The 228608-nt window shown below is 70.2% G+C and carries 195 protein-coding genes (2 of these 195 only partly in view); 103 read left to right on the top strand and 92 right to left on the bottom strand.

Annotated features, from left to right (window positions below; translation table 11 throughout):
- Together allB and VZL07_RS05920 are read right to left on the bottom strand one after the other, a co-directional pair.
- Positions 1-449: the 5' portion of an allantoinase AllB gene (gene allB / locus VZL07_RS05915; RefSeq protein WP_426754359.1), read on the bottom strand. Its footprint begins 922 nt before the window's first position; only the first 449 of its 1371 coding nucleotides appear in the window; it begins with the start codon at positions 447-449; its stop codon lies beyond the left edge, outside the window.
- Positions 446-1891, bottom strand: coding sequence for a SidA/IucD/PvdA family monooxygenase (locus tag VZL07_RS05920; protein WP_426754360.1), 1446 nt, complete (start codon positions 1889-1891; stop codon positions 446-448). The genes allB and VZL07_RS05920 overlap by 4 nt, the downstream gene beginning before the upstream one ends.
- Before the next feature lie 170 nt (positions 1892-2061).
- On the opposite strand from VZL07_RS05920, the gene pruA reads away from it, so the two are divergent.
- Together pruA and VZL07_RS05930 are read left to right on the top strand one after the other, a co-directional pair.
- The gene (gene pruA, locus VZL07_RS05925; protein ID WP_426754361.1) at positions 2062-3717 is read left to right on the top strand and encodes an L-glutamate gamma-semialdehyde dehydrogenase; all 1656 of its coding nucleotides are present in this window, start codon (positions 2062-2064) and stop codon (positions 3715-3717) included.
- A 7-nt stretch (positions 3718-3724) separates the two neighbouring features.
- The gene (locus tag VZL07_RS05930) at positions 3725-4573 is read left to right on the top strand and encodes an aldose epimerase (RefSeq protein WP_426754362.1); all 849 of its coding nucleotides are present in this window, start codon (positions 3725-3727) and stop codon (positions 4571-4573) included.
- Positions 4574-4816: 243 nt separating this feature from the next.
- Here the strand turns inward: VZL07_RS05930 and VZL07_RS05935 are convergent, their stop codons facing one another.
- Positions 4817-5722 carry a LysR family transcriptional regulator gene (locus tag VZL07_RS05935; protein WP_426754363.1) on the bottom strand — a complete coding sequence of 302 codons (906 nt, stop codon included), beginning with the start codon at positions 5720-5722 and terminating at the stop codon, positions 4817-4819.
- A 79-nt stretch (positions 5723-5801) separates the two neighbouring features.
- Here VZL07_RS05935 and VZL07_RS05940 point away from each other — a divergent pair, with 79 nt between their 5' ends.
- Genes VZL07_RS05940 through VZL07_RS05955 form a run of 4 tightly spaced genes read left to right on the top strand, consistent with a single transcriptional unit; the run spans position 5802 to position 9651 of the window.
- On the top strand, positions 5802-7037 hold the full coding sequence (locus tag VZL07_RS05940) for an acyl-CoA dehydrogenase family protein (protein WP_426754364.1): 1236 nt from the start codon (positions 5802-5804) through the stop codon (positions 7035-7037).
- A gap of 5 nt (positions 7038-7042) precedes the next feature.
- Positions 7043-7867: an SDR family oxidoreductase gene (locus VZL07_RS05945; RefSeq protein WP_426754365.1), complete on the top strand. Its 825-nt coding sequence runs from the start codon at positions 7043-7045 to the stop codon at positions 7865-7867.
- A gap of 18 nt (positions 7868-7885) precedes the next feature.
- The gene (locus tag VZL07_RS05950; protein WP_426754366.1) at positions 7886-8959 is read left to right on the top strand and encodes a phosphotransferase family protein; all 1074 of its coding nucleotides are present in this window, start codon (positions 7886-7888) and stop codon (positions 8957-8959) included.
- Positions 8959-9651, top strand: coding sequence for a histidine phosphatase family protein (locus VZL07_RS05955; protein ID WP_426754367.1), 693 nt, complete (start codon positions 8959-8961; stop codon positions 9649-9651). Before VZL07_RS05950 ends, VZL07_RS05955 begins: the two co-directional genes overlap by 1 nt.
- Here the strand turns inward: VZL07_RS05955 and VZL07_RS05960 are convergent.
- Positions 9642-10547 carry a methylated-DNA--[protein]-cysteine S-methyltransferase gene (locus tag VZL07_RS05960; RefSeq protein ID WP_426754368.1) on the bottom strand — a complete coding sequence of 302 codons (906 nt, stop codon included), beginning with the start codon at positions 10545-10547 and terminating at the stop codon, positions 9642-9644. The two genes, VZL07_RS05955 and VZL07_RS05960, sit on opposite strands and share 10 nt — an antisense overlap.
- Before the next feature lie 120 nt (positions 10548-10667).
- Here VZL07_RS05960 and VZL07_RS05965 point away from each other — a divergent pair, with 120 nt between their 5' ends.
- From VZL07_RS05965 to VZL07_RS05975, 3 genes are all read left to right on the top strand, one after another.
- A complete protein-coding gene (locus tag VZL07_RS05965; RefSeq protein ID WP_426754369.1) occupies positions 10668-11036 on the top strand; it encodes a nuclear transport factor 2 family protein in 369 nt (122 codons plus the stop codon).
- A 277-nt stretch (positions 11037-11313) separates the two neighbouring features.
- Complete coding sequence (locus VZL07_RS05970; protein WP_426754370.1) at positions 11314-11445, top strand: hypothetical protein; 132 nt, start codon at positions 11314-11316, stop codon at positions 11443-11445.
- 32 nt (positions 11446-11477) lie between these two features.
- Positions 11478-12800 carry an alpha/beta fold hydrolase gene (locus tag VZL07_RS05975; protein WP_426754371.1) on the top strand — a complete coding sequence of 441 codons (1323 nt, stop codon included), beginning with the start codon at positions 11478-11480 and terminating at the stop codon, positions 12798-12800.
- Here VZL07_RS05975 and VZL07_RS05980 read toward each other — a convergent pair.
- From VZL07_RS05980 to VZL07_RS06000, 5 genes are all read right to left on the bottom strand, one after another.
- A complete protein-coding gene (locus VZL07_RS05980; protein WP_426754372.1) occupies positions 12772-13869 on the bottom strand; it encodes a potassium channel family protein in 1098 nt (365 codons plus the stop codon). The genes VZL07_RS05975 and VZL07_RS05980 overlap by 29 nt on opposite strands.
- A 13-nt stretch (positions 13870-13882) precedes the next feature.
- The gene (tatC, locus tag VZL07_RS05985) at positions 13883-15088 is read right to left on the bottom strand and encodes a twin-arginine translocase subunit TatC (protein ID WP_426754373.1); all 1206 of its coding nucleotides are present in this window, start codon (positions 15086-15088) and stop codon (positions 13883-13885) included.
- A 42-nt stretch (positions 15089-15130) separates the two neighbouring features.
- Positions 15131-15670 (bottom strand): twin-arginine translocase TatA/TatE family subunit, encoded by a 540-nt coding sequence (locus VZL07_RS05990; RefSeq protein ID WP_426754374.1) that lies wholly within the window; start codon positions 15668-15670, stop codon positions 15131-15133.
- A gap of 131 nt (positions 15671-15801) precedes the next feature.
- Positions 15802-17085 carry an MFS transporter gene (locus VZL07_RS05995; RefSeq protein ID WP_426754375.1) on the bottom strand — a complete coding sequence of 428 codons (1284 nt, stop codon included), beginning with the start codon at positions 17083-17085 and terminating at the stop codon, positions 15802-15804.
- Between the two features lie 10 nt (positions 17086-17095).
- Positions 17096-19144 carry a methyl-accepting chemotaxis protein gene (locus tag VZL07_RS06000; protein ID WP_426754376.1) on the bottom strand — a complete coding sequence of 683 codons (2049 nt, stop codon included), beginning with the start codon at positions 19142-19144 and terminating at the stop codon, positions 17096-17098.
- Positions 19145-19255: 111 nt separating this feature from the next.
- On the opposite strand from VZL07_RS06000, the gene VZL07_RS06005 reads away from it, so the two are divergent.
- The 3 genes from VZL07_RS06005 to pyrF all read left to right on the top strand — a co-directional run bounded on the left by VZL07_RS06005 (position 19256) and on the right by pyrF (position 22024).
- Complete coding sequence (locus tag VZL07_RS06005) at positions 19256-20281, top strand: histone deacetylase family protein (protein WP_426754377.1); 1026 nt, start codon at positions 19256-19258, stop codon at positions 20279-20281.
- Between the two features lie 89 nt (positions 20282-20370).
- Positions 20371-21132 carry an SDR family oxidoreductase gene (locus VZL07_RS06010; protein ID WP_426754378.1) on the top strand — a complete coding sequence of 254 codons (762 nt, stop codon included), beginning with the start codon at positions 20371-20373 and terminating at the stop codon, positions 21130-21132.
- A gap of 25 nt (positions 21133-21157) precedes the next feature.
- Positions 21158-22024 carry an orotidine-5'-phosphate decarboxylase gene (gene pyrF / locus VZL07_RS06015; protein WP_426754379.1) on the top strand — a complete coding sequence of 289 codons (867 nt, stop codon included), beginning with the start codon at positions 21158-21160 and terminating at the stop codon, positions 22022-22024.
- Here pyrF and VZL07_RS06020 read toward each other — a convergent pair.
- Together VZL07_RS06020 and VZL07_RS06025 are read right to left on the bottom strand one after the other, a co-directional pair.
- Complete coding sequence (locus VZL07_RS06020; protein ID WP_426754380.1) at positions 22005-24578, bottom strand: penicillin-binding protein 1A; 2574 nt, start codon at positions 24576-24578, stop codon at positions 22005-22007. The two genes, pyrF and VZL07_RS06020, sit on opposite strands and share 20 nt — an antisense overlap.
- 27 nt (positions 24579-24605) lie before the next feature.
- Positions 24606-25562: an RluA family pseudouridine synthase gene (locus tag VZL07_RS06025; protein ID WP_426754381.1), complete on the bottom strand. Its 957-nt coding sequence runs from the start codon at positions 25560-25562 to the stop codon at positions 24606-24608.
- Positions 25563-25606: 44 nt separating this feature from the next.
- Between VZL07_RS06025 and VZL07_RS06030 the strand changes: the two genes are divergently transcribed.
- The gene (locus VZL07_RS06030) at positions 25607-27073 is read left to right on the top strand and encodes a pentapeptide repeat-containing protein (protein ID WP_426754382.1); all 1467 of its coding nucleotides are present in this window, start codon (positions 25607-25609) and stop codon (positions 27071-27073) included.
- 109 nt (positions 27074-27182) lie between these two features.
- Here VZL07_RS06030 and VZL07_RS06035 read toward each other — a convergent pair whose 3' ends face one another.
- The 4 genes from VZL07_RS06035 to VZL07_RS06050 all read right to left on the bottom strand — a co-directional run bounded on the left by VZL07_RS06035 (position 27183) and on the right by VZL07_RS06050 (position 30934).
- Positions 27183-27770, bottom strand: a complete 588-nt coding sequence (locus VZL07_RS06035; RefSeq protein ID WP_426754383.1) for an MOSC domain-containing protein — start codon at positions 27768-27770, stop codon at positions 27183-27185.
- 33 nt (positions 27771-27803) lie between these two features.
- Entirely contained in the window at positions 27804-28781 is a 978-nt protein-coding gene (locus VZL07_RS06040) for an MBL fold metallo-hydrolase (protein WP_426754384.1), read from the bottom strand.
- A gap of 117 nt (positions 28782-28898) precedes the next feature.
- Positions 28899-29840: a DMT family transporter gene (locus tag VZL07_RS06045; protein ID WP_426754385.1), complete on the bottom strand. Its 942-nt coding sequence runs from the start codon at positions 29838-29840 to the stop codon at positions 28899-28901.
- 113 nt (positions 29841-29953) lie between these two features.
- Positions 29954-30934 (bottom strand): N-acetyltransferase family protein, encoded by a 981-nt coding sequence (locus tag VZL07_RS06050; RefSeq protein WP_426754386.1) that lies wholly within the window; start codon positions 30932-30934, stop codon positions 29954-29956.
- A 155-nt stretch (positions 30935-31089) separates the two neighbouring features.
- Here VZL07_RS06050 and VZL07_RS06055 point away from each other — a divergent pair, with 155 nt between their 5' ends.
- Positions 31090-31632, top strand: coding sequence for a cytochrome c oxidase assembly factor Coa1 family protein (locus tag VZL07_RS06055; protein ID WP_426754387.1), 543 nt, complete (start codon positions 31090-31092; stop codon positions 31630-31632).
- A gap of 87 nt (positions 31633-31719) precedes the next feature.
- Here the strand turns inward: VZL07_RS06055 and VZL07_RS06060 are convergent, their stop codons facing one another.
- The 4 genes from VZL07_RS06060 to fsa form a co-directional block, all read right to left on the bottom strand.
- Positions 31720-32685, bottom strand: a complete 966-nt coding sequence (locus tag VZL07_RS06060) for an electron transfer flavoprotein subunit alpha/FixB family protein (protein WP_426754388.1) — start codon at positions 32683-32685, stop codon at positions 31720-31722.
- 36 nt (positions 32686-32721) lie between these two features.
- Positions 32722-33519, bottom strand: coding sequence for an electron transfer flavoprotein subunit beta/FixA family protein (locus VZL07_RS06065; protein WP_426754389.1), 798 nt, complete (start codon positions 33517-33519; stop codon positions 32722-32724).
- Between the two features lie 150 nt (positions 33520-33669).
- Entirely contained in the window at positions 33670-34806 is a 1137-nt protein-coding gene (locus VZL07_RS06070) for an acyl-CoA dehydrogenase family protein (RefSeq protein ID WP_426754390.1), read from the bottom strand.
- A 190-nt stretch (positions 34807-34996) separates the two neighbouring features.
- On the bottom strand, positions 34997-35668 hold the full coding sequence (gene fsa / locus VZL07_RS06075; RefSeq protein ID WP_426754391.1) for a fructose-6-phosphate aldolase: 672 nt from the start codon (positions 35666-35668) through the stop codon (positions 34997-34999).
- Positions 35669-35799: 131 nt separating this feature from the next.
- On the opposite strand from fsa, the gene VZL07_RS06080 reads away from it, so the two are divergent.
- The 5 genes from VZL07_RS06080 to VZL07_RS06100 all read left to right on the top strand — a co-directional run bounded on the left by VZL07_RS06080 (position 35800) and on the right by VZL07_RS06100 (position 41237).
- Positions 35800-36858 carry a KpsF/GutQ family sugar-phosphate isomerase gene (locus VZL07_RS06080; protein WP_426754392.1) on the top strand — a complete coding sequence of 353 codons (1059 nt, stop codon included), beginning with the start codon at positions 35800-35802 and terminating at the stop codon, positions 36856-36858.
- Between the two features lie 180 nt (positions 36859-37038).
- Complete coding sequence (locus VZL07_RS06085) at positions 37039-37590, top strand: RNA polymerase sigma factor (RefSeq protein WP_426754393.1); 552 nt, start codon at positions 37039-37041, stop codon at positions 37588-37590.
- Positions 37587-38366, top strand: coding sequence for a hypothetical protein (locus VZL07_RS06090; RefSeq protein WP_426754394.1), 780 nt, complete (start codon positions 37587-37589; stop codon positions 38364-38366). Before VZL07_RS06085 ends, VZL07_RS06090 begins: the two co-directional genes overlap by 4 nt.
- A gap of 188 nt (positions 38367-38554) precedes the next feature.
- Positions 38555-40111 (top strand): caspase family protein, encoded by a 1557-nt coding sequence (locus VZL07_RS06095; protein ID WP_426754395.1) that lies wholly within the window; start codon positions 38555-38557, stop codon positions 40109-40111.
- A 106-nt stretch (positions 40112-40217) separates the two neighbouring features.
- Positions 40218-41237: a hypothetical protein gene (locus tag VZL07_RS06100; RefSeq protein WP_426754396.1), complete on the top strand. Its 1020-nt coding sequence runs from the start codon at positions 40218-40220 to the stop codon at positions 41235-41237.
- Positions 41238-41289: 52 nt separating this feature from the next.
- On the opposite strand, the gene VZL07_RS06105 is transcribed toward VZL07_RS06100, so the two are convergent.
- From VZL07_RS06105 to mutM, 9 genes are all read right to left on the bottom strand, one after another.
- Positions 41290-42654, bottom strand: coding sequence for a hypothetical protein (locus VZL07_RS06105; protein WP_426754397.1), 1365 nt, complete (start codon positions 42652-42654; stop codon positions 41290-41292).
- Positions 42651-43175, bottom strand: coding sequence for a 2-amino-4-hydroxy-6-hydroxymethyldihydropteridine diphosphokinase (folK, locus tag VZL07_RS06110; RefSeq protein ID WP_426754398.1), 525 nt, complete (start codon positions 43173-43175; stop codon positions 42651-42653). The genes VZL07_RS06105 and folK overlap by 4 nt, the downstream gene beginning before the upstream one ends.
- Entirely contained in the window at positions 43172-43942 is a 771-nt protein-coding gene (locus VZL07_RS06115) for a fumarylacetoacetate hydrolase family protein (protein WP_426754399.1), read from the bottom strand. The genes folK and VZL07_RS06115 overlap by 4 nt, the downstream gene beginning before the upstream one ends.
- The gene (dapB, locus tag VZL07_RS06120; protein WP_426754400.1) at positions 43939-44754 is read right to left on the bottom strand and encodes a 4-hydroxy-tetrahydrodipicolinate reductase; all 816 of its coding nucleotides are present in this window, start codon (positions 44752-44754) and stop codon (positions 43939-43941) included. The genes VZL07_RS06115 and dapB overlap by 4 nt, the downstream gene beginning before the upstream one ends.
- Before the next feature lie 38 nt (positions 44755-44792).
- A complete protein-coding gene (gene dapA, locus VZL07_RS06125; protein ID WP_426754401.1) occupies positions 44793-45680 on the bottom strand; it encodes a 4-hydroxy-tetrahydrodipicolinate synthase in 888 nt (295 codons plus the stop codon).
- A gap of 16 nt (positions 45681-45696) precedes the next feature.
- Positions 45697-46938 (bottom strand): diaminopimelate decarboxylase, encoded by a 1242-nt coding sequence (gene lysA, locus VZL07_RS06130; protein ID WP_426754402.1) that lies wholly within the window; start codon positions 46936-46938, stop codon positions 45697-45699.
- Positions 46935-47186, bottom strand: coding sequence for a lipoprotein (locus tag VZL07_RS06135; RefSeq protein WP_426754403.1), 252 nt, complete (start codon positions 47184-47186; stop codon positions 46935-46937). Before VZL07_RS06135 ends, lysA begins: the two co-directional genes overlap by 4 nt.
- A 2-nt stretch (positions 47187-47188) precedes the next feature.
- Positions 47189-49033, bottom strand: coding sequence for a TIGR04551 family protein (locus VZL07_RS06140; protein ID WP_426754404.1), 1845 nt, complete (start codon positions 49031-49033; stop codon positions 47189-47191).
- A 128-nt stretch (positions 49034-49161) separates the two neighbouring features.
- On the bottom strand, positions 49162-49983 hold the full coding sequence (mutM, locus tag VZL07_RS06145) for a bifunctional DNA-formamidopyrimidine glycosylase/DNA-(apurinic or apyrimidinic site) lyase (RefSeq protein WP_426754405.1): 822 nt from the start codon (positions 49981-49983) through the stop codon (positions 49162-49164).
- 142 nt (positions 49984-50125) lie between these two features.
- Between mutM and VZL07_RS06150 the strand changes: the two genes are divergently transcribed.
- Positions 50126-50950 (top strand): M48 family metallopeptidase, encoded by an 825-nt coding sequence (locus VZL07_RS06150; RefSeq protein ID WP_426754406.1) that lies wholly within the window; start codon positions 50126-50128, stop codon positions 50948-50950.
- A 16-nt stretch (positions 50951-50966) separates the two neighbouring features.
- Here the strand turns inward: VZL07_RS06150 and VZL07_RS06155 are convergent, their stop codons facing one another.
- Both VZL07_RS06155 and VZL07_RS06160 read right to left on the bottom strand, forming a co-directional pair.
- Positions 50967-52013: a YihY/virulence factor BrkB family protein gene (locus VZL07_RS06155; protein WP_426754407.1), complete on the bottom strand. Its 1047-nt coding sequence runs from the start codon at positions 52011-52013 to the stop codon at positions 50967-50969.
- 132 nt (positions 52014-52145) lie between these two features.
- Positions 52146-53033: an MTAP family purine nucleoside phosphorylase gene (locus VZL07_RS06160; protein WP_426754408.1), complete on the bottom strand. Its 888-nt coding sequence runs from the start codon at positions 53031-53033 to the stop codon at positions 52146-52148.
- 93 nt (positions 53034-53126) lie between these two features.
- On the opposite strand from VZL07_RS06160, the gene VZL07_RS06165 reads away from it, so the two are divergent.
- Positions 53127-53981 carry a hypothetical protein gene (locus VZL07_RS06165; protein ID WP_426754409.1) on the top strand — a complete coding sequence of 285 codons (855 nt, stop codon included), beginning with the start codon at positions 53127-53129 and terminating at the stop codon, positions 53979-53981.
- A gap of 12 nt (positions 53982-53993) precedes the next feature.
- On the opposite strand, the gene VZL07_RS06170 is transcribed toward VZL07_RS06165, so the two are convergent.
- The 6 genes from VZL07_RS06170 to VZL07_RS06195 all read right to left on the bottom strand — a co-directional run bounded on the left by VZL07_RS06170 (position 53994) and on the right by VZL07_RS06195 (position 58923).
- Positions 53994-54842, bottom strand: coding sequence for an ATP-grasp domain-containing protein (locus tag VZL07_RS06170; RefSeq protein ID WP_426754410.1), 849 nt, complete (start codon positions 54840-54842; stop codon positions 53994-53996).
- A gap of 25 nt (positions 54843-54867) precedes the next feature.
- Positions 54868-55521 (bottom strand): DNA oxidative demethylase AlkB, encoded by a 654-nt coding sequence (alkB, locus tag VZL07_RS06175; protein WP_426754411.1) that lies wholly within the window; start codon positions 55519-55521, stop codon positions 54868-54870.
- A 9-nt stretch (positions 55522-55530) separates the two neighbouring features.
- Positions 55531-56298, bottom strand: a complete 768-nt coding sequence (locus VZL07_RS06180) for a 2OG-Fe(II) oxygenase (protein WP_426754412.1) — start codon at positions 56296-56298, stop codon at positions 55531-55533.
- A gap of 81 nt (positions 56299-56379) precedes the next feature.
- Positions 56380-57357 (bottom strand): DMT family transporter, encoded by a 978-nt coding sequence (locus VZL07_RS06185; protein ID WP_426754413.1) that lies wholly within the window; start codon positions 57355-57357, stop codon positions 56380-56382.
- Complete coding sequence (queG, locus tag VZL07_RS06190) at positions 57330-58349, bottom strand: tRNA epoxyqueuosine(34) reductase QueG (protein WP_426754414.1); 1020 nt, start codon at positions 58347-58349, stop codon at positions 57330-57332. Before queG ends, VZL07_RS06185 begins: the two co-directional genes overlap by 28 nt.
- Before the next feature lie 13 nt (positions 58350-58362).
- On the bottom strand, positions 58363-58923 hold the full coding sequence (locus VZL07_RS06195; RefSeq protein ID WP_426754415.1) for a cob(I)yrinic acid a,c-diamide adenosyltransferase: 561 nt from the start codon (positions 58921-58923) through the stop codon (positions 58363-58365).
- A gap of 157 nt (positions 58924-59080) precedes the next feature.
- Here VZL07_RS06195 and VZL07_RS06200 point away from each other — a divergent pair, with 157 nt between their 5' ends.
- From VZL07_RS06200 to VZL07_RS06230, 7 genes are all read left to right on the top strand, one after another.
- Positions 59081-59875, top strand: a complete 795-nt coding sequence (locus VZL07_RS06200) for a thymidylate synthase (protein WP_426757243.1) — start codon at positions 59081-59083, stop codon at positions 59873-59875.
- A complete protein-coding gene (locus tag VZL07_RS06205) occupies positions 59872-60351 on the top strand; it encodes a dihydrofolate reductase (RefSeq protein WP_426754416.1) in 480 nt (159 codons plus the stop codon). The genes VZL07_RS06200 and VZL07_RS06205 overlap by 4 nt, the downstream gene beginning before the upstream one ends.
- A 115-nt stretch (positions 60352-60466) precedes the next feature.
- A complete protein-coding gene (locus tag VZL07_RS06210) occupies positions 60467-60703 on the top strand; it encodes a hypothetical protein (RefSeq protein WP_426754417.1) in 237 nt (78 codons plus the stop codon).
- Between the two features lie 92 nt (positions 60704-60795).
- Positions 60796-61152 (top strand): hypothetical protein, encoded by a 357-nt coding sequence (locus tag VZL07_RS06215; RefSeq protein ID WP_426754418.1) that lies wholly within the window; start codon positions 60796-60798, stop codon positions 61150-61152.
- A 67-nt stretch (positions 61153-61219) separates the two neighbouring features.
- Positions 61220-63079, top strand: coding sequence for a cytochrome c/FTR1 family iron permease (locus VZL07_RS06220; RefSeq protein ID WP_426754419.1), 1860 nt, complete (start codon positions 61220-61222; stop codon positions 63077-63079).
- 42 nt (positions 63080-63121) lie between these two features.
- Positions 63122-63883: a GlsB/YeaQ/YmgE family stress response membrane protein gene (locus VZL07_RS06225; RefSeq protein WP_426754420.1), complete on the top strand. Its 762-nt coding sequence runs from the start codon at positions 63122-63124 to the stop codon at positions 63881-63883.
- A gap of 279 nt (positions 63884-64162) precedes the next feature.
- Positions 64163-64957, top strand: coding sequence for a hypothetical protein (locus VZL07_RS06230; RefSeq protein WP_426754421.1), 795 nt, complete (start codon positions 64163-64165; stop codon positions 64955-64957).
- Here VZL07_RS06230 and VZL07_RS06235 read toward each other — a convergent pair.
- Positions 64954-66480 (bottom strand): MBL fold metallo-hydrolase, encoded by a 1527-nt coding sequence (locus tag VZL07_RS06235; protein WP_426754422.1) that lies wholly within the window; start codon positions 66478-66480, stop codon positions 64954-64956. The two genes, VZL07_RS06230 and VZL07_RS06235, sit on opposite strands and share 4 nt — an antisense overlap.
- On the bottom strand, positions 66477-67772 hold the full coding sequence (locus tag VZL07_RS06240; protein WP_426754423.1) for an HD domain-containing protein: 1296 nt from the start codon (positions 67770-67772) through the stop codon (positions 66477-66479). Before VZL07_RS06240 ends, VZL07_RS06235 begins: the two co-directional genes overlap by 4 nt.
- Positions 67773-67918: 146 nt before the next feature.
- Between VZL07_RS06240 and VZL07_RS06245 the strand changes: the two genes are divergently transcribed.
- The 3 genes from VZL07_RS06245 (at position 67919) to VZL07_RS06255 (ending at position 70940) form a co-directional block, all read left to right on the top strand.
- The gene (locus tag VZL07_RS06245) at positions 67919-68998 is read left to right on the top strand and encodes a D-alanine--D-alanine ligase family protein (RefSeq protein ID WP_426757245.1); all 1080 of its coding nucleotides are present in this window, start codon (positions 67919-67921) and stop codon (positions 68996-68998) included.
- On the top strand, positions 68910-69377 hold the full coding sequence (locus VZL07_RS06250) for a GNAT family N-acetyltransferase (protein ID WP_426754424.1): 468 nt from the start codon (positions 68910-68912) through the stop codon (positions 69375-69377). Before VZL07_RS06245 ends, VZL07_RS06250 begins: the two co-directional genes overlap by 89 nt.
- Positions 69378-69440: 63 nt before the next feature.
- Positions 69441-70940, top strand: coding sequence for a transglutaminase-like domain-containing protein (locus tag VZL07_RS06255; RefSeq protein ID WP_426754425.1), 1500 nt, complete (start codon positions 69441-69443; stop codon positions 70938-70940).
- Positions 70941-70961: 21 nt separating this feature from the next.
- Here the strand turns inward: VZL07_RS06255 and VZL07_RS06260 are convergent, their stop codons facing one another.
- From VZL07_RS06260 to VZL07_RS06275, 4 genes are all read right to left on the bottom strand, one after another.
- Positions 70962-73052 (bottom strand): thioredoxin domain-containing protein, encoded by a 2091-nt coding sequence (locus VZL07_RS06260; RefSeq protein ID WP_426754426.1) that lies wholly within the window; start codon positions 73050-73052, stop codon positions 70962-70964.
- A gap of 362 nt (positions 73053-73414) precedes the next feature.
- Positions 73415-74125 (bottom strand): TenA family transcriptional regulator, encoded by a 711-nt coding sequence (locus VZL07_RS06265; RefSeq protein ID WP_426754427.1) that lies wholly within the window; start codon positions 74123-74125, stop codon positions 73415-73417.
- Complete coding sequence (locus tag VZL07_RS06270; protein WP_426754428.1) at positions 74095-75015, bottom strand: GNAT family N-acetyltransferase; 921 nt, start codon at positions 75013-75015, stop codon at positions 74095-74097. The genes VZL07_RS06265 and VZL07_RS06270 overlap by 31 nt, the downstream gene beginning before the upstream one ends.
- Entirely contained in the window at positions 75012-76001 is a 990-nt protein-coding gene (locus VZL07_RS06275) for a DUF3419 family protein (protein WP_426754429.1), read from the bottom strand. The genes VZL07_RS06270 and VZL07_RS06275 overlap by 4 nt, the downstream gene beginning before the upstream one ends.
- 30 nt (positions 76002-76031) lie before the next feature.
- On the opposite strand from VZL07_RS06275, the gene VZL07_RS06280 reads away from it, so the two are divergent.
- The 3 genes from VZL07_RS06280 to VZL07_RS06290 are packed head-to-tail and all read left to right on the top strand — an operon-like array spanning position 76032 to position 78354.
- Complete coding sequence (locus VZL07_RS06280) at positions 76032-76964, top strand: fatty acid desaturase family protein (protein WP_426754430.1); 933 nt, start codon at positions 76032-76034, stop codon at positions 76962-76964.
- Positions 76957-77853, top strand: a complete 897-nt coding sequence (locus tag VZL07_RS06285) for a phosphatase PAP2 family protein (protein WP_426754431.1) — start codon at positions 76957-76959, stop codon at positions 77851-77853. Before VZL07_RS06280 ends, VZL07_RS06285 begins: the two co-directional genes overlap by 8 nt.
- 6 nt (positions 77854-77859) lie before the next feature.
- A complete protein-coding gene (locus tag VZL07_RS06290; protein WP_426754432.1) occupies positions 77860-78354 on the top strand; it encodes a nuclear transport factor 2 family protein in 495 nt (164 codons plus the stop codon).
- A gap of 4 nt (positions 78355-78358) precedes the next feature.
- On the opposite strand, the gene VZL07_RS06295 is transcribed toward VZL07_RS06290, so the two are convergent.
- On the bottom strand, positions 78359-79624 hold the full coding sequence (locus tag VZL07_RS06295) for an MFS transporter (RefSeq protein WP_426754433.1): 1266 nt from the start codon (positions 79622-79624) through the stop codon (positions 78359-78361).
- A gap of 64 nt (positions 79625-79688) precedes the next feature.
- Positions 79689-80348, bottom strand: coding sequence for a CPBP family intramembrane glutamic endopeptidase (locus VZL07_RS06300; protein ID WP_426754434.1), 660 nt, complete (start codon positions 80346-80348; stop codon positions 79689-79691).
- Between the two features lie 297 nt (positions 80349-80645).
- Here VZL07_RS06300 and VZL07_RS06305 point away from each other — a divergent pair, with 297 nt between their 5' ends.
- The 4 genes from VZL07_RS06305 (at position 80646) to VZL07_RS06320 (ending at position 85030) form a co-directional block, all read left to right on the top strand.
- Positions 80646-82874 carry a S41 family peptidase gene (locus VZL07_RS06305; protein ID WP_426754435.1) on the top strand — a complete coding sequence of 743 codons (2229 nt, stop codon included), beginning with the start codon at positions 80646-80648 and terminating at the stop codon, positions 82872-82874.
- Positions 82875-82961: 87 nt separating this feature from the next.
- Positions 82962-83570, top strand: coding sequence for a CAP domain-containing protein (locus VZL07_RS06310; protein WP_426754436.1), 609 nt, complete (start codon positions 82962-82964; stop codon positions 83568-83570).
- Between the two features lie 60 nt (positions 83571-83630).
- Positions 83631-84173 (top strand): DUF350 domain-containing protein, encoded by a 543-nt coding sequence (locus VZL07_RS06315; RefSeq protein WP_426754437.1) that lies wholly within the window; start codon positions 83631-83633, stop codon positions 84171-84173.
- Positions 84170-85030: a transglutaminase domain-containing protein gene (locus VZL07_RS06320; RefSeq protein ID WP_426754438.1), complete on the top strand. Its 861-nt coding sequence runs from the start codon at positions 84170-84172 to the stop codon at positions 85028-85030. Before VZL07_RS06315 ends, VZL07_RS06320 begins: the two co-directional genes overlap by 4 nt.
- A 12-nt stretch (positions 85031-85042) precedes the next feature.
- Here the strand turns inward: VZL07_RS06320 and VZL07_RS06325 are convergent, their stop codons facing one another.
- Positions 85043-85810 carry a tRNA(His) guanylyltransferase Thg1 family protein gene (locus VZL07_RS06325; protein ID WP_426754439.1) on the bottom strand — a complete coding sequence of 256 codons (768 nt, stop codon included), beginning with the start codon at positions 85808-85810 and terminating at the stop codon, positions 85043-85045.
- On the bottom strand, positions 85800-86270 hold the full coding sequence (locus tag VZL07_RS06330; RefSeq protein WP_426754440.1) for an AAA family ATPase: 471 nt from the start codon (positions 86268-86270) through the stop codon (positions 85800-85802). The genes VZL07_RS06325 and VZL07_RS06330 overlap by 11 nt, the downstream gene beginning before the upstream one ends.
- Before the next feature lie 269 nt (positions 86271-86539).
- Between VZL07_RS06330 and VZL07_RS06335 the strand changes: the two genes are divergently transcribed.
- Positions 86540-88849 (top strand): S8 family serine peptidase, encoded by a 2310-nt coding sequence (locus VZL07_RS06335; protein ID WP_426754441.1) that lies wholly within the window; start codon positions 86540-86542, stop codon positions 88847-88849.
- Between the two features lie 183 nt (positions 88850-89032).
- Here the strand turns inward: VZL07_RS06335 and VZL07_RS06340 are convergent, their stop codons facing one another.
- On the bottom strand, positions 89033-90100 hold the full coding sequence (locus tag VZL07_RS06340; protein WP_426754442.1) for a DNA gyrase subunit B: 1068 nt from the start codon (positions 90098-90100) through the stop codon (positions 89033-89035).
- A gap of 82 nt (positions 90101-90182) precedes the next feature.
- Between VZL07_RS06340 and VZL07_RS06345 the strand changes: the two genes are divergently transcribed.
- The 5 genes from VZL07_RS06345 to VZL07_RS06365 all read left to right on the top strand — a co-directional run bounded on the left by VZL07_RS06345 (position 90183) and on the right by VZL07_RS06365 (position 97980).
- Positions 90183-92102 carry an AAA domain-containing protein gene (locus VZL07_RS06345; protein WP_426754443.1) on the top strand — a complete coding sequence of 640 codons (1920 nt, stop codon included), beginning with the start codon at positions 90183-90185 and terminating at the stop codon, positions 92100-92102.
- A 213-nt stretch (positions 92103-92315) separates the two neighbouring features.
- Positions 92316-92495, top strand: coding sequence for a hypothetical protein (locus tag VZL07_RS06350; RefSeq protein WP_426754444.1), 180 nt, complete (start codon positions 92316-92318; stop codon positions 92493-92495).
- Between the two features lie 78 nt (positions 92496-92573).
- Complete coding sequence (locus VZL07_RS06355; RefSeq protein WP_426754445.1) at positions 92574-93428, top strand: alpha/beta fold hydrolase; 855 nt, start codon at positions 92574-92576, stop codon at positions 93426-93428.
- A gap of 230 nt (positions 93429-93658) precedes the next feature.
- The gene (locus tag VZL07_RS06360) at positions 93659-96688 is read left to right on the top strand and encodes a choice-of-anchor D domain-containing protein (RefSeq protein ID WP_426754446.1); all 3030 of its coding nucleotides are present in this window, start codon (positions 93659-93661) and stop codon (positions 96686-96688) included.
- 83 nt (positions 96689-96771) lie between these two features.
- The gene (locus VZL07_RS06365) at positions 96772-97980 is read left to right on the top strand and encodes a serine/threonine protein kinase (protein WP_426754447.1); all 1209 of its coding nucleotides are present in this window, start codon (positions 96772-96774) and stop codon (positions 97978-97980) included.
- Positions 97981-97990: 10 nt separating this feature from the next.
- On the opposite strand, the gene VZL07_RS06370 is transcribed toward VZL07_RS06365, so the two are convergent.
- From VZL07_RS06370 to ttcA, 4 genes are all read right to left on the bottom strand, one after another.
- The gene (locus VZL07_RS06370) at positions 97991-98353 is read right to left on the bottom strand and encodes a GFA family protein (RefSeq protein ID WP_426754448.1); all 363 of its coding nucleotides are present in this window, start codon (positions 98351-98353) and stop codon (positions 97991-97993) included.
- A gap of 62 nt (positions 98354-98415) precedes the next feature.
- Complete coding sequence (locus VZL07_RS06375) at positions 98416-99240, bottom strand: phosphate/phosphite/phosphonate ABC transporter substrate-binding protein (RefSeq protein ID WP_426754449.1); 825 nt, start codon at positions 99238-99240, stop codon at positions 98416-98418.
- Between the two features lie 12 nt (positions 99241-99252).
- Positions 99253-100077 (bottom strand): TerB family tellurite resistance protein, encoded by an 825-nt coding sequence (locus tag VZL07_RS06380; RefSeq protein WP_426754450.1) that lies wholly within the window; start codon positions 100075-100077, stop codon positions 99253-99255.
- Positions 100056-100910, bottom strand: coding sequence for a tRNA 2-thiocytidine(32) synthetase TtcA (ttcA, locus tag VZL07_RS06385; protein ID WP_426754451.1), 855 nt, complete (start codon positions 100908-100910; stop codon positions 100056-100058). Before ttcA ends, VZL07_RS06380 begins: the two co-directional genes overlap by 22 nt.
- A 65-nt stretch (positions 100911-100975) precedes the next feature.
- Between ttcA and VZL07_RS06390 the strand changes: the two genes are divergently transcribed.
- On the top strand, positions 100976-102145 hold the full coding sequence (locus VZL07_RS06390; RefSeq protein WP_426754452.1) for a ribonuclease D: 1170 nt from the start codon (positions 100976-100978) through the stop codon (positions 102143-102145).
- Between the two features lie 228 nt (positions 102146-102373).
- On the top strand, positions 102374-105154 hold the full coding sequence (locus VZL07_RS06395; RefSeq protein ID WP_426754453.1) for a M1 family aminopeptidase: 2781 nt from the start codon (positions 102374-102376) through the stop codon (positions 105152-105154).
- A 1-nt stretch (position 105155) separates the two neighbouring features.
- Here VZL07_RS06395 and VZL07_RS06400 read toward each other — a convergent pair whose 3' ends face one another.
- Positions 105156-105797, bottom strand: coding sequence for an O-methyltransferase (locus VZL07_RS06400; protein WP_426754454.1), 642 nt, complete (start codon positions 105795-105797; stop codon positions 105156-105158).
- A 99-nt stretch (positions 105798-105896) separates the two neighbouring features.
- Between VZL07_RS06400 and VZL07_RS06405 the strand changes: the two genes are divergently transcribed.
- A complete protein-coding gene (locus VZL07_RS06405) occupies positions 105897-106253 on the top strand; it encodes a hypothetical protein (RefSeq protein WP_426754455.1) in 357 nt (118 codons plus the stop codon).
- A gap of 72 nt (positions 106254-106325) precedes the next feature.
- Here the strand turns inward: VZL07_RS06405 and VZL07_RS06410 are convergent, their stop codons facing one another.
- Complete coding sequence (locus VZL07_RS06410) at positions 106326-106682, bottom strand: hypothetical protein (protein WP_426754456.1); 357 nt, start codon at positions 106680-106682, stop codon at positions 106326-106328.
- Positions 106683-106757: 75 nt separating this feature from the next.
- Positions 106758-108332 (bottom strand): MYXO-CTERM sorting domain-containing protein, encoded by a 1575-nt coding sequence (locus tag VZL07_RS06415; protein WP_426754457.1) that lies wholly within the window; start codon positions 108330-108332, stop codon positions 106758-106760.
- A 446-nt stretch (positions 108333-108778) separates the two neighbouring features.
- Between VZL07_RS06415 and VZL07_RS06420 the strand changes: the two genes are divergently transcribed.
- Both VZL07_RS06420 and VZL07_RS06425 read left to right on the top strand, forming a co-directional pair.
- Positions 108779-110278, top strand: coding sequence for a hypothetical protein (locus VZL07_RS06420; protein WP_426754458.1), 1500 nt, complete (start codon positions 108779-108781; stop codon positions 110276-110278).
- Between the two features lie 102 nt (positions 110279-110380).
- Positions 110381-111046, top strand: a complete 666-nt coding sequence (locus VZL07_RS06425) for a hypothetical protein (protein ID WP_426754459.1) — start codon at positions 110381-110383, stop codon at positions 111044-111046.
- Between the two features lie 26 nt (positions 111047-111072).
- On the opposite strand, the gene VZL07_RS06430 is transcribed toward VZL07_RS06425, so the two are convergent.
- Positions 111073-112566: a carboxypeptidase M32 gene (locus VZL07_RS06430; RefSeq protein ID WP_426754460.1), complete on the bottom strand. Its 1494-nt coding sequence runs from the start codon at positions 112564-112566 to the stop codon at positions 111073-111075.
- 70 nt (positions 112567-112636) lie between these two features.
- Between VZL07_RS06430 and VZL07_RS06435 the strand changes: the two genes are divergently transcribed.
- Complete coding sequence (locus VZL07_RS06435) at positions 112637-113179, top strand: hypothetical protein (RefSeq protein ID WP_426754461.1); 543 nt, start codon at positions 112637-112639, stop codon at positions 113177-113179.
- 2 nt (positions 113180-113181) lie between these two features.
- Here the strand turns inward: VZL07_RS06435 and VZL07_RS06440 are convergent, their stop codons facing one another.
- The 3 genes from VZL07_RS06440 to VZL07_RS06450 all read right to left on the bottom strand — a co-directional run bounded on the left by VZL07_RS06440 (position 113182) and on the right by VZL07_RS06450 (position 116672).
- Positions 113182-114498: a sensor histidine kinase gene (locus tag VZL07_RS06440; RefSeq protein WP_426754462.1), complete on the bottom strand. Its 1317-nt coding sequence runs from the start codon at positions 114496-114498 to the stop codon at positions 113182-113184.
- Positions 114495-114938: a hypothetical protein gene (locus VZL07_RS06445; RefSeq protein WP_426754463.1), complete on the bottom strand. Its 444-nt coding sequence runs from the start codon at positions 114936-114938 to the stop codon at positions 114495-114497. Before VZL07_RS06445 ends, VZL07_RS06440 begins: the two co-directional genes overlap by 4 nt.
- A 108-nt stretch (positions 114939-115046) precedes the next feature.
- On the bottom strand, positions 115047-116672 hold the full coding sequence (locus VZL07_RS06450) for a peptide chain release factor 3 (protein WP_426754464.1): 1626 nt from the start codon (positions 116670-116672) through the stop codon (positions 115047-115049).
- A gap of 336 nt (positions 116673-117008) precedes the next feature.
- Here VZL07_RS06450 and VZL07_RS06455 point away from each other — a divergent pair, with 336 nt between their 5' ends.
- From VZL07_RS06455 to VZL07_RS06470, 4 genes are all read left to right on the top strand, one after another.
- Complete coding sequence (locus VZL07_RS06455; RefSeq protein ID WP_426754465.1) at positions 117009-117146, top strand: hypothetical protein; 138 nt, start codon at positions 117009-117011, stop codon at positions 117144-117146.
- Between the two features lie 50 nt (positions 117147-117196).
- Positions 117197-117886: a response regulator transcription factor gene (locus tag VZL07_RS06460; protein ID WP_426754466.1), complete on the top strand. Its 690-nt coding sequence runs from the start codon at positions 117197-117199 to the stop codon at positions 117884-117886.
- A complete protein-coding gene (locus tag VZL07_RS06465) occupies positions 117883-119268 on the top strand; it encodes a sensor histidine kinase (protein ID WP_426754467.1) in 1386 nt (461 codons plus the stop codon). The genes VZL07_RS06460 and VZL07_RS06465 overlap by 4 nt, the downstream gene beginning before the upstream one ends.
- Before the next feature lie 164 nt (positions 119269-119432).
- Positions 119433-120335, top strand: a complete 903-nt coding sequence (locus tag VZL07_RS06470) for a helix-hairpin-helix domain-containing protein (RefSeq protein WP_426754468.1) — start codon at positions 119433-119435, stop codon at positions 120333-120335.
- Positions 120336-120347: 12 nt separating this feature from the next.
- Here VZL07_RS06470 and VZL07_RS06475 read toward each other — a convergent pair whose 3' ends face one another.
- The 5 genes from VZL07_RS06475 to VZL07_RS06495 form a co-directional block, all read right to left on the bottom strand.
- A complete protein-coding gene (locus VZL07_RS06475) occupies positions 120348-121463 on the bottom strand; it encodes an esterase/lipase family protein (RefSeq protein WP_426754469.1) in 1116 nt (371 codons plus the stop codon).
- 168 nt (positions 121464-121631) lie between these two features.
- Positions 121632-123659, bottom strand: coding sequence for a kelch repeat-containing protein (locus tag VZL07_RS06480; RefSeq protein WP_426754470.1), 2028 nt, complete (start codon positions 123657-123659; stop codon positions 121632-121634).
- 558 nt (positions 123660-124217) lie between these two features.
- Positions 124218-125021, bottom strand: coding sequence for an ABC transporter permease (locus VZL07_RS06485; RefSeq protein WP_426754471.1), 804 nt, complete (start codon positions 125019-125021; stop codon positions 124218-124220).
- A gap of 4 nt (positions 125022-125025) precedes the next feature.
- On the bottom strand, positions 125026-125829 hold the full coding sequence (locus VZL07_RS06490) for an ABC transporter permease (protein ID WP_426754472.1): 804 nt from the start codon (positions 125827-125829) through the stop codon (positions 125026-125028).
- Complete coding sequence (locus VZL07_RS06495) at positions 125826-126833, bottom strand: ABC transporter ATP-binding protein (RefSeq protein WP_426754473.1); 1008 nt, start codon at positions 126831-126833, stop codon at positions 125826-125828. Before VZL07_RS06495 ends, VZL07_RS06490 begins: the two co-directional genes overlap by 4 nt.
- 125 nt (positions 126834-126958) lie before the next feature.
- Between VZL07_RS06495 and VZL07_RS06500 the strand changes: the two genes are divergently transcribed.
- Positions 126959-128176, top strand: coding sequence for a small ribosomal subunit Rsm22 family protein (locus VZL07_RS06500; protein WP_426754474.1), 1218 nt, complete (start codon positions 126959-126961; stop codon positions 128174-128176).
- A gap of 50 nt (positions 128177-128226) precedes the next feature.
- On the opposite strand, the gene VZL07_RS06505 is transcribed toward VZL07_RS06500, so the two are convergent.
- Entirely contained in the window at positions 128227-128418 is a 192-nt protein-coding gene (locus tag VZL07_RS06505) for a hypothetical protein (protein ID WP_426754475.1), read from the bottom strand.
- 229 nt (positions 128419-128647) lie between these two features.
- Here VZL07_RS06505 and pip point away from each other — a divergent pair, with 229 nt between their 5' ends.
- Positions 128648-129616 (top strand): prolyl aminopeptidase, encoded by a 969-nt coding sequence (gene pip, locus VZL07_RS06510; protein WP_426754476.1) that lies wholly within the window; start codon positions 128648-128650, stop codon positions 129614-129616.
- Positions 129617-129628: 12 nt separating this feature from the next.
- Here pip and VZL07_RS06515 read toward each other — a convergent pair whose 3' ends face one another.
- Positions 129629-130453 (bottom strand): YhfC family intramembrane metalloprotease, encoded by an 825-nt coding sequence (locus tag VZL07_RS06515; protein ID WP_426754477.1) that lies wholly within the window; start codon positions 130451-130453, stop codon positions 129629-129631.
- 117 nt (positions 130454-130570) lie between these two features.
- A complete protein-coding gene (locus VZL07_RS06520; RefSeq protein WP_426754478.1) occupies positions 130571-131971 on the bottom strand; it encodes a M20/M25/M40 family metallo-hydrolase in 1401 nt (466 codons plus the stop codon).
- 82 nt (positions 131972-132053) lie between these two features.
- On the opposite strand from VZL07_RS06520, the gene VZL07_RS06525 reads away from it, so the two are divergent.
- The 3 genes from VZL07_RS06525 (at position 132054) to VZL07_RS06535 (ending at position 135416) form a co-directional block, all read left to right on the top strand.
- Positions 132054-132428, top strand: coding sequence for a response regulator (locus VZL07_RS06525; RefSeq protein ID WP_426754479.1), 375 nt, complete (start codon positions 132054-132056; stop codon positions 132426-132428).
- Positions 132429-132444: 16 nt separating this feature from the next.
- On the top strand, positions 132445-133551 hold the full coding sequence (locus VZL07_RS06530) for a TIGR02266 family protein (protein ID WP_426754480.1): 1107 nt from the start codon (positions 132445-132447) through the stop codon (positions 133549-133551).
- A gap of 236 nt (positions 133552-133787) precedes the next feature.
- Entirely contained in the window at positions 133788-135416 is a 1629-nt protein-coding gene (locus VZL07_RS06535; RefSeq protein WP_426754481.1) for a sensor histidine kinase, read from the top strand.
- On the opposite strand, the gene VZL07_RS06540 is transcribed toward VZL07_RS06535, so the two are convergent.
- Complete coding sequence (locus VZL07_RS06540) at positions 135394-136284, bottom strand: oxidoreductase (protein WP_426754482.1); 891 nt, start codon at positions 136282-136284, stop codon at positions 135394-135396. The two genes, VZL07_RS06535 and VZL07_RS06540, sit on opposite strands and share 23 nt — an antisense overlap.
- A 286-nt stretch (positions 136285-136570) precedes the next feature.
- Here VZL07_RS06540 and VZL07_RS06545 point away from each other — a divergent pair, with 286 nt between their 5' ends.
- The 4 genes from VZL07_RS06545 (at position 136571) to VZL07_RS06560 (ending at position 142093) form a co-directional block, all read left to right on the top strand.
- A complete protein-coding gene (locus tag VZL07_RS06545; RefSeq protein ID WP_426754483.1) occupies positions 136571-137323 on the top strand; it encodes a lysophospholipid acyltransferase family protein in 753 nt (250 codons plus the stop codon).
- Between the two features lie 34 nt (positions 137324-137357).
- Positions 137358-138509, top strand: coding sequence for a THUMP domain-containing class I SAM-dependent RNA methyltransferase (locus VZL07_RS06550; protein ID WP_426754484.1), 1152 nt, complete (start codon positions 137358-137360; stop codon positions 138507-138509).
- An 87-nt stretch (positions 138510-138596) separates the two neighbouring features.
- Positions 138597-140276, top strand: coding sequence for a hypothetical protein (locus VZL07_RS06555; protein ID WP_426754485.1), 1680 nt, complete (start codon positions 138597-138599; stop codon positions 140274-140276).
- Between the two features lie 137 nt (positions 140277-140413).
- On the top strand, positions 140414-142093 hold the full coding sequence (locus VZL07_RS06560; RefSeq protein ID WP_426754486.1) for an RluA family pseudouridine synthase: 1680 nt from the start codon (positions 140414-140416) through the stop codon (positions 142091-142093).
- Between the two features lie 59 nt (positions 142094-142152).
- Here the strand turns inward: VZL07_RS06560 and VZL07_RS06565 are convergent, their stop codons facing one another.
- Positions 142153-143160 carry a class I SAM-dependent methyltransferase gene (locus VZL07_RS06565; RefSeq protein ID WP_426757246.1) on the bottom strand — a complete coding sequence of 336 codons (1008 nt, stop codon included), beginning with the start codon at positions 143158-143160 and terminating at the stop codon, positions 142153-142155.
- On the bottom strand, positions 143070-143636 hold the full coding sequence (locus tag VZL07_RS06570; protein WP_426754487.1) for a NifU family protein: 567 nt from the start codon (positions 143634-143636) through the stop codon (positions 143070-143072). The genes VZL07_RS06565 and VZL07_RS06570 overlap by 91 nt, the downstream gene beginning before the upstream one ends.
- 187 nt (positions 143637-143823) lie before the next feature.
- On the opposite strand from VZL07_RS06570, the gene VZL07_RS06575 reads away from it, so the two are divergent.
- The 5 genes from VZL07_RS06575 (at position 143824) to clpA (ending at position 148746) form a co-directional block, all read left to right on the top strand.
- Positions 143824-144393: a DUF2378 family protein gene (locus VZL07_RS06575; RefSeq protein ID WP_426754488.1), complete on the top strand. Its 570-nt coding sequence runs from the start codon at positions 143824-143826 to the stop codon at positions 144391-144393.
- 26 nt (positions 144394-144419) lie between these two features.
- Positions 144420-144860 (top strand): hypothetical protein, encoded by a 441-nt coding sequence (locus VZL07_RS06580; protein WP_426754489.1) that lies wholly within the window; start codon positions 144420-144422, stop codon positions 144858-144860.
- A gap of 66 nt (positions 144861-144926) precedes the next feature.
- Positions 144927-146087, top strand: coding sequence for a GNAT family N-acetyltransferase (locus VZL07_RS06585; protein ID WP_426754490.1), 1161 nt, complete (start codon positions 144927-144929; stop codon positions 146085-146087).
- Positions 146088-146127: 40 nt separating this feature from the next.
- A complete protein-coding gene (locus VZL07_RS06590) occupies positions 146128-146451 on the top strand; it encodes an ATP-dependent Clp protease adaptor ClpS (protein ID WP_426754491.1) in 324 nt (107 codons plus the stop codon).
- A gap of 3 nt (positions 146452-146454) precedes the next feature.
- Positions 146455-148746: an ATP-dependent Clp protease ATP-binding subunit ClpA gene (gene clpA / locus VZL07_RS06595; protein WP_426754492.1), complete on the top strand. Its 2292-nt coding sequence runs from the start codon at positions 146455-146457 to the stop codon at positions 148744-148746.
- A gap of 91 nt (positions 148747-148837) precedes the next feature.
- Here the strand turns inward: clpA and VZL07_RS06600 are convergent, their stop codons facing one another.
- The 8 genes from VZL07_RS06600 to fabI form a co-directional block, all read right to left on the bottom strand.
- On the bottom strand, positions 148838-150433 hold the full coding sequence (locus VZL07_RS06600; RefSeq protein WP_426754493.1) for a methyl-accepting chemotaxis protein: 1596 nt from the start codon (positions 150431-150433) through the stop codon (positions 148838-148840).
- A gap of 27 nt (positions 150434-150460) precedes the next feature.
- The gene (locus VZL07_RS06605; protein ID WP_426754494.1) at positions 150461-151531 is read right to left on the bottom strand and encodes a chemotaxis protein CheB; all 1071 of its coding nucleotides are present in this window, start codon (positions 151529-151531) and stop codon (positions 150461-150463) included.
- The gene (locus VZL07_RS06610; RefSeq protein ID WP_426754495.1) at positions 151528-153687 is read right to left on the bottom strand and encodes a hybrid sensor histidine kinase/response regulator; all 2160 of its coding nucleotides are present in this window, start codon (positions 153685-153687) and stop codon (positions 151528-151530) included. Before VZL07_RS06610 ends, VZL07_RS06605 begins: the two co-directional genes overlap by 4 nt.
- A complete protein-coding gene (locus VZL07_RS06615; protein WP_426754496.1) occupies positions 153677-154225 on the bottom strand; it encodes a chemotaxis protein CheW in 549 nt (182 codons plus the stop codon). Before VZL07_RS06615 ends, VZL07_RS06610 begins: the two co-directional genes overlap by 11 nt.
- The gene (locus VZL07_RS06620; RefSeq protein ID WP_426754497.1) at positions 154222-155463 is read right to left on the bottom strand and encodes a CheR family methyltransferase; all 1242 of its coding nucleotides are present in this window, start codon (positions 155461-155463) and stop codon (positions 154222-154224) included. Before VZL07_RS06620 ends, VZL07_RS06615 begins: the two co-directional genes overlap by 4 nt.
- A complete protein-coding gene (locus VZL07_RS06625; protein ID WP_426754498.1) occupies positions 155460-156326 on the bottom strand; it encodes a response regulator in 867 nt (288 codons plus the stop codon). The genes VZL07_RS06620 and VZL07_RS06625 overlap by 4 nt, the downstream gene beginning before the upstream one ends.
- A gap of 5 nt (positions 156327-156331) precedes the next feature.
- On the bottom strand, positions 156332-156718 hold the full coding sequence (locus VZL07_RS06630) for a response regulator (RefSeq protein WP_426754499.1): 387 nt from the start codon (positions 156716-156718) through the stop codon (positions 156332-156334).
- Between the two features lie 192 nt (positions 156719-156910).
- The gene (gene fabI, locus VZL07_RS06635; RefSeq protein WP_426754500.1) at positions 156911-157729 is read right to left on the bottom strand and encodes an enoyl-ACP reductase FabI; all 819 of its coding nucleotides are present in this window, start codon (positions 157727-157729) and stop codon (positions 156911-156913) included.
- 210 nt (positions 157730-157939) lie between these two features.
- Here fabI and VZL07_RS06640 point away from each other — a divergent pair, with 210 nt between their 5' ends.
- The 3 genes from VZL07_RS06640 (at position 157940) to VZL07_RS06650 (ending at position 162369) form a co-directional block, all read left to right on the top strand.
- Complete coding sequence (locus VZL07_RS06640; protein ID WP_426754501.1) at positions 157940-160819, top strand: 2-oxoglutarate dehydrogenase E1 component; 2880 nt, start codon at positions 157940-157942, stop codon at positions 160817-160819.
- Complete coding sequence (odhB, locus tag VZL07_RS06645; RefSeq protein WP_426754502.1) at positions 160809-162005, top strand: 2-oxoglutarate dehydrogenase complex dihydrolipoyllysine-residue succinyltransferase; 1197 nt, start codon at positions 160809-160811, stop codon at positions 162003-162005. Before VZL07_RS06640 ends, odhB begins: the two co-directional genes overlap by 11 nt.
- 157 nt (positions 162006-162162) lie before the next feature.
- On the top strand, positions 162163-162369 hold the full coding sequence (locus tag VZL07_RS06650) for a cold-shock protein (protein ID WP_426754503.1): 207 nt from the start codon (positions 162163-162165) through the stop codon (positions 162367-162369).
- A gap of 100 nt (positions 162370-162469) precedes the next feature.
- On the opposite strand, the gene VZL07_RS06655 is transcribed toward VZL07_RS06650, so the two are convergent.
- Positions 162470-164677, bottom strand: a complete 2208-nt coding sequence (locus VZL07_RS06655) for a DPP IV N-terminal domain-containing protein (protein WP_426754504.1) — start codon at positions 164675-164677, stop codon at positions 162470-162472.
- 123 nt (positions 164678-164800) lie between these two features.
- Between VZL07_RS06655 and VZL07_RS06660 the strand changes: the two genes are divergently transcribed.
- Positions 164801-165577 carry a hypothetical protein gene (locus VZL07_RS06660; RefSeq protein ID WP_426754505.1) on the top strand — a complete coding sequence of 259 codons (777 nt, stop codon included), beginning with the start codon at positions 164801-164803 and terminating at the stop codon, positions 165575-165577.
- A 12-nt stretch (positions 165578-165589) separates the two neighbouring features.
- Here the strand turns inward: VZL07_RS06660 and VZL07_RS06665 are convergent, their stop codons facing one another.
- Entirely contained in the window at positions 165590-167362 is a 1773-nt protein-coding gene (locus tag VZL07_RS06665) for a BamA/TamA family outer membrane protein (protein ID WP_426754506.1), read from the bottom strand.
- Positions 167363-167505: 143 nt separating this feature from the next.
- Between VZL07_RS06665 and VZL07_RS06670 the strand changes: the two genes are divergently transcribed.
- Positions 167506-168753 (top strand): endonuclease, encoded by a 1248-nt coding sequence (locus VZL07_RS06670; RefSeq protein WP_426754507.1) that lies wholly within the window; start codon positions 167506-167508, stop codon positions 168751-168753.
- Here the strand turns inward: VZL07_RS06670 and VZL07_RS06675 are convergent.
- The gene (locus VZL07_RS06675; RefSeq protein ID WP_426754508.1) at positions 168750-169619 is read right to left on the bottom strand and encodes an ABC transporter substrate-binding protein; all 870 of its coding nucleotides are present in this window, start codon (positions 169617-169619) and stop codon (positions 168750-168752) included. The two genes, VZL07_RS06670 and VZL07_RS06675, sit on opposite strands and share 4 nt — an antisense overlap.
- Before the next feature lie 269 nt (positions 169620-169888).
- Here VZL07_RS06675 and VZL07_RS06680 point away from each other — a divergent pair, with 269 nt between their 5' ends.
- The 4 genes from VZL07_RS06680 to VZL07_RS06695 all read left to right on the top strand — a co-directional run bounded on the left by VZL07_RS06680 (position 169889) and on the right by VZL07_RS06695 (position 175807).
- Positions 169889-171490 carry a serine/threonine protein kinase gene (locus tag VZL07_RS06680; protein ID WP_426754509.1) on the top strand — a complete coding sequence of 534 codons (1602 nt, stop codon included), beginning with the start codon at positions 169889-169891 and terminating at the stop codon, positions 171488-171490.
- Positions 171491-171528: 38 nt separating this feature from the next.
- Positions 171529-174006 carry a TonB-dependent receptor domain-containing protein gene (locus tag VZL07_RS06685; protein ID WP_426757247.1) on the top strand — a complete coding sequence of 826 codons (2478 nt, stop codon included), beginning with the start codon at positions 171529-171531 and terminating at the stop codon, positions 174004-174006.
- Positions 174003-175244 carry a hypothetical protein gene (locus tag VZL07_RS06690; RefSeq protein ID WP_426754510.1) on the top strand — a complete coding sequence of 414 codons (1242 nt, stop codon included), beginning with the start codon at positions 174003-174005 and terminating at the stop codon, positions 175242-175244. Before VZL07_RS06685 ends, VZL07_RS06690 begins: the two co-directional genes overlap by 4 nt.
- An 86-nt stretch (positions 175245-175330) precedes the next feature.
- Positions 175331-175807: a response regulator gene (locus VZL07_RS06695; RefSeq protein WP_426754512.1), complete on the top strand. Its 477-nt coding sequence runs from the start codon at positions 175331-175333 to the stop codon at positions 175805-175807.
- A 22-nt stretch (positions 175808-175829) separates the two neighbouring features.
- Here the strand turns inward: VZL07_RS06695 and VZL07_RS06700 are convergent, their stop codons facing one another.
- The 4 genes from VZL07_RS06700 to VZL07_RS06715 all read right to left on the bottom strand — a co-directional run bounded on the left by VZL07_RS06700 (position 175830) and on the right by VZL07_RS06715 (position 180064).
- Entirely contained in the window at positions 175830-176456 is a 627-nt protein-coding gene (locus VZL07_RS06700; RefSeq protein ID WP_426754513.1) for a protein-methionine-sulfoxide reductase heme-binding subunit MsrQ, read from the bottom strand.
- An 11-nt stretch (positions 176457-176467) separates the two neighbouring features.
- Positions 176468-177457, bottom strand: a complete 990-nt coding sequence (gene msrP / locus VZL07_RS06705; RefSeq protein ID WP_426754514.1) for a protein-methionine-sulfoxide reductase catalytic subunit MsrP — start codon at positions 177455-177457, stop codon at positions 176468-176470.
- A gap of 33 nt (positions 177458-177490) precedes the next feature.
- Complete coding sequence (locus tag VZL07_RS06710; protein WP_426754515.1) at positions 177491-178291, bottom strand: fatty acid desaturase; 801 nt, start codon at positions 178289-178291, stop codon at positions 177491-177493.
- A 78-nt stretch (positions 178292-178369) separates the two neighbouring features.
- A complete protein-coding gene (locus VZL07_RS06715; RefSeq protein ID WP_426754516.1) occupies positions 178370-180064 on the bottom strand; it encodes a dipeptidyl-peptidase 3 family protein in 1695 nt (564 codons plus the stop codon).
- Positions 180065-180252: 188 nt separating this feature from the next.
- On the opposite strand from VZL07_RS06715, the gene VZL07_RS06720 reads away from it, so the two are divergent.
- The 3 genes from VZL07_RS06720 to VZL07_RS06730 all read left to right on the top strand — a co-directional run bounded on the left by VZL07_RS06720 (position 180253) and on the right by VZL07_RS06730 (position 184770).
- Positions 180253-181068, top strand: a complete 816-nt coding sequence (locus VZL07_RS06720) for an endonuclease (RefSeq protein ID WP_426754517.1) — start codon at positions 180253-180255, stop codon at positions 181066-181068.
- 97 nt (positions 181069-181165) lie between these two features.
- Positions 181166-183121 (top strand): molecular chaperone HtpG, encoded by a 1956-nt coding sequence (htpG, locus tag VZL07_RS06725; protein WP_426754518.1) that lies wholly within the window; start codon positions 181166-181168, stop codon positions 183119-183121.
- A 185-nt stretch (positions 183122-183306) separates the two neighbouring features.
- On the top strand, positions 183307-184770 hold the full coding sequence (locus tag VZL07_RS06730) for a hypothetical protein (RefSeq protein WP_426754519.1): 1464 nt from the start codon (positions 183307-183309) through the stop codon (positions 184768-184770).
- Between the two features lie 28 nt (positions 184771-184798).
- Here VZL07_RS06730 and VZL07_RS06735 read toward each other — a convergent pair whose 3' ends face one another.
- Positions 184799-186184 (bottom strand): ATP-binding protein, encoded by a 1386-nt coding sequence (locus VZL07_RS06735; protein ID WP_426754520.1) that lies wholly within the window; start codon positions 186182-186184, stop codon positions 184799-184801.
- A gap of 272 nt (positions 186185-186456) precedes the next feature.
- Between VZL07_RS06735 and VZL07_RS06740 the strand changes: the two genes are divergently transcribed.
- The 3 genes from VZL07_RS06740 to nhaA all read left to right on the top strand — a co-directional run bounded on the left by VZL07_RS06740 (position 186457) and on the right by nhaA (position 190740).
- Complete coding sequence (locus VZL07_RS06740; RefSeq protein WP_426754521.1) at positions 186457-186924, top strand: (2Fe-2S)-binding protein; 468 nt, start codon at positions 186457-186459, stop codon at positions 186922-186924.
- Positions 186921-189131, top strand: coding sequence for a molybdopterin cofactor-binding domain-containing protein (locus tag VZL07_RS06745; RefSeq protein ID WP_426754522.1), 2211 nt, complete (start codon positions 186921-186923; stop codon positions 189129-189131). The genes VZL07_RS06740 and VZL07_RS06745 overlap by 4 nt, the downstream gene beginning before the upstream one ends.
- Before the next feature lie 187 nt (positions 189132-189318).
- A complete protein-coding gene (gene nhaA, locus VZL07_RS06750; RefSeq protein ID WP_426754523.1) occupies positions 189319-190740 on the top strand; it encodes a Na+/H+ antiporter NhaA in 1422 nt (473 codons plus the stop codon).
- Here nhaA and VZL07_RS06755 read toward each other — a convergent pair.
- Positions 190673-191740 (bottom strand): LysR substrate-binding domain-containing protein, encoded by a 1068-nt coding sequence (locus VZL07_RS06755; RefSeq protein ID WP_426754524.1) that lies wholly within the window; start codon positions 191738-191740, stop codon positions 190673-190675. The two genes, nhaA and VZL07_RS06755, sit on opposite strands and share 68 nt — an antisense overlap.
- Here VZL07_RS06755 and VZL07_RS06760 point away from each other — a divergent pair.
- Positions 191739-193886, top strand: coding sequence for an acetolactate decarboxylase (locus VZL07_RS06760; RefSeq protein ID WP_426754525.1), 2148 nt, complete (start codon positions 191739-191741; stop codon positions 193884-193886). The two genes, VZL07_RS06755 and VZL07_RS06760, sit on opposite strands and share 2 nt — an antisense overlap.
- A 151-nt stretch (positions 193887-194037) precedes the next feature.
- The gene (locus VZL07_RS06765; RefSeq protein ID WP_426754526.1) at positions 194038-194883 is read left to right on the top strand and encodes an alpha/beta hydrolase; all 846 of its coding nucleotides are present in this window, start codon (positions 194038-194040) and stop codon (positions 194881-194883) included.
- A gap of 66 nt (positions 194884-194949) precedes the next feature.
- Here the strand turns inward: VZL07_RS06765 and VZL07_RS06770 are convergent, their stop codons facing one another.
- The 4 genes from VZL07_RS06770 to VZL07_RS06785 form a co-directional block, all read right to left on the bottom strand.
- Entirely contained in the window at positions 194950-195372 is a 423-nt protein-coding gene (locus tag VZL07_RS06770) for a VOC family protein (protein ID WP_426754527.1), read from the bottom strand.
- Between the two features lie 93 nt (positions 195373-195465).
- Positions 195466-196443 carry a sigma-70 family RNA polymerase sigma factor gene (locus VZL07_RS06775; RefSeq protein WP_426754528.1) on the bottom strand — a complete coding sequence of 326 codons (978 nt, stop codon included), beginning with the start codon at positions 196441-196443 and terminating at the stop codon, positions 195466-195468.
- Positions 196444-196475: 32 nt separating this feature from the next.
- Positions 196476-197129, bottom strand: a complete 654-nt coding sequence (locus tag VZL07_RS06780; RefSeq protein WP_426754529.1) for an Isoquinoline 1-oxidoreductase subunit — start codon at positions 197127-197129, stop codon at positions 196476-196478.
- Positions 197126-198376, bottom strand: a complete 1251-nt coding sequence (locus VZL07_RS06785; RefSeq protein ID WP_426754530.1) for an NAD(P)/FAD-dependent oxidoreductase — start codon at positions 198374-198376, stop codon at positions 197126-197128. The genes VZL07_RS06780 and VZL07_RS06785 overlap by 4 nt, the downstream gene beginning before the upstream one ends.
- 205 nt (positions 198377-198581) lie before the next feature.
- On the opposite strand from VZL07_RS06785, the gene aroF reads away from it, so the two are divergent.
- The 11 genes from aroF (at position 198582) to VZL07_RS06840 (ending at position 216968) form a co-directional block, all read left to right on the top strand.
- Positions 198582-199607, top strand: a complete 1026-nt coding sequence (aroF, locus tag VZL07_RS06790; RefSeq protein WP_426754531.1) for a 3-deoxy-7-phosphoheptulonate synthase — start codon at positions 198582-198584, stop codon at positions 199605-199607.
- Positions 199608-199610: 3 nt separating this feature from the next.
- Complete coding sequence (gene trpD, locus VZL07_RS06795; protein WP_426754532.1) at positions 199611-200627, top strand: anthranilate phosphoribosyltransferase; 1017 nt, start codon at positions 199611-199613, stop codon at positions 200625-200627.
- 199 nt (positions 200628-200826) lie between these two features.
- The gene (locus tag VZL07_RS06800) at positions 200827-201585 is read left to right on the top strand and encodes an indole-3-glycerol phosphate synthase TrpC (RefSeq protein WP_426757248.1); all 759 of its coding nucleotides are present in this window, start codon (positions 200827-200829) and stop codon (positions 201583-201585) included.
- Positions 201582-202220, top strand: coding sequence for a phosphoribosylanthranilate isomerase (locus VZL07_RS06805; RefSeq protein ID WP_426754533.1), 639 nt, complete (start codon positions 201582-201584; stop codon positions 202218-202220). Before VZL07_RS06800 ends, VZL07_RS06805 begins: the two co-directional genes overlap by 4 nt.
- 5 nt (positions 202221-202225) lie before the next feature.
- Positions 202226-203431: a tryptophan synthase subunit beta gene (gene trpB, locus VZL07_RS06810; RefSeq protein WP_426754534.1), complete on the top strand. Its 1206-nt coding sequence runs from the start codon at positions 202226-202228 to the stop codon at positions 203429-203431.
- Positions 203428-204219, top strand: a complete 792-nt coding sequence (gene trpA / locus VZL07_RS06815; protein ID WP_426754535.1) for a tryptophan synthase subunit alpha — start codon at positions 203428-203430, stop codon at positions 204217-204219. The genes trpB and trpA overlap by 4 nt, the downstream gene beginning before the upstream one ends.
- A 277-nt stretch (positions 204220-204496) precedes the next feature.
- Positions 204497-208879 carry a CARDB domain-containing protein gene (locus VZL07_RS06820; RefSeq protein WP_426754536.1) on the top strand — a complete coding sequence of 1461 codons (4383 nt, stop codon included), beginning with the start codon at positions 204497-204499 and terminating at the stop codon, positions 208877-208879.
- A gap of 339 nt (positions 208880-209218) precedes the next feature.
- On the top strand, positions 209219-213748 hold the full coding sequence (locus tag VZL07_RS06825; RefSeq protein WP_426754537.1) for a CARDB domain-containing protein: 4530 nt from the start codon (positions 209219-209221) through the stop codon (positions 213746-213748).
- 379 nt (positions 213749-214127) lie between these two features.
- Complete coding sequence (locus VZL07_RS06830; RefSeq protein WP_426754538.1) at positions 214128-215777, top strand: DUF6923 family protein; 1650 nt, start codon at positions 214128-214130, stop codon at positions 215775-215777.
- Between the two features lie 14 nt (positions 215778-215791).
- Positions 215792-216328, top strand: coding sequence for a hypothetical protein (locus VZL07_RS06835; RefSeq protein WP_426754539.1), 537 nt, complete (start codon positions 215792-215794; stop codon positions 216326-216328).
- A 34-nt stretch (positions 216329-216362) separates the two neighbouring features.
- Positions 216363-216968 carry a histidine phosphatase family protein gene (locus tag VZL07_RS06840; RefSeq protein WP_426754540.1) on the top strand — a complete coding sequence of 202 codons (606 nt, stop codon included), beginning with the start codon at positions 216363-216365 and terminating at the stop codon, positions 216966-216968.
- On the opposite strand, the gene VZL07_RS06845 is transcribed toward VZL07_RS06840, so the two are convergent.
- On the bottom strand, positions 216969-217532 hold the full coding sequence (locus VZL07_RS06845; protein WP_426754541.1) for an anthranilate synthase component II: 564 nt from the start codon (positions 217530-217532) through the stop codon (positions 216969-216971).
- On the bottom strand, positions 217529-219022 hold the full coding sequence (locus VZL07_RS06850; RefSeq protein ID WP_426757249.1) for an anthranilate synthase component I family protein: 1494 nt from the start codon (positions 219020-219022) through the stop codon (positions 217529-217531). Before VZL07_RS06850 ends, VZL07_RS06845 begins: the two co-directional genes overlap by 4 nt.
- Positions 219023-219279: 257 nt before the next feature.
- On the opposite strand from VZL07_RS06850, the gene VZL07_RS06855 reads away from it, so the two are divergent.
- From VZL07_RS06855 to VZL07_RS06885, 7 genes are all read left to right on the top strand, one after another.
- Entirely contained in the window at positions 219280-220332 is a 1053-nt protein-coding gene (locus tag VZL07_RS06855; protein WP_426754542.1) for a ligase-associated DNA damage response exonuclease, read from the top strand.
- 3 nt (positions 220333-220335) lie between these two features.
- Complete coding sequence (locus VZL07_RS06860) at positions 220336-221931, top strand: ATP-dependent DNA ligase (RefSeq protein WP_426754543.1); 1596 nt, start codon at positions 220336-220338, stop codon at positions 221929-221931.
- Positions 221918-224503: a ligase-associated DNA damage response DEXH box helicase gene (locus tag VZL07_RS06865; protein ID WP_426754544.1), complete on the top strand. Its 2586-nt coding sequence runs from the start codon at positions 221918-221920 to the stop codon at positions 224501-224503. The genes VZL07_RS06860 and VZL07_RS06865 overlap by 14 nt, the downstream gene beginning before the upstream one ends.
- Complete coding sequence (gene pdeM, locus VZL07_RS06870; protein WP_426754545.1) at positions 224473-225126, top strand: ligase-associated DNA damage response endonuclease PdeM; 654 nt, start codon at positions 224473-224475, stop codon at positions 225124-225126. The genes VZL07_RS06865 and pdeM overlap by 31 nt, the downstream gene beginning before the upstream one ends.
- A gap of 1 nt (position 225127) precedes the next feature.
- Entirely contained in the window at positions 225128-225493 is a 366-nt protein-coding gene (locus VZL07_RS06875; protein WP_426754546.1) for an HNH endonuclease, read from the top strand.
- A 398-nt stretch (positions 225494-225891) separates the two neighbouring features.
- Positions 225892-226554: a cytochrome c3 family protein gene (locus VZL07_RS06880; RefSeq protein WP_426754547.1), complete on the top strand. Its 663-nt coding sequence runs from the start codon at positions 225892-225894 to the stop codon at positions 226552-226554.
- Positions 226551-228608, top strand: the 5' portion of a protein-coding gene (locus VZL07_RS06885) for a TAT-variant-translocated molybdopterin oxidoreductase (protein WP_426757250.1). Its footprint extends 1137 nt past the window's final position; the window shows 2058 of its 3195 coding nt (coding positions 1-2058); the start codon lies at positions 226551-226553; its stop codon lies off the right edge, out of view. Before VZL07_RS06880 ends, VZL07_RS06885 begins: the two co-directional genes overlap by 4 nt.

Genomic DNA, 228608 nt, shown 5'->3' on the forward strand with positions numbered 1-228608 from the left:
CACTTGAAGCCGGCGATGCCCGCGTCGATGAGCGCCTCCAGCTCGCCCGCGTTGCCAGGGATGACGCCGCCCCAGAAGGCGTGGTCCACGTGGCAGCGCTGGCTCGCGGCGTCCGCCTTGAGGTGGAGTGCCTGGAGCGTGGTGGTGGGCGGCAGCGAGTTGAGCGGCATGTCCACCACCGTGGTGATGCCACCCGCCGCCGCCGCGCGTGTGGCCGTCTCGAAGCCCTCCCACTCGGTGCGGCCGGGCTCATTGATGTGCGCGTGGCTGTCCACGACCCCGGGCATCACCACCTTCTCGCCCACGTCCAGCACGGGCAGGCCCGAGGGGACCTCCGCGTGGGACACCACCGCGGCCACCTTGCCCTCGCGCACCACGACCGCCGCCTCGCGCACGCCTTCGCCCGTGACCACGCGTCGGCCGCGCACCACGAACTGCTCTCCACTCATGAATCGAATTCCTTCTCGTCGAAACTCGACAGGGACTCGAAGAAGGCGTCCCGGTCATCCAGATAGAGCTGCCGCGTCACGCCGGCCACCAGCCTGGGCAGGCCGTACTTCATGCCGGAGATGCTCGCGCCGCCGAAGCCCAGCGACAGCAGGCAGCCAAAGGTGAAGTTGAAGATGCCCTGGAGCCAGGGCGCCTGCCCCGGGTGCTTCTCCTGGAGCTCGAAGTGCGCGCCCAGGTACGGGTGGCGCAGCAGGTCCGCGTGCGCCTGGCCCTCGGGCGGCGTGAAGCGGTCCTCCCACAGCGCGATGTCGCCGTGCAGGCCGGCCAGCTCCGGGCGCAACGACAAGTCCGTCACCGTGCCGCTGCCGATGATGAGCTTGTCGAAGGTGAATTGCCCGTGGGGCGTGGTGACGCGCGCCTGGCCGTCCACGGCCTCCGCCGCGAGCCAGGGGCTGCCGCCATGGAGGTGGAACTGGGGAAAGGCCTTCGCGCGGCTGAAGGTGTCCGCGGGCGGAAGCTGCCCCATCTCGATGATGCGGTGGATGAAGCGCCAGCGGTCCGCGTCCGGCAGGTCCGCGTGGTGCTTGAGGAACCCCACGAACTCCGCCCAGCGGTACGGATTCACGTTGGGCAAGGTGTTGCGGCGGTAGAAGAGGTGCACCTCGCCCGCGCCGTGCTCCAGCGCCACGGAGGCGTTGTCGAAGGCGGAGGCCCCGGCGCCGAGCACGCCCACGCGCTTGCCTCGCAGGGCCTCGAAGTCGATGGCGTCACGCGTGTGCGCGTAAAGCTCGCGGGGCAGCCCGGCCACGACGGACGGCACCTCCCAGCGACCCGACCCGTCGATGCCCGTGGCCAGCACCACCTTGCGCGCATGCACCACCTCGGTGGTGCCCTCCCGCGTGTCCGTGAGCGGCACGCGGAAGCAATCATCCTCCGCGCTCCAGGCAATGGCCCCCGCGCGCGTGCCGCAGCGGACGGGAATGTCGAGCGTGCGGCGATACCAGTTGAGGTAGTCCGCCCACAGCTCCTTGGGAATGCGGACCACCTGCTCCCAGGAGCCCTCGCCGTGCAGCGCCTCGTACCAGGACTGGAAGCAGAGGTTGGGCAGGTTGTGGTCGGGGCCGGTCAGGTGCTTGGGCGTCCGCAGCGTGTGCATGCGGGCGAAGGTCTTCCACGGCCCGGCGAGGTCCTGCGCACAGTCGTCCACCACGAGCAGGTTCATGACGCGCTCGCGCATCAGCCCGAACGCGGCCGTGAGCCCGCTCTGCCCTCCGCCGATGACGAGCACGTCCAGCACGGACTGTCCATCCCGCGTCCGGCGCGGCAGCACCCACGGACGGCGCGGGTATTCGAGCTGCTCCAGGTCCTTCCGGATTCGAGCCTCCAGCGCGGTGAGTGCAGGGACGGACGGCAGCTCCACTGGGCTCGAGGGAACGCGCATGGCCCATATGGTACTCGCGCACCGCGTCAGTGAGCCAACAGGCCCCGGGAGGAAGGGGAATTGTCCGAAACCCCAAGGGTTCACTGGGGGTTACGTCACCTTCAACGCTTTCCCCACAGGGCCGCTTCGCTATGCTGCGCGCCCTTCGTTTCAGCCCGAGGTGAACCCGCGTGATCAACGCCCATACCCGCGTCCCGGCTCCGAAGAACGAGCCCGTCCTCTCCTACGCGCCCGGCACGCCCGAGCGCCGCGAGCTGCAGGCCACGCTGAAGCGCATGGCCGGTGAGCAACTCGACATTCCCGTCATCATCGGCGGCAAGCACATCCGCACCGGCAAGACGGACACGGTGCGCATGCCGCACAACCACGCGCACGTGCTGGCCACGCTGCACGAGGCCGATGCCAGCCACGTGGAGCAGGCCATCCAGGCCGCCCTGTCCGTCAAGGAAGAGTGGGCGCGCATGCCCTTCCAGTCGCGCGCCGCCATCTTCCTGCGCGCCGCGGAGCTGCTGGCCTCGCGCTACCGCCCCATCCTCAACGCCGCCACCATGCTGGGCCAGTCCAAGACGGCCCACCAGGCGGAGATCGACGCGGCGTGTGAGGCGGCGGACTTCCTCCGCTACAACGTCCACTTCGCCGAGCAGATTCTCGGCTGGCAGCCCGAGCCCGCCCCCCAGACGTGGAACATGACGGACTACCGTCCGCTGGACGGGTTCGTCTTCGCGGTGGCGCCGTTCAACTTCACGGCCATTGCCCTCAACCTGGCCACCGCGCCGGCGATCATGGGCAACGTGGTGCTCTTCAAGCCTTCGTCCACGGCGGCCCTGAGCGCCTGGTACATCATGGAGCTGCTGCGCGAGGCCGGCCTGCCCGACGGCGTCATCAACATGCTGCCGGGTGACGGCCCCACGGTGGGCAACCCGGTGATGGCCAGCCCGCACCTGGGCGGCATCCACTTCACCGGCTCCACGCCGACGTTCAACACCATGTGGCGCACGGTGGGTGAGAACATCTCCCGCTACAAGCAGTACCCCCGCATCGTCGGTGAGACGGGCGGCAAGGACTTCATCGTCGCCCACCCGTCGGCGGCCGACGACCTGGAGGCGCTCGCGGTGGCCATCGTGCGCGGCGGCTTCGAGTACCAGGGGCAGAAGTGCTCCGCCGCCAGCCGCGTCTTCATCCCCGAGTCGCTGTGGCCCAAGCTGAAGCCCCGCCTCCAGGCGCTCGTCAGCGAGATTCGCATGGGCGATGTGGCGGACTTCCGCAACTTCATGGGCGCCGTCATCGACGAGAAGTCCTTCAACAAGGTCTCCTCGTACATCGAGCTCGCGAAGAACGACAGCGGGGCCAGCATCGTCGCTGGCGGCGACACGGACAAGAAGCAGGGCTGGTTCGTGAAGCCCACGCTGGTGCAGCTCGACAGCCCCACGCACCGCATCCTCCGCGAGGAGATTTTCGCGCCGCTGGTGGGCCTGAATGTCTACCCGGATGCGAAGTACGAGGAGACGCTGCGCGAGGTCGACCAGGCCGCCTCCTACGCCCTCACCGGCGCCGTCTTCGCGCGCGACCGGAAGGCCATCGACACGGCGCTGCGCGAGCTGCGCCACGCGGCGGGCAACTTCTACGTCAACGACAAGCCCACGGGGGCCGTGGTGGGCCAGCAGCCCTTCGGCGGTGGCCGCGCGTCCGGCACCAACGACAAGGCGGGCTCGGCCCTCAACCTGGTGCGGTGGACCAGCCCCCGCACCATCAAGGAGACCTTCGTTCCGCCCGTGAAGGTGCCCTACCCCTTCATGGACAACGATCCGAACGAAGGCGCCATCTGAGGCGTCCATGAGCGGTCCGTTCCCCGGCATCGCAGGGCTGGACACGTACGCGCTGGTGGACGGCGGGTGCCGCGTGGAGGTCATCCCTTCACGCGGGGCCCTCGTCACCCGGATGTGCGTGGACGGCGACGAGGTGCTGTACCTCGACGAGGCCACGGTCGCGGACCCGGCGAAGAACGTGCGCGGGGGCATCCCCGTGCTCTTTCCCAACGCCGGGCCGCTGCCGGGGGACACCTATTCCGTGCAGGGCCAGCCGTACGCCCTGGCGCAGCACGGCTTCGCGAGGAAGCTGCCGTGGCGGGTGCTTCAGGCGGAAGCCGCGAGGCTGGCCGTGGGGCTGACCTCCAGCGAGGAGACGCTGCGTCACTTCCCGTGGCGGTTCGATGCGCGGCTGACCTTCTCGCTGACGGGCAAGCGACTGACGCTGGAGTTCGAGGTGGAGAACCAGGACTCGCGGCCCATGCCACTGCACCTGGGCTTCCACCCGTACTTCCACGTGCCGGATGCGGCGAAGGCGCAGGCGGGCGTGGAGACGGATGCCACGCGCGCGTGGGACAACCGGCGCAAGCAGGACGTGGCCTTCACGGGGCTGGCGCTCACCGACGACGAGGTGGACCTCCATCTGAGGGACCACTCTGCGGCAGGAACGACACTGGCGCGAGGGCCAGGACTCGGGCCCATCCGCCTGTCCTGGAGTCCGGAGTACCGCGTGCTCGTCGTGTGGACGTTGCGCGGGAAGGACTTCGTCTGCGTGGAGCCCTGGACCGCCCCCGCGGGCGCGCTGGCCACGGGTGAAGGGCTGATGCATGTGCCCGCCGGGGCACGGACATCGCTCCGGTTCGGTATCCAGGGCTGAGGCTCAGGCATCACGTCTCCTGTGGTGTCCCTACGGGGAGGCTACCGAGGTCCTTGGCCGGTGTAGGCTCCAGGGTGCAGCGCGTCCACGCGCCTGCGATGGAAGCGGGCTTCGCGCTGGAGTACGTCCAATGCGTGGCGTGAGAGTCGCAGCGGGCATCTCACGCCCAACGCGAGCTGCCCCCATCGCTCCGCCTCTCGCCCGAGCAAGCGTCGCGCGGTGCCGCCAACGAAAGCCATCCTCCTACGTCGTCAACGCGAGCAACTCGTTTCGCAACCATCGGCTGCGAGGGTCGCCGTCCGCCTGCCGGTGCCAGTAGACATGGAGCTCCAGCGGGGGCAGTGACAACGGCATCGGCAGGAGGTGGTTGCCCAGCAGCGAGTGCAGCTCCATCGCGCGCCGCCGAGGCATCGTCAGCAGCAGGTCCGAGTCCGCGACGAGCTTGAACGCCGCTTCGTAATGCTGGCAGCGGATGACGACATCGCGCTGGTAACCCAGGCGGCTGAGCACCAGGTCCTCCACGGCCAGCCCGGTGCGACGCGAGGACACCGTGACGTGCCGGGCCACCATGTACTTGCCCACGTCCAGCTTGCGCCTGCGCCGGCTCACCACGCAGAAGGTGTCCTTCAGCAACGAAGCCCGCTTCAGGTCCGCGCCCGTCTGCTGCTCCACGTCGATGGAGAGGTCGAGCCGCCCCGAGGCGAGGTCCCGCTCCAGCCGGGCCCTGTCGAGGCGGACGCTGGAGATTCGAAGCGCTGGCGCATGCTCTCGCAGGCGCGCGACGAGCAACGGGAGAATCGACGGCTCCAGCACGTCGTTCATCGCCACCGTGAAGTGGCCCACGTCGCGGCGGGGGTCGAAGTCACGGCTCCGATGAACGGCCTGCTCGAACAGGGCGAGCGCCTCGCGAATCTCCGGCGCCAGCCGCTCCGCGAACGCAGTGGGCGCCACGCCCCTGCCCTCCCGGACGAACAAGGGCTCCCCCAACTGCTCACGCAGGCGGGCCAGCGCATGGCTCACGGCGGACTGGCTGAGGAAGAGGACCTCCGCCGCCCGGGTCAGGTTCCGCTCCCGCAGCACCACGTCGAACACCCGGAAGAGGTTGAGGTCCAGCCGGGCCAGCCGCGCGGACTCATGAACTGGGCTCATGCGGACACATGACCAACATTCACTGGATGCATCAAGGCCACATCCGCAGGATGAAGGGTCACCGACAGGAGGACATGCGATGGACTTCGAGCCGAGTGAGCGAGGCAAGGACTACCTGGAGCGCGTGAAGCGCTTCATGGACGAGCACATCCTCCCCGCGGAAGCCCGCTACCACGAGGAGCTCCGCGCCACCGCCCAGGGCGGCGACTGGAAGACGTGGCGTGTGCCACCCGCCATGGAGGAGCTCAAGGCCAGGGCGAAGGCCCAGGGCCTGTGGAACCTGTTCCTCCCCGACGAGAGGCTCGGCGCCGGGCTCAGCACGCTGGAGTACGCCCCCATCGCCGAGGAGACGGGCCGCAGCTTCATCGCCCCCGAGGTCTTCAATTGCAGCGCCCCGGACACCGGCAACATGGAGGTGCTCTGGAAGTACGGCTCCGAGGCGCAGCAGGAGCGCTGGCTGAAGCCACTGCTCGCCGGCGACATCCGCTCGGTGTTCTGCATGACGGAGCCGGACGTGGCCTCGTCGGACGCCACCAACATGGCGGCCACGGCCATCGTCGATGGCGACGACGTCATCCTCAACGGCAGCAAGTGGTGGTCCAGCGGGCTGGGGCACCCGAACGCCAAGGTCGCCATCTTCATGGCGCGCACGCCCGACACCGGTGGCGACCGGCACCATCAGCACTCCATGGTGCTGGTACCGCTGGACGCGCCAGGGGTGAGCATCCGCCGCATGCTGCCCGTCTACGGCGACTACGACGCCCCGCACGGTCACGGCGAGGTGCACTTCGACAACGTGCGCGTGCCGCGCGACAACGTCATCGCCGGACCGGGGATGGGCTTCGAGATTGCCCAGGGCCGGCTCGGTCCAGGGCGCATCCACCACTGCATGCGCTGCATCGGCGCGGCGGAGCGGGCGCTGGAGCTGATGATTGACCGGGGCATGAAGCGCACCGCCTTCGGGAAACCACTACTCAACCTGGGCGGCAACCGCGAGAAGGTGGCCGAGGCGCGCATCGCCATCGACCAGGCGCGCCTGCTGACGCTCTACGCGGCCTGGAAGATGGACCAGGTGGGAGCGCTCGGCGCGATGAGCGAAATTTCCGCCATCAAGGTCGTCGCGCCGAATGTCCTCCAGAAGGTAGTCGATGACGCCATCCAGCTTCACGGCGGCGCCGGGGTGTCCCAGGATACGCCGCTGGCTGGCTTCTTCGCCCAGGCGCGCAGCCTGCGCCTCGCGGATGGGCCGGACGAAGTGCACAAGGGACTCATCGCCCGCATCGAGCTGTCGAAGCGGGGCTTCTCCCGGAGCTGATTGCCATGGCCAATCAACGCATCTTCATCACCGGTGGTGCCAGCGGTCTTGGGAAGGCCATTGCCTTGCGCTTCGCTCGCGCGGGCTGGAAGGTCTGCATCGCCGACGTCAACGACGCGCGCGGCGACGAGGCCCTCCGGGAGCTCTCCGCCCTGGCGCCCCAGGCCCACTACCAGCGCTGTGACGTGCGGCGCGAGGAGGACCTCCTGGCCGCGAGGGACTGGCTCATGTCCCAGTGGGGCGGCGTGGACGTGGTGGTCAACAACGCCGGCGTCGCGCAGGCGGGCGCCATCGAGGATGTGTCGCTCGAGGACTGGCAGTGGATCATCGACATCAACCTGCTGGGCGTGGTGCGCGGGTGCAAGGTGTTCACCCCCACCTTCAAGCAGCAGGGCCATGGCCACATCGTCAACGTGGCCTCCATGGCGGGGCTGCTCGATGTGCCGCTGATGAGCAGCTACAACGCGACCAAGGCCGCGGTGGTGTCGCTGTCGGAGACGCTGCACAACGAGCTGGCGGAGCACGGCATCGGCGTCAGCGTCGTGTGCCCGTCCTTCTTCAAGACGAACCTGGGCGACTCGCTGCGCACCACGGACCCGCGGCTGGGGGCCACCATGGCGCGGCTGCTCGAGCGGTCGGCCATCACCGCGGACGACATCGCCAACGACGTCTTCACCGCCGTGGCCCAGCGCGGCTTCTACGTCCTGCCCCACGCGGACGGCCGCAGGGCGTGGGCGATGAAGCGCCTGCTGCCGCGCGAGGTCTATGCGTGGGTCATGCGCCGGAACACGCGGGGCATGCGCCCCGGCTCGCGTTCGAAGGCCAGCTGAAGAAGGGAAAGCCCTGTCATGCCACCGACCGCCACCATCGACCCTTCCGGTGCCGTGCGTCCGGGCGAGGAGCTGAACGTCCCGGCCGTGGATGCCTGGCTCAAGGCCCAGGTCCCCTCGCTGGAGGGCACGCCGGAAGTCACGCAGTACGCGGGCGGCGCCTCCAACTGGACGTACCGCCTGAAGTACGCCAACCGGGACCTCATCCTGCGCCGGCCTCCCGCGGGGACGAAGGCGAAGTCGGCGCACGACATGGCCCGCGAGTACACGGTGCAGCAGGCCCTCAAGCCGGCCTACCCCGTCGTGCCCACCATGGTCGGCCTGTGTCAGGACCCAGCGGTGCTGGGCAGCGACTTCTACGTCATGGAGCGCATCGAGGGACTCATCCCTCGCAAGCACCTGCCCCGCGGCCTGTCGCTGGACGCGAAGCAGACGCGCGAGCTGTGCCTCAACGTCATCGCCAAGCTGGTGGAGCTCCACGCGGTGGACCCGGCGGCGGCGGGGCTGACGTCGCTCGGCAAGGGGCCGGGCTATCCCACGCGGCAGGTGGAGGGCTGGTCCGCCCGCTACGAGAAGGCGAAGACGTGGAACGTCGCCAGCTTCCGCTACGTACGCGACTGGCTCAAGGCCAACACGCCGTCGGACCTCGCGACGTGCGTCATCCACAACGACTGGCGCTTCGACAACGTGGTGCTCGACCCGGGCGAGCCCACACGTGTCATCGGCGTGCTCGACTGGGAGATGGCGACCCTGGGCGACCCGCTGATGGACCTGGGCAGCGCGCTGGCGTACTGGGTCCAGGCGGATGACGATGTCCTGATGCGCTCGACGCGGCGCCAGCCCACGCATCTGCCCGGCATGCTCCGGCGTGAGGAGGTCGTGGAGTACTACCTGGACCGCACCAGGCTGAAGCCCGCCAACTGGACCTTCTACGAGGTGTTCGGCCTCTTCCGCCTCGCCGTCATCGCGCAGCAGATCTACTACCGCTACCACCACAAGCAGACGCGCAACCCGGCGTTCAAGAACTTCTGGGTGCTGGTCAACTACCTCGGCTGGCGCTGCCACCGGCTCATCCGGAAGGGGGCTCGCTGATGGGTGTGGTGTACCTCGTCCGGCATGGACAGGCCTCGTTCGGCGCGGCGAACTACGACCAGCTCTCCGAAGCCGGCTTCGAGCAGGCCCGGGTGCTGGGAACGGCCCTCCGCGAGCGGCTGCCGCGTGTGGATGCCGTCGTCACGGGAACCCTCGCGAGGCACCGGCAGACCGCGGAGACATGCCTCGCGGCGCTCGGGTGCGAAACCGCCTCCGTGCAGACCGCCGGCTTCGACGAGTTCGACCACGAGGACATCGTCGCCCGCCACACGCCGCGCTACGCGGACCAGGCCGTGCTGCGGGAGGAGCTGTCGCGGATGGAGTCGCCCCGGCAGGCCTACCAGGCGCTCTACATGGAGGCCGTGGCCCGCTGGGTCTCGGGCCAACATGACGCCGAATACCCGGAGCCCTGGTCCGTGTTCCGGAAGCGCTGCGTCGGCGCGCTGGATGCGCTCATCGAGCAACTGGGCCCATCGAAGAACGCGCTCGTCTTCACATCCGGAGGCCCCATCACCGCCGTCTGCCAGGACCTGCTCCGCATCCCGGACGAACATGCCTTCCGCCTCAACCTGACGCTGGCGAACTGCGGCCTCACCAAGGTCATCTACAGCGCGCGCGGCCGGTACCTGTCCACGCTCAACGAGCACGGGCACTTCGAGGGCGCACAGCGCGCCCTGCTCACCTATCGCTGAGCCGCGCTGTGCTGTTCGAGCGTGGGCCGGGCCTCGCGCTCGAGGTGGGGCTCAGCGCCGGCGTACCGCAGGTCCTCCCACGCCAGCATCGCCCGCTTGCGCGCGGCCCCCCAGCGGTACTCACCGAAGATGCCCGTCTTGCGCAGCACGCGGTGGCAGGGAATCAGGAGCCCCACGGGGTTGTCGCCCACCGCCGAGCCCACCGCGCGCAGCGCCTTCGGCTTGCCGATGGCCCGTGCCAGGTCCTCGTAGGTGGTCACCTCTCCGGGCGGCACGCGCAGCAGCGCCTGCCACACCTGCACCTGGAAGGGCGTACCCCGCACCAGCACCGACAAGGGCCGGCCCGCCGCGCCGGGGCGCCGCACCTGGAAGATGCGCTCCATCCACGGCGCCGTGTCCTCGGCGGACTCCACGAACGTGGCGCGCGGCCACTCGCTCCGCAGTGAGGCCACCGCGTCCACCTTCGACGTCCCCGTGAGGAAGTGGAGCCCGCAGATGCCGCGCTCGCAGACGGCGAGGAGGCAGTCGCCGAACGGCGACAGGTGGGCGCCGTAACGCACCGTGAGTCCCTCACCACCCAGCTTGTACTCTCCGGGCGTCATCGCCGTGAGCGTGACGAAGAGCTCATGCAGCCGACCGCTGCCGGAGAGCCCCACCTCCAGCGACGTCTCCAGCACGCTGCGGCGCTCGGCCAGCAGGCGCTGGGCCGAGCACAGCGTGTGGACCTGCACGAAGCGCTTGGGACTGATGCCCGCCCACTGGGAGAACAGCCGCTGGAAGTGGAAGGCGCTCAAGCCCACGTGCGCGGCGGCGTCTTCCAGGGACGGCTGCTCGTGGGCGTGCGCGTCGAGGTAGAGGATGGCCTGTTCGATTCGAGCGTAGTCGCTGGACGCCATGCCGATGCTCCCGGTGAGGTGCTTCCAGGCCTCGGTATGTCCGCGGGCGCACGCAGCGGCAACCCGGTTCTTGCGCCATCCCCGCACGTCGGGCTGAAACAACCCCAGGAAAGGAGTTCCATGCTCACGGAGGAAGACATCCTGGCCGCGGAGGAGGCGCTGAGACAAGCGATGCTGTCGAGCGACGTCGCCGCGCTCGACGCCCTGCTCTGCGACGACCTCCTCTTCGTCAGCCACACCGGGCAGCTCTTCGACAAGGAAGCGGACCTGGCGCCACACCGCTCGGGGGCGCTCCGCCTCACGCGGTTGGACATCCGCGAGCAGCAGGTGCGCTACCTCTCCGCGGGTGCCGTGGTCGTCGTTCGTGCCGCGCTATCCGGAGAGTTCCAGGGAGCCCGCTTCGAAGGAGACTTTCGCTACACGCGCGTCTGGCAACTCGTGGAAGACGCGCCCCAGGTGGTCGCGGCGCAGTGCACGGCGCTGGTGTGACGTCTTCCCGCACGGTGCCAGCACACACGCACGCGCTGGCATGTCCGGCGGGTCGGCTTGACTCCTGGAAGACGACCGCTTATCCGTTGTCGCGATGACGTCTCTTCGCGCCATGTGTCGAATGTCGATGCCGGGTGGGCTCATGCCCGCCAGGTTCGGCTGACGTCCGTCCGACCCTGGCGAGCCATCGAGCCCATCCGCCCGCGAGGGTTGGTGGGCTTCGTCGTTTCTGGACGCGCGCTGCCCTCGCACATCCCCCACCGAGGAGCAGCGCCCCATGAGTACGTCCAACGAACGTCCCTTGCACTTCGACACGCTGGCCCTGCACGCAGGCTACACGCCCGCCCCCACCGCCGGCGCACGCGCGGTGGCCTCCGGACAGGCCGCGGAGGCGCTCGCCATCCTCTGACGGCACGCCGTCACCTCTCCTGGAGCGTTCCCGTGCCCACCGCCTCTCTCACACCCACTCCGCGCCTCTTCGACGTGTCCCTGCCCGACCTGACGCTGGAGGCAGGCGCCCGCGTCACCCAGCACCTCGTGCGAGGCTGGTGGTGGGGCCCCGAGGACGACCTGCCCTGGCTCCACGCGCGCGCGCGTGTCCTCTCGGACGACGAAGCCCAGGCCAGCGCACTGCGCGCGGTCCGCCGCACCGTGGCCGAGCAGGCCGCGCAACATTCCCGCGCGACGGAGGTCCGGCGCCGGGGCCCGGCCCGCGCGTCCGTGCCCACGGTGCTGCTGGTGCACGCGCTCACCGGCGACATGCGCGCGGGCGGCAAGGGCGGCTGGTGGGAGCCGCTCATCGGCCCGCGCCGCGTGCTGGACCCGTCCCGCATGCGGCTGCTGTGCTTCAACAACCTGGGCTCCTGTTACGGCACCACGGGCCCGGCCGACGAAGGCTTCCCCCGCCGGACGGACGATGCGCGCTTCGGCCCACCGCTTCCGGTGGCCAAGGGCGACCTGCGCCAGGACGAGCACCGCCTGCCGGCCACCCTCACCCCGTGGGACCAGGCGCGCAGCATCCTGCTGGCCCTGGACGCGCTGGACGTGGACGAGGTGGCGCTCGTCACCGGCGGCTCCCTGGGTGGCATGGTGGTCCTCTGCCTCGCGGCCCTCGCGCCGGAGCGCTTCATCCGCATGGCGCCCATGGCCACCACGGAGTCCGCCAGCGCGTGGGTGGTGGGCCTCAACCACGTGGCGCGGCAGGCCCTGCTGATGGACCCGGGCTTCCCCGAGTCGCCCCGCCGGGGCCTGGAGCTGGCGCGGCAGCTCGCGATGCTCACCTACCGCGCGGAGCCCGGCCTGGAGGCGCTCCAGGGCCGTCCGGCGGAGTGGTCCTCACGCGCGCTGCACCCCATGCACAGCTACCTGGAGTACCAGGGGCAGAAGCTGGAGGCCCGCTTCGACGCGCGCGCGTACCTGGCGCAGCTGGGAGCGATGGACCACCATGACCTGTCGCGCTTCCCCGGCGGCGGCCTGGCGCGCATCCGCGCGAGCGCGCTGTGCGTGGGCATCGACACCGATCAGCTCTTCTTCCCCAGTCATATGGCCGCGCTGGCCCGGCGGCTGCGGGAGCGGGGCGTCCACGCCGAGCACGCCACGCTGACCAGCCTCCACGGCCACGACGGCTTCCTCCTGGAGTGGGACGCGATGGCCACCCTGCTTTCCCGGGCCCTGTCGCTGCCCACGGCGAAGGAGGCCCAGCGGTGGACGGAGGCGCCCGCGCGGGCCCCGGCCCTCAGCTCGCCTTGCGCGCCGAAGGCGTAGGCGCCGGCACCGGGTCGTGGTGGGACCAGAGCGGCGGCTCGGCCTCGTGGGTGAAGGCGCGCAGCCGCCGGTACTCCGGGTAGGAGGCCTGGAGCGACAGCACGTCGCCGGGCCGGATGACCTCGTCTCCGACCGGATGGAGCCGCTCCTCCCCATCGCGCTGCAGCGACAGCGCGAGGCAGCCGAACCGGTCCCGCACCTCGGAGATGGTGAGGCCCGGCAGGCCCTCGCGCGCCTCGAAGAGCGAGACGACCATCAGGTGCTTCGCCAGGTGGAAGGAGTGGACGATGCGCGGGTCCATGGCCGCCAGCGCCATGGCCGGCGCCGCCAGGGACGAGCTGGAGAGCGCCTCCGCCTTGAACGTCTCGCGCACCTTGCCGCTCAGGTCATCGTCGAACAGGCGGATGACCACGCGGATGTTCGGGTTGAGCTTGCGCGCGTCCAGGGCGATGTTGAGGTTGGCCAGGTCATCATCCGTGGCGCAGACGATGGCGGAGGCGTCCTTCACGTTGGTGCGCGGCAAGCACAGCGGGCTGCGGGTGTCGTCGATGAGCAACGGCACCAGCTCGTCACGCAAAGCGGACACGAAGGCCGCGTCCTCGCGCTTCTCCACCACCACCACTTCCTTGCCCATCTCCCGCAGCTGCGTCACCACGCGGTAGCCCACCCGCCCCGCGCCACACACCACGACGTGGCCCTTCATCGTCTCGGAGACCACTTCAATCCACTCCTTGTCGTTCTTGTGCCGGGCGAAGAAAAGGTAGGCGAAGCGCACCACTCCGTCAGCCACCAGGGCAATCCCCGTGGGCGGAATCACCAGGTTGAGCAACTCCACCAGCCAGTCATTCACGTAGGGCAGTGAGGGCTGGCCGTAGAGCAGGAAGTAGGTGTGGTGCAGCGCCTCGCCGAAGTCGATGCGCTCGCCCTCCGGCCCCCGGAAGCGCCAGTGGAAGAGCGCCGGTCCGCCCACGAACAGCAGGACGGACAGCACCAGCGTGGTCCGGAAGCGCCGCGTGAGCGCTCGCAGGTAGCGCAGGTTGGCCCGGAAGTGCCGGCGGGACGGCTTCATGGAGGCTCCTCGACTACGACGCCGGGGTGATGCCTGTTTCCGCCTCGTTTCGCGCGCGACGCCGCTCCACCATCCACACCAGCAGCACGCCCAGCTCGTAGCAGAGCAGCATGGGGCCGGCCATCAGCGACAGGTTCACCACGTCCCCCGTGGGGGTGATGATGGCCGCCGCGATGAGGCACACCACGAAGGCGTGACGCTGGTACTTGAAGAGCCACGTGGACTTCACCACGCCCACCACGCCCAGCAGGGCCATGACGAGCGGCAGCTCGAAGATGACGCCGAAGGCGAGGATGAGCAGCAGCACCAGCGAGAGCTGCTCGTGCATGGACAGCATGGGCCGCGTCCACCGCGCCGCCTCGTGCGTCGCGTGCGCGGTGGCCAGCTCCTTCTCCAGCCGCCACAGCCCCGCCAGCTCCTCCGAGCGCGTGGGCGCGATGCCGGCCAGCACGCTCGCCGAGCCGTCCATGGCCACCGCCGCCGCCGCGAAGTCCTTCTTGTCGAAGGCCGCCACGGCCTCCATGCGCTTCTCCAGCGCCTGCCGCAGCACGCCGCGCGCCTGGGCGCCGTAGCCCACCGACGCCGCGTCCAGCAGCCGCCCCAGGCCCTCCAGCCGCGCCGTCATCTCCACGCTGGCGGCGGGCGCGGCCTCGGGCTCGGGCGACTGCCCCTCGCCGTCGGCGCGCAGCGCGGTGCTCGTCGCCTTCGCGATGCGGCCGGCTTCCTCCGCCTCGCCCAGGCGCAGGAAGCGCAAGGCGTCATCCGCGCGCAGACGGGCCGAGTCGAGGCGCTGCTCCAGGGCGAGCGTCTCCTCCTCGTTGAGGAGGAAGGTGAACATGGAGGGCAGCACCGCGAAGTAGCAGAAGGCGGCGCCGAGCAGGAAGGCGATGGAGCCGAACGCCACGAAGGGCGCGGCGAAGCGGCGCTCCTCCGGATACAAGCCGGGCGAGACGAAGCCCCAGATCTGCATCAGGATGACGGGCGTGGTGAGGAAGATGCCGCAGTACACGCCCACCTTCATGAGGACGTTCAGCTCCTCGATGCCGGACGTGTAGATGAGCGCGCGATTCTCGGGCGGCAGCGCGTCCAGCACCGGCTGCATGAGCAGGCCGAAGATGGGCTTGGCGAAGACGAGCGAAATCGTCCCCAGGACGGCCACCGCGATGGTGCACCGCAGGAGACGGGTGCGGAGCTCCGTCAGGTGCTCCGCCAGGCTCATGCGCAGCTCGGGGTCTGACTGGATGGGCGGGGGGCTCAGGGCTCAGCTCCGTTTCGGGGCGTTGCGCGCCACCGTGCCTGGAATGGGCGACAGCGTGGGCGTGGTGGCAGAAGAAGTGGCCGGCTCCTGCGGCGCCTCGACGGGGTCCACGGCCGGCTCCGGAGCCGCCGCCTGGGCGGGCCCTTCCCCCGGCGGGACGTTGGAGGCGTCCACCTCGCGAGGCCCGCTCGCATCCATCTCCAGCACCTGCGTGGACGGCTGCGGAGCGGACGCCGCATCCCCCTGCGGCGCCGCGCCCTCCGCGGCGGGCGGCACGGGCGTCTCGGGGCCGGCGATGGACGCAGGCGGCTGGACGGGCAGCCGCGTCCCCGGCCGCACGGGCGCGGCGGGCGGCTCGGCGATGTCCTGGTCCATGGCGTAGAACTCGCGCTCCACCACGTTGCGGACCTCGTCCGTCTGGCGGCGGAACTCGCGCACGAACTTGCCGATGCCGCGCGCAAGCTCGGGCAGCCGCTGCGGCCCGAGAATGAGCAGCGCGGCCACCAGGATGAACACCATTTCGCCTGCGCCGATGTTGAACATTTTTCCTGACGCGCTCCCCGGGGCAGCCGGTTTATCGCGCCCCGGGGATACGGGCGCAACCGTTCGTCGCGCCAAAGCGCTTGTCCGCCGCCCGGAATGGGCGGCAGGCAACCCCTGGGCGCCCTTTCATACTACGCGTGAGGATCCGCCCCGGGCGAGAGCGGAACCGCCCCTCCTTCCGAGGGAGCCAGCGCCAGCGCCTGCGCCTGCTCGCGGCGGCGCACGCGCCGCTCCACGACCCACAACATGGCGGGGAGCAACAGCGTCAGCGCCATGGACACTCCGGCCGCCTCGGCGATGCCACCCAGGGTGCCGTCTGGCAGGTCCGTCAGCAGCCGGGCGCTGAGGAAGGCGCCCAGGGCGGTGGCCAGGTGCTGGACGGCGGACTGGAGCGACATGAAGCGCGCGCGCACCGCGTTGTCCGGCACCCGTGACGTCAGCGTGTGGTACGCGACGTTGCGCATCCCCATGGCGACCATGAAGGCCGAGAAGATGACGGGCACCGGCATCCACGCCGGCAAGGCCATGAAGCCCACGTAGGTGGACAGCAGCACCAGCACCGAGCCCACCGTGCCCACCACGAAGGGCCCGAAGCGGTCCACCATGGGACCGGCGACCCGCAGCGTGACGAAGCTGGCGATGCCGCCGACGAAGTACGGCAGCCAGAGCAGGTCGCGCGGGTAGCCCACGTTCTGCTGCAGGTAGGCGGAGAGGTTGGGGATGAGGATGAAGCCGGCCATCATCACCACCGCCGTCATCAGGTAGGACCACTGGATGTCCCGCTGACTCAGCAGCTCCAACATGCCCACCTGACGCCGGGTTCCGGCGTCCGCCTCCAGGTGCCCTCGCACGGGCGGCAGGTAGAAGATGGCGCCCAGCACCACCACCAGCCCCAGGGCGGCCACGGCGAAGAAGGGCACGCGCCAGCCGCCGAACTCGGCCAGCTTCAGCGCCATGGGCACCCCCGCCACCGAGGCCACGGAGAAGGCAATCATCACCGTCCCCAGCGCACGCCCGCGCCGCGCCACGGGCACCAGCTCCGCGACGATGGACAGCGCCAGCGACGTGGCCGGCCCGCCGAAGATGCCCGCCACCACGCGCGCCAGCAGCAGCGTGGGCAGCCCCGTGGCGAGCCCACCCGCCGCGGTGGCCACCACCAGCCCCAGCATGGCCACCGCCAGCGCCTGGCGCCGGTCGAAGCGGTCCAGGAAGTAGCCGCCCACGAGCCCCGCCACGCTGGCGGCGGCCGTGTACGCGCCACCAATGGTGCCGATATGCGACGACGCGATGCCCAGCCCCTTCGCGAAGTCCGGGCCCAGCGGCATCACCATCACGAAGTCCAGGATGTTGACGAACTGGACCGCGCCGATGAGGGCCACCACGGCGCGCTCGGAGACCTGTCGTTGTGTCGGCATGGAGACGTGTCTACACCCGGAAGCGGCGGACCTCCGCACGGAGGATTTCCGCCTGCCGCTGGAGGTTGTCGATGGCCTCCTCCAGCTGCTTCACCGAGCGCGTCTGGTGCTCGGACACGCCCTTGATGGTCTCCACCGCCTTGAGCACCTGCTCGCTGCCCTTCGTCTGCTCCTTCTGGGCGCGGTTCAGGTGGGTGACCATCTCGTTGATGCTCTCGATGGAGCGCGTGATCTGCCTGCTGCCGTGCGCCTGCTCCTGGCTGCTGCGCTGCACGTGCGCGGTGAGCGCCTTCATCCGCTCCGCGCTCTTCATGATCTGCTCGCCGCCGCGGGCCTGCTCGTTGGAGGCCTTGGAGATCTGCTGCACCGACTCGCTGATGCGGTGGATGGAGGCCGTCACCTGCTTGCTGCCGCGCGCCTGCTCCACCGTGGCGCGGGCAATGGCCTTCACCATCTGCGTGGACTTCTGGGTGCTGTCGTTGATTTTCCGCAGCGCCCCTTCCGCCTCGCGGCCCAGCTGCACGCCCTCCTCCACGCTGCGCACGCCCTGGTTCATCACCACCACCGCGTGGCGGCTCTCCTCCTGGATGCTGCGGATGAGCTCGGCAATCTCCTTGGTGGACGCGCCGGTGCGCTCGGCCAGGTCCTTGATTTCCTCGGCCACCACCGCGAAGCCCTTGCCGTGCTCGCCCGCCTGCGCGGCGATGATGGCCGCGTTGAGCGCCAGCAGGTTGGTCTGCTCCGCCACGTCGTCGATGACGTTGAGGATGTTGCCAATCTCGGAGATGCGCCGGCCCAGGCTCTCGATGACGTTGGCCGCGGTGCGGCTCGTCTCCTTGATGCGGTCGATGCCGCTGAGCGTCTTGCGCAGGGACTCCACGCCCGTCTGGGCATCCTCGAAGACCTGCTCGGACAGCCGCGCCGTCTCCTTCGCGTTGGCCTCCACCTGGCCGATGGCGGCGTCCATCTGGCTGATGGCCGAGGACGTCTCCTCCGTGGAGGCGGAGAGCTCCTGGATGTTGGTGGCCACCTCCTTGATGGAGAACGTCATCTCCTCGATGGCGCTGGTGGTCTCCTCCACGCTGGCGGCCATGGCCTGGACGTTCTCCGCCACCTCGTCGTTGGTGGCGGCCATCTCCATGATGGAGGAGCTGCTCTCCTCGGCGCTCTGGTAGAGGACCTCCACGTTCTCCGCGATGCCGCGCAGCGAGGCCATCATCTCCACCATGGAGGACGACGTCTCCTCCACGCGCGCCTGCACCGTGCCCGCGCCGGACGACACGGTGGTGCCGGTGCGGTGAATCTGCTCCACCACCCCCGCCACCACGTCCGACACGCCGCGCACCCGGCCCAGCGTGTCGCGCCAGCTCTGGGCAATCCGGTTGAGCGCCTCGGCGAGCTGCCCCAGCTCGTCCTGGGTGCCCACGTCCACGCGCCCGGTGAGGTCCGCCTCCGCCAGCCGGCGCGCCATGCCCATCATCGCGTCCAGCGGCACCAGGATGAACGCGCGGGAGATGAAGAAGGCCACCAGCAGGAACAGCGCCAGGCCGATGCCGAACGCGAGCAGCACCAGGTGGCGCAGCTCGGTGACGACCGCGTCCAGCTCGGCGTTGTCGAGCACCACCAGCACGTGCCCCGCCACGCCGCCCGACAGCGTCACCGGTCGCGCCACGGTCCGGTCCCCGTTGGCGAAGCGCAGGCCGTCCAGCGGCGCGCCCTGCCGGGCCTTCAGCTCCGTCAGCAACCACTCCGGCGGTTTCGACGGATGGGTGGCCAGCACCTGCCCCTCGCCGGAGAGGACGGCCAGCACCTTGAAGTCGTCGTCGCCGTCGCGCAGCCGCTCCAGGCTGTCGGGCAGGGCGGCGGCGGGCTGGGCCGTGAGCATGCTGACGGCCTGGGTGGCCAGGGCCTCGCCGCGCGTCTGGAGGCGCTGCTCCAGGTGCGCCTCCACGCGCGATGGGACGACGAAGTAGAGCGTCCCCAGGATGAGGGCGAGGACGAGGGTGAAGGAGCCGAGCAGCAGCCGGCGCAGGCCGGGCTTCTTGAACCGGGGAGCCAAGACGAGGCACTGTAGGGAGGGAAACACCGGCAGGGCAAGAACAGGGCGCCGGCGCGGCCCGCCCTCCAGGGGCGCTGACTTCCCGCCTCGCGGATGCGTAAGGTCTTCCCGATGTCCTCCACCCTGCTACTGACGGACCCCCTCTTCTTCCAGCATGACCCCGGGCAGGGCCACCCCGAGTCACCCTCGCGGCTGCGGCGCATCCTCGGGGTGCTGGCGAGCACGCCGGTGAAGGGCACGGTGATGACCGCGCCGCGCTCGGCCACGGACGCGGAGCTGGCGGCGGTCCACACGCCGGAGCTGCTCGCGTACCTGAAGCGCCTGAGCGGGCACCGGGCGCAGATCGACCCGGACACCCAGGTGTCACCCGACAGCATCGACGCGGCGCGGCTCGCCGCGGGCGCCTCCGTCCAGGCGGTGGAGGCGGTGATGAGGGGGGAGGTCCGCAACGCCTTCGCGCTGGTGCGTCCGCCCGGCCACCACGCCGAGCCCGACAGGGCCATGGGCTTCTGCCTGCTCAACAACGCGGCCATCGCCGCCGAGGCCGGCCGGCGGCTGGGCGCCGAGCGCGTGCTGGTGCTCGACTGGGACGTGCACCATGGCAACGGCACGCAGGCGGCCTTCTGGGGCCGCCGGGACGTCATGTACCAGTCGGTGCACCAGTTCCCCTACTACCCCGGCACGGGCGCGGCCCCCGAGGTGGGCCAGGGCGAGGGCGAGGGCTACACCGTCAACGTGGGCCTGCCGGGCGGCAACTCGGACGCGGACTACGGGATGATTTTCAACGAGCTGCTGCTCCCCGTGGCGGACGCGTTCCAGCCCCAGCTCATCCTGGTGTCCGCGGGCTTCGACTCGCACCAGCATGACCCGATTGGCGGCATGGACGTCAGCGAGCGCGGCTTCGCGGCCATGTGCTCGGCGATGAGGTCCCTGGCCGACAGCGTCTGCCAGGGCCGGCTGGTGCTGCTGCTGGAGGGCGGCTACTCGCTGGAGGGCCTGTCGCAGTCCGTGCATGCCTGCGTGGAGGTGCTCGCCGGACGCAAGGACAGCTTCCCCACCGGGGACACGCACGCGGACGCGCGGGACGCGCTCAGGGCCAGCCGCGAGGTGCTGCGGCCTTACTGGCCCCGCGTGTAGCTGCGCGGTGGACGGCGCCTCGCGCCGCACGCCGCTGTTCATCCACCGGCAACCATGCGAGAAGCCCCACCAGCACACGGGAGGACTGCATGGCGGAGATGAGCTACCGGACAGCCCTGGTGACGGGTGCCTCGAGCGGCCTGGGGCGCGGACTGGCATTGTGGCTCGCGAAGCGCGGCGTGCGCGTGTTCGCCACGGGACGCCGCCTGCCACAGCTCCAGGCCCTGACGGCCGAGGCCCAGGCCGCGGGCGTCACCATTGAACCGGTGGAGATGGACGTCACGAAGACGGACGCTACGATGGAGCGCATCCGCGCGCTCGACGCGGAGTGCGGCGGCCTGGACCTGGTGGTGGCCAACGCCGGCGTCGGTGGCACCACGAACGCGAAGCGCCTCCCGTGGGAGCGCGTGCGCGGCATCATCGACACCAACGTCACCGGCGCCGCCGCCACGCTGTGCGCGGTGCTGCCCAACATGGTGGAACGCAAGCGCGGGCACCTGGTGGGCGTCTCCAGCCTCGCTGGCTTCCGGGGCCTGGCGGGCCATGCGGCCTACTCCGCGTCCAAGGCCTTCCTGGCCACCTTCATGGAGAGCCTGCGCGTGGACCTGCGCGGCACCGGCGTGCGCGTCACCTGCATCTACCCGGGCTTCGTGAAGAGCGAGCTGACGGCCACCAACAACTTCCCCATGCCCTTCCTGATGGAGACGCATGACGCGGTGGAGCTGATGGGCAAGGGCATCATCCGGGGCGACGCGGAGGTGTCCTTCCCCTGGCAGCTCGCGGTGCCCACGCGCCTGGCGAAGGTGCTGCCCAACCCCCTCTTCGACGCGGCCGCGCGGCGGCTGCGCTGACCTTCCCCTTGTCCGGAGACGCCCCGTGACGACGCCCCTGCCCTTCGCCCACCGCTTCCGCCAGCTGGCCGAGCAGCGCTCGCCGTTCTGCCTCGGCATCGACCCCTCGAAGGACCTGCTCTCCCGCTGGGGCCTGCCCGACAACGCCCAGGGCCTGCGCGACTTCTGCGAGCGCGTGGCCGACGCGGCGGGGGACTCCCTGGCGGTGGTGAAGCCGCAGAGCGCCTTCTTCGAGCGCCACGGCCCCGCCGGCCTCCAGGTGCTCCAGGACCTGATGCGGCGCTTCAAGTCGGTGGGCACCCTCACCCTGCTGGACGTGAAGCGCGGCGACATCGGCTCCACCATGGACGCCTACGCGGAGACGGTGTTCGGCGAGGGCAGTGCCTATGAAGCGGACGCGGCCACCTTCTCCGCGTACCTGGGCCTGGGCGCCCTGCTGAAGACGCTGGAGCGGGCGCGCGCATCCGGCGCGGCGGCCTTCCTGGTGGTGCGCTCCTCCAACCCGGAGGGCACGTCGCTCCAGAACTCCCGCGGCGAGGACGGCCGCACCGTGGCCGAGGCCCTGGCCGACGGCATCCGCGCGTTCAACGAGAAGCCCGGCACGGACGCGCCCCCGGTGGCGGGCGCCGTCATGGGCGCCACCCTGCCGGACTCGGACCGCGGCGTCGTCGAGCGGCTCGGCGGCGCGCTGCTGCTCACCCCCGGCATCGGCGCGCAGGGCGCGGGCTTCGACGACCTGAAGCGCCTGTTCGCCGGGCGCGAGGCGCAGGTCATCCCCACCGCCACGCGCTCGGTGCTGGAGGCGGGGCCGGACGCCGCCTCCCTGCGCCAGGCGCTGGAGCGGCACCTGGCGCCGGCCCGGGACTTCCGCGCTACTGCGCGCCCATCATGAACTGGTCCACGTCGACCGTGTTCTTGTCGGGCACCGCGTCCTTCGGCTCGGTGCCCTTCTTGAAGAACATCAACTCCGAGCCCGTGGCGCCGGCCGGCGCGATCTTGCCCGTCTTCTTGTCGATGTGGAGCCGCACCAGGTCCATGGACTGCCAGGGGTAGAACTCGGACTGCGGCCGGCCCTCCAGCGCGCGCTTCATGTAGTTGAGCCAGATGGGGAGCGCGGCGCGGCCGCCCGTCTCGTAGCGGCCCAGCGGGTGCGGGTTCAGGTCGTAGCCCACCCACGCCACCGTGACCAGGTCGCGGGTGTAGCCGGCGAACCACGCGTCGAAGGAGTCGTTGGTGGTGCCCGTCTTGCCCGCGGCCGGCTTGCCCAGGCGCTGCGCCGGGCCACCGGTGCCCTGGAGCACCACGCCGCGCAGGAGGTGCGTGAGGATGAAGCCGGACTCCGGGCTCATCACCTGCTCACCCGGCTCGAAGAGCCGCGCGTAGCCAGCGGCCACGCGGTCCTGCAGGGGCGCCCACGCATCGTCGAAGGCGGTGTGGTCCTCCAGCGTGCGCCCCCAGCGGTCCTCGATTTTGCGGATGAAGTACGTGGGCTTCTTGCGGCCGTAGCGGTTGAAGGTGGCGTAGGCGTTGGCCAGGTCCACCGGGTACACGCACGACGAACCCAGCGCGGCGGAGAAGTCCATGTTCATGGGCGTGGTGATGCCCAGCTTCTGGCTCCACGCCGCCATGTTGTGCACGCCCACCGCGCCGAACGTCTTCACGGCGGGGATGTTCATCGAGTTGATCATCGCCGTGCGCAGCAGCACGTCACCCACGAACTCCTCGCTGTAGTTGGCCGGCTTCCAGGACACCTTGTTGTCCGGGTCGTGCTCGACGATGGGCGAGTCGACGATGATGGTGGCCTCGGTCCAGTTGAGCTGCTCCAGCGCCGCCGAGTACACGAAGGGCTTGAACGAGCTGCCCGGCTGGCGGCACGCCTGGAACGCGCGGTTGAACTCGTTGTCATCGAAGTCGTACCCGCCCACCATCGCGGTGAGGTACTGGCGGTGGGGATCGATGGAGACGAGCGCGCTCTGCGCCTCGGGCGTCTGCTCCAGGCGGAAGAGCTTCACGCCCTCATTGGGGATTTCGTCCGCGAGCTTCTTGTCCCACTGCTCCTTGTCGTCCGTCAGGTCCTTCTTCGTCACGTGGCGCAGCACGATGACGTCGCCCTCGGAGATGGCCCGCTTCACCGAGGAGATCATCATCGCCGGGTAGTAGCCCTCCGGGTTCACCTTGCGCGCCCAGCGCATGCCCAGCAGCGGCAGCCGGCCCTTGTGCGGGCCCACCTGCACGTCGGCGCCCTTGCCGTCCGAGTCGATGGCGGTGACGACGCCCACGTAGAGCCGGTTCTCCACCAGCTCCTGCGAGCCCATGACCTTCTTCGAGCGGTCGATGAAGGACTGGATGGCCTCCTTCGACGTGAGCTGCTCCACCGGGCCGCGCCAGCCCTGGCGCTTGTCCACCGCCAGCAGGCCATGGAGCACCGCGTCCTGCGCGGCGCGCTGGCGCTCGCTGTCCATGGTGGTGAAGATCTTGAGGCCGTCCTTGAGCAGCACGGGGTTGCCGTACCGGTCCACCACGTCCTTGCGCACCTGCTCCACGAAGTACGGCGCGAACTCGTGGAAGACGTCCTCCACGGGGTACACCTTCACCTCTTCGGCGTTGGCGGTGTCGTGCTCGGCCTGCGAAATCATGCCTTCCGCCAGCATGCGGCGCAGCACGTAGGAGCGGCGCTTGCGGGCCGCGTCCGGGCGCAGGAAGGGCGAGTAGCGGCTGGGAGCCTGCGGCAGACCGGCGATGAGCGTCATCTCGCCCAGCGTCAGGTCGCGCACGTCCTTGCGGTAGTAGTTCTCCGCCGCGCTCTGCACGCCGTAGCTGTGGTGCCCGAGGAAGACGTTGTTGAGGTAGAGGTAGAGAATCTCCTCCTTCGTCAGCGATTGCTCCAGCCGGAAGGCGAGGATGGCCTCGCGAATCTTGCGGGTGATGGTCTTCGCGGTGGCGGACTTGTAGCCCTCCGCGGAGATGAGCACCGCCTTCGCGGTCTGCTGCGTCAGCGTGGAGCCGCCCTGGATGCCGCCGGAGCGCAGGCCCAGCTTGGAGGCAATCGTCTTGAAGCCGGCGCGCGCGGTGCCCAGCACGTCCACGCCGAAGTGGTCGAAGAAGCTGGAGTCCTCCGAGGCGATGAAGGCCTGCACCAGGCGCTTCGGAATCCGCTCGTAGGGCACCACCTTGCGGCGCTCCTGGTAGAACTCGCCGGCGAGCACCGCGTCATCGGTGTAGACCTCGGTGACGATGGGCGGCCAGTACTCGTCCACCTTGGGGATGGCGGGCAGTCCATCCGCGTACACGTAGTACACGGCCGTCACGGCAATCACGGCAGCCGTGGCCCCGGTCAGCGCCAGCCACCCCGCGGTCTTCAGGAGGAACTTCCACCAGCGCTTGGACGGGACACCCTCCAGCACCAGCTTCGAGCGGCTGCGGTCAGCGGATTTAGGGTCGGACATACGCGTTTCTTTTGAGCCTTGCGGGCGTCAGGGCACCAGGGCGGCCCGCTTGAGCACATCTCGGAGCTCGACGGCGAGGGGGGCTTCGACGGCCACCTTCGCGCCGCCTTCGGGATGCGGAAATTCGATGCGCTCGGCGTGCAGGAACAGCCTCTTGAGCCCCCAGCGCGCCCGCACGTCGCGGTTGAAGGCGAAGTCTCCGTACTTCTTGTCCCCGGCCACCGGATGTCCGATGGCGGCCAGATGCCTTCTTATCTGATGCGTGCGCCCCGTCTCGATGGCGCAGGACAGGAGCGCCGCCTCGCCCGACTGCTTCACGACCTTCCAGCGGGTGACGGCCGCCTGCATGTTCACCCCACGACGGGCCTTGGACTCGGCCGTCTGCTGGTGCTCCGACAGGGGCAGGTCGATGACCCCGGAGTCGCGGGGCATCTTTCCCTTCACCAGGGTGAGGTAGCGCTTGCGGGACAGGCCGTGGGTGAAGACCTCGGTGAAGTGCACCATGGCCGGGCGGCGCTTGGCCACCAGGATGACGCCGGACGTCTCCCGGTCCAGCCGGTGTGCGGGCGAGGCCGCGAAGTCGTTGCGCACGGCCCTGGGCCCCAGGTAGGCACGCACATAGTCCACCAGCGTGCCGCCGGTGATGCCGCTTCCGGTATGGACGGCCATTCCACTGGGCTTGTCCACGGCCATGAGCCAGTCGTCCTCGCGCAGGATGACCAACCGGTTGGGGTCCACCGGCGGTGGAGGGGGGTCCACTTTCGGACGTTCCGCCCCCACGAGCTGCTGCTCGTCGCCGCGGATGGTGAGCACGTCTCCTTCGGACAGCAACTGCTCGGGTTGCGCACGCTTCCCGTTCACCCGCACTTTCTTGGTGCGGATCATCTTGAAGAGGTGGCTCACCGGGACATTGGGGAGCCGCTTGCGCAGATGCTTGTCCAGCCGCATCCCGGCGGTGTCGGCTTCGATTCGGTACTCGATCATTTGTGCTGGCGCATGGACCAGACCATACGAATAATCCCCGGTCCATGGCGAAAGCCCCCAGTATCGAGAAGCTCCTCCAGAGTGGCTCGGCGGAATGGAACCGGATGCGCAAGTCCGGCCAGGTCGCCACCGACCATACCGGCGCCACCTTCACTCAACTGTTCTCCGCCAACACGGACCTGTCGGGGCTCGGCCTCATCGGCTCCGAGTGGGACCGGTGCGACCTGTCCAAGGTCAACTTCCGGGACGCGGACCTCTCCAACGCCTACTTCCACGGCGGCCGACTCCAGGACTGCGACTTCCGGGGCGCGAACCTGGAAGGCGCGACGTTCGAAAAGCTGAAGTTGCTGCGCTGCGACTTCACGGGCGCCAAGGGCCTCGACGACGTCGAGATGGACGACGTGGACATGGACCGCGTCGTCGGTCTGGATGGCGAGGAGGCCCCGCCGCCTCCGCCGCCGCCCGCCCAGGGCATCACCGCCTTCACCCGTGAGCAGCGTGAGAAGGCGCTGGGCGTGCAGGCCTCGGCGCCGCTCCAGGGCGAGGCCCCGAGCGACGAGCTGCCGCCCTTCCGGCCCCAGGACCCGCCGGGCTCGCTCTTCTTCCGCGGGCTGAAGCGGCTGGGCGTACCGCCGCTGTGGGTGCTGGACGTGCCGGGCCTGCGGCCGCTCCTGCCGCAGCGGCTGCCGCCGGGCAGCTCGCTGGAGACGCTCTACCGCGAGGCGGTGAAGACGCGGCTGGAGAACAAGAAGCCCGCGGCGGACCCCGCCGTGGTGGACCGCGCGCAGAAGGCGCTGCGGATGGGCGCCAAGGACGCCCCCGTGGCGGCCATGTACCTGCGCGAGGTGGGCGTGCTGCCCCTGTTCCGCTTCTCCGCCGCGCAGACGCTGAAGGCCGCGCTGCGGGAAGAAGTGGAGGTGGATGACCTGACGGGCTCCATCGACCCGCGCACCACCGGCGCGCTGCTGGAGCTGCGGCTGACGCACGAAGTCGTGGAGCACCTGCAGGAGGCGCGGCGCCGGCTGGCGGCCACGCAGCTCTACACGTCGCTGCTGGAGGCGGGCTTCACCCCGGAGAACAACTGGGACGAGGCGCTGGACTCGAGCGACGCGTCGCTGGAGCTGGCGCAGCTGGCCACGGGTGAGGACCGCAACGCCCTGCTGGAGGGCTTCCAGGTCTTCGCGGCGCTGCCGGACGAGGCCCGGCTGCGGCGCCTGGCCTACCTGGCCGAGTCCGTCAGCAACCTGGAGCTGGTGAGCCGGCTGCCGGAGGGCATGGAGCCGTCGTGGCTGACCGGCCCCGAGACGCGCGAGTGCCACGACCGGGAGATGACGTACGTCCAGTCGCTGAAGGCGGAGGACATCCCGAGCAAGGTGGCGGCGCTGGCGAAGGAGGAGCTGGGTGTTCCCGAGGGCGAGGTGCCCGAGGAGAGCGACGGCGACCTCTTCGTGCACCTGCGCTGCGACGTGTGTGGCAAGGAGAAGCTCATCGTCCAGTCGCCGGAGGAGTAGTCGCCCGGTGAAGGACGAGGCCCGCGGGGCCGCGGGGTCCGGGACACGCTCCCGGGCCTGGCGGCCCCGTGGTGTTTCTGGCGTCAGGCCCCCCTGGGCCGCGCGGCCCTCATTGCTCCGGCAGCACGTACGTCACCGGCCTGGGCAACACCACCTTCACGGTGTCTCCCGCGCGGATGACGCCGGGGCGCTCCACCCAGGCCACCAGTCCCCGGCGCTGCCACGCCGCCTTCACGAAGCGGCTCGCCAGCTTCGGCACGTCCGGATGATGCGCCTCGATGACGCGCCCGGGGCCGATGCACGGCTCGTTCTCCCCTTCCACGACCAGCGTCGTGTCCTCCGGGAAGAACAGCCGCGTGCCCGGCGGCAGGTGCGTCAGCCGCGGCACCTCCGCCATTTCCAGGTTCGCCCCCAGCCACGACGCCAGCACGCGCGGAACGCCCAGCGCCTGCGCGACTTCGGCCAGCTCCTCTGTCGACACCAGCGAGAGCTGCCGCGTGTTGCGGATGGGCGTCCCCTTGGGGAACCACGGCGTGCGCACATCCGCCGCCCGCGTCAGGCCCGCGTGCCGGTCGCCCTCCAGCCCCTCGAAGGTCACCCGCGCCTCGGGCAGCTCCTTCGTGACGAAGCTCTTGCGTTCGGTACACACGAGGACGCGCACGACGCGTCCTTCCAGCTGCGGCTTCTGGCGGGCCATGGCCGTGCTACTAGCGCATTCAGCCACCGCCTGTCAGAACAAGCCGAGCTGCTGCGGCTTGCCGCCCAGCGGCCGCGCGTCCATGCCCGCGTCGCGCAGCGCCTGCGCCAGCTCCTCCGCGAAGCCGTGACACGTCAGCACCTCCCGCGCGCCCGTGGACTTCGCGTAGGACACCAGCCCCGGGAAGTCCGCGTGGTCCGATAGCGCGAAGGCCACGTCCGCGCCGTAGCGCCGCGTCGCGCCCCGGTCCACCGCCCACCCCGTCAGCACCGCCGTCGCCCGGGGCCACAGCGGCGCCAGCGCCCCACCCCGTGCGTGGTGTGGCGGGAAGAAGAGCACCTCGCCGGGCTCCACCCGGCCGTCGTAGCAGCGCAGGTTTTCAATCGGCACGCCCAGCTCCGCGTAGAGCTGCGCCACCTCGTAGATGGAGGCGTGCGCCACCAGCGGAAAGCCGCGTCCCGCCAGGTGCTTCATCGCCTCCTGGCTCTTGCCCAGCGGATACCCCAGCAGCACCGGCACCGCGCCACGCTCCAGCTGCACCCGCAGCCACGCCTCCACCTGCCCCAGCACCTCCGCGCGCGGCGGGAAGCGGTAGCGCGGATGACCGAAGGTGGACTCGATGACGAGCGTGTCGCACTCGGCCACCTCCGTCGCCTCCGCGGTGAGCGACGGCGCCACGTTCAGGTCCCCGGTGTAGACGATGCGGCGCCCATCCGGACGCGTCACGCGCAGCTGCGCGCTGCCCAGGATGTGCCCCGCGGGCAGCAGCTCCAGCACCAGCGGCCCCAGCTCGAAGGGCTCGCGGAAAGGCACGGCGCGCGGCTCACGGACGGGCCCCAGCCGGTGCGCCATGAAGCGCAGCGTGGCCGCCGTGGCGATGGTGCTCTCATGCCGGGCGATGTGGTCCGAGTGCCCGTGACTCACGAAGCACAGCGGCGACTTGCGCTTCGCATCCAGGGACAGGGGGGTGCCCGTCAGGTGCATCCCGTTTCGCCGCAGCTCCACACTCATGGGAAGGGCCCCGGGTATAGCGCGTCCCCGCGCCCATGGCCCGCGTCGCTTCGCGGCCCCGCTCGCCCGGCCGGTGGCCAGGCCCGCCACGCCAGGACGCAGCACGAGGAAGCGCCGCTACCGCACTGCAACCCGCGCCCGCCACCACAGCCACGCCGCCGCGCCCACCTCCGACATCAGCACGCCCGACAGGATGAGCGCGCCGCCGAGCCACTCGCGAGGCCCGAGCGTCTCGTAGCCCAGCAGCACCGAGTACACAGCGGCGAACACCGACTCGAGCGAGTAGATGACCGCCGCGCGCACCGCCGTGGTGCGAGCCTGTCCCCACGTCTGGATGCTGATGGCCAGCGCGCTGGCGAACACGCCACAGATGAGCACCGCGCCCACGAAGGAGGGATGCCACGCCACGCGCCGCTCCACGAAGGGCAGGCACAGCGCGGACAGCAGCGCCACCGTCCAGAGCTGCACCGCCACCATCCCCATGACGCCCTGCTTCGGCGCATGCCGCTCCGTCAGGAGGATGTGACACGCATAGGCCACCGCGCAGCCCAGCGACAGCACATCCCCCGTCGACAGGCCGCCACCGCCCATCCCCGCGTCGGGCTGCGTGAAGAGATAGAGCCCCACCGCCGCCAGGCCCACGCCCAGCAGCGAGGTCGGCTTCGGCGACTTCCGGTAGAGCACCACGGACAGCAGCGGCACGAGCAGCACGCACAGCCCGGTGATGAACGCCGAGCGGGAGGGCGTGGTGGTGGCCAGCCCCACCGTTTGCAGCGTGTAGGCCAGAAAGAGGCACGTGCCCAGCATCGCGCCGCTGCGCAGGTTGCGCGGCGTCAGCAGCTGCCGTCCCGCGAGCAGGCTCAGCACCGTCGCGCCCACGAGGAAGCGCAGCGTGAGGAAGCTGAACGGGTCGCCATGCCCGAGCGCGTCCTTCACCACCACGAAGGTGATGCCCCAGAACGAGGTGATGAGCGCCAGCGCCCCATCCGCACGGAGGCGCTGCGACCGCGATGGAGGCTCCGAGGTGCCCCCCAGCATGTCGGACGTCGAGGTGCTCATGGTGCGGGCGTTCCAGCGCAGAGGAGGACGCCGGGGCCGCCCGGTGACAACGTGGCGGCCATGGCCGCAGGCGTTTTGGCTCAGCCAGGGCGGCCGCGCAACCCTCGGGCGGCTCACGCCCCCAGCCGGCGCTCCATCACCACCAGCCGCTTGGACTGGCCCGAGGCGTCCCAGGCCTCGTTGGCCTGCTGGGTCAGCGCGGCGTCCGCCCGCTGGAAGCCCAGCCGCTCGAACGTGCGCAGGGATGCCGTGTTGTCGTCATCCACGTCCGCGAAGAGCCATGCCTCGCCCTGCCGCAGCGCCTCCGCCATCAGGGTCCGCAGCAGGCCGGTGGCCACGCCCATGCGCCGCACCCGGGGCGACACCACCAACGAGCGCACCCAGGGGCCTTCGAGCTGCAATCCCTCCTGGCGGTAGGAGTCCATCCACGCGAAGCCGAACAGCCGCCCCTGGGCGTCAAAGGCCCCCGCCGCCGCGCCCTGGCGTCCCGCATCGGACACCCCCCACCGCTCGCGAAGCTGGCGGCGCAGGAAGCCCGGCGACACGACCAGCCGCTCCTGCGCGAAGGCCAGCAGCGCGTCCAGGTCGTCCTCCGTGAGCAGCCGTATCTCCAGCGGCCCCACCAGCCGGCGACGCAGCGGCCGTGACCACCCAGAGAGAAAGTCCCACACACCCTGAGACATTAGCCGGGTCCAGGGCCGAGCCCACGCCGTGGACGCGGCCCGCTGTGCCATCCACAGCGCCGGGCGGAAGGGCCTGGGCAGCGGCACCACCCAGCGGCCCCTCCGGATGGCCACCACCCGTCCCAGCGTCACGCCCCCGGGCGCGTCCGCCAGTCCCAGGAGCGAGGCCGTCCGCCACGGCTGGGTGGACACCACCACCTGGGCCACCAGCTCGCGGTCCTGGCGCATCAGCGCGATGTCGCCGGGCGCCAGCAGGCCCGGGCCGCACCGCATCACCCGCACCGAGTCCCCTGGGCGCAGCAAGGGAGCCAGGCTTCGCCCCGCGCCCCGCACCCACAGCCGGTGCCCCGGAGGCAACGCCTCCAGCACCCCCAACAGCACCTCTGCGGAGGAGGCTCTGCGCGACGGCATGCTCCCAACCCCACGTGCCCACCGGCCCTCTCGAGCACGCGCGAAATCTACCTGTTGCCCGGTACACAGACCAACCGTTGGCGGCGGCAGGTGCCTTCCGCGTGGCGCGGGAGCGAATATGAGGAGGCCGCACGCGCAGCACGACGGAGGCGTCCATGGACACGGTGCAGGAAGGTTCGATGGCGCCCCGGCCCGGCTGGTGGAGCCGCAACTGGCGCTGGGCCGCGCCGCTGGGCTGCCTGGGGCTGGTGGCCTCGTGCGCCTGCCTGGGCATGCTCGTCGTGTACCTGGGCTTCACCTCGCTGGGACGGTCCGAGGCCCATCAGGAGGCGGTGGCCATCGCCAGCGAGGACCCGGAAGTGCAACGCGCCCTGGGGACGCCCATCGAGAGCGGCCTGCCCCGGCGCACGTCGACGCTCCGGCGCAACGGGACCTCGCGCGCGCAGTTCTCCCTGCCGCTCGAGGGGCCTCGGGGCGAGGCCACGCTGCACGCGCAGGGTGAGCAGCGAGGCGACGGCCCGTGGCGCTTCAACGCCCTCACCGTCCACCTGCGCGACGGCACCGTCATCGACCTGCTCCGCGACGACGCGACGCCGCCGCCCGAGCTGCCACTGCCCGCCGAGCCGCCCTACGCGGACGAAGCCCCGGAGCCCGAGGAGGAGGCGCCTCGCGACGCGGGGCGCGAAATCGAGCTGTAGGGCACGCTCGCCGCCAGAAATGCGAAGGGGCGGCGCGGGGAAGTCCCCACGTCGCCCCTTGCGAGGACACGCGCGTGTCCCGGGTGACTACTTCAGCTTCGCCAGCTCCGCGCGCAGCTCGGGCAGCACCTTGAAGAGGTCCGCCACCATGCCGTAGTCCGCCACCTGGAAGATGGGGGCCTCGGGGTCCTTGTTGATGGCGACGATGGTCTTCGAGCTCTTCATGCCCGCCAGGTGCTGGATGGCGCCGCTGATGCCCGCCGCGATGTAGAGCGCCGGAGCGACGACCTTGCCCGTCTGGCCGACCTGCAGGTCATTGGGAACCCAGCCCGCGTCGCACACCGCGCGGGACGCGCCCACCGCGGCGCCCAGGTCGTCGGCCAGGGCCTCGATCTCCTTGAAGTCGCCCTTGGTGCCGCGACCACCGGAGATGACCACGCGCGCCTCGGTCAGCTCCGGACGCGCGCTCTTCACTTCCTTGAAGTCGACGAACTTCGTCTTGGAGGCCTCGACCTTCGGGCTGAAGGCCTTCACCTCGGCGGCGCCCTGGCCACCCGCGGCCGGGGAGAACTCGGTGGCGCGCACGGTGAACACCTTCACCGGCGTGGTGAGCTTCACCTCGGCGAAGACGTTGCCGGCCCACATGGGGCGGGTGAAGGTGATGTCCGCGCCGCTGCCGTTGAAGGCCATGACGTCGGTGGCCATGGCGGCACGCAGGCGGCCGGCCACGCGCGGCATCAGGTCCTTGCCCTGCGCGGTGGACGCCATGCCGACGAAGTCCGCCTTCAGCTCCTGGGCCAGGGCGGCGATGGCGGGCGCGTAGGTCTCCGCCAGGTAGTGCTCCAGCTCGGGCGCGGCGCCCACGTGGACCGCCTTGGCGCCGGAGCCCTTGAGCTCGTCGGCGACCTTCGCGGGGTCCTTGCCCACCAGGGCGATGTGCAGCTCAGCACCGGCCTTCTCGGCCAGCTGCTGGCCGGCGGCGATGGCGTTGAGGGTGGCCTTGCGGAGGTTCCCGTCCGGCTGCTGCTCGGCGACAATGAGAACGATAGGCATTTGGATGACTCCGAAAAGAGGTAACGGGAGGGCCGCTCAGACGACCTTCGCCTCGTTGTGCAGCTTCTCCACCAGGGCCGGAACGTCCTCGACCTTGATGCCGGCCTTGCGCGGCGGCGGCGAGGACATCTTCAGCACCTGGATGGCCGGGGTGACGTCCACGCCCAGCTTGGCCGGCGTCAGCTCCTCGATGGGCTTGCTCTTCGCCTTCATGATGCCCGGGAGGCTGGCGTAGCGCGGCTGGTTGAGGCGCAGGTCCGTGGTGACGATGGCCGGCAGCTGGCACTCCACCGTGGCCAGCCCGTTGTCGACCTCGCGGATGACCTGCACGCTCTTCTTGTCGGCGGAGAGGACGATGGCGGGAACCTTGTTCTTCTCCTGCTCGCTCTCCATGGACTCCACCTTGGAGGCGAACGTGGCCTGGCCCCAGCCCAGGAACTCGGCCAGGTACTGGCCCACCTGGTTCTGGTCATCGTCGATGGACTGCTTGCCGAGGATGACGAGGTCCGGCTGCTCCTTCTCCACCACCTTCTGGAGCAGGCTGGCGATGCCCAGTTGGTCCAGCGCGCCCGTGTGGTTCACCCACACCGCGCGGTTCGCGCCCATGGCCAGCGCGTGGCGCAGCTGCTCCTGCACCTCCTTGCCACCGATGGACACCACGACGACCTCGCCCTGGTGCTTGGCGACGAGGCGCAGGCCCTCTTCGACGCCGATTTCATCGAAGGGGTTGATCTTGTACTTGAGCCCCTCCTGAACGATGCCCGAGCCATCCGGCTTGACCTTGATCTTCGACTCGGGGTCTTCCACGCGCTTGGCGGTGACGAGAATCTTCACGGCGGTGCTTCTCCTTACGGGGAGGAGTTTGGAATCTGGAAAACAGTCCGGGCGGGCCAGGTTGACTCGGCGCGCGAACGGCCTGGGTTAATAGGCATTGGCGCGTCGCGGCGGCAATGGGAAACGGCCGCCGGACGCGGTGCTGCGGCGCTACTTGAACAGTTCCCGCGCGATGACGAGCCGCTGGACCTGGCTGGTGCCCTCGTAGACCTGGATGAGCTTGGCGTCGCGCATCAGCTTCTCCACGGGGTACTCCTTGATGTAGCCGTAGCCGCCGTACACCTGGACGGCGTCGGTGGCGACCTTCATCGCCATGTCCGCGGCGAAGCACTTCGCGTAGCTGGACTGGAGGGTGTTGCGCTTGCCCTCGTCCAGCAGCCACGCGCTCTCGTAGGTGAGCATGCGCGCCGCGTGGGTGTTCATGGCCATCTCGGCAATCATGAACTGGATGGCCTGGTGCTCGATGATGGGCTTGCCGAAGGTGCGGCGCTGCGAAGAGTACTCCATGGAGTACTCGAGCGCGGCCCGGGCGATGCCCACGGAGAACATGGCCGTCAGCGGACGGCTGTTGTCCAGCGTGGCCATGGCGATGGCGAAGCCCTGCCCCTCTTCGCCGATGCGGTTCTCCACCGGCACGCGCACGTCCTCGAACGTCAGCGACACGGTGTCGCTGGCGCGCTGGCCCATCTTGTTCTCGTGCTTGCTGACGGTGAGACCGGGGGGCCGGCCCTCCACCACGAAGCAGGTGATGCCCTTGTGCTTCTTGGATTTGTCGACGGTGGCGAACACCGTGTACTGCTCGGCGTGGCCGCCGTTGGTGATGAAGCACTTGGCGCCGTTGATGACGTAGTGGTCACCCTCGCGCCGCGCCGTGGTCTGCATGTTGGCCACGTCGCTGCCCGCCTCCGGCTCCGTGAGGCAGAACGAGGAGAACTTCACCTTCTCCCCGAAGTGCGACAGCAGGCGCTTCTTCTGCTCGTCCGTCGCGTGGAGGATGATGGGCAGGTTGGCCAGGTCGTTGGCGATGATGGACGTCGCCACGCCCGCACAGCCCCAGCTCAGCTCCTCGGCGACGATGACCTGCTCCAGGTGGGACAAACCCACGCCGCCGTACTCGGCGGGGATGGCCATGTTGAGCAGGCCCAGCTCCCATGCCGCCGTCAACAAATCCCGAGGGAAGGTGGCCGTCTCGTCGTAGTGCGCGGCCTTGGGACGAATCACTTCACGTGCGAACTTGCGAGCTGCCTCCTGCAGCGCGCGCTGGGCGTCGGTGAGCTGGAATTCCATGGGGCCCTCGTGCCTCCGTTGGCGTATTGACTCGGGAGTCAACGAATACATGCCACGGCGCGAAATCGCCAGCGCAACCCGCTTGGTGCCGGAGGTGGGCAGGGCCCCATCTTCTCGAAAAGAAAAGCCCCACCCCCGCCTGGGGGGTGGAGCCTGGAAAAAGGGCCATGAAACTTGATTTTCCGGTGGGTTACTTGGCCGCGGGGGGCTTGGCCGCCTTGGGGACCTTCTCCCAGTCGGCCAGGAACTTCTTGATGCCCGCGTCGGTGAGCGGGTGGTTGGCCAGCTGGGTGATGACGTTGTAGGGCAGCGTGGCCACGTCCGCGCCCATGCGGGCGGCCTGGAGCACGTGCACCGGGTTGCGCACGCTGGCCACCAGCACCTGCGTGTTGAAGTGCTCGTAGTTCCGGTAGATTTCCAGGATGTTGGAGATGAGCTCCATGCCGTCCTGGGAGATGTCGTCCAGGCGCCCCACGAAGGGCGACACGTAGGTGGCGCCGGCCTTGGCGCACAGCAGGGCCTGGTTGGCGGAGAAGACGAGCGTGACGTTGGTGCGGATGCCCTCGGCGGTGAGCGCCTTGGTGGCCTTCATGCCCTCCACGCCCATGGGAATCTTCACCACGACGTTGTCGTGAATCTTCGCCAGGGAGCGGCCCTCCTTGATGAGCTCGTCCGCTTCCATGGACACACATTCGGCGCTGATGGGGCCGTCCACGATGGAGCAGATTTCGCGGATGGTCTCCTCCAGCCCCCGGCCCACCTTGGCGAGCAGGGACGGGTTGGTCGTCACTCCGTCCACGCAGCCCATGGCGTGGGCCTTGCGAATCTCCTCCACGTCGGCGCTGTCGATGAAGAACTTCATCTCGTCCCTCTCCTGAAGGTGATGTGCCCCGGCCGTTGGAGGCCGGGCGAGCAGGCGCGTAACCGATGCCCCCCCACGCGTCAAGGGTGGCCACCACGGGGGGGTGAAGGGTAGAAGGCCGGGCACAGAACATGGCCCGCTCCTCTCGCTCCGCCGCCAAGAAGCCCCGCCTGCGCGCCCTCCCCAGCCGCCCTGCCCAGGCACCTGACGCTCCCTCTGACGCGGAGGCGACGCTCGCCTACGCGCGCGGCGTGCTGGAGGCCGAGGCCCGCGCCATCCTCGGCGTGACGGAGCGCCTGGGCGACGACTTCCTCCGCGCCGTGCAGCTGGTGCGCGAGTGCCGGGGACAGGTCGTCGTCACCGGCATGGGCAAGGCGGGCCACATCGGCCAGAAGCTGTCCGCCACGCTGGCGTCCACCGGCATCCGCTCGGTGTACCTGCACCCGGCGGAGGCGGTGCACGGCGACCTGGGCCGCGTGGGGCGCGGCGATGTCATCCTCGCGCTGTCCAACAGCGGCTCCACGGAGGAGCTCATCCGCATCCTCCCCTCCTTCAAGCGGATGGAGACGCCCGTCATCGCCCTCACCGGCGACGCGAAGAGCCCGCTGGGGCGCGCCGCGGACGTGGTGCTGGACATCGGCGCAATCCCCGAGGCGTGCCCCATGGGCCTGGTCCCCACGGCCTCCACCGCCGCGCTGCACGCGGTGGGTGACGCGCTGGCCATGACGGTGCTGCGCTCGCGGCCCTTCGGCACGGAGGACTACGCGCTGCTGCATCCGGGCGGAAAGCTGGGGCGCTCCGTGCAGCGCGTCTTCGAGCTGATGCGCACCGGCCCCGCCAACCCGCTGGTGCGCGACACCTCGCCGCTGTCCGCGGTGGTGGGAGTGATGACGAAGACACCGGGCCGCCCGGGCGCCGCCTGCGTGGTGGACAAGGCGGGCAAGCTGGTGGGCATCTTCACCGACGGCGACCTGCGCCGCCGCGTGGAGGCGGGCCTCACGGACTTCACCGTGCCCGTGCGCGAGCTGATGGGGAAGAATCCCCGCTGCGTGACGCCGGAGACACTGGTGCTCACCGCAGCCACGCAGATGCGCGAGCTGCGCGTGGACCAGCTCCCCGTGGTGGACGTGGAGGGCCGCGCCGTGGGCCTGCTGGACGTGCAGGACCTGCTGGCCGCGAAGTTCGTCTGAGCGCCTGCCTCAGGGAACAGGGATGCGACATCCCGTCAAGGGGTGAAGCCACCTCCGGAAAAATGTCCCACGCGCTGAAGGTCATGCGTCTCGCCTCGCGGGAGCCTGCCCCCTCGGACACCCAGACCGGGTGACACTGGCCGAGGGGGGCTGTCCAGCGGCCCCGGGCGAGGGCCGTCCGTGCGCGAGCCGGAGAACACCGTCGAAGAGACCGAGGGCTACTACCGCCGCTACGGTGAAGCCGTGTACCGGCGCTGCCGGCGCCTGCTCGGCGACGACGCGTTGGCGTGGGACATGACCCAAGAGGTGTTCCTCCGCGCCCACGCGCACCTGAAGCAGGTACGTGACGCCAGCTCCCCCCTGTCCTGGCTGCTGACGGTGGCGGACCGGCAGTGCTTCTCTGTGCTGCGCCGCCGCCGCACCGAGGCCGCCAGTGCCATCACCCTCCGCGCGCCCGCGGTGGGCGCCCACACCTCACCGGATGCCGCCCTGGAGCGACTCCTGGTGGAGGCGGACCTGGTGCGGCACGTGCTCGCCCACTGCCCGGAAGACGTCCAGCGCATCGTGGCGCACCGATTCATCGACGAGCTCGAGCAGGAGCAGATTGCCGCGTTGCTCGACGTGTCGCGCAAGACGGTGCAGCGAAAGCTCCAGGCCTTCTTCGATACCGCGCGGCGCCTGCTGGAGGTCGCTCCCAATCCCGTGCCGGGAAAAGGAACCGTATCCATATGAGCCCCCCTGCCCTCCCACGCTTTCCGGGCGTGCCGGACCTGATGATTGAGCGCTACCTCTGTGGAGAGCTGTCCCCGGAGGAGGCACGACGCGTGGAGGACGCGGCGCGCGAATCCCCCGCGCTGGCGGCGCACCTGCGCACCCGCCGCGCCGAGCAGGCCGCCTTCACCGCCACGCGCCCCTTCGGTCCGCTCCGAGCACGAATGGCGCCGCGAAGGGAGGGCGAGGGCCGTTGGCGGTCCCTCATCCGGTGGGTCCAGCCCGCGCTCGCGCTCTGCGCGCTCATCGCCTTGTTGGTGATTCCATGGCGGTCCCAGACGAACGAGGGCGAGCGGGTGCGCGTGCGAGGAGGCCTCACCGCGCGGCTCCTCGTCAAACGGGGCGAGGCCGTCTTCGAACAAGCCGCTGGCGTGGTTCTGCGGCCCGGCGACCGGGTGAGAGTTGAAGTGGAAGATGTGGAAGGCGGCTTGCTGTACGTGCTGGCCCTGAGCGACCACGGCAGCCTGACGCCGCTGCATGGATTTCCCCAGACTGGCGGCGCGGTGAAGATGAAGCCGGGGCGACTGGTGCTCCCCGGCAGCCTGGAACTGGACGCCGCTCCTGAGCGAGAGGCCCTGGTGATGGTGCTCACGCCCGATGCGGCCGACGCGCCCTCGTCGGAAACGGTCCTGCACTGGATGGAGCGGGCAACGGAGGGGACGGACTTTCCCCCTCGGCCCGAACCGCTTCCCTCGATGCGGTACATCGTGCGCGAGCTTCACAAGGAGCAGCCATGAGCGCGCCGCGGGTTGAGGCACGTGTCCCCCCGGCCAGCACGTTGGCGCGAGCGCACGGCTGGACGTCGGGTGCGACAAGCGCTCCGAATGCTCCAGGCGTGACGCGCCACTCGCGCGAGGGCGTCCACGGCACCTCGCACTCGGCGGCCCTGCAAGTGCTCACCTGCCTTGCCCTCGTAGGAATGATATTGGCGACCTGGCCCGCGGCCGCGGAGAGTCGCTTCGCGCTCAGCGTCGGACACAACCTGGGCCGGGACACCGACGAGCCCCTCCGCTGGGCGGAGCGGGACGCAGAACGCCTGGACGCGCTCCTGGGCCAGCTTGGCGGCGTGCCCGAGGACCGACGCATTCTCCTGCGAGGTGAAGCACCCGCCAGTGTACGGCTCGCCCTGGCGAGGATGCGGGGACGCATCGAGGAAGCACGCCGTGCGGGAGAACGCACGTTGCTGTTCTTCTACTACTCGGGGCATGGAGACGGCGCCGCGCTCCGCATGGGGGGAGAGGCATTGGCGCTCGCCGAACTGCAACGACTGCTCGCCGAGGTTCCCTCCACGGTGACCGTGGCCATACTGGACGCCTGCCACAGCGGCGCCATGGTGCGCGGGCGCACCAAGGGGCTCACGTCCGCGCCTGCCTTCGACATTTCCTTCGTGCGGCAGGTGGGCCCTTCGGGGAAGGTGCTCATCACGTCCGCAGGCGCGCACGAAGTCGCACAGGAGTCCGACAGCCTCCAGGGCTCCTACTTCTCGCATCACCTGATATCAGGCTTGCGTGGCGCCGCGGACGCGAACGGCGACGGGCGAGTGAGCCTCACCGAGGCCTATGGCCACGTCTACCACCGCACCCTCGCGGCCTCTCATGGCTCCAGCGCGGCGGTGCAGCACCCCGAGCTGGCCAGCCAGCTGGCGGGAGAAGGCGACCTGTTCATCACCACCCTGGCACGAGCCCAGGCGCAGCTGGAGCTCCCCGCCGCGCTGGGAGACAGCGTGGTGCTGGTCGACGAGCGCACGCTCCAGGTGATGGCGGAAGTGGAACCCCGTCCGCAAGCCCCGATACGGCTTGCGCTGTCCTCTGGCCGGTATCGCATCCAGGTCAGGCGAGGCGCACAGGTGCTCTTCGGCAAGGTCTACCTTCCCTGGGGCAGCCACCACCGATTGAACCCGGCATCGCTTGAGGTGCGTACGCTCGCGCTGCACCAGCGAAAAGGTGCGCTCCTGGAGGAGGGGGGCTGGCGGCTTCAAGCCGGACTGGGTTTGGGCAGGTCTTCCACACACGTGGGCGGTTGGGGGCCTCAAGCGGGCCTGCTGTTCACGAGAGAGTCAACCGCGGGCACGAAGCCAGGGCTCTCTCTCACAGGTGGTTTGACGCTCGGAGGACATCGAGGGGCCACACACTCACTGCGGATGGCCCACGCCGAGTTGGGGCTGTGGGGTGGGGTCGGCCTGGCGCGTGCCGTGGGCTCCCTCTGGACCAGTGTGCATGTTGGCGGCGGTGCCATCGGGGTGCTCCAGCGCGCCACCAGCCTCGAGGCGGCGCAGCGACGACGCCTGGACCTTCCCGCAGAAAGAATGCGCGTCGGCGCGGGCGCAGCCACCTTCGCCGCGGTCTCCACGGAAGTCCCCATCGGTGCAAGCGCCGGGCTCTTCCTGCGATTGGGCATGTGGGTGGCCTTGATGAAGGAAGACCAGCAATTGCGCGTGCAGGCAGCGCCCAGCCTCTTGATTGGAAGCACCTGGAGCTCTTGAGGAATGTCCCACGAAGTTCCCGCCCCGCGTCTCACTCCCTGCAACCCAAGAGGCCCTCGCGGACAAAAAGACCTCCGCGAGCCCTCGACACATGTGGAGAGGTGACATGGCGCAACGGAAGGCACACGCAACCCTCGGAGCCGCGATTTTCACGCTGGTCCTCGCCGGCTGCGGCGGGCTCATGGGAGACGAAGCCGAGGACGAAGCACTATTCACAGTGGAGGGCACTCTGCTCGGCGCCGAGTCACTCGACGAGGCACGCTCCAAGAAACTGCGGGCGGCCCTCTACTGGGAGCACTGGCCGGAGGCCACGCTCCAGTGCATGCTGGAGAATCCCTTCCATATCGCGATGGGCAAATGCCAGCGGATAAGCCCCAGGCAAACGTTCGAGCGGCGCACCGTGGACGTCAAGGTGAACGGGCGCTTCCCCAACACCTTCAACATGCCCGTGCATCGACTTCCTGAGCCCGGCGTCTTGCATGGGGAGGAAGGCTCGAAGCTCGGCGTCGCCTACGTGCTGGCCTATGTAGATGGCAACGACAATTCCCAGCTCGACCGTGTCAGCCTCACGGCGACGTCCAGCCCGGACCTTGTCATTGGGCACCAGGAGGGAAACGAGCGAGGAGAGACGGAGTATCACTGGATTGTGTATCGGGAGGGCACGCTTCACCCGCTCTACGAAAAGCTGTTCAGCGACTGCCCCGAGCCACCTCAAGGCTACTCCCTGGTGACGTACCGCTACAGGAATGACCCGAGCCTGCCCGACGGCCACCAGTACTTCGACGGCTGCTTCCTGACGGAACGACGCGTGAAGGTGAACATCTCCATCGCGGCAGATGGCCGATTCAAGGAGATGGCCTGCGAGCACCCCAGCAACTTCCTGTACGCACCGAATGTGCGTGCGGCCACCGCGAGCCCACCTCCGGCCGGAAGCACCCAGGAGTGCCGACGCAATAAGAGCGTCCACAACCAGGACGAAGTGCTCGTGGTGAACAAGCACCCGGAGCGCTTCTGCAGCGTCGCGAACAGCGAAATCTACACGCTGCTCGACTACTGGGACGATACCTGGGATGACCGGGCCACGCCTCCGGCCTGGTGGCCCTGCGAGCCACCGGCCCTGCCCTGACGCACCTGCGCAGCGGGGCCCGGGCCTGACACGCCGGAGCCCCGCCGTGACGTCACTGCCCCAGCTTCTCCTGGAGGCTGGCCTTGTTGGGGTATTCCGGCGCGTCCGCGGCGAGCTTCTCCCACAGGGCCCGGGCGCCCTTCTCGTCGCCCTTGGCCTTGAGGGTGTCACCCAGCTTCTCCACGGAGAGCGGGTCGGACTGCACGGCCACGCCCCACACGCGCGCAGCCATGGGGCGATCCAGGCCCACCAGGGCCCACGCCATGCCCGCCTTCGCGCGGCCGTTCTCCGGCTGGAAGGGCACCACGCGCGTGTAGTTGGCGAGCGCCTCCTGGTAGCGGCCCTGGGCGAGGTGCTCCTCGCCCTCCTCCACCAGCTTCGCCAGGCCCTGCTCCAGCTCCGGCGTGCGCTCGGTGTTCTTCACCGCGTCCACCATCTCCTGCGACAGCGGCCGGGGCGCGTCCGCTTCAGCGGCGGCGGGCGCCTGCGACAGGCGGATGCGGCGGTCCTCCGCGCGCGAGGCCAGCAGCTTCTTCCGGCCTCCCGCCTTCACCGTCTCCTCCACCAGCGTGGCCATCCGCTTCGCCATGGGCGCGCGGTACGAATCCGGGTGTGCGGCCGCCACCGCCTCGAAGCCCTCGCCGGCCTGCTTCAGCGCCGCGACGTCGTCGCCCTTCGTCTCGAAGAGCAGCGCCGCGCGCGCGTAGAGCGCGTCCTCGTGCCGGGGCTCCACCTCCAGCACGGCGTTGTAGGCGGTCAGCGCCTTGGCGCTGTCGTTGGAGAGGTAGTGCGCGTTGGCCTCCATCACCGCCACGTCCAGCACCGGCGCAAGCGCCGCGCGCGCGCAGGCCGCCGCGCCCGCCGTGTCACCCTTCTTCGCGCGCGCCTCCGCGGCGGTGTGCATCTCCTCCACCGGCATGTTCACCGTGAAGCCACAGCCCGCGGCCTCCGCGGTGGGCACGGCGGCCTTGCCCAGCTTCTTGCGCTGCGCCAGGAACAGCTCCCGCGTGGGCTTCGCGCGCGCCAGCGCCTGCTGGAGGTAGGTGATGGCCTCCGCGTTGCGGCCATTCACGTAGTACAGGCGCCCCAGCGACGCGGCGATTTCGAAGGTCTTCTCCCGGTCCGCCAGCCCCTCCGTCGAGTCGAGCTGCCGCAGCAGCTCCTCCGCGGACGGCGGCGCCCGGCCCGTGCCCGACATGGGCGGGTGCCCCGGCGGCAGCTGCTCCGGGTTGATGCTGGGGGCCACGCCCTCCGTCGGCGGATGGCCCTCCGGCATGGCCGAGCCCGCGGGCTTCATCGTCGAGGTGGCGGGCGAGGCCTCGGTCCCCGGGGGAATGGGCGGGTGGCCGGCGGGCAGCGTCGAGGGGGTCTGGGCGGTCAGCAGCGCCGCGGTGGCCAGGGCAAGGGACAGGTTCATGTGTCGTTGCTCGAGTAGCTCGCTTCGGGCCACCACGTGGCCTCGCTCCTGCGGACGTCCTGCGGGGCGAGTTTCCCGAGGAGCTCCTTCACCGACATTCCCAGTACCGGATGACGCAGGTGGGGCGCCAGCTCTACGAGCGGCTCCAGGGCGAAGCGGCGCTTGTGCAGCTCCAGGTGAGGTACCTGGAGCGTGGGGTCAGCCACCACCTGTCCCTCCCAGAAGAGGATGTCCAGGTCGATGGTGCGCGGGCCCCAGCGCACGTCGCGGCGGCGGCCCAGGTCCTTCTCAATCTGCTGGAGGATGCAGAGCAGGCGCTGCGGCGACAGTCCGCACTCCAGGGCCACCACCGCGTTGAGGTAGCGAGGCTGCGGCGGCCCCACGGGGGCGCTGTCGAAGAGCGAGGAGCAGTGGAGCACCGCCACCGCATCGATGCGGGACAGCGCGGACAGGGCGGCAACGAGGTGGTTCTCGCGGTCTCCCTCGTTGGAACCCAATCCGACGTAGACGGTGTCGCTCACGGCTCCATCTCAACAGGGTTCACCAGGGTTCCGATTCCCTCCAGCTCCACTTCCACCGTGTCGCCAGGCGACAGCTTCCCCACCCCCGACGGCGTCCCGGTGCTCACCATGTCCCCGGGCAGCAGCGTCATGATGTGGGAGATGAAGGACACCAGGCGAGCGGGACTGAAAATCATGTCGGACGTCCGGCTGTCCTGCCGCACCTGCCCGTTCACCCGGCACTGAATCTGGAGGTCGTCGGGGGACAGCCCCGTCACTGCCCACGGGCCCGCGCACGCGAAGGTGTCGTAGCCCTTGGCGCGCGTGTGCTGCACCTCACGCCGCTGGATGTCGCGCGCCGTCACGTCATTGAAGCAGGTGAGGCCCCAGATGGCGCGCGCGGCGGTGGACTCGTCGGCGTTCTTCAGCTTCTCGCCGATGACGAGCGCCAGCTCCGCCTCGTAGTGCACCTCCTGGCTCGCCTTGGGGATGCGGATGGGCGAGCCCGTGCCGTTGAGCGCCGTGGAGGGCTTGGTGAAGATGAGCGGCTCGGGCGGCACCGGCTTGCCCATCTCCTCCGCGTGCTTGCGGTAGTTCTGGCCAATGCAGACCACCTTCGACGCGTCCGAGGGCACCAGCAGCGTCAGCGAGGACAGCGACCGGTGGATGCCCGTCTCCTTCGCACCGGCCCAGGGCGCCGCGGTGAGCACCACCACCTCGGAGCCCTCCACCCGGCCATGGTGCGCACGACCCTCGTGCAGGAAGCGGCAGTAGCGCGCGGTCGTCATACGGTCCTCTGGAAGCCGAGCACGTCGGCCATGTCATGGAGCCCAGGCGCGCGCCCCGCCACCCAGCGCGCGGCCCGCAACGCGCCGGCAGCGAACTGGTCTCGGTTGGTGGCGCGGTGCGTGAGCTCGATGCGCTCACCCTCGCCGAAGAAGTACACGGTGTGCTCGCCCACCACGTCGCCGCCCCGAAGCGTCTGCACACCAATCTCGCGCGCCGGCCGCGCGCCAATCTGCCCGTGCCGGGCGAAGGTGAGGTCGTCCCGCGTGCGCCCCAGCGCCTCCGCCAGCACGTCCGCCAGCCGCAGCGCGGTGCCGCTGGGCGCGTCCTTCTTCATGCGGTGGTGCGCCTCCAGCACCTCCACGTCGAAGCCCGGCCCCAGCACCCGCGCCAGCTCCGCGGCCATGCGGATGACCAGGTTCACACCCACCGACATGTTCGGCGCGGCGACGATGGGCACCACCTTCGCGCTCTCCGCCAGCGCCGCGGACGCCTCCGGCGTGAAGCCGGTGGAGCCCACCACCAGGGCCACGCCACGCGCGGCGCACACCTTCGCGTGGGCCACGCTCAGCTCGGCGCTGGTGAAGTCGATGACGACGTCCGCGGACGCCGCGTCCAGCGCCCGCTCCAGGCTGTCCGTCACCGTCACGCCCACGGGGCCCAGCCGCGTGGCCACCCCGGCGTCCTGCCCCACCGAAGCGCTGCCCGGACGCGCCGTGCCGCCCACCACCCGCAGACCCTCCGCGTCGTGCCCCAGGCGGAGCAACGTGCTGCCCATGCGGCCGGTGATGCCGGTGATGACGATGCGAATCATGTGTGCCGTGCTCCCGGTGGCGGCGTGATGCGGAAGGCTCAGCCCTTGAGCAGTCCCAACTGGCGCATGCAGTCGCGCAGCTTCGCGGCGTTGGGCTCGGTCATCTGCACCAGGGGCAACCGCACTTCGGGCCCGAACAATCCCATGACGTGCAGACCCCACTTCACGGGCGCGGGGCTGGACTCGATGAACAGCAGCCGGTGCAGCTCGTTCATCCGCACCTGAAGCTCGCGAGCCACCGCCATGTCGCCCTTGCGCGCCGCCGCCACCAGGTCCGCCATCATCCGCGGCGCCACGTTGGCGGACACGGAGATGACGCCCTTGCCACCGCAGGCAATGAAGGGCAGCACGGTGAAGTCGTCCCCGGACAGCAGCGTCATCCGGTCGCCACAGCGCTCCAGGATGTCGATGACCCGGGGCATGTTGCCCGTGGCCTCCTTGAGGGCCACCACCTCGGGGATGTCACACAGCCGCAACACCGTGTCGGGCAGCAGGTCCACGCCCGTCCGGCTCGGCACGTTGTAGGCGATGATGGGGAAGCCCGGGTGCGCCTTGGCCACCGCGCGGTAGTGCTCCACCAGGCCCGCCTGCGTGGGCTTGTTGTAGTAGGGCGTGACGATGAGCGTGCCATCCGCGCCCGCCTCGCGCACGCGGCGCACGCCTTCGATGGTCTCCGCGGTGCTGTTGGAGCCGGCACCGCCCACCACCATCACGCGACCCTTCGCCTCCTCCACCACCACCTTCACCGCGAGGGCCCGCTCGTCGGCCGTCATGGTGACGGCCTCGCCGGTGGTGCCCATGGGCACCAGCACGCTGGTGCCACCTTCAATCTGCTGCCGGACCAGGGCCCGGTAGGCGGGCTCGTCGAGCGCTCCGTTCCGGAACGGAGTGGCCAGGGCCGTCATGGAGCCTTCGAAGGTCTTCATGACGGGGCTTATACGTTCAGGCCCGCTCGCCGCGCCAGAGATCCTCGACGCGCTCCCGCTCGCGGACGACACGCCACGCCGCTCCGTCCACGAGCACCTCGGCCGGGCGTGGGCGGGAATTATAAGTGGACGACATACTCATTCCGTACGCCCCGGCGCTCATGAAGGCGAACAGCTCGCCTGCTTGCGGCAGGACGAGGGGCCGGGCCTTCGCCAGCACGTCGGTGGATTCACACACCGGCCCCACGACGTCCACCTCCATGGCCTTGCCCCGCCGCTTCACCAGCGGCTGGAGGCCATGGTGCGCTTCGTAGAGCGCGGGACGCAGCAAGTCGTTCATGCCCGCGTCCACCACCACGAAGTGTCTGGCGGGCGTCTTCTTCCGGTACAGCACGCGCGTGAGCAGCACGCCCGCGTTGCCCACCAGCGCCCGGCCCGGCTCCAGGATGAGCGTGGCGCCCGTGGCCCCCGCGGCGGCCAGCACCGTGCGGGCATACTCGTCCGGAGAGGGCGGCGTCTCGTCCGAATAGGTGATGCCCAGGCCGCCGCCCACGTCCAGGTACGCCAGCGGGTGCCCCTGCGCCTTCAGCGCGGTGTAGAGCCCGGCGACCTTGGACAGCGCCGCGCGCATGGGCGCCGTCTGGGTGAGCTGCGAGCCGATGTGGCAGTCCAGCCCGGTGGCCAGCAGGCCCTTCATCTTCTTCGCCCGGGCGTACAGGGCGACCGCCTCCTCGAACGGCACCCCGAACTTGGACGTCTTCAGGCCCGTGGAGATGTAGCGGTGCGTGCGCGCGTCCACGTCCGGATTCACGCGCAGCGCGAACGGCGCCCGTCGCCCCAGCCGGCGGCCCACGGCGTCCAGCGCCTCCAGCTCCTCGGCGCTCTCCACGTTGAAGAGGAGGATGCCCGCGGCCAGCGCCGCCTCCATCTCCTCCTGCGTCTTGCCCACGCCCGCGAACACCGTCTTCCCGGCATCGCCACCGACGTGCCGGACGCGGGCCAGCTCCCCGCCGGAGACGATGTCGAACCCACCGCCCCGCTCGGCGATGAGCCGGAGGATGGCGAGGTTCGAGTTGGCCTTCACCGAGTAGCAGATGAGGTGCGGCCGGTCCCCGAAGGCCTCCGTCACCACCCGGACGTGCCGGGTGAGCGTGGCGGTGGAGTAGACGTAGGTCGGCGTGCCCACGGACTCGGCGATGGCCGCCAGCGGCACATCCTCCGCGTGGAGCACGCCCTTGCGGTAGATGAAGTGGTTCACGGGGCTCCAGCGTCCTCGGACGCGGGGGACTCCGACGGCGTGAGGGGCGTCTCCACCCCGCTCTCCGGCGTGGGCGTCAGGGTCGGCCCCGACGGCTCCACGGGCCCCCGCTCCGTCGCCGAGGGAGGCGGCTGCGTCTCCGTGGCGGGCGCGGGCGCGGGCGGCCGGGGCGGCCCCTTGATGCCACACGCCACCAGCGTCAGCGACAGGCTGGTGGCCACGAGGAGCGGGGCGAGGGCGGCGCGCATGGCTAGAACTGGACGCCCAGCCAGGCGCGGATGGTCTGCGGCGTGTCCAGGTCGATGCGATTGGCCACCTGGGCCTCCTGCAAGCCGCTCATCGGGAACAGGATGCCGTAGGCGAGGCCAGCGATGAACCCGTCCTCCGTCTTGTAGTCCACGCCCACGTTCACTTCCAGGCCCAGGGCCTTGCTCGTGGCCGACGGGGTCGACTCCGCGTAGATGGCCTGCGAGTAGATGAGGCGGCCGTAGATGTCGAAGCCCTCGGTGATGGAGTACTTCGCGGACGGGCGGATGTAGAACGCGTCCGTCACGCCGACCAGCAGCTCGCGCCAGAGGATGAGGTCAATGCGGTAGTCGCGGTTGAAGCGGAAGTTGCGGATGGCGTTGTCCGTACAGCCGCCCGTGCCACAGGCGTACTGCGGGCCTTCGAAGTCCCCCTCCGCCGTCTGGCCGTTGGTGCCCGAGCCCGGGCGGCCCGGCTGGTTGCCGAAGCCATACGCCTTGTCACCGGAGGCGAAGCCCAGCTCCATGTTCAGCGAGAGCTTCTGGTCCAGGAGCTTCAGCTCGCCCTGCGCCACGCCGCCGAACTGGGCGACGGTGAGGCTCTGGTTGAGCGTGGGGTCGTTGATGCCGCCCACGTCCAGCGCGCGGTTGCCGATGCGGCCCAGCATCGCGGCGAACTCGAACTCCAGCCGCCAGTTCTTCTCCTCGTACCGGAGCCAGAAGTCCGGCACGTACAACGAGGCGTCACGCGGGATGAAGCCGGTGTTCTGCCCGTTGGTCGTGGAGCCGTCGTACTCCCACTTCTGCTGGCGCAAGGTGAAGTGCAGGCCGTACTGGAGCACGCCCTGGTTGTTCTCCAGCTTGGAGCGGATGACCTGGTCGGTGTCGCGGCGGGCAATCGCAATCACGTAGCTGTGCGCGTCGTCGGCCTGGGTCAGGTCGATGGGCTCACCCACGGTGCCGCGGGTGTCGATGACCCCCTCCGAGTTGAAGTCCAGCATCGGCGTCACGTACCAGCCCTCGAAGGGGTTGGTGACGAACTGGATGCGGTCGACGGTGTCGCCGAAGTCGCAGTCGAAGCAGGTGCCGTCGTTGCGCAGCATGCCCAGGCCCCACTGGCTGCCCATGCGACCGAAGCGCAGGATGCCCACCGGCGTCTTCACCTCACCGTAGGCGCGGCGCAGCTTGATGGAGTCCTGGAGCGCGTCGGACAGCGGGTCCTGGCTCTCGGAGAAGATGCCGAAGATGTTGCGCGTGTTGCCGGGCAGCAGCGTGTCGGGCATGGCGCCCATCACGAAGTTGTCCAGGCCGAGCACCTCCATCTTCAACGCCACCTGCTCGGAGATGTTGAAGGTGGGCTCCAGGCGCACGCGCATGGTGGCGAAGGACTGGGTGTTCTCCTGCGGGCTGCGCGGCGAGCGCGGGAAGAGCTCCCGGCCGGGCGCCTTGCCCAGGTCGAACTTGTAGAAGAGCGTGGGGCGAACGCGGAAGTAGCCGTCGAGCGTGAAGACCTCGAGCTTGCGCTTCTCCTCCGGGAACTCCTCGGCCCACTCGTCCGTGGCGCCAATGGACTGCTTCGCGGCCTCGGCGCGAATCTCCTCGCGCAGCTCCTCCTTCAGCGCCTCCAGGTCCTCGCGGCTGACGGCCTCGCGGAGGGGCATCACCGGCGCTGCCTCCGCCGGAGCGACGGGGGCGGCCTCCGCGGGAGCGGCGGGAGTGGACTCCTCGGGAGGGGTGGGAGCAGCGGGCGCGGCTTCCGCTGGCGCGGGCGGGCTACCCTCCGGCACCGGCGTCTGGGCGGTGGCCGTGGAAGAAGCGACGAGCAGCGCCGCCAGCAGGGCGTGAGACATGGGCAACGATCTCCAGGGCCGCCAGGGGCGGCCGGGTCTGAAAGGCGGGCGATTCAAGCCATGGGACGGAGGGGTGTCAACGCTTACCAGGGCGCGGCTTCGCGCCGTCAACGGCGGGCCCCCCGGTGTCACTTCGGCTTCCGCCCCAGCGGCTGGCACCGGGGGCAGAAGTGGGTGGTACGACCGCCCTGGGTGAAGGACTCGACCTGGGTGCCACACTGGGAGCATGGGCTCCCGGCGCGTCCGTAGACCAGGAAGGGATTCTCCGACCGCCCCTCCTCCAGGTACACCGGCTCCTCCCCCTCCTGCTCCTTGAGGCCGAAGTCGATGGAGGCGCGGATGGCCTGAACCAGCCGCTTCCACTCCTCCGGCGTCAGGGAGCCGGGCTGGCGCGCGGGGTGGAGCCCGGCGCGGAAGAGGGCCTCGGCGGCGTGGATGTTGCCCAGGCCGGAGATGCGCTCCTGGTCCATCAGGGCCACCTTCAGGTCCTTCCGGCAGGTCCCCAGCGCCGCCTGGAGCTGCCCCGCGGTGAGGCCGTCCGCCAGGGGGTCCCTCCCGAGAAGCCGCACCGCGTCCAGCTCGCGCAGGCGCGCGGCCGGCGCCGGCTCCAGGCGGCCGAACATGCGCGGATCGGAAAAGTGGATGACGTGGCCGTCGTCCAGGTGGAACCGGGCGCGGCTGTAGGGCTCCACCTGACCTTCGGTGCGACGGACGAACTTGCCCGTCATCCCCAGGTGCCCCATCAGCCCCTTTCCCCCCTCGAAGGCGAAGAGCAGGTACTTGCCCCGGCGGACCAGGGACTCCAGCCGGCCGCTGAGCGCGTCGAACCGCTGGCGCTCGGCGCCTCGGAAGATGCGGGTGTTCTCGGATTCCGCGCGCACGAGGCGCCGGTCGCTGAACCAGCGCACCAGGTTGCGCCGCGCGATCTCCACTTCGGGTAGCTCAGGCATCCTCCGGGGCACATACACCGGGAGCCGACCTCACGCACCGCCTACGTGCTCGTCCGGACGCTTGCATCACGCGGCCCTTGAAGGCAGGTGCCGATGTGGGCCAGCGTCCCGCATCCCCTTGGAAAGAAAGGCACCATTCGTCATGCAGCGCACCCTCGTGGCGGTACTGGGTTTCACCCTGGCAACGGGAATGTCGACGGGCTGCACCAAGCAGCGCATCACGGCGGAGAAGGCCGTGGCCAGGACCCTCATCTCCGACGAGCAGGAAGAGGAGCTCGGCAAGCAGGTCAAGCAGGAGCTGGAGACGAAGGAGAAGATCAAGTACGTGGAGGACGCGTCCGTCGTCGAGTACGTGCGCGACATCTCCTCCCAGATCCTGACCCAGGCGTCCAAGGACCGGCCGGGCGTGAAGTGGAAGATTCACGTCATCGACGACCCGAAGACGGTCAACGCCTTCGCCACGCCGGGCGGCTACCTGTACGTGTACACGGGCCTCATCCTGGCCTCCGACACCGAGGCGGAGCTCGCGGGTGTCATGGCGCACGAGGCGGGCCACGTGGTGGGCCGCCACTCCGCGCGCGCCATGGTCAACCAGATGGGGCTGCAGGCCATCACCCAGGCGGCGCTGGGCAAGAACCCGGGCACCGTGGCCCAGATTGCCGCGCAGCTCGTGAGCGGTGGAACCCTGCTGGCCCACGGCCGCAGCGAGGAGATTGAGGCCGACGAGTACGGCGCGCGCTACGCGTCCGGCGCGGGCTATGACCCGCGCGGGCTCATCACCTTCTTCGAGAAGCTCCAGAAGGAGCAGGGCGACACGCCCGCCCTGATGAAGTGGCTGAGCACGCACCCCACCAACCGGGACCGCATCGCGAACATCCAGAAGATCATCTCGCAGAAGAACCTGCGGGGCAGCAACAACGCCCCGGGCGGCCTGCCCGCCATCAAGCAGAAGCTGGGCGGCAAGTAGTCCCCCGCGCGCCCGCTCAGTGCAGCGTGGAGGAGCGAGGGTCCTGCTCCTCCACGGTGGGCTCGGGCTCCAGCCCCCGGGCCACGCGCCGCCGCCACCGGAAGCGCGCCAGCTTCGTGCGCATGGCGCTCTTGGCGCTCTTGGCCGCCCCCGCCGTCTTGAGCGGCGGCTCCAGCGGCGCGGGCTCCTCGAAGCCGCGCGCCCCCTTGGACTTCCCCTCCGCCGAGGCGTGCTCGAGGATGGCGTTAACCTCGCCGCCGAGGATGAAGATGAGCCCGGAGATGTAGAGCCACAGCAGCAGCACCACCACGCCGCCGATGGAGCCATAGGTGACGTTGTACTGGCCGAAGTGCTCCACGTACTGCGTGAAGCCCCACGTGCTCAGCAGCCACAGGCCCGTGCCCAGCACGGAGCCGGGGGTGATGTACTTGAAGCGCTGCTTCACGTCGGGGAGCAGGTAGTAGCAGAGCGCCAGCACCAGCATCACCAGCGCCGCGGTGAAGGGCCAGCGCAGCCACGACCACACCAGGTGGAACGCGCCCACCAGATGCAGCTTGCCCGCCAGCCACAGCCCCAGCCGGCCGCCGAGCAGGAACACGGCGAAGGACAGCGGGATGAGCAGCGAGCCCATCAGCGTCACCAGCATCGCCAGCCCCTGCGTCTTCCAGAGGGGCCGCGACTCGGAGACGTCGTAGGCCAGGTTGAGCGCGGTGCGCAGCGCGTTCACCCCGCGCGAGGCCGACCACAGCGTGACGATCAGACCGGCCGTCAGCAGCTTGGGCTGGGGCTGGTTGACCAGGGATTGCAGGTGGCCGGTGACGACCTGAAACGCATCCCCTGGCACCAGCGGCCGGATGCGGTCCAGCATCGCGTCCACCGCGCCCGGGGCGAAGGGCAGGTACGCCACCAGCGTCACGAGGAAGAAGAGGAACGGGAACAGGGAGAACAGGAGGTAGTACGACAGCTGCGCCGCGATGTCGGTGACGTTGTCCTCCTGGAACTCCTTCACCAGGCGACGGCCGAACTCGCGCCACGTCAGGTGCTTGAGTCTGGGCCAACGCATGCTCGCCTCCTCGCTCGAAGTAGTTCCGGGGACCGGAAGGTGGCGTCGGCGGAGCGGATTGGCAGCAGGCGTCCGAACGAGCGCCCGGCATGCGCTTCGGGCAGGTGACGGTGCGCGGCCGGGCGAGGTGCGTCAGGCGACGTTGGGCGGGAGGTATCTGCCCAGCAGTGGACGGAGGCGACCGCGCACCTCGTCGGGGATGCGGCTGCGCTCGGTGCCAATGGCCAGCGCCAGCGCGGTGTCACAGCGGCAGGTGGCGCGGGCCTCGGCGATGCGCGGCAGCGCACGGCGGAGGAGCGCGGCGCCGCTGGCGGTGACGGCCTTCCGGTGGTGGGAAATCTGCGCCAGGAGGTCGTCGTGCTCCTGCCCCGGCGCCTGAGGCTGCCACGAGTCGAAGTCGGTGGGCAGCGCCACCATGGCGTAGTGCAGCTCCGCCTCGCGGGCGAGCCGGGCCTCGGGCATGGCCGTCATCCCCACCAGGTCCCCGCCCCAGGTTCGGTAGAGCAGGCTCTCCGCGCGCGTGCTGAGCGAGGGGCCCTCGATGCAGACGTAGGTGGCCTCGGGGTGGACGGGAGGCCCCAGCGGGTCCCTGGCCTCGGAGAGCACCTGCCGCAGCGTGCCGCAGAAGGGGTTGCCCAGGTCCACGTGCACGGCGACGTCGTCGTAGAAGGTGCAGGGCCGGCGGTAGGTGCGGTCGATGACCTGGTCCGGGACGACGAGCTGAAGAGGCTGGATATGCTCGCGCAGGCTGCCGACGGTGCCCGTGGAGAGGACGTGGGTGACGCCCAGGACCTTCAGGGCGTAGACGTTGGCGCGGTAGGGCGCGCGGGTGGCGTTGTAGACGTGTCCGGCGCCGTGGCGGGCGACGAAGGCGACGGGGACGCCGCCGAGCTCGGTGGTGACGATGGGGCCCGCGTGAGGGCCGAAGGGTGTCTCGATGATGTGGGACTCGCCCTTGCCGAGGAGGCCCAGTGCCTGAGCCAGCCCGGGGCTCCCGATGATGCCCACCCTGACAGCCATGTTCCTCCTCGTGGCGCGACCCTCGCGCCAGGCGACCATAACGCGCCCCTCTGGCCCAGGAACCCCTGAAGACTGGTAGTTTTCGTAATCGCCATGCGAGCCCTCCTGATTCTTGGCCTGACCCTCGCCGCCGGCACCGCCGCGGCCGCCGTCCCCTCCGGCTGCAAGGAGGACTTCGCGACGTGCAAGGAGGACTGCTCCATCGAATACGGAGGCAGCGGGCGGACGGTCGAGAAGCTCACCCACTGCCTGGCGGACTGCCAGGAGAACCTGAGCCTGTGTGCGGACCGCCACTCGTCGCTGAAGGGCCTGCCCGCCGGGGTGGTGGCGGATCCCCCGAAGCGTCGGCGGGGGAAGAAGCTGAGCCGGGAGGAGGACCCGTTCGGCGACGGCGATGCGCAGCCCACACGCAGGCGCAACCGCGAGGAGGACCCGTTCGGTGATGAGCGCTCGTCGAGCAGCGCAGGCCGTCGGGATGGCTACCGCGCCTCGGAGTCGTCCGTGGCGGAGGAGCCCTCGCGCCGTGTGGCGACCGAGCCCGTCCCCCCACCTCCGTCCTCCGGGGTCGCGGTGGAGGCCACGCGGACCGGTGTGTACCGGGCGAGCGAATCGGATCCCCCGCCGTCCCCGACGCCGGCCTCGGCTCCCGCGGACCCGACCTCCCTGGGGGACCTGGACTCGCCGGATGAGACGCCCACACCAGCGCCCGCGGCGGTGGCGGCGCCGGAGCCCGCCAGGCCCGCACCCGCGCCAGCCGCACCCGAGCCGGTGAAGGCCCCTCCTCCCGCGGTCTCCACGAGCCCGGCGAAGAAGGACCCGCTGCTCGATGACGACCTGCCCGAGCCGCAGGCCCCGGCCGCGAAGCCCGCCCCCAGCAAGTCCAGCCGGCCGGCGCTGCCTCCCGAGCCGGAGTACGACATCTCCGATTGGGACCCGGACGGAGACTGAGCGCCCCTGGAGCTACGGTGGGACGGCGCCGCGCTCTGTGTCCAGGACCGCCTGCCAGAGCGCGAAGGGAGAGATGCCGGCGTAGCCACTCTCCTGGCCGTCGTTGCACTCGATGACAATCCACCGGCCCGACACTTCCTGGGCCACGTCCACCACCAGGAAGGGCACGTCCAGTCGCCTCGAGACCTCACGGCCCAGCCCGAGCGCCTCGCGTTGCTCCTCAGGCGTCAGGGTGTACGGCGTGCCCTGCCACCAGTAGGGCCCCCAGCCGACGAGCTCGCCCTTCCACCAGAAGGTGCGGAACTCGAAGGAGCTGGGGATGCGGTCCGGCGCACCCTCCTCGACCCGGCGCAAGGACCTCAACTCCCGGCACACCACCCGCTGCCAGTGCAGGATGGGGTCCTTCGCGTAAGCGTCCATCGCCCGGCGGAACTGCTCCGGCCCTTCGATGATGGAGAGCGACTTGCGATGGCGGCTCGTCTGGCGCTCGCCCTTCACGAACACGGGCCACCCCAGCACGCGCTCCACTGTCTCCGCGTCGGGACGCTCGTCGAACCAGACGCTGCGCGGTGTCAGGTCGGTGAGCTTGGGGTACCAATAGGGCAGCTCCGTGGCCAGCAGGTGCTGCTCGGGAGTGTGAACCAAACGGAGTCCTGCCTCGGCCAGCTCGCGGTAGCGCTCGGCGTAGTCATTCCAGACGCCGACCCGGGCCACCACCTCCAGGGACTCAGGCAGCACATACGGGCGACGGCACGCGAAGAACCGGTCGAACGCAAAGTCGTAGATGCCCTGGCCGGTCGGCGCGGTCAGGAGCCACAGCCGCGCTTCCACCTGGAGCAGGTCCTCACCCGGACGAAGCATGGGCCCAGCCTACGCCGTCCAGGCATCAACACGCCTTCCGGAACGTCAGGTTGATGCGCTGGGCACCCAGCCGCGGATGGTGCCCTGGCTTCAGCGGCATGACGCCGTGATAGCGCAAGCGGGCCGGTCCGCCCCAGACGACCACATCGCCATGACTCAGGCGCACGCGCGCCGGCCGGTCCTTCCGCTCCGTCCCCCCGAAGAGAAAGACCGCCGGGAGCCCCAGCGAGACGGAGACGATGGGCGCGGAGAAGTCGCGCTCGTCCTTGTCCTGGTGCAGCGACATCTTCGCGCCGGGGACGTAGCGGTTCATCAGGCAGGAATCGGGGCAGAACGCCGCGAAGCCGGCGCTCGCGGCGGCTGTCCGCGCGAGCTCCCTGAGAACCTCCGGCATCTGAGGCCAGGGCCGCCCCTGCACCGGGTCTTCCGCGGCGTAGCGGTACCCCGTCCGGTCCGTCACCCATCCCCACGCGCCACAACTCGTCATCGCCACCGACATGCGGAATCCGCCCGGTGTCTCCATGTGCCGGAAGGGCGAGGCGCTCGTGATGTCGTGGAGCGCGCTCAACACCGCCTCTTCCTGGGCCCGGGCGAAGCCTCGCAGCACCCTGGCTCCGGGGCCCAGCGTCTCCTCGCGAGGCTCCATGCCTCCCAGGCTGTCGAACAGGTCCAGCGTCATCCATGTCCCTCAGGCCGCGTCATGGAAGATGACGCCCACCGTGTGGCGGTGCCCCGACCGGATGCGGCTCACGCCGTGCCGCAGGTTGACGCGGTACACGCCGCGCGTGCCCTGCACCGGGCGGTGGTGGACAGCGAACACCACCGCGTCTCCCTGACGCAGCGGAACCACCTCCGCCCGCGACTGCATGCGCGGCCGCTGCTCGGTGAGCACGAACTCGCCGCCCGTGAAGTCACGGCCGGGCTCCGACAGCAGAATCGCCACCTGGAGCGGGAAGACGTGCTCCCCATAGAGGTCCTGGTGCAGGCAGTTGTAGTCGTCCGCGCCGTACCGCAGCAGCAACGGCGTCGGGCGCACCTGCCCCGCCGCATGGCAGCGCTCGAGGTACTCCGCGTGGTCCTCCGGGTACTGGACCTCGATGCCCATGGCCGTGTTCCAGCGGTTCGCGATGGGCGCGAGCCGGGGATACAGCGCCGCGCGCAGCTCTGCGATGACTTCAGGCAACGGGTACTCGAAGTACTTGTACTCCCCTCGTCCAAAGCCATGCCGCGCCATCACCACCCGGCTGCGGAACACCGCGTCCTCCGCATACAGCGCCGCCAGGGCTTCGCACTCCGCGGGCATGAGGAGCCGCTCCACCGTCGCGCAGCCTCGCGCATCCAGCGCCTCCGAGACGCGCGCCCAGTCGGCATCGGCCACCCGCTCGAAGACACACTTCACGGAACGGGCGGCGCTGGGCGGACGCGGCTGTCGCGCCGTCACCTTCTGCGTGGACACGGTGTCTGCCTCCTTCCAGGGAACCTCGCGGTCACGACCAGAAGCTAATGGGCGCGGGCAGGCACGGCACTCCGAGTCTTGCTACCCGATGCGCGGCGACGTCGGAGGCTGCTCGGAGATGGCAGGCGCCACGGCGGGCGGGCGGACGTGCGCGGTCTGCGTCAGCCGCACGCCCAGGAGCACGAGCGCGCCGCCTACGGCAATCTCCCAGTGCAGCGCTTCATCCAGGATGGCCCATGCCGCCAGCGCGGTCGCCGCGGGCTGGAGGTTGGAGAACACGGCCACCTTCGACGCAGGTACCTTCGACAGCGCGTAGTACCAGAGCAGATACGCCACCACCGAGGTCAGCAGGCCCAGGTAGGCGATGCTGTACCGGGCCGCGGCGCTGGCCGCGAGCACCGCCTCCGGCTTCGCGAAGAAGGGCGCCAGCACCAGCATCATCAACGTGGAGGCGCCCATGCTCCACGCCGTGGCGCGGAGCGGGCCATGAATGGCGACGAAGGGCTTGCCCTCCGTCGTGTACACCACCCACGACATCACCGCGCCCAGGATGAGCAGGTCGCCCAGCAGCGAACCGCTCGCGTCCGCCAGCCCCCGCCCCAGCAGCAACACCACCACCCCCAGGAACGCCGTGACGATGCCGCCCATCGCCCGGAACGACGCCTTCTCATGGCCCCGTCCCAGGCTCAGCAGATACACGCCCAGCGGCGTCAGCGCATACAGCAGCGCCGCGTGCGCGGCCGTGGACTGTGACAGGCCATAGAAGAAGAACACCTGGTTCACCGGGCCCGCGAGCAGCCCCAGCAGCAACACGCGTCCCCACTCGTTGCGCGGCGGCAGCCGGGGCCCTGGCAGGCAGCACAACAGCAGCATGAACACGGAGCCGCTCAAGACGAAGCGCCACAGCACCACCGTGAGCGGTGGCAGCTCCGTCATGGCGCGCTTGCCCACCAGATACGTGCCAGCGCTGATGAGGACCTGGAGGAGGAGCGCGGCGTAGACCGGGCCCAGCGACTGCGTGGAGTTGGACGTCAGGGGTCGAGCTGAAGGAGCGCCCATTGCGCGGCGGTACGTACCAATTCGCTCGAATCGCCGCAGAGCTTTTCCAGCAACGGTTTCGCGTCGGCCTGCCTGGCCACGCCCAGCGCGTACACGGCGTTGCGGCGCAAGCCGTCGTAGCGTGCGCGCGCCAGCGCCGTGCCAGGTATTAGGTGCTCATACTGTTCCACCGTGAGTCCCGCGAGCTCGCGCACGCCCAGCGTCGCGACGGCCCGGGGCGCGAAGCGCGGGTGCTCCGCGAACACCGGCCGACGGTTCAGCGGACACACCTGCTGGCAGATGTCACAGCCGAAAATCAGGTTGTCGAACTTGAGCCGGAACGCCTCCGGCACCTGCTGCTCGCGGTTCTCGATGGTCTGGTAGGACAGGCACGCGCGCGCATCCACACGGCCGTTGCCGACCAGCGCACCCGTGGGGCAGGACATGAGGCAGCGGCGGCACGCGCCGCACCGGTCCGCCGCGGGGCCGTTGCCGTAGTCGTCGACCTCCGCGTCCAGGACGAGCGTGGCCAGCAGCACCCACGAGCCGTAGGGCTCGGTGATGAAGCAGCCATTCTTCCCCACGTAGCCGAGCCCCGCGCGCGCCGCCCACACCTTCTCCATCAGCGGGCCGCTGTCCACGCTGCCGTAGGTCCCCAGCCCGGGGTACATCACGGTGAGGGCCTTGCGGAACGCCTTCATCCGGTCGCGCAGCGTGGAGTGGTAGTCGCGCCCGCGCGCGTAGCGGGCAATGGGCGAGTCCGCCGACTCCACGTCGTCCCGCCAGTAGTTGTTCGCGAAGGCGATGACCGTTTTCGCCCCGGGCAGCAGCAGCGAGACGTCCAGCCGCTCGGCGGCCCGCTCGCCCATCCAGTCCATGTCCGCGGCGTAGCCCGCCTCCACCCACGACATGAGGAAGTCGGGAGGAATGGGCTCCGCGCGCGCGAAGCCCACGAGGTCGAAGCCCACCGAGCGGGCGAGGTCACGCAGATGGGCGGTGGGCAGCACGTTCACGAGGCACGTCCGACTACTTGGAGGGCTTCGCCGGAATCCACTTCACGTCCTCCACGCCCGCACGGTGATTGACCACGCGGGCGAGGACGAACAGCAGGTCGGAGAGCCTGTTGAGGTAGACGACCACCGCCTTCGGAATCTTCCCCTCACGCAAGAGCGGCACGGTGCGCCGCTCCGCGCGGCGGCAGACGGTGCGCGCCAGGTGCAGCGCGCTGGCGGCCTGCGTGCCTCCGGGGAGGATGAAGTGGGTCATCGGCGGCAGCTCGGCCTCGAAGCCGTCGATGGCGCGCTCCATGTCCTCCGCCCACTCGGCCTTCAGCTCGGGAATGTGCGCCGACGCCTTGGTGCCCTCCGGCGTCGCGAGCACCGCGCCCACCGTGAAGAGCTGGTCCTGCAGCCGGTGCAGCAGCGCGTCCACGTCCGTAGGGCCCTCGAAGCTGCGCACGAGGCCGAGCGTCGCGTTCAGCTCGTCGACTTCCCCGTAGGCATCCACACGCACGTCGTCCTTCGCGACGCGGCCACCGCCGAACAGCCCGGTCTCTCCCGCGTCGCCCGTCTTGGTGTAGAGTTTCATGTCCCGGCTTCTAACGGTGCGCGGTAACCGCCGTCCACGAGAAGCCGCACGCCGCGCAACAGGTGTGTGCACCGCTGTACCTACCCATTTCTTCACTCGGCGACACGGCACGCATCTTTGAATTGGTGCCGCGCACGGGCTCGGCTACATGAGCCGCATGCAGCCCTATCTGTCCCTGCTCGACCACGTCCTGCGCCATGGAGTGAAGAAGGGCGACCGTACCGGCACGGGGACGCTCAGCGTCTTCGGGCCCCAGCTCCGCTTCGACCTCACGCAGGGCTTCCCGCTCCTCACCACGAAGAAGCTGCACACCAGGTCCATCATCCACGAGCTGCTGTGGATGCTCGCGGGCGACACCAACGTGCGCACGCTCCAGGCCCAGGGCGTCACCATCTGGGACGAGTGGGCCAACGCCGATGGCAGCCTGGGCCCCGTGTACGGCCACCAGTGGCGCTCGTGGACGGCCCCCAACGGTGAGCACCTCGACCAGATGAGGGCCCTGGTGGAGGGGCTGAAGAAGAACCCCGACTCGCGCCGGCACATCGTCAGCGCGTGGAACGTGGCGGACCTGCCGTCCATGAAGCTGCCGCCCTGCCACGTGCTCTTCCAGTTCTACGTGGCCGACGGGCGCCTGTCCTGCCAGCTCTACCAGCGCAGCGCGGACCTCTTCCTCGGGCTGCCGTTCAACATCGCCTCGTACTCGCTGCTGACGATGATGGTGGCGCAGGTGACGGGCCTGAAGGCGCACGAGTTCATCCACACCATCGGTGACGCGCACCTGTACCTCAACCACGTCGAGCAGGCGAAGACGCAGCTGGCGCGCGAGCCGCGTCCCCTGCCCCGCATGCACCTCAACCCCGAGGTGACGGACCTCTTCGCCTTCAAGTACGAGGACTTCACGCTCGAAGGCTACGACCCGCACCCCGCCATCAAGGCGCCCGTGGCCGTATGAAGCTGTCCGCCATCGTCGCCATGGCGGCCAACCGCGTCATCGGCGCGGGAAACCAGCTCCCGTGGCGCCTGCCCGCGGACCTGGCGCGCTTCAAGCGCCTCACCATGGGCCACACCCTGGTGATGGGCCGCAAGACGTACGAGTCCATTGGCCGGCCGCTCCCGGGACGCACCTTCATCGTCGTCACCCGCCAGCGGGACTTCGCGCCCGCGGGAGTCCAGGTGGCGCACTCCGTGGACGACGCGCTCGTCCAGGCCGAGGCGAGCGGCGACCCCGAGGTCTTCATCGCCGGTGGCGCGGACCTCTATGCCCAGACGATGGACCGCGTGCAGCGCCTCTACCTCACGCGCATCGACCGCGACTTCCCCGGCGATACGTGGTTTCCCCATGTAGACCTGTCGGGCTGGAGGTGTGTCGAGGAGGAGCAGCACCTCGACGCCGAGCCTCCGTTCGCGTTCCTCACCTACGAACGCTGACGCGCCCCGCTCCGCGTCCACATGGAGGCCTGGGCGAGGGAACGCGCCCACATTCCGTCCCTCCGGCGTTAAGCGCACAATCCCGGCTTCACCCGTCAGTCCCAAGGAGTTCGCGATGCGCCAGACGTGGATGCAAGGACTTGGATTGGTTGCGGCGGTGGTGATGATGGCCTGTGGCGGTCCGGTGGAAGAGGCCCCCGTCGGCGAAGTGGGCGACGCCGAGCAGGAGCTGCGGCAGTGCGACCTGCAGGGCCGTTGCGGCGTCAACGAGGTCTGCGTGGGCGGCCCCGGTGGCGTCTGCTACCCCTGCAGCCGCTACCCCCAGTACTGCGACATCATCATCGAACCGTGAAGGTGAAGCCCGAGGCGCCCGGCCATCCATCCGGCCGGGGGCCTCCCGTCCTGGCACGTGGCACGCCCTGATGCCATGTGCACCTCCACGGGATGCAAACCACCGCTCTCTCACGCTCTGTCGACATCCCCTGGCGGACCGCGGCCCTCTCCAGCGCCGCGGTCCTCACCGCTTCGAACGTGGCCGCGCTCGTGGCCAGCCTGCGGCTCGTTCCCCTGCTCCGTCACAGGATGAGGCCCCGCTCCCGTGCCCTGCCCGCCCTGGCCCTGGGTGCCACCGCACTGGGCGCACTGGCGGTGGGTGCGCTCAGCATCGGCACCCTGGCCATCCGCGTGCTGACCATTGGCAAGCTGCGCGGCGACGACTGGCAGGTGGACTCCCTCCGGGTGGGTTCGCTCCAGGTCGTAGAGACCATCGGGCCGGACATCTCCCCGCCCGTGGGGGCATGACATCGCCTGACTTTGAAATTGCCTCGCAAGATTGAAAGGCCTCCCCCCCGCTGGTAGAGGGGGGAGCATGAACCGCGCTGCCTCCTTCCTGATGTGCCTGCTGCTCGCCCTGCCTTTCTCGTCCCGGGCGGACGAAGGCGCCTCGGAGGAGCGCACGTGGCACCGGCTCATCGGCATCCTCCAGTACCTGGAGGCGGACTATCCGCTCGCCATCGAGTCGCAGTCCGCGTTCGAGCTGGCGGAGCAGAAGAGCTTCGCCGCGGAGGCGGTGGACGCGGCGCGTGGGCTGGGCCCCGCGGCGGAGGCCTTCCTGCCGCGCGTGCAGAGCATCCAGGCCCGCGTGGACAAGGGCGAGGACGCCGAGGGCGTCAGCCGCGACTGCGGTGAGCTGGTGGAGAACCTCGTGCTGGCGGGCGGCCTCGCCCGCAGCCCGCGCCGCCCACCGGACCTCGAGCTGGGCAAGACGCTCTTCGCCACCAACTGCGCCGCCTGCCATGGCGCCGACGGCAGCGCCAATGTGGCCATCGCCGCCAACATGGAGCCGGCGCCCGCCAACTTCCAGGACGCGGAGCTGATGAGCGGCCTCACGCCGTACAAGGCCTTCAACACCACCAGCTTCGGCGTGCCCGGCACCGCGATGCCGTCCTACCCCACCCTGTCCGAGGACGAGCGCTGGGCGCTGGGCTTCTACGTCTTCACGATGCGCCTGCCCGAGTGCGAGGGCACCCCGCCGCGCGTCTCGCTGGAGCGGCTGGCCAACGCCACCGACGCGGAGCTGGTGAAGGAGTTCGGCGAGGAGAACCTGGCCTGCCTGCGCCGGAAGATGCTGGACGCGGACGAGGAGCGCTCGCTGCTCGCCGCCCGCGAGAATGTGCAGCAGGCCATGAAGCTGGGCGCCGCCGGTGACATCGCGGGCGCGAAGGCGGCCCTGCTGGACGGCTACCTCAACGGCGTGGAGCCGGTGGAGCCCAAGCTCAGCTCGCGCGACGCGGCGCTGACGCTGAAAATCGAGCAGGGCTTCCTCAAGGCCCGCATGGCGGCGGAGCGCGGCAGCCCCCACCTCCAGGACGAGGGCCGCGAGCTGCTGGCGCTGCTGGACCAGGCGCGCCGCGACTCGGGCACCACCTCGAGCCTGCTCTCCACGATGTGGCTGACGCTGCTCATCCTCCTGCGCGAGGGCTTCGAGGCGGCCATCATCGTCGCGGCGCTGCTGGCCGCGCTGCGGAAGATGAAGGCCACCGAGCACGCGCGCGTGGTGCACGCCGGCTGGATGTCCGCGCTGGTGGTGGGCGCGCTGGCCTACATCCTCGGCCGCCACCTGCTGGCCGGCGCCCACCGCGAGTGGATGGAGGGCATCGCCGCGCTCGTGGCGGTGGGCATGCTGCTGTACGCCGCGCTGTGGCTCAACGCGCGCGCCAACATCAGCCAGTTCATGGGTGAGCTGCGCGAGAAGATGCAGGGCGCCCTGGGCCGGGGCAGCATGACGGGCCTGTTCTTCATCGCCTTCACCGCGGTGCTGCGCGAGAGCTTCGAGACGGCCATCTTCCTCCAGGGCCTCGCGCTGGACTCGCCGGAGGGCGTGGCCTGGGGCTCGCTGGTCGGCGCCGTGGCCCTGGTGGGCATGGTCCTCTTCATCAACCGGCTGGGCTACCGGCTGCCCATGAAGACGCTCTTCAACGCGTCCACCGTCATCCTGGTGCTCACCGCGGTGATGCTGCTGGGCAAGGGCCTGCACTCGCTGCAGGAAGTCGGCGCCCTGCCGCTGGCCCCCCTGCCCTTCCCCTTCATCACCGTGGACATGCTGGGCATCTATCCAGACGCCCTCTCGCTCGTTCCCCAGCTCCTGCTGGGCGGCATCCCGCTCGCCCTGGTGTTGCTGCGCCGCAAGGCGCGCGCACAGCCGGTGTCCGAGCCCTCCGCCGGCTAGGTTCAGGCGACGCGCGGCGCCTGTTGCGGTAACGTGTTGCAAGTGAAGCCATCGCGCGCGCTCTCCGCCGGGTTGACGGCCCTGGTCCTCTGGGGCCAGGGTGCTGCATGGGCACAGGAGCCCGTGCCGAGCGAGCCCGCCCAGGCGCCCGCCACCGAGCTGACGCCGCCGCCCCTGATTTCCGCGCCAGCCAGCACCGACGTCCCGACGCGCCCGGGTGCATCCGGCGACGACGCCTTTTCGTTGCAGGAGGCGGACGGCACCGGCTCGCTCGATGAGCAGGCCCTCCCCAACCAGGCCCATGCTCGCGCCTCGGACCCCGTGCCGCGCATCGCCGTGGAGTTCGTGGCGGGCACGGGGGGCGGTATCGTCGCTGGCACCCTGGGACTGCTCGCGGGCTACCTCGTGGGCGCCTCCACCGTGGGGTGTGACGAGTGCGGCATCGTCGCGGGCGTCGGCGGTCTCAGCGGCGTGCTGGTGGGCATTCCCGCTGGCACGTGGCTGGGAGGCCGCCTCATGGGAGGCAAGGGCACCTTCCTCGGGACCGCCGGTGGCAGCCTCGTGGGCTGGGGCGCGATGGCGATTGGCTCCGCCGTGATTGGCGCCGACGAAGACAACGCGGGCGTCACCGCGGCCCTGCTGCTGCTCCCCGTCGTGGGCGCGGTGACGGGCTACGAGCTGTCATCGCAGTCGAGGGCGTCCACCCCGGTGAGCAAGCGCGAAGCCTCGCGCCAGGTCCAGGTGGTCCCCGTCGCGGGGATGACCGAGCACGGAGCGCGCCTGGGCTTGATGGGCCGGTTCTGACGCCAACACCACGAAGGCTCCCGCGGACTCGCTGTCCGGGAGTGTCGGGACATTTCGCGGTCAGCGCGGGATGGGGCTGGCGCCCGAACCGCGAGGTAGGAGGCGCAATGGCCTCGCGCCGGGGCGGCACCGCGCACGCGGCACCGAAGGCAACGCGAGGCCCGCGACGCCCTGAGCGGAGGGAGCTCGGTGCCCGCGCGCCCTGTTCACCGAGGAACGGGCCACCGAGGTGATGGCATCCGCGCCCGGGCCGTGCTCACACTGCGAGGCTCGGTTCCCATGCGTTCCCATCGCCTCCACCTCGTCGCGCTCGTCCTCCTCCTGCCGGCCCTGGTCGTCGCCCGGCCCACGGTGGATGCCCCGCGCGCCGAGTCGTCCTCCCGCGTGCCGGAGCCCCGGGGCTCGGTGGGTAGCCCTATCGACGAGAAGCCCTCCCGCGTGCCGGAGCCCCGGGGCTCGGCGGGCAACCCCATCGACGACAGGCCATCCCGCATGCCGGAGCCCCGGCGTTCCGCGGAGGGGCCAGCGCCCGCCGTCCGGACGCGCCCGCCCATGCGGATGTACGAGCCGAACGAGGAGCTGTTCCCACTGGGCGCCCGCCTCGTGGGAGAGACGGTGGGTGGCGCGCTGATTGGCGCCTCCGGCTTCGCGGTGGCGTTCCTCGGCGGCGTGCTCGTCACGGATCGCGTGTCATGCGGCTACAGTGAGTGCAGGCGCTCCCGGAACGCCACCCTCATCAGCGCCTCGCTGGGCATGGGGCTCGGCGCCGCGGCGGGCACGCACCTCGCGGGCTCTCTGATGGACGCCCACGGCGGCTTCCTCCCCACGCTGCTGGGCGGAATGGCGGGAACGGCCGTGCCCATCACCGTCGTGGCGCTGACCGACGGCGAGCTGCCGTGGCCCGCGCTGACCGCGGCCTACGCCGCGCCGGTGGTGACCTCCATTGTCGCGTACGAGCTGTCGCACGGCGCCCGGCAGCGACGCCGTCAGTCACCGGAGAGCGGACTGACGCTGGTGCCCAGCGTGTCATGGGCCCCCGGTGGCGGAGCGCTCGGGTTCGCCGGCCGCTTCTAGACGCGGAAGTACTGGAGCGACTCCTCGCGCACGCGCCCCTCCTCCACCAGCTTCTCCAGGGTGGCCAGCGCGCTGCGCTCCGCGATGGGGTGCATCAGCGGCGGCGTATCCGCGTAGGCCAGGGACACCACCTGCGCCAGCGTGGCGCCGTCGGGCGGCACGGCCTGGAGGATGAGCGCCTCGCGCGCCGCCCGGTGGTCCAGGTACTCCTGGAGCTTCGCGGGCCCGTCCGGAATCGGCGAGCCGTGCGCCGGGTACAGGGTGCTCACCGGCAGGTCCCGCAGCCGCGCGAGCTGCGTCAGGTAGTCCCGCATGTGCCCCTCCGGCGGGTCGATGACGATGGTGCCCACGCCCGCCACCATGTCGCCCACCACCGCCGCGCGGCTGCGCTCGTCCACGAGGCACACGTGGCCCCGGGCATGTCCCGGCGTGTGCAGCACGCGCCAGCGCTGCGGCACGGCGCCCGCCAGCGTCAGCACGTCGCCATCCTCCAGCAACCGCTCCACCGGGAAGTCCAGCCGGTCCGCCGTGCGCGCATGGCACCACAGCGGAATGCCCAGCCGCTCCTTCACCGCGCGCGCCCCGCCCACGTGGTCGCCGTGGTGGTGGGTGAGCACCACCGCCACCGGCTTCATGCCCTCTGCCTTCAGCCCCGACACCAGCGACAGCAGCTTCGCGTACTGCTTCACGTCCGAGGCGCCCGGGTCCACGATGAGCAGCTCGCCGTTGCCCAGCACGTACGCGTTGGTATGCGCGGCCGGAGGCAGCGTGGGCGTCTCCAGCGCCACCACCCGCACGCCCTGCTGGAACTCGATGCGCTGGGAGATGTAGCCGGGGCAGAACGGCGGCGTCGACAGCCGCGCCCGTGCCTCCGACTCGTCCGTGAAGGACGCCAGCACCTGGAAGGCATGCACCGCGGGCGGGTGCAGCAGCGCGGTGCCGTCTCCCCAGCGCGCCAGCGCGTCCGCGGGCCGCACCCAGGCGCCCTCGGCCAGCTCCCCGGGCCACCACTCCGCCCGGGCGGACTCCGGCATCTCCACCAGGTAGAAGCGCGTGTCGAAGCGCACGGGCAGGGATGGCGGCGTCACCCAGCGGCCCGCGGCGCGGAAGTCGTCCGCGTCCAGCGTCAGGCCCTCCGACTTCAGCAGCGCGCCCCACCCCAACGTCCCGCCCAGCAGCGCCTTGCGCAGCGCCTCCAGCTTCGGCGCGGTCAGCGCCTGCGCGCCGTCCGCCACCAGCACGCCGGTCTCCTCGAACAGCTCGCGCGCCGCCGCCGAGCGCAGGGCGGCCTCCTCGCCGCTGGCCCCGCGCACCTCGACGTCCGCGTCCGCCGCGTCCAGCTTCCCGCCGGGGAAGGCATAGAAGCCGCCCGCGAAGCGAAGCGCCTTCCCGCGCTTCACCCAGAACACCTCCACGCCCACGTCCGTCCGCCGGTAGAGCAGCGCCACGGAGGAAGGCCGCGGCTCCGCGGGGGTGTGGGTCAGGTCCAGGCCAAGGCCCAGGCCGGGAAGACGCTCGCTCATGGTTCCACCGCCTGGCCGAGAAGCCGGCCCATCAACGCATGTGCCTTGTCCGCCTGCTCCGGCCGGACGTACAGCCGGACGAGCCGCACCGCGCCACTGTAGCGTTGATACAGCGGCGTGTAGCGCGCCACCTCCGTCAGCCGGCCGGTGGAGGCATCGATGATGAACAAGCTCGGCCCGCTGGAGGACGGACCCGAGGTGTACTTGCTGAGCACGTTCTGGGACTCGACGACGTAGTGGTCGAACTTGTGGGACACCAGCGCGCTGCGCAGCACATCCAGGTCGTAGCCCGTGTCCCGCTCGGTGAATTGCGCCAGCAGCTTGTAGCCCTGCCGCCGGCTGATGCGCTGGGCCCAGGGGTTCTTCGAGCGGCGCAGCGTGTACCAGAGCGCCGAGTCGTCACAGAGGAGGAACTCCTCCGGGTCCGAAGGAATCTCGAACTCGCCGGGCGCCTCCTCGTAGTAGCGCCGCAGCATGTAGTCGAAGTTCACCGAGGTGTGGTGCAGGTACACCGACACGAACATGTGGTAGCGGCTGAGGAGGAAATCCTCGAAGGCGAAGGCCGCCGCCCGGCTGAGCGCGAGGTACGCCCGCCCGTCCTTCACCGCCGGGTTGAGGTTGCTGACAATCCAATCCATGTCGTACCGGCCATAGTTGACGCCCGTGTAGAAGGAGTCACGCAGCAGGTAGTCCATGCGGTCCGCGTCCAGCTCGCCGGACACGATGGCGCGCAAGAGGGGCATCCAGTCCACGCCCTGGTGCGTGAAGCCCGGGTCCTTCGGAGGCTTCGCGCCCGTCACCAGCGCCACCGCGGCCATGGGGGTAATGCCCAGGTCGCTGAAGTGCCGCTCGATGATGGGCGTCAGCGAGCTGTCGAGGAGGATTTTCGCCGTGTAGTCCTCGTGCGTGGCCAGCTCGCCCTCCGCGGTGCCGTCCAGCCAGGACGGCAGGCGCAGGAGCGAGCGCTTCGGGGCGATGCGCTCCGATGCGTGCGACAGCGGCATGTGCCCCAGGTCATGGCACAGCACCGCCAGCCGCACCGCCGCGCAGAAGCGCTCCCGCACGTCCTCCGGCAGCGACGAGCGCGCGGCCACCGCCCCGAAGACGCGCGAGGCCACGTGCATGGCGCCCAGGGAGTGGATGTGCCGCGTGTGCGTGGCCCCGGGAAAGGCCAGGTCCCCGAAGCCGAGCTGCCGCACGTAGCGCAGCCGCTGGTAGTGCCGGCTGTCGATGACGGCCTTCTCGGGGTCGCTGACCGGGATGGTGCCGTGGATGGGGTCACGGATGCGCATGATTCCCTTTCCATACTCCTGGATACCCCTTCCGGAGGTCTCCAAACGTACCGCGAACCTCCCCGAGGGGCAGCCCAGGGGGTAGACGTCCTCACGTGCGGACTGTGATGAAGGCAGGGGACGTGGTAACCCTCCGCCACCACCGAATGCACATCATCCTGCTGCACAACCGCGACCACGACCTCATCGAGGACGACCCTGGGCGGGAGGCCCGGGAGGATGTGGTCCGCGTGGTCTCCGCGCTGTCCGATGCCCTCAACCGGGGCGACACGCTGGCCGAGCCCCTCGCCATCGAAGGGGACCGGCTCGACTTCGTGGAGACCCTGCGCCGGCGCCAGCCCGACCTGGTCATCAACCTCTGCGAGTCCCTGGCGGCCGACAGCCGCGGAGAGATGGCGGTCCCCTGCCTGCTGGACGCGCTCGGGCTGGCCTATACGGGCTCCTCCGCGCTGTCCCTGGGCCTGGCGCTGCACAAGCCCAAGGCGAAGGAGGTTCTCACCGCGCGCGGCGTGTCCACCCCGCCCTTCCGCGTGGTGGAGCGGCTGGAGGATGCGCTGGCGGTGGACCTGCCCTGGCCCCTCATCGTCAAGCCCGCGCGCGAGGACGCCAGCATGGGCGTGACGTCCGAGTCCGTGGTGCACGAGCGCGCCGCGCTGGTGCGTGCCTGTGACGCGGTGCTCCGCGAGTTCCATCAGCCAGCCCTGGTCGAGCAGTTCATCCCCGGGCGCGAAATCTATGTGCCGCTGCTCGGCAACCAGCCGCGCCAGCCGCTGCCCCTGACGGAAATCGTCTTCGGCCGTACGTTCGAGGACAGGCCCAACATCGTCTCCTACAACGCGAAGTGGGAGGCGGCGTCGGAGGAGTACCGGGACACGACCAGCGGCCTGTGCCAGGCGGACGCGGCGCTGGAGTCCCGTTGCGTGCAGGTTGCACTGGAAGCCTTTGCAGCGCTGGACTGTCAGGACTATGGACGGGTCGACCTCCGGGTGTCCCCGGAGGGCGTGCCCTACGTCATCGACATCAACCCCAACTGTGACCTCCATCCGGACGCGGGATTCGCCAAGGCCGCCCGGGCCGCCGGCATGGACTACCCGGCCCTGGCGTCCCGGCTCGTGGAGGTCGCCCTCGAGAGAGCACATGGACATCCGTCCCATCGAAGAAAAGGACCGGGAGCCAATCGCCGCGCTGATTCGAAGGATCGAAACCTTCTCGCCGCAGGAGGTTGAGGTCGCCATCGAGCTGGCGCACACCGCGCTCCAGAAGGGCAACACGGACTACGCCATCATCGTCGCGGACCGGGACGGCCAGCTCGTGGGCTACATCTGCTACGGCCCCACGCCGATGACGGAGGACACCTACGACCTGTATTGGATTGCGTCCGCACCGGAAGTTCGCGGCCAGGGCGTAGGCGCCGCGCTGGTATCCGCCATGGAGGGCGACCTGCGCCGCCGCAACGGGCGCCTCATCCGCGTGGAGACGAGCGCCACCGAGGCCTATGGCCCCACGCGTGGCTTCTATGCCTCCATGAAGTACGGCGAGGAGGCCCGCATCCGCGACTTCTACAAGGTCGGGGACGACCTCATCATCCTCACCAAGCGGCTGTAGTCCGCGCGCCGGGCGGGCGGGCGGGTGAAGACAACGGCCCCTTCCCTCGTTAGAAGGGGCACGATGACTCGCACGCACAGACTGACCTCCCTGGCCCTCGTGTCCCTGTGCGCCCTGCTGTCGGGCGCACCGTCCGCGCTCGCGAAGGCGCCCGCGTCGACGGCGAAGGCCGCCGCGGCGCAAGCCCCCGTCTCGGACGTGGTGAAGGCCGTCCGGCCCAGGGGCGGCGAGTACTTCGGCCTGTACCTCATGGACAAGAAGGTCGGCTGGCTCTTCACCGACCTGGAGGTGCTGCCGGGGACCCCCGCCCGGGTGAAGACGACGAACCAGCTCGTCTTCAAGGCCATGGTGGGCTCGCGCGTGTCCGAGCGCATGCACCACGAGGAGCGCATCTACGAGGCCAGGCCCGGTGGGCGCCTGCTGTCCTTCGTGGTGAAGCAGACCGGTGACGGCGGCACGCAGACGCTGGAGGGCATGGCGACGCCGGACGGCGTCCAGGTGGTGCGCAAGCGCCCGGGCCGCGCCGACGAGAAGCTCCCCAGGCTGCCCCCCGCGAAGGAGCACGTGGAGGACGCCGACCCGCCGCGCGTGGCGCTGCTGCGCAAGGCGAAGGTGACGGGCTTCTCGCTGGACGGCATGGACCTGGAGTCCTACGGCCTCACCACCACCGTGGAGCCCGAGGAGCAGCGGGTCATCAACGGCGTGAAGGTGAAGCTGGGCAAGGCCGTCACCGTGTCGGAGAAGGAGAAGGTCCCCGTCGTCTCCTACGTCACCCAGCGCGGAGAGATGGTGCTGGTGGACTACGGCACGACGATGCAGGCCCGGAAGGAGACCGAGGCCGTCGCGAAGCGGCTGGACCTGGTGGAGGTCTTCGGCCTCACGCGCGTGGTGCTGCCCAAGCCGCTGCCCGACTCCGCGCGCACGGTGCCCGGCAGCGTCAAGCTGGTGGTGCAGGGGCTGCCGGAGAAGTTCCAGGAGCAGACGTACCGTCAGCACTTCAAGAAGCAGCCGGACGGCAGCGTGGAGGTCACCCTGTCCGCCGCCGCGCCCACCACGCGCAAGCCCCTGCCGCTGAAGGACCCGGAGGGTGGGGAGAACCTCAAGTCCACGCTCGTCGTGGAGAGCGACGCGCCGGCCATCCGCGAGCTGGCGAAGAAGCTTGTCGGCAACGAGAAGGACGCGTACCGCATCGCCCAGAAGGTGAACACCTGGGTGTACTCCAACCTGGAGAAGGACTACGGCGCCAGCGCGGACCGGGCCACGGACGTGCTCAGCCAGAAGAAGGGCGACTGCACGGAGCACTCGCTGCTGTCGGTGGCGCTGCTGCGCGCGGCCGGCGTGCCCGCCCGGCGCGTGGACGGCGTCATCTACATGGTGAACCAGGACGGCGTGCCCGCGTTCTACTGGCACGAATGGGTGGAGGCCTTCGTGGGCGAGTGGACGCAGCTGGACCCCACCTTCAACCAGGTGGTGGCGGACGCCACGCACTTCGCCTTCGGCAAGGAAGGCAACGCCGAAATCACGCCGCTCATCGGCGCGCTGAAGGTGACGGCCGTCAAGTGAGGCACGCCGCGCCGGCCCCGCTCAGGGGCCGGTGAGCGCCGCCAGCCGCTGGGACAGGACGTCCGGCTCGGTGACGGGCAGCTCGCAGACGAAGCCCCGGCACAGGTAGGCCGCGCCCCGGCCCTTCACCGGCTCACGCCCCTCGAAGATGTCCTTCAAGAGCGGCGGCACCGGCTGCCCCGCCGCCTTCCAGCCCACGGAGACGGTGGGCGTGAAGGCGCGATCCATGGCGGCCCGCAGCAGCGCCACCTCCTCGCGCGAGCCCGCGAGCGTGACGGCCGCTGCTCCCTCCAGCAGCGCATCCGCCGCCAGCCCCAGGTAGCCGTACCCCATGGCATTGCTCACCAGCGCGTCGTGCATGCGCGACACATAGCGCTCCGGCAGCTCCAGGTGCCGCTTGTCACCGGTGAGCGCCGCCAGCTCCACCTGCGCCTCCGTCAGCGTGGAGGCGCCGGACGGGAAGGCGTTGTCGAAGAGGCCATACGTCGCCACCACGAGGTCCTTCTGTCCCCGGGGCGCGGTGAGATACGCCGCCTTCTCCGCGTCCCAGAAGAGCGCCACCGCGCGGCGCACCAGCGCGTCCGCCGCCTCCAGGTACTTCGCGTCGAAGGTGGCTTGATAGAGCGCGGTGAGGCCCGAGGCCAGGTCCCCGTAGTCCTCCAGGAAGCCGTCGATGCGCGCCTGCCCCTCCTGGTACGAGCGCGCCAGCCGCGTCCCGTCCCACGCCTTCTCCAGCACGAAGTCCGCGGCGGCCGCGGCCCACCGGGCCCACTCCGGCCTGTCGAAGACGCGCGAGGCGAGCGCGAGACCTCGAATCATGAGCCCGTTCCAGCCCGCGAGCAGCTTGTCGTCCCGCCCCGGCTTCACCCGCTGCTCGCGCACCGCGAAGAGCGTCCTTCGGGCGGCGGCCAGCTCGCGCGCCACCACGTCCTCCGGCACCCCGCGCTCCTTCGCCAGCGCCTCCACCGGGACGACCACCTCCAGCACGGTGGCGCCATGCTCGAAGTTGCCGCCGGGCTGGATGCCGAAGTGGCGCAGCACCAGCTCCGCTTGTGACTCCGGCAGCGCCGCGCGCACCTCCTCCGGCTTCCAGACGAAGAACTTCCCCTCCTCGCCCTCGCTGTCCGCGTCCTGCGCCGCGTAGAAGCCGCCGCCCGCGTCGGTCATCTCGCGGCGCACGTACTCCACCGTCTCCTCCACCACCTTGCGCCACAGCGGCCGGGGCTCCACCTGCTGCGCCTGCGCGTAGAGGTGCAGGAGCTGCGCGTTGTCGTAGAGCATCTTCTCGAAGTGGGGCACGAGCCAGCGCTCGTCCACCGAGTACCGGTGGAAGCCGCCCCCGAGCTGGTCGTAGATGCCGCCCAGGGCCATGCGCTCCAGCGTGAGGAACACCGCGTCCTTCAGCGCCGCGCCCCCGCCCCGCCGCCACGCGCGCAGCATCAACGCGAAGTTCATCGGGTTGGGGAACTTGGGCGCGCCGCCGAAGCCGCCGTGCACCCGGTCCACCTGCTTCGCCATGCGCTGGCCCATGGTCACCACGTCCGCGGCCGTCAGCGCCGAGGGCGCGGCCTCCAGCCCGTAGGTGGCCAGCTCGCCCAGTCCCTCCTCGAACTGCGCCGCCTGCCGCTGCACCTCCTCCTGCTTGTTCTCCCACGCGTCCCGCAGCGCCATGAGCAGCCGGGGGAAGCCCGGTCGTCCATAGCGGTCCTGCGGCGGGAAGTAGGTGCCGCCGTAGAAGGGCTTGAGGTCGGGCGTGAGGAACACCGTGAGGGGCCAGCCGCCGCCCTGCCCCATGAGCTGCACCACGCCTTGATAAATCTGGTCCAGGTCCGGCCGCTCCTCGCGGTCCACCTTGATGTTGATGAAGCCCTCGTTCATCAGCCGGGCCGTGTCGGGCGACTCGAACGACTCGTGCGCCATGACGTGGCACCAGTGACAGGCGGAGTAGCCCACGGACAGGAGGATGGGCTTGTTCTCCGCCTTCGCCCGCGCGAGCGCCTCCTCGCCCCACGGGAACCACTCCACGGGGTTGTGCGCGTGTTGGCGCAGGTACGGTGACGGTTCCCGGGCCAGCCGGTTGGGAGTGTCGGGTGACGGAGGGAGCGTGGACATGCTGTCGAGATACGAACCCGCTCCGAGCCGGGCAAGCCGAAAGCACCGGAGGGACGGTGGCCAACAGAGGGCTGGCGGGCCTGGTTCGGCGTCGTGTCTTCGCCCCCACCTACGATTGGCATTGGGCCCAGCGGTTGGACTGGGGCTACTTCGACCATCCGCCGCTGGTGGCGTGGCGCATCGCCCTGCTGGGCATCGAGGGCACGGCGCTGCTGTGTGGCGTGGGCACGGTGGCCGCGGCGTGGGGACTGGCACGCGACGCGGTGAGCGTCAGCGCTCGGCACCTCCCCGCGCGGCACGCCGCGGCACTACACAGCCAGCGGCGTGGCCCGGGAAGGCCCGGCGCCCACGCTGAGCCCGCCTCACGCCGTGCGCCGACCACGCGCGCGGAAGAGGTCGTCATACAGGCTCGTGAGGAGGTGCCCTCCCAGCGCGAGCCCCTGCTCAATCACCTGCGCCGCCGCGGCCTCCGCCGCATGAGGCGCATCGAGCTGCTGATAGAAGCCCTCGGCGTGCTGCTCGTCGAGGTCCGCGTGCGTGGGGTAATGCACCACCTGCGCCGCTTCCAGCCAGCCGCGCGAGACGATGCCGCGCCCCAGCGCCAGGGAGACTCCGCTGAACAGGTCCTCCATGATGCCGAAGACGGCCAGCCCGACGAGCGGATCCTCGAACGCGGCGACGCCCGTCAGCGCGGCGTTGAAGGCGCGCACCTCCGGCCATGGCACCAGCAGGTCCGCGCGCGCGGAGGGGACCCCGAGGCGCTCCAGGAGCAGCCGGAAGGTGGCTTCGTGGCCGTGCGCCAGGGTGCCACGCCCGTGCTCGTCGAAGATGTTCTCGACCAGGGGCAGCCGCTGTTCCGCGTGGGGGAGCCGGCTGGCGAGCACCGCCATGGGGCGGGAGAAGTGCGCGACGGCGGCGTAGAACTGGCGCTGCGTCTCGACGAAGTCCTCGCGCGCGAAGGTGCCCTCCCGCAGTGCGCGAAAGTAGGGCGCCTCCAGCACATTCCACTCCGCCTTCAGCCCGGCAATGTGGTGACGCAGCTTCAGATTTCGGACGAGGGAAGGTGCACCCATGCGGGCCTATGTACTGGAAAGGACAGGTCCAGTGAATAGACGGTGCACACGGAGTCGGGCGCAACGCCTGCTTCGCGCAGCCAGCGGACATGGTCCTCCAGCCGCTCGTCGATGCTGAAGCAGGCCAGCGCCGCCTCGCCTCGCGCCGTCAGCGCCTCACCACAGGTGCGCAGGTACGCACCCCAGCCGTGCGTCCAGTGCTCGGGCGGCGCCGCGAGGTGGACCAGCGGCCAGGGACACCCCGTCGAGCGCAGCTGAAGGTCCTTGCTCCCGGCGGTGGTGCACCACCCGGCCCCCTCCAGAGGGCGGCCCGGCGCGGGGCCCAGACACAGCCCATGGCCCTGGGGCCTGGGAGGAGCCCCACGCATCTCCAGCGTCGCCAACCGGGAGGGAGGGACGAAGTAGAGCGCGAGCCGGCTCGCCGGGCGCCCCATCCGCAAGGGATTCCAGCCCCGGGCCGTGTGCATCACATCCCCCCGGGACCCGCGCATCGCCGCGCCATAGAGGAACCGCGTCCGCCGCAGGGGGGGAATCAGGAAGAGCTGCTTGAGCCCCTCCAGCAGCAGCCGCGTCGACAGGCCGGTGCCCCGCACGTGCCGCGCCAGCTTGAGGTCGCAGATGTAGAGCGCGTCCACCGTGCGCGTCCCATGCGCCACGGGCCGGGCCACCCCCGTCACCGAGCCCAGGAGCTCGTCACCACGCAGGGCCAGCAGGAAGTACGCCTCCCCCATGGAGGAGAAGAACGGGTGGTACGCTGGGCCGTGGTCGATGAAGAAATGGTCGGCCCCGTCCCCGAGCGGATAGAGGATGCCCTGCTCCAGCAGGCGCAGCCGTTCGACGTAAGGCCCGAGCGTGTCGGGCCGGGCAACGACGAAGCGCACGTCATTCATGGGTGGATGGGCTGGCGGAAGCCGACCTCGATGCGCTCGTAGAACAGGCTCCGGTCGCGGGCAAGCAGCGCCTCGCCGAGCGCGTCGTCGAACGCGAAGGCCGGGGTGAAGAAGCGGCGAAGGTCCCGGCGGTTGTTGAGCTGCCGGAGGAGGATGGCACACCCGGGCCGCGCCTCCCGCGCGAGCAGCGCCGCCCACTGCGCCACGAGCGCGTCCTCCGACCAGTCGAAGATGTTGGACAGGGAGATGACGTCGAAGCGCCCCAGGTCCGGGACATCGGGCAACGAGCCCTCGACGAGCGTCAGGGGCACCGGGCCCGGCGCCCGCAGGTACTCGGGCGCGTCCGCGGCCAGATAGCGGCCCAGCAGCACGTGCTGGAGGAACGGGTTGCGGGGCGCATCCTCCCGCTGGAGGCCCCGCTCGAAGACGCGCTGGAAGTAGCCCGGGTACGAGCCGGGCTCGGCATGCTGCGTGGCCGCCGGGCCGAACATCGCGTGCAGCAGCGGCGCCGCCAGCGCCAGCTCGAAGGCCACGGGCCAGTAGGGCGAGCCGAACCAGCGGGTGCGCAGCGCCTGCCGCCGCGAGGCGTCGGTGTCAGGGGCGAAGAAGGTTGCCAGCTCGTGCGCGGGTGCGACGAACTCCTCGATGAAACGGCGCAGCGTGCGGAAGAGCCCCTCGAATTCACCCCGCTGATTCAGCGCGGCCGGGTCCTCCGCTTCCACGTTGAAGCCTGACAGGGGGAGCTGGCCCAACCCCGCCGCCTTCTCCCTCACATGCGCCAATTGACGCGGATTGAAGTCGAAGCCCACCCGCTCGACGCCGGGATGGCGCAGCGCCAATGTCAACAGCGTGCAGCCACCCGAGGCCACCGTGAGCACGGCCTTCGCCCGCGTGCGCTCGACGAGCGCCAGCTCCAGTTCGGGGTCCTCCCGGACCACGGCGAACTTCAGACGCGCTGGTGGCGTCGAAACCAACAGGGATTCCATGCCATGCTCCTAGCTCAAAACCAGGCGACAATGCCCCTCGAAACCAACACCCTGACGCCCTCTCGGCTGCGCGAACTCGAACAGGTCGATGCCCGGCACGTCCCGCGGCTCCTGAGCTTCCTGGCACTCTACCTCGGCGCGGGGACGCTGGCCGTCGTGCTCGCCAGACGCGACGTCTCGTTCGCTGGCGCGCTGCTGCTCGCGCTGCTCTACCTCCTTGCCGCCGCCTCGCTCCATGGCATCAGCCTCTTCACCCATGAAGCCGTCCACGGGGGACTGGCGCGCCGCCCCTGGCTGAACCGGCTGGGAGGCATGGCCTGCGCGCTGCCGGTGCTCCAGAACTACGCGGCCTACAAGGTCCTGCATCTGAGACACCACGCCGACCTGGGCGGAGGGAAGGACCCGGACCACTATGCCAACTACACCGGGCGGCGCTGGCTGGAGCTGCTCATGCACATCGGCCGGCTGCTGCTGGGCTACCCGGCCTACATCACCATGATTCCCATCCTCGGGTGGCGCAAGGGCACCGCCGCCGAGCGCCGGTGGATTGCGCTCGAGGTCGCGCTGGTCCTGGCCGGGCTTGCGCTCGCCGTGGCCTTCCTCCCCGGACAGGTCCTGCTGCATGCCTGGGGAATCCCCATGCTCATCCTCAACACCCTGGTGAACGTGCGAGGCATGAGCCAGCACACGTTCCTGCCGGAGAGCACCCACCCCGTCCGGGGCACGCGCACCATCCTGTCCAACCCGGTGACGCGCTTCTTCATGTGCAACGAGAACTACCACCTGGAGCACCACCTGTACCCCCGGGTGCCCTGGTACAACCTGCCCGAGCTGCACCAGACGCTGCGCCCGGCGCTCGTCGCGCAGCAGGCGCCCTTCATCCCCTCCTACTTCTCCTTCGTGCGCGGCGTCGTCACGGGCGCGCTCATTCGCGAAAGCAGGCAGGCCGCGCCGGATGCGTAGGTGGCCCTATCTGCACGAAGTCTTGCTGGGGCTCTTCGGAGGGATTCTCGCACTCGCGCTGCTGGTGGTCGCGGGGCCGTCAGCGCCCGAGGGCTGGACGGCCCTGGCCCTCACCGTGCTCTTCCTGGTCGCCGTGGGCGTGGCGGCGCGCCACGATGACGCGGCCCACGCCTTCCGTCTGCGGCTGCTCTTCGCCTACGGCGTCACGTTCTTCCTCTACGCCTTCGTGAAGCAGGCCGTCCCCGCGCTCGGGCTGGAGCCACGGGACACCCTGCTGCTGGCGGCCGACACGCGTCTGTTTGGCGTCACGCCCGCGGCATGGCTCCAGCGCTGGAGCAGCGCCTGGGCCAATGAGTTGTTCAGCGCCAGCTATCTCGCCTTCCACGCCTACCTGCACCTCGCGATGGCCCAGGCCCTGCTCGGGCCACGCAAGCGAGCGGAGGACTTCTTCGTCCGCGTCTTCTCCGCCTATGCGCTAGGAATCGCCGGTTACTTCCTGGTGCCCGCGCTGGGCCCCGCCGTGGCCTCTCCGGAGCTGTTCACCGCGCCCATCACAGGAGGCCCCTTCACCCGTCTGAACGCGGCAGTGGTGGCCCAGGGCTCGTCCGCCTATGACGTCTTCCCGAGCCTGCACACGTACATCACCCTCGTCCTGTTGAGCCATGACCGGGTCCATCATCCACGGCGGCTCCGCGTGATGGTGCCCGTTGCGGTGGCCATCATCGCCTCCACCCTGATGCTGCGTTACCACTATGCCGTGGACCTGCTCGCGGCCTTCGTGTGGTTCGGCGCCTTCAGCGCGAGCTTTCCCCGCCTCCGCGATGCCTGGGATGCCCGCTGGCGCGCCCCGACCAGCCGTGTCAGCCTGACGTCTGACTTCAGGGGGTGACACGACATGAGAGAGAAGGACACGCAGTACATCCTGGATTGGATTGCCATCCAGGAGCTGGTGGCGGAGTACGGGCAGGCCATCGACTTCGGACGCGACACCGGGGATTGGAGCCGCTGGGTGAATGTCTTCACGCCCCAGCTCACCGCGGACTACAGCCGGCTCTTCGGCGGCGAGCCCATCACCCTGGCCCGCGAGGAGATGGGCAAGCTGGGAGGTGACGCCCTGGCGGCTTTCAGCCGCGTCCAGCACGCCACGGCGAACACCGTGCGCACCCACTTCAAGAGCGACACCGAGGCGCAGGTCATGGCCTACGCGGACGTCGCCCACTTCTTCACCGCCGGCGGCGCTCAGCAGGAATGGACCGTCGTCATCCGCTACACCCATGACGTGGAGAAGACGTCCGAGGGCTGGCGCATCCGTCGCGTCATGCTCGACCCCATCCACTTCCGGGGCAACCCGATGGGCCTGGACTTCGTGAAGGGCAAGCGGCTCGTCTGAGGGCTCACGTCGGTTCGCGCGTTGTGGCGCTCCGCCGCAATGCGCCCGGAAGCCGCCAGGCGACCAGGAGGGTGGCGAGCGCTCCGCCAGCACCCGCCACCATCAGCGTCACCGGCGCGGACGTCGCATCGAGCAGCAGGCCCCCGGCGACGTAGGACAGCCCCGCGGCCACGCCGATGGCGCCATAGAAATTGCCAAACACCCGGCCCCGCATGCCCGCGGGCACCCACCGCTGGATGAGCGTGTGGCTGGCGACGTCCATGGCCGCGATGCCCACCCCGCGCACCGCCTGCATCGCGAACGCCGCCCAGACGGCCCAGGCCAGTCCGGTCAACAGGTTGCCCACGCTGCTCACCGCGAACCCCAGCACCAGCATCACCGGCATCGCCGCGCGTGCGCCCAGCCGCGCCATCAGCGCGTAGCCCGCGACCAGCCCCAGCCCCACCGCGCCCAGGAGCAGCCCCACGGCGGAGTCCCCCGCCTGGAAGGTCTCCTTCGCGAGCAGCACCAGCGCCACGTCATCCACGCCGTTGAAGGCCACCACCGCGCAGAAGCCCAGCGCGACAACGCGGGCCACGGGGGCCCGCCAGACGTAGACGAGCCCATCCCGCGCCTGCCGGAGCAGCGACACGGGCGGCGCGTCACCGCCCTGCACGGGCGGAACGGACGGCAACGCCATCAGCAATGCCGCGGACAGGAGGAAGGACGCCGCGTCCACCAGCAGCACGCCACGGAGGCCCACGAGCGGGAACATCGCCGCCGCGAGCAGCGGCCCCAGCGCTTCAGCGGCCTGCGTCCCAAAACCCACGCTGGAGTTGGCGGCCTCCAAGTCCTCACCGCGAACCAGCGCGGGCACAGCGGCGCGCGAGGCGGGCTGGAACACCTGACCGGCAATCGAGCGCGCGGCGACCAGGGCCAGCAGGATGGGCAATGGCGGCATCGTGAGCGCGATGAGCGCCAGGAGCGCTCCCTGGACGAGCTCGCAGGCCACCATCACCCGCTTGAGGTCGAACCGGTCACTGAGGGCACCGGTGATGGGCCCCAGCAACGCCGGCGCGAAGTCCCCCACGAGGAGCAGCAACGACACGGCCAGCGCCTGCCCCGTGCGCTCCGCCACATAGAGCATGAGCGCCACCAGGCTGAGCGAATCTCCCGTGAAGGAGATGACGCGCGCGGCCCAGAGGGCCCTGAACGCCGGGTGGCCGCGCAATAACTGGAGCGCCCCCGTGCCGCGTCCGTCCGAGCCTGTCTCAGTTCCGGGTGCGGGCATGCGCCGGGTGTCCCCTCGCTCCAGATTTCAAGGGCGACACGGGAGAGGGGCTCCGTGGCACGTCTCAGCTCCCTCCCGCGGCGGACAGGGCGGGCGCCGCTCCCGGAGGAGGCGGTGCTTCTGCCCACCCGGGACGTCCCCGGCGCAGCAGCACCGTGAAGCCAATCGCCAGCGCGAGGGTGAGCCCTCGCGCCAGGTTGGCCTGCGCGCCGCCCAGCGCCGTCGTGTCCACCGCGAACAGGCCCCACCACAGGTTCATCAGCGCGTGCATGCCCATGGGCACCCACAGGCTCCCCCAGCGCTCCAGCAGCCACGCGAAGAAGACGTGGCCAGCCCCCGTCACCGCCAGCACGCCCGCCGTATCCACAGGGGAGTATTCCGCCTGAACCGCTTGATAGAGGTGACCGAGCGCGAAGGGCACCAACCCCACCATCGCCGCGCCCCAGAATGACCATCCGGCCCGACGCCGCAGCTGGCCGAAGAGGAATCCGCGGTACAGCACCTCCTCCGCCAGAGGCGCCATCACCGCCGTGGTGATGGCGCCCCGCAGGCTCAGTGCCGTTCCAAAACCCGCGGCCCAGCCGTAGACGAGCAGCATGGGCGAGGTCGCCAGCAGCGAGAAGGCCGCTGCGTGGAGCGGTGACGCCCCTGTCCCCAGCTCGCGGAAGGCAGCCGCGGGCCGCAGCCGGTACAGCAGCCCAAGCCCGAGGACACAGAGCAGCACCTGCGCCCCCTGCCACCCCCATGTCCGCGGGCCATCGGGCAGCATCCGCCACAGCGGGAGCAGCGGGAGCAGTGCATCGGCGACGATGAAACAACCGATCGTGAAAAACGCGACCACCCAACGCGGCGGTATCGGCCTGCGCGACATCCGGGTCCTCTCTGTGCGTCCGGCACCCGCTACGCTACGCCGACCCCGCGATGGCCCGTCAAGCGCACGTCCCATCGATATAACGAGGCGGTCTCACCGTTCGTACGCAGGCGGAACATTCATCCGCATCCCTCGGAAGAGAGCAACGACATGACGCTCCTGCGCGGAACGACGAAGACCGGAGGCCCTGCCACGTCAACGCTCACCAGATGGCTGCTCGCGGCGGCCTGTGCCGTCCAGACGGCCTGCGGCGACGACCCTCCCGCGCCGCCAGCCGAGCCCCCTCCGCCACAGGCCGTCGACTGGTGCCCCCACGTCACCTCCGGCCCCACCAGCACCACCCCGGCGCCCCTGGCGATGTCCGAGGCCCACGCCCTGGTCCGCTTCTTCAGCCCCGGCAGCTACTACAGGGAGATTGACGCGGCGCTCACCGCCGCGCTGGAGGGACCCACCATCGACTGGGATGGCGTGGCGCGGGCCTACGCGGAGGCACTCGAGGACGTCTGTGCCGGGGCGTCCACCGCCCCCACGGCCCTCTCCGAGGTGCGGGTCGAGCAGCACGACGCAGTCGCGGTCATCCATCCCGGCACGGGTGAGCCGGTGCTCCCAGCGGGCACCCGGGCCGTCGCCATCGACCTGCGCGGCCTGCCCGCCGCAGCGGGGCTGGAAGACGCGCTGGCTCGCGCCATCGCCGTCGCCAGCGCCCAGCCCGTGCCACGCGCAGCGGCCCGCGTGCGCGTCCACTCCGGCATGACGGACGAGCAGAACGCCGCGAGCGTCTACAAGAACACCACGCGGCTCCTGGACTCGCCGGCCTACCCCGCCACCGGGACGGCGGAGCTGCCCGTGGTGCTGCTCACCGGGCCCAGATTGCCGCCCGCGGCGGCGCGCTTCGCGGTCGACCTGCGCGCGGCACAGCGAGCCTGGCTGTGGGGTGAACCCGTGGCGACCGCGGTCGCCGAGTCTCGCTGGGTCGCCCTGGGCGCGCAGGGCGTCTCGATTCGGGTATCCCGGCTCGAAGACGCTTCCGGCCCGCTCCCGGACCTGCTCCCCGCGGACCGGGCGCTGACGGACGCCCTGGCCGACAGCCTGCGCGAGCTGCCCGAGCTGGGAACACCTCCCGCGCTGGAGCGGAGCGCGGCGGTCGCTCGCGCGGGCGTCGCACGGCGCGGGCCCCAGACGAGCGCGTCTCCCCGGGTGGAGCAGACGGCGGGCGTCGCACGCGCGGCGCTCATCATCACCCACGGCGCCATGCGGCGCTTCTTCCCCTACTTCCCGGTGGTGGGAGATGGCATCGACGCGCGGCTGGAGGAGACGCTGGCCGCCGTGGATGCGGCGCCCGTGAGCCAGCTCCGCACCCGGGACCTCCTGCGCCGCTTCTCCGAAGTCCTCCAGGACGGCCACGGCTTCGTCTTCACCTCGCCCTCCCCTGTCATTGGCATCCTCCCGGCATTGCTGGAGGAGGTCGCAGGTGGCGACGTGGTGGTCCGCCGCTCGCTCGTGCCGGAGTTCCGCCCGGGGGACACCCTGGTGCGCGTGGGCGACCGAACCACGGCGGACTGGTACGCCGAAGAGCTCGCCCGCACCTCCGCCGCCACCCATGGCTACCGGCACGAGCTGGCCACGCGCCGGCTGCGGGAGCTGACCGGGCCGCTCTCGCTCGTGATGCGCTCCACGGACGGCACCGAGCGCACGGTGGAGGCCCAGCCCTGGACGGGCGGCAACATCGTCGAGGCGCTCGGCACCTCCCCCTCACGACGTGACAGCGGCTGGCTCAGCGACCTGGGCGCGCCGTCGCTCTACTACATCACCATGAACAGCGACGTGACCACGAACCTGGACGCCGCCATCCGACACGTCGAAACCGCGTCGACTGCCCAGGGGCTCATCGTGGACATGCGCGGCTACCCCGGATTCAGCCACTACGATTTCATCCGGCACCTCATCCAGGGCCCCTATGTCAGCCCGCTCTTCCGGACTGGCCGGTGGACAGGGCCGGACCAGCACGACATCCAGGAGGAGCAGTACTCCTTCACCGGCAGCACCACCCTGGCCTTCACCGGCCCCATCGTGCTGCTCGTGGGACCGCGCTCGGTGTCCGCGGCGGAGAACTTCTCCACCATGCTGGTCGCGGCGAACCGCGTCCGGGTGGTGGGGCAGCGCAGCGCGGGCACCAACGGCAACATCACCAACCTGATGCTCCCCGGCGGCTTCCGGTTCACGTTCACCGGCATGGAAGTTCTCTATCCCGATCGCTCCACATTCCATGGCGTGGGAATTGTCCCGGATGAAGAGATTGTGCCCACGACAGAAGACCTCGCATTGGGCAGAGATTCAGAGCTGCTAAAGGCTATCGAGCTGCTCCAAGCAAGCAATTAGACGTCTGCCTGACTGAGCGCGGATGGCGCCTTTAGACATACGCGGGGGAAGCGGCAGGATGGCCTTCCCCCGTGAAAAGGAGCCGTCATGAACTCCCGTTCTCTCGCTGTCGTCTTCCTGGGTGCCGCGCTGTCCGCCGGCTGCGGTGAGCCCGAAGGTCCTCCGACGACCCCTGCTGGCGAGGGCGTCGTCATCCCTCCGGTGGAGACCCAGGAGGCGTCCGGCACCGTCACCGCCGCCGCGTACTGCGACGACGTGGCAACGTGGAACGCGGCCTGGACCTCGCTGGAGGACCAGGTCCTCACGCTCGTCAACGAGCGCCGCGCCGCCGGAGCCGTCTGTGGCGGCGTGGCCATGCCGCCAGCGCCCGCGCTCACGAATCATCCGAGCCTGCGCTGCGCCGCCCGCAAGCACTCCAAGGACATGGGCATCAACAACTTCATGAGCCACACCGGCTCGGATGGCTCCACGCCCTGGCAGCGGATGACCTGGGCGGGCTACTCGTACCGGAACGCCGCGGAGAACGTCGCGGCCGGCTACTCCACGGCGCTGGCCGTCGTGAATGGCTGGATGGCCAGCACCGGCCACTGCAACAACATCATGAACCCGGTGCTCGTCCACATCGGCATTGGCTACTACAACGCGCCGTCCAGCTCCTACCGGCACTACTGGACACAGGCCTTCGGCCGGCAGTGACGACGGGCTAGAGTGCGTCACCGGGCGCTCATGCGGAGCGCCCGGTGCGCCTCGCTCTCCATGGACCTGGTCCTCCTTCTCGTCGGCCTCATCAAGGTGGTGTTCGGCGGCCTCGTCGCCGCGCTGGGCATCTGGTTCGCGCTGCGCGGCCTGGGCCGCCTCCTCGGCGCCAACCCGGCGGAGGAGCTGCGCCAGGGCAATGTCGCCGCCTGTATCGTCCACGCGGCCAGCCTCGTGGCGCTGGGCCTGCTGGTGCAGCACGCGGTGCAGGCCACCTCGGACGCGGTGGACCTCACGGTGCAGAACCCACCCATCCACCTCGCGGTGGTGGGGCGGCTGCTCGCGGTGGCCGTCCTGCACGTGGGGTTGTCCCTGGGAGTGGGCGTCACGGTGCTCGGCATGGGCGTGCTGCTGTTCGACCGGATGACGCCCGGCATCGACGAGCTGGCGGAGGTGCGCAAGGGCAACGTCGCCGCGGCGCTCATCCTGGCCGCCATCCTGCTGGTGCTCGCCCTGCTGACCGCGCCAGGGCTCCAGGCGGCCCTCAACGGCCTCATTCCCTTCCCCCAGCTTCCCGAAGGGACGCTGCGCGCGCCGGCGTGAAGACCTTCTTCAAGTGGATGCTCGGTGTCGTGGGGCTGGCGAGCTGCTTCTGCTGCTGCGGCCTGGGCACACTGAGCCATCTGACCGGCATGGACATCGCACCTCCGGAACCCGGACGGCCGAGCAGCACACGCGCGGTGGACCTGGGGCTGGTTCTCCTCCCGCCGGGCACCTCGCCGCAGCGGGCCCAGGACTACGCGTGGCGGGCGGACAGCATCCGCCCCCCTGAGCACCGCGTCTCATACGGGCTGGGGACCGTGCTGACCCGGGAACTGATGGATGAACACGAGGCGCTGGGCCGCCGGCTGCGCTACCGCGCCCTGGGCAGGGAACGCTTCACGTTCAGCGCCCCGCCCGGCTGCGGCGCGGACATGCACTGCATCTACGAGGAGCTGATGCGCACCAACGCCGAGCCCGTGCGCGCGCTGGGCGACACGTTCGTCGCCTCCATCCGCGAGCGCGGCCTGGATGCCGCCCAGGCCACGCAGCTCATCGTCAACTTCGTCCAGCGCATCACCTACGAGCTGCCCGAACACGAGGCCTTCGGCATCGTCCCGCCGGCCCTGGTCCCCGCGGAGGACCGCGGTGACTGCGACTCCAAGGCCGTGCTGGCGGTGATGCTGCTGAGGCAGGCGGGCATCGACGCGGTGTTGCTGTACTCGGACCCGCTCGCCCACGCGGCGGTGGGCGTGGGGCTGCCCGGCAAGGGCACTGCGCTGCGCTACGGTGGGCGCAGCTATCAGTACGCGGAGGTCACCGCCGAAGGCTGGCCGCTGGGCATGATTCCGCCCCAGTACGACAAGCCCCGGCTGTGGAAGGTGCTGCCGCTGGCAGGGGGCGCGGACACGGCGGGCTGATGTCCCGCCGTGTCAGGTAGGCGCAGGCTCCCACCCGGAGAGCAGCGCCCGCAGCAGGCGTTCGTAGGCTTCCTTCATCGGCAGCTCGGAATCGACCTTGAGCCGCCGCCGGAGCGCCTCCGTCCGCCGGCCATTCCGGGGGTCCACGCCCTCTTTCAGGTAGCGCTCCCACCACACCGCGCTCCCGCGCCGCTGCCAGAGTGGCACGTCGTTGAAGTTGATGCCGCGCTGGAAGAGCAGCTCGTTCTTGAAGCTCACGGGCTTGCCATCCAGCTCGCGGGTGGCCTGCGCGGCGCTCCGCCCTTCCTTGCGCAGCGTCCAGTAACACCAGCCATGCAGCGAGCAACGGCTGCCGTCCGCCTGGCGCCAGAGGAAGTAATCCAGCACCGCGCGCTCCGAGGCCCCCAGCCACACCCGGCCGTCGAACACGGCGGGAACACCCGCCGCATGCGTGAAGGTGGCGCTGGCGAGGCCCGCCGCCAGCGACACGACCTTCTCCACGGAGCGGTCGAACAGCGTCCAGTCCGGCCGGAAGAGCACGGAGATTTCGTCGCTCTGGGTATAGGCGTAGACGCCCTGGAGCTCCTCCAGCATCGCGCTGGCGGTGCGCACCATGAACTGGTGGAACGCCGGGTCGAAGGGCTTCTCGTAGCGCGCCTCGGTGAAGCGCGAGAAGCCCCGGCCATCCACGCGCAGCACCACCCAGGCGCCCGGCAACATGCGCTGGCCGTGGAACACCTCACCTTGCCGGGCACGTACGGCCAGTTCCTCAGGGTCCACGGGGCTCCTCCTTCCAGGGTTCGACGCGGAAGCCGCCGTCGGCGGCAAGCGTCACATAGAACAGCGCGTCGAAGCCCTCTTCCCAGGAGGGCCGCTGAAGTTGCTTCACGGTGGCGCGCAACGCCACCTCGGGCACCCGGGCGCGTCCCGCGCGCGAGGCATTGCGCGCCAGGCAGTCCTCCAGGTTCGACGCGAAGTAGTAGCCGATGATGCGGGCCCGATACTCACGCCCCAGGGCAATGAGGGGCGCGCGCACGTCCGCCGAGGGATTGGTGTTGTCCACCACCACCGAGCGGCCCGCCGCCAGTGCCTCGCGAAGGTACCGCTGCTGGCGTGCCTCCTTGCGGACCGCGTTCGGCCACAGGTCCTTGCTGACGTGCGCGTGCGTCGCCGCGAAACGCTGCCGGTAGAGGCTGCTCTTGCCCGAGCCCTGCAGGCCGATGAAGAGGACGAGGTCCATGACGGGCGATTCCGGACGCCTCCGCCTGAGACGGCCTGACGTCTGCCTCCTCCAGCCGTAACGCTGCCACGCAAAAAAGACAGTCAACCCGACACATACGCCGCGTCAGCAGTGTCGACCAGACGTCACGAATGCCTCTCATTCCAATGAATTCCCAGACTTGGGCGTGCATTGACACATTCAGCTTAAGCAGACTAACAAGCCCATCTTGCTTTTCGAGGATTCAAGCGTCGTGCAGCACGGAAGTGCCCTCTCAAGGAGACACCGCCATGCGTATGCCGTCCTCGTTGTCCCCGCTGTCCCTCCTGGCCCTCGGTTGGGGCTTGTCCGCGCCGGTGACGGCGCTCGCCGCGAACACGCCCGACCAACGCCCCGGCGTCATCCGGAGCACCGCGGCGCTGGGCCCCGCCCGCCTCATCACCGGAGCCGAGGCGGAGAAGGCCCGCCTCGCCACGGGTCTCGACCGCGCGGCGAGCGGCACGTATGCCCTCGCCACGAGCGCCGGGCACGTCTTCCACCGGACGGCCCAGCCCATCCATGCCTTGAAGACGCTCAACATGCCGCGCGCTTCCGTCCAGCTCCACACCTGGCAGGAAGAGACGGCCGACGGCAGGCGCCAGGACTACTTCGCCTACAGCCAGGGCGGCGTGGCGCTGCTGGGCCGCGTGCAGACGACCGAGTACCTGGTGCGGCTGGAGCACGCGCGCTTCGACCCACTCCGGGGCGCGCAGCCCCTGGTCGCGGGCCTGCTCTCCGCGGACGCGAACAACACCCTGCATCTGGTGCAGTTCCACGCCACCCCCCTGCCGGAGTTCCGCGACGCCATCACGGCCGCGGGCGGCAAGGTGCTGCGCTTCCTCACGGACCACACCTTCCTCGTGGAGATGAACGCCCACACGCACAAGCGCGTCGCCGCGTTGCCTTACGTCCGCTGGGTCGGACCGTACCATCCGGAGTACCGGGTGGAAGGCGTGCTGCGTGATTCCCTCCAGGGCCGCGCGTTGCGGCTGGAGCCGCAGCGCTACTCCATCATGGTGGGCGAGCGCGGCCCGGCGCGGCAGGGCGAGGTCGCCGCGCTGGTCCGCAGCCTGGGCGGCACGGTGGAGCTCATCGAGCCGGGTGGGATGCGTGTGGAGGCCACGCTCACGCAGGCTCAGCTGGAGCGGGTGCTGCGCTCCAACGCCGTGCAGTACATCGACCGGTGGGGCGGCCCGGGTGAGCTCGACAACAACAACGTCCGCGAGGTGGGCGGTGCGACCCACCTCGAGCTCGTGGCTGGCTTCACCGGTCAGGGCGTCCGCGGCGAAATCTTCGACACCGAGCTGCGCACCACGCACCAGGAGTGGGCAACCCCGCCCATCATCCACAGCACGTCCACCACGGGCGGCTTCCACGGCAGCGCCTGCTACAGCATCAACTTCGCCCGGGGCGTGGACGGGAACGCTCGTGGCCTGCTTCCGTCGGGGCAGGGCATCTTCTTCCGCTACAACGAGTCCACGCAGTTCGGTGGCACCAAGTCACGCTACGACATCAACCGCGAGCTCATCGACCCGTCGGGCCCGTACCGCGCGGTGTTCCAGACCTCCAGCGTCGGCAGCTCGCTGGTGACGACCTACACCACCATCTCCGCGGATGTGGATGACTACCTCTTCCAGTACCCCATCCTCAGCACGCAGTCGCAGAGCAACGCGGGCAGCCAGCTCTCGCGGCCACAGGCCTGGGCGAAGAACATCGTGTCGGTGGGCGGCATGTACCACTACGACAACGCCAACCGCGGGGATGACCGGTGGAACGGCGGCGCCAGCATCGGCCCGGCGGCGGACGGACGCATCAAGCCGGACCTCGCGTACTACTACGACTCCATCCGCGCCGCGTCGAACACCAGCAACACGTCCTACACCAACTTCAGTGGCACCAGCGCGGCCACGCCGCAGACGGCGGGGCACTTCGGCCTGCTGTTCCAGATGTGGCACGAGGGTGTCTGGGCGGGCTTCGGCGGTGGAACGGATGTCTTCGACAGCCGCCCGAAGATGTCCACCGCGAAGGCGCTGATGATCAACATGGCGCATCGCTACGACTGGACCGCGGGCGGCAGCAATGGCGACCTGACCCGCGTGCGGCAGGGCTGGGGCACCGCGGACGTCAAGCGCTTGTATGAGCGTGCCGCCGTGACGAGCATCATCAACGAGACGGACCCGCTGCTCCCGCTCGGCACGAACACGTACAGCGTCACCGTGGCCCCCGGGGAGACGAATCTCAACGTCACCATGGTCTACACCGACCCCGCCGGCACTGTGGGCGCGGCGCACGCGCGCATCAACGACCTGTCGCTGCGGGTGACGTCGCCTTCTGGCGTCATCTACTGGGGCAACAACGGCCTGACGGCGAGCAACGTCTCCACGCCGGGCGGCGTGTCGAACACGGTGGATACGGTGGAGAACGTGTTCCTCACCAACCCCACTGCCGGCACGTGGACCGTGGAGGTGATTGGCGACGAAATCGTCCAGGACGGCAACCCGGACACGCGCGTGGTGGACGCGGCCTACGCCCTGGTCGTGAGCGGCGGGCGCATCCAGTAGACCTACGCTGAGCTGAATCAGGTGCCGGGCCGGTGTTCCCCTCTGGGAATACCGGCCCGGGCTGTTTCCGGGACGCCGCGCGCGAAGGACCCCGCTCACCGCCGTCCTCACGGGCGCCGAGGTACATGCGCGGGCGCTTTCCCGCGGCCTCGATGGTGTTGAGTCCTGTCGATATGGCGTCACTCATTTCAGGCGCCGCGCCAGGAGTCGCGGCGTCACGGGGTGCCCGCGAAGTGTTTCGACGAGGTGGGCCTTGAGCTGTTTGCGGATGGCCTCCTCCAGCCCCGCGATGGCCAGCAATGTCTTCGTGGGCCCGGCGAAGGCCATCTGGCGCTCGGGGCCACTCACGGCGACGATGGCCATCAGCCCCTGAGATACCCGCGACCAGGGGAACTCCCTCCGGAGCGTCCCCGAGAGCTTCGCCAGCGCGCCCCTCAGTGCCTGGATGACGCCGTTCACGTGGGCTCCATGGCGCACCGTCCGCACGGTGTTGGCGAATGACAGCAACGTGCTGTCCTTGTCTTCACACCATTGGAATGCGCATTGAACGCGCAGCCCGTCCCACGCGAGGTCGAAGGCGACGGGCTCGGTGTGGAGGCGGTGCCGCGCCTCCGTGAGGACCTGGGCCCACTGCGCCACGCCGCCAGGCAGGTGCCACAGCGTGCGCTCACCGCGCTGGAGGTCGACGAAACAGACGCGCAACCCCGGGGCGAGCGCCGCCAGTTCGTTGCAGCGTCGGGCGAGGCGCGCCCTGTCGAAGGCGAGCACCTCGAAGATGGTGGCATCCGGAACGAAGTGGACGCGCACCCCGCGCCCGGCGGAGACAGGCATGGGCTCCGTCGGCGTCACCTCGGACACATCCCCCAGGGGGCGGCCGTGTTCTCCGAGCAGGCGCCACTGCCGCCCGTCCGCCCACATGTCCAACTGGTAGCGCGAGGACAGGCCCAGGGACACAACGAGCATGCTGTCCCAACCCCAGCCATACTTCGGCGACCGCCCGAAGAAGCCCGCGCCTTTCGCCACCTCGACCAGGCCTTCGGCAGGCACAGTGCGACTGGCGGAAAAGAGCGCGACGGAACCATCTCCGCCCAGCTCCAACACCACGTCACCGCACTCCCCGCAGCGCGCCTCTTCATAGACAGCGTCCAGGAGGAAGTAGACGAGGTGGTGGAGCCCGTACTCGCCAACATCCCCGCAGTACATCGCAGGGCGCCTGCGGACGGCCTCGACGAGGTCCGTGGGAAGCACCATCCCGACACTCTATCCCTGGCCCCTGGACACCTGCGTCTCCGTCGCACTGGCCCCGGCCCCGGCCCGGTGGCATGACGTGCCCATGGCACGTGACGTCTCGTTCTTCGACCAGCTCGGCTCGCTCCTCGCCCAGGAGCGCGAGGCCGAGAAAGCCCGCCTGGCCTCGCTCGCCCAGAGCCTCACCCTGCACGAGCGCGAGGAGCACGGCCTGTCCGTCCTGGACCTGGAGTCCATCGAGGAGGAGGTCGGCCTGGGAGGCCGCTTCCTCGTCACGCTCGGCCGCGCGGACCGCCGTCCGCTGCCCACCCGTCTCCACAACGGCGACCTCGTGGCCGTGCTCCCCCGCCGCGCGGAGGTGAAGGAGCCCGCCCGCGCGCTCGTCTCCCGCGCCACCGCCACGCGCATCCAGCTCGCCTTCGACCGCTCCCCGCCGCCCTACGTCCACGAAGGCCTCCTGCGCCTGGACGTCGTCCCCAACGACGTCACCTATGACCGGCTGCGCGCCGGGCTCCAGCGCATCAAGGCCCTGGACAAGGGCGCCGAGCGGCACAAGCGCGAGGTCGTCCTGGGCAACGAGCCGCCCCGCTTCGACAAGCCCCGCGACTTCGAGCCCACCCGCCCCCTCAATCCCGAACAGCAGGACGCCACCGCCCGCGCGCTCGCCGCCGAGGACTTCTTCCTGGTCCACGGCCCCCCGGGCACCGGCAAGTCCACCGTGCTGGCCGAGATTGCCGCCCAGGCCGTGGCGGACGGCAAGCGCCTGTTGTGCACGGCCGCCAGCAACGCCGCCGTGGACCACCTGCTGGACCTGTGCCTGGACAAGGGCCTGCGCGCCGTCCGCGTGGGACACCCCGCACGCGTGGCCCCTCGGCTCCAGGAGCACACCCTGGACATCGTCGTGGAGTCCCACCCGGACCGCGCCGTCTCCCGCGACCTCTTCGACGAGGCCTTCTCCCTGCTGGGCTACGCGCGCCGCCAGCGGACCCAGGGCCGCAGCCGCGAGCGCTTCGCCAACGCCCGCGCCTCCACCACCGAGGCCAAGGGCCTGCTCGACGAGGCCCGCGCCCTGGAGCGCAAGGCCGTGAAGTCCGTGCTCGCCAACGCGGACGTCATCTGCGTCACGCTCGCCAGCCTCGACTCCGGCGTGCTCTCCGGTGAACAGTTCGACCTCGCGCTGCTCGACGAGGCGACCCAGGCCACCGAGCCGCTCGCGCTGCTCGGCTTCCTGCGCGCGCCCCGCGTCATCCTCGCCGGAGACCCCCAGCAGCTTCCGCCCACCGTCCTGTCCCAGGAGGCCGCGAAGGCCGGCCTGGGCGTGAGCCTCTTCGAGCGACTGCTCAAGGACCACGGCGAGGGCGTCAAGCGCATGCTGCGCGAGCAGTACCGGATGAACGCGCGCATCATGGAGTTCCCGTCACGGGAGATGTATGCCGGCGAGCTGCGCGCCCACGCCTCCGTGGCGGACCGCACGCTCGTGGGCGTCCTCGCGCCCGGCGCGGACCTGGATGCGCCGCCCGTCCTCTTCCTCGACACCGCGGGCAAGGGCTTCGAGGAGGAGGTCGAACCCACCACGCAAAGCCTCTTCAACGCCGGCGAGGCCGGCCTGGTGGAAGCCCGCGTGCGCGCGCTGCTCGCCGCCGGCCTGGCCCCACGGGAGCTGGCGGTGATTACGCCCTACAGCGCGCAGGCCCACCGGCTGCGTGAGCGCATCGAGGCGCTCAGCCCCGAAGTGGAAGTGGACACCGTCGACGCGTTCCAGGGCCGGGAGAAGGACGCCGTCATCGTCTCCCTCACCCGCTCCAACGGCGAGGGCCAGCTGGGCTTCCTCAACGACCTGCGGCGCATGAACGTGGCGCTCACCCGTGCCCGCCGCCATCTCTTCGTCGTGGGCGACTCCGCCACGCTCAGCAGCCACCCCTTCTATGCCCGCTTCGTCGAGGGCACGCAGGAGCACGGCGGCTACCGCTCCGTCTGGGAGTGGCCCGACGCCCAGGAAGTCTGACACCTCGGGTTGTAACAGGGTAAAGCCAGACCCGCCCTGGGGCGCTATGCAAGAAGTGCGAGGCTTTCCGGCCAAATTTGTCGCAAGTGTGCACAAATTTTGTCACCCCGCTCGTCGCGCGGTGCAGGCCAGCGCCGGAAATCCGGGCCCTTGAGACGTCCTCCCTGTGCGGCATGAAACATGCTGTTCCGACCGGCGGGGAGGAACCGCCACATGTCCCAGCAGGCGAACGTTACGAAGGAAAACGATGTCTGGGTTCTGCGTATCGAGAAGGACAACGGCAAGCAGCAGGAGTACCGCTGCGCCACGGAGAACCAGGCGAGGCAGCTCGCGATGATTCTCTCCCGGCCCGACACGGGTGGGCCGCCGCGTCAGCCCGCCGGGCAGCGCTGAGCGCGTGCCCCCGTTGGGACGCGGATGACGGTTCTCCCGGGCACGTGAACCGGGTAAGGCACGGGCAGGAGGCTCCCCGTGCCCACAGCGCTTGAATCCCTCACCATCGACGCCGAAGGCCTGGCCCTGCACGTCCGCCAGCGCCCATCGGCGAACGCGCCGGCCGTCCTGTTCCTGCACGGCTGGTTGGACCACACCCACAGCTTCGACGCCCTCATCGCGCACCTGCCAGAGACGTGGCGGCTGGTGCTGCTGGATTTCCGGGGCATGGGCCGCAGCGCCCACATCGGCCCTGGCGCCACCTACCAGTTCAGCGACTACGCGCTGGACGTGGACGCCACACTCGACGGGCTGGGCCTGGACGCGGTGCACCTGGTGGGGCACTCGCTGGGCGGCATCGTCTCTCAGGCCTACGCCGCCGCGCGCCCCGAGCGGGTGAAGAGCGTGACGCTCATCGAAAGCCTGGGGCCCGCGGGCGGCCCTGCGGAAGGCGCCGTGGGCCGCCTGCGCAGCGCCTTGAACGACGCCCGGCGTCCCCCCAACCGCAAGCGCTACCCGTCCGTGGAGGCCGCCGCGGCGCGGCTGCTCGAGAACAGCCCCACGCTGACGCGGGAAGCCGCGCTGTACCTCGCCCGCCACGGCACCGAACCCGTCGACGGCGGGCTGGCCTTCACCTTCGACCCGCGCCACCGCCGCCGCTTCGGCATGGGCTACGACGAGGCCCAGTGGATGGCGCTCCAGGCCAGCGTCACCTGCCCCTTGCAGCTCATCCTCGCGACAGAGGGCCTGCGCCATGACGAGGCGCTCATGCGCAGCCGGGAGCAGGGCCTCGCCACGCTCGCCCATCCACCGCTGCGTATCCCCGGTGGGCACCACGTGCATATGGAGCAGCCCGCGGTGGTTGCAGAAGCGCTCATTCGCTTCATCCGCTGACACCTACCCACCTCACCTCACCGACAGAAGGACGGGAAAGTCTTTCACCCTCCAGGGTAGCGCCCTTCCACTTTGCAGACTCGGTGACACTCCTCTCGCGCCAACCTCCTGAAATCAGGGGCACCGCCCCTCGCCTCCTGGGTTGGTACGCGAATTGATTAAGGAGGCCCCGGTGGATCACGCACCGGGCACGGGCCGGTGGGTGTGGGGAGAAGGGTGGGGAGCGGGAGATGCGGATGGGGCTGACAGGGCGTGGACTCACACTGGCGTTGCTTCTAAGCCTCGGAACGGCGTGCCATGAGGGAGCGGAGACCCGTTCGGTACAAGCTACAGCGGTGGTGGACTCGGACGTCCTCGATTTTGGCGACGTGCCGGTGGGCGAGTGGCGAGAACGACAGATCCGCATCCGCAACGTCGGCTACGTGCCGTTCTCCGCGATAGAAGCGTTGGGGCTGGCCAACAACCCCTCCTTCGAGGTGGACCTGGGCGAGGGTGGCGCCCGGGTGATGCCGGGGAAGTCCCACGTGGTGACGGTGCGCTTCCACCCGCTCACCGAGGGCCTGTCCACGGAGACGGTGCACGTCGCCACGGACGCCAATCAGGGGGCTGAGGCCCAGGTGCAGGTGATGGGCATGGGCACCCCCACGCCCATCGGCATCGAGCCGCCCCTGCTGGACTACGAGACGCTGGAGGTCGACAGCGAGCGGACGCTGGAGGTGACCATCACCAACCCGGTGGACCTGCCGCTGACGCTGTCGGTGGGCGGCACGCACGCGGAGCCCTTCACGGCGGACACCGTCACCATTCCGCCGCTGTCGTCGCGCAAGGTAAGCACCAAGTACCTCCCCCGCTCGCTCGGAGCCATGGGCGCGCGCCTGGAGGTGCTCTCGTGTGAGGGCTGCACGCCCTCCGTCGTGGAGCTGAAGGGCAACTCGGTGCCCTCCGCCTTCGTGTTCGACCCGGCGCCCGTGCCGTTCGACCTGATTCCGGTGCACGAGCGCACGCAGTCGTACACCCGCGCCCGGAACATCACCTGGCGCCCCGTCACCGTGGAGCGGCTGGTCACCAGCGACTACGCGTTCGTGCCCCTCTCGCGCCCGGAGGGCTCCACCGTCGGCCCCGGCGAGGTGGTGGAGATGCAGATGGAGTTCGCGGCGCGCTACTCCGGCCCCAACGTGGGCGACCTCACGGTGCACTACACGTCCGACAAGGCGCGCCAGTCCCAGGTGATTCTGGACGCGCGCGGCGGCCGGCCCACGCTGGCGGTGACGCCGGTGTCGCTCGACTTCGGCGAGGTGCCGGTGGGCGGCAAGGTGGAGCGCGTCATCCGCATCTCCAACGCCGGCACCAACGGCAACCTGCAGTTCATCGGCGTGGCGGCGGGCGGGGACAGCCCCCAGTTCAGCGTGGACGTGCCCACGCGCGGCACCCAGGCCTATCCGTGGAGCGGCGGCGCGTGGCCCGTGCTGGAGATGACGCCCGGTCAGCCCATTGCCCCCGGCGCGGACGCGCTGGAGCTGAAGGTGTACTTCGAGCCCACCGCCGTGGGGACCTGGACGGCCTCGCTGCGCGTGCGCTCGGATGACCTGTTCAACCCGGAGCGCGAAATCATCCTCACCGGCCGCTCGCGCGCCACCGCGCCCTGCGTCTACGAGCTGCTGCCGCAGCCCATCATGGACTTCGGCAACGTCACGCCCGGCCACGGCGCGGTGTTGGGCTTCCATTTCCGCAACCCGGGCAGCGCTGAGTGCGCGGTGAAGAACATCCACATCAGCAATGACGGCGGCGGTGCCTTCTTCATGCCGGGCGGCCGGCTCACCGGCGGCGTCGTGCCGTACGACACCGGCTTCAGCGCCATGGTGGCCTTCCGGCCCCAGGCGGAGGGCGACTTCACCGGCGAGCTGCAGCTGACGGTGAGCAACCCGGCCGCGCCCCTGGTCCGGCTGCCGCTCAAGGGCGTGTCGCGCGCCAGCTGCCTGGTGGCGACGCCGTCCTTCGTGGACTTCGGGCCCATCCGCTACGACTGCGCCGCCATGCCCCGGAAGACGTACGTGGCCAACCGGTGCAGCAGCCCCGTCACCGTGACGGGCGCGGACATCGGCCACGGCACCAGCAACCAGTTCTCGCTGCTGACGCCCCTGACGGCGCCCGTCACCCTGGCGCCGGGTCAGGGCTTCGAGCTGGAGGTGGGCTACGCGCGCAACGTGCACGGCCAGCACTTCAGCCCGCTGTACCTGCGCACGCCGAACGAGCCGACGCCCTTCCTCGTCCCCCTGCTGGCCGAGACGAACCACGAGGGCATCCAGGTGGACCGCTACACGCAGGGCACCGACAGCCAGCTCGACGTCCTCTTCGTGGTGTCCAACACCACCACCATGCAGCAGTACCAGGAGCGCCTCCAGGCGGCGATTCCGGAGTGGCTGCAGACGGCGCAGACCAACGGCGTGGACATGCGCGTGGGCGTCACCAGCACGGGCCTGGTGGCCCGGGGTCCGCAGTGCGGTGGAGGCGCCAACGGCGGCGAGGCCGGGCGGCTCTTCCCGGTGGATGGCAGCCGGCCCCGCGTGGTGTCCAGCACCAGCCCCACCGCCGCCGCGGACATCCAGGCCAACCTGAGCGTGGGCATGTGCCACAACCTGGTGCAGGGCCTGGAGACGATGCGGCAGGCGCTGTCCGCGCCGCTGTCCGAGCAGATGGATGACCTGCGCACCCCGCAGCCCAACGACGGCAACGCGGGCTTCGTCCGCGCGGCGGCCCGCATGGCGGTGGTGGTGCTCGCCGACGAGGACGACAACTCCGGCTTCGGCCCGGAGAGCTACATCCAGTTCCTCCAGACGCTGAAGGGCACGGGCATGTCCCACCGCAGCCAGCTCTACGGGCTGGTGCCCACCGATGCCGCCTGCGCCACCGCGGGCAGTGGCTCGGCCCGCTTCACCGCCGTGGCCCACGGCACCGGCGGCCAGGTGGCCAACGTCTGCGACCAGAACTACCAGCCGCTGCTGGAGCAGGTCATCCAGCGCGCCGGAGAGCCCCAGGCCGACTTCCCCCTCACCGCGGCCCCCACGGGCCTGGGGGAGATGGCCGTGCGCGTCCAGGGGCAGCCGGTGCCCGCGACGCAGTGGGTCTACGACCCGGACCAGAACGCCATCGTCTTCCAGCCGGGGGCCATTCCCCTGCCCGGCCAGGCCGTGGAGGTCCGCTACCGCAGCGTCTGCGCGAACCCGGTGGCGCCGGTTGGAGGTCCCGCCAACCCCGGGTAAGGCATGGAAGTCCCGGCGTCAGGGGAAATGATGCACCGCGGACTTCCGTGTCCCCACCCGGCGCGGCTATCGTGCCGGGTGTCGTGGAAACGTTCGGCCGCTACGAGCTGCTCCGGAAACTCGCCGTCGGCGGCATGGGCGTTGTCTACCTCGCCCGGCAGAAGGGGCCGGTGGGGTTCCAGAAGCTGCTGGTGGTGAAGCGGCTGCTGCCGCACCTGTCCGAGGACGACGAGTTCATCGACATGTTCCTGGACGAGGGGCGCATCGCCGCGCACCTCAACCACCCCAACATCGCGCAGATATACGACCTGGGCGACGTGGACGGGCAGTACTACATCGCCATGGAGTACGTGCACGGCGAGGCGGTGGGGCCGCTGGGCGCCCGGGCCCAGCAGCGCGGCATCGCCATTCCGCTGGGGCTCAAGTGCCGCATCATCGCGGACGCCGCCGCCGGCCTGGATGCGGCCCACAACGCGCGCAGCCCGTCCGGCCGGAGGCTGGCGTTGATTCACCGGGACGTGTCTCCGCAGAACGTGCTGGTGGGCTTCAACGGCGGCGTGAAGCTCATCGACTTCGGCGTGGCCAAGGCGTCCGGGAAGCTCTCCCAGACGATTGTCGGCACCATCAAGGGCAAGCACGCGTACATGTCCCCGGAGCAGGCCCGGGGCGAGCCCCTGGACTCGCGCTCGGACGTGTTCGGCCTGGGGACGGTGTTCTACGAGCTGCTGACGCAGCAGCGCCTGTTCAAGCGCGAGACGGAGCTGGCCACGCTCAAGGCGGTGGTGGGGACGAAGATTGTCCCGCCGTCGGAGGTGGTGCCGGAGATTCCCAAGGCGCTGGACGCCATCGTCTTCAAGGCCCTGGCGCGCAAGCGCGACGAGCGCTTCTCCACGGCGGGAGAGCTGCAGCTCGCCCTGGAGGAGTTCCTCCTCACCGAGAAGCTGCACGCCACGACGGCGCACCTGGCGGCGTTCATGCGGGACATGTACGCGGAGGAGCTGGAGGAGGAGCGCTTCGCCGCCGAGCCCACCGTCATCTTCGACCCGCGTCAGGCCGCGCGGGCCCAGGGTGCCAGGCCCCCGGCGCGCACCAGCGGGGGCTCCTCCTCCGCGGCGTCTCCCGTGCCCGCCGCGCAGGCCCGGCCCGCCGCGGCGCCCCGCCCTCCCTCCGCGGCGCCCGGCGTGAAGCCCGCTCCGGCGAAGCCCGCCCGGACGATGACGCAGGAGGCGGCCGCCGCGAAGCGGCCCCCACCCAGGGGCCCGGGCGGAGGTCAGGGCGAGGGCGGCAAGTAGCCCTCGCGGGCTAGAAGTTCTTGCCGTCCACCTTCATCACCGGCAGCCCGTCGAGCTCGATGCCATCCAGGCAGCGGACGTTGATGGAGCGCATCTCCTTGCCGTCCGGCATGGTCCCCTTGCCGAAGGGGCGCACGCCGCACTCCGAGCAGAACAGGTGGTGGATGACCTTCTTGCCGAACTGGTAGTCGGTGAGGTGCTCGGCCCCCTTCTGGAGGTTGAACTGCTCCACGGGCACGAAGCCCAGCAGCATGCCTGTCTTGATACAGATGGAACAGTTGCAGGACACCAGGGGCTGGGTCAGGTCCAGGCTCACGTCGTAACGAACCCGACCACAGTGGCAACCGCCCTCGTAACGCTTGGTCTCGGACATGCGCGCATCCTGCCCCAGCACGAGGCGCTGCGGGTCACGAAACGCTGACGCCACCGGGACGGCTACAGGCTCGCCAACGCGACGCGGTACAGCGCCCGGTAGCCCATGCGCGGCGCGGCCTCGAAGCGCTCCGCGTTGAAGATGTCCTTGAGCAGCGCCTGCCCGTCCGGTGACGACTGGAGGCTCAGCAGCGTCGACTCGAGCGAGCTCACCAGCTGCGGCTGCAGGCCCATGGCCACCGGCACGCCGTCATTGGGGGCCTCGTCGGTGTACGCAATCAGCTCGAAGCGCCGCCCGGCGCCGGCGCCCAGCACGTCCTCCACGCCGGTGGCGAAGGACAGGCCCGTGGACGACGGGGGGCAGAACACGCTCGTGACATCCGCCTTGCCGTCGAGCACCGCCTCCAGCGCGCCCTGGTACGAGCCCGCGAAGTGCTGCGCGAAGAAGGCCCGCGACGGCTCCAGGCCCTGCGTCTTGAGGTAGGCGGTGGGCAGCAGGTAGCCCGCCACCGAATCCCGGTCCACCCAGGTCGCGGTGGCGCCCTTCAGCCGCTCCACCGTCAGGCCCGCGCCCGCCCGGCACACCAGGGCGGCCCGGTAGGACGACATGCCCCGGCGGACGCCGCGCACCACCACCCGCACGCCCATGGCCTCCATCCGCGCGCAGACGAAGGGCGGGGCCCAGGCCGCGTCCGCGCGGCCCGACAGCAGGTCCTTGGCGAGCGTCTCGTAGCTGGAGGCGACGTTCACCTCCACCAGCTTGCCCAGCGCGCGCTGGAGGAATGAAGCCAGGCGGTCTGCGCGCTCTCGCGCCGTCTCGCTGCCCAGGGAGGGGGGCAGCCCGAACCGGAAGGAATGCCGGGGCGTCGAGGGGGCTTGCAGGGTCATACGCCCCCCTAACTACCCCTCCCTGCCCAGGCGCGCCACTTCATCGTCGGCCAGGCCGAAGGTGGCCTGGAGCATATCCAGGATTCGCTGCTCGGGATGGCTCGGCGTCCCCCCCGCATGGGCAATCTTGGTGGCCAGCCGGAAGGCCTTCAGCCGCTGGGCGTGGGTCGTCAGGCCGTGGGCCAGGACGTGGAGCCGCTGGGGCAGGCCTTCGGCGGCCAGCGCCGCCACGGACTCACTGACGAAGCTCTGGGCGCGCTCCGGGCTGACGTTCTCGAAGAGGGGGTCGGCCGCGAAGCTCTCCACCAGCGCCCGGGCCTCCGCCTCCTGGAGCTTCCCGTCCGCGGCGCTCACCAGCACCATCACCTCCGCGAACAGCCGCTCCAGCGGCTCGCCCAGGGCCTCCGCCAGGCTGCCGCCGTTCTCGATGACGTCGATGATCTGCGCCACCTCGTCCTCGGAGATGCCGAGCGCGGCCTGGAACGTCTTGAGCAGGCCCAGCTCGTCCCGCGTGGCGCGCTGGTCCGCCAGCGCCACCGCCGCCGCCAGCCCGAAGGCCAGCATCCGGTTCTTGTGGTCCGGCAGCCGGCGCCGCAGCGACGCGAGCACGTCCTCCAGGTTCTTCGCCTCCGACAGCCGCGCGGCGCTGGTCTCCACCAGGGCGTTGAGCTCGTCGGGCCGGGTGCCCTCGAACTCCGGGCGCTCCAGCACGCGGCTGAGCAGCGTCTGCATCTCCCGCTGCGAGACACGCCCGTCCGCCATCGCGGCCAGCAACATCGCCTCCACCAGCGCGCCGTTGCGGTCGTTCCGCGCCTTCACTGCCTGCTCTCGAGCCATGGGCTGGCGCTCCCTTGGGTGTCCTTCGGTTCGGTCGTCGTGGCCCCCGCCTCGCTGGCGTGCAGCGGGTCGGGGTTGAGCGTCTTGTCCAGCAGGTGCGTCGGCCGCACGTTCGCCATGGCGTTGAGGACGCTCTGGCGGACGTTGGGAATCTCCTTGCCCAGCTCCTCCATCAGCCGCTGCATGCGCTTGCGCTGGAGGTTCTCCTGCGTGCCGCACAAGTCACAGGGGATGATGGGGAAGTCCATCAGCTCCGCGAACTTCGCGATGTCCTTCTCCGCCGCGTAGCACAGCGGGCGGATGACCACGTTGCGCCCGTCGTCGCTGCGAAGCAGCGGCGGCATCGCCTTGATGGAGCCCGCGAAGAAGAGGTTGAGCAGGAGCGTGTGGATGAGGTCGTCGCGGTGGTGGCCCAGGGCAATCTTGGTGCACCCCAGCTCCACGGCGGCCGTGTAGAGGATGCCGCGCCGCATGCGCGAGCACACCGAGCACTGCGTCTTTCCCGGAGGCGTCTTCTCCAGGACGATGCTGTAGGTGTCCTCCTTCAGCATCTTGTACGCGTAGCCCTCGCGCTGGAAGTACGCCTCCAGCTTGTCGGCGGGGAAGCCCGGGTGGCCCTGGTCCAGGTTCACCGCGAGCAACTCGAACTTCACGGGCGCGCGGCGCTGCAGCTCCCGCAGGAGGTGCAGCATCGTGTAGGAGTCCTTGCCTCCGGACACGCCCACCATGATGCGGTCCCCGTCCTCGATGAGGCGGTGGTCCGCGATGGCCCGGCCCATGTGGCCAAGCAGAGTCTTTTCCAGGCGCTGGACGTCGTTCATCGGCGTGGCCATCCTAGCGGCGGCCCGGGAAAAAACACCTCAATCCAAAGGCTCGGTCCGCTAGCCTGCCCACCTCGATGCCGACCTACCCGCAAGGTGCCGTTGACGTAGTGGATGCCGCAGGCGAGGAACGCGCCACCCGCCAGCTGGAACAGGCGCGTGAGATAGCGGTGGACCTGGAGGCGGACTCGATGCACGCCTTCCGTGCCCGGCTGTGCTTCCTCCAGCTCGCCACCGATGACGAAATCTTCCTGCTCGACACGCTCCAGCCCGGGGTGGAGCCGGGCATGCTCGCCCCGTTGATGGCCGACCCGGCGCGCACGAAGTTCTTCCATGCCGCGCAGGGGGACTTGCAGTTCCTGGCCGAAGTCGGCGTACGGGTGCAGGGGCTGTTCGACACCCACCGCGCCGCCACCCTGCTGGGCTGGCCCAAGGTGGGCCTGGCCGACCTCGCCCGGGAGCGCCTGGGGGTGGAGCTGCCGAAGGAGCACCAGCAGTCCGACTTCTCCATCCGCCCCCTGCCGCCGGGGATGCGGGAGTACATCGCCAATGACGTGCGCTACCTGTGCGAGCTGGGCCGCCAGGTCCGGGACGCCTGCCACGAGGCCGACATCCTGGAAGAGGTCCTCCTGGACTGCGCGCGCCTGTGCGACGAGGCGGCGGCCCGGCCCGACGTGGGCGCGGACTACAAGCCCAAGCTGCCCCGCGCCGGGCTGAGCCCCACGCAGCTCACGCTGGCCAACGCCGTGGCCCAGGTGCTCCACCGCAAGCGGCTGGAGTGGGCGGAGAAGGAGAACGTCCCCATGGGGCGGATGCTCTCCAACATGGCGCTGGGGGATATCGCGGTGAAGCTGCCCACCACCCCCAAGGAGCTGGCGCGCATGGCCGGCGTGCGGGGCTCCTTCGTCCGCACGTACGGTGACGAGCTGCTGGCGCTGGTCCGCGAGCAGTTGGAGAAGTCCCGCCGCGGCGAGCTGGCGCCGGAGCGCGAGTCCAAGGGGCCCAAGGATTCCAACAAGCGCAAGCGGGAGGAGGCGCTCAAGGCCTTCCGGGTGGAGAAGGCCACCGAGCGCAAGGTGACGCCCAGCGTGGTGCTCACCAACCCGCTGATGGAAGCGCTGGCGGCGAAGCCTCCGAAGAACCTGGAGGAGCTCGCGCAGGTGCCCTACCTCGGCGAGAAGCGGGTGCGGCTGTATGGCGCCGCGCTCGTGGAGCTGCTGGCGCCCTACCCCGTCCTCAACGGCTGAGGCGCCGGGGCGCGAGCCGCGCGCGCCCCTGGCGGGAGGCGTGGTGCCCGCCGCCCATGTGCCGCTGTACTCGCAGCGCCTCGCACCCCAGACGGAAGGCGTGGCGCCTGCCTCCCATGTGCCGCTGTACTGGGAGCCCCTCGCGCCGCAGACGCGGGTCGTCGGAGATGCGAGCCCGCGCGCCGCACCACGCCGCGGCCGGAGCCGCTCGCGCCCCAGACACGGGTCGTGGAGAATGCCGAGCCCGCGCGCCGCTTCGTGCCGCGGCTGGAGGCCTTCCTCGTGCGGCTCGGACACATCGTTCTTCCCCTGCTCGCGCTCTGCGCCTGGGCCTGCGCTGCGTCGCGACCGGCGTCCACGTCCTCCAGCCCGGAGACGCCCGTCCGCCCGCCGACGGCCGCCGTGCCGGTGGAGGAAGCCGCGCCCGTCCTCACCCCGCCGGGCCTCCGGCTGCCCCCGAGCGTCCGCCCCGTCCGCCAGACGGTGACGCTGGAGCTGGACCCACGACGGGAATCCTTCAGCGGCACGACGGACATCGAAATCGCCCTGCCCCAGGCAACGAGCGAGGTATGGCTCCACGGCGAAGCGCTCTCCGTGAGAGACGCGGCCTTCATCGTCGCGGGCTCGCGCGTGAGGACGTCCACGCTGCCCATTGGTGATCTGCTCGTCTTCCTCCCCCGCGAGCCGGTGGGGCCCGGCACCGTCACCCTGCGCGTGGCCTTCACGGGCCGCGCGCTCGCCCGGGAGGGCTCGGGCATCTACCGAGAGGAGGACGCGGGGCGCTGGTACACGATGACGCAGTTCCAGCCGCTGGCCGCGCGTCGCGCCTTCCCCTGCTTCGACGAGCCCTCCTTCAAGATTCCCTGGCGCCTCACCCTGCGCGTGCGCGAGGAGGACGGCGCCTACGCCAATGCGCCGGTGGAGGCGGAGACCCACGGGCCGGATGGCTGGAAGACGGTGCGCTTCCAGACGACGCCTCCGCTGCCGTCGTACCTGGTCGCCTTCGCGGTGGGCCCCTTCCAGAGCGTGGACGCTGGCGTGGCGGGACACCACCGCGTACCGGTCCGGATGCTGGTGCCGCATGGGCGCACCGCCGAGGCCGCCTGGGCCGCGCAGTCCACGCCCCGGTTGCTGGAGCGGCTGGAAGCGTGGTTCGGCACGCCCTACCCCTACGCGAAGCTGGACGTGCTGGCCCTCCCTGGCACGCAGGGTGGCGCCATGGAGCACCCGGGGCTCATCACCTTCGGCGCGCCCCTGATGCTGGGGCCGGTGGAGGGAGACTCCCTGTGGCGCCAGCGCTACTTCGCGCAGACGCAGGCGCATGAGCTGGCCCATCAGTGGTTCGGCAACCTCGTCACCCCGGCGTGGTGGGACGACCTCTGGCTCAACGAGTCCTTCGCGGACTGGCTCGCCTACAAGGCGATGACGCAGTGGAAGCCGGAGTGGCGGGGCGACGTGCGGCGCGTGGAGGCGCGAGGCGATGCCCTGGTGGAGGACCGCCTCGTCAGCGCTCGCAGCATCCGGCAGCCCATCGAAGCGCCGGGGGACATCCACGCCGCGTTCGATGGCATCACCTACAACAAGGGCGCCGCGGTGCTGGCCATGTTCGAGTCCTGGGTGGGCCCCGACGCGTTCCAGGAGGGCGTGCGTCGCTATCTCGACGCCCATGCCAGGGGCACCGCCACCACCGCGGACTTCTTCGACGCGCTCTCGTCCGCCACCGGCAAGGACGTGGCCTCCGCCTTCTCCAGCTTCCTGGACCAGCCCGGCGTGCCCCGCGTCGCCATGGCGCTGGAGTGCCCGAAGGACGCCCCTCCCCGGCTCGCGCTGGAGCAGCGGCGCTACCTCCCCCTGGGCTCACCGGGCGCTCACGACGTGCCCATGCGTTGGCAGGTCCCCGTGTGCGTCCGCTACGCCGTGAAGGGGCGCGAGGGCCGGGCCTGCACCCTGCTTTCGGAGCCCACGGGCACGCTCGAGCTCGAGGGAGCCACGGCGTGCCCTGACTGGGTCCACCCCAACGTGGAGGGACGCGGCTACTACCACGCGGTGCTCCGCGGTGATGCCCTGGAGCGGCTCACGCGCCATGGCGGCAAGGGACTGAGCGTGGCCGAGCGCCGCGTCCTGCTGGATGACGCCCAGGCCCTGGTGGCCAGCGGGGACCTGGCTGTGGCGCGGGCCCTCGCGCTCGCCTCGCGTTTGATGCGCCCGGAAGACCCGGACCTCGTCATGGGCGCCGCGGCGCTGGTCGCCAGCGTGCGGGACGACTTCGTCCCCCGGACCTCGATGGCGAACCACGCGCGCTTCGTCCAGAGCCTCTTCGGTGCCCAGGCGCGCCGGCTGGGGCTCCTGCCGCGTCCTGACGAGGGGGATGACCTCCGCATGCTGCGCCCCCGGCTGGTGTGGATGGTGACGCAGGCCGGCGAGGACGCGCACCTGCGCGCAGAGGCCCGGAAGCTCGCCCTGCGATGGCTGGAGGACCGGCGCTCGCTGCCCATGGACTCGGCCCACGCGGTGCTCGGCGCCGCGGCGGCCGGCGGCGACGCGGCGCTGCACCTGCGCCTGCTCGAAGCCCTGCGCACCACCACCGAGCGCCGCGAAAGGGACCTGCTCCTCACTGCGCTGGGCGGCTTCCATGACGCCGCGCTCGCACGCGCCAGCCTGGCCTTGCTGCTGGTCCCGGAAGTGGACGCGCGCGAGGCGCTGCCCATTCTCTTCCGGCAACTCGAGGCGCTGCCCACCCGCGCGGTCGCCTTCGACTTCCTGCGGGAGCACTTCGAGGCGCTCCGGGAGCGCCTGCCGCGAGACATCGCCCCCTGGCTGCTCAGCACGGGCGGCTTCTTCTGCGACGCCGAACACCGGAAGCAGTTCGCGTCCTTCTTCGAGCCCCATGCCTCCGCGTTCGAGGGCGGAGAGCGAATCCTGGCGCAGACCTTGGAGCGCGTGGACCTGTGCATCGCCCAGCGAGAGGCCCTGCGCCCCGGGCTGGAGCGCTTCCTGCGCCGCTACTGAGTCAACGCTTGCGCGCGAGCATCATCCCGTCGCGCACCGTCAGCAGCACGTGCTCCACGCGAGGGTCCGCGGTCACCTTCGCGTTGAAGTCGACGATGGCATGGTCATGGGGCGCCTCCGGCTGGAGCACCCGCCCGGACCACAGCACGTTGTCCGCGACGACGAGCCCGCCCGGCCGCAACAACGGCAGCACCGCGTCCCAGTACGCGCTGTAGCTCGGCTTGTCCGCGTCGATGAACGCCAGGTCGAAGGGGCCCTGGAGCGTCCTCAGCGTCTCCAGGGCCGGTCCCAGGCGCAGGTCGATCTTCCGCCCATGCGGGCTGCGCTCGAAGAAGGAACGCGCCACGTCCGCGGCCTCAGGGTTGAGGTCGCAGGTGATGAGCGCCCCATCGTCCGGGAGCGCCTCCGCCATCATCAGCGCCGAATAGCCGGTGAAGGTGCCGATTTCCAACACGCGCCGCGCGCCGGTGAGCGCGACCAGCATCCGCAAGAAGGCGCCTTCGACGGCCCCCACCTGCATGTGGGGAGAGGACATTCGCGAGTACGTGACATCACGCAGCGCCTCGAAGAGTGGCGCGGGTGCCGTGGTGTGCGCTTCCGCGTACGCCTCGATTTCAGGGGGAACGAGGGTGAGCTTGGGCATGTCCCATCGCTTAGCACGTACCGAAGGGCTCCTTACTTCGGGTTGCCGTCAGACGCCTCGTGCATAACTTTGTCGTCGCTCTGGATGAAGGAGGCCTCGATGCTGGCAGCGAGAATCGGCGGTGCGCGCGCGGACGTCTCCCGGTGCATCGCCGCGAGCCTCCAGTGTCAGGTTTCCTGCGAGGAGGGCATGGCCCGACTGGTGGCGCGCGGGGAACCGCTATCCGGCGAGGTGGTACGTCTGCTCCGTCAGTGTGCCGAACTGTGCGAGCTGAATGCCCGGGCGCTCCAGAAAGAGAGCCGGTTGGCCCGGCGCACCGCGAGCCTGTGCTTCGAGCTGGCCAACCTGGTGGCCCGGGCCGCGTGGCTGGACGCGGAGGACCGGGACTCGTACACGCTCGCGAGAGATGCGCTGCAACTGGCGCGCGCTTGCAGGCCGCTGCTGTTCTCGTCCTGACAAGAGGCCGTGTGCAGGTCGGCGGCCGGGCCGAACCGGTGGGTCCCGCGCAGCCAGAAGGCTCACAGCGACTCAAAGCGCCAGCAGCACATCCACTTGGGCCTTCAATGCGCTGGCTTCCTCATGCCGCCCAAGCTTGACATAGAGCGCCACCGCTTCCTGCCGCTCCTGGATTTCACGCTGGACCAGGGCATTCACCGCGTCCGGTGACAGGACCAATCGGGACACTTCACCGCTCCCGAGTCCACCCGCGCTTCCGGCGAACACGTTGTCGACGGCGGCCGGCGCCACGCTCAGGTCGGGCGCCTCGGCGTTGTCGATGGCGGCCAGCGTTTCACGAAGCACGGCCGACGCAGACGCGTTTCGGGTGCGCAGTGCTTCCTTCAACGCGACACGCAGAGTCGCCTTCCATTCATCCACGGTCCTCATGCGCCTACGGTAAAGGCACGCTCCGGGGCCGACAAGGAGCAGGGCAGAGCCCGCGCTCGCTCCAGCCACCCTCTTTCAAGAAGCCCTCGACCGACGACGTGCCGTGACGATGAGCCCCAGCAAGGCCAGGCTCCACGGCACCGATGCCGGAGTGGACTGACAGCCGCATCCCCCTCCCGGAGGCGGCTCTCCGGTTCCACCATCCGTCGCGCCCGCGTCCTGCGTGCTCCCCGCATCCGGCTCCGCGCCTGCATCGTGCCCGGTGCCCGCATCCGGCTCCGCGCCCCCGTCGGCTTCCGAGCCCGCATCGACTCCAGTCCCCGCGTCGGGCTCGGTCCCGGCATCCATCTCGGAACCGGCATCTGGCTCAGCGCCCGCATCGCACTCCGAGCCCGCGTCCGTTCCGCCGTCCACCTCTGGACCGGGGATGAGCCCCGACAGCACGAAGAGCCCGCTGCTCGTTCCATCATGCGCGGTGAAGTACAGGTCCGTCCCCACGATGGTCAGGTTCGCAGGTGACGAGGACGCTGCCCCCGCAGCCACGTCCGCGGCAAGCGTGGGCGTCCCCGATGGCGAGTCCAGTCGCCACAGCTCCCGCCCGGCATCCGGTGTCGTGGCCACGAAGACCAGCGGCCCGTCTTCCGACATCAGCACGAGCGACGCCGGAGCGGACGACGCGGTGCCCGGGTTCAGGTCCGCGACACGCACCGTGCCCTCGGGCGTGCCGTCCGTACGCCAGAGCTCGTGGTCCCCCGTGTCATCCACCGCGGAGACGAACAGGAAGTCTCCCCAGCCAAGGAAGCCGCCTTCACCCGAGCTCACCTGCGCGCTCACCTGGTGCGTGCCGGCCATCGTCCCATCCGACCTGTACAGCGTGCCCCCCAGGCCCAACGCCCAGTAGTACACGTGGCCCTTCCATGGAAAGAGCTGGACGGGGACCGTCTCGGCAGGGCCTGGGGCTTCCGTCACGCGAACGGTGCCATCGGGCGTCCCATCCGACTTCCACAGCTCGCCACCAATGGTGCGTTCCGTGGCCCTGAAGAACGTCAGGCTCCCCAGGGGAACGAACCCGTTGGGGATGGAACCCAACGGGCCTGGGATGATGTCCTTGAGGAAGCGGGCCTGCCCGCCCGGCGTTGCGTCCGCGAGCCACAACTCCGGCTCACCAGCGAAGTAGGGCGCATTGAACCAGCCACGCCCATGGACCACGGCGAACCCCTCGATGCTGGAGGGCTGATTCGGGACCTCATGCGTGCCCAGCGCGGTGCCATCCGTGCGCCAGAGCACCTTGTTGGGCGTATCACCGACCAGGAACGCGTACGGCCCGGTGCTTTCGACCCTGAACCCGTAGAACGGCAGCGAAGCGACCTGCGTGGTTCCCGCGTCGAGCCCGTCCGTGGACCAGAGCGAGTTTCCCGACGTGAAGAGCACCCGCGCCCCGACCTTCGCCATGGAGAGGCGTCCCTCCTCGGCATGAACGCCCAGATGGATGCGCTGCGTCCCCTCCGCGGTACCATCCGAGCGCCACAGCTCCAGATTCGTCGAGCCGGGGTCGACTCCCGCCAGGAGCAGGTCATCGAAGGCCAGCATCTGGATGGCGCTCGCGCCCGGGTCGAAGGACTTCAGCTTCACGGCTGGGAGTGGGACCAACGCCCGGGCTCCCGGCGTCCGGCCTCCGTTGACGGCCGAAAGCTCACCTCCCGAGCACGCCAGCACCGTCAAGAGGCACGGCCACTTGATGCCACCCAGACTTCTCTCCGAAGTGGCCATTCGCATCTCCCAATCGTATCACAGTCACCACAGCCACCCGATGACCTGCCCCCGCGGGCAGCCTCACACGTCAGGCGCTCGGCGGTGCGCCCCTACATGACGCAGCTGTATGACATTGGAACAGAACACCCACGAATCCTCGCGCTGGCCGATGCACCTGGACCTCTCGTCGCTCGAAGGATGTCTCGGGCATGTATTGCATGTGCGCGCCCTGTCCCACCGAACCCGGGGTTGCTAGGGTGTCAGGGCATGTCTGGATGTCCGTCGTGGCCCGCGAAGTGACCAGCACCGCCGTCCTGCATGCCTCGCTGTCGTGAGACTTTCGATTGAGCCATCCTTCAGACGCCTCCCGTCCCCTGCCTGCCCTCCGCATCAACCCGAATTTCGTTCTTGGCCAGCTCTCTCGCGCGCTGACGACGTCCGTGGAGCGCCCCGCCCCCGAGACTCGCGCAGGCAGCGTTGCGAAGGTGGCGCACTGGCTGAAGGTGGTCGAAGGCCTCATCTCTGGCGCGCTCGACGTCGGCTCCCGCACTCCGGTGGTGGGCATCCCCGCGTGGGCCACCCTGAAGGTGATGAAAGGTGGCTTCGCCACCGGTGGGCTCCTCGCCGAGGGACCGCTCGCCGCCCACGAGGAGGCGTGGCTGGAGCAGCTCGGCCCCGGTGCCAGTCACAACCCGCGCGCGGCCCTGAACGCATACTTCCTCAGTGACGAGGGGCTGGCGCTCCTCGGGGACATGCTGGCCACGGGGGCCTACCGCATCGACGTCCCCGAGGAAGGGGCTCTCCTGACCGCGGCATGGCTGCTGCGCCATGGCGACGCAGAGCAGGCGCGGGCCCTGCTCGAGGAGCTCGTGCCCTTCTTCTCCCGGCTGCGCTTCTACCCGGCGCCCCACGCGCCCTCCACAGAGGACGGGCTCCACGTCCACCTCCAAACCGTGGCGGAAACCACGAAGCAACTCCAGCGGGTCCACGTGCCCGTGGAAATCGAGCGGCAACGCGAGTCCGCCGAGGTCTGGACGCCGCTGTATGACCGGCTCGTCCAACTGTTCCTCGAAACGCGGACCTCGGAGGGGGTCTGCCAGCACTTCCCTCACGATTGGAGCGCACGCGGCAGGAAGCTGCTCGACGCGGTGGAGCAGGCCCGGACGAAGCACCCGCATTGCAAGTGGCCCCATCATCCGAAGAGCCACTTCGCGAAGCTGCGCAACGTACTCGCCCAGGCTGTGCGGGAACCAGCCGCGTTACCCCCGGGACAGCAGCGGCGAGTGCAGCATGTCCTCGACGACATCGCCCGTGTGCGCGGGCTGCCCGGCAGTGACCGATTGCGCTCGCTTCGCGAGGAGCAGCAACGCGTCGCGGCGCTGCCCACGCACCGGGACCTCGCAAAGGTGCTCCTGGTTCGACTCTTCGCCTACCCCGGCGACGAGGGACTCGACTCCCTGGACCAGGTGACGGGTCCGGTCACCGCGACGGAGGCATCCCGCCAGGGCGTGGCCGAAGGCGCGACGTTCCCGCCATCCCTGATTCGGAAAGTGGCACGCTGTGAGAACACCGCGCTCGAGGACCTCGTTTCGCGAAAGGTCATCACCTCCAGCGAGGTCCTGGCCAAGGTCCTCCCTCAGGTCTCCGCACATGTGGCGGCGCAGGGCGTGACGGACCCCGAGCTCCGGCGGTTGTACGGGCACATCTACGCTGCGTTCCGCCGGCGACGCTCGCTGCTGCTGCTCGACCTCCAATCCCAGGTCAAGCTCCAGGAGCTGCCCTGGGTTCGCGCCATCGATGCCCACCGCACGCCGAACCTGGGCCAGCAGGAGGTGGCGGCCTAGACGCTCCAGCGCCTCACCTCGCTGGCCCTCTCTGCGTTCCCCGACGTCCTCATCCCCAACAAGCTGCTGCAGGAGTTGAGGGCGTTGGCTCAGGCGGCGGGGTTGAAACTCCCGTTGGTGGAGGAACTGGCGGCGGACATCTTCATGAACGCGTTCTCGCCGAAGTTCGACGAGGCGGCACGACGGGCCGCGGCCTTTGTTCAAGGTAGCCTCTACGCGCGCTATTACGACCTCCCCATGGAGTCATTGCTCCAGACAAACCCTGCGGGTTTCGCCCAGCGCTGCCTGCAACGCGCCCAGGCGGAGGGGCACCAACCCGGTGGGGTCAGCAGCAATGGGATGGTTATCGAGCAGGCTCAAATCCTGACCACGCACAACCTGGCCATCCTGTTCGAGGCCCTGGACCTCACGCGAGCGCTGCGGCCACAACTGCCCGAGCTGGCTCGCCGATGCTTCGTGAGCGTGTGTCAGTTGCTGCTGCTCGAAGTCCCTCGCTACCAGCACCGGCTCCGCAACATGAAGAACGCCGCCTACGCATGGCGACAGATGGTGTTCTTCCTCTCCCTGCTCTCGCAGCCCGAGCAGGAGTCCTTCGGGAGCTGGGCCCAGCAGCACCTGGATGCGCAACCGCGCCAACTGGCGTCCCGGTTCGCCCCGGCGCTCATCCGGCTTCTGGCGGTGATTCAAGGGCAGGATGCGCCACAGCCCGGCCGGGTCTTCCTCGGCTGGGCCGTTGGCTCACACTGGCTCCTGAAGCCCACGGCCTGAGCGGCGGCTCGACCGAAGCAAGGCCTCTAAAGCGAGACACCGTAGAGCGCGCCGTACTTCTCCTTCAGGTACGCCAGGAAGTCGGTGTCCGTGAGTCCCTGCCCCGTCACCTGCTTCACCCGCTCCTCCGCGGAGAGGCGGAAGCCGTGCTGGTGCACATGCGTGCGCAGCCAGTCGCGCAGGGGCAGCAGCTCGCCGCGCCCGAGGTGTTCCTCCAGCGCCGGCAGGTCGCGCTTCGCGGCGCGATAGAGGGACGCCGCGTACAGGTTGCCCAGGGAGTACGTCGGGAAATAGCCCAGCTCGCCCCAGGCCCAGTGGATGTCCTGGAGCACGCCCTGGGTGTCATCCGGCGGGGTGATGCCCAGGTACTTCTCCATGCGCGCGTTCCACGCGGCGGGCAGGTCCTCCACCGGCAGCTCGTCGCGCACCAGCAGCAGCTCCAGCTCGTAGCGCAGCGCGATGTGGAGGTTGTACGTCACCTCGTCCGACTCGATGCGGATGAGCGACGGGCCCACGGCATTCACCGCGGCGTGGAACGTCTCCACGTCCGTTCCGGACAGCGCCGCCGGGAAGGCCGCGCGCAGCACGGGGAAGTAGTGCCGCCAGAACGGCAGGCTGCGTCCGACGATGTTCTCCCACAGCCGGGACTGGGACTCGTGCAGCCCCATGGAGGGCGCGGCGGCCAGCGGGGTCCGGTGGTGCTCGGGCGCGAAGCCCTGTTCGTACAGTCCGTGGCCGGCCTCGTGGATGGTGCTGAAGATGGCGGGCAGCGGCGAAGACGTGTCCACGTGCGTGGTGAGCCGCACGTCCAGCGGGTGGGTTCCCCCCGTGAAGGGATGGATGCTCAGGTCCTGCCGGCCCGCCTCCAGGTCGAAGCCGATGTCCTTCAGCAGCCGCAGGGTGAAGGCCCACTGGGCGTCCTTGTCGTAATGACGCCCCACCAGGAAGGGCGCCACCGGCCGGCTCACCGCCGTGAGCTTGCCCACCATGGGGATGAGGTGCTCGCGCAGCGCGGACAGCACCGGCGTGAGCCGCGCCACGCGCATGCCAGGCTCATGCCCCTCCAGCAGCGCGTCATACCGCTCCCCGTCATGGCCGTAGGCGTCCGCCTGCTCCCGGCGCAGTGTCAGCAGGCGCTGGAGCGCGGGCTGGAATACGGCGAAGCGCCTTGCCTGCCGGGCTTCCCGCCAGGCCTGGATGGCGTCGCTGACGGCCCCGGCGAGCGCCCGCACCAGGGAGGCGGGGACGCGCACCTCCCGCTCCCGCTCCCGCGTCAGCACCGCCACCATGGCCCGGGCATCGTCGGACAGGTCCTCCTGCGAGGCGGCCTGGGCCAGGGCGTCCCCCAGCCGGGGGTCCACGAGGCGCTCGTGGTGAAGTCCCTGCAGGGTGGCGAGCTGGTGGGAGCGCGCGGGCCCCGCCTTGGAAGGCAGGTACGTCTCCATGTCCCACGTGGCCAGGCCAATGAGGCCCTGAAGGTCGCGAAGCTCCTGCATCCGGGAAAGCAGCCAGGTATCCATACCCGAAGTCATAGCCCGCTTCGCGGCGCACTATCGCGAAAGACGCACTCGGGAGTATGAGGGCTGCGCGATGGCCAACGTCATTCAGTTCTTCATGTCCCCCGACGACGAAGTCGCCTTCTTCCGCTTCCTGGAGCGCTTCGTCCTGGAGGTGTACCCCCGGCGCGTTCCCCAGGACTGGGAGACCTTCCGTGCGAACGCGGAGAACATGGACCGGCTGCCCCCGGAGGAGCTCTACATGGTGGCCTCCGAAATCGGCGGCGCCATCGTCGACAAGGTGAAGCGAGGCCCGGACAAGGGCTTCTGGCGCATCGACGAGGTGCGCTCGCCCGTCATCTTCATGGAGCGCTGCCGCCCCAACGAGGAAGGCGAGCTGCTCAGCGGGAAGATGTGGGCCGAGCTGGACGTCACCGCGCAGACGGGCCGGAAGAACGCGGCGCCCGACAAGTTCCGGCGCCTGTTCCTCGAGGTCGAGGAGTACATCAAGAAGACGTACCGCAAGGGCGAGCCCAAGGGCTTCTACGTGGGCCCGAAGACGGCGCGCCTCTGCAAGGAAGGCCTGGTGCTGCGGGACTCCGCCTTCCGCGGCGGCACCGTCACGCCCTATAAGTAGCCTCAGGGCGAGGCCACGGGCAGGGTAAAGGAGAACGTACTCCCCTGCCCCTCCTGGCTCTCCACGTCGAGCGTACCGCCATGCGCGGTCACCAGGCTCCAGGCGATGCTCAAGCCCAGCCCCGTGCCGCGTCCCGAGGAGTGACCGGCCCGCCAGAAGGGCTCGAAGAGGTGCGGCGCGTCCTCGGCGGGAATGCCCGGTCCGGAGTCCTTCACGGAGAAGCGCACCCACCCCACCCCCGCCGGACGAGCCGCCACCGAGATGGCGCCCCCATGGGGGGTGAACTTGATGGCGTTGCTCACCAGGTTGGCGAGCACCTGGAGGATGCGCTCGCGGTCCGCCAGCACCGGAGGCGTCCCGGGCGCCACCTCCACCGTCAGCGCCTGCCCCTTCTCCAGGGCGAGCGGCCGGAGCACCTCCATCGATTGATGGAGTAGCGACTCCACCAGCTGGAGCTGGAGCGTGAGCGGCGTCGGCATGCCTCGCAGGCGCGCCCGGTCCAGCAGGTTGCCGATGAGGCTGCTCATCTGCTGCTCGGCCAGGACGATGTTCTCCAGGTAGCGCCGCCGGCGGTGCTCCTTCTCGGGCGCGGTGCCCGCGTTCAGAATCATCTCCGCGTTCATCCGCACCGCCAGCAGCGGCGTCTTGATGTCGTGGGAGACGACGGTGAGCAGCTCGTCGCGCCAGCGGACGGCCTCCTGCGCCTGGAGGAAGAGCGCCTCGGCTCGCTCGCGCAGGCGGACCTCGCGGCGCAGCACGTGCTCCTTCGTCAGGGCCACCGCGAGCAGGTTCGCCACCGCGTCGAGGAACGCCAGTCCCTCCTCCCGCAGCGCCTCCGCTTCCACGTGAAGCGCGCCGAAGATGCCGCCCTTCGACACCAGCGGGAGAGTCACCGCGCCTGGCACCGTGGCGGGCCCTGCGCCGAAGGGGCCCGGCGGGACGTCCTGCCCCTGGAGCTCCACGCGCTCCACCCCCACCAGGTATGCATACGTGGCGGCGGCATGCGCCATGGCAGGCACCGACGGCTGCCACGCCGTCACGAGCGGGCGCGCGGGGACGGCGTCTCCCACGGCATCCACCCCCTCCAGCAGGAGGGCGCTGCGCACGGGTAGCCAGCGCGCCACCCGCTCCATCAGCACGGGGAAGCGCCCCGCGACGCTGTCGGCGGAGCTGAGCAGCTGGCTGGCCTCGTGGACGTGCGCCAGGTAGCGACGGGCCAGCTCGCGCTCGCGCGGCGGCCCCCTGCGAGGCCTCCTCCGGGAAGCAGGCCCGTCCGCGTTGGCGGGAACGTCCCCCTCTGGATGCAGGGGCTCCTTCATCGCGAGCGCTCCTGCGCACCCGTCCGAGACGCCCCCCTGACACTCCGCACGTCGAGCAACGCTCGATGGAGCGAGGAGGACAGGACCTCTCCAGTGAGCGCCCCGAGGACGCACAGCCACTGTTCGACCAGGAACACCAGCGACTCCTCCAGCCGCCCCGCGTCGAGTTGCTCGGCGACGGGGCGCAGCTCCCCGAAACGCACCCCCTCTGGCCGGACGATGAGTGCCGACAGGTGGGGATGGACCTTGGCCCCCTGCTGGAGCACGCGCTCCGTGACGGCCATCAGGGTGACCCTGCCCAGGGTCGAGTGGCCACGGCGCCAGAGTCCTCGAAACGCCCGCTCGAACAGGTCCAGCAGCGCCTGGGAGGATGCCAATACGGGCCAGCCCTCGCGCCAGGCGCGCACCACCTCGTGCGGTGAGAGGTTCCGCTCGGACATGCAGTGGGCCGGGCTGTGGCGCGACGGAGAAGGCCCCCTTCGATTAACGAAGGCCCCCACGAAAGTCCACTCGTGGGGGCCTGGGTCCAGGCGGGATGCCCGCGGGGCTCAGGAGCCCGTCGCCACGGCGGTGGCCTGCCGGAGCTGCGGCGCCTCGGAGAGGAACTTCAGCTCCGGGTGCTTGTCCTCGGCGTGCTGGAGCGCCCAGTCATCCCGGAAGAGCACCAGCGGCAGGCCGTCCCGGTCCTGCACCGTCTGGCGGTTGCCTTCCCAGTCGAATGCCTTCGGGTCGAAGTTGGGGCCCACCACCCAGCGCGCGTGGCTGAAGGGCAGCCGGTCCAGCGCAATCTTCGCGCCGTACTCGTGCTCCAGCCGGTACTGGAGGACCTCGAACTGGAGCGCGCCGACCACGCCGACGATGGGGTCCTTCATCCCCATCTGCAGCTGCTGGAAGATCTGCACCGTGCCCTCCTCGGAGAGCTGCTCCAGGCCCTTCTCCATCTGCTTGCGGCGGAGCGGGTCCTTGCTGCGGACGACGGCGAAGAACTCCGGGCTGAAGCGCGGCACGCCCTCGAACTCCACGCCGGCGCCCTCCGCCAGCGTGTCGCCAATGCGGTACTGCCCCGGGTCGAACAGGCCGATGACGTCTCCGGGCCACGCATCCTCGATGGAGGTGCGCTCGGCGGCCATGAACTGGCTCGGCTTGGCCAGGCGGACCTCCTTGCCCAGCCGCGAGTGGAAGGCGCTCATGCCCTTCACGTAGCGGCCGCTCACCACGCGCATGAAGGCGATGCGGTCGCGGTGCGCCGGGTCCATGTTCGCCTGAATCTTGAAGACGAAGCCGGCGAACTTCGGGTTCGTGGGCTCACGCGGCCCCTGCGTCGTCGGCCGCGGGGTGGGCGCGGGGGCCAGCTCCAGGAAGGCATCCAGGAACGGACGCACGCCGAAGTTGGTCATCGCGCTGCCGAAGAACATGGGCGTCAGCTGGCCCGCGTCGCTCTTCTCGCGGGTGAACTCATCACCGCCGATGTCGAGCAGCTCGATGTCCTCGTGCAGCTTCGCCAGCTCCACGTCGGTGAGGACGCGCTTGATTTCGTCCGAGTCGATGGAGACCGAGCGCTCCGTCACTTCCGACTCGCCGTGCGAGCCCTCGGCGGAGAAGACGTGGACGACGCGCGCCTGCCGGTCGTAGACGCCGCGGAACTCGGGCCCCATGCCGATGGGCCAGTTCATCGGGTAGGAGCGGATGCCGAGCACCTGCTCCAGCTCGTTCATCAGCTCCAGCGGCTCGCGGCCGTAGCGGTCCAGCTTGTTGACGAAGGTGAAGATGGGGATGCCCCGCATGCGGCAGACCTTGAAGAGCTTCTTGGTCTGCGGCTCCACGCCCTTGGCGGCGTCGATGAGCATCACCGCCGCGTCCGCCGCGGCCAGGGTGCGGTAGGTGTCCTCGGAGAAGTCCTGGTGGCCCGGGGTGTCGAGCAGGTTCACCGCGTGGTCGCGGTAGACGAACTGGAGGACGGACGAGGTGACGGAGATGCCGCGCTCCTTCTCCAGCTCCATCCAGTCGGAGGTGGCATGCCGCCGCGCCCGCTTGGCCTTCACGCTGCCGGCCAGGTGGATGGCGCCGCCGTAGAGCAGCAGCTTCTCGGTGAGGGTCGTCTTGCCCGCGTCGGGGTGGGAGATGATCGCGAAGGTGCGCCGCCGGGCGACCTCCCTGTGGAGCTCGTTCGTCATGACCCGGGGCCAACTATCACGGGCGGTGTTTCCTTGCAGCTTGCAAGCAGCGCTTGCCGCCCGGCCGGGGGCCCGTGCAAGGCTGCCGACCCCCACCTACCCCTGGAGACTTCATGAAGCGCACCCAACATTCCACCGGTACCCCCTGGGAGCCCCGCGTGGGCTCCTCGCGTGCCGTGCGTGTGGGGGCTTTCGTCTCCGTGTCCGGGACGACCGCCAGCGACTCGAACGCTGAAAGCGGACGGTAAAGCGGCCCTCCGGGCGTGCGCCGTCCTCCACAGTCCCTCAACACTTCTCCCGCAGGGTGGGGCCCTCGAAACAGCCAGGGGGGCCCACATGCCGAGCCTCAGCAGGCCGTTCAAGAAGCCCGTGAAGGAGGGCAACACGGTGGCCGGCACCGCCGCGGATACGGCGGGCACGGTGACGAACCCGGTGAGCGCCACGGTGGGCGATGGCGACACCGGGGTGTACTGAGCAGGCGAAACCGTGAACCTGGTGACGGGGCCCGTCCGGGTAGAGCATCCATGAACCCATCGGCGCACATCCTGGTCGTGGAGGACGATGCGCCCATCGCCGCGGGCATCGTTCGGGGCCTCAAGCTCGCGGGCTTCCAGGTGACGCTCGCCACGGACGGAGCGCTCGCGCTCGAGGTGGCCGAGCGGGAGCGTCCCGCCCTGGTGGTGCTGGACCTCAACCTGCCGGGAATGGACGGCTTCGAGCTGCTGGAGGCCTGGCGCTTCCGGCTCCGCGTCCCCGTCATCGTCCTCACCGCGAGACAGGAGCTGGAGGCCCGGCTGCGCTCCTTCGGACTGGGCGCGGCGGACTACCTCCCCAAGCCCTTCTGGATGGAGGAGCTGGTCGCCCGCATCCGGGCGAGGCTCCTCCTCCAGGAGGAGCGCCCGCGACGCATGCTGCACTGGGACGACGTGAGCCTGGACCTCGACGCCCGCGAGGCGCGTCGTGGAGACTCCGACCCCGTGCCACTCACGCGTCACGAGTTCGACGTCCTCGCCTACCTCGCGGAGCGCCCGGGGCGCGCCCTCACACGCGCCCAGATTGCCCAGCACGCATTACCCCCCAGCGAGGAGCGCGATGACCGGACGGTGGACTCCCACATCGCGCGCATCCGCAAGAAGCTGGGCCCCGCGGGCGCGCGCATCCAGACCTCGTGGGGGATTGGCTACCGGTTCGCCCCCGACGAGGAGCCACGGTGAGGCTGCGCAACCGGCTGACCCAGCGCATCCTCCTGGCCTCGGCGCTCCTGGGGCTGATGGGAACGCTGGGCGCCTCCTTCCTCGCGATCGTCGTGAGCGTGAACGCCGCGCTGGTGCATGGCATGCGGCTGTCCGCCTCGCTCGTGCACGCCCCCCAAGCCTCGGCGTGCCAGACGACGCCAGGATGGCGCTTCCGGAGCCCCGACGGCGTGGAGGTGGAAGCCTTCGACCTGTCTCGCGTGGGAGCTGGGTCTCCCGGTGGACGGCCAGACCCCGAGCTGCTCGCACGGCTCGCGCAGGGCGAGCGCGAGCCGACGGTCCTCTACCTCCCGCTCTTTCAGCCGGACGCGAAGTGGGGAGGGGCCTCGCTGCTGAAGCTCGCGGAGTCCGGTCCTTGCAGTCTCCTGGAGTTCCGCTGGCCGCTCATGCACGAGCGCGCCACGGTGGGGTGGTGGGCCTTCATGTCCGCCATCGTCTTCACGACACTCGCGGCGACACTGTCCACCTTCGTCGTCGTCCATCCCCTCCTCCAACGCCTCCGCCGCCTGCACCGCGCGGCGGGAATGCTCGGGGCCGCACGATATCGCTCCGCCGCGGATGGCCTGGACGATGAGCTGGGCGAGCTGTCACGGGTGCTCGACGAGACCCATGAGCGTGTCCAGGCGGACGCCACCCGCATCGAGGCCCAGAAGCACGCGCTGGAGCGGCACCTGGCGGACGTCGCGCACGACCTGAAGACGCCCATCGCCTCGCTCCAACTCTCCCTGGAGCTGGCCTCGGCGTCCCCCAATGAGCCGACCGCCACGCTCTTGCGGCAGGGCATCGAGGACACCGTCTACCTCACCGCCCTGGTGGACAACCTCCATCTCGCGTGCCAGCTGGGAGAGGGCGTCGACCCGACCGCGGGCGAGCCGCGCGTGGAGCTGGGCCAGACGATGGAGCGCGTGGTGCGCAGGCTCCAGCGGCTCGCGCGCTTGCTCGGGCTCACCGTGGAGTGCTCCCGGCCCGACGAGCCGCTCTGGGTGCGCTGCAACCCCACGATGCTGGAGCAGGCCCTGGGCAACCTGCTCCACAATGCCGTCACGCACGGCGAGGAGGGGGGGCACGTCGTGGCCGTCCTGGAGGATGGAGCGCCCGGGTGCTTCCGGCTCACCGTGCTCGACGACGGGCCCGGACTTTCGCCCGACGAGCTCGGGCGCTTGGGGGAGCGTGGGTTTCGCGCGCACGCCACCCGGCGACGGGCGCACCGGGGCAGCGGGCTGGGCCTCTCCATCGTCCGCGAGCTGTGCCACCGCGTCGGCTTCTCACTCGCGTTCATGCCCAACGAGCCCAGGGGCCTGAGGGTCGTCATCGAGGGGCCTCGCGCCACCCCGAACGAGTGACGGTGAGCAGCCCGGAGCCTGGAGCAGGCGGAGAAGCGGATGCCTGCTGAGGGCAGCCGGCAAGACAAGCGCCGAGCTGCTCGCCATGCGCTCCCAGTGCCATGCCTGGCGATTCACGACAGGGGTGGCCACCGCCATGTGGCCGCCCCACCTTCAAGGCAACCATGGGCGTTGCCTGGAAGGACAACATCGATGTCGCCGACACGCTGGAGCGGGTCGCGGACCTGCTGGAGGAGCAGGACGCGATGCCCTTCCGTGTCGGCGCGTACCGGAAGGCAGCGGACACCATCGCGAAGTGGCCCAAGCCCGTGGCGGAGCTGCTGGCCGAGGAAGGCGAAGCAGGGCTGCGCAAGCTGCCGGGCGTGGGGAAGAGCATCGCGGCGGCGATGGCCGAGCTGATTCGCACGGGCCAGCTCTCGCTGCTCCAACGGCTGGAGATGGAGCACTCGCCGGAGCAGCTCCTGGCCAGCGTGCCGGGCATCGGCGCGGAGCTGGCGCGCCGCATCCACGACGAGCTGGGCATCCGTTCGCTCGAGGAGCTCGAACAGGCGGCGCACGACGGACGGCTGGAGCACGTGGAGGGCTTCGGCCCCCGGCGCAGCGAGCAGGTGCGGGAGCTGCTCGGCGCTCGGCTCGGCAGGGAGCGGCGCAGCGCGGCGCGACGGAGCGGGGGGCGCGACGAGGGCCCGCAGCCCGACGTGGGGCTGCTGCTCCAGATGGACGAGGAATACCGTCGGCGCGCGGCCGCGGGCGAGCTGCGCCGGATTGCGCCGCGCCGGTTCAATCCATCCGGCGAGGCCTGGCTGCCCGTGCTTCGCCGGAAGCTGGACGGGTGGGACTTCCGCGCCCTCTTCTCCAACACCGCGCTGGCGCACCAGCAGAACGCCACCCATGACTGGGTGGTCCTCTACTTCGACAAGGACGGCGACGAGGGCCAGTGCACCGTCGTCACCGCGCATGGCGGTCCGCTCGACGGGCGGCGCGTGGTCCGCGGACGTGAGGTGGACTGCCTCGCGTACTACGGCGTGGAGTCCGAGGAGGTCGAGGCCCCGCAGCCCGGAGCCTGACGCACCCACACCTCAGTCATGCGTCGCGATGTAGTGGATGAGGGCGGCGTAGAACTCGGGCTCGTCGAAGGCATCCGGCCCCACGCCCACCACGTCCACATGGTCCTGGGGCACCACGCTGGACGAGGACGTGCTCTGCAGGCGTGACGGCGCGTTGAGGTCCGTGAGCGGCGGGATGGACGTGTCGTCCTGCACCGAGTCGAAGCCGAAGAAGCTGTCGTGGTAGCGCAGCCGGCGCCCCATCTGCTGGGAGTTGATACCGACCATGCCATCGTCGTCCGCCTCGCTGCGCACGCCGTCGCCACAGCCGCCCGCGCCGTCATTGTCCCCATCCCCCACGCAGTAGCCGTTGCCGTCGATGTCGAAGAGGAACTCCTTCAACAGGTACAGCGCCGGATTCACGTTCACCCCGTGCTGGGCGGTGATGAGCGACACGTAGCGCTCCGCGTAGCTGCTGCTCACCGGGTACTTCTCGTTGAAGACCTTCATGCCGGTGACGACGCCGTCCGCCGCGGCGTAGTCGTTGTAGACGAGCTGCTTCGCCGCCGCGTAGGCATCGTTCCCGGGCGCGTAGACGGAGTTTCCGTAGTACCGCGCCAGCGCGGCGATGACGCTGGTGACGCCCGGGCGCTGGTCCAGGATGTACTTCGCCACCGGCGAGCCCCGGTGCGGCGAGGAGACACTCGCCAGCACCGCCACCGACGTGGCGCCCCGCCGCTCACGCAGCACCCGCGCCGCCTTGCGCGCGTCGATGCCGCCCTGGGAGTGGCCGATGATGCTCACCTTCGACGCGCCGGTCGTCGCCATGAAGCCCTCGATGTCGTCGGCCAGGTCCAGCCCACGCACCTCCGAGGACTGGAACGCCGCCACCTGCGCCACGAAGGCGCGCTGTCCCGGAGCGAGGTCGCTGTTGCAGCCGGTGTCGAAGGGCGACTCGCAGGCCTCGCCCACGAAGGTCCCGAAGTCATTCCCCCAGTAGTCATAGCCGAGCAGGTCGTCGAACCCGCCCATGCCGTGCGCGAACACCACGGGATGTCGCGTCTTCGCCGCGCCGGCCCAGGATGCTGGGGCCAGCCCCAGTACGCCCACGAACACACCCGTCATGACGATTGCCTGAAACCGCTTCATGCGTCCCCCCTCGAATGCACCCGAGGAGGAATTGGTGCAGAGGCCGCGCGAGGCCGTCGCGAGAAAGCAAGGCGCCATCGCGTAGACGACACCCTCGACGCCGGGCTGTCCTCCAGGCCGCACCCGAAAGCCCGCCCCGGTGACACATCCCCGGGGCGGGAAGTGCGCTCAGGGCGCGGGCGAGTACAGCCCGGAGGTGGCCAGCGAGCCGCTGGGCCCCAGGCCTCCCGACACGAGCACGCGGCCGGTGCCAAGCAGCGTCACCACGCCCGCGTTCGTGATGGGCGAGTGCAACGTCCCAGCGCTGTGCCACCGGCCGCTGGCCGGGTCATACACCTCGGCCGAAGCCAGCAGGCCCACGAGGCCACCGCCGTCACCGCCCAGCACCAGCACGCGGCCGGAAGGCAGCAGCGCGGACATCGGCCCATAGCGGGCGTGCTGCATGGAGGCCAGCGACGTCCAGGTGCCCGTCCCCGGGTCGTAGAGCTCGGCGGTGGCGAGCGCCCCACCCGCCCCCCAGCCTCCGAACACCAGCACCTTGTCGGTCGGCAGCGCCACCGCCGTGTGTCCGTAGCGAGGCCCGGACAGGGAGCCCGTCTGTATCCATTGCCCCGTGGCCAGGTCGTAGACCTCCGCCGTGGCCGTGTCACCCTCCGGCGTGTTCCCGCCCACCACCAGCACCTTGCCGGACGGCAGCGACGTCGCCGAGTGGTACTGGCGCCGGCGGCCCATGGCGCCCGTGGACGTCCACGTCCCCGAGCCGGGGTCATACAGCTCCGCCGTGGCCAGCATGCCGAAGAAGCTGGAGCTCATCCGGCCCCCCGCCACCAGCACCCGGCCGTCGGGCAGCAACGTCGCGGTGTGGCGCGAGCGGGGAGCCGCCAGCGCGCCCGTGGCCGTCCACACGCCCGTGGCCGCATCATAGATTTCAGCCGAGGCGAGATAGTTGGACGAGGTGCTCTGGCCTCCCGCGGCCAGCACCTTGCCGTCATGCAGCAGCGTCGCGGTGTGAAGGTAGCGTCCGGTGCGCAGCGCGCCCGTCTGCCGCCAGGTACCCGTGGCCTCCGAGTAGAGCTCGGCTCCCGAGACGGCGGTGCTGCCATTCGCGCTGCCACCCGCCGCGAGCACCTCGCCCGCGGACAGCACCGTCACCGTGTGCTGGTAGCGCGCGGACAGCATCGCACTCGTCGTGCGCCAGGGGGGCGTGGTCGGGACGTAGCGCTCGGCGGAAGCGGTGCGCAGGACGCCGTCCGGACTGCCTCCCGTGACCAGCACCTCGCCCGTGCCCAGCAGCGCGGCGGCGTGGCCCAGCCGGCTGAGGCCCATCGACAAGGTGGAGGACCAGTGTGCGTTGACGGGGTCATACAGCGCCGCGCTCTGGAGATAGGGCTCGCTCCCATCCGAGCCCCCGGTGACGAGCACCTCTCCGGAGTGGAGCACCGTCGCGGTGTGGTGCGCGCGGTCGCCGGGCATCAGGTTCCCGGCGGAGCTCCAGGTGCCCGACGCCGGGTCGTACAGCTCCGAGCTGCGCGTCGCGGTGATGTCATCCACCAGCCCGCCCGCGACCAGCACCTTGCCGTTCAGCAGCGCCGTCGACGTGTGCCCCACGCGCGGCGTGCCCATGGCGGCCGTGGACGACCAGGTCCCCGTGGCGGGGTCATACAGCTCCGCGGTCCGGAGGACGGAGCCCCAGGCGCTGGAGCGACCGCCAGTCACCAGCACCTTGCCGGACGGGAGCAGCGTCGCCGCATGCCCCATGCGCGGCGTGGCCATGCTGTGGGTAGCGCTCCAGGTGCCCGTGCTCACGTCATAAAGGCGCGCCGTCCTCAGCGCGGTGCCCGTGCCGTCCTCGCCGCCCATCACCAGCACGTGGCCACCGAGGAGCAGCGTGGCGGTATGGCCCGAGCGCCGGCTGTCCAGGCTCCCGGTGGCGGACCAGGTTCCAGTGGCCACGTCGAACAGCTCGGCGGTGCCGGTGGTCGCGGAGGTGACGTCACCTCCCGCCACGAGCACCTTGCCGTTGGGCAGCAATGTCGCGGTGTGACGGCGGCGCATGGCCACCATCTGCCCCGCGCCGAGCCACTGCGCGGTCGCCACGTCGTACTGCTCGGCGCTCGTGGAGGACTGGCCACCGGCGACCAGCACACGGCCGCTGGGGAGCACCGTGGCCGTATGGTCCAGGCGCTGGGTGGACATGCTGGGGGTGCTCGTCCAGGTGCTGGTGGAGAGCGCGCCCTCTCCGGTCCATGGCTCATTCAGCGCGTCTGCAAAATCCTCGTGTGAGCATCCCGCCAACACGAGCGTCATCAAGAGCGCGGCCATTCGGCCGAGCCCGGCAGGTTCAAACATACGTGGGGGTCCTTTTTGTTACGGGGGGGATGCGCGGCAGGACCGCGCCCGGCGCCTTTATCCCAGCCCTGTACGGACGGACCATCTCACCACTCAAAAGTGAACACATAAAACACATGGGGCCGTAGGCACCCACCAACTGCACCTCGACGCTCCCATGGCGCTCACCACCGAGCGAAGGTGAAGGCAGTCATGCCGCCCTGCGTGAATGTCTGACGAAGCGCGCCATGCCAACAGCAGTCAGGCGCGACCCCGTCTGTTGGAGCGCCCAACCGCACAGAATAAACACGCATTGCTAAAAATACTCGACTTGAAACAAATGCATGTTTTCGCGGCGATACACCCGCGCAGGTGCGAGCCCCTCGGGCCCGGTGCCGCTCCACGCGAGGACCGGGACGCCCAGCGCTAGCTGCTCGCCGACGTGTAGCGGCGAATGGACCGCAGCCACACCTGGCGCGAGCCCCAGGCGAAGAGCGCGGCGCCCCCCACCGCGCCCAGCAGCGACTGGAGCGGGAGCCGTCCCAGCATGGCCTCGGCAGGGAAGGTCGTCATCAGCGCCAGCGGGATGATGTACGTGAAGACCAGCGTGAGCACGCCGCGCCCCACGCCCTGGAACACGGAGGACGGCCAGCGCGCGAAGTCGAAGATGGACGTGAACAGGTACGTCAGGTTGTCCACCCGCACGACGAAGAACGCCGCGCTCACCGTCAGGATCCACAGCGAGTAGAGCAGCAGCGTGCTCGTCCCCAGCAGCACCACGGACGCCAGCAGCCCTGGCACCGAGGGCCACCGCCCCATCGACGCGAAGGCGTAGACGAACAGGCCGATGCCCGTCAGCACGTTGAAGGCCCGCCACGGCTGGAAGCGCTGCGTGGACACCAGGAACTGCGCGTCCGCGGGCTTGAGCAGCACGAAGTCCAGCGTGCCCTTGCGGATGTGCTCCACCACGCCCGTGAGGCTCGGGTTGATGGCCCCCTCCAGGATGCCCTGGAGCAGCGTGAACCAGCCCACCACCAGCAGCGCCTCGCCGAAGCTCCACCCTTCGATGCTGGCTCGCTCGCCGTAGACGACGAACAGCGGCGCCAGCGCCGTGAAGGTCCAGAAGAGCGACGTCAGCCCGTCCGTGAAGAAGTCCGCGCGGTACTGGAGCGACAGCAGCCCCGACGCCTTGAGCTGAACGCCCAGCAGCCGCAGATAGCGCTTCAACATCACCTCACCCCCCGAACGCCGCGAAGCGCTTCACGCCCTGCTTCCACACCACCGCCGCCAGGGCGCCCAGGCCGGCCACCCAGGCCCACTGCGCGGCCAGCAGCCGCACCGACTCCTGCCAGCCGTAGGCCCCCGTCAGCAGCTCCACCGGCAGGCCAATCTGGTAGCGGAAGGGCAGCCAGTCGATGAGCGTGCGCAGGGTGGGCGGCAGCAGCTCCACCGGGTACATGTACCCGGAGCACACGAAGAAGAGCACCAGCCACACCTCCAGGACGCGCTCGCTGCTCTCCAGGAAGAAGCACAGCGCGCCAATGGCCACGTTGGCCAGGAAGGCAATGGCCCATCCCCCCAGCACCGACAGGACGAAGAAGCCCCACTGCCACGCGTGCTGCGGCACCGCCCTGGCGCCCACCAGCGCCACGCTCAACAGCACCACCGGCACCGCGACCACCAGCCGCATGGGGAAGGCGGCGATGCTCTCCACCGCGTAGGCCCACAGCGGGGAGATGGGGCGCAGGAGGCGCATGGCCAGCGTCCCCTGCTTCACCTCCCAGTTGATGAGCCACGCCGCCCACGAGCTGGCGAGCTGCCGCACCGCGAAGGTGGCCAGGAAGTAGCTGACGAAGTCCGCCTCGCCGAAGCGGCCCACCGGCGCCTCGCGCGACACCGCCATCCACAGCACCATGTTGACCAGCGGCATGGTGGTGGACAGCACCCAGATGAGCATCTCCGCGCGGTAGGCCACCGCCTCCGCGAAGCCCACCCGCAGCAGCGTGGGGAAGGCGCGCAGGGTCGTCCGGGCGCTCATGCGGGCACCGGCTCCGTCGCCGCCACGCGGCGCGACTTCGACTCCGCGAACAGCTCGCTCATCACCTCTTCCAGCGGCGCGTTCTCCACCGTGAGGTCCATCACCGGCAGCGTGGACAGCGCGCGGGTGATGGTGGCGTTGACCGCCTCCTGCCGCACCTGGAGCACCGCGGTGCCGGGCTCGTGCGTCACCACCTTGCCCAGCGGGTTCAGCCGGGCCGCGTCCACCTGCTCGGACAGCCGCAGCACCACGCGCTTCTCCGGCCGCACCCGCTGCACCAGCGCGTCCAGCCCGCCGTCATACGACAGGAGGCCCTTGTCGATGACGATGACGCGGGGGCACAGCGCCGCCACGTCGTCCATGTAGTGGCTGGTGAGGATGAGCGTGGCGCCGTACTTCTCGTTGTACTCCTTGATGAACGTCCGCATGGTGGCCTGCATGGCCACGTCCAGGCCGATGGTGGGCTCGTCCAGGAAGAGCACCCGGGGCTGGTGGATGAGGGCCGCGGCCAGCTCGCACTTCATCCGCTCGCCCAGCGACAGCTGCCGGGTGGGCTTGCCGATGAGGTCCCCGATTTCCAGGAGCTCCACCAGGTCCGCCATCGTCTTCTTGTACTGAACCTGGGGCACGTCGTAGATGGCGCGGTTGAGCTCGAACGTCTCCGCCGGAGGCAGGTCCCACAGGAGCTGCTGTTTCTGCCCCATGACGAGCATGATTTTCTTGAGGAAGGCCTCCTCGCGCTTCTGGGGGACGTGGCCGTCCACCAACACCTCGCCCTCGGAGGGGTGCAGCAGGCCGGCGAGGGTCTTGAGGGTCGTCGTCTTCCCGGCGCCATTGGGGCCCAGGAAGCCCACCCGCTCCCCGGGGCGGATGTCGAAGGAAATCCCGTCCACGGCCTTCACCGTGGTGTAGCTACGGTGGACGAGCGAGCGGAGGGCCGCCTTCAACCCTGGCGGTCGCTTGTGGACTTTGTAGTGCTTGCGAAGGCCGCGAACGGAAATCATGTGCGACAAGGGTTTAACGCGGTCTTCCCATCCATGGCGACCTATCCGTTGACGCCTTGGCGCGACGACAATCGGTTGGACACGGCCGCGACACAGCGCGGCCCCACAGTTGAAGGCAAGGGCGGATGAGCAACGCATACAGCAAGGACCTGGAGCGGTGGATGCCGCGGCTCATCGCCGTCTGGCGCGCGTCCCGCGGCCGGGGTGGCGGTGGTGGACCGGAGACACGCCTCACGCCCCAGGAGGTGAAGGAAGTGGCCGCCGGCGTCCGCCAGCTCTCCCTGGGCCTCACGCGGGAGCGGCAGCTCGCCGGCGCGCGCTACATGGACGACCCGAAGCTCCTGGGCGCCTATCTCCTCTTCTACTGGCCGGTGTCCTACGCGCAGGCCCGGCAGGTGCTGGGCGAGCTGCCGAGCCGCCCCCGGCAGGTGCTGGACCTGGGCAGCGGACCGGGCCCGGTGGCCTTCGCCGCCCTGGACGCGGGCGCGGGGGAAGTCACCGCCGCTGACCGCAGCAAGGCCGCCCTCACCCTGGCGCGCAACCTGGCCGCCGAGGCTGGCGAGGCCCTGGCCACCCGCGACTGGGACCCGACGAAGAAGGGCGCCGCCCTGCCCGAGGGCCAGTTCGACCTGATTACGATGGGCCACGTCGTCAACGAGCTGTACGGCACGGGCGACGCGGCCACGGCGCCCCGCGCGGCGCTGCTGGAGACGATTCTGACGAAGGTGAAGCGCGGCGGCAGCCTGCTCGTCATGGAGCCCGCGCTGCGCGAGACGAGCCGCGGCCTGCTGCACGTGCGCGATGCCATGGTGGCCAAGGGCTTCGCCATCCGCGCGCCGTGCATGTACCGGGGCCCCTGCCCCGCCCTGGTGAAGGAGACGGACTGGTGCCACGCCGAGCGCGCCTGGCCCATGCCGCGCGTGGTGGAGGAGCTGGCGCGCGCGGCGAGCCTGCACAAGGAGTCGCTCAAGATGAGCTACCTGGTGCTGGCGCCCCAGGGCGAGGACTGGCCCGCCCTGCCGCCCGGGCGGCTGTTCCGCATCGTCTCCGAGCCCCTGGAGGGCAAGGGGCGGCAGCGCTACATCGGCTGCGGCCCGGAGGGGCGCGTGGGGCTGGCGATGCAGGAGCGCCACCGCAACGAGCGCAACGAGCGCTTCCTCAAGCTGAACCGGGGCGACGTCATCTCCGTGACGGAGACCGAGCCCAAGGGCGACGGGCTCGCGCTCGACGAGCGCACCGAGGTGCGGGTGGTGGCGCCCGCGGGCAAGGGCGTGCCCCCACCGCCGAAGGAGGACGCGCCCGCGGGCCCGGGAACCGGCCCGCGCCCGGGCGCGCCCTCCTGAGAGCAGCGCCTGGCCCCTGACGCCGCGGGGCCGGGACGCCCACCGCCAGGTCAGTTCCGGAGGTGGGCGTAGCTTCCCGTCAGGACGTCGCACATGTGGCGGAAGGCCTTCACCCCGTCCTTCATCGCGCCCATGGTGCCCTGGACGAAGACGGTGGCCTGCACGCGCACGAGCTGCAGCCGGCGCGGCGCGGGGGCCAGGGGACGTGCTGCCGGGGGACGGATGAGCGAAGCGATGTTCATGACGCGCTCCTTGGGGTGTGGGAGACGACGTGAGTGTCCACCCCGCGCGCGAAGCCCACGTCGCGGCGCGGTGAACTCGCCGTCACATCGTCCGTGGCCTGCCTGACAGACTGCACACCCGGTAGGAAGGCGGCCGCACATTCTGGACCGCCTGCCACTCCGGACGGAGGGCCCATGGTGGGGCGCCTGCTAGGGTCCACAGCACTCTTCGCTTCGGGAGGCCCGCCTCGTGTCCGTTCCTCACCGGCCCCTGCGTTCGCTGTACCCGCCCCTGGAACCCTTCCGCGCGGGCCGCCTGCCTGTCTCTGGCGGGCACGAGCTGTACTTCGAGGAGAGCGGCAACCCGCGGGGCAAGCCGGTGCTCTTCGTCCACGGCGGCCCCGGCGGCGGGACGGACCCGCGCCAGCGGCGCTTCTTCGACCCGTCGGCGTATCGCATCATCCTCTTCGACCAGCGCGGCTGTGGGCGGAGCACGCCCCACGCGAGCCTGGAGGAGAACACCACGTGGCACCTGGTGGCCGACATGGAGCGGCTGCGCGAGCACCTGGGCATCGCCAAGTGGCAGCTCTTCGGTGGCTCGTGGGGCAGCACGCTCTCCCTGGCGTATGCCCAGACCCATCCGGAGCGCGTCACGGAGCTGGTGCTGCGCGGCATCTTCCTGCTGCGCAAGCAGGAGATTGACTGGTTCTATCAATGCGGCGCCAGCGCGCTCTTCCCCGACGCGTGGGAGTACTACCTGGAGCCCATCCCCATCGAGGAGCGGGGAGACCTGCTGGCCGCGTATCACCGCCGGCTGATGGGCGCGGACGTGAAGGCGCAGCAGGAAGCCGCGCGCGCCTGGAGTGCATGGGAGGGCCGCACCAGCTGCCTCTACCCCAACGCGGAGCTGGTGGCGCGCAACAGCGGGGATGCCTTCGCGCTCGCCTTCGCCCGCATCGAATGCCACTACTTCGTCAATCGGGGTTTCCTGCGCTGCGACACCCAGCTGCTCGACGACGTGCACCGCATCCGCCACATCCCCGCCGTCATCGTCCAGGGACGCTACGACGTGGTGTGCCCACCGGAGAGCGCCTGGGCGCTGCACAAGGCGTGGCCGGAGGCGGAGTTCATCCTGGTGCCGGACGCGGGGCACTCCGCCAACGAGCCGGGCAACACGTCCGCGCTGGTGGAGGCCACGGACCGGTTCCGCGGGCACTGAGCCCGCCCAAGGTCAGGCGGGCGCCGCTGCGGCGGCGTCGCGCCGTGCCTCGTCCCGGCGGAAATAGAGGATGACCCACAGGCCCACCAGCGCGCCCACCGTCACCATGCCCTCCCCCGCCAGCGCCCCCGCCTGCTTTCCCAGCGCCGCGCCGACCTGCTTCCCCGCCACCACGGTCATGGCGTTGAAGAGCGCGTGGGCGCCCATCGCGAGCCAGTACCACTTCACCTCACCGCGGACGAAGCGCTGGAGCACCACCACCGACAGCGCGATGTGCACCACCATGCTGCCGAGCCGCTCGTAGGCGCCCAGCAGCGGCATCCACCAGTCCAGCGCCGCGATGGCCGCCTTCGCCTCGACGACCTGGGCCACCTGCTCCGGCTTCAGCGGAAGCGTGGACGGGTCCAGCGCCGACAACGCGATGACGTTGACGAGCCCCAGCGCCGACAGCCCGCCCACCAGCAGCGCGGACTCCAGCCCGCCGTGCCCCGCGCCGAAGCCCACCGCGTCGCGCCAGCGCCGGAAGTCCTTCAGCGGCTTGCGGAAGACCCACAGCCGCGCCGTCTCCTCGAAGAGGCCGGCCGTGAGCGAGAGCACCGCGACCCAGCTCCACATGAGGACCGAGGAGTCCTTCAGCGCGTCGCGCATGAAGTACTGCGCCACCTGCACCGCGGGCAGCCGGGTGAAGAGCTGCGACAGCGCGAAGGCCGCCGCGCCCCAGCCCACCACCTTCCAGGGCACGCCCAGCCGCCGGCGCACCCACAGCACCACGGCCACCGGCATCAACACGTCGAAGGCAATGGCGACCCCATAACTGGCCACCAGCCTCGTATCCACGCCTGAGTCCACCGAGCCTCTCCCCCGGGCGACACGCGCCGCCCGGCTCCCACGCTCGAGGACACCAGCGAAGCGCCCGCCGAATCCAGGGGAAACGACCGGCCCGGACGCGTCTCGCTATGGCGCCTTCGGGCTCAACGCCTCGGCCAGCTCCGCGTAGAGGTGGATGGCGCTGCGGATGGACTTCTCCCAGTCGCCCAGGTGCAGGCTCTCGTTCTCCGAATGGGCATATGTATATGGGTCCTCCACGCCGATGAGCAGCGCGGGCACGCCGCCCAGCTCCTTCGCGAAGGGCTCCACGAAGGGGATGGACGCGCCGCAGCCAATGGCCACCGCCTTCGTCCCGTAGCCCTTCTCCAGCGCGCGGAAGGCCGCCTGGAACGCCGGGTGCGACGGGTCCGTGTACCACCAGCCGGACGCGCCCTCCGTCTCGAAGTGCAGCTCCAGCCCCCAGGGGCACACCTTGCGCAGGTGGTCCTTCAGCCGCTGCTCCACCTCGCGCGCGTCCAGGTCCGGGACGATGCGGATGCCCACCCGCGCCCAGGCCGAGTCACAGATGATGTTGCGTGCGTCCTTCCGACTGCTGGCCTGGATGGCGTTGATGGCGATGCTCGGCTGACGCCAGTTCATCTCCCACGGGTGCGTGCCCTTGCCCAGCACCTGCACGCCCGGCAGCAGGCCCGACTGCGCGCGGAAGTGCGCCTCGTCTCCGGGCAGCGACTGGATGCTCTGGCGCTCCGCCGGCGTCAGCGGCTTCACGTGCTCGCGGATGCCCTCGATGGCGATGGCGCCGTCCGCGTCCGTCAGCGTGGCCAGCATGCGACACAGCGCCATGACGGGGTCCGGCACCGGACCGCCCCACATGCCCGAGTGCACCGCCTGCCGCAGCGCCCGCACCTCCACGTCCACCGTCACCAGCCCGCGCAGCGCCGTGGTGATGGAGGGCAGCCCGGTGTCGAAGTTGGACGTGTCCGTGAGGACGATGGCATCCGCCTTCAGCAGCGCGGCGTGCTTCTGCAGGAAGGCCCCCAGGAAGTTGCTGCCAATCTCCTCCTCGCCCTCGATGATGACCTTCACGTTGAGCGGCAGCTGGCCCGCGCCCTTCAGCCACGCCTCCACCGCGGACGTGTGCACGACGATGCCCGCCTTGTCGTCCGCCGAGCCGCGGCCGTACAGCCGCCCGTCCCGCTCCACCGGTTCGAAGGGAGGGCTCTTCCACGCGGCCGCGTCCCCCGCCGGCTGCACGTCATGGTGCGCGTACAGCAGCAGCGTGGGCTTGCCCGGCGCCTTGAGCACCTCGCCATAGACATAGGGATGCGTGCCCTCGATTTCGAGTAGCTGAACGTTTTCAAATCCACGGTCTTCCAACAGGCGTGCAGTGGCTTCCGCGCTGCGTCGTACCTGCGTCGCATCGAAGCCAGGAAATGAGACACTGGGAATCCGCACGAGCGACTTGAGGTCCTCGAGGTACGTCTGCTTCCGCGACTCGAAGTGTGAGAGGGCGTTGTTGGTGGACATGCTCACCCCTTAACCCAAAAAGGCGGGCGGGCGTGCCATGTCCCCGCGCGGATGTTGCGCGGTCCAAGTATCATCCAACGCCATGTCCGACACCCCGACCCTGCTGCTCGTCGATGACGACAGTTTCGTGCGCCGCATCCTCAAAGACGTCATCGCCGACACGGGCCTCGAGCTGCGGCTGCTCGAGGCCGCGGACGGTGAGGAAGGACTGGCCGTCGCCGCGCGAGAGAAGCCCGCGGTGATGTTCCTGGACCTGTTCATGCCGAAGAAGAGCGGCCTGGAGGTGCTGGGCGCCATCAAGTCGGTGTCGCCCACCACGCGTGTGCTGGTCATCAGCAGCATGGATGCGGAGCCCGTGGTGGAGCAGGCCATGGCGGCAGGCGCCGTGGGCTTCGTGGGCAAGCCCTTCCATCCGCTCGAAATCGCCTCGGCCGTGCGCCAGGCGTTGGCTCACTGACTCCCGGGGTGTCTGCGTGTCGTCTCCTGTTGTCGGTTACTGGGTAGCGGACAATCTCGGACGTGTCCTGGGGCCCCTGGCGCTCCAGGCCCTCCGGGAGCTGATTGCCTCCGGACGCTTGAAGGCCGCGGTGCGCGCCTCGCGAGACGGAACGAACTGGGTGGCCCTGCCGGAGCTGCCCGAGCTGAGCGACCTGTTCGCCAGCGCGCGTCCCACGCCGTCCCTGGAGCAGCAACAAGCCGAGCGCCTGCGCGCGCAGATGCGCGCCATGCAACACCTGCCGGTGAACGAGGTCTTCGGCCTCAAGCCCACCGCCAACCTGGACGAAATGCGCCTGGCCTACTTCCGCATGGCCAAGCGCTTCACGCCGGACCACATCGCGCCGGACACCCATCCGGAGCTGAAGAAGGTGTCGGCGGAGATCTTCGACTTCCTCTCGCGCCGCATGCGCGAGGCGGAAGCCACCTGGGCCCAGGCGACGCAGGCGCCGCGGCCTCCACCGCCCGTCATGCGCGCGGTGCCTTCCGCGCCGCCCCCCGCGGCGCCGGCAGTGCCCCGGCCGCCTCCGGTGGTGCACGCCGCTCCCGCCGCCGTGGCGCGCGCGCCCGTCATGGCGCCGGCGCCCGCGCCCGCGCCGCGCCCCGTGCAGGCGGCGCCAGCGGTGGCGCGGGCCCCCATCGCGCCTCCACCGGCGCCGCCTCCGCCAGCGCCCCCTCCGCCGGCACCTTCCATCCGCCGGGCCGCGGCCGCGCCCACCTACTCCAGCGCCGAGTTCGTCGGGCTGGAGCGCCGCTCGGACGACCGCATCCACGCGGACGTGAAGGTGACGCTGCAGAACGCGGGCATCTTCACCGACCACCGCATCATCAACCTGTCCTCTGGCGGACTCTTCATCGCCACGGACAAGCCGCTGCGGCTGGGCACCCAGGTCGAGCTGACCCTGCGCTTCGACGAGCCCCCCCGGGTGCTCACGCTCCGCAGCTCCGTCATCTGGGAAAACTCACTGGATGATGGAAAAAACCCGCGCGGCTACGGGTTGCGTCTGAGCCACCTCCGCCCCGAGGAGAAGGAGTTCGTGCAGAAGTACCTGGCTCGCGCGAAGGAACTGAAGAAGAAGCCCTGAGGACCGCTCAGAGCATCTGCCCCAGGAACACCGCCCCCGTCATCACGAAGGCTGCCATCACCGCCATGACAGCCTTCAGCTCGAGGTCATCGCGGCCCATCAGGTTCATGAAGTTCATTGTCGTGCCCTCCGAGTGTTGCCCCTCGCCCCTCCATACGGGGTGCGGGAAAACCCATTGCGTCCGCCGCTCCCGGCACCGCTGACCCCGCTTGCGGATGGCGAGACGGCCTCAGAGGATGACCGCCGTGTCCACCGCCTCCGCCGAATATCGGCTGCTCGAAACCCTGCCCATTCCCACCGCCGTCCTCCGCGGCGAGCAGGTGCTACGGGTCAACGCGGCGCTCGCTGCCCTGCTGGGTGCCCCGGCCTCGGAGCTGGAGGGCGCGTCGGTCACCGAGAACATCCGCCGCTTCGTTCCCGAGGAGCGCGGCTGGGTGGAGCCGATGTACGAAGCCGTCTTCCGGGGTGGGCCGCTGCCGGAGGGGCCCGTGTGGCTGCGCCTCCGCCGCGCGGATGGGACACCGCGGACGCTGGCGATGCGGCATGCGCCCGGCGCCCACCCGGAAGACGTGGTGGTGGTGTTGATGGAGGCGGACGCGGAGGACTCCGTGCGGCGCCTCACGGAGGCATTGGTGGCCGCCGCGGCGACGATGCTGCGCTGCCGCGACGAGCGCTCGGTGCTGGAGACGGCGGTGGACGCCGTGTACCGGCAGGGCTTCGCCGTCTCTGTCCTGCACCTGGACGGGGACGCGTTCCGGCACGGCCCCCTGCGCCAGAATCCCTTCAGCGAGGCCGAGGCCGAGAAGCTGTACGGCATGCCCCTGAGCGAGGTGCGGATTCCGGGCGCCGCCATGCCGCACCTCCTCGAGGTCCTCGAGCGGCGCAAGGCCGCCTTCCACCACGACATGATGGGCGTGTCCCGCCATGCCCAGGCCTCCGACGTGGCGGGCACCTTCCGCCGGCTCCAGCCCCCGGACACGCGCGGCCTGGACGCTCCCATCCTCGTGAACGGACACCCCTACGGCGTGCTCTCCGTGCAGGGCCCCGCGCTCACCCCCGCGGGCGCGAGCACCCTGGAGCTGTTCGCGCAGCTGGTGGGCGGCGCGCTGGAGAACGTGCGCCATCACCAGACGTCCGCGGTGCGACTGGAGGAGGTCTCACGGCTCCAGGACGAGCTGGTGGCGCGCGAGCGGCTGGAGGTGCTGGGGGAGGCCGCGGGCGTCGTGGCCCACGAGGTCCGCAACCCGCTGGGCGCCATCCTCAACGCGGTGGCGGTGCTCCGCCGCGAGGCGCACCTGGGCCCCACGGGGCAGGCCGCGGTGGGCATGCTGGAGGAGGAGGCCATCCGGCTGGAGGACATCGTCCGGGACTTGCTGGACGTGGTGCGCCCGCTGGAGCCGCGCCCCCGGCCGCTGCAGCTGGGCGAGCTGGTGCGCCGCGCGCTGGGGCAGATGCATGGCCCGCCGGACGCGCCCACCCTGCGCTTCAGCGTGGACGAGGCCGCGGACACACCGCCGCTCGAAGGCGACGAGACGCTGCTGCAGCTCGCCGTGACGCACCTGGTGCGCAACGCGGTGCAGGCCTCGCCCGCGGGCGGCAAGGTGCGCATGACGGTGGAGCCGGCGGACGGTGGTGTGCGGCTGGTGGTGGAGGACGAGGGCCCCGGCATCCCGGACGTGGACCCGCAGCGCGTCTTCCAGCCCTTCTTCCTGACGCGCGCCAACGGGCGGGGCCTGGGGCTGGCCATCGTCCGGCGCGTGGTGCTGGCGCACGAAGGCAGCGTGCGCGCCAGCAGCCGGCCCCGCGGCGGCGCCCGCTTCGAGCTGTGGCTGCCGCTGGTGCCTAGCCGTATGTCTCCCGCTTGATGCGCTTGTCCTCGATGCCGAGCGCATGGAGGTGGCCCAGCACCGTCTCCATGAAGCGCGGCGTGGCGGGCGTGCGCGTCTCCAGCGCCTTGCGCCGGTCCCACGGCGTGATTGCCGGACCACAGGCGTACACCAGGCACGTGTCACGGTCTTGAATCAGCTCCTCCAGCAGGGCCTGTCCCACGCGCCCCTTGCGCACGCTGGGGCCGAAGCGCGACTCGTCCGTCTCCCGGGTCAGCGTGTGCACCACGCGCACGCGGTCGGGGTGCTGGCGCTCCAGCGCGGCCAGCTCGTCGCCATACAGGACGTCTCCCCACGTCTTGTTGGAGAAGAGGAAGGTGTGGCGCAGCTTGAGCCCCCGGTGGAGCGCGTCCTTGAGGATGGCGAAGTTGGGCACCGCGCCGGAGCCCGCCACCAGGTGGACGATGTGGTTGGTGCGCTCCTCCACGTCGTCGGGCAGTACGTAGGGCCCCATGAAGGCCATCACCTTCATCCGCGCGCCGGTGAGCCGGCCGTGCACGAGGAAGGGCGACAACAGGGGTGGGTAGCGGGTGAGGCCGGGGATGAACTCCTCGTCCTTCACGGTGATGGCCACCAGGGGTTCGTGCGGCGCGGAGGCGAGGGAGTAGGAGCGCTGCGGCTCCTTGCGCCCCTTCTGCTCCTGGAGATAGGCCGACAGGCGTCCCAGCGCGGGGAACTGGTGCGGGTCGATGTTGAGGAACTGCCCGGCCTTGTAGTCCAGCGACACCCCGCCAAAATCGAGGAAGAGGGTGGCCGTATCGTGCGTGTCCATCCGCACATGGTCGACGGTGACCTCGTACTCCACGGGCTTTTTGGCGCGTGACGCGCGGGCTTCGGCCATACTCATGTGACTCCCATAGCCCAACCCGTGCCCGCTCGCCGATGACAATGCACGGCGACCCGCGCGGGCGAGGTCTCCTCATTCCCGGTACCCGGCAGGAGGGTGTGGAAAGCAGTGGGAAAAACCGTCCCGTCCGCGGGTCCGACGTGAGCGTTGGCTGCACGACGGGACGCCCAGCGGGCGGGGCGCCGGGCGGTGTGGGTGCTGACGAGCGACCCTCATCGGAACTACATCTTGACGAGGAACGTTGAGGGCGTGGGGCTACCATCCCCGGGCCAGAGGCGATTGACACGTGCTGCGCATTCTCTTCTTCCTGTTGTCGAAGCTGCCGGACGGAGCCCGCCAGCAGGCGGTCCGTGCGTTGATGGATGGCGTCTGGAATGCCCTGGCGACCGAGAAGGTCCTCGGGCGGGAGTACATCCCCGACCAGCCCTGCCTCTTCCTCTGCAACCACCTGTCCAACGCGGACGGCTTCACGCTGGACCGGGCCTTCCGGCCACGCAAGGTCGTCTTCCTGGCCGGGGTGAAGCTGCAGAGCACGGTGATGACGCGCCTGGCGTCGGAAACGATGGAGACCATCGCCATCCGACCCAACTCGCCCGACATCGAGGCCATGCGGCGGGCGCTGGAGACGCTCAAGGCCGGCAAGTCCGTGCTCATCTTCCCGGAGGGCGCGCGCAGCCGCACCGGCGCGCTCACCCAGGCCAAGAAGGGCCTGTCGTTGATTGCCAAGCGCGCGGGCGTGCCGGTGGTGCCGGTGGCGCTGCAGGGCACGGAGAAGCTGATGCCCATCAACGACTCCGACATGGGCGGCGAGCGGCTGTTCAAGGCCGACGTCACCGTCCGCTTCGGGCCGCCCTTCCGCGTGGAGGAGCTGGAGGCGGAAGTGGCCAACGCGGAGGACTCGCGGCAGGCGCTGGTGGACGCGATGATGCGCAAGGTCGCCGAGCTGCTGCCGCCCCAGTACCGCGGCGTCTACGCCGACGACCCGCCTCCCGCGTCCGCGCCGACGAGCTGGGAGCGGCCCTCCGCGCCCGCCCCCTGAATGAGGCATTGCGGCGCGCGCCGGGACGCGGACAATGGCGCCTCCCGTGACGCACGCCCCCCACGACGAACAGCTCTTTGTCTCCACCCTCCCCGGCCTGGAGCCCGCCCTGGAAGCGGAAGCCGCCGCCCAGGGCTGGAGCCCACGCCGCGTGGACGGCGGCGTGGAGCTGGAGGGCCCCGCGGGCCTGCACCAGGACGCCAACCTGCGCCTGCGCACCGCCAGCCGCGTCCTGCTGCGCGTGGGGCGCTTCCGCGCCGGGGACTCCGACACCCTGACGGACCAGCTGGCCGCGCTGGACCTGTCGCGCGTCTGGGATGGCCGGGCGCCCCCGAAGCTGTCGGTGAGCCTGCACCGCTCACCGGTGCCGGGACCGGACGTGGTGTTCGACGCCGCGGCCTACGCCTGGGGGCTGCCCGCGGTGGAGCGCGCGGGGCCGCTCGACGATGAGGGCGGAGGCCCGGGCCTGACGCTGCTGGTGCGCGTGGAGGGCGACGCGTTCACCGTGAGCGCCGACACCAGCGGCGAGCCGCTGCACCGCCGGGGCTACCGCCAGGAGGTGAGCCGCGCGCCGCTGCGTGAGACGCTCGCCGCCGGCATCCTGCGGTTGGTGGGCTACACCGGCGCGGAGCCGCTGGTGGACCCGATGTGCGGCTCGGGCACCTTCCTGGTGGAGGGCGCGTGGATGGCCATGCGCCGGGCACCGGGCCTGCTGCGCGCCTTCGCCTTCGAGACCTTCCCCGCCTTCGACGCCGCGGCCTGGGCCGGGCGAAAGGCGCGCGCGGAGGCGGAGGCCCTGCCCTCTCCCGGTGCGGCGCTTCACGGCTACGACATCAATGCGGGCTCACTGGGCACGGCGCGGCGCAATGCGCGGCGCGCGGGGGTGACGCTCGCGCTGGAACGCCGGGACGTGCGGACGTTGCAGGCGCCCGTGGAAGGCCCCGGGCTGGTGGTGGCCAATCCGCCCTACGGCAAGCGCGTGGGCGAAGCCGAGGACCTGCCCGCGCTGTACCGGGCCCTGGGAAATACGCTGAGGAGCGGCTTCACCGGGTGGCGCGCGGCGATCATCCTTCCCGACGATGCGACGCTGGTGAAGGCCCTGGACCTGCCCGGCGCGCGGAGCCTGCCGGTGCGCAATGGCGGGCTCCGGTGCCGCCTGCTGCTGACGGGGTCTGGGATGACGTGAGGGGCCCACTCGTGGCCGAGAACCGCCCGCGGGCCTTCCACGCCCCTATGTCACTGACCGGGGCGCTCGCCTATCGTCCCCCCGCCCATGTCTCCACCCGCGGCCTCCCGTTCCCCCACCCGCGCCTCGCGTGTCCTCCAGGGCTGGCTCCCGTTCGCGAGCGCCTGGGCGCTGGTGGTCCTGGCGGCAATCCACCTCCTCGCGCGCTTCAACGCGCAGGCGCTGGACGTCTCCACGCTCTTCTCCGCGGACAACCTCTATCTTCCGTCCCTCTACCGTGACCTCTTCGAGGAAGGCGGCCGGTGGGCAGGATGGAAGCTCACGCCCGCGCCCTACTTCTTCCCGGACATGGGCCTCTACTTCGCGCTCGATGCGCTGACCGGGCCCGTCGTCCATGCCCTCGTCGGCTATGCCCTCGCCCAGTGTGTGTTGCTGGGGCTGGCGGCGCAGTGGCTCGCGCGCACCGTGGCGCCTCACGACACGGCGGCGCAGGCCCAGGCGCTGGCGGTGGGTGTGGTGGCCGCCCTGCTGCTCGCGTGCGCGGAAGGCCGCCTGGAGTTGATGCAGTACGCGGCGCTCAACGCCACGCACTTCAGCCTCGTGCCCCTGGTGGCCGTGGCGCTGGCGCTCCTGCTGCGCGCCGTTCGCGACCGCTCCCGGCTGGCCCCGGGGGCGCTCGCGCTCCTGTGCGTTCTGGCGTCGGCCTCCGACAGCCTCTTCGTCGTCACCTTCACCGCGCCCGCGCTGCTGTGCCTGGGAGGAATGGCCTGGCTGGGACGCCCGGGCCTGTCCCCTCGGTGGGTCGGAAGCGTCGCGGGCCTGGTCCTCCTGGCCACGGTCGTGGGCAGCCGCGTGCCCCGCTGGCTCTCCCCCTGGCGGACCGGGGGCTTCACGCGGGCGCGCCTGACGGAGGCTCCGGAAGCCCTGGGGCGCCTCGTTGAAGCGATGGGAGAGCAGTTCCAGGCGTCTCCCGCCGTGGGGATGACGTGGGTGCTCCTGGTGCTGCTCGCGGCCGGCTGCGTGGTGTCGCGTCGGGCGTGGGCGGCCCCTGGCTCGGAGCGCTGGGCGTTGTACGCGCTGTGCCTCTTCATCGTGCTGGTGCTGGGCACCACCCTGGGCGCGGTGGTGTTGACGGGACAGTTCGAGAACAAGGGGAACTTCCGCTATCTGCTGGTCCCTGCCCTCCTACCGTTCCTGTTGCTGGCATTCCTCCCCGCGCTGCTCCAACACGAGCCCCTGCGGCGGGCGCTCTCCGTGGGCGCGCTCGGGCTGGTGGCGGCGGCCCTGGCCGGCTCGATGCTGCGCCACCCCTGGCGTGCCGAGGGCCCCCTCACCTCCGGCTTCCATCCCCCACTCGTCGAATGCCTGGACGCGCGCCGCGCTCGGCACGGCCTGGGCTGGGGCGTGGCTGACTACTGGGTCGCGAAGCTGGTGACGACGTTCTCCCGCACCGGGCTGCGGGTGCATCAAGTCCTGCCCGACGGCCGCCTCTACCATTGGATCAACAACCTGGACTGGTATCTGGGGCGGCGCGGCGACGACTCGGACTACACCTTCGTCATCACCCAGGGGCTGTCCACGGACGCCTTCACCGCGAAGTACGGCGCGCCGCGCGAGGTCTTCCACTGCGGTGGGTTCGAGGTCTTCCTCTATGGCCGCGACCTGGACGCGCCCCTGCGCGCTCAATTCGCACGGGAGACGAAGCTCCTGGAGCCGGCCCGGGCCGGAGGCGAGCCGTCCCCCACGGGCCATGCGCGCCCCGAGTGAGGGAGGCGCGGCACGTCACATGCCCACGCCTGCGACGCGCTTCGCCCGTCACGGCGAGGCCGCCCGCTCGCTGGAAGCGGCGCCGCGCATCACCAGGCGGCATGGGCCTCGCCGCCAAGCCGTGGTAACGCAACATCGTGGAAACGGGGTTCACGCCTTTCGAGCCGCAACCTCTCGCCGAGGACCTGCCTGGGACCTTTCCCAGCCCCTTCGACGAGGGGCCACCGCATGCGCTGGCGCGCCGCGCCGCGGAGCTGCTCCAGGGGGAGCTGCGCGCGGGGCACATCGCGTCAGGGATTGCGGCCTCGTGCCTCGACACTTCCGAGGGCGGAAAGATGTTCGGCGTCCTCGTGGTCCAGGCCCCCGACGGACGCGTCGGCTTCCTGCGGGCCTTCTCCGGAATGCTGGCCGGACGGTGGGACCTCCCAGGCTTCGTGCCTCCGCTCTTCGCGCGTCATGAGCGCGAGCAGCTGGAACCCGCGGGCGAGGCCCAGGTGAAGCGCCTGCTTGCCCGCGAAGAGGCCTTTCGGACGTCGACCGAGCTCACCTCCGTGGTCGCCCAGCATGATGCGCTGACCACGAGCCACGCGGCGGCTCGCGCGGCCCTGCGGACAACGCACGATGCCCGGCGAAAGCAGCGTCATGCCCGGCGCGCGGACATCTCGGCCTCCGCCTTGCTGGGAGAGGAGGAGAAGCGCGCGGCGCTGCATGCGCTCGACCAGGAGAGCCGTGGGGACAAGGCGGAGCTGCGCAGGCTGGAGGCCGCGCATGCCGAGGAACAACGGGCGCTCACGCCCAGGCGAGTACGACTGGAGCGGCGGCTGCGCGCCATGGAGCGGCTGCGGCGCATCGTCTGCCGGGCGCTGATGAAGCGCCTGCACGACACCTATGGGGTGCCCAATGCCCGAGGCGAGCGCCGGCCGCTGCGAAGCCTGTACCCGGGAGGCGAGCCCCCCTCGGGCGCGGCGGACTGCGCCGGCCCCAAGCTCCTGGCGCATGCGCTCACCCTCGGGCTCCGTCCACTGGCGCTCGCCGAGTTCTGGTGGGGCGCGCCTCCTCCCTCGGGAGGCCGCGCTTCCGGCGCGTACTATCCCGCGTGCAAGGACAAGTGCGGTCCCCTGCTGCCGTACATGCTGGACGGACTCCGCGTCTCGGCGCCCCGTCCCTTCGTGCCTCCGGCGCTGGCTTCACGGGAGTTGGACCTCGTCTTCGAGGACGAATGGCTCGTGGTGGTGGACAAGCCCGAGGGGCTGCTCTCCGTGCCCGCGAGGGACGCCTCCGTCGAGGACTCCGTGCTGGCGAGGCTGCGCGCGCGGTACCCCGGTGAGCCAGGGCCGATGCTCGCGCACCGGCTCGACCTGGACACGTCGGGACTGCTCGTCGCGGCCAGGGACCCCCGCACGTACACGGCCCTGCAACGGCTGTTCGCCGGGCGCCAGGTGCACAAGCGCTACGTGGCCTGGGTGGAAGGCGATGTCCGAGGTGAGCGCGGCACCATCGACTTTCCCATGCGCGTGGACCTCGACGATCGGCCCCGCCAGATTCATGACCCCGTGCACGGAAAGCCCGCGGTGACGGAGTGGCACGTGCTCGAGCGGCGCGACGGCCGCACGAAGGTGGCGCTCTTCCCACTCACGGGAAGGACGCACCAGCTGCGCGTCCATGCTGCACATCCGCTCGGCCTGGGGGCCCCCATCGTGGGAGACCCGCTCTACGGCCATCCAGGCACGCGGCTGCACCTGCATGCGGAAGCGCTGGAGTTCCAGCACCCCGTCACGGGGCAGCGCATCACCTTGGAACGCCCCGCCCCCTTCTGACGCTTCGGACGTGAACGCTGGCGGCACCGGCCCGGCGGCCACCAGCGACGCCGTGCGACTCACGCGTCGGCGTTGGACGCTGGCGGCACCGCCTCCGCGGTATCGGACTCCGACGCGTCGACGTCGCCCCCGGCGGGAAGCGCGGGCTTCACGCCCAGCTCGCGCGTCAGCTTGGGATTCACGCCCGTCTCCGCCAGCAGCCGCTCCAGCTGCACGCGCGCCCGCCGGTTCTCCCGGTGGACCCGGCGGCCCAGAATCAGCTCGTTCTTCAGCGAGTGCTCCCACCCCGTCAGCTCCGTCACCGTCACCTGGTAGCCGAAGGCCTCCAGCGTCAGCGCGCGGATGACGTTCGTCAGGTGCGAGCCGAACTCGCGCCGGTGCCACGCATGCGCGTACAGGAGCGACAGCGTGCCGCTTCCGGCCACGACGGGGCGCTTCTCCTTGAGCTGCGCGGCCACCTCCGCCTGGCAGCACGGCACCACCGCCACGTGGTCCGCCCCGTGGCGGATGGCCGCGACGAGCGCGTCATCCGTGGCGGTGTCACACGCGTGCAGCGCCATCAGCAGGTGGATGCGCTCCGGATACCGCGCCGTGTCGATGTGGGCCGTCTGGAACTGCATCCGCGTGAAGCCCAGCCGCTGGGCCCGGCCCTGGGCCCGCTCCGTCAGGTCCGGTCGTCCCTCGATGGACAGCAGCGTGCCGCTGGCCGCGTTCTTGAGGTACAGCTCGTAGAGGACGAAGCCCAGGTACGCGTTGCCGCTGCCCGCGTCCACCATCACCGCGTTCGGGTGGCGGGCCTGCACGTCTTCAACCGCGGGGCGCAGCAAGCCCATCAGGTGGTTCACCTGCTTGAGCTTGCGCAGCGCGTCCGCGTTGAGGTGTCCCTCGCGCGTGAGCAGGTGCAGCTCGCGCAGCAGCGCGGGGGACTGGTCCGGCAGCAGCTCCCGCCGGACCTGCGAGGCTTTGACGTTGCGCCTCAGACGGACACCACCTCGAGGACCTCGGGAATCATCTCCCGCAGGCGCCCCTCGATGCCCATCTTCAGCGTCGCCGTGGACGACGGGCAGCCCGCGCACGAGCCCTTCATGTGCAGGTAGACGATGCCGTCCTCGAAGCGGTCCAAGGTGATGTCGCCACCGTCCATGGCCACCGCCGGGCGGATTTCGTTGTCCAGGATGTCCTGGATGCGGCCCTCCACGGAGCCCCCCGCGCCCTGCCCCGCCGCCTCGCGCGCCGCCGCCACCGCCGCCTCGTCCACCACCGGCTCGTTGGCCGTCAGGTGGGTGTCGAGCGTGGCCATCACCTCGTCATTGAGCTCGTCCCACTCACCTTCTTCACCCTTCGTCACCGTCACGAAGTTGGTGCCAATCATCACCGCCGTGACGCCACGCACGTCCATCAGCTTGTGCGCCAGCGGCGACTTCGCCTGGGCGTCCTCACGGTTCGTGAAGTTCACCGCCCCGCCCGCCAACAGCCGCCGGTCCACCACGTACTTCAGCGTGCTGGGGTTCGGGGTCCACTCGAGCTGGATGTTCACCGACATTCAAATCTCCTTGGACGTCACCTCTAAGGCGCTCGCGGCCCCATAGCAACACGGCTCGCAGGCTGGCAATCACCAGGCCCGCCCGCCCTCGTCCGGCTGACACCCTGCATCAATCCGAGCAAAACAGGAACTCATCCCGGTTTTCGCCTAGGGTCGGCGCATGCACGCCCCCAGGGGAGCCCCGTCGATGCTGCTGACGCACTCGCGACCGCCCATGCCCGCGACGGCGCCCCCACCCCGGGTGCCCGCCAGCGTGATGGAGGGGCTCTTCGTCCGGGGGCTCCAGGCCGAGGGGCGGCTGGCACGCGGCCTGGAGGCACTGGGCTACGACAGCCGGCGGCCCGAGCTGGACTACCCCATCGAGCTCTGGCAGCGCGCGGTGGCCCTGGCCCGGCAGGAGCGCTACCCGGAGCTGGGCGACGAGGACGCCTACCGGCAGCTCGGCCGTCTGGCGGTCGACGGCTTCGCCCAGACGCTGGTGGGCCGCGTGGCCGCGGTGGCCCTGCCCATGATTGGCCCGGCGCAGGCGCTGGAGCGGGTCCCCCGCTACCTGGCGATGATGGGCCGCTCGGACATCGACGTCACGCTGGCCACCGAGGGTGAGCGCGCGCGGAGGGTGTCGCTGTCGGACCGCTACAACCGCCCGGACCTGATGGCGGGGGGACTGGAGGGCCTGCTGATGCTGGCCAACGCCCGCCCCCGAATCACCGTGGAGGAGCGCAGCGCCAGCGGCTACCGTCTGTCCGTGCGCTGGTAGCCCACCGGCGCCGTCCGGAGCACCGCGTGTCCTATCCTCCCAGACTGGCCCACCTCGCCACCCGCGCCGTGGTGGTGGCGAAGCTCGCTCCCACCTACGCGCGGGCCCACCACATCGACGAGGAGGAGGCCGCGCAACGGCTGTCCAGCGCGCTCTCCGGAAGGCTGTTGCCGTCGCTGCTGGAGGCGACGTGGACGGCCATGCGCGGCAAGTCGAAGCGGCTCACCGATGACGGGCTGGTGGAGAAGGTGGCCACCACCCTGCGGGAGCGCCCCCTGCGGCCGGGCCGCGTCGCCCCGGTGGGCCCGGCGCTCAGCGCCTTCCTCATCCTGGTGGACCTGGAGGTGGGCACCGCGGGTGACGCCGCGCGGCGGGTGATGGAATCGGACGAGGGTCGCCGCCGCGGGGCAGAAGGATTGGCGGAAGCCGGACGCTTCCTCGCCACGGAGCTGACGCGCGGGAAGTAGCCCCGGTCAGTCGTGGCAGCAGCGGGTGCGCATCGTTATAGGCTCGCCCTGGCCCAGGCTCCGACGATGTCCACCCCGCTCCCCACGACGCTGCGCATCCTGCGCTCCATCACCGAGCTCCCCCGCGCCGCGTGGGATGCGCTGGTGGACAGCCGGGCCGTGCCCTTCCTGGAGTGGACGTTCCTCGCCGCGCTTGAGGAGAGCGGCTGCGCGGTGCCGGAGCGGGGCTGGCATCCCCGCCACCTGACGCTCTGGCGCGGCTCGCGCCTGGTGGCCGCCGCGCCCGCCTACCTCAAGGACGACAGCGACGGCGAGTTCGTCTTCGACAGCCCCTGGGCCACCGCCGCCGAGCGCGCCGGCCTGCGCTACTACCCGAAGCTCGTCCTCGCCGTCCCCTTCACCCCCGCCACCGGGCGGCGCGTGCTGGTGGCCCCGGGCGAGGACCGGCCGGCGCGCGAGGCCGAGCTGTACGCCGCCGCCCAGGAGTACGCCCGCGCCGAGCGCCTGTCCGGCGTCCACGTCCTCTTCCCCACCGAGGAGGAGCTGCCCGTCCTGGAGGAGCAGGGCTTCGCGGTGCGCCTGGGCGTGCAGTACCACTGGCACAACCGCGGCTACCGGACGATGGAGGACTTCCTCGCCCGCTTCCACGCCCGGCGCCGGCACCAGCTCCGCCGGGAGATGCGCGTCCTGGGCGAGCGGGGCCTGCAGGTCCAGACGCTGCGAGGCGACGCGCTGGCGGCGGTGGACCCCGGCACCGTCTACCGCCTGTACGCCAGCACGGTGGACAAGTATCCGTGGGGCCAGCGCTTCCTCACGCCGGACTTCTTCGCCCGCCTGCTCGCCCGCTTCCCGCACCGCTGCGAGTGGGTGGAGGCGCGCCAGGAAGGCCGGCTGGTGGCTGGTGCGTTCAACTTCACCGGTGCCAACGTTCTGTATGGCCGTTATTGGGGCTGCTTCGAGGAGCACCCCTTCCTTCACTTCAACGTCTGCCTGTACCACCCGGTGGCGGAGGGCATCGCCCGCGGGTTGGAGCGCTTCGAGCCGGGCGCGGGCGGAGAGCACAAGCTCACCCGGGGCTTCGAGCCGCGCCTCACGTACAGTGCACACCTGCTGCTCCACCCAGGCATGGACAAGGCCGTGCGCGCCTTCCTGGCCCACGAGCGAGCAGCCGTCGAAGGGGGCCTGCCCCAGTGGCGGGCCGAGACAGGTTTCAAGGAGGGGGACTGAGCGTCCTCCCCCTGTTCAGCAAAGGGAGTCCGAACGACTTATGGCGCAGAAGCATGAGCACGATACCTCCGTCATCACGGAGACCGTCCCCAAGCAGAAGCTCAAGAAACCGCCGCTCTACAAGGTGCTCCTGCACAACGACAACTACACGACCCGGGAGTTCGTCGTGGCCGTGTTGAAGGAGGTCTTCCACAAGTCGGAGACGGATGCCGTGCAGATCATGCTGCACGTTCATTACAACGGAATCGGGGTGGCCGGCGTTTATACGTACGAGGTCGCCGAAACGAAGATTCAGACGGTGGAGGCCGCGGCAAAGGAGCACGACATGCCGCTACGGCTCTCCATGGAACCCGAGGAAGGTTGAAACGTGGCAGGACCGCTGATTGCCAAAGAGCTGCAGGCCAGCTTCCGCACCGCCCTGGACGAGGCGCGGAAGATGCGCCACGAGTACCTGACGCTGGAGCACCTGCTCCTGGCGCTCACGAAGGACGCGCGCACGCGTGAGGTCCTCAAGGGGTGCGGGGCCAACGTGAAGCAACTCCAGGAGCGCCTGGTCTCCTTCCTGGAGGAGACGGTCGAACGCCTGCCCGAGGGCGTGGACGCCGAGCCCCAGCAGACCATCGGCGTGGAGCGCGTGCTCCACCGCGCCGCCATGCACGCGCTGTCCGCCGAGCAGAAGCTCATCGACGGCGGGGACGTGCTGGTGGCCCTGTTCCGCGAGGACGAGAGCCACGCGCTCTACCTGCTCCAGCAGGAGGGCGTCACCCGGTTGGATTTGCTCAACTACATCTCCCACGGCGTCACCAAGGACGGCGAGGGTGAGGGCGAGGAGGGCACCGGACACGCCGCCCCCGCGGGCGACGACGACGAGGGCGAGTCCCCGAAGAAGAGCCCGCTCGAGGCCTACACCGTGCAGCTCAACATCGAGGCCAGGGAGGGGCGCATCGACCCGCTCATCGGCCGCGAGAAGGAGCTGGAGCGCACCATCCAGGTGCTCTGCCGCCGCCGGAAGAACAACCCGCTCTACGTGGGCGAGGCGGGCGTGGGCAAGACGGCCATCGCCGAGGGCCTGGCCCTGCACATCCACGAGGGCCGCGTGCCCGAGGTGCTGAAGGACGCCGTCGTCTACTCGCTGGACATGGGCGCGCTGCTGGCGGGCACCAAGTTCCGCGGCCAGTTCGAGGAGCGGCTCAAGGGCGTGCTCAAGGCGCTGAAGGAGCAGCCGAACGCCATCCTCTTCATCGACGAAATCCACACCATCGTCGGCGCCGGCGCCACCAGCGGCGGCTCCATGGACGCGTCCAACCTGCTCAAGCCCGCGCTGGCCAGCGGCCGGCTGCGCTGCATCGGCTCGACGACGTACCAGGAGTACAAGTCCGCCTTCGAGCGGGATCGGGCCCTGTCGCGGCGCTTCCAGAAAATCGAGGTCGGTGAGCCCTCCGTCGAGGACACCATCCTCATCCTGGAGGGGCTGAAGAGCCGCTACGAGGAGCACCACGGGGTGAAGTACCAGCCCGAGGCCATCCGCGCGGCGGCGGAGCTGTCCGCCAAGCACATCAACGACCGCTTCCTGCCGGACAAGGCCATTGACGTCATCGACGAGACGGGCTCGGCCGAGCGCCTCAAGCCGGAAGGTCAGCGCTCGGGCACCGTCAGCGGCGCGGACGTGGAGGCCGTGGTCGCGAAGATGGCGCGCATCCCCGCCAAGAGCGTGTCCGCCAGCGAGGGCGTGCAACTGCAGAACCTGGAGAAGGAGCTCCAGGGCGTCATCTTCGGGCAGGACACCGCCATCAAGGACCTGGTCAGCGCCATCAAGCTGGCCCGCTCCGGCCTGCGCGCGCCGGAGAAGCCCATTGGCTCGTTCCTCTTCTCCGGCCCCACGGGCGTGGGCAAGACGGAGCTGGCCAAGCAGCTGGCGCAGGCGCTGGGCGTGGAGTTCCTGCGCTACGACATGAGCGAGTACTCGGAGAAGCACACGGTGAGCCGGCTCATCGGCGCGCCGCCGGGCTACGTCGGCTTCGACCAGGGCGGCCTGCTCACGGACGCCGTGCGCAAGCACCCCTACGCGGTGCTGGTGCTGGATGAAATCGAGAAGGCCCACCCGGACCTCTTCAACATCCTGCTCCAGGTGATGGACCATGCGACGCTGACGGACAACAACGGCCGCAAGGCCGACTTCCGCAACATCGTCCTCATCCTCACCACCAACGCGGGCGCCCAGGAGATGAGCACCAAGGCCATTGGCTTCGGCGACCTCGCGAAGCCGGCGGACGCCACCCGCGCGAAGAAGGCGATTGAGCGCACCTTCACGCCGGAGTTCCGCAACCGCCTGGACGGGTGGATTCTCTTCTCCGGCCTGCCGCCCGAGGTCATCCTCAAGGTGGTGGACAAGGAGGTCCGCCTCCTCCAGAAGATGCTGGACGAGAAGAAGGTGAAGCTGCAGCTGACGCCCGCCGCCCGCGCGTGGCTGGCCGAGCACGGCTACGACCCTGCCTTCGGCGCGCGGCCCATGGCCCGGCTGGTGGACAACTCGCTGAAGAAGCCGCTCGCCGAGGCGCTCCTCTTCGGCGACCTCAAGCATGGCGGCACCGCCCACTACGACGTGGAGGGCGACGGCCTCAAGCTGCGCACGGAGCCCGCCACCGCCGAGGTGGCGTAGTCCCCTGCCCGCGCTGGCCGCGGACACGACAAGGCCCCGGTCCCCACATTGGGAGCCGGGGCCTTCGTCTGTCCGGAGCAGCGGCGGCGCGCTACTCGACGCGGTAGCTCTTCACCGCGCTGGAGAGCTGCTCGGAGATGATTTGCAGCGTGGTGGCGGCCTCGCCGGTGGAGCCGATGCGGGCCACCGTCTCGTCCATCATCTTGGACAAATCGTTCACCGCCAGGGTGATCTGGTTGATGCCCACGTTCTGCTGGCTCACCGCCGCGGCAATCTGGCGGACGGCGGCGGCGTTGTCCTGGACGATGGAGGACAGCTCGCGCAGGTTCTGCCCACTGGTGCGCACCTGGGCCAGGCCCGCCTCCATGCGCTCGGCGCCGCGCTCGGTGATTCGCACCGCGGCCGTCACCTGGTTGGCGATGTCGTCCAGCAGCTCGCGCACGCGCGTGGTGGCTTCGATGGACTGGTCCGCCAGGGCGCGGATTTCGCGCGCCACCACGCCAAAGCCCTTGCCGTGCTCACCGGAGCGGACGGACTCGATGGCGGCGTTGAGCGCCAGCATGTTGGACTGGTCCGCCAGGTCCTTCACCGTCTGGGTAATGCCGCCAATCTGCTGCGTTCGCTCGCCCAGCTCGACGATTTTCTGCGCAATCTCCCCCACCTGGACACGGATGTCATTGAGCCCCGCCATGGTGAGCTCGATGGAGGCCTCGCCCGACTTGGCCAGCGTGTCGGCGCGCTCGGCCACCGACAGGACGCTCTCCGCCTTCTGCGCGGCCAGCATGGACGTCTGCTTGATTTCCTGCGCCGTCACCTGCGTCTCCTGCAGCGCGGCGGCCTGCCGGGAGATGGTCTGCGCCTGCTCCGTGGAGGACGTGTTGAGGTGCTCGGTGGACTGGGTGAGGGCCACCGCGGCCTGCTGGAGGTTGACCGTCACCTCGCGCAGCCGCGTCACCATCTGCGAGAAGGAGCTGGCCAGCCGCCCCACCTCGTCGCCGCTCGTCACCTGGATGGGCCGGGTGAGGTCGCCGGACTCCACGATGTGGCCGGCCACCTCCGTCAGGCTCTTGAGCGGACCGACGATGCTGCGGCCGAAGAGCGCGGCCACCGCCACGCCGAGGGCCACCAGCAGCACCGCGAAGCCCACCATGCGCACGCGCAGCGCGGACACCAACCCGTCGATGTGGTCCCGGGACACGCCCACGTGCACCGCGCCCAGCCGCCCCCCGGCCACCGGCGCCACCACGTCCAGGGCGCGCAGGCGCTGGCCGCCCGCGTCCACTTCCAGCACCGTGCCCGCGCCCGACGTCGCGACCGCCTCCTTCAGCGCGTCCGGGAAGCCGTCGGTGAAGGTGTGGGCCACCACGTTGCCGGTCGCATCCTGGATGAAGGCGTAGGCCAGGTCCGAGTGGCCGATGCTGGAGTCCAGCATGGGCTGGAGCGCGCTGGCCCCGGCCACCACGCCCTGCTCCGCCGCCACGGCGAGCCCCCGGGCCACGTGCCGCCCCGCGCCCAGGTAGCTGTCCACCAGGTCGCTCTCCAGCCGCCGCGTGGCGATGCCGGTGAGCAGGGCGGCCGCCGTCGCGCTGATGAGCGCCGTGACGAGGACGAACTTGGGCGCCAGCCCCAGCGACTGGCGGAACTGCTGCGACAACTGGGTGGCGAAGGACTGTTGCGGTTGGCTCACGGAATCACCTGAAGCACGAACAGGGGCTCACCGGAGGGAACCTCCCCCCTCGGTGCGTCCGCCCCGGAAGGGGACGAACGTACAGCTCTGCAGGATGAGCTCCGGCAGCGACGCAAGGGGCACGCCCTGGTCGGTGGCCTTCAGCTCGAGCGCGACGCGTGGCATGCCAAAGACGACGGAGGAGGCCTCGTCCTGCGAGAAGGTGACGCCGCCCGCCTTGCGGATGGCCAGCAGGCCCCGCGCGCCGTCCTCCCCCATGCCGGTGAGCACCACCCCGCCGCTGCGGCGGCCGAAGGCGGAGGCCAGCGACAGCAGCATCAGGTCGCCGCTGGGACACGGCCCGCCCCGGCTGGGCTGCAGCCGCGCCAGGCCCGCGCCGTCCACCACCAGGTCGTGCCCGTCCAGCGGGAAGTACACATGGCCCGGCTCCAGCCGCTCGCCGTCCCGGGCGATGGCCACCGGCAGCTGCGTCACCTGCGACAGCCAGCGCACCATGCCCTGGGTGAAGCCCACGGTGATGTGCTGGGCGATGAGCAGCGGGACGGGCAGGGAGCGCGGCAGCTTGGACAGCACCTCCGCCAGCGCCGGCGGGCCGCCCGTGGAGGCCACCACGCCGAAGATGTCCACCCGGGCGCCGGTGGGCAGCGGCGGCGCCACGGCCGGGCGCGCGCGGCGGGAGATGACGGGCACCTCCGCCATCAGGCACACCGAGTGCGCCAGCTCCTTGCCCCAGCGGCGCAGCTCCTCCGCGTTCGTCACGTTGGGCTTGCCGATGAGCTCCAGCGCGCCGGCGCTCATCGCCTGGAAGCCCAGGTCCACGCCACGCTGCTCCGCCACCGCGCTCACCACGAGGATGCGCGCGGGCGCCTGGGACATGATGGCGGCGATGGCGCCCGGCCCGTCCAGGCCCGGCAGCAGCAAATCCATGGTGATGACATCGGGGCGCAGCAGGCGCGCCAGCTGCACGGCGCGGTTGCCGTCCCCCGCACGCCCAACCACTTCGATGCGCGGCTCCTCCGTGAGGAGGGCCGTCAGCATGTTCGCCATGGTGGGCGAGTCGTCCACCACGAGGACCCGGATGGGCCGCTTGACGCTCACGCGCGACTCCCCCGGCGGCTCATGACGTCAAGCACCTCGGCCAGGAGGCGGCCCGCGGCGCACTCGCGCTTGCTGAGGTAGCCGTCCGCACCCGCCCGCAGGCCCCGCTCGCGCGCCACCGCGCTGTCATGCGCGGAGACGAGGATGACGGGCAGCGACGCCGTCTCGGGCCGCTCGCGCAGCTTCGCGATGAGCTGCGTGCCGTCCATCTCCTCCATGTCCAGGTCGCAGATGACGACGTCGTAGGTGTCCGTGGCGAGCCGGTCCAGGGCCCGCGCCCCGCTGGCCGCCAGGTGCACCGTGAAGCCGCCCGCCTCCAGCATGGCCCGGTGCAGCGCCCGCGCGGTGAGCGAGTCGTCCACCACCAGCGCCCGCCGCTGCGCCGTCACCTGCACCTGCACCGTCTCCGTCACCAGCCAGTCCGGGCGGCAGATGAGCAGCAGCTCGCCGCGGCTGAGCGTGGCCGCGCCCTGCCAGGCCGGCACGTCGCGCACCTCGGATGGCAGCGGGCGGATGACCAGGTCCCGGTCCCCCACCACCGCGTCCACCACCAGCGCCACGCGCTTGCCACCGCTCTGCACGATGAGCAGCGGCTGGCCCTCCGCCGGCGGCGCCAGGGCCCGCAGGCCAAGCCGCGCGCCCAAGTCCACCACCGACACCAGCTGCCCCTGGTACTCCAGGTGCGCCCGGCGCTTGCCCAGGCGCAGCGACTCCGCGCGCGCCAGCTGCGTGGCCTCCACCGCCAGCATCGGCAGGCCCACCAGCTGCTCCAGCACGCGCACCACCAGCACCGGCGAGCTGCCCAGGTCCGTGGGCAGCGTGAGCATGAACCGCGTGCCCTGCCCCGGCGTGCTGGCCACCTCGATGCGGCCCTGCATCGACTCCACCGACGCGCGCACCGCGTCCAGCCCCACGCCGCGGCCGGAGGTGTCCGTCACGTCCGTGCGGGTGCTGAAGCCGGGCCGGAAGATGAGGTCCCTCAGCTGGTTGTCGTTGAAGCGCGCCGTCTCCTCCGCGGTGGCGACGCCGCGCTGCTCGGCCACCCGGCGCACCGCCTCCACGTCGATGCCGGCGCCGTCGTCCGATGCCTCCAGGTACAGCAGGTTGCCCTGCTGCTCCACGCGCAGCGTGAGCGCGCCCTCGTGGTGCTTGCCCGCGCGCTCGCGGTCCGCCGGCAGCTCCAGCCCGTGGTCCACGGCGTTGCGGAGCAGGTGCACCAGCGCGCCCTGCAGCTTCTCCAGCAGCCGCCGGTCCAGCGACACCTCGGCGCCCACCACCGACAGCCGCGCCTCCTTGCCCAGCTGGCGCGACAGGTCCCGCACCATGCGCTGCAGCGGGTCCAGGATGGTGCGCACCGGGCGCGTGGTGATGGCCTTGAGGCCATCCTCCAGCGCGTCCACGATGTCGCTCGTCTCCTCGCCGTCGGTGCGCAGCGAGCGCGCGGTGCCGGACAGCGCCGTGCGCGCCTCGGCCGTCTCCGCCAGCAGCCCCTGCTTCGCGAGGAGCTGCGCCGCCCGCTCCAGCTCGCGGCCCCGCTCCTCGATTCGCAGGCGCACCTCGCGCAGGCGCTCCACCTCGCGCATCAGCGCCGTCACCTGCCATGACGACACCCGCCAGCCCGCGTCCGCCGACTCGGGCAGGGCCTCCGGCAGCGAAGCGGGCTCGGCCTGCACGGACACCGGTGCCGGCGAGGACTCCACGGACACCGGCTGCGTCGCCGCGGCGGAGCCCATCGCGGCGGCCTCCTCGGGCGGCGGCGCGTCCGCCACCAGCTGCGCCAGCGCCGCGGCCGGGTCCGGCAGCGCGTCTCCGCGGCCGTCCGCGTGCGCCTGCGCGCGCAGCAGGAAGAGGTCCAGGCCGTGGAGCAGCACGTCCACCACCGGCCGGGGCATCTTCTGCGGATTCGCCTTCAGCGGGGCGAGCGCGTCCTCCAGCTTGTGGGCGATGTCGCTCAGGTCCTGCATGCCGAGCGACGCGGCGCTGCCCTTCAGCGTGTGCAGGTGGCGTCCCAGCCGGACGTAGAGCTTGGTGAGGGCGTCCGTCTCCAGGCCCTCGCGCTCCAGCTCCAGCAGGTCCATGGTGACCTTCTGGACCACCTCCTGGGCCTCGACGGCGAAGCCCGCGACGAGCCCCTGCAGCATCGGATCAACGGGCATGACGGGCTCCCATGCCGCGCGCGGCGGAGAACAGGCGCTTCAGGTCGATGAGGTGGATGAGCTGGCGGTCCTCCGTGAAGACCTCCATCACCGCGCCCTCGGCGCGCACGCGCGCCGCCTCCACCGCGCTCATGGGCAGCGTGGTGGGCCGGGGAATGGCCTCGCAGTCCAGCGCGCACAGCTCGCCGTCGCCGCGGTCCACCACCAGCAGCACCGCCGGGTCCTGCCGCCAGCCGTGGCCGCCCAGGAGCGACGCCAGGCTGAGCGCGGCCAGCACCTGCCCCTGGAAGCGCAGCACGCCCACGACGTGCGGCGCCGACAGCGGCACCGGCGACACCATCTTCAAGGGCAGCGCGGCCCGCAGGGACTCCAGCGAGAGCGCGTAGCGCTCCTCGCCCAGCGGGAACTCCGCAATCCAGTGGACCGCCTCCTCGACGGAGCTCTCCCCCTGCTCTCGCAGGCGGGCCGCGCGCCGCTCCAAGAGCTCGCGCGCATCGGCCTCCTGGGCTTCTTCCAACGTCCGCGGGGTGACCTTCATTCGAGCGCCCCCTGGTTGAGGTAGGCGTCAGCGGACGCCTGGTAGAAACGCGCGGGCAGCGACTCCGGTCCCTCCACGAGCTGGTCGGGCGGCAGGCGCTCGGCGCGCGAACGAAGGGCCCGCATCAGGGGCACGGCGCCCTCCCGGGCCCCGGAGCGCTCCCGCAGCAGCGCCAGCTCCAGGAGCCCGGGCAGGTAGTCCGGGGCCTGGCGCACCAGGGCCTCCAGCACGCTGGACGCCCCCACCTCGTCGCCCTCCTCGATGCGCTCCAGCGCGGTGAGGTGCAGGCGCGTGGGCGGAGGCGGTGGCGCGGCGGGCACCTCGCGCGCCGGGGCGGGCGCCGGCGGCGCGGGCGGGCGGCGCGCGGGCGTCACCGGGGAGCGGGACGCGGCGGCTGCGCGAGACGCGGCGGCGGCGCGGGCGTTGAGCTCCTCGGCCGTGAGCAACCGGAAGGCCTGCAGCTCCGGAGGCCCCTCTCGGACCATGCCCGCGGGGACGCGGTCCACCTCGACGGCGCCCAGGAAGAGCCAGCCGCCGGGGTTGAGCGAGCGCGACAACAGGGAGATGGCCGCGTCACGCGCGGCGGGGGTGAAGTAGGTGAGCACGTTGCGGCAGAGGATGAAGTCGAAGCGGCCGAAGCGCTCGGGCAGCGGCGCCAGCAGGTTCGCCTGGGCGAAGGTGGTGATGCGGCGGACCGCGGGAAGGATGGTGACCTCGCGCTCCCCCGTCTCCGAGTAGAGCGGGAAGAGGCGGGGCGCCGACTCGCGGCGCGACCAGGTGCCGTAGGTGGCGCGCCGGGCGGCCTCCAGGCTGGCCTCGTGGATGTCCGTGCCCAGCACCTCCACCGGGAAGCCGTGGGGCACCGACGCTTGCAGGCACGCGGCCAGCGAGTACGTCTCCTCGCCGGAGGCACAGCCCGCGCTCCAGCCGCGCAGCGCCAGGCTGCCCCGCTGGAGCGCCGCGGGCACGGCCTCGTGGGAGATGAAGCGGAAGTGCTCGGGGTGGCGGAAGAAATACGTCTCCCCCACCAGGGAGGCCTTCACCAGCGCGGACGAGAAGCTGGAGCTCGGGTAGAGCAGCTCTCCCATCAGGTCCACCGGGGTGCGCCCCCGGGCCAGCTCCGTGCGCACGACGCGCTCCACCGCCTCGGCGGCGATGGCGTCGTCGCGAAAGCCGGTGATGCCGGCGACCACCTCCCGCGCGCGGGTGAGGAGGCGCGGGTCGAGCTCTCCGCTCATGCGCTCCGCCTGGCCTCCGCGGCCTCGAGCATCGCGGGCAGCTCCCGCAGCAGCCCCCGCGCGATGAATACCCGCGGGTCCAGGATGGGCAGCGAGCGCCCTCCCAGCCGCAGCATGCCGATGAGCCCCTCGCGCAGCGGCCCATGGTCCGCGCCGCCCACGCGCTCGCGCCGGTCGATGTCCGCCGCCGCGTATTCCTCCGGGTCCTTCACCGTGTCCACCGACAGCGCCAGCGACACGCCCTCCGCCTCGATGACGACGAGCATGCGCTCCACGCGCGTCAGCTTGTGCTCCACGCCCAGGCGCCGCGCCACGTCCAGCACGCACAGCGCCGACCCGCGCACCTCCACGTATTCACGCAGGTAGGAGGGCCCGGTGGGCAGCGGCCGGGTCGCCGGATGCAGCAGCACCTCGCGCACCGCGTCCAGGGGAATCGCGAACTCCAGCTCGCCCACCGTCACGCGCAGCGCCAGCAGCGAGCCGGTGCGCGCCCGCTGCCGCGCGCTCGCCATGGCCTCGCCCACCGTCTGCAGCAGCTCGTCCGCGCGGAAGGGCTTGGCCAGGAACGTCTCCGCGCCCAGGCCCAGGCAGGCCTCGGCGCGCGACTTCTCCGAGGAGATGATGATGACGGGGATGTGGGCCGTGGCCGGGTCCGCCTTCATCCGCTGGAGGACCTCGTCACCGTCCATCTCCGGCATGGACAGGTCCAGCAGCACCGCCGCCGGCTGCAGGCGCCCCACCTTCTCCAGGGCCTCGCGGCCGTTGCTGGCGGTGTGGATGGTGTAGTGGCCGGAGAGGATGGCCCGCTCCAGCGCGAGAATCGCGTCGCTGTCGTCGACGAGCAGCAGGGACGGCAGGCTCACGGCGGTCAGGCCTTGGTGAGGAACTGACGGACCGTTTCCGTCAGCTCGTGGTGGGACACCGGCTTCTGGATGAAGGCATTGGCGCCGGCCTCGGTGCCGCGCTGACGCAGGTCCACGTTCTTCTCGGCCGTCAGCAGCAGGATGGGGACCGACCGGACCTGCGGCATCGAGCTGGCCCGGACCTCCTTCACGAAGGTGATGCCGTCCATTCCCGGCATGTTGATGTCCGCGATGACGAGGCTGACCGGCACCAGCCGGAGAATCTGTAGCCCCCGCGCCGCGTCGTCGGCCTCGACCGTCGAGACCTTGAGGTTCATCAGGTAGATTTTGACGATGTTGCGAACGGTCGGGCTGTCGTCCACCAGCAAGACGTTGGTGCTGTGGGTGCTCACTGTGCGGCGGCTCCTGCGCAGGCCCGCGACGTGCGGAACGTCCTGCGAAACGTTCACGACTCTACCGTGAGGGCTCTCACGTGAGAACTGGGGGGCGGCCCGGCCCGGCATCACTCCGGGCAGGCAGGTGTCGGATGACCCCGGCGCGTATCCCCCCGGGTCCAAATGCTCCCAGGGGGACGCGGGGCGTGCCTACTCGGCGGCGGGCTTGGGCGCGGCCTCATCGGCCTCGGGCGCCGCCGGCGGAGCGCCCACCGCGTGGTAGCCACCGTCCACGTGGATCATTTCGCCCGTGGTGGAGGGCAGCCAGTCGGACAGGAGGGCGCAGGCCGTGCGGGCCACCAGGTCATGGCTGTTCCTGGCGCTCCAGCCCAGGGGGGCCTGCGTGGCCCAGCCCTGCTCCAGCGCCTTGAAGCCCGGGATTCCCTTGGCGGCGATGGTGGACAGCGGCCCGGCGGCCAGCGCGTTCACCCGGATGCCCCTGGGCCCCAGGTCGCGCGCCAGGTAGCGCACCGTGGCTTCCAGGGCCGCCTTGCACACGCCCATCCAGTCGTAGATGGGCCAGGCGACGCGGTTGTCGAAGTCCAGCGTGACGATGGAGCCCCCCTGCGTCATCAGCGGCAGGCACGCCACCGCCAGCTCCTTCAGGGAGAACGTGGAGATGCGGAACGCCGTCTGTGCGCTTTCCCACGGCGTGTTGAGAAAGTTGCCACCCAAAGCATCTTCCGGCGCATAGGCGATGGAGTGCAGCACGCCATCCACCCGATCCCACCGCTGGCGCAGCGACTCGGTGAGCGCGGTGAAGTGTTCCGGGTTGGTCACATCCAGCTCCAGCACCTCGAGCCCGGGCTTGAGGCGCTTGGCGCTCCGTTCAGTGAGGGACTTCGCGCGGCCGAAGCCGGTGAGGAGGACCTCGGCGCCCTGCGCCAGCGCGTGCTCGGCGATGCCATAGGCGAGGGACTGGGGGGTGAGCACCCCGGTGATGAGCAGCTTCTTGCCTTGGAGCAGCATGGAGACGGCCTCTTGCGAGAAGGGGGAAGACAGGAAACGCGCTCTCTAGCACTCCTTCCCCAGGGAACGGTTGAAGTTGCGCTCACGCCGCGCATGAATCCACCTGCTCCCGTGCCGGTGGTGCCGCTTATCGCCCGCCGGGCGGCCGCTACAAAAGTTGCTGCGAAAACCCCCCAACGGGGCGCCCATCCAGTAAAAGACGACACCGCCATGGCGAATTTCCAGGACACGTTCCTTTCCGGCGCCAACATCGACTTCATCGAGGGCCTCTACGCCCGATACCTGGAGGACCCCGCCAGCGTGGATGCGAGCTGGCGCGAGGTCTTCGACCGCAGCAGCGGCGCCGGCCGACCCATCTTCAGCACCCAGCTGCTGGAGCCGGCACCGGCTCCCGCCGCGGGCAAGGCCAACGGGAAGGCGGCCAAGGCCCAGGCGCCCGCCCCCACGGCGGCCCTCGCCGCAGCCACGGCGCCCGCGCAGGACATCGCGCTGCAGGCGCGCGTGGACCACACCATCTTCGCCTTCCGCCTGCGCGGCCACCTGCGCGCGAAGCTGGATCCGCTCGGCCGTGCGCGTCCGGCGCTGGAGCACGTGGCGGACGTGGGGCTGGTGGATGACAGCCACTTCACCGACGCCGAGGCCGAGCAGCTGGTGGAGACCAACGGCGTGTTCGGCGAGCAGCGCGTGCGCCTGCGCGACCTGCTGGCGCGCCTGCGCCGCACGTACACGGACACCATCGGCATCGAGTACATGCACATGCTCGACAGCCAGCGCCGCCGCTGGCTGATGCACCGGATGGAGTCCAGCGAGAACCGCACGGACTTCTCCGTGGAGGAGTGCCGGCACATCCTCACCAAGCTGTCCTACGCGGAGGGCTTCGAGCACTTCCTCCACACCAAGTACGTGGGCGCCAAGCGCTTCAGCCTCGACGGCGGCGAGGCGCTCATCCCCATGCTGGACGCCCTGGCGGAAGTGGCCACGGGCATGGGCCTGAAGGAGATCGTCATCGGCATGGCCCACCGCGGCCGCCTCAACGTGCTGACGAACATCCTGGGCAAGCAGCCGGATCAGATCTTCAGCGAGTTCGACGGGCCCCGGAACCCGCAGGCCTACCTGGGCCGCGGCGACGTGAAGTACCACATGGGCTTCTCGTCGGACCACACCACGCGCCAGGGCCGCAAGCTGCACCTGTCGCTGGCCTTCAACCCCAGCCACCTGGAGGCGGTGGACCCGGTGGTGGAGGGCCGCGTGCGCGCCAAGCAGGACCGCGGCGGCGACACCGAGCGCGGCAGCGTGATGCCGCTGCTCATCCACGGCGACGCGGCCTTCATCGGCCAGGGCGTGGTGCCCGAGACGCTCAACCTGTCCGGCCTCAAGGGCTACACCACCGGCGGCACGGTCCACGTCGTCATCAACAACCAGGTCGGCTTCACCACCGACCCGCACGACTCGCGCTCGTCCATCTACTCCACCGCCATCGCGCAGATGCTGGACATCCCCATCTTCCACGTGAACGGGGACGACCCGGAGGCCTGCGTCCACGTGGCCAAGCTGGTGGCCGAGTACCGCCAGACGTTCAAGACGGACGTCGTCGTCGACCTGGTCTGCTACCGCCGCTACGGCCACAACGAGGGTGACGAGCCCTCGTTCACGCAGCCGGCGATGTACGACATCATCCGCAAGCACCCGACGGTGCGCACGCTCTACGCGGCGAAGCTGGCCGCGCAGGGCAAGATTCCGGCCGAGGAGTCCGAGGCCATCAAGCAGAAGTGCCAGCAGGACTTCGACGCGGCGCTCACCCGCGCGCGCCAGGAGAGCCAGTTCAAGGAGCCCAGCGCGCTGGAGGGCCTGTGGAAGCCCTACCAGGGCGGGGCGCTCAAGAGCGCGCCCAACGTGTCCACCGCGGTGGACAAGCAGGTGCTCTGCGAGGCGCTGCGCAAGCTGTCCACGCTGCCGGAGGGCTTCAACGTCCACCGCGACGTGGAGCGCACCGTCATCAAGAAGCGCCTGGGCATGCTGGACAGCGGCGAGCTGCAATGGAGCGAGGGCGAGTCGCTGGCGTACGCCACGCTGCTCTCCGAGGGCTACAACGTCCGCATCACCGGCCAGGACTGCGAGCGCGGCACCTTCAGCCACCGCCACGCGGTGCTGCACGACGTGAAGACGGGCGAGAAGTTCGTCCCGCTGCGCCAGTTCGTCAGCGGCAACGGGAAGAACGGCTTTCACATCTTCAACAGCCCGCTGTCGGAGATGGGCGTGCTCGGCTTCGAGTACGGCTACAGCCTGGACGTGCCGGACGGCCTGACGGCCTGGGAAGCGCAGTTCGGTGACTTCGCCAACGGCGCGCAGATCATCATCGACCAGTTCATCGCCGCCGGTGAGAGCAAGTGGCGCCGCCTGAGCGGCCTCACCCTGCTGCTCCCCCACGGCTACGAGGGCCAGGGCCCGGAGCACTCCAGCGCGCGCCTGGAGCGCTTCCTGGACCTGTGCGCCGAGGACAACATCCAGGTCTGCTACCCGACGACGCCAGCGCAGATCTTCCACCTGCTGCGCCGCCAGGTGCTGCGCCCGGTGCGCAAGCCGCTGGTCATCATGTCGCCCAAGAGCCTGCTGCGCCGGCCGGAGGCCACCAGCAAGGTGGACGAGCTGGCCACGGGCACCTTCCAGGAAGTCATCCTGGACCGGGTGAACCCCGCGGGCGTGACGCGGCTGCTGCTGTGCAGCGGCAAGGTGTACTACGACCTGGCGAAGGCCCGGGACGAGCGCAAGGACGAGAGCATCGCCATCGTCCGGCTGGAGCAGCTCTACCCGTTCCCCGCCGACGTGCTCGCCGGGCTCATCGCGAAGATGCCGAAGCTCAGCGAGCTGCTCTGGGTGCAGGAGGAGCCGCGCAACGCCGGCGCGTGGCACTTCATGTTCCCGCGCCTGCACGACCTGGCGTCCACGCAGTCGCAGCGGCAGGTGAAGATCGGCTACATCGGTCGGGCCGAAGCCGCCAGCCCCGCCACGGGCTTCCCCAAGACCCACGAGTACGAGCAGCAGCTCATCATCGAGGAAGCCATCCTCCGAGGGACCAAGAATGGCCGTTGAAATCAAAGTGCCCCCCCTGGGCGAATCCATCACCGAAGCCGTCGTCGGCAAGTGGAACAAGAAGCCGGGTGACGCCGTCAGCGCCGACGAGCCGCTCGTCGTCCTGGAGACCGACAAGGTCACCATCGACGTGCCGGCCCCGTCCGCCGGCTCGCTGTCCAGCATCGCCTTCAAGGAGGGCGACAAGGTCCGCGTGGGCGAGGTGCTGGGCCTCATCGAGGCCGGCGCCGGCGCTCCCGCCGCCAAGCCCGCCGCCGCTCCGGCTCCGGCCGCCGCGCCCGCTCCCGCCGCCGAGGCGCCCGCCCCGGCCGAGGCCCGCTCCACGCCCACCGCGCGCAAGGTGGCCGAGGAGAACCGGGTGGACATCTCCCAGGTGAAGGGCAGCGGCGCCGGTGGCCGCGTGCACAAGGACGACGTGCTGGGTCAGCTCAACCGCCCGGCCGCCCCCGCCGCCCCGGCGCAGCCCGCCGGTCCCCGCCCCAACGCCGCCCGCGAGGAGCGCGTGCGGATGACGCCGCTGCGCAAGCGCGTGGCCGAGCGCCTCGTCCAGGCCCAGTCCACCGCCGCCATGCTCACCACCTTCAACGAGGTGGACATGGGCGAGGTGATGGCCCTGCGCAAGAAGTACAACGACAAGTTCCAGCAGAAGCACGGCGTGAAGCTCGGCTTCATGAGCTTCTTCATCCGCGCCTCCGTCGAGGCCCTCAAGGCCTTCCCGCAGATCAACGCGGAGATCGACGGTGAGGACGTCATCTTCAAGCACTACTACGACATCGGCGTGGCCGTGAGCGGCAGCCGCGGCCTGGTGGTGCCGGTGGTGCGCAACGCGGACAAGCAGGGCCTGGCGGAGCTGGAGAAGTCCGTGGGCGAGCTGGGCACCAAGGCGCGCAATGACAAGCTGGCCCTGTCCGACCTCCAGGGCGGCACCTTCACCATCACCAACGGCGGCATCTTCGGCTCCATGATGTCCACGCCCATCCTGAACCCGCCGCAGACGGGCATCCTGGGCATGCACAACATCGTCGACCGCCCCGTGGCCCGCGACGGCCAGGTCGTCATCCGGCCCATGATGTACATCGCGCTCACCTACGACCACCGGCTGGTGGATGGCCGCGAGGCCGTGCAGTTCCTGGTGCGCGTGAAGGAGTGCATCGAGGCCCCGGAGCGCCTGCTCCTCGACGTCTGACGTCAGGTCCGGCATCCGGGCAAGACTTGCATTCCGGGCGGCCGGCTGGACTTCCAGCCGGCCGTTTCACTACAACTGGGAGTGTCTCCCGGTAGTCGGGGGGCGGGAAGAACGGGCGGCTCTCCTCGCGCCGCCCCGCAAGACTGAAGGAAGTGCAATGGCAACCGGTACCGTGAAGTGGTTCAACGACGCGAAGGGCTTTGGCTTCATCACCCAGGACGGCGGTGGTGAGGACGTGTTCTGCCACCACACCGCCATCAACATGGACGGCTTCCGCACCCTGGCCGAGGGCCAGAAGGTGGAGTTCGAGGTCACCCGCGGCCCCAAGGGCCTGCAGGCGCAGAACGTCCGCGCCATGGGCTGACCGCGTCCGCCACTCCACACGGACTGGCCGATGAAGAAGAGGCCCGGCCCCACACGACGGGGGACCGGGCCTCTCGCTTTCAGGGCGTCAGGCGCCCGGGCTACAGGTGGCGCTTGAAGTGGTCCATGACGCGCTCCCACTGGCGCTCGGTGACCTTCGGGTCGGGCACCATGTGCGTCAGGCCGCTGAGCGGCAGCAGGTCGTGCGGCTTGCCAGCGCGGAAGAGCGCGTCGCTCAGCTTCAGCGTGTGGAAGAAGTACACGTTGTCATCCGCGGTGCCGTGGATGAGCAGCAGCTTGCCGATGGGCTTGTCCTCCTGCTTCGCATACGTCAGGAGCGAGCTCTTCTCGTAGGCCTCGGGGTTCTGCTGGGGCACGCCCAGGTAGCGCTCGGTGTAGTGGGTGTCGTAGTCCAGCCAGTCCACCACCGGGGCGCCGGCCACGCCGGCCTTGAAGAAGTCCGGGCGCTTGAGCACGGCCAGGGCGGACATGTACCCGCCGAAGCTCCAGCCGGAGATGCCCACGCGGGACAAGTCAATCTCCGGGACTTCCCTGGCCAGCGCCTTGAGGGCGGCGATCTGGTCGTCCAGCGTGACGCCGGAGAAGTCGCCCTTCACCTCGCGCTCCCACTTCGCGCCGCGCAGCGGGGTGCCGCGGCCGTCAATCTTCACCACCAGGAAGCCCTGGTCCGCCACCCACTGGGACATCAGGTGCGCGGCCATGCTCTGGTGGACGACGGTGGTGGTGGGGCCGGCGTACACCTCGACGATGACGGGCAGCTTCTGGCCCGGCTTGAAGTTGCGCGGACGCACCAGCGACGTCCAGAAGCGCTCGGCCCCCACCTGCCGCAGCTCCACGTTGGGCGTGTAGGGCGGCTCCTGCGCCACCGAGGGCAGCTCGCCCACGCGGGTGCCGTCCCCGCGCACCACCAGCACCTTGGGCATGGACTTGAGGCCCTGCCCGTGCATCACCACCAGCCCGCCGCTCTTGGACACCGTGCCCGCCTCGATGTCGAGCCCCGCCGTCACCTTCTCCGGCGCGCCGCCGGCCTTCACGCGCCACAGGTGGCTCTGCGTGGGGTTGGGGCCGCCGTTGAAGTAGAGCGTGTCGTCCTTCTGGATGTAGCGCGCCAGCGAGCGGAAGCCCGCGTCCGGCTTCACCACGCTGCGCGCCAGCGAGCCGTCCGCCTTGCGCAGCTCCACCTCCGGGCCGCCGTTGCGCTCGGTGTACCAGAGGAAGCCGCTGCCATCCTCCAGCCACAGCGGGAAGGCCTGCTCCAGGTTGAGCCAGGCGTCATCCTTCTCCGTGAGCAGCTCCCGCGACTTGCCGGTGCGCGGGTCCACCGCGAGCAGCTTCTGCTCGGTCTGCTCCCGGTTCTGCACCAGCACGGTGAGCGGGCCGCCCTTGGGCCACGTCACGGTGGCCAGGTACGGGTACTTCGCCGCATCCCACTGCGCCCAGACGGTGCGGCCGCCCGTGACGGGGGTAATCCCCAGGCGCACCTTGGCGTTGGCCTTGCCGGGGCGCGGGTACGCGAAGTCCTCGCCGCCGCGCTCGGGGTGCATGACGTCGACGATGGTGAGCTTCTCCACCTCCGTCGTGTCCGACTCCGTGTAGGCGATGGACTTCGCGTCCGGGCTCCACCAGTAGCCGGTGAAGCGCCCCATCTCCTCCTGGGCGACGAACTCGGCCACGCCGTGGGACTTCGCCTCGGTGCCACCCCTGGTGACGCGCTGCTCGCGGTTGGCGGCCACGTCGATGCGGTACACGTCGTGGTCCCGCACGTAGGCCACCTGCTTGCCGTCCGGCGAGAAGCGCGGGTCCAGCGTGCCGGGGCCCGTCTTCAGCTCCGTCACCTTCGCGCTGGCGCGGTCCACCACGTAGAGGCGGCCGGACAGGGGCACCAGCAGCCGGTTGCCATCCTCGGACACCTGGTAGCTGGTGAAGCCCCGGGCGCTGACGCGCATGCGCTCACGGCGGGCCTTCTCCTCGGGGGTGAGCGTCTCCTCTGCGCCCTTGAGGATGGCCTCGGGCGTGAGCAGCTCGCGCGTCTGCCCGCTCTCCACGTCGAACGCATAGAGCATCTGCACGTTGGACGTGGGCTGCGTGCGCAGGAAGAGGATGCTCTTCTCGTCGGGGGTGATGCGCACGCCGCCGGGCCGGCCGCTCATGAAGCGGCGCGTCTCCGAGAACTGGCGCAGGAAGGGGTCTTGCGACCGCTGCGTCTTGGACATGGTCAGGGGCTTCATCTCCTGGGCGGAGGGCGAAGCGCTCGCAAGCAGGAGCGCGGCGGTGAGGACGTGGCGCATGCGTCGTCGAATCCCCGCCGGAAGGGGCGGGGCTCCTTTCGTGGAAAGGTGCGTGAGGCAGCCTACACTCGGCGGCCACGCGGCCGGAGCAAACGCCCCGCACGCTGGAGGATTCCCGACGTCATGGACACGGAAGACGACGCCCTGCGGCACCTGCGGCTGGCCGGCATCATCCGGCTGGGCCTGGGCGGTGGACGGGGCCCCTCGGACGCGTACGTGTTCGACCCGCACCGGCTCGCCCTGCCCGCCTGGGCCTGCGCCCTGGGCGAGGCGGGCGGCCCCGCACTGCTGGTGACGCTGGACCGGCACCTGGACACCGTGGTGCCGCGGCAGCCCGCGGCCGTGCCGGACCGGACCGCCGGGCTGCGCGCCCTGGACGAGCACGCCCGCTGGGCCCTGGACGTGCGCAACTACGACCACATCCTCGCGGCCATGGAGGCGGGGCTGGTGGGAGACGCGCTGCTGATTGCCCGCGCCCGGCCCCGGGGCGCCTTCGCGGGCGACACCTACGTGGACACCCGGGGCCGGCCCCACCGGCTGGTGGCGGTGCCCACCGTGGACCGGGCCGCCGAGGCCTTCAGCCGCCCTGCCCCTGGCGACGCCGTGCGCGACGTCCTGGACGCCGCCGAGCGGGTGCTGCTGGACGTGGACCTGGACTGCTTCACCTCCCTGAGCGACGCGGACCCGACGACGGTGCTGCCCTGGCCCCAGCAGGTGATTCGCGAGTTCCTGCTTCCGGAGGACTCCGGGCCCTTCTGGGACGCGGTGCTGGCCCGGACGGTGGCGCTGACGCTGGCGCGCGAGCCCCACCACTGCGGCGGGCTGCTCGCGTCCGGCGACTTGTTCCGCGACGCGGCCCAGGTGCTGTTCCGGGAGCTCTTGCGCACCGAGCCGCCGTGAGCCGCGCCGCCGCTACAGCGGCGTCTCCATGAAGGTGGGCCGCACGTCCGTCATCTGCCCGCCCGCGAACGAGAAGCGGCTGCCCACCGGCGGCCGGGCGTCGTTGAGCACGTAGCCGAAGTCCACGCGGAAGGGCAGGACGTTGAACTGCGGGAAGAGCAGCCGCAGGCCCACGCCCACCGTGTGCACCATGGCGGGCTTGTCGTTGAAGGCGCTGCCCGAGTCCCAGAAGAGCACGCCGCCCAGGTGCACCGTCTTCACGACGATGGGCCGGCTGCGGTACTCCAGGTTGAAGAGCAGGAGCCGCCGGCCGGAGTACGCGTCCGCGCCCGCGCCGCGCAGGCCGTTGGCGCCGCCCAGCAGGTGGATGCGGTCGAACAGGTCATCGATGTTCACGTCCAGCAGCCCGCGCGCCACGAAGCGCCCGCCCAGCACCTTGGGCGACACCTCGATGAGCTCCGCCGCCCAGCGCCGGTTGGTCCACGCACCGCCCTGCCCCAGCTGCCGGCGGATGGCGCCCGACAGGGAGGCGGTGGTGAGCGTGTCTCCCAGCCGCAGGCGGTAGCGCAGCGCCAGCCCGCCTTCCGCGAAGTGGCTGCGCTCGCCGAACACGGGCGGCGCGTAGCGCAGGGTCGCGGCAATCCAGTGCCCCATCTGGAAGTCCTCGGCCAGGACGTAGGAGTCCACGTCGCGCAGCACCTCGTAGCGCGCGTCGAAGGCGCGCAGGCTCAGCCCGACGTAGCCCGCGTCCTCGCCGCGCGGCAGGTAGTTGCGGTTGAACCACTCCGACTGCTCCGGGGTGAGCCCGGACTCCAGCGGCGCGCCGTATTGGTAGTGGTAGGCACCCACCATGCCGCCCACGTTCCACTTGTAGCGCGTGCCCAGCGAGCGCGTGTACGCGAAGGCGCCCGCCACCTCCTCCGTCCGGTAGATGTAAGGCACCGCCGGTCCACCGGGGAACGGGAGCTGCCAGATGGAGGCGCCCCGGTAGACGCGGTTGGTCTCCACGTTCCAGGACACGGCGGCGCTGGCGCTCCAGGGCGTGGACAGCGAGAACAGGGGCCGGCTCACGGAGAGGTTGCCGCGCGAGCCCTCCGTCTTGCCGCTCTCCCGCCCCTGGATGACGGCGATGGACTCGCTCAGCGACCAGCGGCTGCCCAGCACGCGCGGGTCGGTGTAGCTCTGTCCCACGCTGAGGGTGTCCTGGCGGAGGATGAAGTCCACGGCGATGCGCTTGCCGCGCCCGAGGAAGTTCTGCTCCGTGCCCTGCAGCTTCAGGTACTGCAGCAGCGAGCCCACCGCCGCGAAGTCACTGTTGAGCCGCAGCGACCAGATGTCCTTGGTGACGGCCATCAGCGCCACCGTGTCCGGCGTGCGCCCCTTCACCGGCACCAGCCGCACCATGGAGAACAGGCGCAGCCCGCGCAGGTTGCGCGCCGTCTCCTGGGCCAGCTGCTCCGAGTAGGGCTTCCCCACCTCGAGCAGCACCTCGCGCCGGACGACGTCATCCCGTGTCCGCGCATGGAAGATGTTGAGGAAGTCCGGGAACGGGTCGATTTCCGCCACCACGTCCTCGGTGGCCACCAGCACCTCTTCCAGCACCTTGCCCTCGGGCGAAGGCTCCAGCTCCCGGCCGTGCCGCTTCAGCGCCTCCTCGATGAGGGCTTCCTCATAATTCTCGATGGCCGCCGCCACGCCCCGAGGTGCATCGGACGAGGCCTCCGACGAGGAAGGCGCGGCCGCAAGGAAGGTGGCGACGAGCAGGGCAGGCAGCGGGAGCGGCACACGGGCATCCTGTCATGAGCGCGCCACGGCCCCCTGGGCAATGCCGCACTCTGTTACCTCACCGGATTTTCGGTATTCGCGGTTGCGTCGAAAATATCCACCGGGGAAGCAACCGCGAAGCCCCCCGGGCGGATAATGACGGCATGACCAGCGTCGTCGGCCCCCGCCGCTCGCCCTTCCTCGCCCGCCCGACCACCGAAGCCGCCCGTGAGACGCCGTCCGCCCCCCGGACGAACTCCCTGGCCACCAGCTCGTTCCAGCCCTCGCGGCCGGGACTCGAGGGCGCGACGCCCTCGATGCTGACGAAGCTCGGCGCCGTCTTCGTTCCCCAGACTCCGACGGCGGTCGCCGGCGCGAAGGCGTCGACCAGCGCGCGGGCCACCCCGCTGGTCCACAGCACCCGCCCCGACGCGGACATCAAGGACAACACCACCATCCAGAGCACCATCGACGTCCCCGAAGACGCCACGGTGGAGTCGCTCGCGCTGAACCTCGACATCGAGCACACCTACCGCGGGGACCTGAAGGTGACGCTGACGTCGCCTTCCGGCAAGAGCGCGGTGGTGTCCGACCGCAAGGGAGGTTCAGCGGATGACCTGAAGGGCCGCTTCGACCTGTCCGCCTTCAAGGGGGAGCCGGCCCAGGGCACCTGGACGCTCTCGGTGCAGGACGCGGCGCGCGGCGACTCCGGCACGCTCCACGAGTGGGGCCTGGACATCGTCCCCGAGACGCCGGTGACGGAGCCCGAGGAGCCGGAGGCGCCCGAAGGCGGCCTCTTCGAGGGTCTGCGCGACGAGGCGCTGCTGGACGCGCTCCAGGACTATTCGTCCGGCAAGAAGGTGGTCAGCTACAACGAGGCCCGCCGGCTGATGTTCTCCAGCCTGGACGTGAACGAGCACGGCAACGTCGTCTGCGTCTACACGGGCGCCGAGGTCAAGGGCGGGAAGATTCCCAACAACTCGGTGATGAACACCGAGCACACCTGGCCCCAGTCGAAGGGCGCCACGGGCGCGGCGAAGAGCGACCTGCACCACCTCTTCCCCACCGACAGCAAGGCCAACTCCCGGCGCGGCAACTTCCCCTTCGGCGAGGTGGTGGAGGCGCGCTGGAGCCAGAACGGCGCCAAGTTCGGCACCGACGCCAGGGGCAACCTGGTGTTCGAGCCGCCCGACTCGCACAAGGGCAACGTGGCGCGGGCGATGTTCTACTTCTCCGCCACCTACAACAAGTCCATCTCCAACGACGAGGAGGCGGTGCTCAAGGCGTGGAACAAGCTCGACGGGGTGGACAGCGCCGAAATCGAGCGCAACCGGCGCGTCGCCAACATCCAGGGCAACTCCAACGCCTTCATCGAGGACGCGGGGCTCGCCGACCGGGTGAAGGACTTCTAGGCCCCCGCCGAGCGCAGCTCGCCGGTGCGCAGGGGCGGAAGCTTCTCGCCCCGCGCCACCGCCGCGACGATGCGCGCCAGCCGGTCCACGCCGTCCGACAGGGCGGCCGGCCCCGGCTGGAGGATGAGCGAGCTCTTCACCTCGTAGAGCTGGTCGTCCACCACCGCCGGCACCCGGGCCCAGCCCGGGCGGGCCACGATTTTCTCCCGCTTCGCCTTGCGTCCGCACCAGCTCGCGATGACGCCCTCGGGCTCGCGGCGCGCGACGTCCTCCGGCGCGAAGATGCGGCCCTGCGCGCCCTGCGAGGCGCGCGACTCCCGGCACACGTCCACGCCGCCCACCAGCTCCACCAGCTCCGAGCACCAGCGGATGCCAGAGATGAGCGGCTCGTGCCACTCCTCGAAGAAGATGCGCGGCCGGCGCGGCAGCGACTCCGCCGCGTCCGCGTGCCGCGTCAGGTTGGCGGTGAGCTCGGCGGCCAGCGCCTCGGCGGCCTCGGGCCGGCCCACCAGCGCGCCCGTCAGCCGCACCGACTGGAGAATCTCCGCGATGGAGCGCTGGTTGAACAGGTAGACGGGCACGCCCCGCTTCGCCAGCTCGCGGCCGATGTCCGCCTGCAAATCCGAGAAGCCCAGCACCAGGTCCGGCTTCAGCTCGAGAATCCGCTCGAAGTTCGCGTCCAGGAACGAGCTGACCCGCGGCTTCTTGCGCGCCTCCGGGGGCCGCACGGTGAAGCCGGACACGCCCACCACCAGGTCCTCCGCGCCAATGCGGTAGAGCACCTCCGTCGTCTCCTCCGTGAGACACACGACGCGGCGGGGATAGGGCGGCGCCCCGGACAGCAGCTCGGAAAGTCGGGCATTCATGCGGAGCCGCAACCTAACGCGCCCGTCCTCGCGCAACGTGCCTGTCGCACGCGTCCGCGCGCTGTGGATGGGCCTGCACCACACTCCGAGTCACGTCCGCGCGCGTGTGTGTCGGCTGTGAAACGTTGTAGCGCCCGAGCCGGATTCTCGGCCGGTGGCGCACTGCGCCAACCCGGCAGGTCGCTTGGGAGGTGGAGGATTGCAGTGTTAGCATCTGCTCCCATGTTCGACCGGCGTGTCGTGTGCCTTACCGGTCGGTGGGGGCAGTCATGATGGAGAGCAACGCCCCGACGAATGGCGCCCCACCCGACGTCGCGGACCCCATGCTGGGCCGGGTCCTCAACGAGCGCTTCCGCATCCTGGAGACGCTCGGCGCCGGAGGCATGGGCCGCGTCTACAAGGCCGTGCAGTCACCGCTCGACCGGCTGGTGGCGCTGAAGGTGCTCAACCCGCAGTACGGCGAGGGCAAGGACCCCGGCTTCCAGAAGCGCTTCTTCCTGGAGGCCAGCGTCACCGCGAAGCTGCGCCACCCGAACACCGTCACCGTCATCGACTATGGCAAGACGGAAGACGGCATCTACTACATCGCCATGGAGTACCTGGAGGGGCTGACGCTGGGGCAGCTCCTCACGCAGCTGGGCCCCCTGCCCTGGCCGCGCGCGCTCAACATCACCCAGCAGATCGCCCGCTCGCTGCGCGAGGCGCACAGGGTCGGCCTCATCCACCGCGACCTCAAGCCCGCCAACGTCATGGTCCTCAACCAGGAGACGGACCATGACGTGGTGAAGGTGCTCGACTTCGGCCTGGTGAAGTCCTTCATCGGCGACAGCGCCCCGGTGCCGCAGGACACCTCGCTCACGCAGGCGGGCATCATCCTGGGCTCGCCGCAGTACATGGCGCCGGAGCAGGCGCGCAACTTCGCCGACCCGCGCAGCGACGTGTACAGCATGGGCGTGGTGCTCTATCAGATGCTGATCGGCCGGCCGCCCTTCCTGGCCGCGCAGAGCATCGACGTCATCGTCAAGCACATCAACGAGCCGCCGCCCGCCTTCGGCTCGCTCTACCCCGGCCACGGCATCCCCGCGGAGGTGGAGGCCCTGGTGATGAAGTGCCTCGCCAAGACGCCCGGGGACCGCTACCAGTCCATGGACGAGGTGCTGGACGCCATGCGGCGCACCATGTCCACGGTGGGCGTCAGCGGCGCCTTCAGCGGCGCGCGCTTCGGCGCCGGCACGACCAGCGGCAGCGGCCCCATCAGCGGGCCGCACGGCTCGCCCGGCTCCGGCCCCGCCACCGTGGCGCTCGACATCTCCGTGGAGGAGGCCCCGGCGAAGCGCGGCCCCAGGACACTGGCCCTGGTGCTCGGCGGTGGCTCGGTGCTGGTGGGCATCGGCGCGGCCATCGCCCTGGCGATGCGACCCGCGGCGCCGCCCGCGCCCCCCATTTCGCCCCTGGCCCCCACGCTCGCCCAGCCCGAGCCCGCCCGGCCTCCCGCGCAAACCGCGACGCCGCCGGCGCAGCCGGAGACGGACGCCGCGGACGAGGAGCTGGCCCTGGCGCCGCTGGAGCGGGCCGAGGCCGTGCCGGTGCGCTTCCTCATCGTCAGCGAGCCCATCGGGGCCCGCGTGACGTACCAGGGCAAGGACCTGGGCGAGACGCCCCTGAACCTCGAGGTGGCACCGGATGAGAGCGGCGTGGCGCAAGCGGCGCTGACCTTCACCCTGGACGGCTACCAGCGCGCCCGAGCCGTCGCCCGTGGCACGGGCCCCGAGGAGCGCTTCACCCAGAAGCTCGTGCCCAAGAAGAAGGCGAGCGCGCGGCCCGACAAGGCCCCCGACTCGTCGCCCTATAAGGACGACCCGTACTTGTGAAAACCCTGACAGCCCTCAAACGAGCGGGCCTCCTCGCGATGTGTCTGTGCGCGGGGGAGGCCCTGGCGGACGCCCGCCTTGAGGCCCGCCGCCACTTCCGCAGTGGCATGAGCCTCATCGCCCAGAAGCAGTACGAAGCAGGCATCGCCGAGCTCGAGGCCGCGTACGCCATCAAGCCGCACCCCAACGTGCTCTTCAACATCGCCCGCGCGTACCAGGACGCGGGCAAGCCGAGAGAAGCGCTGGAGACCTACCAGCGCTACCTCGCCAGCAATCCGCCGGACGCGGCGACGGTGCGGCCCATCGTGGCGGCCCTCGAGCAGAAGCTGCAGGAGGCAGAGGCGCAGGCCGCCGAGAAGGACCCGTCGTCCCTGCCCATGCCGCCGCCTCCCGCGGGCATGCAGTCGCAGCAGCAGCTATCCGCGCTGCTGGAGCGGCTGGAGAAGGCCATCGAGCGCGCGGAGGCCATGCCGGTGGGGAAGGCGCCGATTCCAGGCCTGACGCCCATGGGCGTCGCCCCCGCCAGCGGTGACGACGCGGCCAGCGGCACGGACCTGGGCGCGGTGCCCTATGAGGAGCGCGTGGTGACGGCAAGCCGCCGCGCGCAGTCCTCGCTGGACGCGCCCAACGCCACCACCGTCATCACCGCCGAGGACATCCGCCTGTCGGGCGCCACCTCGCTGCCGGAGCTGCTGCGGCGCGTGCCGGGCGCGGACGTCATGGCCCTGGGCGTGGGCAGCGCCAACGTGTCGCTGCGTGGCTTCAACCAGCGCATCGCCAACAAGGTGCTGGTGCTGGTGGACGGCCGCACCGAGTACCAGGACTTCCTCGGCCTCACCATCTGGTCCTCCATTCCCATCGGCCTGGAGGAAATCGAGCGCATCGAGGTCATCCGCGGCCCGGGCAGCGCGCTCTACGGCGCCAACGCCATGCTGGGCGTGGTCAACATCATCACCCGGGCCCCCGGCACCGGCCCGCGCGCCCAGTTCAGCACCACGGGCGGCACCGGCAACACCGCCGCGGGCTCGTTCGTCAGCCACGGCGGCTCGGGCGCGCTGCGCTACCGCGCGGCGGCGGGCTACTCGCAGACGGACAAGTGGAGCCGCGACTACGCCAGCGACCTGCCGGACGTGACGCTGCGAGGCCCCGACCCGGACCTGGGCGCTCGCGGCGCGCGCGCCTCGCTGTCCGCCGTGTACACCTTCGCGGAAGGGCGCCAGGTGGGCCTGTCCGGCGGCGTGAATCGCTTCACCACGGAAATCTATCCGCCGGGCCTGCTGCGCAACTACTTCATCGACGGCCTCAACGCCTTCGCCAAGGGCGACGTGGAGCTGGGGCCGCTGAAGCTGAAGACGTTCTGGAACCACATCTCCAGCGACGCGGGCCCGCAGTACGAGCCCACCGGCCAGCGCTCGCTGGTGACGGCGCTCAGCTCCAACCTGCTCAACGCCGAGCTGCTCTTCGCGCGCGACTTCGAGCTGGGCGGCGTGCACCAGCTCAACGTGGGCGTGGAGGGCCGCCTCAAGCGCGTGGACTGGGGTGACTACCTGGGCCCGCTGCGCGAGCAGGTGCACGCGGCCTTCTTCGTGCAGGACGCGTGGCGCATCGTGGAGCCGCTGTCGCTGGTGGCCAGCTACCGCGTGGACCGGCACCCGCTGCTCGACCAGGGCCGCCCGGGCCTGGCGCACTCGCCGCGCATCTCCGCGCTGTTCAAGCCCTTCGAGAACCACGCCTTCCGCGCCAGCGCCGCGTCGGCCTTCCGCGAGCCCACGTTCCTGGAGAGCTACACGCAGCTGACGGTGCCCGTGCCCGGCGTCAACGGCGCCAGCTCGCTGACCACCGGCAACCCGCAGCTGCGCCCCGAGCGGCTCACCGCCTTCGAGCTCGGCTGGCGCGGCGAGGCGCCGGAGCTGGGCATGGACCTGGACGTGGCCGTGTACCAGAACACGGTGCGGGACCTCATCGGCCTGTCCGGGGTGACGCGGCTGCCGCCGGGCCAGTCGTATGACCCGGGCACCGGCTCGTACCTGCTGGGCACCTCGTCCTTCCAGAACGAGGACGCCGTCTACACCGCGCGCGGCGCCGAGGCGGGCATCACCCTGGCCCCGGTGGACGGCCTGGGCCTGAAGCTGAGCGCGTCGTTCCAGGACATCACCTCGGACCGTGAATCCGAGGCCGAGTGCGGCCCCTGCAACCAGGCGCCGCAGTTCCGCCTGTATGGCGGCATCACCTACCGCTCGCGCGCGGACCTGGAGTTCGCCGTGGACGCGGCCTACACCTCCGCGTCGACGTGGATCGAGCGCGAGCCCTCCGCCGCGGACCCGACGCGCATCGAGCTGGTCTCCAACCCGCTGCGGGCCTACACCGTGGTGAACGCGCGCGTGGGCTACACGGCCGTCAAGGACGCCGTCACCGTCGCGCTGGTGGGCACCCACCTGGGCGGCGCCCACCAGCAGCACCCCTTCGGCAATCGCATCGAGCGGCGCGTCTTCGCGACCCTGACGGTGACTCCATGAGCCGCCCCACCCTGTCCTGGAAGCAGGCCGCCAGCGGCCTCGTCCTCGCGTCCGTCCTCGGGCTCGGCTGCGAGGCCCCACCCGTGGTGCCCACCGCCGACGTGCGGCAGAACACGCGCACGGCGCGCATCGACGGCAACCTGGTGGTGCAGTCGCGCGCCCGCGGCAACGCGGTGGTGTTCCTCTACGACGCGGAGCGGCCGCCCCCGCCGCAGGGCACCGGCCGGCCCATCGCCTTCAGCGTCGTCCCCGCCGAGCAGCTCTTCGGCCCCGCGCTGGCGGGGGACGCGGCGGGCCCCTTCGTCGCGCCCATCAGCTTCAGCCTGGTGCCGCCGGGGCGCTACACGCTGCGCGGCTTCATCGACGCGGAGTCCTGCGGCCCGGAGGCCGGCGCGCCCTGCCGTCGCCCTGACTTCAACCCCTGGTACGGCGTCACCGGCGAGCCCAACGCGGGCGACGTGGGCGGCGCCGCGGTGGACCCCACCACGGGCATGCCGCTCACGCTGGAGGTCGTCGCGGACGCCAACGGACAGCCGCAGCCCCTCACCGGCGTCACGGTGAGCTTCTCCGACACGGCCCGGGTGCCGCGCGACCGGCCCACCTTCCAGGTGGTGCAGGGCGACGCGCTGATGGGCAGCACGCGGAAGGAGCTGCGCCTGCAGCCCCTGGTCATCCACGACGGCGCGATGGACCAGCGCCCGGACGGCTTCGCCGTGAGCTACGTGGACGCCAACCGCGACGGCGTGCCCGACGACGCCAACGGCGACGGCGTTCCGGAGCTCTGGCCGCGCGTGGTGGTGCGCAAGCTGGCGGACGACGGCTCGAACCTCGTGGACGAGAACGACCTGGACCGCGACGGCGTGCCGGACGCGGTGGGCGTGGACTACGTCCGCGCGGACACCGGCGCCGTGGACGCCCTGCCGGACGTCGTGGTGCTCGCCGCGGAGCTGGTGCCGGACGGCCCCATCGCTGCGCTCACCGATGAGAACGGCAACCCGCGCATGGAGGGCGCCATCGTTCCGGAGCTGCAGGTGGTCGTGCATCCCCAGGCGCTCGATGCCCGGGTGCCCGAGAACCCAGTGCCACTGCAAGCCTTGCCCCGAGGCCGCTACGCGGTGGTGCTGATCCAACCCAGTGGTCAGACATGGCGTGTGCCCAACGAACTGGCGCCCGCTCTGGCGCAGGGACTGGGGCTTCCCGCGGTGGAGAGTCAGGCCTTCTACCTGGAGGTTCCCTGAGTGTTGGCGCTTTGACTTCGGTCTCTCCATCCGCCAACATGACCGGTGTTCGCAGGGGAACTGCCCCACTTGAGGTTGATGATCCGATGAAGGCCGGAACCCTCCCCGAGCCCCTCCCCATCCGCTCCACGACGGAGACGACCCGTCCCCTGGGGGCGCGCCCCGCCGCGGGCACCACGCCGCAGCGCGTGCTGCTGGTGGACGACAGCCGCTCCATCCGCACGCTGCTGAAGATCTACCTCATGGCCCGCAACTTCGAGTTCCTCGAGGCGGAGTCCGCCGAGGAAGGCCTGAAGGTGTCGGAAGCGGAGCCGGTGGACCTGGTCCTCACCGACTTCCACATGGACGGGATGAACGGCGCGGACTTCGCCGCGCAGATTCGCGCCAGCAGCAACCCCAGGCTGGCCAAGGTCCCCATCCTGATGATGACGGGTGACCCGAACGTGGCGGAGGTGCGCGCCCTGGGTCAGAAGGCCGGCATCAGCGCCTTCGTGCGCAAGCCGGTGAGCTGCGCGCAGCTGATGACGCTGGTGGACACCATCCTCCCGCTGCCGCGCAAGTAGCCCACCGCGCGGACGCGGCTTCTCACGCCGGGTTCCGGGCCGCCGCGGCGGCGCGGGCCCGGCGTTTGCGTATCGCCTCTCCCACGCGGATGGCGAGCAGCAGCGCCAGCACGGCGCCGTAGACGAGTGGCTCGGTGGCGTCCTTCTTCACCCGCCACACGAAGTGCACCACGCCCAGCGCCGCGGCCACGTAGGCCAGCCGGTGCAGCCGCTGCCAGCGCGGAAAGCCGAGCCGCCGAACCCACGTGTTCGTGGACGTGACGGCCAGGGGCACCAGGAGCACCAGCGCGGCGAAGCCCACGGTGATGAAGGGCCGCTCGGTGACGTCCGCCCACAGCGTGCCCCAGGCCAGCCCCTGATCCAGCAACGCGTACACGAGGAAGTGGCCCACCGCGTAGGTGAAGGCCAGCAGGCCCAGCGTGCGGCGCACGCGCGCGGGCCACGTCCACCCCGCCACCAGCCGCAGCGGCGTACACGCCAGCGACGCCAGCAGCAGCACCAGCGCGAGCAGCCCCGTCTGGTGCAGCGCGGCTTCGATGGCATTGGGGCCCAGCTCGCCCCGGGGGCCTTGGACGGCGAGCAACAGCAGCGGTGACAGGCCGCCCACGACGAGCGCGGGGTTGAGCCAGGGGTACGGGGACGAGGCCATGGCGCGAGGACTCAGTAGAACCGGCGCAGGTCCATGCCGGTGTAGAGGTGCGCCACCTGCTCCGCGTAGCCGTTGAAGGGCAGCGTGGGCCGGCGCTCGAAGTCACCGATGCGGCGCTCGGTGGCCTGGCTCCAGCGCGGGTGGGGCACGGCGGGATTCACGTTGGCGTAGAAGCCGTACTCGCGCGGCGCGGCCAGGCGCCAGGTCGTCATCGGCTCCTCGCGGGTGAGCGAGATTCGGACGATGGACTTGATGCCCTTGAAGCCGTACTTCCACGGCACCACCAGCCGCAGCGGCGCGCCGTTCTGGTTGGGCAGCTGCCGCCCGTAGAGCCCCGTCGCCAGCAGCGTGAGCGGATGCAGGGCCTCGTCCAGGCGCAGCCCTTCGGTGTAGGGCCAGTCCAGCAGGGCGCGGCGCTGGCCGGGCATCTGCTCCGGGTCCAGCAGCGTGGTGAACGCGACGTACTTCGCGTGGCTGGTGGGCTCCACGCGTTGGAGCAGTGACGCCAGCGGGAAGCCCAGCCACGGAATCACCATGGACCAGGCCTCCACGCAGCGCATGCGGTAGACGCGCTCCTCCAGCGGGAACCAGGACGTGAGCTGCGCCACGTCCACCGTCTGCGGCCTGTGCACCTCGCCGTCGATGACGACGCTCCACGGCCGGGGCTTCAGCGTGTGCGCGAAGCGCGCCGGGTCGCTCTTGTCGAAGCCGAACTCGTAGAAGTTGTTGTAGGTGGTGACGTCCTCGTAGGGCGTGCGCGGCTCGTCCGTGTCGTAGGGGCCGCCCACCTTCGCCACCGGCAACGCCGCCAACCCCGCGTCCGGGACGAAGCGGTCCATGGGCCGCGTCCGCTTGCGCCCCAGCAGGTGCAGCCCCCCCGCCACGGCGACGGCCGTCCCGGCGAAGAGGCCCGCGTTCTTGAGCAGCTCGCGCCGGCGCAGGTAGGTCTTCTCGGGCGTGACTTCGGAGCTGGGGGGCTCGGCGGGCGGCTTGTCACTCATGGCCCCTGTATAACGGCCCAGGCCCGCGAGGCGTTACCGTGCGGCGCCTTCCTGTCCCGGGAGCGCTCCGGCGCCCGGCGCGGCGGCCTGCGTCAGGGCGGCCTCGTGGGCGCGGGCGTCCTTCAGGCGCCACAGCCGCCACCAGGGCGTGCCGGGCGACGCGTGGTGCTCCCAGTGGTAGCCGAAGAAGAAGCAGGACAGCAGGGCCCACAGGTGGTTGCGCGGCAACGTGCGCGCGTGGTGCGGCGCCATGTCCGGCGTCTCCGGTCGCCGGTGCGGCAGGTAGGTGCCGAAGTAGAAGAGCTGCAGCGTGCCCAGCACCGAGGGCAGCACCCAGAAGACGAGGATGCGCGGCTGGGACACGCCCAGGAAGAGCAGCACGTTGAACTTGGCCGCCATCACCCCGATTTGCGGCAGCGTGGTGTAGCGGGCCATGAAGGTGCCCAGCCAGGGCCAGAAGGACTGGCTGTGGGTGGAGAAGTCCGGGTCGTCCTCGCTGGTGGGCCGCGCATGGTGGGCGCGGTGGTTCACCACCAGCCGCCGGTAGGACAGGCCCGCGAAGAGGAAGCAGGCGACCGTGCCCACGGCCTCGTTCACCCAGCGCCGGCCGGACACGGTGCCGTGCATGGCGTCATGTCCGGTGATGAAGAGCCCCGTGCACAGCCACGCCTGGAGGGCGACGTGCAGCCAGGTGAGCGGCTCCACCCAGGGCAGCTCCGCCCGCGTCAGCGTCCAGGCGAGGTGTCCGCCCCAGGCGCTCATGACGACGAGCGCGATGACGATGCCCCAGGGACCGGGAGGGGCTGGACGGAGCTGGCGGGCTGGAGTCTCCATCTCTCCTGCTTTCTGGGCATCGTCGGCCCGCCGCGCACGGGAAAAACCGGGCGGCGGACCGGGACGAGGCGCGGGTGGCTACTTCTTCACGTCGCGGACCAGCTCCTCGGCGGTGACGTAGCGGGGCTCGATGTCCACCGGTACGCCCTGGAGCCGGTCCAGCACGCGCTGGACGGGAGGACGCACCACGCCCTGCTTCGCCAGCAGCGCCTCGGCGGCCTTCCTGTCGCCCCGGCCCTGAATCTCCATGAGCTGCTTCGTCAGCGAGGTGACGGACTGCTTCATCTTCGCCGGCACCACGGAGAAGGTGCCGTCCGCGTTCACCTTCACCGCGCCGGTGTCGAGGAAGTGGTTGAGCTGGAGGGCAATGCCCTTGCCGTGCGCCTCGTCGATGCCGAAGCGGATGGAGCGGAACGCGGACGCCAGGAACGTGGTGTACATGGTGCGCTCCAGCGACTTGTCGATGACGCCGGTGTCCACCAGGCGCTGGAGCGCCCACAGGCCGGAGATGTCCGCCTTCGCCTCCTCGATGGCGCTGGAGGCCGCCTGGAGCTCCTTGCGCACCGTGGTGGCCTTGCCGCCCACGGTGATGTTGCTGGGGCCCAGGCCGTGCATCAGCTCGTGCATCAGGATGTGGGTGAAGAAGGCATCGAAGGAGACGTCCTTCTGGTCCCGCGGGGTGAGCGCCACCTTGGCGATGGGCAGCAGCACGCGCTCGAACTTGGCCTCCTGCACGTTCTTCAGCATCACGCGCTTGGAGCCCATCTTCTCCGTCACCCGCTCGTCGTTGGGCAGGTTGAAGGCGGCCGTCTGCACGCCGCGGTTGCCATCTCCCGAGGAGAACAGGCTGTTGATGACGCGGATGGGCGCCATGGCGCCCAGCTTCGGGTTGCGCATCTTCGGGTCGATGGGGAGGTTGTCCTCCAGCCCCTGGAGCTGGCTGCTGAACTTCGCCAGCTTCTGCGTCTCCGCGTCGTCGCGCAGGCCCACGAAGGCCTCGAAGGCGGCCTTGTAGTTGAACCACTCGTCCTCGTAGACCTCGTAGGGCCCGATGGTGGGCTCGACGCTGGCGTCCAGCTCCATCCACGCCACCTCGCTGGCGTAGTAGTCGTTGGAGAGGAACGCGTCCGCGCGCGAGGTGAGGAACTTCTTCAGCGTGGGCTGCTGGGTGAGCGCCGCGGCCTCGCGCAGCAGCGCGGCGGCCTGGGCCAGCTCGCCCTGGTACTCCACGCTGTAGGGCACGGCGATGAAGCGGCCGTCCGGACCGCGGCGGATGGTGGTGTAGAAGCCGGTGGCCTCCTTCTGCTGCGCCTCGGGCAGCGACTTCACCCACGCCTCCACCTCCGCCTTGGTGGCGCCAGCGGGGTAGAAGTTCGCGGACGCGGGCTTGGCCGGCACGCCCGGGATGAAGGGCCGCGCCTCGTCGAGGCTGCTCCAGGGCCCCTTGTCCAGGAGGAACGCCTGCAGCCGCGCGCGGCCCAGCGGGGTGGTGTCCCGCACCAGGTCCAGGAGCAGCGTCTCGTTGCCCGCCCAGCGCTGGCGCAGGAAGAGCGCGTCCATCAGCTTCGAGGCCTGGACGATGCGGGCCAGGGCGCGGCGCTCGGACTCGGGCAGCGCCGAGAGGTCGACCCGGAGCTCCACCGGGGCGAAGCGCGCTGTCTGGCGCTGGAGCTCCGCGGCATCCGGGAAACGGGCGGGCGGCGTCTTCTCCGCGGCGGAGGCGGCACCGGACAGCAGCGCCGCGCCGAGCAGGGACAGGAGGGTACGGTTCATGTCCCCTTCCCTACTCCAACCCAGCCGCGACCTCCCAGCCTTCCTCACATCTGAAAAACAACCTTCCAACATTTCACGGCTATTCGAGCACAACCGGAAGTCAGGGGCGTATGCCAGCATGCGCGCGCCTGGATGTCCCAGGCCCTGGCGGCAGCATCCCCGCACGCCTTCCACCTTCGAGGCCCCTGATGACGCCCTCCTCCCGAATCCCCACAGCGTCCCCCTTCCGCTGGCAGGCCCTGCTCGGCGCGCTCGCCATGCTGGCCCTGGGCTTCACCGCCACCCCGGCCCACGCGGATGAGGAAGTCCTGGTCCAGAAGGCGGTCAGCACCGTGAGCTCCCGCTATGGCCAGACGTGGCAGGACGTCTCCATCACCCTGCTGGTGAAGAACCTGGGCTACGAGAAGCAGGTCGGCGTCGTCATGCAGCAGCCGGACGGCACCTGGACGGAGCTGGAGGCATCCTACGCGGGCCCCGCGGGCAGCGGGTCCACCGGCCGTGAGTATTGGAAGGTGACGCGGATGTACGCGAGCTGGGGCGTGGACCCGCAGCCCACGCGCGACCTGGTGTTCGCGGCGAAGTACACCGTGAATGGCCAGACGTACTGGGACAACAACCTGGGCAACAACCACCACCTGGGCCGCAACGACGGGCCCTATCTGCGCCAGACGCAGGTCCTGGTGGCCTCCAGCTTCTGGCGGGACAACGGCGACCTGGACATCGCCATCGACGTGAAGAACCTGGACTACACCAAGAACGTGACGGTGGTGTACTCCACGGACGGCTGGGCCACCGTGCACGAGGCGCCCGCGTCCTACGTCCCCGGTTACACGTCCGGCTACGCCTACATCTCCAGCCCCAACGTCCAGAACGTGGAGCGCTGGCAGGCCCACATCCCCGGCCTCACGGGCAACGTGGTGCTCTACGCCGTGCGCTACGAGGTCTCCGGCCTGACGTACTGGGACAACAACCACGGCGTGAACTACCAGCACACCCGCCCCTGAGCGGCCGGGCGACCGGGCCGGGCTCGACAAGCCCTTTTCCATGGTTAAGGGAGAGCGACGCTGGCGCCCCACCGGGCGCCCCGGAGGCCCTTTTCACATGACCGTCGAGAACGCCCCCCAGCGGGAGACCCACGCCTTCCAGGCGGAAATCAACCAGCTCCTCAGCCTGGTCATCAACTCGCTCTACAGCCACAAGGAGATTTTTCTCCGCGAGCTGGTGTCGAACGCATCCGACGCGCTCGACAAGCTCCGGTTCCGCGCGATTACGGAGCCGGAGCTGCTGGCGGACGAGCCGTCCCTGGAGCTGCGCCTCATCCCCGACGAGGCCAAGGGCACCCTCACCATCGAGGACACCGGCATCGGCATGACGCATGACGAGCTGGTGAAGAACCTGGGCACCATCGCCCACTCCGGCTCGCGGGAGTTCCTCGAGGCCCTGGCCCAGAAGGGCCAGAAGGACGTGCAGCTCATCGGCCAGTTCGGCGTGGGCTTCTACAGCGCCTACCTGGTCGCGGACCGGGTGGAGGTGGTCAGCCGCGCCGCCGGTCAGGGCCAGTCCGCCTGGCGGTGGACGTCCGAGGCGAAGGGCTCCTTCACGGTGGAGCCCGCCGAGCGCACCGCACGCGGTACCGCCATCACCCTGCACCTGAAGGAGGACCAGAAGGAGTTCCTGGGTGAGTGGCGCCTGCGCTCGCTGATTACGCAGTACTCCGACTACGTGGGCCACCCCATCAAGCTCCAGGTGAGCAAGACGACGGGGACGGGCGACGACGCGAAGACGGAGACCTCGCTCGAGGTGGTCAACAAGGCCAGCGCCCTGTGGCAGCGCGCGAAGTCCGACATCACCGACGAGCAGTACCAGGAGTTCTACAAGCACCTGACGCACGACTGGGAAGCGCCGCTGGCGTGGACGCACTTCAAGGCCGACGGCAACACCCAGTTCACCGGCCTGCTCTTCGTGCCCAAGCACCCGCCATTCGATTTGGACGCGCAGCAGCAGCGCGGGGTGCGGCTGTTCGTCAAGCGCGTGTTCATCATGGACCGCTGCGAGGAGCTGGTGCCGCAGTGGCTGCGCTTCGTGCGCGGCGTCATCGACTCGGATGACCTGCCGCTCAACGTGTCGCGCGAGCTGCTCCAGGACTCGCAGGTGGTGCGCGCCATCCGCAAGCACGTGGTGAAGAAGTCGCTGGACCTGCTGGAGAAGCTGGCCAAGGACAAGGCGGACGACTACCTCACCTTCTGGAAGGCCTTCGGCACGGTGCTGAAGGAGGGCCTCGCCACGGAGGCGGAGCACAAGGACAAGCTGGGCGGGCTGCTGCGCTACGAGAGCTCGCGCGAGGAGGGCCTCACCTCGCTCGCCGACTACGTGGGCCGCATGAAGGAGGGCCAGGAGGCCATCTATTACGTCTACGGCGAGTCCCGGAAGGCGGTGGCGGACAGCCCCCACCTGGAGGCGCTGAAGCAGCGCGGCTTCGAGGTCCTCTACATGACGGACCCGGTGGACGAGTGGGCCGCACAGGGCCTGCGCGAGTTCCAGGGCAAGCCGCTGGTCTCCGCGCTCCAGGCGGACCTGAAGCTCCAGTCCACGGACGAGGAGAAGAAGGCGCAGGAGCAGCACGCCGAGGGGCTGAAGACGCTCACGGAGAAGATGAAGGACGTGCTCCAGGAGTCGGTGCGCGAGGTGCGCGTGTCGGACCGCCTCACGGACTCGCCCGTGTGCCTCGTCGTCCCCGAGGGCGGCTCGCCGGCCTACCTGGAGCGCCTGCTCCAGCAGCGCGGCCGGGGCCTGGGCGTGCCGCGCGTGAAGCGCATCCTGGAGGTGAACCCGAAGCACCCCGTCATCGAGCACCTCAAGGCCGTTCACGACCGCGACCCGTCCGCGGCCCAGGTGTCGGAGTGGATCGAGCTGCTGCACGACCAGGCGCTGCTCACCGAGGGCAGCACCATCGCCGACCCCAACCGCTTCGCCCGCCGCATGACGGGGCTGCTGACGCAGGTGGCGGCCCTGGCGGCGGCGCCGGCCCCTGCGGCAGCGGCGTCCACGGCGAGCTGAGGCGCCGGCCCTGGCGCTCCCTCTGACTACGAGAGAGCGCCCCGGCCGAGCGAGCGGCCTCGGGGTGCCTGGCAGCCCACACCAGGCACCCGGCCCACGCGGGGCATTTCCGACCCGGGAGGGGGATCGGCTTCCCGGGTGTCCGTCGGCTATCGTCCCCGGCATACCGAGGGGAGTCCGTCGACATGAAGCGAGTGGTTCTGGGGTTGATCGCCGCCGTGGTCCTGGGTGCGTGCGCCGCGCACGAGAAGACAGGAGACCGCGCCGCGGCCGTGGGTGACTGGAAGGCCGCGTACACGTCCTACCGGCAGGCCTTGACGAGCGAGCCGGACAACCCAGAGCTCAAGGTCAAGTTCGACGCGGCCCGCTCCAAGGCGCTCCAGGACGCGCAGCAGCGCGCCCAGACGTGCGCCCAGGTGAATGACTGGGGCTGCGCGCTCGCGGAGTCCGACTTCGCCCTCTCCGTGGAGCCAGGCAACGCGGAGATTGCGACGTTCCGCGCGCACGCGGCGCTGCAGGTGGCGCTGGGGCAGCTGGACACGGCCGTCACCCAGGCGCAGCAGGGACAGTACGTGGATGCCGTCTCGTTGATGGACCGGGCGCTGCAGCTGTCCCAGGCGCCGGAGGTGACGACGCGCGCGGAGGACGTGCGGCGCATCGTCATCACGCAGGGGCGTGTCCAGGCGGACCAGTCCCTGCACGACGGCAACTTCATCGCGGCGCACGAGCTGGCGCAGCTGGTGCTGCGGCTGGACGCCTCCGCGTCGGCGTGGGCGCAGAACATCGCCGCCGAGTACGAGCACTTCGTCACCGAGGAGGTGGAGCGGCTGTCGCGCGAGGGGGACGCCGCGCGGGCGCAGCACGACTGGGGGCGCGCGCAGCAGAGTTATGCCGCCGCGCTGAGCCTGCGCCAGGGTGGCCGGGCCGCGCCGCTGGAGGAGTACGTGCGCCACATGGGCCTGGCCGAGCAGCGGATCGCGAGCCAGGACTGGAACGGCGCGGCGGACGCGTACCACGTCGCGCTGCGCACGGGACAGGACGATGGCTATGCCACGCACCAACTGGAGCGCGTGCAGCTGCGGCCCTACCGCATCGTCCTGCGCTCGCTGATGGTCACGCCGGGGCGTCCGAACGGCCGGGCCTGGGTGGGCTCCAGCAATGCCGTCTTCACGCGGCTGGCCAACCGGGTGAGCCAGATGGCCCAGCGGCGTCAGAATTATGACCTGATGGTGGACCTGGCCCTGAGCATCCCCCAGGAGAACCGCCCGCAGCTCCGCGTGGAGGTCCACCACCCGGACGGCCTCCACCTGACGACGCAGGGGCGCAACGGCATCTACACGGCCTATGACGCCGAGTTCGTCGCCGTCGCGAACGCCTTCGACGAGCGGCGCGTGAGCTTCCACGTGTACATGGATGGCCCGCAGGGCAGCGAGCTCGTGGGCTCGGTGGACGTGCCCATGCGCGAGCTGGTGGAGCGCCGGGACGTGTCCCTGGAGGGGCACTCGGTCCTGTCGCTGCGGCTGCTCACCAGCGTGGGGAACGGCCGCCAGCCAGGCCCCTACGCCGGCATGACGCGCGTGTTGACCGTGCCGACCCGGCCGGGGGTGCCCGGGGGGCAGCCGGTCCACACGGCCACGCCCATCAAGTGACCTGACGGCCCGCGCCCACGCCCCGGCCCTACCCGGGGCGTGGCAGGCGCAGCCGGAACGTGGAGCCGACGCCGGCGCGGCTCTCCACCTCGATGTCCCCACCGTGCGCCCGCGCGATGCGGCGCGAGACGGAGAGCCCCAGCCCCACGCCCGGAATGTCCTTCGCCGCCGCTCGGCTCCGCTTGAAGGGCTCGAAGAGACTGCCGATGTCCTCCGGCGCGATGCCCACGCCCTCGTCCGTCACGGCGACCACCACCTCTCCCTCCGTCGACTCGAGCCGCAGCGTCACCACCCCACCCTTGGGCGAGTACTTGATGGCGTTGCTCACCAGGTTCGTGAGCACCTGCGCCAGCCGCGTCGAGTCACAGCGCCACCGCACGGGCGCCTCCGGCACCGAATACTCGAGCCGGTGCAGCTCGCTCGACGGCCGGTGCAGCTCGACGACCTCCTCCACCAGCGCGCGCAAGTCGCAGTCCTCCAGCCGCAGCTCCAGGTTCCCCGCCTCGATGCGCGTCCGGTCCAGCAGGTCCCCCACCATGCGCTCCAGCCGGTCGACCTGGTTGGAGATGCGCACCAGCGAGTCGCGGACCTTCTCCGGCGGAGGCAACGTCTTCGCCCGCAGCAACATCTGCGCGGACAGCTTCAGCGCGTTCAACGGCGTGCGCAGGTCGTGCGCCACCCCCGCCAGGAACTGGAGCTGCCGCGCATCCTGGCTCGTGACGGTCTCCGCCATGTCGTTGAACTCCGCGCCAATCTCCTGCAGCTCCGGAGGCCCCTCCCGGCTCACGCGCGATTCGCGCCGGCCCGCCTTGAAGGCGCTCAGCGCGCGGCGGATGGAGACCAGCGGCCGGTAGATGCGCGTCTGGGCAATGGCCAGGAAGAGCACCACCCCCGTCAGGACCGAGACGGCGAGCAGCGTGCCGATGAGCCGCCCGGTTCTCCGCACCGCCTGCGCGTCATCGCGCGCCGTCCGGGCCCGGGCGATGCTCGAATCCATCACCGCGCGCGTCGAGTCGATGGCCTGCGCCAGGCGCGCACGCCGCTCGCCCTCTGGAGCGCTCAGGTACGCCTCGACGTTGGCGCGCGAAGCCGCCACCAGCCCTCGCTCCGCCTCCGTCTCCGTGTACAGCTCGACGTGCGCGAGCCGCTCGGGCACCTCGCCCAGCAGCTCCTCCACGCTCATGTCGGGGCCCAGCCGGTTGTAGGTCCCGATGCGCTCCACTTCGTGGGCGTACTGCAGCAGCAGCAGCGTGATTTCCAGCTCCGCCGCCGCGCGCACCCGTTCCGCCGCGTCGATGAGGCTGGTGGTCTGACGCTGAAGCAGGGTCGTCATCCAGAAGAGACCACCCGCCGACCCCAGTCCCAGAACCGCGAGGAGGACTGCTCCAAGGGTGAGGAAGGTCCGCAACCGCATCGCACCCCTCCAAGGGAAGCAGAACCCTACCCGATGCGTGACACCAACGGACACTCCCGCGCCACATTCCCCGGCACATCGTCGAGACGCATCCATTACCCAGACTGCTCGCACGTCCGTGGGATGTGCACTGCTGCACGGCGTGGTGCCTCGGGCCCCGGCTATCGCGGCCACGGGACACATCCACCGGCCCCCTTCGCGTCCTTGCGCTAGGCTTCGAAGCCCACCATCGCCCGGCGCGGCCCACACGGGCGCCGGGAGGAACGCGCGCCATGGCCTTCACGCTGAACGTCAACGGCACCCAGCACGCCATCGACGCCGAGGACGACACGCCGCTCCTCTACGTCCTGCGCGACGAACTGGGCCTCCACGGTGCCCGCTATGGCTGCGGCGTGGGGCAGTGTGGCGCCTGCACCGTGCTGAGCAACGGCACGCCGCTGCGCTCCTGCGTCGTCCCGGCGGCTTCCCTGAGCGAGCGGACGCTCACCACGGTGGAGGGCCTCCGCGCGGAGGACGGGAAGCCGCACGCGCTCCTGCGCGCCTTCGTGGCCGAGCAGGCCGGACAGTGCGCCTACTGCATCCCCGGCATGGTCATGACCGCGGCGGCCCTGCTGAAGCACACGCCGCGCCCCACCGAAGCCCAGATTCACGCGGCCCTGGACGCGAACCTGTGCCGGTGCGGCTCGCACAACCGCATCGTGCGCGCCATCCAGCGCGCGGCGGAGGAGCTGGCGCGATGAGTGGAGACCTCAGCCGCCGCTCGGTGCTCCAGGGCTCGCTCGTCCTGGCCTTCGCACTCATGGGGCCACGCGCCCTGGGAGCGCCAGCGGGTGACGCCGGACTGCCAGGAAGCCTGCGGCGCCACCGGCAGCTCGATGCCTGGCTGCGCATCGGCGCCAACGGCGTCGTCACGCTGAAGACGGGCAAGGTGGAGCTGGGCCAGGGCATCCTGACGGCGCTCGCGCAGCTCTGCGCGGACGAGCTCGACATCGAGATTCAGCGGCTGACCCTCATCTCCGGCGACACCGCCGTTTCGCCCCACGAGGGGACCACGGCCGGCAGCAACTCCGTCTCTGGAAGTGGCAGCGCGGTGCGGCATGCCGCCGCGGAGGCCCGCGCGCTCCTGCTGCGCATGGCCAGCCAACGCCTGCGCGTCCCCGTGGAGCGCCTGCGCGTCCAGGACGGCACCATCACCGCCACGCCCGGCGGCGCCTCCGTCACGTACTGGAGCCTGGTGGGCGGCAAGTCGCTGAACCAGGTGGCCACGGGCAGCGTGCGGCCCAAGGCCCCTTCCGAGCGGCGGCAGGCAGGCCGCTCCGTGCCCCGCCTGGACCTGCCGGGGAAGATTGCCGGTGAGGCGAGCTTCGTGCAGGACTACCGGCCCGCCAACCTCGTCCACGGCCGCGTCGTCCGCGCGCCCTCCTACGGCGCGTCGCTCGTGTCGGTCGACGTCGCGAAGGTGGAGCGCATGCCGGGCGTGCACAAGGTGGTGCGCGACGGCGACTTCCTGGGCGTCATCGCTGCAAAGGAGTGGCAGGCCATCAAGGCCGCCGCGAGCCTGGCGCAGAGCGCCCGCTGGCGGGAGCGAGCAGCCCTCCCCGTGGACCCGTACACCTGGCTCCTGGAGCAACCGTCCCGCGACATCGTCATCGAGGACGTCGTGCGGGCGACGGACGTCGCGCCCGTGCACACGCATGAGGCGCGCTACCACCGGCCCTACCAGATGCATGCGGCCATTGGCCCGTCGTGCGCGGTGGCGGAGTGGGATGGAGAGCGGCTGACCCTGCACACCCATAGCCAGAGCGTCTTCGAGACCAGCGCGGCCATCGCCCGGATGCTCCAGCTTCCCGTGGAGCGCGTCCATGGCAAGCACCTGCCCGGCTCGGGCTGCTACGGCCACAACGGCGCGGATGACGCCGCCGCGGACGCCGCGCTCCTGGCCCGGGCCCTGCCCCGCCACGCGGTGCGCGTGCAGTGGTCGCGCGAGGACGAACACGCGTGTGAGCCCTATGGCTCCGCGATGGTGATGAAGGTGCGCGCGGGCGTGGACGCGAACGGCGACGTGCTCGACTGGGACTACGCGCTCTGGTCCACACCGCACGGCACCCGGCCGGGGGGACACCCGGGAAACCTGCTGGCGGGACGCTCCCTGAAGGAGCCCTTCTCCATGCCCGTGCCGGGGAGCGGTGGACCGCCCAACTACTCCGCCGACCGGAACGCCATTCCGCTCTATGACTTCCCGGGCCGGCGGGTGACCACCCACTTCGTCGCGAAGATGCCCGTGCGCGTCTCGTCGCTCCGCGGCCTGGGCGCCTACGCCAACGTGTTCGCCATCGAGTCCTTCCTGGACGAGCTGGCCCACGCGGCGAAGGTGGACCCGGTGGCCTTCCGGCTCCGGCAGCTCCAGGACGCGCGGGCCAGGGCCGTCATCGAGAAGGCCGCGGAACGATTCGGCTGGAGCAAGGCCCCTCGCGCGCCCAATCGCGGCCAGGGTATCGGCTTCGCGCGCTACAAGAATCTCGCGAGCTACTGCGCCGTCTGCATGGAGGTGGAGGTGGACGCCCGGACGCAGGCCATCCGGGTGCTGCGCGCGGTGCTGGCGGCCGACGCGGGCGAGGTGGTGAACCCGGACGGCATCGCCAACCAGCTCGAAGGCGGGCTCATCCAGTCCCTGAGCTGGACCCTGAAGGAAGCCGTCCGCTACGACGCCCGGCGCATCACCTCCCGGGACTGGAGCACCTACCCCATCCTCACCTTCTCGGAAGTCCCGCCGGTCGAGGTCGTGCTCATCGAACGCCCCGGCGAGCCCTTCCTCGGTGTGGGTGAGGCCTCGCAGGGCCCCTCGGCGGCCGCGCTGGGCAACGCCGTCTTCGACGCGACAGGCGTCCGGCTGCGAGAGCTGCCCCTGACGCCGGAGCGGCTGGCCAGGGCCCGCGCGGCGCGCTGAGCCCGTCCGCCGGGCGGGAGGCCACGCCGCCCCGCGCGTCCCTGGCTCCGATGACACATCTGGTCGACGTGCGCGCCGTTCCATGGGAGGGTGCGCCCGCAGACGAAGGGTGCGGCGATGCCCGCCGCAGGAACACGGATGGTCGGGCCGCCATCCCAGCCGGTGACACCACCGGTGGGGATTGCGCATGTCGACCGCCTCTGCTCCGGGGAATGCCCCCCTTCCGCCCGCCCCTCCCGAGGCCTGGGAGCCGCTGCTTCGCCTGTCCCGGCTCGCGAGCCGGCCGCTCGAGCGCTTCCTCCGCATCGAAGCCGCCAGCGGCATCCTGCTGCTCGTCGCGGCGGCCATCGCGCTCATCTGGGCGAACTCGCCCTGGGCGGAGAGCTACGCGCACTTCTGGCACACGCCGCTGGGCATCCGCGTGGGCGACTTCACCTTCGAGCGCAGCCTGGAGTGGGTCGTCAACGACGGGTTGATGGTCATCTTCTTCTTCGTCGTGGGGATGGAGATTCGCCGGGAGATTCACCATGGCGAGCTGTCCGAGTGGCGCCGCGCCGCGCTCCCCGCCGCGGCGGCCCTGGGCGGAATGCTCGCGCCAGCCGCCATCTACCTCTTCTTCGCGAACGAGGCCGACACGCGCTCCGGCTGGGGCGTCCCCATGGCGACGGACATCGCGTTCGCGGTGGGCATCCTCACCCTGCTCGGCAGCCGGGTGCCTCCGGCCCTGCGCGTGCTGCTGCTAGCGCTCGCCGTCATCGACGACCTGGGCGCCATCATCGTCATCGCCCTGTTCTACTCGTCGGGCGTGTCCGTCACCGGGCTGCTCGTCGCCGCGCTCGGGTTCCTCGGCGTCTTCGCGATGCAGCGCTTCGGGGTCCGCTCGAGGCTGGCCTATGTCGTCCCGTCGCTCGTGGCCTGGGCGGGCATCTATACCGCGGGGATTCATCCCACGATTGCCGGCGTCATCGTCGGCCTCGCCACGCCGGTGCGCGCCTGGCTGGGCACGGACGGCTTCATCGCGGACACACGCAAGGAGCTCGAGCACCTCGCCCACTCGCCACCGGAGTCCCTCACGTCACACCACCTCGCGGAGACGCTGCGGCGGGTCAACCTCGCGCGCCGGGAGGCCATGTCTCCCTCGGAGAGCCTGATTGCCACGCTCCACCCCTGGGTGGCGTTCGTCATCATGCCGGTGTTCGCGCTCGCCAACGCGGGCGTGTCGATTTCGAGCGGGCCGCTGGACAGCGCGTCCTGGACGGTGGTGACGGCCGTGGCGGCGGGGCTCATGCTGGGCAAGCCCCTGGGTGTGCTCGCGGCGTGCTGGCTGACGCTGCGCCTGAAGCTCGGGACGCTGCCCCAGGGCCTGGGCATGCGGGAGCTGATGGTGCTGGGCGTGGTCGCCGGCATCGGCTTCACCATGGCCCTGTTCATCGCGCAGCTCGCCTTCACGGACGCGAGGCTGCTTGCCGCCGCGAAGCTGGGCGTTCTGGCCGCGAGCGGAGCCACGGCCGTACTGGGCCTCGTCCTGGGCCGGTGGTTGCTCACCGAGTCGCCGCGGCCCGGCGCCGCGAAGTCCGCGGACGAGGCGGAGAGCTCGACGGCGATGTGACGTCGCCCAGCCTTTCGCTCAGGAAGTCGACGAACACGCGCGTCTTCATCGGCAGGAAGCGCGCGTGCGGGTACACCGCCCAGACCCAGCTATCCGCCGCGCGCCACGCGGGCAGCACCTCGACCAGGCGGCCCGCCTCCAGGTCCGCGCCCATCACGAAGTCCGCGAGCAGCGTGATGCCACAACCGCCGAGCGCGGCCTGCCGGAGCGCCTCGGCATTGTCGACGCGGAGCCACGGCTCCACGGGCACCTGGGTCCGCCGTCCGCCTCTCAGCAGGACCCAGGGGACTTCCTTCATCTGCGGTGCGAACTGCAGGCAGGCATGCCCGCGGAGGTCGGCCGGCGTGCGCGGGGTCCCCTTGCGCTGCAGGTAGTCGGGGGACGCGCACAGCCGGCGGCGGTTCAACGCCAGGCGGCGTGCCACGTAGTCGCCGCTGCGGAGGTCGCCAATCCGCACGCCCACGTCGATGCGCTGCTCGACCAGGTCGGTGTAGCGGTCCTCCATCGTCACTTCCAGCCGGAGCAGCGGATAGCGGCGCATGAACTCCGGCAGCAGCGGCGCGACCCGAAGCTGGCCATAAAGGTTGGGCAGGGCGACCCGCAGCAGGCCACGCGGCTGCGAGGAGAACGCGGACACCGCCGCGTCCGCCTCGTCCGCGCGCGCCAGCACGTCGAGGCAGCGCTCCAGGTACAGCGCGCCCACCTCGGTGAGCGCGACACACCGGGTGGTCCGCTGCAACAGCCGGCAGCCGAGCGCCCGCTCCAGCTGCGCGATACGGCGGCTGAGCGCGGAAGCGCTGAGCCCCAGCTCGTCCGCGGCGGCGACGAAGCTGTGCCGGGTCGCGACGGAAACGAAGGCGCGCATGCCGCCGAGGCGGTCGGTGTCGAGCAACGGCATTGCTGCACCGTACGCAACATTCTGATGCGTTTCATCCCGATTGTCCCCGGAGCCGCGGCGGGCCAGCTTCAGCGCCAGTTCCAACGAGGAGCTCCGCACCATGCCCGATACATCCCCCTCCTCCCGTGACGCCGCCAACGGACGTGTCCATGGCGGCCCTCCGTCGTGGAATGCCCGGCGCCACCTGTGCGCATCCGGGCTGGCCCTGCTGCTGCTCTCACCGCTCGCGAGCATGGCGCGGGACGGAGCCAGGCCGGCCGCGCGCGCCGCGAACGAGGACGCCGTCCACCAACTCGCTGTCGCGGCGGGCTTCATGGCGGGCGTGCATGAGGGCCCCACGCGCTTCGGCGAGCTGCTGCGGCTCGGAGACTTCGGCACCGGCGCGCTCAGCCCCACGGACGGAGAGGTCATCATCCTCGACGGCGTCGTCTGGCATGCCGACGTCAAGGGCCGGTTGCGGCGCCTGCCGGAAGACGCGCGCACGCCATTCACCACCCTCAAGCGCTTCGTTCCGGACCGGCAGCTCACGCTTCCCGCCGTCAGTGACTTCGGCGCCTTCGCGCGGGAGCTGGACGCGCGGCTCGGCTCGCGGAATCACTTCCACGCCGTGCGCATCGACGGCCGGTTCCAGCACCTGAAGCTGCGCAGCGTGCCGCGCCAGCGACCGCCCTACCCCTCCATGCAGGCGCTCCTCGCGCAGCAGCACGTCTTCGACGCCAACGACGTCACTGGCACCCTGGTGGGCTTCCGCTTTCCCACCTATGTGGCCGGGGTCATCATGCCGGGTTGGCACTTCCACTTCGTGGACGCGGACCGGAAGCTGGGAGGTCATGTCCTGGACGTGCGCGCCAGCCCGCTCACCGCCCAGCTCGACAGCAGCCGGACCTTGTCGCTGCTCCTGCCAGACGACCCGCTGTTCAACGCCGCCCCCATCGACGAAGCGCAGTCCGCGCCCGCGGCAGCGGGCCCCGGGGAGCCGGACTTTCTCCGTGACCTCGATGCGGCGACCCTGGCCGTCATCTCCGATGGCGACTTCGTCGGTCACTCCTACGCCTCCGGGAGACTGGCCGACTCGGCCGACGGGCACCGCGACCTGCTCACGCTCGTCCGGCTCGGGGAGGGCGGCGCGAGCCGTTCACACGTCGAGGTCTCCAACTCCGTCACCTCCGCGCCGGAAGCCCTGGCCCTCACGCCTGACGGAGGGACGGCCTTCGTGATTGAGCGCCTGGGCCAGCGTCCCCACGGTGCGCAGCAGGTGCGTGAGCTGCCGCCCGGCGCCCGGCTCTCCGCCGTGGACCTGCGCGGCGCCCCGCGTGTCGCGGCGACGACGCAGATGCGCGCGTTCCCCGAGGCCCTGGCGGTCCACCCCGAGGGGCGCTGGGTGGCGGTGCTGTCGAACGACGAAGAAGCCGCGTGGCTGCAGCTCGTGGCATACGGCCCGAAGGGCTTCGGCGCCGTCTCCCGCTGGCCGCTCCACACGCTGGGCGTTCGCGGCGAGAAGGCCAAGGCGCGTCACGGCATCACCGCGACCAACGTGCAATGGCACCCCTCCGGCCGATATCTGGCGGTCAATGTGAACACCCTGGACCGGGTGGTCTTCCTGGAGCTCACGGCTGGCACCAACGCTGTCCCCCAGGTACGCCCATGGGGCGAGCCCGTGCGCGTGGGCAAGGACCCGTTCGTCGGCCGCTTCACGCCCGACGGACGCCACTACCTCACCTCCAACTGGGGGCGGGACTTCTCCGCGACGACGCTGGAGGGCCGCATCCCCACGACGCCGTCGAGCCTCTCCGTGATTCGGCTGGCGCCCGTCGGCACGGCGGGAAAGGCCGCGCGTCACCAGCGCATCGGTGAAGACGTCCTCACGGGACTGTCGGCGGAGGGACTCGCCATCAGTCCGGATGGCCTGCGGGTCGCGACCGTCAACATGCGTGGCACGGCGTTCCCACGGAACTCCCCTCGATTTCATCGCGACGCCAGCGTCACCCTGCTCGCGTTCAGCCCGGGCGATGGACGCCTGCGCAAGCTGGGCGACTACCCGTTCGAAGGCGTGCTCCCCGAAGGCGGCACCTTCGACAAGAGCGGCCGACACTTCCTGGTCAGTGTCTTCCAGCAGCAGGAGGGACAGCCGCCCGGCGGTGGCATCGAGATCTTCCGCGTCACCTCGGGGGACGACGAAGCGCCAGCACTGCGGCACCTCGGGCGCCTGCCCGTCCCCCACGGCGCGCATCACGTCGAGGTGCGCTGAACCGCGCCGGCGCAGGCATGACGCATGTGTCCGTGGCCATGCCTTCCCGGCGTGAACCGGCTGACCCGCGGACATGCTCCCAGGTAGCGACGCACGCGGAGCTCGGGCAGGATTCCGGGCACATCCGGTGTGGACAAGGGAGGACGCTGCGATGCGAACGGCGATGAAGTGCGTGAGCCTGCTGTGGCTCGTTCTGGGATGCGCGTGCGCAAGCACCCGCTCCGTCGTCCAGGAGGCCGTGCCTCCGAACCAGACCTTCACGCTCGAGTCCGCGAAGCTGAAGGAGACGCGCCGCATCACCGTCTACCTGCCACCGGGCTATGAGGCGTCGGCGGAGACACGCTTCCCGGTGCTCTACATGCCCGATGGCGGGCTGCAGGAGGACTTCCCGCACGTGGCCACCACCGTCGACTCGGCCATCCGCGCCGGTGAGCTTCGGCCACTCGTGGTGGTGGGAATCGAGAACACCGTGCGGCGCCGGGACCTGACGGGCCCGACGTCGGTGCCTTCGGACCTGGAGGTGGCGCCCGTCATCGGAGGCTCGGCGGCATTCCGCGCCTTCATTCAGGACGAGCTGATACCGGAGGTCCAACGCCGGTATCGCGTCACGGAAGAGCGGGCCATCATCGGCGAGTCGCTCGCGGGGCTCTTCATTGTCGAGACCTTCTTCCTCCAGCCCGAGCTGTTCGACACGTACCTCGCGCTGAGCCCCAGCCTCTGGTGGAACGCGGAGTCCCTGGTGCAGGAGGCGGGCGAAAGGCTCGCGGCCCGGCCGGACCTGCGCGCCGGGCTCTACGTATCCTCCGCCGATGAGGAGAACATCATTCCCGCCGTGGCGCGGTTGAAGGACGTGCTCCGCGAGCACGCGCCCGCCGGTCTGAAGTGGGAGGTCGAGCCCCGGCCCGACCTGCGCCACGACAACATCTACCGGATGAGCTCGCCCAGCGTGCTGCGCAAGTGGCTGCCTCCCGTTGCAGCCGCCGGCGCCGCGCAGTGAACGAGGGGGACCGCCACGTGCCGCGCGGACGCCCTGGGGCTCCACGCGGCACGCGCTCTCCGTTCGCTAGTGCTGCGGCGGCATCTGGTTCGGGTCCATCCAGGCCACCTCCCAGTGGTGACCGTCCGGGTCGTAGAAGCTGCCGCCGTACATGAAGCCGAGGTCCATGGCGTCGGCCGCGGGAGAGCCGCCGTTGGCCAGCGCGGTCTTCACCATCTCGTCGACCTCTTCGCGGCTGTTGGCCGACAGCGCGTAGGTGCCGGCCGTGCTCTGGGTGGCATCATGCAGCGGCTTCTTGATGAACTCCTTGAAGCGGTCGTCCGTGAGGAGCATCACGAACGCGTCCTCACCCACCACCATGCAGGTGGCCTTGTCGTCGGTGAAGTCCTTGTTGAACTCGAAGCCGAGCTTGGTGAAGAAGTCGACCGAACGCTTCAGGTCGGCCACAGGCAGGTTGAGGAAGAGCTTGCGGGGACGGCTGACCTTCATGTGCGCCTCCAGGGCAGGTGGGTTTCGAAGGCTTAGACTGCCCGGCCGGCCCGAAATCATCGGTCCTTTTTCAGAAAGATTTTCCCGCCCCGCCTACCGGGGGAGCTCCAGGGGAAGGCCGAAGCGCGGGAACAACACCTTCGTGTCGAGGAAGTGGGTCATTGCCGCGATGCGTCCACCGGACAACTCCAGGACGATGAGCGACCACGGCGTGAAGGGCCCGTCGTCACTGCTCGCGTGGTACTGGCCATAGGCGGGTGAGCCACAGGCCTCGGTCCGCACCAGCCGGGAGCCCCTGCAGACCGCCCCTCTCCCCAGGAACCAGCCACGAATGGATTCGTGCCCCTGGAGCCACAGCGTGTAGGGAGGCATGGACAGGGTGACCTCCTCGTGGAGCAGCGCGGTGAAGGCGTCCATGTCGTAGCGCTCGAACGCGTCCACGTAACGGTCCAGCAACGCCGCCTGGGCGTCGGACTGGGGTGCCTGGAAGTCGGAGTCATCCAGCCCCAGGTCCGACAAGGTCGCCCGGGCACGCTGAAGCGCGCTGTTGACCGAGGCCACCGACGTCTCCAGCGTCTCGGCGACTTCGGTGGCCGGCCAGCCCAGGACCTCGGCCAGCAGGAGCACCGCGCGCTGCTTCGGCGGCAGGTGCTGGAGCGCCGCGAGGAACGCGAGCCGGATGCTCTGTCGCAGCGACACCTGCTCGGAAGGGTCCACGTCCGACGGCACGGCCAGCGCGTCCGGAATGGGCTCAATCCAGCTGTTCGCGGGCAGCGGCGTCAGCGGCCCGTCGATGGAGTACGCGGGGCCCAGCTCCATGGGCCGCGCGCGGCGCCCGCTCGCCGACAAGGCGTCCATGCAAACGCGGGTGGCGATGGTGTACAGCCAGGTCCGTACCGACGAGCGCCCCTCGAACCGGTCCATCGCGCGCCAGGCGCGGACCATCGTCTCCTGGACCGCGTCGTCCGCCTCCGAGATGGACCCCAGCATGCGGTAGCAATGGCCGACGAGCGCCGTGCGATGCTCCTCGAAGCCGAACACCCGATTCCTCGAATCCGGAAGGTCCTTCATCGCGGGATGTCTATCAGCCCCGCCAGGTCGTGTCAGGGACTCGGGCAGGCCGCGCCCGTGTCAATCCACGCGCGGATGAGCTCACCCAACGCACGCTGCGTCCCTGGCACGGGCTCCAGGCCAGGGCCGGGGTCCCAGCCCCAGCCCACCAGGACGTCCTCCGCCATGTGGTGATGCAGCGCCTCCAGGGACTTGCCTCCATTGCGCGCGGGGTCCTTGAGCTGCTCGCAGATCGCTCCCAGCGGCACGCCGACCCAGGCCATCTCCGCGGGCGCCAGCGCCCACTTCGGGTTTCCCGGGACGCTCCGCAGCGACGTGCCCACCAGCGGGGTGTTCCGCGCCTGGTGACACGCGGTGCATGGCAGCGCTGGCGTTCCATGCCCCGATGGCCCGCCCGACACCGCGGGGACGTGCGGGCGCTGGTCCATGCCCTGCCGGGGCACGCCATCGGCGGGATGGCAGTTGACGCACCGTGGGTGCGTTATCACACGCCCCGCTTCGACGAAGAGCGCGACCGAGCGCTGCTGCGTGTCCACGATGGAATCGAACGCGGACACGGGCCGGAGCGACGTGCCCGCGTCCTGCGCCGCCTGCGACTCCGAGACCTCCGGAGCGCTCTTGGTGGACTTGCAGCCCAGTCCCGCAACGACAGCGCCCACCAGGATGACGAGCCCAGGGTGTCTCATTCGCGCTCCAGCTCTCTCAGGACGGCCTCCGCGGCGCGCCGTCCCGAGGTCAGCGCACCGTCGATGGAGGCATTGTCGCGGTGGTCTCCACAAACGAAAAGCCCTGGCGACAGCCGCACCGGCCGGCGGGGTGGCTCCAGCACCTCAGGAGGCTGCGCGGGCAGCGCGAGCGGAAGCGCATAGGTCCGCAGGTGCCGCCACGCGGACACGGCCGAGCCGAACCAGCCCGTCAGCTCCGCGCGCACCTCCGCTTGCAGCGTGTCCAGGTCCGGCGTGGCGCCGACGACGGACACGGACACGAGCGCCTGTCCCCGCGGCGCATACGACGGAGCCACCTCGCTCATCACCGCCACGTTGTTCACCCGGCCCCGCCCCTCGCCGTTGAGCAGCAGCCAGGGGCCCTCCACGGGCGGCTCGGGCGCGGCGAAGTAGAGGCACGTCACCCGGTTCATCACCGGCGGCACCATGCCTGGGAGCAGCCCCACCGCGCTCGCCGGGTCCGTGGCCACGACCACGGCCTTCGCGCCAATCATCTCCCCATCCGCCAGACGCACGCGGTGGCCCCACACGTCGGCCACGGGCGCGCACATCCGCAACATGCCCGGCGGAAGCTTCGCCGACAGCTGCGCTGGAATGGCGCCCATCCCCGACTCCGGCACCGCCGCGTACCCGGTGGAGAACATGCGGAAGACGAACTCCAGGAAGCGGCTGGACGTGGACAGCTCCCGCTCCAGGAAGATGCCCGCGAAGAAGGGCCGCAGGAACGACTCGCGCATGGCCTCCGTGAAGCCCAGCTCCTGCAGGTAGCGCCGAGACGTACGCGAGGGGCGCTGCCACACGTCCTCCACCTCGCCGGAGATGGCCAGCTGGCGCAGCTCCAGGACACGCAGCTTGTCCCCGAAACTGCCCACCGGGGCGAACAGGTGTGCCAGCGCATCCACCGGCCTGCGCAACGGGTCCGCCACCGTGTGCAGCTTGCCACCCCGCCACACCCTGGCACCGGGGATGAACCGGCGCAGCGACAGCGCCCCCAGGTCCAGGATGCGTTGTCCTTCCGGATATGCGGACAGGTACACCTGGAAGCCTCTGTCTAGCAGGAAGCCCTCATGGACATCCGTGCGAACCCTGCCCCCCGGTGCATCGCTTCCCTCTAGCAGCAGCACCTTCACCCGTGACGCGACGAGCGCCCGCGCGCACGCCAGCCCCGCGAGTCCCGCACCGACGACGATGACCTCCGGATTCGCCACGCACGCGCCTCCCACATTCCACTCAAGAAAAGCGCCCACGCTCGCTTGATAAGCGTGGGAGTCGCAAGGGAGACTTGGATGCGGTTGCGGGCAACCGACACTTGATGCAGAACCAACCACGGTTGCCCGTCAGACGCGCGCAACCCGGCGCCGGAATGTTCCCGGCCCACGACTTCCCTCGGAGAAAGAGAAAGCAGGTACCCCCATGTTGATCGTGATGCGACCGGACGCGACGGCCCAGGACATCGAGCGTGTGAACGACGAGATCCGCCGTCGTGGCTGGCAACCGCACGCGATTCCAGGGGGCACTCGCACGGCCGTTGGCATCACCGGGAACCCGGGCGCGGTCGAGCCCGAGCCTTTCCGCGTGCTCCCTGGCGTCGCCGACGCCGTGGCCATCTCGCAGCCGTTCAAGCTCGTCAGCCGCGAGGTGAAGCCGGACGACACGCAGCTGCGCGTGGGTGACCTGACGATTGGCGGCGCGGCCTTCCACGTGATTGCCGGCCCCTGCTCCGTCGAGTCGCGCGAGCAGATTCTCTCCACGGCCCACGCGGTGAAGAAGGCGGGCGCCACCATGCTGCGCGGTGGCGCGTTCAAGCCGCGCACCAGCCCCTATGAGTTCCAGGGCCTCAAGGGTGACGGCCTCGCGCTGCTGGCCGAGGCGCGCCAGGAGACGGGCCTGCTCGTCACCACCGAGGTGAAGGACACCGCGACGCTCCAGGCCGTGGCGGACGCCACGGACATCCTCCAGATTGGCGCGCGCAACATGCAGAACTTCAGCCTGCTGGAGGCCGTGGGCGAGCTGCGCAAGCCCGTGCTGCTCAAGCGGGGCATGAGCGCCACCCTCAAGGAGCTGCTGATGGCGGCCGAGTACATCGTCGCCCGCGGCAACACCCAGGTCATCCTCTGCGAGCGCGGCATCCGCACCTTCGAGACGATGACGCGCAACACGCTGGACCTGAACGCGGTGCCCATGCTGAAGGCGCTCTCGCACCTGCCCGTCTTCGTGGACCCGTCGCACGGCATCGGCGTGCGCAAGGCGGTGCCGGCGATGATGCGCGCGGCGACGGCGGTGGGCGCGGACGGCATCATCGTCGAGGTGCACCCCGACCCGCCGCGCGCGAAGTCGGACGGCGCCCAGTCGCTGGACTTCTCCGAGTTCGAGAAGGCCATGAACGAGGTCCGCGCCATTGCCCAGGCAATGGGTCGCGAAGTGGTCAGGCTGGGATAGGCCATGACACTCAAGGAAGCGCTGGGCAAGGTGGTGGGCCGGCGCGACCTCACCCGTGAGGAGATGACCCACGTCATGGGTCTGATGCTCGCGGGAGAGGCTTCGCCTGCCCAGGTGGGCGCGCTGGCGACGGCGCTGAAGATGAAGGGTGAGACGGAGGATGAAATCCTCGGCGCGGCGGAGGCCATGCGGGCCTGCGCGGCGAAGCTGTTCCCCCGCGCGGAGGTGGTGCTGGACACCTGCGGCACGGGCGGAGATGGCGCGCACACCTTCAACATCTCCACCGCGGTGGCCTTCGTGGCCGCCGGGGCTGGGGTGACGGTGGCCAAGCATGGCAACCGCGCGGTCTCCAGTCGCTGTGGCAGCGCGGACGTGCTGGCGGCGCTGGGCGTCTCCATGGAGCGTCCGCACGAGCGCGTGGCGCGGGACATCGACGAACACGGCGTGGGCTTCCTCTTCGCGCCCTCGCACCACGGGGCCCTGCGGCACGTGGCGCAGGCGCGGCGGGACATGGGGTTCCACAGCGTGTTCAACCTGCTGGGGCCGCTGACGAACCCCGCCGGGGCGCGCTACCAGCTCCTGGGGACCTTCGACGGCAGGCGCGTGGAGCAGACGGCGCGCGTGCTGGGCCGGCTCGGCAGCCGCCGCGCGTGGGTGGTGCACGGCCACGACGGGCTGGACGAAATCTCCCCGTGCGGCGCCACCGAGGTCGCGGAGCTGCGCGAGGACGGCACCGTCCACACCTTCACGGTGTCTCCCGCGGACGCCGGACTGGAGGTGGTGCCTCGCGAGGCCATCGCGGGTGGCGACGCGGAGGAGAACGCGCAGCGGCTGCGCGCGCTGCTGGACGGCGAGCGCTCCGGGCTGCGCACGGCGGTGCTGCTCAACGCGGCGGCGGCGCTGGTCGTCGTGGGGTTGGCCACGGACCTGCCCGACGGCGTGCGCAAGGCGGAGCACGCCATCGACTCCGGCGCGGCGCGAGGCAAGCTGTCGGCCCTCATTGATGGGACCTTGTCATGAGGACGGCGTCGCATGATTGCGCGGCGGCGGCACCGCTCGACGTGCCAGCGCGCAGCGCCAGGTGCTGCCGCCACGGCATCAGGGCGGCAGCGTGGGACAGCGCGGCGGAGCCGCACGGGTGGGAATCCCCCACCGAGGGAGTCGTTTCGTGAGCACGACATCGAACGGCGGCGCGGCGCCAGGAACGCTGGACCGCATCATGGCGCGCAAACGCCAGGAACTGGCCGCACGCCCTCCCATGGCGCCTCGGACGCGGCCCGCGCCCCGTGACTTCGCGCAGGCGCTGGTGACGCACCGTTCAGGACGGCCCCTGAGCGTCATCGCCGAAGTGAAGCGCAAGAGCCCGTCTGGTGGCGCGTTCCCTCATGCCGACGTGGTGGCGGTGGCCCGGGCCTACGAGGCCGCGGGCGCCAGCGCCATCAGCGTGCTGACGGACGGGCCGGACTTCGGCGGGAGCCTGGAGGACCTCGTGGCCGTGCGGGCGGCGGTGTCGCTGCCCGTGCTGCGCAAGGACTTCCTGGTGGCGGCACGGGAGGTGGAGGAGAGCGCGCAGTGGGGAGCGGACGCGGTGCTGCTCATCGCCGACGCGCTGGAGGATGGTGAGCTGCGGGAGATGGTCGCCACGGCGAAAGCAGTGGGCGTGGCCGCGCTGGTGGAGGCGCACACGGAGGCGCACGCGGAGCGGGCGCTGGGCGCGGGTGCGAAGCTGGTGGGCATCAACAACCGCAACCTCGCCACGCTGAAGACGGACACGGGCACGGCGCTGCGAGTCATTCCCAGGCTCCGCTCCCGGGCCCGGGTGCTGGTGGCGGAGAGCGGCCTCAAGTCCCTCGCGGACCTGGTGGCGGCGCAGGAGGCGGGCGCCGACGCCGTCCTGGTGGGCGAGTCCCTGCTGCGCGAGTCTGACCCCGGGCACGCGCTGCGACGGCTGCTCGGAGCGAAGGACGCGGCCCCATGAGCGTTCGCGTGAAGGTGTGCGGCGTCACGCGCCTGTCCGACGCGGTGGCCGCGTGGGAGGCGGGCGTGGATGCGCTGGGCCTCAACTTCTACCCGAAGTCCCCTCGCTACCTGGACCTCTCCACGGCGGCGGCCCTGTCGCGCACGCGGCCTCCGCTGGGGGCGGTGCTGGGGGTGTTCGTCAACGCCTCGCCGGAGGACATCCGGGAGCACGTGCGCGCCTGTGGCCTCACGGCCGTGCAGCTCCATGGGGACGAGCCCCCGGAAGCGTGCTCGGGGTACGGCGTGCCGGTCATCAAGGCGCTTCGTGTCACCGGGCCGGAAGACGTGGCCCGGGCCCGGACGTATGTGGGCGTGGGGGATGTGGCGGGGCTGCTGCTGGACGGCGCGGCTCCCGGGTACGGCGGTGGAGGCGTGGGCTTCGACTGGTCGCTGGTTGCGGGGCTCGCCGGAAGCGGCGTGCCCGTGCTGGTGGCCGGCGGTTTGAAGCCCTCCAACGTGGCCGAGGCGGTGCGTGCGACACGGCCGTACGGCGTGGATGTGGCCAGCGGGGTGGAGTCCGCCCCCGGCATCAAGGACGTGGACGCCGTGCGCGCCTTCGTGCGCGCCGCGAAGTCCATCAACCTCTGGGAGTGACTGTCATGAGTACGGAGACTGCCGCCGGCCGCTTCGGGCGCTACGGCGGGCGCTACGTGCCGGAGACGCTGGTGCCGGCGCTGCTGGAGCTGGAAGAGGCCTATGCCGCCGCGAGCGCGGACCCGGCGTTTGGCGAGGAAGTCACCCGCGTGCTGCGCGAGTTCGTGGGCCGCCCCACCACGCTGACGCCCGCGCGGCGCCTCACGGAGGCCTGGGGCGGCGCGAATGTGTGGCTCAAGCGCGAGGACCTGGCGCACACCGGCGCGCACAAAATCAACAACACCGTGGGGCAGGTGCTCCTCGCGAAGCGCATGGGCAAGCAGCGCGTCATCGCGGAGACGGGCGCGGGCCAGCACGGCGTCGCGACGGCCACCGCGTGTGCCCTCTTCGGCCTGCCCTGCGAGGTGTACATGGGCGCTCTGGACGTGGAGCGGCAGGCGCTCAACGTCTTCCGCATGCGCGCCCTGGGCGCGGTGGTGCGGCCGGTGGAGTCCGGCTCACGCACGCTGAAGGACGCGATGAACGAGGCCATGCGCACCTGGGTGTCGCAGGTGGCGGACACGCACTACGTCATCGGCAGCGCGGCGGGTCCGCACCCCTACCCGACGGTGGTCCGTGACTTCCAGTCCGTCATCGGCCGCGAGCTGCGCACGCAGGCCCAGGCGGCCTTCGGAGGCCTGCCGGATGCCATCATCGCGTGCGTGGGCGGCGGCTCGAATGCCATTGGCGTGCTGCACCCGTTCATCGGTGACGCGAGCGTGCGGCTGGTGGGCGTGGAGGCCGGAGGTCACGGGCTGGACTCGAAGCAGCACGGCGCTTCGCTCACGCTGGGGACGGAGGGCGTGCTGCACGGCTCGCGCTCGCTGGTGCTCCAGGACGAGGACGGCCAGATTCAGGAGGCGCACAGCATCTCCGCGGGCCTGGACTACCCGGGCGTGGGGCCGGAGCTGGCGCACCTGGCGAAGACGGGGCGCATGGAGGTGCGCACCGCCACCGACGACGAGGCGCTGGCGGCCTTCTACGAGGTGGCGCGCCTGGAGGGCATCCTCCCCGCGCTGGAGACATCCCATGCCTTCGCGCGCGGCCGGGAGCTGGCGCGCGAATTGGGCGCGGGCAAGCACCTGGTCATCAACTGCTCGGGCCGCGGAGACAAGGACGTGGCGACGATTTCCGCGCGGGGCGTGCCTCCGCCGGTGGGGGTGAAGGCGTGAGCGGCGAGATTGCGCGGGCGTTCGCCCAGGCGAAGGCGCGGGGCGAAGGCGTGCTGGTGGCCTACGCCATGGCGGGAGACCCGGACCTGCCCCGTTCGGTGGACGTGTTCGCCGCGCTGGTGGAAGGCGGCGCGGACATCCTGGAGCTGGGTGTGGCCTTCAGCGACCCCATCGCGGACGGTCCCGTCATCCAGGGCGCGGCGGAGCGGGCGCTCAAGGCCGGCTCCACGCTCAAGCGCGTGCTGGACGAGGTGGTGCCCGCGGTGCGCCAGCGCTGCCCCCAGACGCCGCTGGTCATCATGACCTACGTCAACGTCATCATGGCCATGGGCGAGGCGCGCTTCGCGAAGCTCGCCCGCGAGCGAGGCGTGTCCGGGACCATCCTCCCCGACCTGCCGCCCGAGGAGAGCGCGGGGCTGCGCGCCACCTTCGACGCCGAGGGCATCGACCTGATTCCGCTGTGTGCGCCCACAACGCCTCCGGCGCGTGCGCAGGCCATCGCGAAGGAAGGACGCGGCTTCGTCTATTGCGTGTCCGTGTCGGGCGTGACGGGCATGCGCGCGGAGCTGCCGCCAGACCTTTCGCAGCGGTTGGACTTGGTGCGCAAGGCCGCCCCCGTGCCCGTGGTGGCAGGCTTTGGCATCTCCACGGCGGAACAGGCGCGCACGCTCTCTGCGCATGCGGATGGCGTCGTGGTGGGCAGCGCGTTGGTGCGTGCGGCACACACGGAGAGTCCCACCGCAGCGAAGATACTCTGCGCCGACATCAAGCGCGGGCTGCGGCGCTAAGCGCCGCGTGGGAATTCCCGTAGCGCAATATTCAGGGATTTCGCCTCACCCCGTATAAGCACTCCGGAACTCTGCGGACGCCCGCATCGAGCGGGCATGTCCGTAAGGCCATTCTTCCGGAGAGCGTATGCAACAACGGCGAACGCCATCATGGTGCAGTACGGCCCTGCTGACTGCGGGGCTGCTGCTAGGACTGGGCTGTGGGGGTAACACCGCACCCACGGTCAACGAACACCCCAGGAGTCAGTCCCAGAGCAATGGGTTCGGCCCCGACCTCGTGATTCGAGAGCTGCGCGGCCCCGTCAGCATTCGGTTCGGTGAATCCTTCACCACCACCGTGAGGGTCTGCAACGAAGGCACCGCCTCTACACAAGGTGCCTTCGGCACCATCCTTCTGGACTTGTACCTGTCAGCTGATGACACGCTGTCCTGGCCCGACCCCAGCCAACCTCCGCCTACGGACCAGATACAGCTTGGCGCGCTCGACATCCCAACGCTGGAAGCCGGCCAATGCGCGACGCGAGGATTCACTGCCACCGCGACGGCGCCCAGTGTTCCTCTTGACGGCCTCTACTATCTGGGCGCCATCGTCGATGCGCAGGAGGCACTCATCGAACTGCAGGAGGACAACAACATGGGTTTACAGCCGATGGGAGTTGGCCACCTGCCCGACGTCGTCATCACCGAAATTCGTGGCCCTGACAACATACGAAGTGGCGACGTCTTCGACCACTCCGTCAAGGTATGCAACCAGGGCACCCAGGTGTCTTCACCGGGCATCGTAGACATCTATCTATCTGTGGACGATAGCGTCTCTCCAACTGCACCTGGGACTCCTCCGTCCACAAGCCAGGTTCTCCTTGACTCCATCGAAGTGCCCGGCCTCAACCCCGGCCACTGCACCCTTCGCCACGTAGAATCCATCGCGACGGTTCCGGCTGACACGGTCCCAAACCAACCGCTCTACCTGGGCGCCATCGCAGACGCCCAACAGGCCTCCGTGGAACTACGCGAAGACAACAACGCCTTCGTCAGCGGTCCCATGGGCGAGGGAGAAGGACCGGACCTCGTCGTCACCTCGTTGGTCGCGCCCCGAAACGTATCGATCTCAGCGCAATTCGCATCCGCCGTGACGGTCTGTAACCAAGGCACGCAGCCTGCGGCGGCCACTCATGTCGAACTGCATGTGTCGACGGACGGCAGCTTTTCCATGCCCGCTTGGCCAAGCCCGCTGCCTGCCAACCAGGAATTCGTGGGGACGGTGAACATCCCTCCGCTGAGCCCTGGCCACTGCGTCACCCGAGACACGACGGCCTATGCAGCACAGCCGGTGGGTTCCCCATACAACAGCGTCTTCCACCTGGCCGCACTGGTTGATCCGTATCAACACATCCCGGAACTGCGTGAAGACAACAACATCTTCATCAGCGGACTCCTTGGCATTGGAGAGCGCCCCGACCTCACCGTCACCGAGCTTAGCGCTCCAAACTACCTGCAGGGTTGGACATACGCGCAGGTCGCGGTCACCATCTGCAATGAAGGCACAAGACCGAGTGGCGACTACGCGTTCCTTGAACTCATTCTCTCCATGTCACCAGCACTGGACATGCGCGATCCATATCCATACGACTCGAGCGCGCAATCGACCGTTGGCGGGGTAGGCATTCCCTCGCTGGAGGTTGGTCAATGCGTCACGCAAGATGTCGAAATATACGCCCTGCCGCCCCAGGACGCGCCTTTGACGCTCGACATCCTCCACCTCGGCGCAATCATTCATACCGAGGGGAGCCATGAAGAGTTGCGCGAGGACAACAACCTCTTCGTGAGTGGGCTCCTAGGGACTGGCGATAAACCAGACCTTGTCATCACATCACTGCAGGCGCCTACCAACGTCAACAGCAACAACATGTTCAGCGTTACAGCCAATGTCTGTAACCAGGGCACGACGGTCTCGGCCCCCACTTCGCTGGAACTCACCCTGTCGACGCACGCGTTCTTGAACGTGCCCGTGTCAGACGGGCCATTCGTAGACCAGGCCCTACAGGCTTCCATTGGGATGATCGACGTACCTCAACTGGGTACAGGAGAATGCAGGGCACTTTCCACGAATGCGCAGGCGTTGAACCTGCCGTGGAGCATCGGGGACTTCGTCTACTACCTCGGCGGCACCATCGATCCGTGGGCATCCCTCCAGGAGTTCCGAAGGGATAACAATACCCTTGTGAGCGGCCGTATTGGAGTAGACGTCGGCCCCGACCTCGTCGTCACCGACGTCGCCGGTCCTGCCAGCACGAGGAGAAATGGCGCATTCACCGCGGAAGTCACGGTATGCAATCAGGGCACCGACATGTCCTCCCCTAGCCAGGCACAGGTGTTCCTCTCCATGGCCCCCCGCCTGCTCACGCCATGGCCGAATGCCCCGAACGCTCCACCTCCACCCGATCAAGCACTTGCCGGTGAACTGGACATCCCCGCCCTGCACGCCGGTCAGTGCTTCACTGGTAAAGCGCCCAGTTCCGCGGCCGTCTCTGTCGACGCAACGAGCACCGCCTTCTACCTGGGAGCCATCGTCGACCCGAATAGCAACATCTGGGAACTGCGCCGGGACAACAACGCCTTCGTAGGCAACCACATCGGAGTGGGGGACGCCTCCGACCTCGTCATCAGCACGCTGACAGGACCTCCCAGTGTGGCGCCGAATGAAACCTTCACCGCCACGGTCAGAGTCTGCAATCAGGGCACCGAAACCGCGGGCCTCGTGCTCATTGATCTGAATCTCTCCACGCGTCCGCACCTTGCGATGCCGGATTGGTATGGCACCGGCTCGCCATTCCCAGACACCCAAATCCCTGTCGGAGGCACAAGCGTTCCGTTCCTGAATGCAGGTAGTTGTGTCACCACCAGCATTACGGCCATCGCGATGCCGCCGTTCGGTGCCACGCCGCACTCACCGCTCTACCTAGGCGCGATCGTCGACCCGATGAGCACCAATGAAGAACTGCGAGAGGACAACAACACGTTCATCAGCGGCCTCATAGGCGTGGGCAACAGACCGGATCTCGTCGTTACCGGCATACAGGCGCCCGCCAACGTGGCGGCCAATGCCTCTTTCTCCACCACGCTCACGGTGTGCAATCAGGGGACGCAACCCTCGAGTTCCTCGTTCGTCGACGTCTACGTCTCATCAACGCCCGAGCTCGCGATGCCTCGGCTGAGTGGACAGGAGCAGTCACTCCCCGCCACGCAATCGCATGCGGGGGGCATGAGCGTCCCCTCACTGAACGTTGGAAGATGCTTCGAAGGTACTGTCATCGGAACTTCCACTCTGCCCTCGGCGGCGTTGCCCGACCAACCACTCTTTGTGGGTGCCATCGTCGATGGGGTGCAACACGAAGAGGAACTACGCGAGGACAACAACTCCTTCGTGAGCGGGCGCATTGGCATCGGCCTGGGTCCCGATCTCGTCATTACTTCCGTCACCGGTCCCGCCAGCGTGTGGCCTAATAGCGACTTCATCGCCACGGTCTCCGTCTGCAATCAGGGCACGCAGGCCTCAGCAAACAACACCCAGGTGGAACTCCATTTCTCCACGGAGCCTCGCCTCGTCATCCCTCCTGAGTACAGCACTCACGGTTCGCTGCCCGCAAACCAAGCCCTCATTAACATCGCAACACTCCCGGCACTAGAGGCAGATGACTGCCTGACGCTGGACGTTCCGGCCTACGCGAATCCACCTCCTGCCGCGCCGGAAGGCAGCGCACTCTATCTGGGAGCTATCGTGGACGTTCATCAACAGAACGCGGAACTGCGCACAGACAACAACACCTATGTTGGCGGACTTGTCGGCGTTGGAAGCAGGGCCGACCTGGTCATCACCGCAATCACCGGCCCCACAAGCATCCATGCCAACGCCAATTTCCAGGCCAACGTCACCGTGTGCAATCAGGGAACGATGCCTTCAAACGACACGAGGCTGGACATGTACCTCTCCACCACGTCCCAACTCGCCATGCCCACCTGGGGTGGGACAGGAAGCCCCTTCCCTGACTCCCAAAGCTACGTTGGCAACCGCGGCATCGAGCCGCTAGAGCCCGGCGAATGCAAAACGGCTCTCGTTTATGTTCAGGCAGCACCGCCATACGAGGCCCTACCCAACCAGCCACTCTATCTGGGTGCTGCCATTGACGTCTACCAGGACGAGGCCGAACTGAGAGAGGACAACAACACCTTCGTCGGAGATCTCATGGGCGTGGGTAGCCGACCAGACGTGGTCGTCACGTCCATCTCCAGTCCCAGCTCCGCAAGAACGGGCAGTGCATTCACCGCCACGGTGATGGCGTGCAACCATGGCACCACCTCGTCTGGAAGCTTCGATGTGGCGCTCTATCTGTCGAGCAATGACGAACATGACTTCCCGCATCAATACGGGCCAGAAAGTCCCTCCGAGAGCCAAGTACTCATTGGAACCGTTCCGTTCTACAGTCTGGCAGCGGGGCAATGCCTCACACGCAGCGGTTCTGTGAGCGCGACCACGCCTCCGGACTCGGGCCCCACGGGGTTCTTCTACCTGGGAGCCATCGCTGACCCGGGAGAAGCCATGGAGGAGCTGCGCGAGGACAACAACGTCCTTGCGGACCGGCTCATCATGGTGACGCCATAATTACCTGACAGCGGTGCCCGGCCGGGAGGTTCGACGCCCGGCCGGGACGTCCTGCACCGGCGGAATACCTGCGCTGGCGCCAGGGTCGCGGCGCTCCATGATGGGCGCGGCACGCGATGCACAGCACGCCCACAGGTGTGGCGTGCTGTGCATTGGCAGTGCAGCACACACATGATGCCACGCGGCGGCGAAGACTTTCTGCCCCAATATCAAGCGCAGCCTCGGTCTTTCGCATCAGCAGGAATTCAGAGAAATCTGCCCACTCCGTATAGCCTCCGGACCTCCGCGGACGCCCGCATCGGGCGGTGTGTCCGCGGAGTCGTCCATCCGGAGGAAACAATGCTGCAACGGCGAAGGCCGTCTTGGAGCGGTACGTTCCTGCTGACAGCAGGACTGCTGGCAGGAACGGGCTGTGGGAGCAACGCGGACCCCACCCAGCCCGAGCAACTCAGGAGTCAGCCGCAAAGCCGAGGCTTTGGCCCCGACCTCGTCATCAAATCGCTTCAAGGGCCCCCCAGCGTCCGGTCGGGTGAGCCATTCACCGCCACCATCCAGGTCTGCAACGAAGGCACGGCGCCCGCAATCAGTCCCATCGGTCCTGTCCTCCTGGACTTGTACCTGTCCACGGATGACCTGCTCTCTTGGCCCGACCCGAGCCTGCCACCCCCCACGGACCAGGTGCTCCTCACCATCTTCGACCCAGGGCCGCTGGAAGCGGGTCAGTGCGTGACGCGAGCTTTCACCGGGCAGGCCACGATGCCCGGTGGGTCCACGGACGGTACCTACTACCTGGGGGCCATCATCGACGTGCAGCAGCACCTCGTCGAGCTGGACGAGGCCAACAACACCGCGGTGACGGCCCTGGGCATCGGTGATCAGCCCGACCTCGTCATCACGGAGCTGCAGGGCCCCGCGAGCGCCACGTACAGCGGCACGCTCACGTCCACCTTCAAGGTCTGCAACCAGGGCACCGCCCCGTCGACCCTTGGATACGTGGAGCTCTATCTGTCCACGAACGACACACTCTCCCTCCCCGACCCCAGCGCCCCCCCACCCACGGACCGGGCCCTGCTCGGTTGGGTCGAAGTGCCCGAGCTGACGCCGGGGCACTGTGCCATCCGCCAGTCCACCCTCCCCGTGGAGATACCGCCGGACGCAACCCCCTCGCAGCCGCTCTACCTGGGCGCCATCGCCGACGCGTACCAGTTCTCCCAGGAGCTGAACGAGGGCAACAACACCTTCGTGAGTCACGCCGTGGTCCTGGGTCTGGCCTCGGACCTCGTCGTCACGTCGATGCAAGTGCCCACCAACGTCCGGGGGAGCAGTCCTTTCCACGCCTCCGTGAGGGTCTGCAATCAGGGCACGGAACCCGCGCCTTCCAGCGTCGTCGAGCTGCACCTCTCCGCGGACGGCAGCTTCGTCATGCCCGGCCCGGGCGCACCGCCTCCAGACCAGGTCATGGTGGGCCAAACGAATGTGCCGCCGCTGAGCCCCGGCCACTGCGTCACCCGCGGCGTGGAGGGGTTCGCGAGCCTTCCTCCTGGCGTGCCACCGGACAGCACCGTCTTCGTCGCGGCCATCGCCGACACGACGCAAAACACCCAGGAACTGAGCGAAGACAACAACCTCTTCGTCGGTGGTCCCATGGGCGTGGGGGATTTGCCGGACCTCGTCGTCACGGGCATTCGCGCCCCGGCCAGCATTGCGCCCTGGAACCCCGCCCCCACCGTGAGCGTCACCGTTTGTAACGAAGGGACCAGCTGGGCTCCGTCGACCGATGTCGGGCTCTACATCTCCATGCTCCCGTCGGTGGACCCCCTCATGGGGGGAGCGTTCCTCACCGGGACCCAGGTCCCCGCTGGCTGGCTGAGCATCCCCGACCTGGAAGCGGGCCAATGCGTCACACGCGACACGCCACTCCCGGCCATCCGGCCGGAAGATGCACCGCCCTCGTTCGAGGCGTTCTACGTGGGCGCCGAAGTCGACACGATGTCGAACGTCCAGGAGTTGCGCGAGGACAACAACACCTTCGTCGGCGAGCGCGTGGGAATGGGCGAACGCCCGGACCTGCACATTGCCTTCGTGAAGGGCCCGCCCTCCGCCCTGCCGGGCGAAGAGTTCGCCGTCACGGCGCGCGTCTGCAATCAGGGCACCATTCCCGCCCCGCCTTCCCGCCTGGACCTTTCCCTCGCCGCGAATGCATTTCTGAACCCAACGGCGCCATGGGGAGCGCCCATCGACCTGCGCACCGCCATCCCCATCGGGCTGATCAACGTCCCTGGCCTGGACACGGGCGAGTGCAGGACCCTCTCGACGCCGACCGAGATGCCAGGGCTCTCCGCGGAGCACATTGACCGAGCCTACTACCTCGCGGCCAGCATCGACGCGTGGGGTTCGATCCAGGAACTGCGCGAGGACAACAACAACTTCATTGGCGACCCCATGGGCCTCGGCATTCGTCCCGACCTGGTCGTCACCGCGGTCGACAGCCCGGCCAGTGTACGCAGGCACGACCCGTTCTCGCCCTCCATCACCGTCTGCAATCAGGGCACCCATGTCTCAGCGCCCACCGTGGCGCAGGTGTACCTGTCTACCGAGCCCAGCCTGGTGATACCGGACTTCAATGGCTCGGGACACCCGCTCCCCTGGAGTCAATCGCTCGTCGGAGAGCTGTCGGTTCCCACCCTGCACGTCGGCCGGTGCTTCACGGGACGCGCGACGGGCACGGTCTACGTGCCCGAATACGATGACACCGAGGCCCTCTACCTGGGTGTCATCGCCGACATGCCGGCTTCCGTTGACGAGCTTCGCGAGGACAACAATGCCTTCGTGAATGGCCGCATCGGCGTGGGAGACGGGCCCGACCTCGTCGTCACCGCCATCACGGGTCCGGCGAGCGCGGAGCCCTCGGACACCTTCACCGCCCAGGTCACGGTCTGCAACCAGGGCACAATGTACGCGAGCTCCGCGGACGTGGAGTTGCACCTCTCCACCGTGCCCACCGTGGCCATGCCCAGGTGGAATGGCCCCGGAGCGCCGTATCCGGACACGCAGATCCATGTCGGGTTCATGTACGTGCAATATCTGGAGGCGGGGCAGTGCATCACCCAGTCCGTCCAGGGCCCCGCGATTCGGCCTCCGGCGGCGACGCCTGACCAGCCACTCTATCTGGGCACCATCGTCGATGGCTGGGACAATGTCGTGGAGCTGCGCGAGGACAACAACACCTTCGTGGGCGAGCTCATCGGCGTTGGCAGCGGTCCCGACCTCCTCGTCACCTCGGTGCAGGCGCCCCCCAACGTCGTGCCCAACGGAGACCTCCACCCGACTGTCACGGTGTGCAATCAGGGCACGCAGCCCTCGAACAGCACCACCGTGGAGATCCACCTCTCGTCGGAGGAGCAACTGCGCATGCCCAACTGGAACGGCCCGGGAGCGGCGCTGCCCGCGACGCAACACCCCGTTGGCAGCATGAGCGTCCCCCCGCTGAACGTCGGAAAGTGCTTTACCGGCAGCGCCCATGCGACAGCGACGCGGCCTCCCGAATCGGCCCCTGACGAGCCGCTCTACCTGGGCGCCATCGTCGATGCGGACCAGTCCCAGCAGGAGCTGCGCGAGGACAACAACCTCTTCGCGAGCGGGCGCCTCAGCGTTGGCAATGGACCCGACCTCATCGTCACGGCCATCTCCAGCCCCGCGAGCGTGGGGGGTCCTGCCCCCTTCACCGTCACCGTCTCGGTTTGCAATCAGGGCACGGAGGAAGCGCCTCCTGCGCACCTGGAAGTGCACTTCTCCACCGAGCCGCACATGGTCATGCCACAGGTGCTCGGCACAGGCGCCCCGTTGCCGGACAGCCAGTCACTCGTCGGCGAGTACAGTGTCCCGTCGCTCGACGTGGACGAATGCATGACCCTGGCCGTTCCCGCCTGGGTGTCTCCGCCGATTGAGGCACAGCCCAGCCAGGCACTGTATCTGGGCGCGGCCATCGACACCCATCACCAGCTCCCTGAGTTGCGTGAGGACAACAACACCTTCCTCGGCGGACTCATCGGCGTGGGCAACGGTCCTGACCTGGTCATCACCGCGGTGCAAGCGCCCACCAGTGTGGAGGGCAACGGCGACTTCACCGCCACCGTGACGGTCTGCAACCAGGGCACGCAGACGTCGAACCACACGCAGGTGGAGCTGTACTTCTCCACGCAGCCCCGGGTCGTGATGCCGCAGTGGAATGGCCCCGGTGCCCCCTACCCGAGCACGCAGGAGCCCATTGGCTATTGGAGCGTGCAGTCCCTGAACCCCGGGCAATGCCTCACGGAGCCCATCCCCGCCTGGGTGAATCGGCCCTCCGAGGCCCAGCCGGACCAGCCCCTGTATCTGGGTGCCGCCGTCGATACGGACCAGAGCCAGTTCGAGCTGCGCGAAGACAACAACACCTTCGTCAGTGGGCTCATGGGCGTGGGCAACCAGCCGGACCTGGTCGTCACCTCTGTCTCCGGCCCCATCTCCGTGAGAACGGGCAGCTCCTTCACCGCCACGGTGCAGGTCTGCAACCAGGGCACCGCCTCCACCAATGGCTACACCGACGTGGAGCTGTACCTGTCGAGCAACAGCGCGCTCGAGTTCCCGTATCAGGGCGGCCCCGGGGGCCCCTCCGAAAGTCAGCACCCCATTGGCATCGTGACGGTCCAGAACCTGGACGCGGGGCAGTGCATCACACGCAACACCTCGGTGTTCGCCCATACGCCCCCGGAATCGGGCCCCACGGGGTTCTTCTACCTGGGCGCCATCGCTGACCCCTGGATGAACCTGATGGAGCTGCGCGAGGACAACAACATCCTCGCGGACCGGCTCATCATGGTGACGCCGTAGTCGCCGTTCTCTGAGGACCGGCCCGGCCGAACGCACCGACGTTCGGCCGGGCTTTGTCTCGGGCCCGGCACGCACGCCCTGAAAGAACGCCAGCCTCCTTCCTGCAATTCTTACACGTCCCCGCTGGAGCGCTCCGCCCACGGCGTCAGCGCCGCCTGCCCTTGCGTGCTCAACCGGCTGGCGATTCCGCACACGTGGAAGACCTCCGGTTCAGCGTCACGCCGCTTCCAAGACATTCCCAGACAACATCATTCGACACCCGGGAGCCCTTGGGGGCACACGTATCAACCCCTGAGAATAACAATTAATAGGAGAACAACTGGCACATCGACTGCAGCCCGTCCCCTGTCCCCCAGCAATCACGGACGTGGAGACATCCATGATGGATAGGAAGTGGCTCGGGCTCCTGTTCGTCGGCGCCGTCTGGGCCCCGAACGCCTGGGCCAATGACTTCCGTGCCGAGATGCGCGTGAACGGGCTCAAGCAATACACGGTCGACACCTACCCGGCGACGCTGCGATTCACGCTCACCGCCACCAACATCGACCCGGCACTCCCCTCCGAGCTGCTCTCCGCGGTCAATCCGCTGGTGAAGTCCTGCACGCTCTCACCCACGCCGCCGCTCGTGCTCCCCGCGGGAGGTCAAGCCACGTACCAGTGCGAAATCCAGGTGGAGAGCCACGGAGCCTGCCTCTCACTGGGTACGCAGGACACGAATCCCGCGACGCCCAACAACGAGGTCACCTTCACCAGCACCTTCGGCATCACCTGGGACGCGGGCGCCAGCCAGGCGGGAACCAACGTGCTCTGCCTCCCCCAGCCCGACCTGTTCTGCGACGACACCGTCTACCTCTCCACGGCCTCGTCCTCTCCGGAAGGGCGGCCCACGGCGCCCTCGCGGCTCTACATCTTCGACGCCGCCACCGGCACGCTGACGCTTCAGGGGGAAGCCGCGCTTCCCTACAACGCGCTGGCGTTCAATCACTTCGACAACGCCCTGTATGCCATCTCCTCGGACGGCGTCAGCGCTCCCAGCTTCATCCGCGTGGACGCGAAAGGCGCCGCGAGCGTCATCGCCCCGCTGGACACCACGGCGCCTCGCTCGGCCATCTGGACCGCGGGCGCCGTCCTCAAGGATGGCACCTACGTCGGCTTCGAGCACAGCACCCAACGCCTCATCCGCATCAACCCCAGGACTGGAGAGACCCTCTCCGAGCACGTCGTGTCCGCGCCGTTCCCTTTCCAGGTGGCGGACTTCGCGATGAATCCCCGGGACAGCCAGCTCCATGCCTTCAACAACGCCACCCAGCGGCTGAGCATCATCGACCCGCTCACGGGCGTGGCGACGGACTCCCCCGTGCCCGCGCGCATTGACGGCATGCCTTTGGTGAACCCTGTCATGAGTGCCGCCGTCGTCACCCGTGACGGCGAGCTCTTCCTCTACGGGGCCCACGGCCCCGACAGCAACCGGGTCAGCGGCTTCCATGCCGTGGACGTGGCGACGGGCGACCTGACCACGCTCATCAAGAAGCCAGTGCCCCAGCTCGCGAATGGCGCGATGTGTTCCTACTATTTCTGGGGCGTGCCCAGCCCACAGCCGACGACCCGCGACCGCGGATTCTTCGGCGCCAGCGAGAGCGCCCTGCTGGAGTGCCTGGAATACGGCCCCATCTCCCTCGGCGCCCTCGGCGAGGTCTCCACCCTCCCGGGCGCCCTGGGCATCCTCTGGGCCAACCCCGCCATCGCTTCGAACAACCGTCGCCGCACGCCCATGGAGTCCTTGAAGGTCCGGACGGCGCGCGAAGCGCTGACGGCGGTCTGCAACGAGCGCTTCTTCCAGACCCCCGGGCCCGACCTGTCCACGCTGGCGAATCCCGACTCGCTCGCCCCCGAGCGGTTGGAAGGGCTGCGTCAGCTACTGGAGCGGCACAACCATTCCGGCAAGCGGACGGCCATCCCCCTGCGAAAGCGAATCTTCGCGGTGGACCCGCTGCGGGCGATCGAACGCGCCGAGGAACCCCGATTCTGAGCGGGAGAGCGGTGATGACGATTCCATCCCAATCCAGGTGGATGCAGGTTCTGGTGCTGCTCGCCGCCCTGGGGACAAGTTCCTGCGATAGGAGCGAAGACGATTTGAGGCGGGCGCTGGGCGACCCCATCCTGGACGCCTTCGAAATCCGCCTGCGGGGCCAGGACGCGGCACAGTACGAGAAGCTCCTGCTGGGCATGGGGCAGGTCGAGGTCACGTCCTTCGGCGAGCCCATCCGCTTCGAGCCCTCATCGAACGCACGCACCATGGACCTGGCGGTCACGGACCACGCCCATCTGCTGGGACGCTTCTTCCTGCCCCGGTACGTGAAGCAGGTGGACATCACCGTGCGCCTCGACGACGTGGGGGCGTTCCAGGAAGCGGGCACGGCGGGGCTCGTCAACGCCCAGGCCGGAACCATCCAGTTCATGACCACGCGCAGCGCCCTGGAGCAACGCTCGCGCGTCGTCATCCACCTGCACCTGGAAGACAGCCTCTTCGATGGACTGGGCGGCAAGACGCTCCTTCCGGCGACCTACATCGCCCACTGACAAGCCCCTGCGCGGGGGCCAGGGTCCTGTCAGAATGGACGCCATGAAGACACGCGGGAAGCAGGTGGTACTCGTCCGGCACGGGGAGACGGAATGGAGCCGCAATGGTCGGCACACGGGCCGCACGGACATTCCGCTCCTCGACTCCGGGCGGGAGATGGGCCGCCTCCTCGGTTCCCCGCTCAAGGCCTGGCGCTTCGACACCGTCTACACCAGCCCGCTGAGCCGCGCGGCGGAGACGTGTGCCCTGGCCGGCTACGGAGACCTCGCTCAGGCGCGCGAGGACCTCATGGAGTGGGACTACGGCGACTACGAGGGCCGCACGGGCGCGGAGATTCGCGCGGAGCGGCCGGACTGGACGATTTGGAAGAACGGTGTCCCCAACGGAGAGTCCGCGGCGCAGGTGGCCGCGCGCGTGGATGGCGTCATCTCCGACGTCCTCAGGACGGACGGAGACGTGCTCATCTTCGCCCACGGGCACCTGCTGCGCGTGCTGGCCGCGCGGTGGCTGGGCCTGCCCCCGTGGGAAGGCCGCCTCTTCCTGCTGAGCACCGCGTCCATCAGCGTGCTCGGCGATGACGGGGACAGGCGCCGTCCCGCCATCGTCTCGTGGAACGACACCACGCACCTGCGCGCGTAGCTACAGCCGCCCTTCCAGGAAGTTGCGCACCAGGGACGGGCCCTCGGGGGTGAGGACGCTCTCCGGATGGAACTGCACGCCCACCACGGGCCGCTCGCGATGGCGCAGCGCCATGATGAGGCCGTCCTCGCTCCACGCGGTGGCTTCCAGCTCGGCGGGCAGCGACGGCGCCTCCACGATGAGCGAGTGGTAGCGCGCCGCCGCGAAGCCCGCGCTCAATCCGGTGAATAGGCCCGCGCCACCGTGCTGGATGCGCGCGGCCTTGCCGTGCACCGGCTCGGGCGCGCGCACCACCTTGCCGCCGAACGCCGCGCCAATGGACTGGTGCCCCAGGCACACGCCCAGCACCGGCACGCGTGATTGGGCAATGGCCTCCACGCTGACGCCCGCCTCATGTGGCGTGCAGGGCCCGGGAGAAATCACCAGGTGGGAGGCCCCGGAGGCCGCCACGCCCTGAGCGTCCAGCGCGTCGTTGCGCACCACCTTCACCTCGGCGCCCAGCGTGTACAGGAGCTGCACCAGGTTGAAGGTGAAGGAGTCGTAGTTGTCGATGACGAGAATCACCGGCCACCTCCCTCGCGCGCCATCCGCAGCGCGGCGGCCATGGCGCCCGCCTTGGCCTCCGTCTCGTCCGCCTCCTTGGACGGCACCGAGTCGGCGACGAGCCCGGCGCCCGCGGTCCACATCGTCCGGTCTCCGTCCACGAAGAAGGTCCGCAGCGCGATGGCCACGTCCAGTGTGCCGCAAAAGGACAGGTAGCCCACCGCGCCCGAGTAGGGCCCGCGCCGCTGGACCTCCAGCTCGTCGATGATCTGCATCGCACGAATCTTGGGCGCCCCCGACACCGTGCCCGCGGGGAAGGTGCTGGCCAGCGCGTCCAGCGCGTCGTACTTCGCGTCGAGCCTGCCGCGCACCTGCGACACGATGTGCATCACGTGGCTGTAGCGCTCGATGACCATCATGTCCTCGAGCCGCACCGAGCCCGGCGCCGCCACGCGGCCCACGTCGTTGCGCCCCAGGTCCACCAGCATGATGTGCTCGGCGCGCTCCTTCTCGTCCGCGAGCAGCTCCTTCTCCAGGGCCAGGTCCTCGGCCTCGGACGCGCCGCGGCGCCGCGTCCCCGCGATGGGTCGCACCACCACGTCGCCGTCGCGCACCTGCACCAGCAGCTCGGGCGAGGCGCCCACCAGCGCACGGGCCTCGCCCAGCTCCACCAGGAAGAGGTACGGCGAGGGGTTCACCCGCCGCAGCGCGCGGTAGAGCGACAGCGGCGGCGGCGCGCCCCGGGCCTCGAAGCGGCGCGCGAGCACGACCTGGAAGATGTCACCGGCACGGATGTACTCCTGGGCCCGCGCCACCGCGGCCTCGTAGCCCGCCCGGTCCCAGCACGCGGTGGGCGCCACGTCTCCGCGCATGCGCGGCGCGGGCGCGTACGCCTCCGGAGGCAGCGGCTTCAGCAGCTTGTCCGCCATGGCCTGCGCGCGCGCCTCCGCGTCCTTCAGCGCGGCGGCGACGCTGCCGTGCAGGGACGGCCGGGCAATGGCGGTGGCCTTGAGCGTCCCGGTGCGGGTGTCGTGCGTGACGAAGTCCTCGCACACCAGCCACTCCGAATCGGGGAAGGAGATGTCGCTGGGGTGCCGGTCCGGCACCGAGGGCTCCAGCCACGAGAAGCAGTTGTAGCCCATGTACCCCACGAGCCCGCCGAGGAAGGGCGCCTCGCCCGGGAGCCGGGCCACGGCCAGCTCGCGCCAGAGCTGGCGCAGCACGTCCAGGGGCTTGCCCTCGCGGCGCTCCTCGCTCGCGCCACGCCACACGGTGGCGCCATGACGGTCCAGCCGCACGCGGCCCGCGGGCTCCGCGCCGATGTGGCTGTAGCGGCCGAAACGCTCGCCGCCGTAGCACGACTCGAGGATGAAGCCGCGCGAGCCGCCGCCCAGCTTCAGGTAGGCCGACAGCGGCGTGTCGAGGTCCGCCGGCAGCTCCACCGACACGGGCACCGCCTCGCCCTGCTCCGCGCGCTGCCGGTAGGCTGACTTCCGCTCCTGTGCATCCATTGTCACTGACTCGCTTCCCACCGCGCGACACGGCAGGGGGAATGGGTGGCCCGTCTCCCAACAGCACACTCCGCTGGCGGCGTTGTGGATTCACGACAGCAGCATGACGGGCGCCAGCGGAGGGGTTATCCCCCGTCCAGCGGAGTCCTCCAAGCAGTCCGATATTCCCCTCCACGCCAGGCGCAAGCCCCCGGGCCAGCGGGTGGCCGGAGAGCAGCCCGGAGAGCATCGGCCGGTGAGGCGGAGTCGTACCCCGGGTGGCCCGTCCCCGAGCGCCTCGCTATCTGAATGGAGCTTTGAGCGCCTCTCCTTCCGCACCACTGATGACGGTGACGCCACAGGGGCTCTACTGCGCTCCGGGCGACTTCTACGTCGACCCATGGCGTCCGGTGGACCGGGCGCTCATCACCCACGCGCACGGCGACCATGCGCGAAGCGGCAGCCGCCGCTATCTGGGAGCCCGGGCAGGCAGGGGGCTGCTGCACCGGCGTCTGGGTGAAGACGCCACCATCGACACGCTCGACTACGGCGAGCGGCTGAACATCAACGGCGTCACCGTCAGCTTCCACCCCGCCGGCCACGTGCTGGGCAGCGCCCAGCTCCGGGTCGAGCATGGCGGTGAGACGTGGGTCGTCTCCGGCGACTACAAGCGCGCGCCGGACCCGACGTGCGCGCCCTTCGAGCCCGTCCGCTGCGACACCTTCATCACCGAGGCCACCTTCGGGCTGCCCATCTTCCGTTGGGACGCGCCGGAGCAGGTGGCCGAGGACATCCTGCGCTGGTGGGACGCCAACCGCGCGCTGGGACGCGCGTCGGTGCTGTTCTGCTACGCGCTGGGCAAGGCGCAGCGGCTGCTCGCGGAGCTGGCGCGGCTGACGGACCGCACCGTGTTCGTCCACGGCGCGCTCCACGCGCTGGTGGAGGCGTATCGCGAGGCGGGCGTCCACATGCTGCCCACGCAGCCCGTGTCCGAGCTGGAGAAGGGCACGTCCTTCGCGGGCGCGCTGGTGCTGGCTCCGCCGAGCGCGAGCGGCTCCACGTGGATGCGCCGCTTCGGCGAGTACGAGACGGGCTTCGCGTCTGGCTGGATGCGCGTGCGCGGAAACCGCCGCCGCCGGGGCTTCGACCGCGGCTTCGTGCTGTCGGACCACGCGGACTGGCCGGACCTGCTGCGCACGGTGGCGGACACGCGCGCGGAGCGGGTGCTGGTGACCCACGGCTACGCGGAGCCCCTTGCGCGCTACCTGCGCGAGCAGGGCGTGGACGCCGCGCCCCTGGCCACCCCCTTCGAAGGCGAGGCGGAGGACTGACGCGTGCGCCGCCTGGCCGACCTCTACGACGCCCTGGACCAGACCACCTCCACCAACGCGAAGGTGGACGCGCTCGCGCGCTACTTCCACGAGGCGCCCCCGGAAGACGCGGCGTGGGCGCTCTACTTCCTCACCGGCCAGAAGCTGAAGCGGTTGATTCCCACGAAGCTGCTGGTGGGATGGACGCAGGAGCTGACGGGCATCCCGGGCTGGCTCTTCGAGGAGGTCTACGCCTCCGTGGGCGACCTCGCGGAGGTGATTGCCCTGCTGCTGGACGCGCGGGAGCGGCCAGCGCGCACCGAGGAGCTGCCCCTGTCCGTCTGGCTGGAGCAGCGCCTGCTGCCGCTGCGGCAGCTCGATGCCGCCGGGCAACGCGAGCAGGTGGTGTCCTGGTGGCACAGCATGCCCCGGCGCGAGCTGTTCCTGCTGAACAAGATGCTCACCGGCGAGCTGCGCGTGGGCGTGTCCTCCACGCTGGTGGTCCGCGCGGTGGCGCAGGTGGCGGGGCTGCCAGCGCCCAGCGTGGCGCACCGGCTGATGGGAACGTGGACGCCGTCGCCCGCCTTCTTCCGGCAGCTCGTGTCGCAGGACGTTTCGGACGGAGACAGCTCTCGGCCCTATCCCTTCTACCTGGCCTCACCGCTGGAGCAGCCACCAGCGGCGCTGGGCGAGCGCGCGGACTGGCAGGTGGAATGGAAGTGGGATGGCATCCGCGGCCAGCTCATCCGCCGCAAGGGCGGCGTCCACCTCTGGAGCCGGGGCGAGGAGCTCATCACCGAGCGCTTCCCCGAAATCGCGGACGCGGCCACCGCGCTGCCCGAAGGCACGGTGCTGGACGGCGAGGTGCTGGCGTACGAGGACGGCAGACCCCTGCCCTTCGCGAAGCTCCAGCGCCGCATCGGTCGGCAGAAGCTGACGCCCAAGGTGCTGGCGGAGGCCCCCGCGGCCTTCATCGCCTACGACGTGCTGGAGCTGGGCGGCGAGGACGTGCGCGGCCTGCCGCTGCGCGAGCGGCGCGCGAAGCTGGAGGCGCTGCTGATGGACACGCCGCGGCTGCCCCTCTCGCCCATCGTGGGCGCGGCGACGTGGGAGTCCCTGGCCACGGCACGCGGCGAGGCCCGGGAGCGCAACGTCGAGGGCTTCATGCTCAAGCGCCTCGACTCGCCCTACCTCACCGGCCGCAAGCGCGGCGACTGGTGGAAGTGGAAGATTGACCCGTTCACCGTGGACGCGGTGCTGCTCTACGCGCACCCGGGGCACGGCCGACGCTCGTCGCTCTACACCGACTACACCTTCGCCGTGTGGAACGGACCGGAGCTCCAGCCGGTGACGAAGGCGTACTCGGGCCTGACGGACGCGGAGATTGGCCGGCTGGACCGGTGGATTCGCGCGCACACCCGGGAGAAGTATGGCCCGGTGCGCTCGGTGGAGCCCGAGCAGGTCTTCGAGCTGCACTTCGAGGGCATCCAGCCCTCGCCGCGTCACAAGTCCGGGGTCGCGCTGCGCTTCCCCCGCATCGCGCGCTGGCGCACCGACAAGAAGCCGCAGGACGCGGACACGCTCGACACGCTGAAGGAGCTGCTCCATGCCAGCGGGTAGGCCTCCGTCGCTGCGGGCGCAGATCGCGGCCGGGCGGAAGGCCCTGCGCGCCGACGCCGCGCCCCCAGCGCCGAAGCCCTCGCGCAAGCCGCGCCGCCCCCGCCGCACCGTGCCGCCTCGGGCCGTGGATGGAATGGAAGCCTCAGCGATGGAGCGCCTGCGAGGCTGGTTCCGCGAGAAGGGGTGGACCCCCTATCCCTTCCAGGAAGAAGCGTGGGCCGCCCATGCCCGCGGAGAGAGCGGCCTCATCCACGTTCCCACCGGCGCGGGGAAGACCTACGCGGCCTACCTGGGCCCGCTCGCGGACGTGGCGACGCACGGGCAGCGCGGGCTCCAGGTGCTCTACGTGACGCCCTTGCGAGCGGTGTCGCGCGACGTGGAGCAGGCCCTGCGCGAGCCGCTGCGCGTCCTGGACGCGGACATCTCCGTGGAGAGCCGCACCGGGGACACCTCGTCGTCGGTGCGCCAGCGCCAGCGGGAGCGGCTGCCCGAGGTGCTCATCACCACGCCGGAGTCGCTGTGCGTCCTGCTCACGCACGAGCGGGCCTCGGAGCTGTTCGCGTCGCTGCGCTCCATCATCGTGGACGAATGGCATGAGCTGCTCGGCTCCAAGCGGGGCTCGCAGCTCGAGCTCGCCCTGGCCCGCCTGCGCCACTTCGCGCCGGGCGTTCGCACCTGGGCGCTCTCCGCCACGCTGGCCAACCTGGCCGAGGCCGCGCGCCACGCCGTGGGCACCGAGCATACGCCCACGATGGTGAGCGCGGCGCTGGAGCGCCCCGTGGCCGTGGAGACGCTGCTGCCCGAGTCCGTGGACAGCTTCCCCTGGGCGGGGCACCTGGGCTTCTCCATGCTGGCCCGCGTGGCCACGTGGCTGGACGCGGAGCGCTCCACGCTCATCTTCACCAACACGCGCTCCCAGGCCGAGCGCTGGTTCGAGGGCCTGCGCTTCGCCCGTCCGGAGTGGGAGCACCTCATCGCGCTCCACCATGGCTCCATCGACCGCGAGGAGCGCGAGCGCGTGGAAGGTGGCCTCAAGGAAGGCTCGCTGCGCATCGTGGTGTGCACGTCCTCGCTGGACCTGGGCGTGGACTTCGGCCCGGTGGAGCGCGTGGTGCAGGTGGGCAGCCCCAAGGGCATTGGCCGGACGACGCAGCGCGCGGGCCGCAGCGCTCACCGGCCTGGCGCCACCTGCCACATCCTCTTCGTCCCCACGCATGCCCTGGAGCTGGTGGAGATGGCCGCCGCCCGGGACGCCCTGCGCCGCCGCGAGGTGGAGGCCCGCACGGCCCCGAGCAAGCCGCTCGATGTGCTGGCCCAGCACCTGGTGACGTGCGCGCTGGGAGGCGGCTTCACGGCCGAGGCCCTGCGCGACGAGGTGCGCACGGCGGCGGCCTATGCCCACCTCACCGACGAGGAGTTCGCGTGGACCCTGTCCCTGGTCCGCGAAGGCAGCCCGACGCTGCGAGCCTACCCGGAGTTCCGCCGCGTGGCGGAGCACGAGGGCCGCTGCGTCGTCGCGGACGCGCGCGTCGCGCGCATGCACCGCCTCAACATCGGCACCATCACGTCCGACGCCGTGGTGCAGCTGCGCTACTGGAGCGGAGGGCGCCTGGGCAGCGTGGAGGAGTCCTACGTCAGCCGCCTCAAGCCGGGCGACACCTTCCTCTTCGCGGGGAAGAAGCTGGAGTTCAGCCGCATCCAGGACATGACCGCCTACGTGCGGCCCGCGAAGACGAAGGCCACCCAGACGCCGCGCTGGGGCGGCAGTCGCCTGCCCCTGTCCAGCTCGCTGGCCGCCGCCGTGCGCCGCACACTGGACGCCGCGCGCCACGGCGACATCACTTCGGACGAGCTGGCCGCGGCCTGGCCCGTGCTGGATGCGCAGGCCCGCCTCTCCCGCATCCCCGCGGCGGACCGCCTGCTGGCGGAGACCTGCCAGACGCGAGACGGGCACCACCTCTTCCTCTACCCCTTCGAGGGGAGGCTCGTGCACGAAGGGCTGGCGGCGCTGCTGGCGCTGCGGCTGACGCGCCTGCGCAAGGCCACCTTCACCCTGTCGGTGAACGACTATGGCCTGGAGCTGCTCACGCCCACGCCCTTTCCTTTCGAGGAAGCGCTGCACCCCGCCCTCTTCACCCGCGAGCGGCTGGAGGCGGACGTGCTGGAGAGCGTCAACGTCGGCGAGCTGTCGAAGCGTCAGTTCCGCGACATCGCCCGCATCGCGGGGCTGGTGCTGCCGGGCCTCCCCGGGGCGCGCAAGTCCTCGCGGCAGGTCCAGGCCAGCGCGTCACTGCTCCACGATGTCTTCCTCAAGTACGACCCGGACAACCTGCTGCTCGTGCAGGCCCGCCGCGAGGTGCTGGAGCAGCAGTTCGAGGAGGGGCGCCTGGAGCGGACGCTGGAGCGCCTGGCCTCCTCGCCCCTGGAGCTCGCCCACGTCCGCAGGCCCACCCCGCTGGGCTTCCCGCTCGTCGTCGAGCGCATCAGCGCGAGCCTGTCCAGCGAGTCCCTGCTGGAGCGGGTGGAGCGCCTGAAGGAGCGATGGACTCGAGAAGATGCCAGGTCCGCGTAGCGGACACCCTGCTGGAGCTGCTTCCAGAGCGGGCCCTGTACTGGCCCGACGCCAGCACCCTGGCCGTCGCGGACCTGCACTGGGGCAAGACGGAGAGCTTCCAGCAGCACGGCATCCCCCTGCCCACCGGCGTGCTGGAGGACGACCTGGCCCGGCTGTCCGCCGCCCTCACCACCACCGGGGCCCGCAGACTGCTGCTGCTGGGAGACCTCATCCACTCCCGCCAGGGCCTCACGCCCACGCTGGTGGACCGGCTCGCCCGCTGGCGGGAGGCCCACGCGTCCGTCGAGTGCGTCCTGGTGCGGGGCAACCATGACCGCCACGTGAAGACACTGCCCGAGTGTTGGCGCCTGGACGTCCGTGAGTCCCACGCCGACGAGGGCCCCTTCCGCTTCGCCCACCACCCCGCCCCCGTGTCAGACCGCTACGTGTGGGCAGGTCACGTGCACCCCATGGTGCGCTTGGGTGGCAGAAGCGACACGCTGCGCCTTCCCTGCTTCCATGTGGGACGCGGCGTGGGCGTGCTTCCGGCCTTCAGCGCCTTCACGGGCGGCCTCAACGTCTCCCGCCGCGCGGGCGATCGGCTCTTCGCCGTCGCCGGCCCCGCCGTCGTCGAGGTGTAGGGTGAGTCACGCCAAGCGTCGCAAGATACTGGGTATCATCGAAACAGATAATACCTTCGAGCGGACCGAGCATCGGGGCCGCGAGGCGTGGCTCGGCAAGTGCTTGCACTGCAACGCCCACTTATGGGTCGGCCTGGATGGAGAGCCGATCAGCCGCGCCACCATCGAGCACATCCTCCCGAAGACGGCCGGAGGGACGGACGCGCTGACCAACCTGGCCCTCGCCTGCGCCCGCTGCAACCAGGGCAAGGGAAGCCGTCACGACCCCCGCTATCACCGGGACGCTCGCGCGCGGGAGCTGGTGGAACGGCTCCTGGCGCGCCGCCGCGAGCGCTGGCGGCACCCCGAGTCCGACGACGAGGCGTGAATCACCCGGATTGATCCGCACCGGCGGGTGCTTCGCTCAATCGTCCCTACCTCCCGCCAGAAGAGAGATTCATCACCGCGCGACCGCGACTTTCCGCCCTCGCACGAGGAAGTGGTATCCCCCTGCCACCAAATCAGAATGGTTGACACTGCCGTGTCGATGCCCGATGGTCCCGCGCCGCATTAGGGCAGGGAGAGGAGGAGGGCCCCGCCCACGGCATTACTAATAGAGGTTTCGTTGGACGTGTCCGCTTCGCCTTCAGTGCGCCAGGAGCCACCGCCCACCCGCCCCTGTGGGGCCGGGAACGCCCCTCCGCTCCCCGTGCCCGGTAACGTCCACGCCTCGCTTTCCGTTCCCGTCACTGCTGTTGTCGAAGCCCCCTTGCCCATGGTCCTGGTATGAGCGGCCCTCTCTTCCCACGTTGGACGAACACGGTGTCGCGGCTGTCCGCCGCGGCGCTCCTTGCCGTGCCCGCCATCGGCATCGGCGGCCTCATGGCCTATGTGCGCTCGCCGTACGTCACTGGCCAGCAGCGGCCCATCGAACAGCCGATCGAGTTCGATCACCGCCACCACGCGGGTGATGAGCAGATTGACTGCCGGTACTGCCACTGGTCGGTCGAGGAGTCCCCGTCCGCGGGTATCCCCTCCACCACGGTGTGCATGTCCTGCCACGCACAGGTCTGGAACAAGAGCCCGTACCTCACCGAGGTGCGCAAGGCCTTCTTCTCCGACATGCCCATCCCCTGGGTCCGCGTGCACAACCTGCCGGACTTCGTCTACTTCAACCACTCCATCCACGTGGCCAAGGGCGTTGGCTGCGCCACCTGCCACGGCCGCGTCGACCAGATGGGCGCCGTGGAGCAGGTCGCCCCGCTCACCATGGCCTGGTGCCTGGATTGCCACCGCAATCCGGAGCCCCACCTGCGTCCGGCGGAGTTCATCACCTCGATGACCTGGACCCCGCCCGAAGACAAGGCCAAGGCCGCTGAGCTTGGCCGCCAGCTGGCAGAAGCCTACGACGTCCACTCGCGCGAGAGCTGCTCCACATGCCACCGATGAACACGAAGCGCGACGGCGCCCCGTCGCAGGACACCCCCTCCTCCTTCGCGCTCCCGGTCGTCTCGGACCGGCCCGCTGCCACGCCGGACGTCATCGGCGAGGCGCTCGAGCACGCCGCCGCCAAGGCCTCCCCCTCCGAGCCCGGCTATGGCCAGACGTACTGGCGCAGCCTGGAGGAGAAGCTCGGCACGCCCGAGTTCCTCGAGGAGACGCGGCCCGAGTTCCCCGTCGGCGCGGACCTGGCGCCCACCGGCTTCGCCCGTCGCGAGTTCATGCACCTGCTGGGTGCCTCGCTGGCGCTGGCCGGCGCCACCGCGTGCAGCACGCGCCCGGTGGATGAGCGCCTCCTGCCCTACACCAAGACGCCTCCCGAGCTCGTCCCGGGCAACCCGCTCCACTACGCGTCCGGCATGACGCTGGCCGGCAACACCTCCGGCCTGCTCATCACCGCCCGCGAGGGTCGCCCCGTGAAGATCGAGGGCAACCCGGACCACCCCATCAACCAGGGCGCCGCCGGTCCCTGGGAGCAGGCGTTCCTCCTGTCCCTGTACGACCCGAGCCGCGCCCGCGTGCTCCGTCAGGGCAAGAGCCCGCGCGCCCTCCGCGCCCTGCGCGAGGAGCTGGCCAACCGCGCCAACAAGGCGGGCGCCGCCGACGGCGGCAGCCGCGTGCGCTTCCTGTCCGAGCCCGGCAACTCGCCGCTGGGGGGCGACCTGCGCAGCCGCATCCTGAAGAAGCTGCCGAACGCGCGCTTCCACAGCTACACCGCCCAGACGCAGGACGCGCAGTCCCAGGCGATCCGCGCGCTCTTCGGCGGCCAGCCCGTGGCCGCCCTCTATGACTTCGCCCAGGCGGACATCATCCTGTCGCTGGACGCGGACTTCCTGGAGAGCCGCCCGGAGAACCTGGCCTACGCGCGCCAGTTCGCCAACCGGCGCGACCCGAACACCGGTCCGCTCAACCGGCTCTACGTGGCCGAGGCCCGCTTCTCCATCACCGGCGGCATGGCCGACCACCGCCTGCGCGTGAAGTCGCAGGAGGTGCTCGCCGTCGCCGCCGCCGTGGCCCAGGCCGTGGGTGGCCCCGCCGCCTCGCTGGCCGGCGCCGCCTCGGGCAAGGCGAACCTCCGCGCCGAGCTGAACGACTGGGTGCAGGCCGTCGTCGCCGACCTGCGCGGTGCCCGCCCGGGCCGCAGCCTGGTCGTCGCGGGTGAGCGTCAGCCGGCCGCCGTCCACGCCCTGGCCCACGCCATCAACGCCGCCCTGGGCAACACCGGCACCACCGTGCGCTACGTGCAGGCGTCCGTCCCCGAGACGAGCGGCCTGAGCGAGGTCCGCGCCCTGGTGGAGGACATCACGGCCGGCCGCGTGGACACGCTGGTCATCACCACCTGGAACCCGGTGTTCTCGGTGCCGGTGGACACGGGCCTGAAGGAGCTGCTGGACCCGGCCACCAACCCCAACCGCGGCAACCTCACCGTCATCTACACGGGCCTCTACGAGGACGAGACCAGCCAGTACGCCGACTGGTTCGTCCCCGCGGCGCACCCGCTGGAGACGTGGAGCGACGGCCGCGCCATCGACGGCACCGTGGCCATTGCCCAGCCGCTCATCCAGCCGCTCTTCAACGGCGTGCCGGAGACCGAGCTGCTGGCGATGTTCCTCGACGAGCCCTACCGCCCCGCGTACCAGATGCTGCGCGACTACTGGCAGGGCCAGGCCGCGGGCCAGGGTGACTTCGAGGCCCGCTGGGAGAGCTGGGTGTCGGACGGCACCATCCCCGGCACGCAGTCCGCCGCGGTGCAGGCCGCTCCGGACTTCGGCGCCGCCGCGGCGCTGGTGTCGGGCTACACGGCCCCCGCCTCGGGCGAGCTCGAGATCAACTTCGTCCACGACTACAAGGTCTTCGACGGCCGCTTCGCCAACAACGCGTGGCTGCAGGAGCTCCCGGACCCCATCACCAAGATGACCTGGGACAACGCCGCGCTGCTCAGCCCGAAGACCGCCGAGCGCCTGGGCCTGCAGCCCGGTGACATGGCGGAGCTGACCTACGGC

Source organism: Pseudomyxococcus flavus (assembly GCF_050038885.1).
Lineage (GTDB): Bacteria > Myxococcota > Myxococcia > Myxococcales > Myxococcaceae > Myxococcus > Myxococcus flavus.

Coding starts and splice junctions, on each gene's coding strand:
- VZL07_RS05920 (WP_426754360.1), bottom strand. CDS start 1,891: ATGCGCGTTCCCTCGAGCCCAGTGGAGCTGCCGTCCGTCCCTGCACTC.
- VZL07_RS05930 (WP_426754362.1), top strand. CDS start 3,725: ATGAGCGGTCCGTTCCCCGGCATCGCAGGGCTGGACACGTACGCGCTG.
- VZL07_RS05935 (WP_426754363.1), bottom strand. CDS start 5,722: ATGAGCCCAGTTCATGAGTCCGCGCGGCTGGCCCGGCTGGACCTCAAC.
- VZL07_RS05940 (WP_426754364.1), top strand. CDS start 5,802: ATGGACTTCGAGCCGAGTGAGCGAGGCAAGGACTACCTGGAGCGCGTG.
- VZL07_RS05945 (WP_426754365.1), top strand. CDS start 7,043: ATGGCCAATCAACGCATCTTCATCACCGGTGGTGCCAGCGGTCTTGGG.
- VZL07_RS05950 (WP_426754366.1), top strand. CDS start 7,886: ATGCCACCGACCGCCACCATCGACCCTTCCGGTGCCGTGCGTCCGGGC.
- VZL07_RS05955 (WP_426754367.1), top strand. CDS start 8,959: ATGGGTGTGGTGTACCTCGTCCGGCATGGACAGGCCTCGTTCGGCGCG.
- VZL07_RS05960 (WP_426754368.1), bottom strand. CDS start 10,547: ATGGCGTCCAGCGACTACGCTCGAATCGAACAGGCCATCCTCTACCTC.
- VZL07_RS05965 (WP_426754369.1), top strand. CDS start 10,668: ATGCTCACGGAGGAAGACATCCTGGCCGCGGAGGAGGCGCTGAGACAA.
- VZL07_RS05970 (WP_426754370.1), top strand. CDS start 11,314: ATGAGTACGTCCAACGAACGTCCCTTGCACTTCGACACGCTGGCCCTG.
- VZL07_RS05980 (WP_426754372.1), bottom strand. CDS start 13,869: ATGAAGCCGTCCCGCCGGCACTTCCGGGCCAACCTGCGCTACCTGCGA.
- tatC (WP_426754373.1), bottom strand. CDS start 15,088: ATGAGCCTGGCGGAGCACCTGACGGAGCTCCGCACCCGTCTCCTGCGG.
- VZL07_RS05990 (WP_426754374.1), bottom strand. CDS start 15,670: ATGTTCAACATCGGCGCAGGCGAAATGGTGTTCATCCTGGTGGCCGCG.
- VZL07_RS05995 (WP_426754375.1), bottom strand. CDS start 17,085: ATGCCGACACAACGACAGGTCTCCGAGCGCGCCGTGGTGGCCCTCATC.
- VZL07_RS06005 (WP_426754377.1), top strand. CDS start 19,256: ATGTCCTCCACCCTGCTACTGACGGACCCCCTCTTCTTCCAGCATGAC.
- VZL07_RS06010 (WP_426754378.1), top strand. CDS start 20,371: ATGGCGGAGATGAGCTACCGGACAGCCCTGGTGACGGGTGCCTCGAGC.
- VZL07_RS06020 (WP_426754380.1), bottom strand. CDS start 24,578: ATGTCCGACCCTAAATCCGCTGACCGCAGCCGCTCGAAGCTGGTGCTG.
- VZL07_RS06025 (WP_426754381.1), bottom strand. CDS start 25,562: ATGATCGAGTACCGAATCGAAGCCGACACCGCCGGGATGCGGCTGGAC.
- VZL07_RS06030 (WP_426754382.1), top strand. CDS start 25,607: ATGGCGAAAGCCCCCAGTATCGAGAAGCTCCTCCAGAGTGGCTCGGCG.
- VZL07_RS06035 (WP_426754383.1), bottom strand. CDS start 27,770: ATGGCCCGCCAGAAGCCGCAGCTGGAAGGACGCGTCGTGCGCGTCCTC.
- VZL07_RS06040 (WP_426754384.1), bottom strand. CDS start 28,781: ATGAGTGTGGAGCTGCGGCGAAACGGGATGCACCTGACGGGCACCCCC.
- VZL07_RS06045 (WP_426754385.1), bottom strand. CDS start 29,840: ATGAGCACCTCGACGTCCGACATGCTGGGGGGCACCTCGGAGCCTCCA.
- VZL07_RS06050 (WP_426754386.1), bottom strand. CDS start 30,934: ATGCCGTCGCGCAGAGCCTCCTCCGCAGAGGTGCTGTTGGGGGTGCTG.
- VZL07_RS06055 (WP_426754387.1), top strand. CDS start 31,090: ATGGACACGGTGCAGGAAGGTTCGATGGCGCCCCGGCCCGGCTGGTGG.
- VZL07_RS06060 (WP_426754388.1), bottom strand. CDS start 32,685: ATGCCTATCGTTCTCATTGTCGCCGAGCAGCAGCCGGACGGGAACCTC.
- VZL07_RS06070 (WP_426754390.1), bottom strand. CDS start 34,806: ATGGAATTCCAGCTCACCGACGCCCAGCGCGCGCTGCAGGAGGCAGCT.
- fsa (WP_426754391.1), bottom strand. CDS start 35,668: ATGAAGTTCTTCATCGACAGCGCCGACGTGGAGGAGATTCGCAAGGCC.
- VZL07_RS06080 (WP_426754392.1), top strand. CDS start 35,800: ATGGCCCGCTCCTCTCGCTCCGCCGCCAAGAAGCCCCGCCTGCGCGCC.
- VZL07_RS06090 (WP_426754394.1), top strand. CDS start 37,587: ATGAGCCCCCCTGCCCTCCCACGCTTTCCGGGCGTGCCGGACCTGATG.
- VZL07_RS06100 (WP_426754396.1), top strand. CDS start 40,218: ATGGCGCAACGGAAGGCACACGCAACCCTCGGAGCCGCGATTTTCACG.
- VZL07_RS06105 (WP_426754397.1), bottom strand. CDS start 42,654: ATGAACCTGTCCCTTGCCCTGGCCACCGCGGCGCTGCTGACCGCCCAG.
- VZL07_RS06115 (WP_426754399.1), bottom strand. CDS start 43,942: ATGACGACCGCGCGCTACTGCCGCTTCCTGCACGAGGGTCGTGCGCAC.
- dapB (WP_426754400.1), bottom strand. CDS start 44,754: ATGATTCGCATCGTCATCACCGGCATCACCGGCCGCATGGGCAGCACG.
- dapA (WP_426754401.1), bottom strand. CDS start 45,680: ATGAAGACCTTCGAAGGCTCCATGACGGCCCTGGCCACTCCGTTCCGG.
- VZL07_RS06135 (WP_426754403.1), bottom strand. CDS start 47,186: ATGCGCGCCGCCCTCGCCCCGCTCCTCGTGGCCACCAGCCTGTCGCTG.
- VZL07_RS06140 (WP_426754404.1), bottom strand. CDS start 49,033: ATGTCTCACGCCCTGCTGGCGGCGCTGCTCGTCGCTTCTTCCACGGCC.
- mutM (WP_426754405.1), bottom strand. CDS start 49,983: ATGCCTGAGCTACCCGAAGTGGAGATCGCGCGGCGCAACCTGGTGCGC.
- VZL07_RS06150 (WP_426754406.1), top strand. CDS start 50,126: ATGCAGCGCACCCTCGTGGCGGTACTGGGTTTCACCCTGGCAACGGGA.
- VZL07_RS06155 (WP_426754407.1), bottom strand. CDS start 52,013: ATGCGTTGGCCCAGACTCAAGCACCTGACGTGGCGCGAGTTCGGCCGT.
- VZL07_RS06160 (WP_426754408.1), bottom strand. CDS start 53,033: ATGGCTGTCAGGGTGGGCATCATCGGGAGCCCCGGGCTGGCTCAGGCA.
- VZL07_RS06165 (WP_426754409.1), top strand. CDS start 53,127: ATGCGAGCCCTCCTGATTCTTGGCCTGACCCTCGCCGCCGGCACCGCC.
- VZL07_RS06170 (WP_426754410.1), bottom strand. CDS start 54,842: ATGCTTCGTCCGGGTGAGGACCTGCTCCAGGTGGAAGCGCGGCTGTGG.
- alkB (WP_426754411.1), bottom strand. CDS start 55,521: ATGACGCTGGACCTGTTCGACAGCCTGGGAGGCATGGAGCCTCGCGAG.
- VZL07_RS06185 (WP_426754413.1), bottom strand. CDS start 57,357: ATGGGCGCTCCTTCAGCTCGACCCCTGACGTCCAACTCCACGCAGTCG.
- VZL07_RS06195 (WP_426754415.1), bottom strand. CDS start 58,923: ATGAAACTCTACACCAAGACGGGCGACGCGGGAGAGACCGGGCTGTTC.
- VZL07_RS06200 (WP_426757243.1), top strand. CDS start 59,081: ATGCAGCCCTATCTGTCCCTGCTCGACCACGTCCTGCGCCATGGAGTG.
- VZL07_RS06205 (WP_426754416.1), top strand. CDS start 59,872: ATGAAGCTGTCCGCCATCGTCGCCATGGCGGCCAACCGCGTCATCGGC.
- VZL07_RS06210 (WP_426754417.1), top strand. CDS start 60,467: ATGCGCCAGACGTGGATGCAAGGACTTGGATTGGTTGCGGCGGTGGTG.
- VZL07_RS06215 (WP_426754418.1), top strand. CDS start 60,796: ATGCAAACCACCGCTCTCTCACGCTCTGTCGACATCCCCTGGCGGACC.
- VZL07_RS06220 (WP_426754419.1), top strand. CDS start 61,220: ATGAACCGCGCTGCCTCCTTCCTGATGTGCCTGCTGCTCGCCCTGCCT.
- VZL07_RS06230 (WP_426754421.1), top strand. CDS start 64,163: ATGCGTTCCCATCGCCTCCACCTCGTCGCGCTCGTCCTCCTCCTGCCG.
- VZL07_RS06235 (WP_426754422.1), bottom strand. CDS start 66,480: ATGAGCGAGCGTCTTCCCGGCCTGGGCCTTGGCCTGGACCTGACCCAC.
- VZL07_RS06240 (WP_426754423.1), bottom strand. CDS start 67,772: ATGCGCATCCGTGACCCCATCCACGGCACCATCCCGGTCAGCGACCCC.
- VZL07_RS06245 (WP_426757245.1), top strand. CDS start 67,919: ATGCACATCATCCTGCTGCACAACCGCGACCACGACCTCATCGAGGAC.
- VZL07_RS06250 (WP_426754424.1), top strand. CDS start 68,910: ATGGACATCCGTCCCATCGAAGAAAAGGACCGGGAGCCAATCGCCGCG.
- VZL07_RS06255 (WP_426754425.1), top strand. CDS start 69,441: ATGACTCGCACGCACAGACTGACCTCCCTGGCCCTCGTGTCCCTGTGC.
- VZL07_RS06260 (WP_426754426.1), bottom strand. CDS start 73,052: ATGTCCACGCTCCCTCCGTCACCCGACACTCCCAACCGGCTGGCCCGG.
- VZL07_RS06265 (WP_426754427.1), bottom strand. CDS start 74,125: ATGGGTGCACCTTCCCTCGTCCGAAATCTGAAGCTGCGTCACCACATT.
- VZL07_RS06270 (WP_426754428.1), bottom strand. CDS start 75,015: ATGAATGACGTGCGCTTCGTCGTTGCCCGGCCCGACACGCTCGGGCCT.
- VZL07_RS06275 (WP_426754429.1), bottom strand. CDS start 76,001: ATGGAATCCCTGTTGGTTTCGACGCCACCAGCGCGTCTGAAGTTCGCC.
- VZL07_RS06280 (WP_426754430.1), top strand. CDS start 76,032: ATGCCCCTCGAAACCAACACCCTGACGCCCTCTCGGCTGCGCGAACTC.
- VZL07_RS06285 (WP_426754431.1), top strand. CDS start 76,957: ATGCGTAGGTGGCCCTATCTGCACGAAGTCTTGCTGGGGCTCTTCGGA.
- VZL07_RS06290 (WP_426754432.1), top strand. CDS start 77,860: ATGAGAGAGAAGGACACGCAGTACATCCTGGATTGGATTGCCATCCAG.
- VZL07_RS06295 (WP_426754433.1), bottom strand. CDS start 79,624: ATGCCCGCACCCGGAACTGAGACAGGCTCGGACGGACGCGGCACGGGG.
- VZL07_RS06305 (WP_426754435.1), top strand. CDS start 80,646: ATGACGCTCCTGCGCGGAACGACGAAGACCGGAGGCCCTGCCACGTCA.
- VZL07_RS06310 (WP_426754436.1), top strand. CDS start 82,962: ATGAACTCCCGTTCTCTCGCTGTCGTCTTCCTGGGTGCCGCGCTGTCC.
- VZL07_RS06315 (WP_426754437.1), top strand. CDS start 83,631: ATGGACCTGGTCCTCCTTCTCGTCGGCCTCATCAAGGTGGTGTTCGGC.
- VZL07_RS06330 (WP_426754440.1), bottom strand. CDS start 86,270: ATGGACCTCGTCCTCTTCATCGGCCTGCAGGGCTCGGGCAAGAGCAGC.
- VZL07_RS06335 (WP_426754441.1), top strand. CDS start 86,540: ATGCGTATGCCGTCCTCGTTGTCCCCGCTGTCCCTCCTGGCCCTCGGT.
- VZL07_RS06340 (WP_426754442.1), bottom strand. CDS start 90,100: ATGGTGCTTCCCACGGACCTCGTCGAGGCCGTCCGCAGGCGCCCTGCG.
- VZL07_RS06345 (WP_426754443.1), top strand. CDS start 90,183: ATGGCACGTGACGTCTCGTTCTTCGACCAGCTCGGCTCGCTCCTCGCC.
- VZL07_RS06350 (WP_426754444.1), top strand. CDS start 92,316: ATGTCCCAGCAGGCGAACGTTACGAAGGAAAACGATGTCTGGGTTCTG.
- VZL07_RS06360 (WP_426754446.1), top strand. CDS start 93,659: ATGCGGATGGGGCTGACAGGGCGTGGACTCACACTGGCGTTGCTTCTA.
- VZL07_RS06370 (WP_426754448.1), bottom strand. CDS start 98,353: ATGTCCGAGACCAAGCGTTACGAGGGCGGTTGCCACTGTGGTCGGGTT.
- VZL07_RS06375 (WP_426754449.1), bottom strand. CDS start 99,240: ATGACCCTGCAAGCCCCCTCGACGCCCCGGCATTCCTTCCGGTTCGGG.
- VZL07_RS06380 (WP_426754450.1), bottom strand. CDS start 100,077: ATGGCTCGAGAGCAGGCAGTGAAGGCGCGGAACGACCGCAACGGCGCG.
- ttcA (WP_426754451.1), bottom strand. CDS start 100,910: ATGGCCACGCCGATGAACGACGTCCAGCGCCTGGAAAAGACTCTGCTT.
- VZL07_RS06390 (WP_426754452.1), top strand. CDS start 100,976: ATGCCGACCTACCCGCAAGGTGCCGTTGACGTAGTGGATGCCGCAGGC.
- VZL07_RS06400 (WP_426754454.1), bottom strand. CDS start 105,797: ATGCCCAAGCTCACCCTCGTTCCCCCTGAAATCGAGGCGTACGCGGAA.
- VZL07_RS06405 (WP_426754455.1), top strand. CDS start 105,897: ATGCTGGCAGCGAGAATCGGCGGTGCGCGCGCGGACGTCTCCCGGTGC.
- VZL07_RS06410 (WP_426754456.1), bottom strand. CDS start 106,682: ATGAGGACCGTGGATGAATGGAAGGCGACTCTGCGTGTCGCGTTGAAG.
- VZL07_RS06430 (WP_426754460.1), bottom strand. CDS start 112,566: ATGGATACCTGGCTGCTTTCCCGGATGCAGGAGCTTCGCGACCTTCAG.
- VZL07_RS06435 (WP_426754461.1), top strand. CDS start 112,637: ATGGCCAACGTCATTCAGTTCTTCATGTCCCCCGACGACGAAGTCGCC.
- VZL07_RS06440 (WP_426754462.1), bottom strand. CDS start 114,498: ATGAAGGAGCCCCTGCATCCAGAGGGGGACGTTCCCGCCAACGCGGAC.
- VZL07_RS06445 (WP_426754463.1), bottom strand. CDS start 114,938: ATGTCCGAGCGGAACCTCTCACCGCACGAGGTGGTGCGCGCCTGGCGC.
- VZL07_RS06450 (WP_426754464.1), bottom strand. CDS start 116,672: ATGACGAACGAGCTCCACAGGGAGGTCGCCCGGCGGCGCACCTTCGCG.
- VZL07_RS06455 (WP_426754465.1), top strand. CDS start 117,009: ATGCCGAGCCTCAGCAGGCCGTTCAAGAAGCCCGTGAAGGAGGGCAAC.
- VZL07_RS06460 (WP_426754466.1), top strand. CDS start 117,197: ATGAACCCATCGGCGCACATCCTGGTCGTGGAGGACGATGCGCCCATC.
- VZL07_RS06470 (WP_426754468.1), top strand. CDS start 119,433: ATGGGCGTTGCCTGGAAGGACAACATCGATGTCGCCGACACGCTGGAG.
- VZL07_RS06475 (WP_426754469.1), bottom strand. CDS start 121,463: ATGAAGCGGTTTCAGGCAATCGTCATGACGGGTGTGTTCGTGGGCGTA.
- VZL07_RS06480 (WP_426754470.1), bottom strand. CDS start 123,659: ATGTCCACCCAGCGCCTGGACCATACGGCCACGGTGCTCCCCAGCGGC.
- VZL07_RS06485 (WP_426754471.1), bottom strand. CDS start 125,021: ATGTTGAAGCGCTATCTGCGGCTGCTGGGCGTTCAGCTCAAGGCGTCG.
- VZL07_RS06490 (WP_426754472.1), bottom strand. CDS start 125,829: ATGAGCGCCCGGACGACCCTGCGCGCCTTCCCCACGCTGCTGCGGGTG.
- VZL07_RS06495 (WP_426754473.1), bottom strand. CDS start 126,833: ATGATTTCCGTTCGCGGCCTTCGCAAGCACTACAAAGTCCACAAGCGA.
- VZL07_RS06500 (WP_426754474.1), top strand. CDS start 126,959: ATGAGCAACGCATACAGCAAGGACCTGGAGCGGTGGATGCCGCGGCTC.
- VZL07_RS06505 (WP_426754475.1), bottom strand. CDS start 128,418: ATGAACATCGCTTCGCTCATCCGTCCCCCGGCAGCACGTCCCCTGGCC.
- VZL07_RS06520 (WP_426754478.1), bottom strand. CDS start 131,971: ATGTCCACCAACAACGCCCTCTCACACTTCGAGTCGCGGAAGCAGACG.
- VZL07_RS06525 (WP_426754479.1), top strand. CDS start 132,054: ATGTCCGACACCCCGACCCTGCTGCTCGTCGATGACGACAGTTTCGTG.
- VZL07_RS06535 (WP_426754481.1), top strand. CDS start 133,788: ATGACCGCCGTGTCCACCGCCTCCGCCGAATATCGGCTGCTCGAAACC.
- VZL07_RS06540 (WP_426754482.1), bottom strand. CDS start 136,284: ATGAGTATGGCCGAAGCCCGCGCGTCACGCGCCAAAAAGCCCGTGGAG.
- VZL07_RS06550 (WP_426754484.1), top strand. CDS start 137,358: ATGGCGCCTCCCGTGACGCACGCCCCCCACGACGAACAGCTCTTTGTC.
- VZL07_RS06555 (WP_426754485.1), top strand. CDS start 138,597: ATGTCTCCACCCGCGGCCTCCCGTTCCCCCACCCGCGCCTCGCGTGTC.
- VZL07_RS06570 (WP_426754487.1), bottom strand. CDS start 143,636: ATGTCGGTGAACATCCAGCTCGAGTGGACCCCGAACCCCAGCACGCTG.
- VZL07_RS06575 (WP_426754488.1), top strand. CDS start 143,824: ATGCTGCTGACGCACTCGCGACCGCCCATGCCCGCGACGGCGCCCCCA.
- VZL07_RS06585 (WP_426754490.1), top strand. CDS start 144,927: ATGTCCACCCCGCTCCCCACGACGCTGCGCATCCTGCGCTCCATCACC.
- VZL07_RS06590 (WP_426754491.1), top strand. CDS start 146,128: ATGGCGCAGAAGCATGAGCACGATACCTCCGTCATCACGGAGACCGTC.
- VZL07_RS06610 (WP_426754495.1), bottom strand. CDS start 153,687: ATGCCCGTTGATCCGATGCTGCAGGGGCTCGTCGCGGGCTTCGCCGTC.
- VZL07_RS06615 (WP_426754496.1), bottom strand. CDS start 154,225: ATGAAGGTCACCCCGCGGACGTTGGAAGAAGCCCAGGAGGCCGATGCG.
- VZL07_RS06620 (WP_426754497.1), bottom strand. CDS start 155,463: ATGAGCGGAGAGCTCGACCCGCGCCTCCTCACCCGCGCGCGGGAGGTG.
- fabI (WP_426754500.1), bottom strand. CDS start 157,729: ATGCTGCTCCAAGGCAAGAAGCTGCTCATCACCGGGGTGCTCACCCCC.
- VZL07_RS06640 (WP_426754501.1), top strand. CDS start 157,940: ATGGCGAATTTCCAGGACACGTTCCTTTCCGGCGCCAACATCGACTTC.
- odhB (WP_426754502.1), top strand. CDS start 160,809: ATGGCCGTTGAAATCAAAGTGCCCCCCCTGGGCGAATCCATCACCGAA.
- VZL07_RS06650 (WP_426754503.1), top strand. CDS start 162,163: ATGGCAACCGGTACCGTGAAGTGGTTCAACGACGCGAAGGGCTTTGGC.
- VZL07_RS06655 (WP_426754504.1), bottom strand. CDS start 164,677: ATGCGCCACGTCCTCACCGCCGCGCTCCTGCTTGCGAGCGCTTCGCCC.
- VZL07_RS06660 (WP_426754505.1), top strand. CDS start 164,801: ATGGACACGGAAGACGACGCCCTGCGGCACCTGCGGCTGGCCGGCATC.
- VZL07_RS06670 (WP_426754507.1), top strand. CDS start 167,506: ATGACCAGCGTCGTCGGCCCCCGCCGCTCGCCCTTCCTCGCCCGCCCG.
- VZL07_RS06675 (WP_426754508.1), bottom strand. CDS start 169,619: ATGAATGCCCGACTTTCCGAGCTGCTGTCCGGGGCGCCGCCCTATCCC.
- VZL07_RS06680 (WP_426754509.1), top strand. CDS start 169,889: ATGATGGAGAGCAACGCCCCGACGAATGGCGCCCCACCCGACGTCGCG.
- VZL07_RS06685 (WP_426757247.1), top strand. CDS start 171,529: ATGTGTCTGTGCGCGGGGGAGGCCCTGGCGGACGCCCGCCTTGAGGCC.
- VZL07_RS06690 (WP_426754510.1), top strand. CDS start 174,003: ATGAGCCGCCCCACCCTGTCCTGGAAGCAGGCCGCCAGCGGCCTCGTC.
- VZL07_RS06695 (WP_426754512.1), top strand. CDS start 175,331: ATGAAGGCCGGAACCCTCCCCGAGCCCCTCCCCATCCGCTCCACGACG.
- VZL07_RS06700 (WP_426754513.1), bottom strand. CDS start 176,456: ATGGCCTCGTCCCCGTACCCCTGGCTCAACCCCGCGCTCGTCGTGGGC.
- msrP (WP_426754514.1), bottom strand. CDS start 177,457: ATGAGTGACAAGCCGCCCGCCGAGCCCCCCAGCTCCGAAGTCACGCCC.
- VZL07_RS06710 (WP_426754515.1), bottom strand. CDS start 178,291: ATGGAGACTCCAGCCCGCCAGCTCCGTCCAGCCCCTCCCGGTCCCTGG.
- VZL07_RS06715 (WP_426754516.1), bottom strand. CDS start 180,064: ATGAACCGTACCCTCCTGTCCCTGCTCGGCGCGGCGCTGCTGTCCGGT.
- VZL07_RS06720 (WP_426754517.1), top strand. CDS start 180,253: ATGACGCCCTCCTCCCGAATCCCCACAGCGTCCCCCTTCCGCTGGCAG.
- htpG (WP_426754518.1), top strand. CDS start 181,166: ATGACCGTCGAGAACGCCCCCCAGCGGGAGACCCACGCCTTCCAGGCG.
- VZL07_RS06730 (WP_426754519.1), top strand. CDS start 183,307: ATGAAGCGAGTGGTTCTGGGGTTGATCGCCGCCGTGGTCCTGGGTGCG.
- VZL07_RS06735 (WP_426754520.1), bottom strand. CDS start 186,184: ATGCGGTTGCGGACCTTCCTCACCCTTGGAGCAGTCCTCCTCGCGGTT.
- VZL07_RS06740 (WP_426754521.1), top strand. CDS start 186,457: ATGGCCTTCACGCTGAACGTCAACGGCACCCAGCACGCCATCGACGCC.
- VZL07_RS06745 (WP_426754522.1), top strand. CDS start 186,921: ATGAGTGGAGACCTCAGCCGCCGCTCGGTGCTCCAGGGCTCGCTCGTC.
- nhaA (WP_426754523.1), top strand. CDS start 189,319: ATGTCGACCGCCTCTGCTCCGGGGAATGCCCCCCTTCCGCCCGCCCCT.
- VZL07_RS06760 (WP_426754525.1), top strand. CDS start 191,739: ATGCCCGATACATCCCCCTCCTCCCGTGACGCCGCCAACGGACGTGTC.
- VZL07_RS06755 (WP_426754524.1), bottom strand. CDS start 191,740: ATGGTGCGGAGCTCCTCGTTGGAACTGGCGCTGAAGCTGGCCCGCCGC.
- VZL07_RS06765 (WP_426754526.1), top strand. CDS start 194,038: ATGCGAACGGCGATGAAGTGCGTGAGCCTGCTGTGGCTCGTTCTGGGA.
- VZL07_RS06770 (WP_426754527.1), bottom strand. CDS start 195,372: ATGAAGGTCAGCCGTCCCCGCAAGCTCTTCCTCAACCTGCCTGTGGCC.
- VZL07_RS06775 (WP_426754528.1), bottom strand. CDS start 196,443: ATGAAGGACCTTCCGGATTCGAGGAATCGGGTGTTCGGCTTCGAGGAG.
- VZL07_RS06780 (WP_426754529.1), bottom strand. CDS start 197,129: ATGAGACACCCTGGGCTCGTCATCCTGGTGGGCGCTGTCGTTGCGGGA.
- aroF (WP_426754531.1), top strand. CDS start 198,582: ATGTTGATCGTGATGCGACCGGACGCGACGGCCCAGGACATCGAGCGT.
- trpD (WP_426754532.1), top strand. CDS start 199,611: ATGACACTCAAGGAAGCGCTGGGCAAGGTGGTGGGCCGGCGCGACCTC.
- VZL07_RS06800 (WP_426757248.1), top strand. CDS start 200,827: ATGGCGCGCAAACGCCAGGAACTGGCCGCACGCCCTCCCATGGCGCCT.
- VZL07_RS06805 (WP_426754533.1), top strand. CDS start 201,582: ATGAGCGTTCGCGTGAAGGTGTGCGGCGTCACGCGCCTGTCCGACGCG.
- trpB (WP_426754534.1), top strand. CDS start 202,226: ATGAGTACGGAGACTGCCGCCGGCCGCTTCGGGCGCTACGGCGGGCGC.
- VZL07_RS06825 (WP_426754537.1), top strand. CDS start 209,219: ATGCTGCAACGGCGAAGGCCGTCTTGGAGCGGTACGTTCCTGCTGACA.
- VZL07_RS06830 (WP_426754538.1), top strand. CDS start 214,128: ATGATGGATAGGAAGTGGCTCGGGCTCCTGTTCGTCGGCGCCGTCTGG.
- VZL07_RS06835 (WP_426754539.1), top strand. CDS start 215,792: ATGACGATTCCATCCCAATCCAGGTGGATGCAGGTTCTGGTGCTGCTC.
- VZL07_RS06840 (WP_426754540.1), top strand. CDS start 216,363: ATGGACGCCATGAAGACACGCGGGAAGCAGGTGGTACTCGTCCGGCAC.
- VZL07_RS06850 (WP_426757249.1), bottom strand. CDS start 219,022: ATGGATGCACAGGAGCGGAAGTCAGCCTACCGGCAGCGCGCGGAGCAG.
- VZL07_RS06865 (WP_426754544.1), top strand. CDS start 221,918: ATGCCAGCGGGTAGGCCTCCGTCGCTGCGGGCGCAGATCGCGGCCGGG.
- pdeM (WP_426754545.1), top strand. CDS start 224,473: ATGGACTCGAGAAGATGCCAGGTCCGCGTAGCGGACACCCTGCTGGAG.
- VZL07_RS06880 (WP_426754547.1), top strand. CDS start 225,892: ATGAGCGGCCCTCTCTTCCCACGTTGGACGAACACGGTGTCGCGGCTG.